197 protein-coding genes, 4 tRNA genes, 1 pseudogene and 1 riboswitch (1 of these 203 cut by a window edge) are annotated in these 230,686 nt (G+C 63.9%); of the genes and pseudogenes, 98 read left to right on the forward strand and 104 right to left on the reverse strand.

The window, feature by feature from the left end; translation table 11 throughout:
- The 3 genes from FJ967_RS09655 to FJ967_RS09665 form a co-directional block, all read right to left on the reverse strand.
- Positions 1–356, reverse strand: a 356-nt coding sequence (locus tag FJ967_RS09655; RefSeq protein ID WP_181175748.1) for an aldehyde dehydrogenase family protein, incomplete at its 3' end; no start/stop codon positions are given.
- Between the two features lie 21 nt (positions 357–377).
- Positions 378–1,799, reverse strand: coding sequence for an FAD-binding oxidoreductase (locus tag FJ967_RS09660; protein ID WP_140731491.1), 1,422 nt, complete (start codon positions 1,797–1,799; stop codon positions 378–380).
- A gap of 9 nt (positions 1,800–1,808) precedes the next feature.
- Complete coding sequence (locus FJ967_RS09665) at positions 1,809–3,206, reverse strand: VOC family protein (protein ID WP_140731733.1); 1,398 nt, start codon at positions 3,204–3,206, stop codon at positions 1,809–1,811.
- A 109-nt stretch (positions 3,207–3,315) separates the two neighbouring features.
- On the opposite strand from FJ967_RS09665, the gene FJ967_RS09670 reads away from it, so the two are divergent.
- Entirely contained in the window at positions 3,316–4,218 is a 903-nt protein-coding gene (locus tag FJ967_RS09670; protein ID WP_140731492.1) for a LysR family transcriptional regulator, read from the forward strand.
- Between the two features lie 298 nt (positions 4,219–4,516).
- On the opposite strand, the gene FJ967_RS09675 is transcribed toward FJ967_RS09670, so the two are convergent.
- Positions 4,517–4,593: transfer RNA gene (locus FJ967_RS09675), tRNA-His, on the reverse strand.
- A gap of 350 nt (positions 4,594–4,943) precedes the next feature.
- Complete coding sequence (locus FJ967_RS09680) at positions 4,944–5,402, reverse strand: phasin (RefSeq protein ID WP_140731493.1); 459 nt, start codon at positions 5,400–5,402, stop codon at positions 4,944–4,946.
- A gap of 249 nt (positions 5,403–5,651) precedes the next feature.
- Here FJ967_RS09680 and FJ967_RS09685 point away from each other — a divergent pair, with 249 nt between their 5' ends.
- Entirely contained in the window at positions 5,652–9,812 is a 4,161-nt protein-coding gene (locus FJ967_RS09685) for a PAS domain S-box protein (RefSeq protein WP_140731494.1), read from the forward strand.
- Between the two features lie 248 nt (positions 9,813–10,060).
- Here FJ967_RS09685 and FJ967_RS09690 read toward each other — a convergent pair whose 3' ends face one another.
- Positions 10,061–12,019, reverse strand: a complete 1,959-nt coding sequence (locus tag FJ967_RS09690) for an acetoacetate--CoA ligase (RefSeq protein ID WP_140731495.1) — start codon at positions 12,017–12,019, stop codon at positions 10,061–10,063.
- Positions 12,020–12,262: 243 nt separating this feature from the next.
- On the opposite strand from FJ967_RS09690, the gene FJ967_RS09695 reads away from it, so the two are divergent.
- A complete protein-coding gene (locus tag FJ967_RS09695; RefSeq protein WP_140731496.1) occupies positions 12,263–14,116 on the forward strand; it encodes an AsmA family protein in 1,854 nt (617 codons plus the stop codon).
- A gap of 127 nt (positions 14,117–14,243) precedes the next feature.
- On the opposite strand, the gene FJ967_RS09700 is transcribed toward FJ967_RS09695, so the two are convergent.
- The 6 genes from FJ967_RS09700 to FJ967_RS09725 all read right to left on the reverse strand — a co-directional run bounded on the left by FJ967_RS09700 (position 14,244) and on the right by FJ967_RS09725 (position 21,222).
- Positions 14,244–15,062, reverse strand: coding sequence for an ABC transporter permease subunit (locus tag FJ967_RS09700; RefSeq protein WP_140731497.1), 819 nt, complete (start codon positions 15,060–15,062; stop codon positions 14,244–14,246).
- A complete protein-coding gene (locus tag FJ967_RS09705) occupies positions 15,059–16,027 on the reverse strand; it encodes an ABC transporter permease subunit (protein ID WP_140731498.1) in 969 nt (322 codons plus the stop codon). Before FJ967_RS09705 ends, FJ967_RS09700 begins: the two co-directional genes overlap by 4 nt.
- A gap of 9 nt (positions 16,028–16,036) precedes the next feature.
- Positions 16,037–17,176 carry an ABC transporter ATP-binding protein gene (locus tag FJ967_RS09710; RefSeq protein WP_140731499.1) on the reverse strand — a complete coding sequence of 380 codons (1,140 nt, stop codon included), beginning with the start codon at positions 17,174–17,176 and terminating at the stop codon, positions 16,037–16,039.
- A 76-nt stretch (positions 17,177–17,252) separates the two neighbouring features.
- On the reverse strand, positions 17,253–18,350 hold the full coding sequence (locus tag FJ967_RS09715; protein WP_140731500.1) for a polyamine ABC transporter substrate-binding protein: 1,098 nt from the start codon (positions 18,348–18,350) through the stop codon (positions 17,253–17,255).
- A gap of 325 nt (positions 18,351–18,675) precedes the next feature.
- Positions 18,676–19,629 carry a DMT family transporter gene (locus tag FJ967_RS09720; RefSeq protein ID WP_140731501.1) on the reverse strand — a complete coding sequence of 318 codons (954 nt, stop codon included), beginning with the start codon at positions 19,627–19,629 and terminating at the stop codon, positions 18,676–18,678.
- A gap of 153 nt (positions 19,630–19,782) precedes the next feature.
- A complete protein-coding gene (locus tag FJ967_RS09725) occupies positions 19,783–21,222 on the reverse strand; it encodes a helix-turn-helix domain-containing protein (RefSeq protein WP_140731502.1) in 1,440 nt (479 codons plus the stop codon).
- 236 nt (positions 21,223–21,458) lie between these two features.
- Between FJ967_RS09725 and aceA the strand changes: the two genes are divergently transcribed.
- From aceA to FJ967_RS09740, 3 genes are all read left to right on the forward strand, one after another.
- Entirely contained in the window at positions 21,459–22,748 is a 1,290-nt protein-coding gene (gene aceA, locus FJ967_RS09730; protein WP_140731503.1) for an isocitrate lyase, read from the forward strand.
- A 63-nt stretch (positions 22,749–22,811) separates the two neighbouring features.
- A complete protein-coding gene (locus tag FJ967_RS09735) occupies positions 22,812–23,054 on the forward strand; it encodes a hypothetical protein (protein ID WP_006202762.1) in 243 nt (80 codons plus the stop codon).
- A 266-nt stretch (positions 23,055–23,320) separates the two neighbouring features.
- Entirely contained in the window at positions 23,321–23,734 is a 414-nt protein-coding gene (locus FJ967_RS09740) for a response regulator (protein ID WP_246675238.1), read from the forward strand.
- Between the two features lie 71 nt (positions 23,735–23,805).
- On the opposite strand, the gene FJ967_RS09745 is transcribed toward FJ967_RS09740, so the two are convergent.
- A complete protein-coding gene (locus FJ967_RS09745) occupies positions 23,806–24,522 on the reverse strand; it encodes an HAD family hydrolase (RefSeq protein WP_140731505.1) in 717 nt (238 codons plus the stop codon).
- A 145-nt stretch (positions 24,523–24,667) separates the two neighbouring features.
- Here FJ967_RS09745 and FJ967_RS09750 point away from each other — a divergent pair, with 145 nt between their 5' ends.
- The 3 genes from FJ967_RS09750 to FJ967_RS09760 all read left to right on the forward strand — a co-directional run bounded on the left by FJ967_RS09750 (position 24,668) and on the right by FJ967_RS09760 (position 28,791).
- Positions 24,668–26,104 carry a glutamine synthetase family protein gene (locus FJ967_RS09750; protein ID WP_181175751.1) on the forward strand — a complete coding sequence of 479 codons (1,437 nt, stop codon included), beginning with the start codon at positions 24,668–24,670 and terminating at the stop codon, positions 26,102–26,104.
- Positions 26,105–26,250: 146 nt separating this feature from the next.
- Entirely contained in the window at positions 26,251–27,537 is a 1,287-nt protein-coding gene (locus tag FJ967_RS09755; protein ID WP_140731507.1) for an FAD-binding oxidoreductase, read from the forward strand.
- Positions 27,538–27,924: 387 nt separating this feature from the next.
- Positions 27,925–28,791, forward strand: coding sequence for an SH3 domain-containing protein (locus tag FJ967_RS09760; protein WP_246675239.1), 867 nt, complete (start codon positions 27,925–27,927; stop codon positions 28,789–28,791).
- A 114-nt stretch (positions 28,792–28,905) separates the two neighbouring features.
- On the opposite strand, the gene FJ967_RS09765 is transcribed toward FJ967_RS09760, so the two are convergent.
- Positions 28,906–30,192 (reverse strand): Mur ligase family protein, encoded by a 1,287-nt coding sequence (locus FJ967_RS09765; RefSeq protein ID WP_140731508.1) that lies wholly within the window; start codon positions 30,190–30,192, stop codon positions 28,906–28,908.
- Positions 30,193–30,280: 88 nt separating this feature from the next.
- On the reverse strand, positions 30,281–31,027 hold the full coding sequence (locus FJ967_RS09770) for an SDR family oxidoreductase (RefSeq protein ID WP_140731509.1): 747 nt from the start codon (positions 31,025–31,027) through the stop codon (positions 30,281–30,283).
- A 311-nt stretch (positions 31,028–31,338) separates the two neighbouring features.
- Between FJ967_RS09770 and zwf the strand changes: the two genes are divergently transcribed.
- The 3 genes from zwf to edd all read left to right on the forward strand — a co-directional run bounded on the left by zwf (position 31,339) and on the right by edd (position 35,394).
- Positions 31,339–32,811, forward strand: a complete 1,473-nt coding sequence (zwf, locus tag FJ967_RS09775) for a glucose-6-phosphate dehydrogenase (protein ID WP_140731510.1) — start codon at positions 31,339–31,341, stop codon at positions 32,809–32,811.
- Positions 32,793–33,509: a 6-phosphogluconolactonase gene (gene pgl, locus FJ967_RS09780; RefSeq protein WP_140731511.1), complete on the forward strand. Its 717-nt coding sequence runs from the start codon at positions 32,793–32,795 to the stop codon at positions 33,507–33,509. The genes zwf and pgl overlap by 19 nt, the downstream gene beginning before the upstream one ends.
- A gap of 61 nt (positions 33,510–33,570) precedes the next feature.
- Positions 33,571–35,394, forward strand: coding sequence for a phosphogluconate dehydratase (edd, locus tag FJ967_RS09785; RefSeq protein ID WP_140731512.1), 1,824 nt, complete (start codon positions 33,571–33,573; stop codon positions 35,392–35,394).
- 69 nt (positions 35,395–35,463) lie between these two features.
- Here edd and FJ967_RS09790 read toward each other — a convergent pair whose 3' ends face one another.
- From FJ967_RS09790 to FJ967_RS09810, 5 genes are all read right to left on the reverse strand, one after another.
- On the reverse strand, positions 35,464–37,131 hold the full coding sequence (locus tag FJ967_RS09790; RefSeq protein WP_140731513.1) for a VWA domain-containing protein: 1,668 nt from the start codon (positions 37,129–37,131) through the stop codon (positions 35,464–35,466).
- Between the two features lie 89 nt (positions 37,132–37,220).
- Positions 37,221–38,612, reverse strand: a complete 1,392-nt coding sequence (locus FJ967_RS09795; RefSeq protein ID WP_140731514.1) for a hypothetical protein — start codon at positions 38,610–38,612, stop codon at positions 37,221–37,223.
- 201 nt (positions 38,613–38,813) lie between these two features.
- Positions 38,814–39,812: a GlxA family transcriptional regulator gene (locus FJ967_RS09800; protein WP_140731735.1), complete on the reverse strand. Its 999-nt coding sequence runs from the start codon at positions 39,810–39,812 to the stop codon at positions 38,814–38,816.
- Between the two features lie 28 nt (positions 39,813–39,840).
- Entirely contained in the window at positions 39,841–40,740 is a 900-nt protein-coding gene (gene folD, locus FJ967_RS09805) for a bifunctional methylenetetrahydrofolate dehydrogenase/methenyltetrahydrofolate cyclohydrolase FolD (RefSeq protein ID WP_140731515.1), read from the reverse strand.
- 182 nt (positions 40,741–40,922) lie between these two features.
- Entirely contained in the window at positions 40,923–43,526 is a 2,604-nt protein-coding gene (locus FJ967_RS09810; protein WP_140731516.1) for a GumC family protein, read from the reverse strand.
- Between the two features lie 200 nt (positions 43,527–43,726).
- Here FJ967_RS09810 and FJ967_RS09815 point away from each other — a divergent pair, with 200 nt between their 5' ends.
- On the forward strand, positions 43,727–45,022 hold the full coding sequence (locus tag FJ967_RS09815; protein WP_140731517.1) for a lipopolysaccharide biosynthesis protein: 1,296 nt from the start codon (positions 43,727–43,729) through the stop codon (positions 45,020–45,022).
- A 6-nt stretch (positions 45,023–45,028) separates the two neighbouring features.
- Here FJ967_RS09815 and FJ967_RS09820 read toward each other — a convergent pair whose 3' ends face one another.
- Genes FJ967_RS09820 through FJ967_RS09830 form a run of 3 tightly spaced genes read right to left on the reverse strand, consistent with a single transcriptional unit; the run spans position 45,029 to position 47,927 of the window.
- On the reverse strand, positions 45,029–45,955 hold the full coding sequence (locus tag FJ967_RS09820) for a DUF6492 family protein (protein WP_140731518.1): 927 nt from the start codon (positions 45,953–45,955) through the stop codon (positions 45,029–45,031).
- Entirely contained in the window at positions 45,952–46,758 is an 807-nt protein-coding gene (locus tag FJ967_RS09825) for a WecB/TagA/CpsF family glycosyltransferase (protein WP_140731519.1), read from the reverse strand. Before FJ967_RS09825 ends, FJ967_RS09820 begins: the two co-directional genes overlap by 4 nt.
- Entirely contained in the window at positions 46,755–47,927 is a 1,173-nt protein-coding gene (locus FJ967_RS09830; protein ID WP_140731520.1) for a glycosyltransferase family 4 protein, read from the reverse strand. Before FJ967_RS09830 ends, FJ967_RS09825 begins: the two co-directional genes overlap by 4 nt.
- 166 nt (positions 47,928–48,093) lie before the next feature.
- On the opposite strand from FJ967_RS09830, the gene FJ967_RS09835 reads away from it, so the two are divergent.
- The 3 genes from FJ967_RS09835 to proC are packed head-to-tail and all read left to right on the forward strand — an operon-like array spanning position 48,094 to position 51,265.
- A complete protein-coding gene (locus tag FJ967_RS09835; protein ID WP_140731521.1) occupies positions 48,094–49,092 on the forward strand; it encodes a glycosyltransferase in 999 nt (332 codons plus the stop codon).
- Positions 49,061–50,389, forward strand: a complete 1,329-nt coding sequence (locus FJ967_RS09840; RefSeq protein WP_140731522.1) for an O-antigen ligase — start codon at positions 49,061–49,063, stop codon at positions 50,387–50,389. Before FJ967_RS09835 ends, FJ967_RS09840 begins: the two co-directional genes overlap by 32 nt.
- A 60-nt stretch (positions 50,390–50,449) precedes the next feature.
- Complete coding sequence (gene proC / locus FJ967_RS09845) at positions 50,450–51,265, forward strand: pyrroline-5-carboxylate reductase (RefSeq protein WP_140731523.1); 816 nt, start codon at positions 50,450–50,452, stop codon at positions 51,263–51,265.
- Positions 51,266–51,368: 103 nt separating this feature from the next.
- On the opposite strand, the gene FJ967_RS09850 is transcribed toward proC, so the two are convergent.
- The 3 genes from FJ967_RS09850 to FJ967_RS09860 form a co-directional block, all read right to left on the reverse strand.
- Entirely contained in the window at positions 51,369–51,761 is a 393-nt protein-coding gene (locus FJ967_RS09850) for a type II toxin-antitoxin system VapC family toxin (RefSeq protein WP_140731524.1), read from the reverse strand.
- Positions 51,761–52,003, reverse strand: a complete 243-nt coding sequence (locus FJ967_RS09855) for a type II toxin-antitoxin system VapB family antitoxin (protein ID WP_140731525.1) — start codon at positions 52,001–52,003, stop codon at positions 51,761–51,763. Before FJ967_RS09855 ends, FJ967_RS09850 begins: the two co-directional genes overlap by 1 nt.
- Positions 52,004–52,085: 82 nt before the next feature.
- Complete coding sequence (locus FJ967_RS09860) at positions 52,086–53,399, reverse strand: NAD(P)H-dependent oxidoreductase (RefSeq protein WP_140731526.1); 1,314 nt, start codon at positions 53,397–53,399, stop codon at positions 52,086–52,088.
- Positions 53,400–53,740: 341 nt separating this feature from the next.
- Between FJ967_RS09860 and FJ967_RS09865 the strand changes: the two genes are divergently transcribed.
- The 3 genes from FJ967_RS09865 to FJ967_RS09875 all read left to right on the forward strand — a co-directional run bounded on the left by FJ967_RS09865 (position 53,741) and on the right by FJ967_RS09875 (position 55,987).
- Entirely contained in the window at positions 53,741–55,147 is a 1,407-nt protein-coding gene (locus FJ967_RS09865; RefSeq protein ID WP_140731527.1) for a PTS transporter subunit IIC, read from the forward strand.
- A 74-nt stretch (positions 55,148–55,221) separates the two neighbouring features.
- Complete coding sequence (locus FJ967_RS09870; protein WP_140731528.1) at positions 55,222–55,683, forward strand: PTS sugar transporter subunit IIA; 462 nt, start codon at positions 55,222–55,224, stop codon at positions 55,681–55,683.
- 16 nt (positions 55,684–55,699) lie between these two features.
- The gene (locus FJ967_RS09875) at positions 55,700–55,987 is read left to right on the forward strand and encodes a PTS sugar transporter subunit IIB (RefSeq protein WP_056566028.1); all 288 of its coding nucleotides are present in this window, start codon (positions 55,700–55,702) and stop codon (positions 55,985–55,987) included.
- A gap of 33 nt (positions 55,988–56,020) precedes the next feature.
- Here FJ967_RS09875 and FJ967_RS09880 read toward each other — a convergent pair whose 3' ends face one another.
- Complete coding sequence (locus tag FJ967_RS09880) at positions 56,021–57,412, reverse strand: multicopper oxidase family protein (protein WP_140731529.1); 1,392 nt, start codon at positions 57,410–57,412, stop codon at positions 56,021–56,023.
- Positions 57,413–57,517: 105 nt separating this feature from the next.
- Complete coding sequence (locus tag FJ967_RS09885) at positions 57,518–61,360, reverse strand: caspase family protein (RefSeq protein ID WP_181175755.1); 3,843 nt, start codon at positions 61,358–61,360, stop codon at positions 57,518–57,520.
- Between the two features lie 246 nt (positions 61,361–61,606).
- Here FJ967_RS09885 and FJ967_RS09890 point away from each other — a divergent pair, with 246 nt between their 5' ends.
- Entirely contained in the window at positions 61,607–62,377 is a 771-nt protein-coding gene (locus FJ967_RS09890) for a 3-oxoacyl-ACP reductase family protein (RefSeq protein ID WP_140731531.1), read from the forward strand.
- A gap of 12 nt (positions 62,378–62,389) precedes the next feature.
- On the opposite strand, the gene FJ967_RS09895 is transcribed toward FJ967_RS09890, so the two are convergent.
- The gene (locus FJ967_RS09895; protein ID WP_140731532.1) at positions 62,390–63,208 is read right to left on the reverse strand and encodes an alpha/beta hydrolase; all 819 of its coding nucleotides are present in this window, start codon (positions 63,206–63,208) and stop codon (positions 62,390–62,392) included.
- Positions 63,209–63,399: 191 nt separating this feature from the next.
- Between FJ967_RS09895 and FJ967_RS09900 the strand changes: the two genes are divergently transcribed.
- The 5 genes from FJ967_RS09900 to FJ967_RS09920 are packed head-to-tail and all read left to right on the forward strand — an operon-like array spanning position 63,400 to position 68,021.
- Positions 63,400–64,653, forward strand: coding sequence for an ABC transporter substrate-binding protein (locus tag FJ967_RS09900; RefSeq protein WP_140731533.1), 1,254 nt, complete (start codon positions 63,400–63,402; stop codon positions 64,651–64,653).
- 3 nt (positions 64,654–64,656) lie between these two features.
- The gene (locus FJ967_RS09905; RefSeq protein ID WP_140731534.1) at positions 64,657–65,394 is read left to right on the forward strand and encodes an ABC transporter ATP-binding protein; all 738 of its coding nucleotides are present in this window, start codon (positions 64,657–64,659) and stop codon (positions 65,392–65,394) included.
- A complete protein-coding gene (locus FJ967_RS09910) occupies positions 65,391–66,104 on the forward strand; it encodes an ABC transporter ATP-binding protein (RefSeq protein ID WP_140731535.1) in 714 nt (237 codons plus the stop codon). The genes FJ967_RS09905 and FJ967_RS09910 overlap by 4 nt, the downstream gene beginning before the upstream one ends.
- 10 nt (positions 66,105–66,114) lie before the next feature.
- Positions 66,115–66,990, forward strand: a complete 876-nt coding sequence (locus tag FJ967_RS09915) for a branched-chain amino acid ABC transporter permease (RefSeq protein ID WP_056566011.1) — start codon at positions 66,115–66,117, stop codon at positions 66,988–66,990.
- Positions 66,987–68,021: a branched-chain amino acid ABC transporter permease gene (locus FJ967_RS09920; RefSeq protein WP_140731536.1), complete on the forward strand. Its 1,035-nt coding sequence runs from the start codon at positions 66,987–66,989 to the stop codon at positions 68,019–68,021. Before FJ967_RS09915 ends, FJ967_RS09920 begins: the two co-directional genes overlap by 4 nt.
- A 15-nt stretch (positions 68,022–68,036) precedes the next feature.
- On the opposite strand, the gene FJ967_RS09925 is transcribed toward FJ967_RS09920, so the two are convergent.
- The 5 genes from FJ967_RS09925 to FJ967_RS09945 form a co-directional block, all read right to left on the reverse strand.
- Complete coding sequence (locus FJ967_RS09925; RefSeq protein WP_140731537.1) at positions 68,037–69,353, reverse strand: ArgE/DapE family deacylase; 1,317 nt, start codon at positions 69,351–69,353, stop codon at positions 68,037–68,039.
- A 41-nt stretch (positions 69,354–69,394) separates the two neighbouring features.
- On the reverse strand, positions 69,395–70,300 hold the full coding sequence (locus tag FJ967_RS09930; protein WP_140731736.1) for a MurR/RpiR family transcriptional regulator: 906 nt from the start codon (positions 70,298–70,300) through the stop codon (positions 69,395–69,397).
- Between the two features lie 94 nt (positions 70,301–70,394).
- Positions 70,395–72,023 carry a DUF882 domain-containing protein gene (locus tag FJ967_RS09935; RefSeq protein WP_181175757.1) on the reverse strand — a complete coding sequence of 543 codons (1,629 nt, stop codon included), beginning with the start codon at positions 72,021–72,023 and terminating at the stop codon, positions 70,395–70,397.
- A 182-nt stretch (positions 72,024–72,205) separates the two neighbouring features.
- The gene (locus FJ967_RS09940; RefSeq protein WP_140731539.1) at positions 72,206–72,751 is read right to left on the reverse strand and encodes a serine acetyltransferase; all 546 of its coding nucleotides are present in this window, start codon (positions 72,749–72,751) and stop codon (positions 72,206–72,208) included.
- A gap of 134 nt (positions 72,752–72,885) precedes the next feature.
- A tRNA-Thr gene (locus tag FJ967_RS09945) sits at positions 72,886–72,960 on the reverse strand.
- Positions 72,961–73,121: 161 nt separating this feature from the next.
- Here FJ967_RS09945 and FJ967_RS09950 point away from each other — a divergent pair.
- From FJ967_RS09950 to yacG, 9 genes are all read left to right on the forward strand, one after another.
- Positions 73,122–73,322 carry a hypothetical protein gene (locus FJ967_RS09950; protein ID WP_140731540.1) on the forward strand — a complete coding sequence of 67 codons (201 nt, stop codon included), beginning with the start codon at positions 73,122–73,124 and terminating at the stop codon, positions 73,320–73,322.
- Positions 73,323–73,451: 129 nt separating this feature from the next.
- Positions 73,452–74,744, forward strand: coding sequence for a UDP-N-acetylglucosamine 1-carboxyvinyltransferase (murA, locus tag FJ967_RS09955; RefSeq protein ID WP_140731541.1), 1,293 nt, complete (start codon positions 73,452–73,454; stop codon positions 74,742–74,744).
- 182 nt (positions 74,745–74,926) lie between these two features.
- Positions 74,927–75,361: a DUF2948 family protein gene (locus FJ967_RS09960; RefSeq protein ID WP_140731542.1), complete on the forward strand. Its 435-nt coding sequence runs from the start codon at positions 74,927–74,929 to the stop codon at positions 75,359–75,361.
- A gap of 7 nt (positions 75,362–75,368) precedes the next feature.
- A complete protein-coding gene (hisD, locus tag FJ967_RS09965; protein ID WP_140731543.1) occupies positions 75,369–76,661 on the forward strand; it encodes a histidinol dehydrogenase in 1,293 nt (430 codons plus the stop codon).
- A 6-nt stretch (positions 76,662–76,667) separates the two neighbouring features.
- Positions 76,668–77,153: a UPF0262 family protein gene (locus tag FJ967_RS09970; RefSeq protein ID WP_140731544.1), complete on the forward strand. Its 486-nt coding sequence runs from the start codon at positions 76,668–76,670 to the stop codon at positions 77,151–77,153.
- A complete protein-coding gene (locus FJ967_RS09975; RefSeq protein ID WP_140731545.1) occupies positions 77,141–77,611 on the forward strand; it encodes a low molecular weight phosphatase family protein in 471 nt (156 codons plus the stop codon). The genes FJ967_RS09970 and FJ967_RS09975 overlap by 13 nt, the downstream gene beginning before the upstream one ends.
- 149 nt (positions 77,612–77,760) lie before the next feature.
- Positions 77,761–77,979: a translation initiation factor IF-1 gene (infA, locus tag FJ967_RS09980; protein WP_006329283.1), complete on the forward strand. Its 219-nt coding sequence runs from the start codon at positions 77,761–77,763 to the stop codon at positions 77,977–77,979.
- A gap of 23 nt (positions 77,980–78,002) precedes the next feature.
- Positions 78,003–78,629 (forward strand): Maf-like protein, encoded by a 627-nt coding sequence (locus FJ967_RS09985; protein WP_140731546.1) that lies wholly within the window; start codon positions 78,003–78,005, stop codon positions 78,627–78,629.
- On the forward strand, positions 78,626–78,823 hold the full coding sequence (gene yacG, locus FJ967_RS09990) for a DNA gyrase inhibitor YacG (protein WP_140731547.1): 198 nt from the start codon (positions 78,626–78,628) through the stop codon (positions 78,821–78,823). Before FJ967_RS09985 ends, yacG begins: the two co-directional genes overlap by 4 nt.
- A gap of 14 nt (positions 78,824–78,837) precedes the next feature.
- Here yacG and FJ967_RS09995 read toward each other — a convergent pair whose 3' ends face one another.
- The 6 genes from FJ967_RS09995 to FJ967_RS10020 all read right to left on the reverse strand — a co-directional run bounded on the left by FJ967_RS09995 (position 78,838) and on the right by FJ967_RS10020 (position 86,462).
- Positions 78,838–80,208 carry an alpha-glucosidase/alpha-galactosidase gene (locus FJ967_RS09995; protein ID WP_140731548.1) on the reverse strand — a complete coding sequence of 457 codons (1,371 nt, stop codon included), beginning with the start codon at positions 80,206–80,208 and terminating at the stop codon, positions 78,838–78,840.
- A gap of 41 nt (positions 80,209–80,249) precedes the next feature.
- A complete protein-coding gene (locus tag FJ967_RS10000) occupies positions 80,250–82,277 on the reverse strand; it encodes an aldo/keto reductase (RefSeq protein WP_140731549.1) in 2,028 nt (675 codons plus the stop codon).
- Between the two features lie 34 nt (positions 82,278–82,311).
- Complete coding sequence (gene ugpC / locus FJ967_RS10005) at positions 82,312–83,391, reverse strand: sn-glycerol-3-phosphate ABC transporter ATP-binding protein UgpC (protein ID WP_140731550.1); 1,080 nt, start codon at positions 83,389–83,391, stop codon at positions 82,312–82,314.
- Positions 83,392–83,402: 11 nt separating this feature from the next.
- Positions 83,403–84,239 (reverse strand): carbohydrate ABC transporter permease, encoded by an 837-nt coding sequence (locus FJ967_RS10010; RefSeq protein ID WP_140731551.1) that lies wholly within the window; start codon positions 84,237–84,239, stop codon positions 83,403–83,405.
- Positions 84,236–85,096 (reverse strand): sugar ABC transporter permease, encoded by an 861-nt coding sequence (locus FJ967_RS10015; RefSeq protein WP_140731552.1) that lies wholly within the window; start codon positions 85,094–85,096, stop codon positions 84,236–84,238. The genes FJ967_RS10010 and FJ967_RS10015 overlap by 4 nt, the downstream gene beginning before the upstream one ends.
- 94 nt (positions 85,097–85,190) lie before the next feature.
- Positions 85,191–86,462, reverse strand: coding sequence for an extracellular solute-binding protein (locus tag FJ967_RS10020; protein WP_140731553.1), 1,272 nt, complete (start codon positions 86,460–86,462; stop codon positions 85,191–85,193).
- A gap of 104 nt (positions 86,463–86,566) precedes the next feature.
- Here FJ967_RS10020 and FJ967_RS10025 point away from each other — a divergent pair, with 104 nt between their 5' ends.
- From FJ967_RS10025 to FJ967_RS10035, 3 genes are all read left to right on the forward strand, one after another.
- Positions 86,567–87,439 (forward strand): helix-turn-helix domain-containing protein, encoded by an 873-nt coding sequence (locus FJ967_RS10025; protein WP_140731554.1) that lies wholly within the window; start codon positions 86,567–86,569, stop codon positions 87,437–87,439.
- A 170-nt stretch (positions 87,440–87,609) separates the two neighbouring features.
- Positions 87,610–87,685, forward strand: a tRNA-Phe gene (locus FJ967_RS10030).
- Positions 87,686–87,859: 174 nt separating this feature from the next.
- Entirely contained in the window at positions 87,860–88,300 is a 441-nt protein-coding gene (locus FJ967_RS10035) for a hypothetical protein (RefSeq protein ID WP_140731555.1), read from the forward strand.
- Between the two features lie 5 nt (positions 88,301–88,305).
- Here FJ967_RS10035 and FJ967_RS10040 read toward each other — a convergent pair whose 3' ends face one another.
- Genes FJ967_RS10040 through FJ967_RS10050 form a run of 3 tightly spaced genes read right to left on the reverse strand, consistent with a single transcriptional unit; the run spans position 88,306 to position 92,121 of the window.
- A complete protein-coding gene (locus tag FJ967_RS10040) occupies positions 88,306–89,178 on the reverse strand; it encodes an alpha/beta hydrolase-fold protein (protein WP_140731556.1) in 873 nt (290 codons plus the stop codon).
- A 26-nt stretch (positions 89,179–89,204) separates the two neighbouring features.
- Positions 89,205–91,253, reverse strand: coding sequence for a Fe(3+)-hydroxamate ABC transporter permease FhuB (fhuB, locus tag FJ967_RS10045; protein ID WP_140731557.1), 2,049 nt, complete (start codon positions 91,251–91,253; stop codon positions 89,205–89,207).
- On the reverse strand, positions 91,246–92,121 hold the full coding sequence (locus tag FJ967_RS10050) for an ABC transporter substrate-binding protein (protein WP_140731737.1): 876 nt from the start codon (positions 92,119–92,121) through the stop codon (positions 91,246–91,248). The genes fhuB and FJ967_RS10050 overlap by 8 nt, the downstream gene beginning before the upstream one ends.
- A gap of 409 nt (positions 92,122–92,530) precedes the next feature.
- On the opposite strand from FJ967_RS10050, the gene FJ967_RS34080 reads away from it, so the two are divergent.
- Positions 92,531–92,785 (forward strand): hypothetical protein, encoded by a 255-nt coding sequence (locus tag FJ967_RS34080; protein ID WP_171883371.1) that lies wholly within the window; start codon positions 92,531–92,533, stop codon positions 92,783–92,785.
- Between the two features lie 80 nt (positions 92,786–92,865).
- On the opposite strand, the gene ggt is transcribed toward FJ967_RS34080, so the two are convergent.
- The 3 genes from ggt to FJ967_RS10070 all read right to left on the reverse strand — a co-directional run bounded on the left by ggt (position 92,866) and on the right by FJ967_RS10070 (position 98,181).
- Positions 92,866–94,602 carry a gamma-glutamyltransferase gene (gene ggt, locus FJ967_RS10060; RefSeq protein WP_140731558.1) on the reverse strand — a complete coding sequence of 579 codons (1,737 nt, stop codon included), beginning with the start codon at positions 94,600–94,602 and terminating at the stop codon, positions 92,866–92,868.
- Positions 94,603–94,699: 97 nt separating this feature from the next.
- Entirely contained in the window at positions 94,700–95,989 is a 1,290-nt protein-coding gene (gene rhaI / locus FJ967_RS10065) for an L-rhamnose catabolism isomerase (RefSeq protein WP_140731559.1), read from the reverse strand.
- Between the two features lie 89 nt (positions 95,990–96,078).
- Complete coding sequence (locus FJ967_RS10070) at positions 96,079–98,181, reverse strand: bifunctional rhamnulose-1-phosphate aldolase/short-chain dehydrogenase (RefSeq protein WP_140731560.1); 2,103 nt, start codon at positions 98,179–98,181, stop codon at positions 96,079–96,081.
- A gap of 185 nt (positions 98,182–98,366) precedes the next feature.
- Here FJ967_RS10070 and FJ967_RS10075 point away from each other — a divergent pair, with 185 nt between their 5' ends.
- From FJ967_RS10075 to FJ967_RS10105, 7 genes are all read left to right on the forward strand, one after another.
- The gene (locus tag FJ967_RS10075) at positions 98,367–99,176 is read left to right on the forward strand and encodes a DeoR/GlpR family DNA-binding transcription regulator (RefSeq protein ID WP_140731561.1); all 810 of its coding nucleotides are present in this window, start codon (positions 98,367–98,369) and stop codon (positions 99,174–99,176) included.
- Between the two features lie 56 nt (positions 99,177–99,232).
- Entirely contained in the window at positions 99,233–100,228 is a 996-nt protein-coding gene (rhaS, locus tag FJ967_RS10080) for a rhamnose ABC transporter substrate-binding protein (protein ID WP_135861998.1), read from the forward strand.
- A gap of 84 nt (positions 100,229–100,312) precedes the next feature.
- Positions 100,313–101,854, forward strand: coding sequence for a sugar ABC transporter ATP-binding protein (locus FJ967_RS10085; protein WP_140731562.1), 1,542 nt, complete (start codon positions 100,313–100,315; stop codon positions 101,852–101,854).
- Positions 101,851–102,828 (forward strand): ABC transporter permease, encoded by a 978-nt coding sequence (locus tag FJ967_RS10090; RefSeq protein WP_140731563.1) that lies wholly within the window; start codon positions 101,851–101,853, stop codon positions 102,826–102,828. The genes FJ967_RS10085 and FJ967_RS10090 overlap by 4 nt, the downstream gene beginning before the upstream one ends.
- Positions 102,825–103,820 (forward strand): ABC transporter permease, encoded by a 996-nt coding sequence (locus tag FJ967_RS10095; protein WP_140731564.1) that lies wholly within the window; start codon positions 102,825–102,827, stop codon positions 103,818–103,820. Before FJ967_RS10090 ends, FJ967_RS10095 begins: the two co-directional genes overlap by 4 nt.
- Positions 103,820–104,137: an L-rhamnose mutarotase gene (rhaM, locus tag FJ967_RS10100; RefSeq protein ID WP_140731565.1), complete on the forward strand. Its 318-nt coding sequence runs from the start codon at positions 103,820–103,822 to the stop codon at positions 104,135–104,137. The genes FJ967_RS10095 and rhaM overlap by 1 nt, the downstream gene beginning before the upstream one ends.
- Positions 104,134–105,510 carry an FGGY-family carbohydrate kinase gene (locus FJ967_RS10105; RefSeq protein WP_140731566.1) on the forward strand — a complete coding sequence of 459 codons (1,377 nt, stop codon included), beginning with the start codon at positions 104,134–104,136 and terminating at the stop codon, positions 105,508–105,510. Before rhaM ends, FJ967_RS10105 begins: the two co-directional genes overlap by 4 nt.
- On the opposite strand, the gene FJ967_RS10110 is transcribed toward FJ967_RS10105, so the two are convergent.
- From FJ967_RS10110 to galE, 3 genes are all read right to left on the reverse strand, one after another.
- Positions 105,511–107,337 (reverse strand): alanine racemase, encoded by a 1,827-nt coding sequence (locus tag FJ967_RS10110; protein WP_140731567.1) that lies wholly within the window; start codon positions 107,335–107,337, stop codon positions 105,511–105,513.
- Positions 107,338–107,339: 2 nt separating this feature from the next.
- Positions 107,340–108,590, reverse strand: a complete 1,251-nt coding sequence (locus tag FJ967_RS10115; RefSeq protein ID WP_140731568.1) for a D-amino acid dehydrogenase — start codon at positions 108,588–108,590, stop codon at positions 107,340–107,342.
- A 105-nt stretch (positions 108,591–108,695) separates the two neighbouring features.
- Positions 108,696–109,691: a UDP-glucose 4-epimerase GalE gene (gene galE / locus FJ967_RS10120; RefSeq protein ID WP_140731569.1), complete on the reverse strand. Its 996-nt coding sequence runs from the start codon at positions 109,689–109,691 to the stop codon at positions 108,696–108,698.
- Positions 109,692–109,971: 280 nt separating this feature from the next.
- Between galE and hemA the strand changes: the two genes are divergently transcribed.
- The gene (gene hemA / locus FJ967_RS10125; protein WP_140731570.1) at positions 109,972–111,249 is read left to right on the forward strand and encodes a 5-aminolevulinate synthase; all 1,278 of its coding nucleotides are present in this window, start codon (positions 109,972–109,974) and stop codon (positions 111,247–111,249) included.
- Positions 111,250–111,379: 130 nt separating this feature from the next.
- Here the strand turns inward: hemA and FJ967_RS10130 are convergent, their stop codons facing one another.
- Positions 111,380–112,546: a pyridoxal phosphate-dependent aminotransferase gene (locus FJ967_RS10130; protein ID WP_140731571.1), complete on the reverse strand. Its 1,167-nt coding sequence runs from the start codon at positions 112,544–112,546 to the stop codon at positions 111,380–111,382.
- 109 nt (positions 112,547–112,655) lie between these two features.
- Positions 112,656–113,078 (reverse strand): large conductance mechanosensitive channel protein MscL, encoded by a 423-nt coding sequence (gene mscL, locus FJ967_RS10135; protein WP_140731572.1) that lies wholly within the window; start codon positions 113,076–113,078, stop codon positions 112,656–112,658.
- 253 nt (positions 113,079–113,331) lie between these two features.
- Between mscL and FJ967_RS10140 the strand changes: the two genes are divergently transcribed.
- On the forward strand, positions 113,332–116,820 hold the full coding sequence (locus FJ967_RS10140; protein ID WP_140731573.1) for a PAS domain-containing hybrid sensor histidine kinase/response regulator: 3,489 nt from the start codon (positions 113,332–113,334) through the stop codon (positions 116,818–116,820).
- Here the strand turns inward: FJ967_RS10140 and FJ967_RS10145 are convergent.
- Positions 116,792–117,472, reverse strand: coding sequence for a TetR family transcriptional regulator (locus FJ967_RS10145; protein WP_140731738.1), 681 nt, complete (start codon positions 117,470–117,472; stop codon positions 116,792–116,794). The genes FJ967_RS10140 and FJ967_RS10145 overlap by 29 nt on opposite strands.
- A gap of 94 nt (positions 117,473–117,566) precedes the next feature.
- Between FJ967_RS10145 and FJ967_RS10150 the strand changes: the two genes are divergently transcribed.
- Together FJ967_RS10150 and FJ967_RS10155 are read left to right on the forward strand one after the other, a co-directional pair.
- Complete coding sequence (locus tag FJ967_RS10150) at positions 117,567–118,223, forward strand: O-methyltransferase (protein ID WP_140731574.1); 657 nt, start codon at positions 117,567–117,569, stop codon at positions 118,221–118,223.
- Between the two features lie 104 nt (positions 118,224–118,327).
- The gene (locus tag FJ967_RS10155) at positions 118,328–119,590 is read left to right on the forward strand and encodes an MFS transporter (protein WP_140731575.1); all 1,263 of its coding nucleotides are present in this window, start codon (positions 118,328–118,330) and stop codon (positions 119,588–119,590) included.
- A gap of 30 nt (positions 119,591–119,620) precedes the next feature.
- On the opposite strand, the gene FJ967_RS10160 is transcribed toward FJ967_RS10155, so the two are convergent.
- The gene (locus FJ967_RS10160) at positions 119,621–120,526 is read right to left on the reverse strand and encodes a LysR substrate-binding domain-containing protein (RefSeq protein WP_140731576.1); all 906 of its coding nucleotides are present in this window, start codon (positions 120,524–120,526) and stop codon (positions 119,621–119,623) included.
- 130 nt (positions 120,527–120,656) lie between these two features.
- On the opposite strand from FJ967_RS10160, the gene FJ967_RS10165 reads away from it, so the two are divergent.
- Positions 120,657–122,165, forward strand: coding sequence for an MFS transporter (locus FJ967_RS10165; protein ID WP_140731577.1), 1,509 nt, complete (start codon positions 120,657–120,659; stop codon positions 122,163–122,165).
- Positions 122,166–122,167: 2 nt separating this feature from the next.
- On the opposite strand, the gene FJ967_RS10170 is transcribed toward FJ967_RS10165, so the two are convergent.
- Positions 122,168–122,827 carry a response regulator transcription factor gene (locus tag FJ967_RS10170; RefSeq protein WP_140731578.1) on the reverse strand — a complete coding sequence of 220 codons (660 nt, stop codon included), beginning with the start codon at positions 122,825–122,827 and terminating at the stop codon, positions 122,168–122,170.
- 123 nt (positions 122,828–122,950) lie between these two features.
- Positions 122,951–123,385, reverse strand: a complete 435-nt coding sequence (locus tag FJ967_RS10175; protein WP_140731579.1) for a hypothetical protein — start codon at positions 123,383–123,385, stop codon at positions 122,951–122,953.
- A 189-nt stretch (positions 123,386–123,574) separates the two neighbouring features.
- Between FJ967_RS10175 and FJ967_RS10180 the strand changes: the two genes are divergently transcribed.
- Together FJ967_RS10180 and FJ967_RS10185 are read left to right on the forward strand one after the other, a co-directional pair.
- Positions 123,575–123,922, forward strand: a complete 348-nt coding sequence (locus tag FJ967_RS10180) for a DUF952 domain-containing protein (RefSeq protein WP_140731580.1) — start codon at positions 123,575–123,577, stop codon at positions 123,920–123,922.
- On the forward strand, positions 123,922–125,001 hold the full coding sequence (locus FJ967_RS10185; RefSeq protein WP_140731581.1) for a quinone-dependent dihydroorotate dehydrogenase: 1,080 nt from the start codon (positions 123,922–123,924) through the stop codon (positions 124,999–125,001). Before FJ967_RS10180 ends, FJ967_RS10185 begins: the two co-directional genes overlap by 1 nt.
- Here FJ967_RS10185 and FJ967_RS10190 read toward each other — a convergent pair.
- Positions 124,994–126,334, reverse strand: a pseudogene (locus FJ967_RS10190) (MATE family efflux transporter). The gene FJ967_RS10185 and the pseudogene FJ967_RS10190 overlap by 8 nt on opposite strands.
- Positions 126,335–126,463: 129 nt before the next feature.
- On the opposite strand from FJ967_RS10190, the gene FJ967_RS10195 reads away from it, so the two are divergent.
- Positions 126,464–127,366, forward strand: coding sequence for a histone deacetylase (locus FJ967_RS10195; protein WP_140731739.1), 903 nt, complete (start codon positions 126,464–126,466; stop codon positions 127,364–127,366).
- Positions 127,367–127,443: 77 nt separating this feature from the next.
- Here FJ967_RS10195 and FJ967_RS10200 read toward each other — a convergent pair whose 3' ends face one another.
- Positions 127,444–127,707: a DUF6460 domain-containing protein gene (locus tag FJ967_RS10200; protein ID WP_140731582.1), complete on the reverse strand. Its 264-nt coding sequence runs from the start codon at positions 127,705–127,707 to the stop codon at positions 127,444–127,446.
- Between the two features lie 476 nt (positions 127,708–128,183).
- Between FJ967_RS10200 and FJ967_RS10205 the strand changes: the two genes are divergently transcribed.
- The 10 genes from FJ967_RS10205 to FJ967_RS10250 all read left to right on the forward strand — a co-directional run bounded on the left by FJ967_RS10205 (position 128,184) and on the right by FJ967_RS10250 (position 137,591).
- Positions 128,184–128,801: an outer membrane protein gene (locus FJ967_RS10205; RefSeq protein ID WP_140731583.1), complete on the forward strand. Its 618-nt coding sequence runs from the start codon at positions 128,184–128,186 to the stop codon at positions 128,799–128,801.
- Between the two features lie 182 nt (positions 128,802–128,983).
- Positions 128,984–129,370 carry a hypothetical protein gene (locus tag FJ967_RS10210; RefSeq protein WP_140731584.1) on the forward strand — a complete coding sequence of 129 codons (387 nt, stop codon included), beginning with the start codon at positions 128,984–128,986 and terminating at the stop codon, positions 129,368–129,370.
- A 47-nt stretch (positions 129,371–129,417) separates the two neighbouring features.
- On the forward strand, positions 129,418–130,092 hold the full coding sequence (locus FJ967_RS10215; protein ID WP_140731585.1) for a response regulator transcription factor: 675 nt from the start codon (positions 129,418–129,420) through the stop codon (positions 130,090–130,092).
- The gene (locus FJ967_RS10220; RefSeq protein ID WP_140731586.1) at positions 130,089–131,519 is read left to right on the forward strand and encodes a HAMP domain-containing sensor histidine kinase; all 1,431 of its coding nucleotides are present in this window, start codon (positions 130,089–130,091) and stop codon (positions 131,517–131,519) included. Before FJ967_RS10215 ends, FJ967_RS10220 begins: the two co-directional genes overlap by 4 nt.
- A 124-nt stretch (positions 131,520–131,643) precedes the next feature.
- Positions 131,644–132,672 carry a glycosyltransferase family 2 protein gene (locus FJ967_RS10225; RefSeq protein WP_210243571.1) on the forward strand — a complete coding sequence of 343 codons (1,029 nt, stop codon included), beginning with the start codon at positions 131,644–131,646 and terminating at the stop codon, positions 132,670–132,672.
- Positions 132,665–133,366 carry a class I SAM-dependent methyltransferase gene (locus tag FJ967_RS10230; protein WP_140731587.1) on the forward strand — a complete coding sequence of 234 codons (702 nt, stop codon included), beginning with the start codon at positions 132,665–132,667 and terminating at the stop codon, positions 133,364–133,366. Before FJ967_RS10225 ends, FJ967_RS10230 begins: the two co-directional genes overlap by 8 nt.
- Positions 133,367–133,376: 10 nt before the next feature.
- Entirely contained in the window at positions 133,377–133,814 is a 438-nt protein-coding gene (locus tag FJ967_RS10235) for a GtrA family protein (protein ID WP_246675242.1), read from the forward strand.
- A 26-nt stretch (positions 133,815–133,840) separates the two neighbouring features.
- Entirely contained in the window at positions 133,841–135,322 is a 1,482-nt protein-coding gene (locus tag FJ967_RS10240) for a hypothetical protein (protein WP_140731589.1), read from the forward strand.
- A 210-nt stretch (positions 135,323–135,532) separates the two neighbouring features.
- Positions 135,533–137,443, forward strand: coding sequence for an acyltransferase family protein (locus FJ967_RS10245; RefSeq protein WP_140731590.1), 1,911 nt, complete (start codon positions 135,533–135,535; stop codon positions 137,441–137,443).
- 74 nt (positions 137,444–137,517) lie between these two features.
- Positions 137,518–137,591 (forward strand) — tRNA-Gly (locus FJ967_RS10250).
- 85 nt (positions 137,592–137,676) lie between these two features.
- On the opposite strand, the gene FJ967_RS10255 is transcribed toward FJ967_RS10250, so the two are convergent.
- A complete protein-coding gene (locus tag FJ967_RS10255) occupies positions 137,677–138,438 on the reverse strand; it encodes a Stf0 family sulfotransferase (RefSeq protein WP_140731591.1) in 762 nt (253 codons plus the stop codon).
- Between the two features lie 394 nt (positions 138,439–138,832).
- On the opposite strand from FJ967_RS10255, the gene FJ967_RS33335 reads away from it, so the two are divergent.
- Complete coding sequence (locus FJ967_RS33335; protein ID WP_181175759.1) at positions 138,833–139,054, forward strand: hypothetical protein; 222 nt, start codon at positions 138,833–138,835, stop codon at positions 139,052–139,054.
- 242 nt (positions 139,055–139,296) lie between these two features.
- On the opposite strand, the gene FJ967_RS10265 is transcribed toward FJ967_RS33335, so the two are convergent.
- The 4 genes from FJ967_RS10265 to FJ967_RS10280 all read right to left on the reverse strand — a co-directional run bounded on the left by FJ967_RS10265 (position 139,297) and on the right by FJ967_RS10280 (position 147,893).
- Positions 139,297–144,105, reverse strand: a complete 4,809-nt coding sequence (locus tag FJ967_RS10265) for an autotransporter domain-containing protein (protein ID WP_140731593.1) — start codon at positions 144,103–144,105, stop codon at positions 139,297–139,299.
- A gap of 315 nt (positions 144,106–144,420) precedes the next feature.
- Positions 144,421–146,145: an ATP-binding protein gene (locus tag FJ967_RS10270; protein ID WP_246675247.1), complete on the reverse strand. Its 1,725-nt coding sequence runs from the start codon at positions 146,143–146,145 to the stop codon at positions 144,421–144,423.
- Between the two features lie 5 nt (positions 146,146–146,150).
- On the reverse strand, positions 146,151–146,801 hold the full coding sequence (locus FJ967_RS10275; RefSeq protein ID WP_181175761.1) for a response regulator transcription factor: 651 nt from the start codon (positions 146,799–146,801) through the stop codon (positions 146,151–146,153).
- A gap of 102 nt (positions 146,802–146,903) precedes the next feature.
- Entirely contained in the window at positions 146,904–147,893 is a 990-nt protein-coding gene (locus tag FJ967_RS10280) for a LysR family transcriptional regulator (protein WP_140731596.1), read from the reverse strand.
- A gap of 292 nt (positions 147,894–148,185) precedes the next feature.
- On the opposite strand from FJ967_RS10280, the gene chvE reads away from it, so the two are divergent.
- From chvE to FJ967_RS10305, 5 genes are all read left to right on the forward strand, one after another.
- Positions 148,186–149,256 (forward strand): multiple monosaccharide ABC transporter substrate-binding protein, encoded by a 1,071-nt coding sequence (gene chvE / locus FJ967_RS10285; protein WP_140731597.1) that lies wholly within the window; start codon positions 148,186–148,188, stop codon positions 149,254–149,256.
- Positions 149,257–149,420: 164 nt separating this feature from the next.
- Positions 149,421–150,953 carry a multiple monosaccharide ABC transporter ATP-binding protein gene (gene mmsA, locus FJ967_RS10290; protein ID WP_140731598.1) on the forward strand — a complete coding sequence of 511 codons (1,533 nt, stop codon included), beginning with the start codon at positions 149,421–149,423 and terminating at the stop codon, positions 150,951–150,953.
- Positions 150,950–152,242: a multiple monosaccharide ABC transporter permease gene (gene mmsB, locus FJ967_RS10295; RefSeq protein ID WP_140731599.1), complete on the forward strand. Its 1,293-nt coding sequence runs from the start codon at positions 150,950–150,952 to the stop codon at positions 152,240–152,242. Before mmsA ends, mmsB begins: the two co-directional genes overlap by 4 nt.
- Before the next feature lie 307 nt (positions 152,243–152,549).
- On the forward strand, positions 152,550–153,542 hold the full coding sequence (gene araD1 / locus FJ967_RS10300) for an AraD1 family protein (protein WP_140731600.1): 993 nt from the start codon (positions 152,550–152,552) through the stop codon (positions 153,540–153,542).
- 26 nt (positions 153,543–153,568) lie between these two features.
- Positions 153,569–154,021 carry a hypothetical protein gene (locus FJ967_RS10305; RefSeq protein WP_140731601.1) on the forward strand — a complete coding sequence of 151 codons (453 nt, stop codon included), beginning with the start codon at positions 153,569–153,571 and terminating at the stop codon, positions 154,019–154,021.
- Positions 154,022–154,036: 15 nt separating this feature from the next.
- Here the strand turns inward: FJ967_RS10305 and FJ967_RS10310 are convergent, their stop codons facing one another.
- Positions 154,037–155,131 carry a 2'-deoxycytidine 5'-triphosphate deaminase gene (locus FJ967_RS10310; RefSeq protein WP_140731602.1) on the reverse strand — a complete coding sequence of 365 codons (1,095 nt, stop codon included), beginning with the start codon at positions 155,129–155,131 and terminating at the stop codon, positions 154,037–154,039.
- Positions 155,132–155,267: 136 nt separating this feature from the next.
- A riboswitch (SAM riboswitch) is annotated at positions 155,268–155,345 on the forward strand.
- A 57-nt stretch (positions 155,346–155,402) separates the two neighbouring features.
- Between FJ967_RS10310 and FJ967_RS10315 the strand changes: the two genes are divergently transcribed.
- On the forward strand, positions 155,403–156,593 hold the full coding sequence (locus FJ967_RS10315) for an O-succinylhomoserine sulfhydrylase (protein WP_140731603.1): 1,191 nt from the start codon (positions 155,403–155,405) through the stop codon (positions 156,591–156,593).
- A gap of 29 nt (positions 156,594–156,622) precedes the next feature.
- Here FJ967_RS10315 and FJ967_RS10320 read toward each other — a convergent pair whose 3' ends face one another.
- From FJ967_RS10320 to FJ967_RS10330, 3 genes are all read right to left on the reverse strand, one after another.
- A complete protein-coding gene (locus FJ967_RS10320) occupies positions 156,623–156,949 on the reverse strand; it encodes a BrnA antitoxin family protein (protein ID WP_348643081.1) in 327 nt (108 codons plus the stop codon).
- 18 nt (positions 156,950–156,967) lie between these two features.
- A complete protein-coding gene (locus FJ967_RS10325) occupies positions 156,968–157,201 on the reverse strand; it encodes a BrnT family toxin (protein ID WP_210243572.1) in 234 nt (77 codons plus the stop codon).
- Between the two features lie 105 nt (positions 157,202–157,306).
- Positions 157,307–158,458, reverse strand: a complete 1,152-nt coding sequence (locus FJ967_RS10330; RefSeq protein WP_140731604.1) for a ceramide glucosyltransferase — start codon at positions 158,456–158,458, stop codon at positions 157,307–157,309.
- A gap of 219 nt (positions 158,459–158,677) precedes the next feature.
- Here FJ967_RS10330 and apaG point away from each other — a divergent pair, with 219 nt between their 5' ends.
- Positions 158,678–159,070 carry a Co2+/Mg2+ efflux protein ApaG gene (gene apaG / locus FJ967_RS10335; protein ID WP_140731605.1) on the forward strand — a complete coding sequence of 131 codons (393 nt, stop codon included), beginning with the start codon at positions 158,678–158,680 and terminating at the stop codon, positions 159,068–159,070.
- Positions 159,071–159,125: 55 nt separating this feature from the next.
- Here apaG and FJ967_RS10340 read toward each other — a convergent pair whose 3' ends face one another.
- On the reverse strand, positions 159,126–160,595 hold the full coding sequence (locus tag FJ967_RS10340; RefSeq protein ID WP_140731606.1) for an MFS transporter: 1,470 nt from the start codon (positions 160,593–160,595) through the stop codon (positions 159,126–159,128).
- A gap of 90 nt (positions 160,596–160,685) precedes the next feature.
- Between FJ967_RS10340 and FJ967_RS10345 the strand changes: the two genes are divergently transcribed.
- Positions 160,686–161,237 carry a TetR/AcrR family transcriptional regulator gene (locus FJ967_RS10345; protein ID WP_140731607.1) on the forward strand — a complete coding sequence of 184 codons (552 nt, stop codon included), beginning with the start codon at positions 160,686–160,688 and terminating at the stop codon, positions 161,235–161,237.
- 170 nt (positions 161,238–161,407) lie between these two features.
- Here the strand turns inward: FJ967_RS10345 and FJ967_RS10350 are convergent, their stop codons facing one another.
- The 3 genes from FJ967_RS10350 to FJ967_RS10360 form a co-directional block, all read right to left on the reverse strand.
- Positions 161,408–162,415, reverse strand: coding sequence for an Hsp33 family molecular chaperone (locus FJ967_RS10350; protein ID WP_181175763.1), 1,008 nt, complete (start codon positions 162,413–162,415; stop codon positions 161,408–161,410).
- A 136-nt stretch (positions 162,416–162,551) separates the two neighbouring features.
- Positions 162,552–163,463 carry an ornithine carbamoyltransferase gene (gene argF, locus FJ967_RS10355; RefSeq protein WP_140731608.1) on the reverse strand — a complete coding sequence of 304 codons (912 nt, stop codon included), beginning with the start codon at positions 163,461–163,463 and terminating at the stop codon, positions 162,552–162,554.
- Positions 163,464–163,480: 17 nt separating this feature from the next.
- Positions 163,481–164,680, reverse strand: coding sequence for an aspartate aminotransferase family protein (locus tag FJ967_RS10360; RefSeq protein ID WP_140731609.1), 1,200 nt, complete (start codon positions 164,678–164,680; stop codon positions 163,481–163,483).
- Between the two features lie 358 nt (positions 164,681–165,038).
- On the opposite strand from FJ967_RS10360, the gene FJ967_RS10365 reads away from it, so the two are divergent.
- Positions 165,039–165,557, forward strand: coding sequence for a GcrA family cell cycle regulator (locus tag FJ967_RS10365; protein ID WP_127275610.1), 519 nt, complete (start codon positions 165,039–165,041; stop codon positions 165,555–165,557).
- Positions 165,558–165,664: 107 nt separating this feature from the next.
- Here the strand turns inward: FJ967_RS10365 and FJ967_RS10370 are convergent, their stop codons facing one another.
- From FJ967_RS10370 to FJ967_RS10380, 3 genes are all read right to left on the reverse strand, one after another.
- The gene (locus FJ967_RS10370) at positions 165,665–166,672 is read right to left on the reverse strand and encodes a magnesium and cobalt transport protein CorA (RefSeq protein ID WP_140731610.1); all 1,008 of its coding nucleotides are present in this window, start codon (positions 166,670–166,672) and stop codon (positions 165,665–165,667) included.
- Between the two features lie 111 nt (positions 166,673–166,783).
- On the reverse strand, positions 166,784–167,509 hold the full coding sequence (gene phoU / locus FJ967_RS10375; protein ID WP_140731611.1) for a phosphate signaling complex protein PhoU: 726 nt from the start codon (positions 167,507–167,509) through the stop codon (positions 166,784–166,786).
- A gap of 113 nt (positions 167,510–167,622) precedes the next feature.
- Positions 167,623–168,888: an ATP-binding protein gene (locus tag FJ967_RS10380; RefSeq protein WP_140731612.1), complete on the reverse strand. Its 1,266-nt coding sequence runs from the start codon at positions 168,886–168,888 to the stop codon at positions 167,623–167,625.
- 111 nt (positions 168,889–168,999) lie between these two features.
- Between FJ967_RS10380 and ppk2 the strand changes: the two genes are divergently transcribed.
- Positions 169,000–169,908 (forward strand): polyphosphate kinase 2, encoded by a 909-nt coding sequence (gene ppk2 / locus FJ967_RS10385; RefSeq protein ID WP_140731613.1) that lies wholly within the window; start codon positions 169,000–169,002, stop codon positions 169,906–169,908.
- Positions 169,909–169,974: 66 nt separating this feature from the next.
- Here the strand turns inward: ppk2 and FJ967_RS10390 are convergent, their stop codons facing one another.
- The 3 genes from FJ967_RS10390 to FJ967_RS10400 form a co-directional block, all read right to left on the reverse strand.
- On the reverse strand, positions 169,975–170,739 hold the full coding sequence (locus FJ967_RS10390) for an enoyl-CoA hydratase-related protein (protein WP_181175764.1): 765 nt from the start codon (positions 170,737–170,739) through the stop codon (positions 169,975–169,977).
- A complete protein-coding gene (locus FJ967_RS10395) occupies positions 170,736–171,374 on the reverse strand; it encodes an acyl-homoserine-lactone synthase (RefSeq protein ID WP_140731614.1) in 639 nt (212 codons plus the stop codon). The genes FJ967_RS10390 and FJ967_RS10395 overlap by 4 nt, the downstream gene beginning before the upstream one ends.
- 98 nt (positions 171,375–171,472) lie before the next feature.
- Positions 171,473–172,204 carry a LuxR family transcriptional regulator gene (locus tag FJ967_RS10400; protein WP_140731615.1) on the reverse strand — a complete coding sequence of 244 codons (732 nt, stop codon included), beginning with the start codon at positions 172,202–172,204 and terminating at the stop codon, positions 171,473–171,475.
- A 260-nt stretch (positions 172,205–172,464) separates the two neighbouring features.
- Between FJ967_RS10400 and FJ967_RS10405 the strand changes: the two genes are divergently transcribed.
- Complete coding sequence (locus FJ967_RS10405; RefSeq protein ID WP_140731616.1) at positions 172,465–173,316, forward strand: transporter substrate-binding domain-containing protein; 852 nt, start codon at positions 172,465–172,467, stop codon at positions 173,314–173,316.
- A 44-nt stretch (positions 173,317–173,360) separates the two neighbouring features.
- On the opposite strand, the gene FJ967_RS10410 is transcribed toward FJ967_RS10405, so the two are convergent.
- Positions 173,361–173,774 (reverse strand): tellurite resistance TerB family protein, encoded by a 414-nt coding sequence (locus FJ967_RS10410; RefSeq protein ID WP_140731617.1) that lies wholly within the window; start codon positions 173,772–173,774, stop codon positions 173,361–173,363.
- A 157-nt stretch (positions 173,775–173,931) separates the two neighbouring features.
- Here FJ967_RS10410 and FJ967_RS10415 point away from each other — a divergent pair, with 157 nt between their 5' ends.
- The gene (locus FJ967_RS10415) at positions 173,932–175,578 is read left to right on the forward strand and encodes a lysine--tRNA ligase (protein ID WP_140731618.1); all 1,647 of its coding nucleotides are present in this window, start codon (positions 173,932–173,934) and stop codon (positions 175,576–175,578) included.
- Here FJ967_RS10415 and FJ967_RS10420 read toward each other — a convergent pair.
- The 8 genes from FJ967_RS10420 to FJ967_RS10455 all read right to left on the reverse strand — a co-directional run bounded on the left by FJ967_RS10420 (position 175,544) and on the right by FJ967_RS10455 (position 184,786).
- Positions 175,544–176,395, reverse strand: a complete 852-nt coding sequence (locus tag FJ967_RS10420; protein ID WP_348643083.1) for a thermonuclease family protein — start codon at positions 176,393–176,395, stop codon at positions 175,544–175,546. The genes FJ967_RS10415 and FJ967_RS10420 overlap by 35 nt on opposite strands.
- Positions 176,396–176,404: 9 nt before the next feature.
- Positions 176,405–177,049 carry a helix-turn-helix transcriptional regulator gene (locus tag FJ967_RS10425; RefSeq protein ID WP_140731620.1) on the reverse strand — a complete coding sequence of 215 codons (645 nt, stop codon included), beginning with the start codon at positions 177,047–177,049 and terminating at the stop codon, positions 176,405–176,407.
- A 114-nt stretch (positions 177,050–177,163) separates the two neighbouring features.
- Complete coding sequence (locus FJ967_RS10430) at positions 177,164–177,709, reverse strand: thioesterase family protein (protein WP_140731621.1); 546 nt, start codon at positions 177,707–177,709, stop codon at positions 177,164–177,166.
- Positions 177,710–177,723: 14 nt separating this feature from the next.
- Positions 177,724–179,943, reverse strand: coding sequence for a 3-hydroxyacyl-CoA dehydrogenase NAD-binding domain-containing protein (locus FJ967_RS10435; RefSeq protein ID WP_140731622.1), 2,220 nt, complete (start codon positions 179,941–179,943; stop codon positions 177,724–177,726).
- A 10-nt stretch (positions 179,944–179,953) separates the two neighbouring features.
- Positions 179,954–180,529 carry a cysteine hydrolase family protein gene (locus FJ967_RS10440; protein WP_140731623.1) on the reverse strand — a complete coding sequence of 192 codons (576 nt, stop codon included), beginning with the start codon at positions 180,527–180,529 and terminating at the stop codon, positions 179,954–179,956.
- A 4-nt stretch (positions 180,530–180,533) separates the two neighbouring features.
- The gene (locus FJ967_RS10445; RefSeq protein ID WP_140731624.1) at positions 180,534–181,742 is read right to left on the reverse strand and encodes an acetyl-CoA C-acetyltransferase; all 1,209 of its coding nucleotides are present in this window, start codon (positions 181,740–181,742) and stop codon (positions 180,534–180,536) included.
- 34 nt (positions 181,743–181,776) lie between these two features.
- On the reverse strand, positions 181,777–182,949 hold the full coding sequence (locus tag FJ967_RS10450; protein ID WP_140731625.1) for an acyl-CoA dehydrogenase family protein: 1,173 nt from the start codon (positions 182,947–182,949) through the stop codon (positions 181,777–181,779).
- Positions 182,950–182,995: 46 nt separating this feature from the next.
- A complete protein-coding gene (locus FJ967_RS10455; protein WP_140731626.1) occupies positions 182,996–184,786 on the reverse strand; it encodes an acyl-CoA dehydrogenase in 1,791 nt (596 codons plus the stop codon).
- Between the two features lie 201 nt (positions 184,787–184,987).
- Here FJ967_RS10455 and FJ967_RS10460 point away from each other — a divergent pair, with 201 nt between their 5' ends.
- Positions 184,988–185,539, forward strand: a complete 552-nt coding sequence (locus FJ967_RS10460; RefSeq protein ID WP_140731627.1) for a hypothetical protein — start codon at positions 184,988–184,990, stop codon at positions 185,537–185,539.
- Between the two features lie 90 nt (positions 185,540–185,629).
- On the opposite strand, the gene FJ967_RS10465 is transcribed toward FJ967_RS10460, so the two are convergent.
- Positions 185,630–186,091, reverse strand: coding sequence for a MerR family DNA-binding transcriptional regulator (locus FJ967_RS10465; protein ID WP_140731744.1), 462 nt, complete (start codon positions 186,089–186,091; stop codon positions 185,630–185,632).
- A 449-nt stretch (positions 186,092–186,540) separates the two neighbouring features.
- On the opposite strand from FJ967_RS10465, the gene FJ967_RS10470 reads away from it, so the two are divergent.
- The 4 genes from FJ967_RS10470 to FJ967_RS10485 all read left to right on the forward strand — a co-directional run bounded on the left by FJ967_RS10470 (position 186,541) and on the right by FJ967_RS10485 (position 193,997).
- Positions 186,541–190,665 (forward strand): peptidoglycan-binding protein, encoded by a 4,125-nt coding sequence (locus tag FJ967_RS10470; RefSeq protein ID WP_140731628.1) that lies wholly within the window; start codon positions 186,541–186,543, stop codon positions 190,663–190,665.
- 192 nt (positions 190,666–190,857) lie between these two features.
- Positions 190,858–191,781: a sulfite exporter TauE/SafE family protein gene (locus tag FJ967_RS10475; protein WP_140731629.1), complete on the forward strand. Its 924-nt coding sequence runs from the start codon at positions 190,858–190,860 to the stop codon at positions 191,779–191,781.
- Positions 191,781–192,569 (forward strand): TIGR02186 family protein, encoded by a 789-nt coding sequence (locus FJ967_RS10480; RefSeq protein ID WP_140731630.1) that lies wholly within the window; start codon positions 191,781–191,783, stop codon positions 192,567–192,569. Before FJ967_RS10475 ends, FJ967_RS10480 begins: the two co-directional genes overlap by 1 nt.
- 171 nt (positions 192,570–192,740) lie before the next feature.
- The gene (locus tag FJ967_RS10485) at positions 192,741–193,997 is read left to right on the forward strand and encodes an Hsp70 family protein (RefSeq protein WP_140731631.1); all 1,257 of its coding nucleotides are present in this window, start codon (positions 192,741–192,743) and stop codon (positions 193,995–193,997) included.
- Positions 193,998–194,008: 11 nt separating this feature from the next.
- On the opposite strand, the gene FJ967_RS10490 is transcribed toward FJ967_RS10485, so the two are convergent.
- Entirely contained in the window at positions 194,009–194,851 is an 843-nt protein-coding gene (locus FJ967_RS10490; protein WP_246675243.1) for a LysR family transcriptional regulator, read from the reverse strand.
- On the opposite strand from FJ967_RS10490, the gene FJ967_RS33700 reads away from it, so the two are divergent.
- From FJ967_RS33700 to FJ967_RS10510, 4 genes are read left to right on the forward strand one after another with little or no spacing between them, the layout of a single operon-like run.
- A complete protein-coding gene (locus FJ967_RS33700; protein ID WP_246675248.1) occupies positions 194,774–195,184 on the forward strand; it encodes a hypothetical protein in 411 nt (136 codons plus the stop codon). The two genes, FJ967_RS10490 and FJ967_RS33700, sit on opposite strands and share 78 nt — an antisense overlap.
- Positions 195,181–198,111 (forward strand): molybdopterin oxidoreductase family protein, encoded by a 2,931-nt coding sequence (locus FJ967_RS10500; protein ID WP_140731634.1) that lies wholly within the window; start codon positions 195,181–195,183, stop codon positions 198,109–198,111. Before FJ967_RS33700 ends, FJ967_RS10500 begins: the two co-directional genes overlap by 4 nt.
- The gene (locus FJ967_RS10505; protein ID WP_140731635.1) at positions 198,108–198,842 is read left to right on the forward strand and encodes a 4Fe-4S dicluster domain-containing protein; all 735 of its coding nucleotides are present in this window, start codon (positions 198,108–198,110) and stop codon (positions 198,840–198,842) included. The genes FJ967_RS10500 and FJ967_RS10505 overlap by 4 nt, the downstream gene beginning before the upstream one ends.
- Before the next feature lie 6 nt (positions 198,843–198,848).
- On the forward strand, positions 198,849–199,784 hold the full coding sequence (locus FJ967_RS10510; RefSeq protein WP_140731636.1) for a DmsC/YnfH family molybdoenzyme membrane anchor subunit: 936 nt from the start codon (positions 198,849–198,851) through the stop codon (positions 199,782–199,784).
- A 3-nt stretch (positions 199,785–199,787) separates the two neighbouring features.
- Here FJ967_RS10510 and pdeM read toward each other — a convergent pair whose 3' ends face one another.
- The 6 genes from pdeM to FJ967_RS10540 all read right to left on the reverse strand — a co-directional run bounded on the left by pdeM (position 199,788) and on the right by FJ967_RS10540 (position 207,147).
- Positions 199,788–200,504, reverse strand: coding sequence for a ligase-associated DNA damage response endonuclease PdeM (pdeM, locus tag FJ967_RS10515; protein ID WP_140731637.1), 717 nt, complete (start codon positions 200,502–200,504; stop codon positions 199,788–199,790).
- The gene (locus tag FJ967_RS10520; RefSeq protein WP_140731745.1) at positions 200,501–203,050 is read right to left on the reverse strand and encodes a ligase-associated DNA damage response DEXH box helicase; all 2,550 of its coding nucleotides are present in this window, start codon (positions 203,048–203,050) and stop codon (positions 200,501–200,503) included. The genes pdeM and FJ967_RS10520 overlap by 4 nt, the downstream gene beginning before the upstream one ends.
- A 235-nt stretch (positions 203,051–203,285) precedes the next feature.
- A complete protein-coding gene (locus FJ967_RS10525; RefSeq protein WP_140731638.1) occupies positions 203,286–204,146 on the reverse strand; it encodes an NlpC/P60 family protein in 861 nt (286 codons plus the stop codon).
- Between the two features lie 31 nt (positions 204,147–204,177).
- Positions 204,178–204,528 (reverse strand): MarR family winged helix-turn-helix transcriptional regulator, encoded by a 351-nt coding sequence (locus FJ967_RS10530; RefSeq protein ID WP_140731639.1) that lies wholly within the window; start codon positions 204,526–204,528, stop codon positions 204,178–204,180.
- Positions 204,529–204,606: 78 nt separating this feature from the next.
- Positions 204,607–205,971, reverse strand: coding sequence for a leucyl aminopeptidase family protein (locus FJ967_RS10535; protein ID WP_140731640.1), 1,365 nt, complete (start codon positions 205,969–205,971; stop codon positions 204,607–204,609).
- Positions 205,972–206,106: 135 nt separating this feature from the next.
- Complete coding sequence (locus FJ967_RS10540; protein ID WP_140731641.1) at positions 206,107–207,147, reverse strand: hypothetical protein; 1,041 nt, start codon at positions 207,145–207,147, stop codon at positions 206,107–206,109.
- A gap of 18 nt (positions 207,148–207,165) precedes the next feature.
- On the opposite strand from FJ967_RS10540, the gene FJ967_RS10545 reads away from it, so the two are divergent.
- A complete protein-coding gene (locus FJ967_RS10545) occupies positions 207,166–207,987 on the forward strand; it encodes a tetratricopeptide repeat protein (RefSeq protein WP_140731642.1) in 822 nt (273 codons plus the stop codon).
- 79 nt (positions 207,988–208,066) lie between these two features.
- Here FJ967_RS10545 and FJ967_RS10550 read toward each other — a convergent pair whose 3' ends face one another.
- The 9 genes from FJ967_RS10550 to FJ967_RS10590 form a co-directional block, all read right to left on the reverse strand.
- Positions 208,067–209,083: a type II secretion system F family protein gene (locus tag FJ967_RS10550; protein ID WP_140731643.1), complete on the reverse strand. Its 1,017-nt coding sequence runs from the start codon at positions 209,081–209,083 to the stop codon at positions 208,067–208,069.
- A gap of 9 nt (positions 209,084–209,092) precedes the next feature.
- Positions 209,093–210,106 carry a type II secretion system F family protein gene (locus FJ967_RS10555; RefSeq protein WP_140731644.1) on the reverse strand — a complete coding sequence of 338 codons (1,014 nt, stop codon included), beginning with the start codon at positions 210,104–210,106 and terminating at the stop codon, positions 209,093–209,095.
- Between the two features lie 29 nt (positions 210,107–210,135).
- Entirely contained in the window at positions 210,136–211,593 is a 1,458-nt protein-coding gene (locus tag FJ967_RS10560; RefSeq protein ID WP_140731645.1) for a CpaF family protein, read from the reverse strand.
- Between the two features lie 23 nt (positions 211,594–211,616).
- On the reverse strand, positions 211,617–212,906 hold the full coding sequence (locus FJ967_RS10565) for a CpaE family protein (RefSeq protein ID WP_140731646.1): 1,290 nt from the start codon (positions 212,904–212,906) through the stop codon (positions 211,617–211,619).
- A gap of 47 nt (positions 212,907–212,953) precedes the next feature.
- Entirely contained in the window at positions 212,954–213,685 is a 732-nt protein-coding gene (locus FJ967_RS10570) for a CpaD family pilus assembly protein (protein WP_140731647.1), read from the reverse strand.
- 14 nt (positions 213,686–213,699) lie between these two features.
- A complete protein-coding gene (locus FJ967_RS10575; protein ID WP_140731648.1) occupies positions 213,700–215,214 on the reverse strand; it encodes a type II and III secretion system protein family protein in 1,515 nt (504 codons plus the stop codon).
- Positions 215,211–216,020, reverse strand: a complete 810-nt coding sequence (cpaB, locus tag FJ967_RS10580; protein WP_140731649.1) for a Flp pilus assembly protein CpaB — start codon at positions 216,018–216,020, stop codon at positions 215,211–215,213. The genes FJ967_RS10575 and cpaB overlap by 4 nt, the downstream gene beginning before the upstream one ends.
- Positions 216,021–216,234: 214 nt before the next feature.
- Entirely contained in the window at positions 216,235–216,753 is a 519-nt protein-coding gene (locus tag FJ967_RS10585; protein WP_140731650.1) for a prepilin peptidase, read from the reverse strand.
- Positions 216,754–216,926: 173 nt separating this feature from the next.
- Positions 216,927–217,103: a Flp family type IVb pilin gene (locus FJ967_RS10590; protein WP_140731651.1), complete on the reverse strand. Its 177-nt coding sequence runs from the start codon at positions 217,101–217,103 to the stop codon at positions 216,927–216,929.
- 355 nt (positions 217,104–217,458) lie between these two features.
- Here FJ967_RS10590 and FJ967_RS10595 point away from each other — a divergent pair, with 355 nt between their 5' ends.
- The 3 genes from FJ967_RS10595 to FJ967_RS10605 all read left to right on the forward strand — a co-directional run bounded on the left by FJ967_RS10595 (position 217,459) and on the right by FJ967_RS10605 (position 219,266).
- A complete protein-coding gene (locus tag FJ967_RS10595) occupies positions 217,459–217,881 on the forward strand; it encodes a pilus assembly protein N-terminal domain-containing protein (RefSeq protein ID WP_140731652.1) in 423 nt (140 codons plus the stop codon).
- A 139-nt stretch (positions 217,882–218,020) separates the two neighbouring features.
- A complete protein-coding gene (locus FJ967_RS10600; protein WP_140731653.1) occupies positions 218,021–218,602 on the forward strand; it encodes a TadE/TadG family type IV pilus assembly protein in 582 nt (193 codons plus the stop codon).
- Positions 218,603–218,642: 40 nt separating this feature from the next.
- On the forward strand, positions 218,643–219,266 hold the full coding sequence (locus FJ967_RS10605) for a TadE/TadG family type IV pilus assembly protein (protein ID WP_140731746.1): 624 nt from the start codon (positions 218,643–218,645) through the stop codon (positions 219,264–219,266).
- 75 nt (positions 219,267–219,341) lie between these two features.
- Here FJ967_RS10605 and FJ967_RS10610 read toward each other — a convergent pair whose 3' ends face one another.
- Entirely contained in the window at positions 219,342–220,265 is a 924-nt protein-coding gene (locus FJ967_RS10610) for a phosphate/phosphite/phosphonate ABC transporter substrate-binding protein (RefSeq protein ID WP_140731654.1), read from the reverse strand.
- 221 nt (positions 220,266–220,486) lie between these two features.
- Here FJ967_RS10610 and FJ967_RS10615 point away from each other — a divergent pair, with 221 nt between their 5' ends.
- The 9 genes from FJ967_RS10615 to FJ967_RS10655 all read left to right on the forward strand — a co-directional run bounded on the left by FJ967_RS10615 (position 220,487) and on the right by FJ967_RS10655 (position 230,078).
- A complete protein-coding gene (locus FJ967_RS10615; RefSeq protein WP_140731655.1) occupies positions 220,487–221,728 on the forward strand; it encodes a phosphopentomutase in 1,242 nt (413 codons plus the stop codon).
- Positions 221,721–222,611 carry a bifunctional DNA-formamidopyrimidine glycosylase/DNA-(apurinic or apyrimidinic site) lyase gene (gene mutM, locus FJ967_RS10620; protein WP_140731656.1) on the forward strand — a complete coding sequence of 297 codons (891 nt, stop codon included), beginning with the start codon at positions 221,721–221,723 and terminating at the stop codon, positions 222,609–222,611. The genes FJ967_RS10615 and mutM overlap by 8 nt, the downstream gene beginning before the upstream one ends.
- Before the next feature lie 33 nt (positions 222,612–222,644).
- Positions 222,645–223,418, forward strand: coding sequence for an enoyl-CoA hydratase (locus FJ967_RS10625; RefSeq protein ID WP_140731657.1), 774 nt, complete (start codon positions 222,645–222,647; stop codon positions 223,416–223,418).
- 180 nt (positions 223,419–223,598) lie between these two features.
- A complete protein-coding gene (rpsT, locus tag FJ967_RS10630) occupies positions 223,599–223,865 on the forward strand; it encodes a 30S ribosomal protein S20 (protein WP_135903695.1) in 267 nt (88 codons plus the stop codon).
- 927 nt (positions 223,866–224,792) lie between these two features.
- The gene (dnaA, locus tag FJ967_RS10635) at positions 224,793–226,265 is read left to right on the forward strand and encodes a chromosomal replication initiator protein DnaA (RefSeq protein WP_246675244.1); all 1,473 of its coding nucleotides are present in this window, start codon (positions 224,793–224,795) and stop codon (positions 226,263–226,265) included.
- A 200-nt stretch (positions 226,266–226,465) separates the two neighbouring features.
- Positions 226,466–227,584, forward strand: a complete 1,119-nt coding sequence (gene dnaN / locus FJ967_RS10640; RefSeq protein WP_140607718.1) for a DNA polymerase III subunit beta — start codon at positions 226,466–226,468, stop codon at positions 227,582–227,584.
- 73 nt (positions 227,585–227,657) lie between these two features.
- Entirely contained in the window at positions 227,658–228,797 is a 1,140-nt protein-coding gene (recF, locus tag FJ967_RS10645) for a DNA replication/repair protein RecF (RefSeq protein ID WP_140731659.1), read from the forward strand.
- A gap of 31 nt (positions 228,798–228,828) precedes the next feature.
- Positions 228,829–229,593, forward strand: coding sequence for a molybdopterin-synthase adenylyltransferase MoeB (locus FJ967_RS10650; protein WP_140731660.1), 765 nt, complete (start codon positions 228,829–228,831; stop codon positions 229,591–229,593).
- Positions 229,590–230,078, forward strand: a complete 489-nt coding sequence (locus FJ967_RS10655; protein ID WP_246675245.1) for a GNAT family N-acetyltransferase — start codon at positions 229,590–229,592, stop codon at positions 230,076–230,078. Before FJ967_RS10650 ends, FJ967_RS10655 begins: the two co-directional genes overlap by 4 nt.
- A gap of 34 nt (positions 230,079–230,112) precedes the next feature.
- Here FJ967_RS10655 and FJ967_RS10660 read toward each other — a convergent pair whose 3' ends face one another.
- Positions 230,113–230,686 carry the 3' portion of a D-glycerate dehydrogenase gene (locus FJ967_RS10660; RefSeq protein ID WP_140731661.1) on the reverse strand. The gene runs 428 nt beyond the window's last position, so only the last 574 of its 1,002 coding nucleotides appear in the window; its start codon lies off the right edge, out of view — the gene reads right to left on this strand; the stop codon is at positions 230,113–230,115.

Consider the following 230,686-nt stretch of genomic DNA (forward strand, 5'->3'; position numbering starts at 1 on the left):
TCGATCATTTCCTGCACTTCGCCGAGCCCCTCGGACGGGATCTTGCCGACCTCGATCGACACCAGCCGGCCGAGCTCTGCCTTGTGCGCGCGAAGTTCCTCGCCGAGCAGCCGCACCAGTTCGCCGCGCTTGGGACCCGGAACCAGCCGCCATGACTGGAAAGCCTTGTGCGCTCCGTCGATGGTCTTTGCCGCGTCGGCTGGCGAGATCGTCTTCAGCGCCGCGATCTGCTCGCCCGTCACCGGGCTGCGCACGATCAGGTCGCCGCCCGAAAGCGCCTCCCTGGCCACGCCCAGTTTAGCCAGAAGCTCTGCCGTTTCCTTCGCCACATCCATCGATTTGACCGCAATGTTCATCTGAAGAACTCCTGTCCTGATCTATCCGAAACACACCGAGCCGAGACGTCCAGGCGATGTCAGTCGCTTCAGGCCGGCGGCAAGGTCCTTGCTTTTCTGTTGGGTGTAGAGGTCGTAATAGGCCTGGTTTTTCCGGCCTATTCCGTGCTCGGCGCTGAAGCTGCCGCCGAACCGTTCGACGGCGACGGAATAGACCCAGTCGCGCAGCTGTTGTTCGAGACGATCATCGACAAGGCCGGTGCGCGCCTCGTCGATGACGAGATTGAAATGCACGCCGCCATCGCCGACATGGCCGAAATCGAAGATCGAGACACCGGCAAAATGGCCGGGCAGCTCAAGCTTCATCCAGTCGCGGAACGCCAGCACGTCCGCACGGCGGAACGACAGATCGAAAGCGACAAGGCGTCCGGCATGCCTGACGCCTTCCGACAATGTGTGACGCAGCGCCCACATCTCATGGGCGGGACCGACGAAAGCGTCGGCGAGCGGCATGCCGTCCGCTTCCCATATCTCGGTCAGCGCGGCTTCCAGGACCGCATCGAGGCGCTGTTCGCCATCGCGCGGCGTCCAGCTGCGTGAAATTTCAGCCAGGATGACATAGTCGGGGATATCCCGGTTGCGGAAGGGATTGCGAAGCGATGGGACATGGGCGAGCGCGGCGCCGATGGCATTGGCGGACATGCCCTCGAACGCCGACAGATACGAGCCAAGCCGCTCCTCCATCATGCGCAGCAACAGCATGACCGCACCGCCGTTTCGCGGCACCAGATAGGCGGTCGAGACCTGCCTGGGCAAACGCTCCAGATTGAGCACGCACTCGGTGACGATGCCGAAGGCGCCGGAGGTGCCGACGAAAAGCTGCTTCCAATCGACGCCGGTGTTGTTCTTGCGCAATCCCGACAGCAGGTCGACCACGCTGCCGGCCTCATCGGCTAGAACGACTTTCACACCAAGCGTGTTGTTGCGCACATCGCCATATCTGAGGAAACGCGAGCCGCCGGTGTTGGTCGCCAGCATGCCGCCGATGCGCGGATCGGCGCCGAGGTCGACTGGAAACAGCAGACCATGCGGCTCAAGCCGTGCGTTGATGTCCGAAAGCCGGGCGCCGGCATCGACATGCAGCGATCGGTTGTCGACATCGAGATCGAAGATCGGCGTCATGCGATCGAGGCTGAGCACGACCTGCTCGCCGCTGCCGTCCGGTGTCGAACCCGACACCAATCCCGTATTTCCGGATTGCGCGACAAGCGAGAGACCTTCGCGGACACAATAAGCAACGCAGGCGGATATCGCTGCTGTATCGCATGGGCGCAAGACGAGTGCGGCACGGCCCCTGTCGTAACGGGCGCCGTTCTCATAGGGAGCCATCCCGGCGGGGTCACGCACGACACCCTGATCGCCGAGGATTTCCGCCAGTGCCGCCTTGTGCCGCTCGTTGATCATGCCTGCCGTCTATTCTGCCGCCTGGAGGCTGCGCAGCGTGCTCAGACACCTGTCGATCGACGCCTGTTCGATGGCCGCATAGTGCTCGAACTCGTCGAGAACGGCAGCCCCGAGGGCCGTTTCGAAACGCTGCTGGTTCGGACTAGCGACAAAGTCCTGCCCAGCATCGTCGCCGAGATTGGATTGAAAGATGCCGGCAGCGCTCACCGGAAGGAAATCCTCATAGACGATAGGATCGAAACGGACATAGCCTTGGCTCAGCAAGCCATCGATCCCGTCCGCACAGGTACCTCGAACCTGGTGCCCGCGCTCGGTCGGCGAATAGGTGAAATAGCCTAGACCAGCCGCACGGATGCCTTCCCATGTATCGGGGAATGCCTCGAATGCCCGAGACAGGGCCGCGACATATTCGGCCGCATTCGACCCGTCTGCGGCCGGACGGACGACGGCGCGGGTGGTCTCCAACAGCCTGTCGTATAGCGCCCTGCCTTTTGCCGTCAGTGCGATGCCGCGTTGCTCGATCTCGCCGAAACGCGCCGTGTGCGAGCCTTTCGTCCAGCCATCGCCGGACTTGAAGGACACCGCTTCATCCAGCGCCTTGAACGACGTCTGCCGCAGGAGGATCGGGCACGTGCGCGATGGCGGTCCTTCGATAACCGCTTTCGGCACGATGCCGCGCGCCGGCATTGCGCGTTGCACCGCATCGATGTCCAGCGTGCCTGGGGTGAGATGATTGATGTGCGGTCCCTTGAAGGAGACCACGTCGGCGACCAGCCGATGCGCCTGATGCAGCCTGCGGTACATGTCGGCGCTAACGCAGGCCCGGTCATGCCAGCGGAAGGTCTCGAGAATTTCGGCGACAAACTGGTCCGCATCATCACGATGCAGGCCGCCCTGCCCATGGGCAAGATCGGTCAATCTCAGGGCGTTGGGGGTGAAAATCCGGCGATCCGCGAGGACGTCCTGCGCTTCCTTACGCAAACGTTCGTCGGCGATCAGATCGATCCTTAGCAAAGAGGTGAACACACGAAACGGATTGGTGTTGAGCGCCTCGGCGCCAACCGGGCGGAATGCCGTCGCGTGAACGGGTACGCCCGCCGTGCTGAGGTCATAGTAGCCGACCGGATGCATGCCCATCACCGCAAAGACGCGCCGCATCATCGACAGTTCGGCCGGCGTTCCCAGGCGGATCGCGCCATGGCGCTCATGGGAAATGCGATCAAGCGCACCCGCTGCTTCAAGCTGCCGGCGCAGCGCCGGCGTGGCTTCCAGCACTTCGGCGTTGATCTCGGCGACCAGCTCCATCAGAGTCCCGTAGGCGGGGACCTCGGTTCGATACATGGCCGACATCGCCGACGAGAAGGCAGCGCGGATCTCGTTGGGAGCAATGAAAACAACGTCTTTCATGGTGCGGTGCCGCTTGTCAGAAAAGAGAAGATCATTCCGAAAAAGAGTGATATCGAACTTCAGGCAGCGCGGATTGCAATGATTTCGAATAGGTTGATGCTGGATACGCATGATGCTGAGCAGAAGCTTGATGCCCGACCTGCTCGCGATCCAGGCGTTCGAGTGCGCGGCGCGACATGCGAGCTTCACGCGCGCCGGCCGCGAGCTCAACCTGACGCAGAGCGCCGTCAGCCGTCAGGTGAAAGACCTGGAAAACTATCTCGGAACCCAGCTGTTCGACCGCATCCGGCAACGCGTGGTGTTGTCCGAGGATGGACGGCGCTTTCTGCCGGAGGCACGAAAGCTGCTCCGGCAGGCCGAGGAAACGATGCTGCGCGCCATGTCCTCGGCGGAAGCCAGATCGAGCCTCAGCATCGCCACCTTGCCGACTTTCGGCAGCCGGTGGCTCAGTCCGCGCCTGCCCGATTTTCTGCGCCAGCACCCTGGCGTCGTTCTCGACGTCGGCTCGCGATCGTCGCCGTTTGATTTCGAAGAAGGGAATTTTGAAATCGCCATCCACTATGGCCGGCCGATCTGGGCGGGCGCCACCTGCACTTATCTCTGCAGCGAGTCCATCCTGCCGGTAGCCGGCGGCGCGCTGCTGCGGTCAGAAGTTGCTATGACGCCCGCCGCTTTTCTCAACGCGCCATTGCTGCATCTGACGACGCGTCCAAGGCTTTGGTCGCAATGGCTTGAGCTGGCGGGGCAAACCGATGAGAGTGCATATCGCGGGCATCGTTTCGATCAATTCTCGATGATCATCGAGGCGGCGGTTGGCGGCATGGGTTACGCGCTGCTGCCCCGCTACCTCATCGAACAGGAATTGAAATCCGGTGAGCTTCGGGTCGTTCTCGACCTGCCTATGGAAACAGACAATTGCTATTATGTCGTCTTGCCGGAACTCAGAGCCCATTCTCCCATATGCCAGCATTTCGTTGCGTGGCTGATGGGTCAGATCGGCAAGAGCATCTAGAACGGCTCGGCGTCTCCGAAGCCGCCGGACCAATCTGCATCGGCCGGGGCGCCGGCACACCACGGTCGCCAATTGCCGCATGCATCGTTGCGCAGTCTTTTACCGCCCGCGGAATTGCGTAGCTGTGATGGTGCAGTCGACGAAAAGGACAATTGACGAACGGGCATCGGCCCTAAGTTCGTTCAAACCGCCGATGAATTGGTAGCACAATATATAACATACACGCTGGAATAAGCTTGACACTCCGTGTCTGCCGCAAATTTCTCAGCAAATTCAATACATTACATGCAAAATCCGATGGTACCGTTGGCTGGGATCGAACCAGCGACCTCCGGATCCACAATCCGGCGCTCTAACCATCTGAGCTACAACGGCACGTCTCAACGTTGGTAGCAGGATCGAGGTCGAAGGTTCATTCTCCGCGATCCGCTCTCTCGTTCGGCGATGCGTCCTTACGGGCTAATGGATTTTAATTCAAGGGTTTTGCGAGGCAAAGGTTGCTTGCCCACAACAGGTACCTTTTCACCGGGCAAAGAAAAAGGCCGGCGGGAGGAGGTGCCGGCCTTTTCCTGTTACGAGCCAGCGGGAGGAGGTGCTGGCTGGTCACCCCGGAGGTGGAGGGAGGAGGTTCCACCCGCCGGGTATTCATCTGACCGTCACTGTCTCACATCTATTTGTCCGACAAAATGCGACCTTTTGTTGCATCAGCGAACGATGTGCAGAAATCAGGCAGCCTTGATTTCCTTGATCGCCTTCTCGAAGGCGGTCTTGATCGGCTTGGAGACGTCCTCGGCCGCCTTGGAGGCGACAGCCTGGAAGTCCTTGGCCTGCTCGACGCTCAGTTCGACGCGCTTGCGCAGGAAGGCGGTCTGCAGCTCGACGACTTCCGACAGCGACTTGGCGGCGATCAGGGCTTCGAGATGCGAGAAGCCGGCCTCGGCATTGGCACGCAGCGCGGCGATGGTCTTGAGCGACAGGTCGCTGGAAACGGTCTTGGCGGTCTCATAGGTCGACTCCAGAGCCTTCTGGGTCTCCTCGGCACCGGTCTTGAGCTTGGCATAGGCCTCCTTCGACTGCTCAACGCCCTTTTCGGCGAAAGCGCGCATCTGGTCGGTGGCCTTGGAAGCGTCGAAGCTCGGGAATTCAACGTTTTCGATCGTCTCGGCAGTCTTGGTCCTGGACATTTTCCATCCTTTTCAGCGGCAGCGGCTTTGACAGAAAGCCGTCTCGTTCATGTATGATGGCAATATAAAGGCAAATTTTGTGCATTGCAATATCTTTGTTGCACTGCACAAAAAAATTCTTTCCGGCCGTTAACCAAACGGCCAAAATTCGGCCTTTGCACGTTCTGGCTTGTGGACCTTCGCGGCTGCGGCTTTTATTAACAAAGCGTTAACTGCAAATTCGCCGCTCCGTGAGGGTTCGCCAAGCGCATGCCGTCCGAATATTCCTTCCTCGACGTCGCCGTGCTCGACGCGGTCCGCGAGCGGTTTGCCGCCGGCGACGCGATTGCGATCCTGTCGGTGGACCTCGAGCAGGTGATCTGGGCCAATGGGCCAGGCGCGGCCATGTTCGGCTATCCCGATATCGAAGCCATCATCGGCGCCTCGGCGCAGTTGCCGTCGATTGCGCGTCGCCAGATCATGGCCACCAGCGGTTTTCCCAAGATCGGCAGCGACCGGTCGATCATGGTGCGCCTGGCGACCGGCATGACCAGCCGCGCCGTCGGCTTCCTGGCCAGTGCGGTGACGCTGCCCGACGGGGAAGATGCCATCATGCTGGCGGTGCCGGCGGCGCAGACCGGCTCGCGCAGCGCCGGCGAGATCGCCGCGCGGGCCATCAGCGGCTTCACCGAAGATGGCCACTTCATTGCCTTCATCGACGCCAAGGGCAATGTCGAGGCCGCCTCGGAAGGATTTTCGGCGCTTGGCATTGAGCCCGCGACACTGGCGGCGCTGGTGGCTGACGTCGCGGCCGAGGGCGAGCGCATCGTCAAGCGCCTCGTTCCGGGCGGCAGGACCTCCTACCCGGCCGGCCTCGCCCGGCTGACGCCGGAGCGGCATCTGCTGGTGGTGATCGACGAGGATCAACTCGAGGACAACGCATCTGCCCCGGCGGCTTCCTTGGACAGCCCGCCCGCGGCAGGCGAAGGCCCCGCCGAAGAGACTGCCGGCACGACAGGAGCGCCGGAAACCGCCCCGACAGAATACGAGCCCCCGCAGGACAATCAGCCGACGGCAGATGTTGCGCGGGCAGAGGCGATCGAACCGTTTGCCGCCGCCGAGGCCGGGCAGGAACCCGCCCCTTCCGACCCCGTGCCAGCCGATATGCCGGAACGGACGGCACAAGAGATCGAGGAGCCGACGCCATCGACACCGGTTGCCGCCGACAATGATCAGCCGGCAGCGGGCACGCCGGCACAGCACGATCATTGGTATTTCAATGCCGGCGAAGACGACTCGCCAGCCGCGCCGGAACCGAAAGGCGTGGCCGAAGCGGCCGTCACCGAGCCCCCGGCAGACAGCGTGAGGCAGGACGAGCCCACCGCACCCGTGGCTCCGGCCGCGCCCGTGGCCACCCGGACGATAGACCGCTCGGCGGCGCCGATGCGTTTCGTCTGGCGCACCGACGCCGAGGGCAAGTTCAGCACGCTGTCGCCCGAATTCGCCGATATTGTCGGCCAGCCGGCCGCCGACGTGATCGGCCGACGCTTCAGGGATGTCGCGGCGGCGTTCGGCCTCGATGCGTCCGGCGAGATCGCCGGCCTGCTGGAGAGGCGCGATACCTGGTCGGGCCGTTCCGTGCTGTGGCCTGTGGTCGGCACCGACCTGAAAATCCCGGTCGATCTGGCGGCATTGCCTGTCTATGGCCGCAGCCGCGCCTTCGAAGGTTTCCGCGGCTTCGGCGTCGCGCGAATCGGCGATGCGGTCGTCGATCCGGAAGCGATCGGCATGGCGCTGGTGCCTAATGGCGAGATGCCGGCGGCGGCGAAACCGGAAGCCGTGGAGACAGTGCCTGAGGAGCCGAAGGCCGGGGAGCCCATTGCGTCGGATCCGTTCAAGGGCGAAGTGCCGGCGCTGACCATCGTTCCCAAACCGGAGCGGCGCTTCGCCGACAAGGTCATCAGGCTGGCCGAACACCGCCAACCTGCCAATGACAAGGGTCTGTCGACGCTGGAGCGCAGCGCCTTTCGCGAGATCGGCGAGCGGCTGAAGAAGGACAGTTCCACGGCCGAGCCGCCGGAAGCGGAAAAGCCGAACCTGGAAAGCCCGGCAAGGCCGACGATCGAGACGCCGGCTGATCCGTCGGCACAAACGGGCGCACAAGCGTCGGCCGGGAAGACGGATGCTCCTGTCGAGCCGACCGCCGAGGCCGCGTCCACGCCCGATGCCGTCCGGCGCGACGAGCCGCAAGAGGCCGGCGAAGCCGAGACGAAGCCGGATGAGGAAGCACCGCCGGAGGAAGCGGCCGACAGCGATGCCGGGGACGAAGCGGACCTGGCACTGCTGGACGGCGCTCATCCCGACGATCTGGCTCGCGACGATGTGGCTCGCGACGATGTGGCTCGTGACGATGTGGCTCGTGACGATGTGGCTCGTGACGATGTGGCTCGTGACGATGTGGCTCGTGACGAGCCGGCCGGTGTCTTGCCGCCCGTCAAGGGGTCACTGCTCAACTACGCCGAACAAAGCGACGAACCCAGTTCCATCGCAGACAACGATCAGCAGGTTGGTTCCGAGCCGGCGGCGTCTGAAACGCCGGAAACCGCCACGCCCGCCACTGCCGACGAACAACGGGTCACAACCGGCAACGCCGTGCATGACGCCGCCGACGACGATGACAGCATGACGGCCGCCGATTTCCGCGATGCCGAGGACAATGAGGACTGGTCCGGCGGCGGGGAAACGGCAGAGGTCGATGACCGCATCGCCGCGCCTTCCGAAGCACCGGCCGCCATGCAAGCCGCCACGTCCTCCGACGAGACCGCCAGCACGGACGATGCGGCCGAGATGCCGATCCAGCGGCCGCGCCTGCAGGTGCCGCCGCTCAAGACGCAGGGCTTCGTGCCGTCGGCTTTTGCCGTGGGTGACGAGAGCAAGGCGCCCGATACGTCACTGCTTGGCAAGCTGCCGGTGCCGCTGATCATCCATTCGGGCGACCAGTTGCACTATGCCAACGAGGAATTCCTCGATTTGACCGGGTACGAGACGCTCGATGATCTCGACGACGCCGGCGGCCTTGGCGCGCTGTTCGCCGATCCTTATGCCGATGACGGCGCCTCCGACGGCGGCGACCGGGCGCTGCGGCTGAAGACGCGCGAGGGACAGGAATTCCCGATCGACGCCATCCTGCGCTCCGTGCCCTGGCGCGACGGCAAGGCCCTGATGCTGGTCGTTCGCCGTTCCGGCGAGGAGGACGCGCCAGCGGCCCTTCACGCGGTCGGCGAGGAGCCGGCGCAGCCCGACATTTCCGAGCTCAAGGCCCGCATCGCCGAGATGCGCACCATCATCGACACCGCTACCGACGGGGTGGTGCTGATCGGCAGCGACGGCACCATCCGCTCGATCAGCCGCCCGGCCGAGGCGCTGTTCGGCTTCGACAGCGACGAAGTGATGGGCAAGCCGTTCGCCTCGCTGTTTGCCATCGAAAGCCAGCGCGCGGCGCGCGACTATCTCAGCGGCCTGTCGGAGCCTGGCGTGGCGAGCGTGCTCAACGATGGCCGCGAAGTGATCGGCCGGGAAGCGCAGGGCCGCTTCATCCCGCTGTTCATGACCATCGGCCGGCTGCCCAACGACAGCGGCTTCTGCGCCGTGGTACGCGACATTACCCAGTGGAAGCGGGCCGAAGAGGACCTCACACAGGCGCGCGCGGTGGCCGAGCGCGCCTCCTCGCAGAAGACCGATTTCCTCGCCCGCATCAGCCATGAGATCCGCACACCACTCAATGCCATCATCGGCTTTTCCGAATTGATGGTCGACGAGAAGTTCGGGCCGGTCGCCAATGACCGCTACCGCGACTATCTCAGAGACATCAACCGCTCGGGCAATCATGTGCTCGACCTGGTCAACGACCTCCTGGACATCTCGAAGATCGAAGCCGGCCAGCAGGAAATGGCCTATGAGGCGGTGTCGCTCAACGATACGCTGGCCGAAACCGTCGCGATGATGCAGCCGCAGGCCAACCGCGAACGCGTCATCATCCGCTCCAGCTTCGCCTCGCGGCTGCCAGAGGTAGTGGCTGATTTGCGCAGCGTGCGCCAGATCGCGCTCAACATCCTGTCCAACGCCGTCCGTTATACCCAGGCCGGCGGCCAGGTGATCGTCTCGACCGCCTATGAGAGTTCGGGCGACGTCGTCATGCGGGTGCGCGATACCGGCATCGGCATGAGCCCGGCCGAGATCGAACAGGCGCTGAAGCCGTTCAAGCAGATCAATGCGCTGAAGCGCGGACGCGGCGACGGCACCGGCCTTGGCCTGCCACTGACCAAAGCCATGGTGGAAGCCAACCGCGCCCGCTTCACCATCAATTCGACGCCCGGCGAAGGCACGCTGGTCGAGGTTGCTTTTCCTTCGACCCGGGTGCTGGCGGATTAGCACGCCCAAAAGAAAAGGCGCCCGATAAGGACGCCTTAGGAGATGGGATTGCTGTCACAACGGGGGCTTGAGCGAATTCAGATCCTCCGGGGGCTGAGGAACGGGATTTCTCCCTCAAGTTACATGCGACTATCGACGCCGGCCCTTAACAAGTCCTTACCGGCTCGCCGAAAAATTTACGAATGTGTACCACTCGTGAAATCTAGGTAAATTCGGCCGCCAGATTTCATTAACCATGCCGGTTGCGGTCACTGGGCAAGCTGCGGCAGGTCGCGGAACAGCTCGAGCGCTTCCGGGTTGGCCAGCGCTTCCTTGTTCTTGATGGCGCGGCCGTGCACGACGTCGCGCACCGCAAGCTCGGTGATCTTGCCCGACTTGGTGCGCGGAATGTCCGACACGGCGACGATCCTGGCCGGCACGTGGCGCGGGCTGGCACCGGTGCGGATCTTGGCGCGGATGCGCTTCTCCAGGTCTTCGTCGAGGCTGACGCCCGCGGCCAGCCGCACGAACAGGACCACACGCACGTCATTGTCGAAATCCTGGCCGATGCACAGCGCTTCCAGGATTTCCGGCATCTGTTCGACCTGGTTGTAGATCTCCGCCGTGCCGATGCGCACCCCGCCCGGATTGAGCGTGGCATCGGAGCGGCCATGGATGATCATGCCGCCATGCGCGGTCCATTCGGCGAAGTCGCCATGGCACCAGACATTGTCGAAACGCTCGAAATAGGCCGCCTGGTATTTCTTGCCGTCGGGATCGTTCCAGAAGCCGATCGGCATGGACGGAAACGCCTTGGTGCAGACCAGTTCGCCCTTCTCCTGCCTGACTGGCTTGCCGTCATCGTCCCAGACATCGACGGCCAGCCCAAGGCCCGGACCCTGGATCTCCCCGGTCCAGACGGCTTGTGTCGGCACGCCGAGCACGAAGCACGAAACGATATCGGTGCCGCCTGATACCGAGGCCAGGTGCACGTCCTTCTTGATGCCGTCATAGACGAAGCGGAAATCCTCGGGCGACAGCGGCGAGCCGGTCGAGGAGATGGCGCGAACGGTGGACAGATCATGGCTGCGGATCGGCTTGAGGCCCGCCTTGCGCACGGAATCGATGAACTTGGCCGAGGTGCCGAAGAAGGTCATTTTCTCGGCATCGGCGAAGTCGAACAGCACCTTGCCGTCGGGATAGAAGGGCGAACCATCGTAGAGCAGCAGCGTCGCGCCCGACGCCAGGCCCGATACCAGCCAGTTCCACATCATCCAGCCGCAGGTGGTGAAGTAGAAGAAGCGGTCGCCGTCGAGCAGGCCGGCGTGCAGCCGGTGTTCCTTGACATGCTGGATCAGCGTGCCGCCGGCCGAATGGACGATGCATTTGGGAATGCCGGTGGTTCCGGAGGAAAACAGGATGTAGAGCGGATGCGAAAACGGCAGCCGCTCGAAGGTGACCGGCCTGACGGCGAAGGGCGACAGCGCCTCTTCCAGCGCTGCCGCCTTGTCGATGGTGTCGGCGACATCGGCGGAGGTGCCGAGATAATCGACGAGCAGTACCTTGCGAACACTGGCGAGCTTGGCGGCGACCGCCCTGACCTTGTCGGCGACCTCGATGGCCTTGCCGTTATACCAATAGCCGTCCGGCGCGATGAAGATAACGGGCTCGATCTGGCCGAACCGGTCGAGCACGCCCTGCTCGCCGAAATCGGGCGAACAGGACGACCACACCGCGCCGATCGAAGCCGCTGCCAGCATGGCGGCGACGGCTTCGGGCATATTGGGCATCATCGCGGCAATGCGGTCGCCCTTCTTGACCTTGAGCGACAGGAAAAGCTGCTGCAGGCGCGAGACCAGGCCATGCAGTTCGTTCCACGACAGCCGCCTCTCGACCTTGTCTTCGCCGCGAAAGACGATCGCCTCGCCGGAGCCGGTCTTCTTCAGAAGGTTCTCGGCGAAATTCAACGATGCGTCGGGGAAAAACGAAGCGCCCGGCATCTTCTCGCCGTTGACCAGCAGGCGTTCGCCCTTGTCGCCCTCAAGGCCGCAGAAATCCCAGACCTGATCCCAGAACGCCTCCCGGTTCTCGATCGACCAGCGGTGAAGGTCGGCATAGGAGGAGAACGGGCTGCCGGCAGTCGCGGCCGCGACCTTCGTGAAGGCCGTCAAGGGCGAGGCATCAATCTGGTCTTGCGTCGGGGTCCAGAGCGGTACTTCGCCAGCCATCATCGATCCTCCCAGGGTCGTCATCGCTTATGCATATCGCAACGCAGCAGAGCAAGATTTTGTTGAGCCGGTGCGGCCGGGTGTGCGCAAATGCCATCGCCGGGCCATAAAGACTTGAAATGCGTGAGCCCTAAGTCGTAGTGACGATTTGAAGTCGTAGTGACGACCTGAAGTCGTAGTCACGACAGGGGGTAAAACCCGCCGAACGGTCTTTTTTGTCGGAATGGAAGCATACGGGGCTATATGCCATCATCCTTGATCCGCCGCGGAATATGGGCGATCGGCGCTGCCGTGATCGTCATCGCCCTGGTGGTCGCGGCCCTGCCGCTGATCGCCTCGACGCGGATCGTGCGTGACCGCATCGCCTGGGAATTGAGCGCCTGGAGCGGCTTTCGGGTTGCGATCGAGGGATCGCCGCGCATCGAAGTCTGGCCGAAATTCCGCGCGATCCTGACCGATGTGACATTGTCCAAGTGGACGGATGCCGACGCGCCGCCGGTCGTCGAAGCCGAACGGGTCGAGGTCGACCTCTCGGCCATGGCGGCATTGCAGGGCGACGTGGTGTTTTCCACGGCACGGCTGGTGCGCCCGACGATCCGGGTCCAGCGCACGACGGATGGCCTGTTCCTGCCCACCGCACCGACGGGCGGACGCATTGCGCGTTCCATCGACACGGCGCGTGGCGTGGTCAGCGCCGACCCCGCCAAGCCCGATCTGGACAAGCTGCCGGCCGACACGTTCGGCACGGTGGAGTTCAGGGATGGCCGCATGGTGGCCTCCGTCAACGGCAAGGATGAGGAAATCCTGAGCAGTCTTAGCGGTCAGGCCACCTGGGCGGCGATGAACAGCAATGCGACGCTGTCCGCGACCGGGATCTGGCGTGGCGAAAGCGTGAGCCTGGACGCCGCCTCGCCGAGGCCGCTGGTGCTGTTTGCCGGAGGCATGGCGCCGCTCACCCTGTCCTTCAAGGCCGCGCCCGCCACCTTCTCCTTCGACGGCACCGCCAGCATGTCCGAGAACGGCTATTTCGACGGCCAGGTGAAGTTCGCGGCGCCGTCTCTGCGCCGCGTGCTGGAATGGTCGCAGGCCGGCATCGCGCCGAGCGCCGCGATCGGCTCGGTCAGCATTTCGAGCAAGATCACGGCATCGGCCGGACGCGTAAAATTCGAGAACACCGCGCTGGCGCTGGACAACAATCCGGGTATGGGCGCGCTGGACGTATCGCTTGGCGAGGCACAGCCGGTGATCTCTGGCACGCTCGCCTTCGACACGCTCGACCTCAGGTCGTTTCTGTCCGCCTTCACGCCGCTGGGACCGGCGAGCAACGGCGAGCCAGGCCAGGTCGACACGAGTTTCGCCGATCGGGTCAATCTCGATCTCAGGCTGTCGGCGGCGCATGCCACGGCCGGTGCCATCCAGCTCGCCGACGTCGCCGCCACCGCCCAGGTTAAGGACGGTCTTTCGGTCTTCGACATCTCCGACGCTTCGGCTTTTGGCGGCAACATCCAGACCAGCCTCCGTTTCGACCGCAAGCCGGAAGGCACCCAGGTCGAGATCCGGCTGCTGGCTTCCGATGTCGATGGCGGTGCGTTCGGCACCGCGGCCGGGATGACCCGGCTGGTGCCGGTCGGCACCGGCACCGTTTCGGTTATCCTCAAGGGACCGGGAAGGACCTGGGATTCGATCTTCGAAAACGCCGACGGCTCGGTCTCGGCGACCTTCGGCCCCGGCGCGCTCAGCAAATTCAACCTGCCGGCCTTTCTAAAGCATACCGAACAAAGCGGCTTCTTCGCCCTCGACGACGTCTCGGACGGGACCTTGCCCATCGACGGCGCCGAGGTGAAGGCAACCATTTCGAGAGGCGTGGCGAGACTGGACAAGGCCGAGGCCAATTCGGCGAAATACAAGATCTGGCTTTCCGGCATCGCCTCCTATGCCGGGCGCGGACTGGCCCTTTCGGGGGGCGTCATCCAACCGGATCAGGCGGCAACGCAAAAAAGCGGCCAGCAAGGTCCCAACCAGTCGTCGTTCTTCGTCGGCGGGACGTGGAGCACGCCGTTCATTTCACCGATAACCCGCGGTGTTTCAGGGGAATAGAGCAGGTCCGGGGTAGCGGCTCACCGTTGTTTGACAAACCGGCTAACCGTCCTGTTTTGACGCAGACGTCCCCCCAGAAACAGGGGGAGGTCTGGGCGACATGCATCCATCCTCGACGTCCAGCCCCTCACCCGCGTTGCGCGGCACGCTCGTCGAGTTGGCGCTGTACCTCGCGGCGCTTGTTGGCGATCGAAGCGATGATCACGCCAACCGCGACGACCGCGATCAGGATGGTGCAGGCGGCATTGATCTCCGGCGTCACGCCGAGACGGACCTGGCTGTAGATCTTCATCGGCAGCGTGGTGGCGCCGGGGCCGGAGGTGAAGGAGGCGATGACCAGATCGTCGAGCGACAGCGTGAAGGCCAGCATCCAGCCGGACACGATCGCCGGCAGGATGACCGGCAAGGTGATCTGGAAAAACGTCTTGGCGGGCGTTGCGCCGAGATCCATCGCAGCCTCCTCCAGCGAGCGATCGAAGGACACCAGGCGCGACTGCACGACGACCGCCACGAAGCACATTGTGAGCGTGATGTGGGCGAGCGTGACGGTAAAGAAGCCGCGGTCGAGACCGACGGCGACGAAGAGCAGGAGCAGCGACAAGCCGGTGATGACTTCCGGCATCACCAGCGGCGCGAAAACCATGCCGGAAAACAGCACCCTGCCTCTGAAGCGCGTGTAGCGCGTCAGGGTGAGCGCGGCCAGCGTGCCGAGCACGGTCGCGACCGTCGCCGAAATGACGCCGACGCGCGCCGTCACCCAGGTGGCGTCCATCAGGCCCTGATTGTGGAACAGCGAGACGTACCATTTGGTCGAGAAGCCGCCCCAGACGGTGACCAGCTTGGACTCGTTGAAGGAGAAGACGACGAGAAGCACGATCGGCAGATACAGGAAGGCAAAACCAAGCACGATCGAGGTGACGTTGAAGCGGCTCCAGGTGGTGTTCATTTGCCCTGCTCCTGTGCCTTGGCCTGTGCCTGCTGGAAGAACATGATCGGCACGGTCAGCAACAGAAGCAGGATGACGGCGACGGCCGACGACACCGGCCAGTCGCGGTTGGCGAAAAACTCGTTCCACAAGGTCTTGCCGATCATCAGCGTCTGCGAACCGCCGAGAAGATCGGGGATGACGAACTCGCCGACGGCGGGAATGAACACCAGCAGGGCGCCGGCTATGACGCCAGGCAGCGACAGCGGGAAGGTGATCTTCCAGAAGGCGGACGTCGGCGGACAGCCGAGATCCTTGGCCGCCTCGATCAGGGAATAGTCCATCTTTTCCAGCGAGGAATAGAGCGGCAGCACCATGAACGGCAGGTAGGAATAGACGATGCCGATGAAGATTGCCGTATAGGTGTTGAGGATGACCAGCGGCTGGTTGATGATGTGCAGCGACAGAAGCAGCTGGTTGAGCAGGCCCTCGGGCTTGAGGATGCCGATCCAGGCATAGACGCGGATCAGGAACGACGTCCAGAACGGCAGGATGACCAGCATCAGCAAGGTCGGGCGGATTGTGGCCGGCGCCCGCGCCATGCCGTAGGCGATGGGGTAGCCGACGATCAGCGTCAGCACAGTCGAGATCGCGGCAATGACCACGCTGGTGATGTAGGCCTTGAAGTAGAGGGCGTCCTGCGTCAGCCAGACATAATTGTCGAAGTTGAGATCGCGAAAGCCGGCGAAGAAGCCGGAAATGCCGTCCCTGAAATCAAGCACCGGCGTGTAGGGCGGCATGGCGATGGCCGTCTGCGACAGCGATATCTTGAAGACGATGACGAAAGGGATGAGGAAGAAGAACAGCAGCCAGAGATAGGGAACGATGATGACGAGCCGATTGACGAAGCCTGTGCCCAGGCGCGTCAGGAACGGCTTGGCGGCAGTCGATGGCGCGGCGGCATCGGTGACGGCGATGTTGGACATGCCAGCCCCCTATCGTGCCAGCACGACGCCGGCGTCGGGCCGGAAGGACACCCAGGCGCGGTCGTTCCAGGTCAGCGGGTCCTCGGTGACGCGCGCCGCGTTGAGCGCGCTTGCCCGCACGATCTGCCCGTCGTCCAGCCTGACGTGATAGACGGTCATGTCACCGAGATAGGCGATGTCGTAGACCTCGCCCTCCAGCGCATTGACGGCATCGGCCGGCTTCTTCGACGACACCCTGATTTTCTCCGGCCTGATGGCGAAGACGATATCGGCGTTGGCGGTCGCGGCGCCGCCATTCTCGACGACGATCTGGGCTCCGCTCGGTCCGGTGATGCGTGTCGTGTTGGCCGACCGCTCGGCGACCTTGCCCTCGAACATGTTCACATTGCCGACGAAATGGGCCACGAACCGGGAGGCCGGCGCTTCATAGATTTCCGCCGGCGTCGCCACCTGCATGACCTCGCCCTTGTCCATGATGGCGATGCGGTCGGCCATGGTCATGGCCTCTTCCTGGTCATGGGTGACGACGACGAAGGTGAGGCCGAGCTCCTGCTGCAGATCCATCAGTTCGAACTGGGTTTCCTCGCGCAATTTCTTGTCGAGCGCGCCGAGCGGCTCGTCGAGCAGCAGCACTTTCGGCCGCTTGGCAACCGAGCGGGCAAGCGCGACGCGCTGGCGCTGGCCGCCGGAGAGCTGGTGAGGCTTGCGCTTGGCGAACTGCTCGAGTTTGACCAGCTTCAGCATCTCGGCGACGCGCTTTTCGATATCGGGCTTGGGCATCCCTTCCTGCTTGAGACCGAAGGCGATGTTGTTCTCCACCGTCATATGCGGGAACAGCGCATAGGACTGGAACATCATGTTGACCGGCCGCCGATAGGGCGGAATGCCGCGCAGATCCTGGCCGTCGAGCAGGATGCGGCCCGATGTCGGTTCCTCGAAGCCGGCCAGCATCCTCAGCAACGTCGACTTTCCGCAACCGGAGGCCCCGAGCAGGGCGAAGAATTCGCGCTCGAAAATGGTCAGCGACAAATTGTTGACGGCGGTGAAGTCACCGAACTTCTTGGTGACGTTGTCGAACTGGATATAAGGCTTGGCGTTCGGGTCGTTCCATGGCGCGAAATCCCTGCGGATGCTGCCAAGCGATTTCATATCCCCACTCCCGTGTTTTTCATTCCCCAGAAAAAATCGACCCCGGCAGTTGGCTGCCGGGGTCGCGTCGAACCGCCTACTGGCCGGTCACGACCTTGGTCCAGCTGCGCGTGACGATGCGCTGGGTCTTGGGATCGTAAGGCTGGACGGTGTAGAGCTTCTCCAGCGTCGCCGCGTCCGGATAGACCGACGGGTCGTCCAGAAGCGCCTTGTCGACGAATTGCTGCGATGCCTTGTTGCCGTTGGCATAAAGGACATAGTTCGACGATTTGGCGATCACTTCCGGCGTCATCATGTAGTTGATGAATTCGAGCGCTTCGGCGACATGCGGCGCATCGGCGGGGATCGCCATCTGATCGAACCACATCTGGGCGCCTTCCTTCGGCACGGAATAGCCGATTTCCACGCCCTGCTTGGCCTCGACCGCACGGTTGCGGGCCTGGAAGACGTCACCCGACCAGCCGACCGCCAGGCAGATATCGCCATTGGCAAGAGCGTTGATGTATTCGGACGAATGGAACTTCCTGATATAGGGCCGGATCTTGAGAAGGGCTTCCTCGGCCTTGGCGATATCGTCGGGCGCGGTGCTGTTCGGGTCCAGACCGAGATATTTCAGCGTCGCCGGCAGGATATCGGACGGAGAATCCAGCACGTAGACGCCGCAATCCTTCAATTTGGCCAGGCTCTGCGGATTGAAGAACGTATCCCAGCTGTCGATCTTGTCGGTGCCGAGCGCGGCCTGCACTTTCTTGATGTTGTAGCCGATGCCGACCGTGCCCCACATGTAATTGACCGAGTATTCGTTGCCGGGGTCGTATTTGGCGGTGCGCTCCGAGACCGTATCCCACATGTTGGAAAGGTTCGGCAGTTTCGACTTGTCGAGCTTCTGGAAGACACCGGCCTGAATCTGGCGGGCCAGGAAATTGCCGCTCGGAACGACGACGTCATAGCCGCTGCCGCCGGCAAGCAGTTTGGTTTCCAGGATTTCGTTGGAATCAAAGGTGTCGTAAACGACCTTGATGCCGGTCTTCTTGGTGAAATCATCGATGATCGAACTGTCGATATAGTCCGACCAGTTGAAGACGTTGACGACGCGGTCCTCGGCGTGACCCGCGGGCGTCAAAAGCGCCAGAAATACCGAGGTCGCCGAAAGCCAGAGCGCTTTGCGGATCATGCTATTCTCCTTTGGTGAGTGTTCCATTGCCAGCGCGTCGCGACATGGTCGCGCGGCCGGGCATTTGCTTCAGACTATTGAGCTTTCCGGAGGCCCACAAGCGCCATTCGGCACGCCGCCCGCGGCCGGGTTGTCCCGGCCTGGAAGGAATTGCGGTGCCGTCAGAAGCTTTCGCCGCCGTGCGGACAGGGATACTAGAATGTGGTCCGGTCTCGATCGGGCCGCCGGGGAGACTTGGCAAGATACGCCTGTCTTGTTGTTGCCGTATTCCCAGCCTGCCCGGGCGGCAGCGACGTTGTCAATGGGCAAAGCTTCAGCGCCCGCATCAATTAGGCGAAGGCACTCCGGTGACCCCGGCCCGCTGCGGCCGTGCCTGACGCTTGAATTCAAGCGCGATATGGACAAGCAGCGCCGTGACCACAACCGCGCCGCCGACGATGGTGCGGCCGGACGGCACCTCGGAATGGATGAGCCAGACCCATATCGGCCCCAGGATCGGCTCGAACGTGCCGAGCAGCGCCGCGATCGCCGCCGGGATCAGGCGCGCGCCGGTGGCGAAGAAGGCAAGGCCGAGGCCAAGATTGACCACGCCGAAGAGGAAGAGAAAGCCCATGTCGGCGGCCGACACCGTGAAGGTCGAGGCCTGCGAGGCGGCAAAGCCCGCAGCCAGGATGGTGCCCAGACAGGTCGCCGGCGTCATGCGCACACTGGAGAACCGTCGGGTGATGACGGTAGCGATCGAGAACATGAACGCGATCAGCAGGGCCAGTCCGTCGCCTATGGGCGAGACGGCGCCATCAAGCGATTCCGACACCATGATGGAGACGCCGGCGATGACGGCGGCGATCGCCACCCAGGTCACGACCGACACTTTTTCGCGAAACAGCGCCCAGGCAAAGAGGGCCGCCAGGAGCGGCACGCCTGCCTGCATCAGGAGGATGTTGGCGACGGTGGTGTAGGCAAGCGCCACGACGAACGAGGTCGACGCGATGGCGAAGCAGAATCCGACGGCAAGGCCGGGCAGGCCCATATCGCGAAACATTCTGACCATGCCCCGCCAGCCGTCGCGCCAGATCATGAAAGAGATCAGGAAGGCCGCCGCCCAGACCGAGCGCCAGAAGATAACCGTCCAGCTATCGCCGACGCTGATGAAGCGGGCGATGGTGCCGCCGAAACTCCACATCAACGCCGACAGGAATACAAGCAGGAAGCCAATGCGCTCCTCCCGCTGCGGGGCGGTCGATGCAACGAAGTCCGGCGATGAGGCTGTGTCTGTCATGGGCGCGACTGTCGGGCTTTTGTGGACGGGACGATGCGCAAGGGACGACAAGAATATGCTTCGTTCGCGTATCGCAAACGCTTGAGCCAGGCGTGATCCAGAGCCAGGCGACGATTGTGACACCTCGCCGCCCCGCCCCCGACAGTCGCCGCCTTACTGGAAGTCGAACGCGCTCAGGCCGGTCACCATCTCGTCGAGGCCGAGGGGACGCGTTACCGGCGGTTCGGCGCGCGCCAGGCAGCCGGCGCGCTCGCATAGCCGGCAGGCCGGGCCGACAGGCGTCGCCGTCACGGCCGCCGGCTTTGCCGCCGCCAGACCAGGCAATGCCGCGCCGTAGACGATGTCGTCACGAAAGCCGATGTCGCAGCCGAGCAGCAGCGCGGTGCGACGCGGGCGCTCGGAGAACGCGCCCTGCGGCCCCTCGAGCGTGCGGGCGATGCACAGGAATTCGGCGCCGTCGGGCATTTCCACCGCCTCGACGAAGATTTGGCCGGGCAGGGTGAAAGCGACATGCACGGGAAGTTTTGGGCAGCTTCCGCCAAAGCGGCTGTGCGGAAAACCCTGGCTGCCGGCCCTGCGGAAACGGTTGCCGGCATTGTCGACCTCCAGCATGAAGAAGGGCACGCCCGTAGCGCCCGGCCTTTGCAGCATGGTCAGGCGGTTTGCCGCCTGCTCGAAGGAAACGCCAAACCGCGAGCGCAGCACGTCGATATCGTAGCGTGAGCGAACGGCGGCCGCGTGAAAAGCCTGATAAGGCATCATCAGCGCATGGGCGGCATAGCGGCCGAGTTCGAAGCGGGCAAGGCGGCGCGCCTCGTCCGTGGAGAGCTTCAGTGCCTGGATCTCGCCGGCGACCGCGACCGTCATGCGGATCAGGCAAGCCTCCATCGCGACTTCACGCAGTTGGTCGAACGGCGACAGGCGCTCCGACAGGAACAGGCGCTGCGAGTGACGATCGTAGCGGCGGCGCCAGTTCGGCATGGTGGCGACCGGCAGAACCTTGACCACGATGCCGTATTCGCGCCTCAGCCAGGCCTTCAGCGCGCCGAACAGGTCGTCGCCGGGATCAAGCACCGACGTGAACGCCTCGGCCTCTTCCTCGAGCGAGGGAAAGTGGTTCGCCCGCCGCTCGAAAATCTCGTGCACCTCGTCGATCGGCAGCCGTGCGCCGGAGAGCGCGGTAGCGCGTCCCTCGCGTGCCAAAAGCTCGTTGATATCCGAAAGCCGCTCGGCCTGCTCGCGATAGGCGCGGAACAGTTTTATCACGGCGGCCGACGCATTGGGCGCCGCCTCGGCAAGCTCGATCAGTTCCTGATCGCCCGGCAGCTCGCCGACCAGCAGCGGATCGGTGAACACCTCCTTCAGGGCGGCGACCGAACCCCGCGCCTCGCCCTGGAGTTCATGCGGATCGACCTTGTAGACGGAGGCCAGCTTGAGGATCAGTTGCACCGTCAGCGGCCGCTGGTTGCGCTCGATCAGGTTGAGGTATGACGGCGAGATGCCGAGCCCTTCGGCCATCGCCGTCTGGGTCAGGCCCTTGGCGCCGCGGATGCGGCGGATGCGCGGCCCGGCGAAGATCTTCTGGTCAGCCATCAGCCGCCCTTGACAGGATTTTACACGACATCCGTCGCAATTTCAGCCTCGCCGCCTTTACACAATTGACAAATTTACAGCGCTTTGCTGTCAAACACAACACAGGTTTTCCCTTATATTTGGCCGGATTTCTTGATTTTTCTGGCTCATTTTGCACCGCAATGTAAATTCCGTCACATAGAAGCGCTCCAACAAACTGGCGCGCTGACATCGTGCAGAAACATTCGGAGTGACCAATGACCGATTTTTACAACCTCGTTCCCTCGGCGCCTGAAGGTCGCTTCGACGGCATTGAACGCCCTTACTCGCCGGACGACGTGAAGCGCCTGCGCGGCTCGGTGCAGATCCGCCAGAGCCTGGCCGAAATGGGCGCCAACCGGTTGTGGAAGCTCATCCACGAGGAGGATTTCGTCAACGCGCTGGGCGCCATGTCGGGCAACCAGGCGATGCAGCAGGTGCGTGCCGGGCTGAAGGCGATCTACCTGTCGGGCTGGCAGGTTGCCGCCGACGCTAATACGGCGTCCGCAATGTATCCGGACCAGTCCCTCTACCCGGCCAATGCGGCGCCCGAACTGGTCAAGCGCATCAACCGCACGCTGCAACGCGCCGACCAGATCGAGACCTCCGAAGGCAACGGGCTGTCGGTCGAGACCTGGTTCGCGCCGATCGTTGCCGACGCCGAGGCCGGCTTCGGCGGCCCGCTCAATGCGTTCGAGATCATGAAGGCATTCATCGAGGCGGGTGCCGCCGGCGTCCATTATGAAGACCAGCTGGCCTCGGAAAAGAAGTGCGGGCATCTCGGCGGCAAGGTGCTGATCCCGACAGCGGCGCACATCCGCAATCTCAATGCGGCTCGGCTCGCGGCCGACGTGATGGGCACGCCTACCCTGGTCGTGGCGCGCACCGACGCGGAAGCGGCAAAGCTCCTGACTTCCGATATCGACGAGCGCGACCAGCCCTTCGTCGATTACGATGCCGGACGCACCGTGGAAGGCTTCTACCAGGTCCGGAACGGTATCGAGCCCTGCATCGCGCGAGCCATTGCCTATGCGCCCCACGCCGACCTGATCTGGTGCGAGACCTCGAAGCCGGATCTGGCGCAGGCCAGGAAATTCGCCGAGGGCGTGCGCAGGCACCATCCGGACAAGCTGCTCGCCTATAATTGCTCGCCATCGTTCAACTGGAAGAAGAATCTCGACGACGCGACGATCGCCAAGTTCCAGCGGGAACTGGGCGCCATGGGCTACAAGTTCCAGTTCATCACGCTGGCCGGCTTCCACCAGCTCAATTACGGCATGTTCGAACTCGCCCGCGGCTACAAGGCGCGGCAGATGGCGGCCTATTCGGAGTTGCAGGAAGCGGAATTCGCGGCTGAAGCCAATGGCTATACCGCGACCAAACACCAGCGCGAGGTCGGCACCGGCTATTTCGACGCCGTGTCGATGGCAATCACCGGCGGCAAGTCGTCGACAACCGCCATGCATGAATCGACCGAACACGCGCAGTTCAAGCCGGCGGCGGAATGAGCTCGCAAAAACGACGACCAACAGAGGAAACGCCCGAAAGGGCAAGGACACAGGAGAAGACCAATGGCATCGATAAGCCGCGTCAAGGAACGGGCGGAAGAACAATCGACCACGATGAGCGTCGACCAGCAGGCGACGATCCGCATGCTGGCCAACGACCTGCACAGGCTCAACCAGTCGGTGATGAAGGCGGTCGAGGCGGGCGTGTCGGTGGAACTCGTGCGCTCGGCAAGACACCATGGCGGCGACGGCAATTGGGGCGACCTGCTGATCCCGGTGATCGTCACCCAGCAGAGCCATGGCTGAGCCGACATAGGCGCTCACTTTCACCTGCGCAATGTCTGCGCAGGTGAATTTTATTTTTACGCAACGCAGCCATGGACAGAGCAGTACAGTACTGTTCTTCGAATCCACAGTTGTGGAGCGCGCTCGCGGGGTCTTTTATTTCACCTTGACATGGGGTGCGATCTCACGCCAATAGTCCGCCAGATTCAACTCTGCATTGAAATAGGGGCGAACTTCTTGGCCGACTTGGGTGCCCAGTGAGTCACGAGGGCGAGACCGCGAAGCATGTGAATCTGGGGACCCGTGATTCAGGCGCCGAGACGATCCGTGATCCCTCACGAGTGCTTGTCGTCGGGAAATCGCCGATCAACAGGGTGGTCGTTTCCAAGATCGTCGAGCGATCCGGGCTCAAGCCAATCTCGGAGTCGCCCGATATGGCTCAGAAAACCTTGCGGACGTTAGTGCCGGGGGCAATCGTGCTCGACGGTGGCCCCGACAACAGCGACTGCAACAATCTGATGCCCAGCATCGAAACGTTGCGCCGCACATCGGGCAAATCGCTTCCTCCCGTGATCCTGCTTTCAACCAAGAACGGCACGCCCGAGAGCCTTGGCCTGTCCAATGTCGTCGATGCGGTGGTCGCCAAGCCGATCACGCCCGAACGGCTGCAACCGGTGATCGACCGCCTGCTCAGCCGCTGAAGCAATTCAGGGAAAGATCGTAACGGCTTTCCGCTTGGATCTATGCAGAAAACAAATAATGGAAGTTGCGATCAGCCGGGCTTCGCGATGCTTTCTATCAATTCCGGCAATTGACCAAGGTTCGATATCTGGCGAAACCGGGGCGCGGCGACTGGTGCCTCGACATGTTCGAGCACCCAGGTCAGTTCGTGCGGTACATGCACTCCCCAGCCGCCGGCCTCGATGGCGGGCACCACGTCGGACTTCAGCGAATTGCCGACCATCATGCTCCTCGCCGGACCATCGCCATGGCGGCTGAAGAGGCGCGCATAGGTCGCGGCAGTCTTGTCGCTGACGATCTCGACCGCGTCGAACAGCTCGCCAAGGCCGGACCCCGCCAACTTGCGCTCCTGATCGAACAGATCGCCCTTGGTGATCAGCACGAGACGGAAGGAGCCGGCCAGTTTCTCGACCGTCTCGCGCGCGTGCGGCAAGGGCTCGATCGGATGGCCCAGCATCTCGCGGCCGGCTTCGAGAATCCTTGATATGACCGATGCCGGCACCCGCCCGCCGGTGACCTCGATCGCCGTTTCGATCATCGAGAGCGTGAACCCCTTGATGCCGAAGCCATAGATCGCAAGGTTGCGCCTTTCGGCCTCGAGCAGTCGCGCCGATATCTGCGCCTCCTCGCCATGATCGGCCAGCATGGCGGCAAAGCGCCTTTCCGTCATGCGGAAGAACTGTTCGTTCTGCCAAAGCGTGTCATCGGCGTCGAAGCCTATCGTGGTCAGTTCGCTGCTGGTTCGCATCGCCGGCTTCTTGCGTTCAGGGACAGGCCGAACCTAAGCCCAGGCGGCCGCGATTTTCAACCGTCGGCAAATGCCGGCGGCGGCTCCCCTTCCCTTCCGTCGCGCCGCACGGCTATACTCCGAAATCCGCAACCCAATCTGGTGAATGATGCCGCCTGCTAAAAAGGAAGTCCGTCCGTCGAGCCGCGGAGGGCGCGCCCGCACGCCTGCCTTCGTAAAAAACCTGCGTGGTGTGAAGAACTGGAAGGAAGTCAGCGACTGGCTGGAATGGCGCGGCATCGAGGATATCGAATGCATCACGCCCGATCAGGCCGGCGTGGCGCGCGGCAAGATGATGCCGTCGAAGAAATTCACCTCCAACACCTCGCTGGCGCTGCCTTCGGCCGTCTTCATGACGACGATTTCGGGCGGTTATCCGGAGGACGGCAACGGCTTCCACTATCCGGAAGACGATGGCGATCTCAAGCTGATGCCTGACCTTTCGACGCTGACCGTGGTGCCATGGGAGGAAGACCCGACGGCCGCCGTCATCTGCGACCTGGTTCATCAGGACGGCCGCTCGGTCGAGTTCACGCCGCGCAATGTGCTCAAGCGCGTCATCGCCGCCTACGACAAGCTCGGGCTGAAGCCGGTCGTGGCGCCCGAGATCGAATTCTACCTGGTGCGCAAGAATCCGGACCCGGACTATCCGTTGACCCCGCCGGTCGGCCGCTCGGGGCGCGCCATCGGCGGCGGCGCCGGCTATTCGATCGCCGGCGTCAACGAGTTCGACGAACTGATCGACGACATCTACCATTTCTCCGAAAGCCAGGGGCTGGAGATCGACACGCTCATCCACGAAGAGGGCGCCGGCCAGCTCGAGATCAATCTGCGCCATGGCGACCCGATCGAGCTTGCCGACCAGGTGTTCATGTTCAAGCGCACCATTCGTGAAGCCGCGCTCAAGCATGAAATCTACGCGACCTTCATGGCCAAGCCGATCCAGGGCCAGCCCGGCTCGGCCATGCACATCCATCAGTCGATCGTCGACAAGAAGACGGGCAGGAATATCTTTTCGGCCGAGGATGGCTCGGAGACCGAGGACTTTTTCCATTTCATCGGCGGCATGCAGAAGCACGTGCCGAATGCGCTGGTGATGTTCGCGCCTTACGTCAATTCCTACCGGCGGCTGACGCAGGCGGCATCGGCCCCCGTCAACAACAAATGGGGCTACGACAATCGCACCACGGCATTCCGCGTGCCGCGTTCCGACCCCGCGGCGCGGCGCGTCGAGAACCGCATCCCGTCCTCCGACGCCAACCCCTATCTGGCGCTGGCGGCGTCGCTCGCCTGCGGGCTGATCGGCATGACCAGGAAGGTCAAGGCCGAGCCGCCCGTGCTGACGACCGCCAATGCCGACGAGATCGACCTGCCGCGCAGCCTGCTCGAAGCCGTCGACCTGTTCGAAGCCGACGAGGAACTCGGCGCGATCCTGGGCAAATCCTTCGCCGCCACCTACGCCGCGATCAAGCGGGCGGAATTCGAGACGTTCATGGAAGTGATCAGTCCGTGGGAGCGGGAATACCTGCTTCTCAACGTCTGAAGGTCGTAGCGAATAGCGAATAGCGAATAGCGAATATAGGTAATATCGGCCGCCTCCCTACTCACTACTCACTACTCACTATTCGCTATTCGCTATTCGCTATTCGCTCTTTACCCCCCAAGAAAATTTCTGAGTCCTCACCGAGTATGCCCTATCAATCCCCCATCTCTCCTGGCCGCTCGTGGTACGAGGACAGCGCCGGCTCCCGGCCTGAATATCCGGCGCTGGACGGCGACCGGACGTGCGATGTCGTCATCATAGGCGGCGGCTTCACTGGCTTGTCGGCGGCAACGCATCTCGCAAAGGCGGGCACGAATGTCGTGCTGCTCGAATCCTATCGCTTCGGCGATGGCGCCTCGGGTCGCAACGGGGGACAACTTGGCACGGGACAGCGTGCCTGGGCCGAGGATATGGAGGCCGAGTACGGTCTGTCACGCGCCAAGGCGCTGTTCGATCTTGCCGAGGAGGCGAAGGCACATCTGCTTGACTTCGCCGCCGTCAATCAGATCGATATAGACTATGTGCCAGGTCAGCTCTCGGTTGCGCACAAGCCGCGCTATGTCGACGACTACAAGGCGCATGCCGAGATCATGGCCGGTCGCTTCGCCTACCCGCACATTTCATTCATGGACAAGGTGGAGACCGCGCAACGGCTGGGCTCGACCGCCTATTTCGGCGGCACGCGCGACATCGGCACCGGCCACATCCATCCGATGAAGCTGGTGATCGGCACCGCGCGGGTGGCGGCGCAGGCCGGCGCGCATCTGTTCGAAAAGACGCCATCGACCGGCGTCGTTTCCGCCGGCGGCAAGGTCACGGTGTCCACGCCACGAGGTACCGTCACGGCGCAAAAGTGCCTGATTGCGGTCAATGCCTATGGCGGTACGCTCGAACCCATAAGTGCCGCGCACATCATGCCGATCGGTTCCTTCATCGGCGCGACCGTGCCCTTGGGGCTGGATTCGAACGTGCTGCCGGGCGGAGAATCGGTCGACGATTCCCGTTTCGTGGTGCGCTATTTTCGCAAATCCAGGGATGGCCGCTTGCTGTTCGGCGGGCGCGAGGTCTATGGCGTCAACGATCCGAAGGATATTCATATCCACATTCGCCGGCAGATCGCGGAACTCTATCCTGACCTCAGGGATGTCGAGATAACCCATGGCTGGGGCGGCTATGTCGGCATCACGGTGCCGAGAAAGCCGTTCGTGCGCGAGGTGATGCCGAACGTGATCTCGGCCGGCGGCTATTCCGGCCATGGCGTCATGCTGTCCAACTTCTTCGGCAAACTCTATGCTGAAACCGTCACCGGCAACCGCGATCGGCTGAAGCTGATCGAGGACTTGAAAATCCCGCCATTTCCGGGCGGCCGCCGGTTCCGTGCGCCGTTGCTTTTCCTTGCACTCAACTGGTTCGCGCTGCGGGACAGGATCTGATGCATCTCGCCCGAACTGGGCTCGGCCAGGGAACGACATGGCCTCAAGACAAAGAGCCAGGGCCGCTCGCATAAATCCGTTTCGATGCAAAACTGGCTTAGATCGGATCGGATAGCTGTTCCCCCGGGCGATCACGATCTAATGTAATATTGTAATATCCATGTAATATTTATTGCCCGGGCGACGCATTGCGCAATTGCCGGCAAAGGCGCAGAATCCTTGGTACTGGCGTACTGATGCCACAATCGCGGGCGAAAGGTCCGCATCTGGGCGATTGTTCGGGGATTGTTGCGGGTCGACCCGCGTTTTTGGGACCGATGCTGATCGAACGCATGACTTGCGAAATTTGATCGAAAGAACACCGGCCCGCTTATGGAGGTGGCAAGAGTGAGAGAGCCCTTCAGTTTCGGTGCTCCGGAACGTCGGCGCTTTGCCATGCAGTTCGGCTATGACATGCGTCCGTCATTCTGGCAGGGCGTCCGCTCGAATTCGCACCTGGTCATCGCCGCGATCGGCACCGCCGCCCTGCTTGGCGTTGCCGCGATGGCGCTCTGGCTGGCTTTGCCGGCGAGCGACAAGCAGGCGTCCGCCAGCTCCGAGCAGAGCATTCCGACGATTCCGGTGAAGACGACGAAAATTTCCCCCGCGGGGACCACGGTGACGGCGGCTGCCGTGACACCGTTGGCGGAGCGCAAATCCAGCCAGGTCTCACCGACACCAACCGTTGCCCCAGCCGCCATCCCGGCACTCGCCGCCAATGATCCTCGCTGGAGCGGCTCGCAGGCGAAAGCCGTCCCGGCGTCGCCCGGCCAGGAAACCAGCCAGCCGAAGCAGGCTCCGGACCAGCCGGCGACCGCGGCCGCATTCGCACAACCCTCGGCAAACAGCGATGCCGCCTCCGAACTTGCAAAAGTTGCCGCCCCCCAGGCAGCGCCGGGTGGCAGCAAACCCGATGGCGCTCAGACCGCTGCGATCCCGGCTGTACAGCCGCAAGCGCCGCAGCAAAAACCGGCAAACGCACAAGGCGACGATGGCACCGTCAAAGCGAAGCCGCGAAAGGTGGCGGCGGCAGGCAGCGGCCGCATTCTTCGGGCCGTGACCATGCGCAGCGCTCCCAAGAAGGGAGCCGCCCCCATCGGTACGGTGCCCGCCCGGACTTCCGTTCAGTTGATGGGCTGCAAGCAGTGGTGCGAGATCGTCTACAATGGCAAGCGCGGCTGGGTCTACAAGAGCTACATCAAGCCCGGCGCGTGAGAGCATAGCAGCAAAAGCCCGCGATTTGCCTTGCTCTTCGAGAGCCCAAAGGTTTCGATGGCGTCGCGCGACGCCTCAATCATCGCGAATTTTTCCAGCCGATCGATACTGAGTTCACCGGCCGAAGAAGCGCCGGAACCGTTGCAGGCGGCGCTTCGACTTGCTTTGCCTTACAAACTCTCGATGTTGGTCGAAGGGCACTTCATAGAGGCCGCACTGCTGGCATCCCTCGGTTTTGCCGCATACCGGAACCCAGCACTGGACGTCGTGAGTCCAGGCGAGCGGGATACGCTCCAAATGAAGATTGGAAGAACTCTTCAAGAGGATCAATTCGCCGGGCACCGCTGTCCGCCTGATATGATCGGAGACCTCTTTCGGCGTGCGCAATTCGACGAAGCGGCCACTGTCGCGATCGCTCTGGCTGGCCTTCGAGCGATGGGCATGCTCGCCGACATAGATCACCTGGTTCGAGATCTCACGCGCGCTTTTATAGGCGCGAGCGTATTTTGCGTCCGAGTCGGTAAAGTCCGACAGCTGGCCAAGCACGATCCGCTTTTCACCAAGGGTTGATTTTGCCAGCATATCCAAGGCAAGAGGCAGCGAATGCCAGGGCGCCTTGACGGAATCCACGATGAAGTGCGGCCCGCCTTCGACGATGACAAGCTGGCACCGGTTTGCCACGGGATCAAACGTTTCGATCCTGCGCTCGACTGTCTGCGAAGGCACTCCAAGCTCGAGGGCGGTGGCCGCAGCTGCCGCAGTCGGCAGCCAGAAATGCTCGCCCGGGAATGGGGTTTTGAGATCGAGCGTACCGCCACGCCAGTGTAACTTGAAACCGAGCATGCGGGGATAGCTGGCACTGACCCCGGTGACGCGGTAGTCAGCCGCTTCCGACTCGCCGAATGTGACGAAGCGTTGCGCTGTTCCGGATGCCATGGCCAGCACGTGGGGATCATCGGCGTTGAGCACGGCGAAGCCGCCCGGCTCCAGTGCCTCGACGAGTGCGCCTTTTTCGCGAGCGACGGTCTCTAGGGTTCTGAAACTGGAGACATGCTCAAGCCGGACCATTGTCACGACAGCCACATGCGGCCGCAACATTTCTGCCTTGGGCCTGATGGAATTGATTCCCGACGCCGATACCTCGACGACCACATAATTCACATCCGCGGGCCGCCGCGACAGCATTCTCGACAGCATCTCCAGCGAATGGAAAAGAAGCTGCACGTGGACCGAACCATGGCCGGCCAATATGTGGCCAAGCAGCGCCGTGACGGTCGATTTGCCCGAGCTGCCGGTGACGCCTATGAAGGTCGCCCTGCTTTTCGAGCGCGCGCGCCTTGCCTGGTAAGCCCTCAGGCGTTGCCTAAGGGTTTGGCGAACTTTCCGCAGTTTCCCACTCATCGCGCCGCCGGATGTCTCGAGCCTTCGCAGCTTATGCCTTCTCGCGAATGGCCAAGTCAAACCGCGGCCATCCGTAGCGCGGGGCAGGTCAGATACAGCGTCCGCCGTCTACTTCCAGCGCCACACCGGTGATGAAGGCGGCTTCGTCGGAGGCTAACCAGAGTGCGGCATTGGCGATGTCGAGTGGCGTCGACAGCCGCCCGAGCGGGATCGAGGCACGAAACTGATCGCGCATCTCGGGCGTGTCGACGCCCATGAATTTCTCCAGCATGCCGGTCTCGCCGGCCACCGGGCAAAGGCAGTTGACGCGGATGTTCTTCGGCGCGAGTTCCACTGCCATCGATTTGGTGGCGGTGATCGCCCAGCCCTTCGAGGCATTGTACCAGGTGAGGCCAGGCCGGGGCCGCAGGCCAGCAGTGGATGCCGTGGTGAGGATGACGCCGCCGCCCTGCCGCTCCATGATCGGCACGACGGCAAGGGCGGCGTGATAGATCGCCTTCATATTGACGGCAGTGATCAAGTCGAAGGTTTCCTCGTCGACCTTGAGCATGTCGCCATTGCGATGGGTGAATCCGGCATTGTTGACCATGATGTCGATGCGGCCGAAGGCGCTTTTCGCGGCATAGACCATCTCGTCGAATTCGGAGCGCAACGAAACATCGGTCTGCGTCCAGATCGCCGCGTCGCCGATCTCGCCGGCGACGCGTTGCGCGCCCTTGGCGTTGAGATCGGCCACGACCACCCTGGCACCCTCTTGCGCGAAGCGCTTGGCCATGCCTTCGCCAAAACCCGACGCCGCGCCGGTGATAACGGCCACCTTGTTCTCCAGACGCATATGCTTACCGCTCCTTGGCTTGATCACGCGCTTATACGAAAGAGCTGGCGGCGCAGGTCGACCCCGCGACGGATGCAGCGCTGATTTCTCCCTTAGCTTTCGTCACATTCACGTTCTATGCTGCAGGTGCGAAAGCTTCCGGAGTCTTCGTTCATCGACAAGCCTCCAGGTGGCCTCAGTGTCAAGCGCACATGTGGACCGAAGCAATTTCCAGCGATTGGTCCTCGATGTGACACCATGGCACTGGAAAATTTAAATCGATTAGAATATATCAGCCGCGTACTCGCGACCGGCGTCAGAGCGGACAGACCATGACCAGCCAGATCATCCCCGTCGACCCTTTCGACTTCATCATTTTCGGCGGCACCGGCGACCTGTCGGAACGCAAGCTTCTGCCGTCGCTCTACTACCGCCAGCGCGACCACCAATTCTCCGAGCCGACGCGCATCATCGGCACGTCGCGCTCGAAAATGAGCGATGAGGAATTCCAGGCCTTCGCCAAGCAGGCGATTTCGGACCATGTCAAACCGGCCGACATCGATGCCAAGGAGCTGAAGACCTTTCTCGCGCGGCTTTCCTACGTCTCGGCCGATGCGACGAGCGGCGCGGGTTTCGACAAGCTCAAGAAGGCGATCGGCGAGAGCGACAGCATCCGCGCCTTCTATCTGGCCGTGGCGCCGGCGCTGTTCGGCGACATCTCGCATAAGCTCAAGGAGCACAATCTGATCACGCCGAATTCGCGCATCGTGCTTGAGAAGCCGATCGGCCGCGACCTGGCCTCGGCGCAGGCGCTCAACGATCTCGTCGGCGACGATTTCCACGAAAGCCAGATTTTCCGCATCGACCACTATCTCGGCAAGGAGACGGTGCAGAACCTGATGGCGCTGCGTTTTGCCAACGCGCTTTACGAACCGCTGTGGAACTCTGCCCATATCGACCACGTGCAGATCACCGTCGCCGAGACCGTGGGGCTCGAGGACCGCGTCACCTACTACGACAAGGCCGGCGCGCTGCGTGACATGGTGCAGAACCACATGCTGCAGCTGCTTTGCCTGGTTGCCATGGAAGCGCCGTCGTCGATGGACGCCGATGCCGTGCGTGACGAGAAGCTGAAAGTGCTGCGGGCGCTGAAGCGCATCAACGGCAATGAGGCGCCCAAGCACACGGTGCGCGGCCAGTACCGCGCCGGCGCCTCCGCCGGCGGGCCGGTGAAGGGCTATGTCGAGGAGCTCGGCAAGGACAGCAACACCGAGACCTTCGTCGCCATCAAGGCCGAGATCGGCACCTGGCGTTGGGCGGGCGTCCCTTTCTATCTCAGGACCGGCAAGCGGCTGGCGACCCGGGTTTCGGAAATCGTCATCGAATTCAAGCCGATCCCGCATTCGATCTTCGGCGACAGCGGCGCCGGACCGATCTTCGCCAACCAGCTCGTCATCCGGCTGCAGCCGGACGAAGGCGTCAAGCAGTTCATCATGATCAAGGATCCGGGTCCGGGCGGCATGCGGCTGCGCCAGATTTCGCTCGACATGAGTTTCGCGCAGTCTTTCGACGGCCGTGCTCCCGATGCCTATGAACGGCTGATCATGGATGTGATCCGCGGCAACCAGACCCTGTTTATGCGCCGCGACGAGGTCGAGGCCGCCTGGAAATGGATCGACCCGATCCAGAATGCCTGGGAAGGCGCCAAGCAGGAAGCACAGGGCTATACGGCAGGCACATGGGGGCCATCGGCCTCGATAGCGCTGATCGAACGTGACGGGCGGACATGGCACGAGAGCAATTGAACGGCGCCAGCTACGGCTGGAACGCGTTTCCCGACCGTCCGCAACTGGCCGCCGCACTGGCCGGCCGCGTTGCCGACCGGCTGTCCAAGGCGATCGCGGAGCGCGGCACGGCGTTGCTGGCTGTCTCCGGCGGCACGACACCGGCAAAGTTCTTCGCCGCGCTATCGGCGGTGCCGATCGCCTGGGACAAGGTGATCGTGACGCTGGTCGACGAACGTTTCGTGCCGGCGTCCTCGCCGCGTTCCAACGCAGGGCTGGTTGCCGCAAACCTGTTGCAGAATGCGGCCAAGGCGGCGCGCTTCGTGCCGCTCTATCACGAGGCGGAGAGCATCGAGGACGCGGCAGAGGCCGACAGCGGCGCGCTGCGGGCGCTGCCCTGGCCGCTTGACGTGGTTCTCCTGGGGATGGGCGGCGACGGACATACCGCCTCCTTCTTCCCCGACGCCGGCAATCTTGCGGAATTGCTCGATCCTTCCTCGTCGAGGATCGTTCTGCCCGTGCACGCGGCAAGCGGCGGAGAGCCGCGGCTGACGCTTTCCATGGCGCGGATCATCTCCGCCGGGTTCATCGCGCTTCAGATCGAAGGCGAGGACAAGCGCACCGCGTTCGACGGCGCGATGGGTCCCGGCGCGGCGAAGCCCATCCGCAAGGTGCTCGATGCGGCGCCGATACCGGTAGAGGTGTTCTGGGCACCCTGATTTCAACGTGACCGCCCCGATGGCGCTGGGAGGACGCCTGCCGGGTTTGAAAGGACGGACCATGACCGCAAGACGCGACATCGAAGCCATCACGGAGCGCATCCGCCAACGCTCGAAGGCAGGCCGGGAGGCCTATCTCGGCCGCATCGCCGGCGCGTCGAACCAGACCGCCAACCGGGCGGTGCTGTCCTGCGGCAATCTCGCCCATGGATTTGCGGTGTGCAGCCCGTCGGAAAAGCTGGCGCTCGGCGCCGACAAGGTGCCCAATCTCGGCATCATCACTTCCTACAACGACATGCTGTCGGCGCATCAGCCCTTTGAAACCTACCCATCCCTGATCAAGGAGGCCGCGCGCGAGGCGGGCGGCATCGCCCAGGTTGCCGGAGGCGTACCGGCAATGTGCGATGGCGTGACGCAAGGCCAGCCCGGCATGGAGCTGTCGCTGTTTTCGCGCGACGTGATCGCCATGGCGGCGGCAATCGGCCTGTCGCATAACATGTTCGACGCCGCCGTCTATCTCGGCGTCTGCGACAAGATCGTGCCGGGACTGGTGATCGCGGCCCTGACCTTCGGCCATCTGCCGGCGGTGTTCATTCCGGCCGGCCCGATGACGACCGGCCTGCCCAACGACGAGAAGGCCAAGGTCCGCCAGCTCTATGCCGAGGGCAAGGCGGGACGCGCCGAACTGTTGGAGGCCGAGTCCAAATCCTACCATGGGCCGGGCACCTGCACCTTCTACGGCACGGCCAATTCCAACCAGATGCTGATGGAGATCATGGGCCTGCACATGCCGGGCGCCTCCTTCGTCAACCCCGGCACGCCGCTGCGCGATGCCTTGACCCGCGAGGCGACGAAGCGGGCGCTGGCGATCACCGCGCTCGCCAATGCCTATACGCCGGTCGGTCGCATGATCGACGAGCGTTCGATCGTCAACGGCGTCGTCGGCCTGCACGCCACCGGCGGGTCCACCAACCACACCATCCATCTGATCGCCATGGCCGCCGCCGCCGGCATCGCGCTGACCTGGCAGGATATTTCCGATCTCTCGGAAGCGGTGCCGCTGCTGGCGCGCGTCTATCCGAACGGGCTTGCCGATGTGAACCATTTCCATGCCGCCGGCGGCCTCGGCTTCCTGATCCGCGAACTGCTCGACGAAGGCGTCCTGCATGAGGACGTGCAGACGATCTGGGGCGAAGGCCTGCGGCCTTACGCCGTCGAAGCAAAGCTCGGCGCCGATGGCAGCGTGGTGCGCGAGGCCTCGCCGCGCGCCAGCGGCGATGAAAAGGTGCTGGCGCCGTTCGACAAGGCGTTCCAGCCGACCGGCGGCCTCAAGGTGCTGGCGGGCAATCTCGGTCACGCCGTTATCAAGACCTCCGCCGTCAAGCCGGAGCGGCGCGTCATCGAGGCGCCGGCCAAGGTGTTCGACAGCCAGCAGGGGTTGAACGACGCGTTCAAGGCGGGCACGCTGACCGGCGACTTCATCGCCGTCATCCGCTTCCAGGGACCGAAGGCCAACGGCATGCCGGAACTGCACAAGCTGACCACCGTGCTCGGCATCCTGCAGGATCGCGGCCAGCGCGTGGCCCTGGTCACGGATGGGCGCATGTCGGGTGCTTCCGGCAAGGTGCCGGCGGCAATCCATGTGACGCCGGAAGCGGTCGAAGAAGGCCCGATCGCGCGCATCCATGACGGCGACATCATCCGCCTCGATGCCGATGCCGGCACGCTGGAGGTGCTGGTACCGGGAACCGAATTCGCCCTGCGCCGCACCGCCGAGGCCGATCTCATCGGCAACGAGTTCGGCTTCGGCCGCGAGCTGTTCGCGGGATTGCGGCAGCTGGTGGGCCGCGCCGATCACGGTGCCAGCGCCTTCGGGACCGCGTGAGCTTGCCGACTCCCACATGGAAAAGGGCGGTGAAGAACCGCCCTTTTTGGCTTCTTTCTCAACCCGACGTTACTCGACCTTGAGCTCGGTTCGCTCGCCGGCTTTCATCGTGAAGGGCGTTTCCTTGTCGGCCTTGTCGGTGGTGAAGTTGGTAACGAGCACGTAGTCGCCCGCCGCCAGCGTGGTCTGCATCTTCTCCCCATAGGCGTAGGTCACCTGCTTGCGCTCGCCCTGGATGTTCTTCTTGGCCTCATAGATCTTGAAGCCATCCGCGCCTGGCGCGTCGACGGCCAGGACGCCCGCGTTCAGGGTCACGTTGACGTCGGTCATCTGGCCGACCGTCACGCTGAAGGGCTGTTCGGTGGACACGGCCTGCACGTCGACGCCCATCACATAGTCGCCGGGCGGCAGGTCGAACTGGCTGTCGGCGCCATAGGCGTAGGTCACCTGATCGCGGGTGCCGTCGAGCTTCTTGGCCGCCTTGTAGACCTTCCAGGACACGTCCGTTTCGGCTTTCTCGCCGCCCTGGGTATAAAACGCGTTGGCCTTGGCCTTGCCGACGCCGACGACGATGTCCTTGTCGACGACCTGACCGGCGACAAGCTGCAGCGTCTCGCTCGCCTCGCCGGCGCCCAGCTTCACGGTGATCTTGGTCTCACCCGCCGGGACGACGTATTTGACCTCGCCATAGTTTGAATCCGATGTGCCGCCGGGATAGGCGATGCTGATCTGTGCATTGCGGTCGACATCGGCCCCAGGCGCCGGCCGCGCATGGATGGAGATCTGCGCGGCGTTCAGGTTGAGCGCCAGCTCAGTTGCCTTGTCGGCTGTCAGCGAGACCTTCTGCTCGGCCTTGGCGGCGCCGCTCGAGGCGACGACGATGTAGTTGCCGGCAGCAAGATGGAACTTGACCACGTTATAGCCGGAATCGACGTGGTCGCCGCTGGCCCCCTTGGCATCATCCTTGAAGACTTCGTAGTAGACATCGATCTTCGGCACCTCGCCGCCCTCTTTCAGGAACGCCTGCGGGATGAGGTTGTAGTCGACCTCGGCTGCTTTCGGTTCCGGAGCCGGTGCTGGTTCGGGAACCGGGGCCGGCGCAGGGGCTGGTGCCGGCGCGGCGACGGTTTCGACCAGCGCTTCCTGAAGCGCCTTTTCGTCCGAGGCCTGGATGTACTTGCCGCCGGTGTTTTCAGCCAGGCACGCGATCTGCTTGCCTTCATCGGCGGTCAGGCCGAAGCCGACGACGTCGGCCGTGAAGTCGACGCCGGACGCCTTGAGCTCCTTGCCGAGCGCACAGGGATCGCCGCCACAGGTCTCGAGCCCGTCGGTGATGAGGACGACCGTCGCCTTGTCCTCGGTGTATTTCAGCGCCTCGGCGGCCTGCTTGACGGCTGCCGTCAGCGGCGTCTTGCCGAGGAATTTCAAACTGTCGGCGGCGTCCGTAATGGCGCTTGCCGAACCCGCCTGTGGCGGCACGATGAGCTGGATGTCGTCGCAGCTGCCTTTTTCGCGATGGCCATAGGCCATGAAGCCGATCTCGTCGTCGGCGGGAACCGATTGAAGCACGGTCCGCAGCGATTCACGGGCGATTTCGAGCTTGGGCTTGCCGTCGATCTGCGCCCACATCGAGCCGGAGGCATCGAGAATGATGATGACCTTGTTCGCGGCGAAGCCGGCCGCCGTCATGAAAAACAGGAGGATCGCCGCAGCGACGCCCCGCGCAAGTACCGCCATCGAAATCTCCTGAGTTAGCCCCCGCATTCGCAGTGGCGAGGCTATTTGACGCCGCTGCGGTAGACAAGCCCGCCATGCCGCAATATCGCTCAGGCGCCGGGCAGCGGGGCCGGCCTGAAACCCTCGTGCTCGACAATGGCGCGATAGCGGGCGTCGGTCCTGAGCCCCTTGAAGGGAGGCTCGATGCGGATGCCCAGCATGTCGTCCTCCTTGCGCCGCAGAGCCTCCTGGAGGTAGCTGATCGCCTCGTCGTCGCGTCCCAGCATCGCCGCCGTGCCGGCCACCTTGTAGGCAGGCTCCAGGTTGTTTTCGTACTGGCGTTTCTGCTCGGCGTACATGGCCGACAGCAGGCCTGCGCCACCCGCTTCGCGCAAACCTTTCGCGGCCGCGTCGGCAATGGCCAGGCGCGCACCGTTGCTGGCAATCTCGGCTGCGCGCCGGTATTCGCGCAGGAAATCGGTGAACCGGCCCTGGTCGAGATAGATGGTGGCGAGATATTCCGGCGGAGAGCGCAGGTTCGGCTCGGCCTTGGCCAGTTGCTGGAGGATCATGACGGCGTCGTCGACGCGCCCGGCATAGAACAGGATAAGCGCCTTGTTGGCGACGATGGCGCGTGATTCCGGGTTCAGTTCCTGCGCCCTTGTGATCTCGCTCAGCGGCGTCGCCGTCTCGCCCGACACCAGCAAGGTCAAGGCATACCAGTGATGGGTCTGCGCGGCATCGGGATCGAGGCGGATGGCCTGTTCGAACAGCTCCCTGGATTTCGGGAAATCCTTCGTCCAGTAGAAGGTGGTGAAGGCAAGGGCGGCATAGGCGCCGGCATTGTCGGGATCGAGCGCTATCGCCCGTCCGGCGGCGGCGAGCGCGCGCGGATAGGCCTCGTTCGAAGGCATCAGCGTGAACTGGCTGACCGTGTTGTAGGCCTCGGCCAGCTTGACATAGGCGTCGGCATAATTCGGGTCGAGCGTCGTCGCCTCGGTCAAAAGCTGGATGGCGTGGGTGAGGCCATCGGCCTGCCGGGTGCCGAGATGATAGACGGCGTCGAGATAGAGGTTCTGGACCCGGGATTGGGGATGATAAACGATGCGTGCCGGCGGCGCGGCGGCATCGCGAGCCACGACGGCGCCGGCAAAGGCAGCCAGCACCATGGCGATCGCACCGAGGCCCAATACCGTTCGCCAATGCGGTCCCGTCGTTCCCTTCAGAACGGCAGCGGCAGGCGCTTCGGGCACAACCGGCTTTGCCGCGATCGGCTCTTCCGCTAGCGCGGCCGTTTCGTCCTGTTGCGGGGGTTCATCGCCGCGCAACCAGGCCTCGAGCTCGTCCGTATAGGCAAAAACCAGGCTTCTGGCGCCGCCGGAAATGCGATGCACGGGCAGTCCGCGCTGTTGCTCCCAGCGCCGCACCGTGCGCTCGTCACGTCCGAAAAACCCGGCGATTTCCTTCCAGTCGCGAAGGCGACGGTCGCGTTTGTTTGCCAAGGCCTGTCCCACTTGTCCCTTAACGCCCGTATCTGCCCGCATTCGCCTGATGCCTCCAACATCAGGCCGGGCTAGCATCGCCATCGACATCGATGCTCGAAACCAACCGACGGTCCATTCCGGCGGGCAGCATTGCTTGGCCGGTCGCGGTTTTTCAACCCAGCGAAAAAGTGGGGTAGCCAAGGCTGCTTACAAGCCCGCTCAGTAGGTGGTGCGGCGCTCTTCCGAGGGCGGTCGGCCAAATTGCAGCCGATAGCTCTGGGCAAAATAGGAATGCGAGGTGAAGCCGGTCGCGATCGCCACGTCGAGGATCGGCATATTGGTCTGGCGCAGCAATTCACGCGCCCGCTCCAGCCGCAGGCGCATATAGTAGCGGCCGGGCGTGACGTTGAGATGCCGCAGGAACAGGCGCTCCACCTGGCGCACCGAAAGGCCCGCCGACTTGGCAAGCTGTACCGCCGACAGCGGCTCGTCGAGATGGTCGGCCATCAGTTCGACGATGCGCCTGAGCTTCTCCGACTTGCCGGTCAGGTCGCGTTCCGGTCCGACTCGCTGGCGGTCGCCGGCCGAACGGATGCGCTCGTGCTGGAACTGATTGGCGACGCCGTTGGCGAGGTTGGAACCGAAATCGCCGCGCACGATCTCCAGCATCAGGTCGATCGAGGTCGTGCCGCCAGCGCAGGTGTAGCGCTTGCGGTCGATCTCGAAGACGTTGCCGGTGCAGTTGATATCGGGAAAGCGCTCGACGAAACCGGCACGGTTTTCCCAATGGATGGTGCAGCGATAGCCGTCGAGCTGGCCGGCCTCGGCCAGCAGGTAGGATCCGACCGACAGCGCGCCGAGCGCGTTGCCGCGCCGGCCCCAGCTGCGCAAGGCCGCCAGCACCTTGCTCTTGCCGGGAAATTCCGTGGTCAGGCCGACCGAAACGAAGAGGATATCGACCGGCGGCAAGTCGGCCACCGCATAGTCGATCTTGAGCGGCAGGCCGTTGGACGCCATCACCGGGTCGCCGTCGGCCGACACCGTGGTCCAGCCATAGAAATCGCGGCCAAGCAGACGGTTCGCCGACCGGAACGTGTCGATCGCGGCGGCCAGCGAGAACATGGAGAACTTGTCGACGAGCAGGAAGGCGAACTGCCGGCCGCCTTGAACGGGATCACTCGTGACCGGCCGTTCCGGGGAAATGATGGGGTTCGGCAAGGCTGCGGCTTTCAGGGTCAACCCGGGCTCAGAAGGAGGGCCGCTTCAATCCGGCGGCAAGGTAGGCCGACGCTAACGTATTGGCCATCAACATGGCAATGGTCATCGGCCCGACACCGCCGGGCACCGGCGTGATGGCGCCCGCGGCCCTGGCCGCTTCGGCATAGGCGACATCGCCAACGAGACGCGACTTGCCCTCGCCCTTCTCGGGCGCGGGAATGCGGTTGATGCCGACATCGATGACCGTGGCGCCAGGCTTTACCCAATCGCCCTTGATCATCTCCGGCCTGCCGACGGCGGCGACCAGGATGTCGGCCGTGCGGGCAAGCGCCGGCAGGTCCTTGGTGCGGCTGTGGGCGATGGTGACGGTGCAATTGGCGGCAAGCAACAGATTGGCCATCGGCTTGCCGACGATGTTTGAGCGGCCGACGACGACAGCGTTGAGACCGGAAAGATCCTTGCCGCGCACGCGCTCGATCAGCAGCATGGAGCCGGCGGGCGTGCAGGGAACGAAGGCCGTGTCGAGTTCACCGGTGCCAAGCTTGCCGACATTGATGAAATGGAACCCGTCGACATCCTTCTGCGGCGCGATCGCCTGGATGATCTCGCCGGCATCGATATGGGCGGGCAGAGGGAGCTGGACCAGGATGCCGTTGATTTCAGGATCGGCATTGAGATCGCCGATGATCTTGAGCAGCGCCTCCTGCGAGGTTTGGGCCGGCAGCGTGTGCTGCAGCGAATGAAAGCCGCATTCCTTGGCGGTGCGGGATTTGGAGGCGACATAGACCTGGCTGGCCGGATCCTCCCCGACGATGACCACGGCCAAGCCCGGCTTGGCCTTGCCCTTGGCGACCAGCTCGGCGGTCAGCGCCTTGACCGTCCGCACCACGTCTTCGGCAACGCTCTTTCCGTCAATCACTTCGGCCATGAACCATCCTCAACACCGTTTTGCCCAGCGCCGCTTTCGAGAACACAATAGAGCGGCGCCGGCAATCTGCAGCGCGGCATTGTGCCGAAAATTCACGCCCGCAATCCCGTCAAAGCGCCGTCCCATGCCGTTTACGCGAAACCGGTACGGTTTTGTTCGGCCTGCGCAGCCTATCTCGTGGCTCAGAAGTAACGGCGACGGGTGCGGCTCTCGGTGAGCTCGCGAACCGCTTCGCGGAATTCGCGCAGGCTGGCGCGAATCTCGTCGACCGACGATTGTTCGCCCCCCTGCTCGGCCGGGATCGGCCCCGAATGCGGGGTGGCTGGAGGCTGCGCCGGGGCGGGCGGCGGCGGATACGGCATCTGCGCCGCATAGGGTGCCGCCGGAGCTTGCGCGTAGGGATAGCCCGCCTGCGACCAAGATTGCGCCTGCGGATAGCCCGGCTGCGCGTAGGGAGAGGTCGGCTGGGGTGGAGCTGTATACAGTGCCTGCGGCATCAGGGGCGAGCGCGACGGCGAGCCTGTCTGCCGTCCGTACCCTGCATCGGAGCCATGCTGGAAAGGCTGCGAATAATCCGGGCCGGCCGGCTGCCGAGACCCGAACCCGGACTCCGCGGCACCTGGGAATATCGGAGCGTTGGCCAACTGTCCGCCGTCGCCAAAGGCAGGAAAGCCGAACGCGCCGGAAAGCTCGTCGTCGGCTTCGTCCAACGGCTTGCGGGACATGGCCCTGCGCAGTCTCGCCATGAGTGCGCCGATCCTGCCCGGACCTTCGGCAAGCGCTGGCTCTGCCTGTGTGGCCGGCGGCGGCGATGGCGGCGGCGGCACGGGCTCCACCAGCATCGGTGGCGGGGGCGGTGGGTCGGCCCGGAATGCCTGCTGCAGAGACGCCCGGCGTTCGTCGACGCCGTGTTCATCCGCCTCGCGTTCACTTGGCTTGCGCCCGCGGCGTGACCGCGAAGTTGCCGTCTCGCGCAGGCTGTCATAGGTCCCGCGCAGGGCGCCGAGGCCGACGCCGGCGGCAAGGCCAAGCAGCAGGCCGGCTAGCGCCACCAGGGCCCGCGACGGTCCATTTGGCTCAAGCGGAGCCTGGGCGGGAGTGATCACATTGATGTTGGTCGTGTTGATGCCGGTCTGCTCGCCGGTCTCCTTGGCGCGCAGAAGATATTGCTCGTAGACGGAACGCTTGGCGGCGGCCTCACGCTCCAGTTCGCGCAGCGCAACCAGGTCGCTGTTGACGTCGCCGCTTTGGACCTTGGCCTGGGCCAGCCGGGAAGCGAGATCCTGTTCGAGCTGGACCGCGCGTTTCAGGTCGACCTGCAGCGAAGAGGCGATGCGGCGCAATTCCGCGGCGATGCGCTCGCGCGCGCCGGCGATCTGGGCGTCGAGCGCCTGGAGTTCGGGGTGACGCGGCCCCAGCCGAACCGCGGCGCGATCGGCCTCCTGCTTCAGCGTCGCATATTGGGAGCGCAGATCGCTCATGGTGTTGGAGTTGATCTCTTCCGGCAGGGTGCCGGTCAGGACGGAATTGACGTCCAGCGAACGCGCCGACGCCGCCCGTGCGTTGAGTTCCAGCGTGCGGGCGCGGGCGACGGAGAGCTGCTCGTTGAGCTTCAGCATCTGATCATCGCTGATCAGGTGGCCTTGCGCGTCGATGAGGCCATGAGTGGCCCTGAAGTCCTCGACCTTGCGCTCGGCCGCTTCGACACCCTTGCGCAGATCATCTAGCTTGGAGGTCAATTCGGTCGTGGCGCGTCCGGCCATGTCGGACTGGTATTTGGCGGCCTCCTGCTGGAAAACGGTCCTCGTCGTGTTGGCGATAAGGGCCGACTTCTCGCCATTCTGGGTCACGGCGCTGACGGAGATGACGAAGGTCTTGCCGGTGCGCTCGACCGACAGGCTCTTGGCCAGATTGCCGACGGCCAGCGCCTGGCGGCGAACCTCGTCGACACCGCCCGGACCATCATTGCGCGACAGGACCGAGCGGACGAGCGACATCACGCCGAGGCCGCCAGAGCCCTGGCCGTTGAACTCCGGATCGTTGACGAGGTTGAGGTTCTTGACGACCTGATCGAGAACGGTGCCCGACGTCAGCATCTTGATCCGGGTCTCGACAACGGCCAAAGCGGCATCGGGCTGCCCTACCGGCTGGGTAAGATCGCGGTCGGAGAGCTTCAGGTCGCCGGGTTCGATGATCAGTTCGGTCGTGGCCTCGTATTTTTTCGGCATCGACAGCGCGATGGCAATGCCGAGCCCGGCGCCCAGTATCGTGGTTGCAACGATCAGCATCTTCGACCTGGCAACGCCGCGAACGACCAGCATGGGGTCGATCAGCGGCTTCCATTGCTGACTGTCCGCGTCGCCATTGGCCGATGTATCGGCTCCACTCGTGGCGCGGGGCGCGACTGCATCATTTACGCGACCGGCGCCTGAGGGTTCTTCGGGTGCGAGCCTCGCGCGCGGCATGTCTTCTGGCAAATCGGCTTCTGGCAAATCGGCAGTGCCGGCTTCGCGCCGTGGACGCCAGGCGTCGCCGGATTCAAATGGATGTTCGTCATCAGGGGGGAACCGTTCGGCGTCAAAGGCGGCGGATCGCGGCGGGCCAGCCTTCGTCTCGCGCCGGGAACGGGCCAGGCGATGGCGCGTGGCGGCATCCTCGCGCCATGCGGAATCCGCGCGGTCGCCGATCGACACCAGCGACGCGTCATCATCACCACGGACAGCCTGGCCGAGCGCCAGCAAGGAGCGCTCGCGCTTCCAGTCCTCACGGTTTTCCCTGTCGACCATTGTCGTGGAGCTTTACTCTGGGCCGCTTGGCAGCGGCGGTCGGCCATTCGTTAAGCCACGCTAAACAGGCATAGGAAACAAAAGGTTAATTTCCGTGGGACGACAATAGGAATTCACGCCATGGTTGCAAGAATTTTCAATACACCAAAAAGCTTCCGAACGGCACGTTAAGCTTTCCAGCCTATGCGTCTTGCTGACGTATGACTGAGGCCAGCGACATACCGCAAAGGCGGACCTTCGCGCGGATCGGCACCTTCATGGCCGAACGGCGAGGGCTGGTGCGCGACTATTTTTCGGCAATCAGCGGCGCCGGCGGGCGGCTGGTGTTTTCGCTCGCCTATTTCATCGCGCTCGCCAATACGCTCTCGATCGCCGAATTCGGCATGTTCGCCACCGCCTCGGCGGCCGGCGTGATGCTGTCGCGCATCCTCGCCTTCGGCTTCATTTCGGCGCTCTACCGCACCGCCACCATCCGGCCCAACCTGATCGGCACCTTCACCGCCGGCTTCCTGGTGCTCGGCGTTGCCTCGCTGCCGCTTTTGGCCGCCGCCTCGTTCGGCGTCTACTTGATCTTCTTCGCCGGCACCGTGCCGCTGTCGGTATTCACGGCGATCGTCTTTGCCGAGGCACTGCTGTGGCGGCCGGTGGAAGTGGCGCTGATCGTCAACAACGGGCTGGGCAAATTCGGCCGCGCCGCCGTACTGGCGATCCTGGCGACCGCATTGCGGGCGGTCGGCGCGGTGTTGTTCATGTTCTCGGCACAGCACAGCATCTGGGCGTGGTCGTGGTTCTATATCGGCGCAAACGCCGCATCGCTGCTGCTGGCTTTCGGCTGGTTCTATCCGCGCCAGCGGCTGCGGCTGCGCGTCGAGCTCTATTTACGGCGGCTCGCCGATTCCATCTATGTGGCCGGCGCGGAGGTGCTGTTCTACCTGCAGATGGAGTTCGACAAGCTGCTGGTGCTGGCGATCGGCGGGCCGCATCTGGCCGGCATCTATGCCATCATCATGCGGCTGGTCGATCTGACCGCGATCCCGATCCGCACCTTCTCGATGATGCTGGTCCAGCGCATGATGCGCGCGCCCGAACTGCTGTCGCGCCTCGCGGTCAAGAGCGGCATCGAAGGCGGAGTGTTCCTCGTTTCAACACTGGCGCTGCTGACGCTCGGCATCGTGCTGCATTTCTTCCCCAACGCGCTCGGCAGGAATGTCTCCGAGGCCGCCCCTTTGGTGGCGCTGGCGATCTGCGTGCCTGGATTGCGCAACCTGGTCGAATACCAGGCCGAACTTCTGTTCGCGCGCGGCCAGACGCTGGTGCGAGCGCTCAATCTCGGCCTGCTTGCCGCCCTCAAGGCGCTGCTGCTGACCTATGTGCTGACCACCATTTCCGACACGTCCGAACTGGTGCTGTCGCTCAACATCGTCTTCCTGCTGCTCTATCTCGCCTCGATGCTGCTGACCTATTCGGCGCTGCGCAGGCCGGCCAAGGCGATCTAGAACAAGTCAGCGATCGAGCCCGATCAGCCGGCGGATGCGGCCGATATCGGTGCCGATGAAGGACTGCATGCCGATCGCCACCTGCTCCGGCGCCATGCCGGCGACGAAGCGGCGGAACTGGTCGTCCGAGAGCGCCTCGCCCGTCCAGTGGACGCGGCAGAATTCCTCCGAGCCGTGGAAATGGCCGGCTCCGTCCAGCAGATCGTCGACGTAGCGGCCGTAGATCATGCATTCGGAGAACTGCCGCGCACTGCCAATCACTTCGACCCAGTCGCGCCCATGCACCTTCTCGATCTGGCCGCACATGGCAAGCACCGTGTCGCGGCGCCAGGCAATCAGCGTCGAGATGTAATCGTGGGTTGATACGCGAGACGGGTCGATGCCAAGTGCCGAACCCGCGTTGCGCGACCAGATGCGATGCTCGTCATGACCTTCATCCGCCAGCACGCCGTCGCGGCGAAACAGTCGCGCCTTGCCGTCGCGCCAGAACGCGGCACAGTCGAAAGACTTGAGGAAAGCGACGTCGGAATCGCAGAAGATCAGGACATCTTCCCCGGCATGCGCCGCGATGGCGATACGGCGCAGCTGCTGCACGTGCCAGCCGCGCAGCGGCTGGGTCTTCAGGCTGAGCCAGACGCGCCGGCGAAACAGGCTGAGCGGGTCGTCGAAGGCGCGCAGCCAGCGCGGCAGGAGATCGCGCTCATCGATGATCGAGCGGTGGTTGTTTTCCAGCCGACGGAACAGCTCGAGATCGCGATGTTCGACCAGAATATAGTGATGCGCGGCACCCGAGACATGGCGGTCGAGCGTTTCGCACAGCAGACGGCAGCGTTCGAAATCCGGAGCATAGCTCGCCGTCACCACCGCCGCCGTCGGCGTTTTCGGCAGCAGGCCCTGGCCCGCCAACGCGTCCGGGACGAACCGCTTGTTCACCGGAACTCTCCAGGGGCATTTGCGACGGCGTTGCCACCGCGCGACCATTTCTGCTTGAAGACGCGCCACAGGAACAGCGGATTGCCGACGACGTAGCGGCGCCAGAGGCGGCCGGGCTCGACCGCCAGCCGGAACAGCCACTCCAGGCGCAGGCGGCGCATCCATAGCGGGGCGCGCGGCACCGAGCCGCTCAGGAAATCGAGCAGCGCGCCGACCGCGACCGGCATGGTGCAGTGGCGTTCATCGATATGGCGTTCAATCCAAAGCTCCTGGCGCGGCACCCCCATCGCGACAAGCAGCATGTCAGGCCGCAATTTTGCGATCCGGTCGATGATCTCCGGCTCCTGCGCGGCTGAGAAATAGCCATCGTGAATGACGACGAAGTCGTGCTGCACGGCAAGTGCGGCGAGCTTCACCGAGGCCGCCTCGGCGTTGACACGCGTCGCACCCAGCAGCCCCACGGTGAGCGGCCTCCTGGAAGCCTGCAGGAAGGCCGGCACGAAATCCGTGCCGTTGAGATTGTCGGGGAACGGCGCCCCGTAGAGAAGCTTGGCCGCGAGATCGACACCGATGCCGTCCGGCAGGATGAGGAAATCGTCGAGCGCCTCGGCGAAGACCGGGTCGGTATAGGCGATGTTGGCATTGTGGGCGTTGAGGAAGCTGACCTTGGTGAAGCGCTTCTCGGCAAGCAGGCGATTGAGGAGCGCGATCGCATCGTTCCAGCGGATGGCGAGAACCGGGATGCCAAGGATCGCCTTCAGACTGTCAAATCCGAAGGCGGCGCGGGCGGCGTGCATATTCATGCAAACACCTCCTGCCGGACGGAGCCAAGCTTTTCGAGACCGGCACGCACTGCCGCATCGAGCGCCTTGACCTGCCGGCGATGGAAGGCGCCGCCATCGACATCGTGGGCATCGGCCGCGGCAGCCTCGAGCGCCCTGGCGAAGGCGGCCGGATCGTCGGTGACCACGCAATTGGCGGGGCGATGGTCGATGCCGCGCAACGAGCGGCTGGTGGCGACCGAGGGCAAGCCAAGCTCGAATGTCTCGATGGTCTTCAACTGCACGCCACTGCCGGCGGTGCTGATCAGCGGGATGACGGCCGCGCCGCACACGAAATCACGGGCGTCCCGAACGCGCCCGACGAACTCGACGCCCGGATGCGTCGAGGTCACGCCAGAAGGCATGTGGCCCGCGATGCGGATGCGGAAACCAGGCCTGAGATGCGGCACCACCTTGCCCAGGAACCAGTCCAGGCCGATGCGGTTCGGCTGCCAGGTCCAGGTGCCGATCAGGGCGGCGTCACAGTCGATTGGGCGTTGGCCCCCGCGGATCGGCGCCGAGGCCCCGGTTACCAGCGGCAGCACAGCCGAGCGGTCGTGCGAGGCGATACCGAGCGCCGCGCGGTCCTCCTCGGCCAGCGTGAAGACAAAGCGCGCGCGCTGGCAGAGACGCTCTTCGACGAGCTTGAGCAGCCTCGCCTCGCGCCGGAACAGCAGACGCTGGAAAATGCCGCCGGCGGCAGCGGCATTCTCACGGGCCGAGAGATGCTCGACATTGTGGGCGATGAAGATCGAAGGCCGGTCTTCGAAGAGCTTTTCGAAAGCGCCGGCGAACTGGACGGAATTCAGCACATAGCCATCGAAAGGACCAGCCCGTTCGATGGTGGCCCGAACATCGCGGTCGGACACCGCACGCAACTTGGCCGACGCGAAGGTCAGGCCCGAAAGGAGCGCCTTGCCGAGCCAGGCAAGCTTTTGCAGCGGCGAGGCACTTTCCGTGCGCACGTCGATCGCACCCAGCACCACCGTGTTCCCGGGATCGGCCGCCGCTTTTCCGGGCCATGTGAAGCCGATGACCGTGACGCGCACGCCGGCCCGCCGCAAGGCGGCGATAATCGCGCCGTTGGCGATCTCGTAGCCCGAGGCGAGCACTCCGTCGGGCACGATCGATGTGGCGAACAGCAGATGCATCTCACCTATCCTGTGGTGCAGCCGGTAGCAAAGCGCGGTGAACCCTTGCTTAAACCAGCACGATGAACGCCCCAAAGCCCATGCCTGACGGGCTTCTCCGTGCAAGGTGATTAACGAAACCTTATCACCGTGATGCTACCAGACCCCTAAACTCGGCTGGATACGGATGATCGCTTTGTCACTGGACGGTTCGGTATCGATCGCTGGACGGTCTCCCCGGCTTGACGTGGAGAGCGTCGAGGCGATCGTCACCTTGCCGACCTTCAAGCGGCCCGAACAGGTGCTGGAAACGCTGGCATCGCTGCGCGCGCAGCAAACCGGCAGGCGCTTTGCCGTCATCATCATGGAAAACGAGGCCGAGGCGCGGCAGGGCGCCAAGGCCGTGTTGCCGCTGTTCGAGCGCGGCGAGATGCAGGGCATGGTCATCATCGCGCATGAACGCGGCAATTGCAGCGCCTACAATGCCGGCTGGCAGACGGCGATCCTGCACTTCCCGAACTTCAGGCATCTGCTGGTCATCGACGATGACGAGATCGCCGATCCGCAATGGCTGGAGCGAATGTGCGCTGCCGCCGAAACGCTCGGCGCCGATATCGTCGGCGGCCCGCAAGTGCCCGTCTTTGCCGATCCCGCGCAGGCGAGATGGGCCGAGCACCCTGTCTTCGCGCCCCCCTACCGGGAGACGGGACGAGTGCCCGCGCTCTATTCGTCCGGCAATCTTCTGGTCGGGCACAACGTGCTGACCGCGATGGGGCCGCCGTTCCTCGACCTCCGATTCAATTTCATGGGCGGTGGCGATTCCGACTTTCTCAGCCGGTCGGCCCAACGCGGTTTCGTGCTTGGCTGGTGCGCCGAGGCCAAGGTGCTGGAGACCGTTCCGGCGCGGCGCCTGGAGGCCGACTGGATCCGTGCCCGCAGCCTGCGCAACGGTGTCATCTCGACGCTGGTGGAAAAGAAGAGGCGCGCGGGCACGCCTTTGTCCGGCGCAAAAGTGTTCGCCAAGAGCCTGGCGCTGCTTGCCGCCTCACCGCTTCGCGGCATCACGCGGCTGGCGCGGACCGGATCGCCGGCGATCGCCATCTATCCCGTCCATGTGGCGCTCGGCCGCGTGATGGCCGAATTCGGATATGCCAATGAGCAATACCGCCAGCCTGAGAAAAACTGAGCGCGCCCCGCTCGGCGCCGCGTTCACGCGCGACGGCGTGGCGACCGCGATCGCGGCGCTGCTGTTCACCGTCATCATGGTGTCGTTCCGCCCGTTCCAGCCGGCCGGCGCCGAACTCACCGGCGACGGCGGCGACATCGTCAACCAGCTCGGCTTCGGTTCGCTCGGCGCCGTTTCGATCTTCGCGCTGATGGCCTTCGCCGATCCGCGCATCGTGCGTTCGCTGCTCAGCCCGTCCTTTATCCTGATGCTGGGTTTCTTCTTCCTGTCGGTGGTGCTGGCAACCGACCCGCCCTCGGCGATGCGCGCGGCGTCCTTCACCATGATCGGCATCCTGACGATGGCAACGATCCTGGCACTGCCGCGCGACGCCGAGTCCTTCTCCAGGGTGATCATCTTCACCGCCGTCGTGGTGATGGGCCTGTCCTATCTCGGCCTGATCGTCTTTCCGCACGAGGCGATGCACACCGCCGACTCGCAGGAGCCTGAACATGCGGGCCTGTGGCGCGGCGTGTTCACCCACAAGAACATCGCCGGCCCGATCATGGCCTGCTTCAGCTTCGCGGGCCTCTATCTCTACCGGCGCGGGCAACGCTGGTGGGGGGCGGGAATCTTCTGCGCGGCGATGATCTTCATGCTGCACACCGGCTCCAAGACCACCGCCGGGCTGGTGCCTTTCTCGATCCTGATCGTGATGTTTCCGAGCCTGATGGGCATGCGGCTGGGCACGCCGGTCCTGTTCGCACTGGCGATCATGGCGACCGCGGTCGGCACGCTGGGCATCGTCTTCCTGCCGCCGGTGAAGCACCTAGCGGCGGTCTACTTTCCCAACCTGACCTATACCGGCCGCACGACGCTGTGGGAGTTCGCCGGCTCGATGCTAGCGAAGAGGCCATGGACCGGCTACGGCTATGAAAGCTTCTGGGGCACGCCGCTGCTGTTCAACCAGGACCAGCCCTTCGACCGGCCCTGGGACATCAGGACCATCGTGCATGGCCATGACGGCTATCTCGACATCGCCGTGCTGATGGGCATCCCTGCCCTGTGTGTGGCGGTCTACACTTTCCTCATCGCGCCGCTGCGCGACTACATGCGCATTCCGCTGCGCAAGGAGAACATCTATCTCGGCGATTTCTTCATGATGGTGGTGCTGTTCACCGCGCTCAACGCCTTCCTCGAAAGCTTCTTCTTCCATCGCGGCGATCCTGTCTGGCTGTTCTTCGTGCTCGGCGTGCTTGGCCTCAGGCAAGTGTCGCTGCGGCCGCTTCCGGCGCGCTTGCCCGCCCGCCAGCCCTGAGAGGGCTTCCCCACCGATCCGCGAGCGTCTATGTCATGGCCTTTCCTCGGAGGGCTTTCGATGACGATCAGGCTTGTTCTCGCCGGCTGCGGCAATATGGGGTACGCCATGCTCTCGGGCTGGCTGAAGTCCGGCAAGCTCGCGCCGTCGGCGGTGTTCGTGGTCGAACCCAATGCCGAACTGCGCAACCGCGCCGCTGCATTGGGCTGCGGCACGGCGGCGGAAGCCGGAGCCATTCCGGCCGATGCTGTCCCCGACCTGGTCGTCATCGCCGTCAAGCCGCAGGTTATCCGTGACGTCACCGCTGCCTACAAGCGCTTCGGCGACGGCCGCACGACCTTCGTCAGCATTGCCGCGGGAACGCCGGCCGCCACTTTCGAGGAGATCCTCGGCGACCGCGCGCCTGTCGTGCGCTGCATGCCCAACACGCCGGCCGCGATCGGCAAGGGCATGATGGTGGTGTTTTCCAACAAGCTGGTCTCCGACGACGCCAAGCGCTTCGTCGCCGATCTGCTTTCGGCCAGCGGCGAAGTCACCACCATCGACGACGAGGGCCTGATGGACGCCGTCACCGCCGTTTCGGGATCGGGGCCTGCCTATATCTTCCACTTCATCGAAGCGCTCTCCGTCGCTGCCGAGAAGGCAGGGCTGCCGGCGGCGACCGCCAGGCTGCTTGCCATGCAGACCGTCTACGGCGCCGCCTCGCTTGCCGCCGAGAGCCGTGAGGACCCAGGCGTGCTACGCCAGCAGGTGACCAGCCCCAACGGCACGACGGCGGCGGCGCTCGGCGTGCTGATGGGCGAGGACCGGCTGACCAATCTGCTTACGCAAGCGGTGGAAGCGGCGCGGCTGCGGTCGATCGAACTGGGGAAGTGAACCGGGCGCTTCGTAAGACGTCAGGATAGCAGGAACCCGGCCTGCTCCTGCTCGTGACCAGGCCGTGTCAGCCGTAGCTGAGCTAGGGTTGTGGAAGCAGTGCTCAAGCCAGATCGGTGTGGGAAAAGTCCTTGCCTTTGTAAAGCAAGGGCATCCCATGGCCTTTTGCCGATGCATATGACAAGCAATCGGCGAGATTGAGTTGAGCCGGATGGCCGCGACCTTTGCCATAGTCCGCAAAGGCCTGGATCGCTAGCCTGGCATCTCCGCTTTCGATCGGAAGCACCTCGATTGCGGCCTCACGTAGAAAGTCCTCTATCGCCTTTTCAGCGAGGAGCGGTTCCACCACCAATTTCGATGAAAGCCGCATCGCCGCTTCAAGCACGACCAGCGGAGAAGTTATCCGTACCGCGGCCTGCCCGATCCGTCGGCTCCACTCGGCGGCGTCTTCCTCTGCGGCGAGGATGGCGACCACCACCGAAGTGTCGATGAACATCAGGAATGTCCCCACATCTCGTCGATCTCATCCTTGGTCAAATCCCTACCGCCGCTTCTTCCTTTGGCCTTCAGATCGTTCGCGATAGCGGCCAGCCGTTCAGTCAGCGGAACCTGTTCGCGTTCGCGCTCAAGCTCGGACTGGAGCGCTTCGATTACCGCCTCCGTCATAGAAATCTTTCGCTTTTCGGCAAGCTGCCGGGCGAGGTCACGGGCGCGCGGGTCTCTGATCTGGAGATTCATTCTGGAAGCCTCAGGCCGTTGTCACTACAATATAGTGAACCTGTCATGACAAAGCCAGAGAGGCTGGCTGCCCGATGCAGTTTTAGCTTCCGTTGAGCATCTCATCCTGCAGCTTACGCAGGGCGAACAGCCTGGTCGACTGGTCGGGCGCGGCGTTGTCGGCGGTCAGCAATTCGCCTTTCCGGACCGGCTTCAGCACCTTGCCGCCTTCCAGCAGGCCAACGGGGACGGCGCGCTGGGCGCGGGCTTCGCCGACGGTCATGGTCCAGGAGCGATAGCAGGTCTCGCCGATCGCATCGAAGGTCTCGCCGGCGGCGAGATCGCGCTTGGCGACGGCGCAGACCTCGGCCACCGGGCGCGGCAGCGGAACCATGTCGGGCTTGCCGAACAGCACGATGCGCGCGGCGGTCAGCGGCACTTCCAGCGACGTCAGGTGATAGGGCCGGAACAGGCTGTAGTAGGGGCCGTGGCCGATATGCAGATCGTCCATGCGCTCGACGATGCGCGGATGCGTCGCCTCGACGATGACGAAGACACCGGGCGCGACGCCCTTGCCGATGGTGTAGTCGACGACGCCCTTCTTCAGCAGCAGGCCGCCATCCTCGCGCGGGATCAGCACCTTGACCAAGTCGTCGCGGTCGGCCTTCGGACCATGCATGCCGGGCACGTCGGGCACCAGCCCGGTGGCGTTGGCGATGGCGCACATCTCGACCATGGTCTTGGAGCCGTCGACGAACTCGACCAGCATGCGCGGGTTCATGTTGCGGCGGATCGCTTCCTCGCGATAGTCGTCGGGAACGGCATCGTGGTTGAGCGGGTTGTTCTTGCCCTTGCCGGCCGAGACGATGGTCAGGCCGAGCGCCGACGCGAATTCGATCAATTCCATGCAACTCGACGGCTCGTCGCCGGCGCCGACCGAATAGACCACGCCGAGCCGGTCGGCCTGCTGCTTGAGATAACAGCCGATGGTGACGTCGGCCTCGACATTCATCATCACCAGATGCTTGCCGTGCTCCATGGCTTTCAGGTCGAAATCGGCGGCGACGCCGGGCTTGCCGGTGGCGTCGATGACGACGTCGATCAGCGGATTGGTGACCAGCATCTCGTTGGAGGTGATGGCGATTTTTCCTGCCTCGATTGCCGCTGTGACTTTCGAGGCGCTCTCGGCCTCGACCGCCATCGCGTCGTCGCCATAGGCGATGCGGACGGCATCTCGCGCAGTGTGCGGGCGTCGGGTCGAGACGGCACAGACCGCGATGCCCGGCATCAGCATGCCCTGCGTGACGAGATCGGTGCCCATCTCGCCGGAGCCTATGACGCCGATGCGCACCGGGCGGCCCTCGGCGGCACGTCTGGCAAGATCGCGGGCAAGTCCGGTCAAGGCGACATTGGTCATACGGGATGTCCACAGCTTCTTGATTTGGCGCCGGATTAGCAGGGACAGGTCGTCTGTGCCAACGAAACCGCCCGCGACCGGCGATTTCCAACGAAATCACCGGGATAAGGCGCATTCGCCGCGAATTATTGGCCCAAAGGGTTGCCAATTGACATTGCCGTGAACAGCCCCAATAAAACATTCGTTTGCCAACAAAGGCAAATGTTCACCGAGACGACGGATCGGAGAACATTCGCGGCGTGGCAGACCGGGGAGTGCCTTCGCGCCGAGGTGGCGGCGAAGGCGTTGGATGAGATCAAGGGGCGTTGCGAGCCGAGGGCTCGGGCTCCAGGGGAGGAAGAATGGATACTCTACTCGCTGGCCTCAAGGGGGCCATCGACACGCTCGGCGCGACAGTCCTGCTGCCGATCGTCATTTTCATCATTGCCGTGGTCTTGGGTGCCAAGGTCAGCAAGGCGTTTCGCGCCGCCGTGACCATCGGCGTCGCCTTCATCGGTATCAATCTCGTGCTCGGCCTGATGTTCACGTCGATCGGCGACGTGGCCAAGGCCATCGTCACCAACACAGGCATCCATCGCGACATCATCGATGTCGGCTGGCCGTCGGCCGCCGCGATCGCCTTCGGCTCGTCGGTCGGTCTCTGGGTCATCCCTGTCGGCATCCTGGTCAACATCGTGCTGCTTCTGACGCGCATGACGCGCACGCTCAATGTCGACGTGTGGAATTTCTGGCACTTCGCCTTCGTCGGCTCGCTCGTCGTCGCCGCCACCGACAATCTGGCCTACGGCATCGCCATCGCGGCACTCGTCGCGGCACTGTCGCTGCTGTTCGCAGACTGGTCGGCGCGCGCGGTGCAGCAGTTCTACGGCGTGCCCGGCATCTCGGTGCCGCACCTCGCCTCTGCGCAGATCCTGCCGATCGCCATCATCCTGAACTGGATCATGGACCGCATTCCCGGCATCAACCGCATCAACATCAACACCGAAACCATCGAGCGCCGCTTCGGCGTGTTCGGTGAGCCGGTCGTGCTTGGCCTGATCATCGGCCTCGTGCTCGGCGCCATCGCCTTCTACAATGCGGGCGACCTCGGCACGGTGCTGGCCAAGGTGCTGGGCACCGGCATGACGCTGGCGGCCGTGATGCTGCTTTTGCCGCGCATGGTGAAGATCCTGATGGAAGGCCTGCTTCCGGTTTCCGACGCGGCGCAGGAATTCGTGCGCAAGCGCACCGGCGACCGCGAGCTGCTCGTCGGCCTCGATTCGGCGATCCTGATCGGCCATCCCGCCGCGATCTCGTCGTCGCTGATCCTGGTACCGATCGCGATCATCCTGTCGGTGATCCTGCCGGGCAACCGCGTCATCCTGTTCGCCGACCTTGCGGTCATTCCCTTCATCGTCGCCATGACGGCGCCGCTGGTCAAAGGCAATGTGTTCCGCATGGTGGTGATCGGCACCGTCACCCTGGCGATCGGCTTCTACGTCGCCAACGCACTGGCGCCGCTGTTCACCAGTGCCGCCGTCGCATCGGGCTTCAAACTGCCGGCGGACGCGCTGCAGATCACCTCGGTGGTCGACGGCTTCCTGTGGGTTCCCTATGTGATCATCGAGGCGATCCAGGGGCTCGGGCTTGCCGGCATCATCCTCATCGCAGTGGTCATCGCCGCCCTGTTCCTGCTCTACCGCCGCAATACGCTCGGCTGGGAGCGGGCCGCGGGCGCCGAGGACGAGCCGGCCGAAGGCACCGCCTGAGCGCCATCGCGTCTTGATTTTGAAACGGTCGTGCGCCCGCCTCGGGCGCACGACTTTTATAGACGGAGCAGAACATGTCCGACGGCCTCATGCAGCTTCTGGATCCCGATGCCATCGTGCTCGGATCCGACGCTTCGACCAATGAGGAGATCATCCGCATCCTCGCCGGCCGGCTCGAGGCTCTCGGCTATGTCAAAAGCTCCTATGCCGACGCGGTCGTGCGCCGCGAAATGACCATTCCGACCGGGCTGCCGCTGGAGCGCGCCGACAATGTCGCGGTGCCGCACACCGACCCAGAACATGTGCTGAGGCCCGGTATCGCAATGGGCACGCTGAGAAAGCCGGTGACCTTCGCCAACATGGAAGACCCCGATGAGAAGCTGCAGGTCGGCTTCGTCTTCCTGCTTGCCATCAACGACAAGGACAAGCAGATTGAAGCGCTGCAGTCCGTCATGGCGACCATCCAGAACCCAGATGCATTGGACGGCTTGAGGTCGGCCAGAAGCCTTGACGACGTGCGTGCCGTGCTCGGCTGAAACAGGGAGAAGCAGTATGTCCAGACAGAAAACAATTCTCTTTGCCTGCGGCACCGGCATCGCCACCTCGACGGCGGTCAATGTCGCTGTCACCGAGGCGATGAAAAAGCGCGGCCTCACCTTCAACGCCCAGCAGGCCAAGGCGACCGAAGTGCCGGGCCTGGCCGACAGCGTCGACTTCATCGTCGCCACCACGCCGATCTCTGCTTCGGTCACCAAGCCGGTCATCAAGGGCCTCGCCTTCCTCACCGGTATCGGCAAGGACAAGGTGCTCGACGAGATCGAGGCGCAACTGCGCAAGTAGATCACGCACGACGCGGCTTGCCCGTGGAGTGATTCAGACCACCCTGACGTAGCTCGTCATGCCCGATTTCTGGTGCTCGATGATGTGGCAATGCAGCAGCCAGTCGCCGGGATTGTCGGCGACGAAGCCGAGGCTCACCTTCTCGTTGGGCTGGATGAGATAGGTGTCCGAAATAAGCGGCTGCACCGGACGCGTCGATGACGACAGCACCTTGAAGCTCATGCCGTGCAGATGCATCGGATGCGATTGCGGCGTCAGGTTCTCCATGTCGATGACATAGCTTTTGCCGAGCTTCAGTTCCGCGAGCGGCGCTGTCGGATCCGGCGTGTCGCCCGGCCACGGCACCTTGTTGATGGCCCAGAAAGAATAGCCGAGCGTGCCGCATATGCTGTCGCTCGGCACATTTTCCGCCGTGGCGCTGAGCGAGAGGGCAATATGCTGGGCGCTGGAGAGATCTACCTCCGCGACTGGATTCATTTCCAGGGGCGCAAGATCACGGATGTCCCGCTTGAGCGAATTGCCCGTCGCGCGCAGCGTCGCGAGCACCTTGGGCTTGGTGCCCCTGACGTCGCGCAGGCCGACGATCGCGCCCTCGTCATCGGGCATACGGACGGCGAGTTCCATGCGCTGCCCCGGCCCGAGCAGCAAGGCGTCGGGCGAAAAGCGCTGCGGCACCGGATTGCCGTCCAGCGCGATGACCTCGGCCTCGGCGCCGTCGACGCGGAAGGCGTAGATGCGGGTCACATCTGATATTGCCACCCGTAGCCGCACCAGCCCGCCGGCGGGCGCGTCATATTGCGGCTGGTCGAGCCAGTTGGCCGTGCGCACCGTGCCATAGGTGCCGGTCCTTGCCGCATCGCGCGGCCGGAACTGGTCGATGAACTGGGCGTCGTCGCCGAGCCGCCAGTCGCGCAGGTTGAGCACCATCTCGGCATCGAATTTCGGATCGTTCGGGTTTTCCACAACGATCACGCCGGTCAGGCCGTGGCCCATCTGCTCCAGCGTGTTGCAGTGCGGATGATACCAGAAGGTGCCGGCGTCCGGCGGGGTGAAGACGTAGTCGAAATGGTCACCGGTGTAGACATAGGGCTGAACCAGGAACGGCACGCCATCCATCTTGTTCGGCACGCGGATGCCGTGCCAGTGGATTGTCGTGGGATCGTCGATGGCGTTGACCAGGCGCGCGGCGAAGGGTTCGCCCTTCTTCATCCTGATCACCGGCGGCATGCCGGCATTGCCATAGGTCAGCACGTTGTTGGTCTGGCCTCCATCCATCAGCCTGGCCTGGATTTTCGCCGTTCGCAGCTCTATCGGCTCAGGCGTCGCGGCCCAGCCGCCCAGCCGGCCCATGGCGGCGAGCCCGGCCCCGCCCAGGCCGGCAACCGCCGCCGTTCTGAGAAGTGCGCGGCGTGTGAGTATGGTCATCGGATGCTCCATGAGGGCGGACGGATGCCCCGGAATACCGGCGCCATAGCAGGGAACGGCTCCCCTATGCCAACGAAACCTTGCTGACGGCGGACTTGCCCGCCTCTAATGCAACGCGGCCAGCAGGGCCTGTGCCTCGGCAAGGTTCTTCTCCGAACCGGCGGTGAGGTCGTCCATCTTGCGCTCACGGAAGATGACCAGCGCGTCCTGGCAGGCGGCGATCGCCTCCTCGGCCAGCGCCTTGTCCTTGCGGGCGGCCCCGAGATCGGTCAGCACGTCGCACAGGCTGTCCTGCGTGAAAGCGATGCCAGGCACGGCATTGATCTTCTTCTGCACCGCGATCGCCTCGCGCAGGATCGGCACCGCCTCCTCGAAACGGGCGACATTGTTCTCGGCGCGGCCGGCCAGCGTCATGTTGTACCCGACTTCGTTCTGCAGATTGGCCCAGCGTTCGGGATCGCGGTCGCGGTCGACCTGCTCGGCGAGCGCCCGGTTGACGGTGATCGCCTCGTCGAACACGGCGGCGGACGGTTCCTTCCCGCCGATCATGCTCAGGACATTGGCCAGGCTCGCCTGGGTGGCCGCCCAGCGCTCGGGATCACGGGCCCGGCTACGCGTGGCCTGGATGGTCCGGTAGATGCCGGCCGAACGCTCGAGCAAGGCGACATCGTTGCGCCAGTAGCCCAGCGTCGACAGGGCGCTCGCCAGATTGGCCTGGTTGCGCAGCCAGCCGCCATTGTCCCGGTCGGGGGTGATGATGGTGAGCGCCGCTTCATAGGCCTGGACGGATTTCGCCATCGCATCGGGATCCGAAGCGGCACTTGCCTGCATCATCCTGGCATTGCCGAGATCGCTCTGGATCGACGCCCAGCGCGTGCGGTCCGGCTGCGTGGCGTAGAAGGCAAGGGCCGCCTCTTGCGCCGTGGCCGCCTTCGCGTAGAGCGAGGGATCCTTGCTGCTGCCGGCGAGATAGTAATAGGCGTTGCCGAGATCGCCCTGGAGCTGGGCGCGATCCCCGGCAGCGGTCGCCGGATCATAAGCCGGCAAGGCCGCCTCAAGCGCCGTGACCGACTGGGCGAAATCATTGCCGTCCTGCATCCGGTCGCCCAGCAAAAGCAGCGCGAAGCCGAGGCCCCATTGCGTTGCCGCCCGGGCTTCCGGATCGCTGTCGGCAGTCTGTACGTCCAGCGCCGCGCGGTATGCGACCACCGAGCGCTGCAGCGCCTCGGTCGGGCCGTCAGCTGAATTGCCCAGCATGGAGAGCGCGGCGCCGAGCCGGTATTGCGTCTTGGCCCAGTCCTTCGGAGCACTCGTCTTGCTCCGCACCGTGAGTGCCGCGTCATAGGCGGCGATTGCCTGTTCGAGGATCGACTTGTCGGCGGCACGATCGCCCCAGCTGGACAGCGCGCCGCCAAGGCCATGCTCGATCGAGGCGAATTCCGTCGGCGCCGCGGTGGCGGTGTAGACTTCGGCGGCGCTGCGATAAGCGGCCACCGACTGCTGGAGATAATCGATGCCGGTGTCACGCTCGCCAAGCGTGGCGTAGACCGAACCGAGATTCTGCTTGAGCGAGGCCCAGTCGAGCGGCAGTTTTTCACGCGGGTACTCGGAAAGGGCCGCCTGATAGGCCGTTGCGGCCTGCAGCAGCAGATCCTTGTCGTCCTGCTTGTCGCCGAGACGTTGCAAGGCGTTGCCAAGCGTCAGCTGGCCGTTGGCCCAGCTTGCCGCCGCGTGCTCACGGGTCCACACGGAGAGTGCCGCCTCCGCTGCCTGTCTCGCCCGCTGCAAGGTGGCAATATCGCCGTCGATCTCTCCGATCGTCTCCAGCGCCGAGCTCATATTGTTCTGGATCGTCGCCCATTGCGCCGGCGCGCGCTCCCTGGTCATTTCCCCGGCCGCCGCCTCGTAGGCGGCGACGGATTGTTGCAGCGTGGCGACGTCATTGTCGCGCGCGCCGAGGCGAAACAGGGCGGCACCCAGATTGACCTGGCTCAACGCCCAGTCGAGCGGCACACGCTCGCGGCTATATTCGGTCAGCGCGGCACGGTGCGCCTCGATCGCGGCTTTGAAGCTGTCGCTGCCGGTTTCGCGCTCACCGAGTTCCGACAGCACGATGCCGAGATTGTTCTGCGTCGCCGCCCATTCGAGCGGCACCTTCTTCGAGCCCTGCACTTCGAGCGCGGCGCGCAATGTGGCGACAGCCTTGTCGAGCAGCGCGGTGCCGTTCTCGCGCTGGCCAAGCCGCCAGTAGACCGTGCCGAGATTGCCCGAGGTAGACGCCCAATCATCGGGATAGGCATCGCGCGTATAGACGGTCAACGCCTGCTTGAAGGCGGCGGCAGCCTTGTCGAGGTTGTCGCGGCCGGCCTCGCGTTCGCCAAGCGTCGAGAGCGTCGTGGCAAGGTTGTTCTGGGTGGCTGCCCATTGCCGCGGTTTCTTTTCGGACGACACGTAGGTCAGGCTCTTTTCATAGGCCGTGACCGCCTGCAGCAGGAAGGCGTTGTCACCGGAGAACGCGCCCTGGTTGGAAAGCGCTTCGGCTTCCGCGCCCTTGTAGTACCAGGCGTCCTCCTCGCTCCATTTCTGCGCCTCGTCAAAGGCCTTGGCATAGTCCTGCGCCGCCTTCAGGTAATCGAAGGACAGCTCGTAGGTTTTGGCGCTGCTGGCAAAAACCGCCGCGAATTCCAGACGGCGCGCCTTGAGATCGGCTTCGGCCTTGTCGACGGTGCTGGACAATTCGCCGACGCGCGCCTTGGCCTGTTCGTGGAATTTCTTAGCGGCATCCAGCGCGCCTTCCTGCACGGCCTGATCGGCCAGTTTGGAGAGCCTCACGATCTCAGGGTCCTGGCTTTTCAAGGCCGCCTGTTCGGCCAGCACCTGCTTCAGCCGCTCGGTCTGGCCGCGCAACAATTTGTCGAGCTCGGCCGGGTCCTTCGGCGTGTCGGTGCCGAGCGTCTTCAGCATGGCATAGAGCGCGTCCATCGGCACGCCGCCGTCGCGCGATATGCTTTCAATCTGGCGGCGTTGGGGATCGGGCAAAGCCGAGATGGTGAGCAGGAGTTGTCGGCGCTCGGTGAGGATTTCACCCTCGTCGCCCTTGGGAGCCTCGGCCGGCGTGCCGAAATAGAGCAGCCGGCGCAGGCTTTCGTTGACCCAGGGCCGCTGCTGGCCATTGGTCTTGAGATAGACTTCCTCGCCGACCATGCGCAGCACGGTGCCGAATTCCTCGCCGCCCATCGTGTCGATGTGGCGCAGGATTGCCGCCGCATAGGGGCTGTTGCCGTCGGCTGGACCATCCAGCGCCACTTTGCCGGGCTCGGCGGCGAAACCGATGACCTGACCAAGACTGTCGTCGGCCGAGCCCTGGGAAGGAGCGTTGCTCTTCAGCGCTACGACGCCGCGCGTCTCGCCAAGACCGCCGGCGCCGATCGGCTTGCCCTGGTCATCAGGGGCCAGCTTCAGCAATGTGCCCGGCGGGAACGGATCGTTGCGGCAGGCATCGAGGAGCACGATGGTGACCGGCACCTTGGCCTTCAGTTCGGCCACGATCGACGACAGCGGCACCAGCTTCTGGCCGGCATCGTCGAGCGCCGAGACATCGGCATCGACGGGAACCAGGAAATTCTCGCCGCCGGCCTCGATGCCATGGCCCGAATAGTAGATGACGGCGACGTCGGCGCCTTCGGCATCGTCGACGAAACCCTCGAGATCGCGCTTCAGCTTGCGCGCGTCACGATTGGTGGCGACATCGGTCTCGAAGCCGAGCTTGTCGAACATTTCCTCGATGGCGCGGGCGTCGTTTTCGGGATTGGGCAGTTTGCCGACATGCTGATAGTCGGACTGGCCGATGATCAGCGCGACGCCCTTCAGCGCCTTGGGCTCTTCGGCCAGCGCCGGTGCCAGCGCGCACAGACAGAGCACCAGCGCGGCGACAAGCGCCACGCGCATGCGTATCGTTTCGACTGCTACCCACCCAAGCCGCATCGCCCACCCCGGAACCCGCAAGACGCGATCTTTCCCGAAGAGATGGCATCATGATGACCAACGGATGGCAAGTCAGGGTGCATCAGGTGTTCCCATTGGGACCGCTGCGATGCCGGCTGGCTTTCGCGCCGGGAGCGATTAGTGTTCGGCAGGAAGTCGCCGCCGGCCGGACGGGTCTCGGCGTCATGGGTTTCGATGGGGAGATTTGCGATGTCCGAATACACGCCGAAATTCGATCTGACCGGCAAGGTGGTGCTGGTCACCGGTGCCTCGCGCGGCATCGGCCGCGCCTGTGCATTGGCCTGCGCCGGCTCCGGCGCCGACATGGTGGTCGGCGTGCGCAGCAAGGCGGACGGGGCAGAGCTTGCCGCCGAGATAGAAGGCCTGGGCCGGCGGGCGCTTGCCGTGCAGATGGACGCGACCGATCTCGCCACGGTGCGCAAGGGCGTCGCCGACGCGCATGCCGCCTTCGGCCGCATCGACGTCCTGGTCAACAATGTCGGGCTCGGACCCGAGAACCTGGCGGAGAACGTCACCGAGGAGGATTTTGACCTCACCGTGAACGTCAACCTCAAGGGCACGTTCTTCACCACGCAGGCGGTCGGGCGGCTGATGATCGCGCAGAAATCGGGCCGCATCATCAACATCTCCTCGCAGGCCGGCACGGTGACGCTGAAGGGCGAGGCGATCTATTGCATGACCAAGGCGGCGATCAACCATCTGACGCGCTGCCTGGCGGCGGAATGGGCGCAGCACAAGATCGCCGTCAACAGCGTGGCGCCGACCTTCATCTGGACCGACGGCACGCGGCCGTCACTGGCCGAACCGGATTTCCACGCCCATGTGCTGGGCCACATCCCGCTCGGCCGCATCGGCGATCCGATCGACGTGGCGGGCACCGTGGTGTTCCTCGCCTCGCCGGCGGCGTCGCTGATCACCGGCGCCAACATAATGGTCGATGGCGGTTGGTCGGTGGCGTAGCTTCCCGGCGTCCTAGCCCTTGTCGACACTTTCCAGGAAGCGAACGAAGATCGGGTTGAAGCGATCGGGCGAATCCCAGAACGGCGCATGGCCCGATTTGTCGAGCAGATGCGCCTTGCCTTCCCACAGGTTGGAGAACTTCACGGCCGAGACGAAGTCCGTATTGACGAACGGCTCGTCGATGCCGTTGAGGACGGCGATCGTCGGCGTCTTGCCGGCGACGATCTCGCGCTGGTTGCGGCCGGTGCCGGCGGCGAATTTCTCGAACATCAGGCGCCGCGCACGGCCGTCGGTGCGCGCCACTGTATCGAGGAGGAACGGCTCGAACGGCTCGCCGCAGGTGCTGCGCGCATAGGCCTCGACATCGACGGCGGTAAAGCTCTCCTGCCCGGCCAGGTGCATATGCGGGCTGGGCTTGAAGCCGTTGCCGACCTCTTCCGGTGCTACGGGCGGGGTGCCCGTGATCATCAGCCCGAGCAGGCCGGGATAGCGGTCGATCATCTCCAGCCCGATATGGCCGCCGAGCGACCAGCCGAAGACGACGGCCTTGCCGACGCCGAGCAGGCCGAGCACTTCGGTCATCGCGTCGGCATAGCCTTCCATGCTGTAGGAGCGGTCGGGATCGACGGCGTCGCCGGACGCGCCGTGGCCAGGAAGGTCGGGGGCGATCATGTGGTAGCGCTCGCCGAGCGGGCTCTCGAGCTGGTTGCGGAACACGGCGCCGGAAGACGAATTGCCGTGGATCAGCAGCACGGCGGTGCCTTTGCCGCCGCTCTCGCGAACGGCGATCCTGCCGTGGCTGGTTTCAAGGGTCTTCTGCGAGGTCGTCATGGGTCCGCTCCGTCTGGAATTGCCTTGTTTTCGTGCAGGTGCGCAGCAAAGCGCCACGGCTTCTATACCTTTGCGGGAACCATCTTCCCGGTCAGGTTGCATTGAAAAATCCTTTTCAAATAAGAACAATTATGCGTAGATTGTCAATTATCCAACTCCCGATGAACGGGAGGAAAACAGGGAACGGCACGATGAAATCCAAATCCGCAGGCAACAGAATCCGCCATATGCTGATGAGCACCGCGATGATCGCGGCATTCGCCACGGCCAGCGCCCCCGCCTTCGCCGATGTCGTCAAGATCGGCCTGCTCGCGCCGATCACCGGTCCCGCCGCGGCCGACGGCCAGGAGTTCCAGCGCGGCGTACAGATGGCGATCGACGAGGCGAACGCCGCCGGCGGCGTTGCCGGCAACACGTTCGAACTGGTTGTCGGCGACGTCAAGGATCAGTCCGCCGGCAATGTCACCAGCGCGGTCGAGCGCCTGCTCGGCGATCCCGGCGTCCAGTTCATGCTGACCGGCTACGCCAGCCTGACCAATTTCGAGATCGACAACATGGCCGAGGCCGAGATGCCCTACATGCTGGCGGCGACCTCGCAGCAGACCAAGGACATCATCGCGCCGAACCCCGACAAATATATGTGCTGCTGGTCGCTGACGCCGTCCTTCGACGCCTACAATACCGACGTCACCCTGTTCGTCGAGAAGCTCGCCGCCGACGGCAAGATCACCTTGCCGACCAAGAAGGTCGCCATCATCTCCTCCGACAATGCCTATTCGAAGACGATCTCCGAAGGCATGAAGAAGACCTTCAAGGAAAAGGGCTGGACCATCACCGTCGACGAGATCGTGCCGTTCGGCGAAGTGACCGACTGGCGTTCGATCCTGGCCAAGGTGCGCGAGAACGTGCCGGACGTGGTGATCAACACCGACTATCTGCCCGGCAATTCGGCGTCGTTCCTCAACCAGTTCCTCGAGCAGCCGACGAAGAGCCTGGTCTTCCTGCAATATGCGCCGAGCGTACCCGAATTCGTCGAACTGACCGGCAAGAAGTCGAACGGCGTCATCTACAACCTCCTCGGCGGCGCGCTGACGACGCCGAAGAACCCGCGCGCCGACGAGGTGGCGGCCAAGTTCAAGGCGAAATACGGCGTGGAGAGCGGCACCTATGGTGTCGGCCTCTATGAAATGACCAATGTCTATTTCGACGCGGTCAAGAAGGTCGGCGGCGCATCGGACCATGCCGCGATCATGAAGGCGCTGTCGGAGACCGACAAGCAGGTCGCCGAAGGCCGGCTGAAATTCGACCCTGCCACGCATCTTGCAACGCAGGGCGACGACTACATTCCGATCACCTTCTTCCAGATCTGGGACGGCCAGCGCACGCTGATCTCGCCGGAGAAATACGCCACCGGCGCCTTCAAGCCGCAGCCCTGGATGCAGTGAGGAATGGCACTGCTTGAACTGGACGACGTGTCGAAGGCCTTCGGTTCGCTGAAGGCCGTCGACGGCGTGTCGTTCAAGGTCGAGGCCGGCGAGATTTTCGGCATCGCCGGCCCCAACGGCAGCGGCAAGAGCACGCTGTTCAACATCATCACCGGCATCCCGTTCGGGCCGGACAGGGGCCACATCCGCTTTGACGGAACCGCGATCAACGGCAAATCCGGACATGCCATCGCGCGCCTTGGCCTTGCCCGCACCTTTCAGCGCGAGACCAGCTTCGACGGGCTGACCGTGTTCGAGAACGCGCTGATCGGCGCCAGTTACGGCAAGCAGGAAAAGGCGGCGGCAGCGGCTCGGGACGCGGCGGCCGAGGCGTTGGAGTTCGTCGGGCTGGGCAGTGGCTCCTTCGGGCGGCTGGCGGGCGAGCTTTCCGTTTTCGAACGCAAATGCCTGATGCTTGCGACCGCGATCGCCATGCGGCCGCGCATGCTCCTGCTCGACGAACCGGCATCGAGCCTGACCAAGCCCGAGATCGAGACGTCGATCGGGCTGATCCGCCGCACCGCCGAACGCGGCATCACCATCCTCCTGATCGAGCATGTGCTGACTTTCCTGATGAGCCTGTCGCAGCATCTTTTGGTGCTCAACAATGGCCGCGTGCTGGCCGCCGGCAAGCCGGCTGATGTGATTGCCGACCCGCGCGTCATCGAAGCCTATCTCGGAACAAGGAGGGCGGTGGCGTGAATCCCATCCTCACCGTCGAAAGCGTCACCGCCGGCTATGGCCGCGTCACAGTGCTGCATGACATTTCGCTGGAAGCAGGCCGCTTCGGCAATGTCGGCCTGTTCGGGCCGAACGGCCACGGCAAGACGACGCTGCTGCGGGCGATCTCGGGACTGCTGAAGCCCAAGAGCGGCCGCATCCTGTTCGACGGACAGGATGTTGCCGGCTTGAGCGCCCGCGCCATCGTCGGCACCGGCCTGATCCATGTGCCGCAGGGCAACCGGCTGTTTCCCGATCTCTCCATCGCCGACTGCATGGCGCTTGGCGCCTATTCATCGCGCGCCCGCCCGCACGAGGCCGAGAACCGCGAGAAGGTGATCAAGCTGTTCCCGAAACTGGCCGAACGCTGGCGCCAGCGGGTGCGCACGCTGTCGGGCGGCGAGCGCCAGATGGTATCGATCGGCACGGCGCTGATGAGCCATCCGCGCCTGCTGATCCTCGACGAGCCGACGCTTGGGCTGGCGCCCAAGATCAAGGACGAGCTCTGCGCTTCCGTCATGGACATTTCGCGCGGCGGCGTGCCGCTCATCGTCGTCGAGCAGGACATCGAGTTCCTGCTGGAACTGACCCAGCAACTCTACCTCGTCAATCACGGCGCGGTGGCGACCGAGATCAAGCCGGGCGAAAGCCTCGACCATGGCGAGATCATGTCGATGTATTTCGGCCATTAGGAATCAGGACATGAGCGCATTGGCGGAAATCCTGTTCGGCGGCCTGTTCCAGGGTTCGCTCTACGCCATGATGGCGGTCGGGCTGGCACTGGTCTGGACGACGATCGGCGTGTTCAACTTCAGTCATGGCGTGTTCATGATGCTGGGCGCCTATGTCGCCTGGCAACTGGTCGAACTCGGCCTGCCGGCGGCAGTGGCCTTCCCGGTCGCCGTCGTCGTGATGGCCGGTGTCGGCTGGATATTGCAGGCAAGCGTCGTGCGGCCGCTGATCGGCCGCCCCAACATCGTGCTGGTCGTGGTCATCACCACACTGGCCGCCGGATCGCTGATCGAGAACGGCGCGCTGACCATCTGGGGGCCGCGCTCGAAGCAGATCCCCGCGCTGATCGACGGCAACGCCACCATCGGCGGCGTCGGCGTTTCGCTGCACCAGATCGCCATCATCGTCATCACGCCGCTGATCCTGGCCGCACTGTGGATGTTCCTCAACCGCACGCGGCTTGGACTGGCGTTGCGCGCCGTGGCGCAGAACGAGGACGCCAGCCATCTGGTCGGCCTCAACGTCACGGCCCTCTATGGGCTCGCCTTCGCCATCGCCGCCTCGCTGGCAGGGCTCGCCGGCATCTTCATGGGCGGCTATCGCTTCATGTCGCCGGTGATGGGGTCGGACCCGCTGCTCAAGGCGCTGATCGTCGTCGTCTTCGGCGGCATATCGAGCATATCGGGACCGATCTTCGCCGCTTATCTGATCGGTTTCTTCGAGGCCGCCTGCAGTTATTATTTCGGCCTCTACTGGACGCCGGCGTTGCTGTTCGGCGTGCTGATCCTGACCCTGATGGTGCGCCCCGAGGGCATTTTCGCCAGCCGCTCGCGAGGCCTCGCATGACCGACACGACCTCGCCGATCACACAGGCCCATATGGCGACGGCAACCCCGGTTGCGCCCGGCCGAACGCCATGGAAACACGAGGCCGTCGGTTTCGTGCTCGGTTTCGCCGTGCTGGCGCTGCTGCCGCTGATCTTCGGCGACACCTACGCCCGCCACATACTGATCATGGCCTTCATCTATGCCATCGTGGCGTCGAACTGGGATCTCAGCCTCGGCTATGGCGGCGTCTTCAACTTCGGCCATCTGGCGCTGTTCGGCATCGGCGTCTACGCCTACAGCCTGCTGACCAAGCTGGCCGGTCTCGACCCGTGGATTGCGCTTTTGGCCAGCGGTGTCATCGCCACGCTTGCCGCGATCGTGGTGACCATCCCGATCCTGCGGCTCAAGGGCATCTACATCATCCTGGTCACCTTCGGATTCGCGCAGCTGGTCATGCAGGTGATCCTCAGCCAGTCCGAGATCACCGGCGGCACGCAAGGCATCGTGCGCATCCCCGGCCTCTACTGGTTCGACCACAACATGGTCCGCGACGCCAAGTCAGCCTATTTCTACATCGCTTTGGCGCTGCTGGTGGCAAGCACTTTGTTCCTGCGGGTGTTCGTGCGCTCGCGCACCGGCGCCAGCATCGTGGCGTTGCGCGACAATGAGGAATACGCCATCAGCCGCGGCGTCTCGATCGTGCGCCAGCGCATGCTGACGCTTGCCGCGAGCGCGTTCTTCACCGGCATCGCCGGCGCCTTCTACGCCGCCTACCAGCGCAATGCCTCGATCGACGTGTTCGGCATGAGCCTGGCGACCATCATCCTGTCGATGGTTCTGTTGGGCGGCACCAGCACCATCTACGGCGCCATTGTCGCTTCCTTCGTGCTGACGATCTTCGCCGAGTGGATGGCCGATTTCGGAGCATGGCGGCCGATGATCACGGCAGTACTGATCATCGGCGTGATGCTCGCCTATCCGAGCGGGCTGGCCGGCATGATCAAGGCCGTATGGGGCGCTGTCGCCGGGCGGATCAAACGCCCGGCCTGAGCGCCTTCGAACGCCTCAGCGGATACCGCACCAGTCGATTACCGAGGCGGCGATGACCTTGGCGGTCTCGACCACCGATTCCATCTCGACATATTCGTTGGCGCCATGGAAGCCGTCGCCCGATGGACCGAAGATGACGCCGTCGACACCGGCCCCGGCATAATGCGCGGCATCGCAGACGGCGACGAAGCCGCTTGCCTTGGGCGCCTTGCCGATAGCGGCCTTGCGTTTCATCAGCGACGTTACCAGCGGATGGTCGACCGGCGTGTTCATGGGCGGAAAATGCAAGCCGCCGAGTTCCCACTGGATGGTCGGAGGGTTGTCGCGCAGCCAAGCGTCGGTCTGCGCGAAGTGATGGACGAAGGCCTCGAAGTCGCGGCGGTATTCGGCCGAGTTTTCGTCGGGCAGGAATTTCATGTCGAGATCGAGCACGGCGACGTCTGGGATGATGGCCGGATTGGTCATCACCGTCGGCAAGCCGTGCTCGCCAAGGCCCGTTCCGCCATGCATGACACCGATGTTGATCGTGTTCATGCCGACCGGCAGCAGCGGATGGGCCCTTGCCCGTGTCCGGTCGAGCTCGTACTGGCGCACGGCGGCAATGAACCGTGCCGCGATCTCGATCGCGTTGACGCCGGGCTTCAGCCGGTCCTTGTCATGCCGCTGCGGGTAGATTTCGTTGTAGCGCAGCGCCGAATGCGCGTTGCGGCCACGGATCGTCACCCGCGCCCATTCAAGCCCGCCCTCGACCGGCAGCACATCGCCCCAGGTCGGCTCGGCGACCAGCACCGCCTTGGCGAGCTTGCCTTTCCTGACCGCGTCCATGGCGCCGAAACCGCCGGCTTCCTCGTCGACGACGGAATGGATCGCCAGCCGGCCCTGCAGCGTGATGCCGGCCTTGCGGATGGCATGGGCGGCGGCGACACAGGCCGCGACACCGCCCTTCATGTCGACCGCCCCACGGCCATAGAGCCGGCCATCGGTGACTTCGCCACCGAACGGATCGACGGACCAGTCTTTCATCTCACCGACTGGCACCACATCGATATGTCCGCACAGGATCAGGCTGCGGTCCTCATCTCCAGCCCATTCGCCGGCCAGATTGGGCCGGCCGGGCAAGGCATCCCACTGCTCGGTGCGGAAGCCATCCTGCCTGAGGATCGGCTCGAGCAGCGCCTGGACATCCGCCTCGCGGTTGATGGCCGGATTGGCTTCGAATTTGGGATTGACCGAAGGGATGCGGACCATGTCGCGGACCAGCCCGATCAGCCACTCGCGGTCGGCCTCGATCTCAGCCTGCACGGCATCGATGACGGTCTTGGTGTCGGCCATGATTGTTCCTTCCTCGCATCGCCGCCCAGGGGGCTTCGACGCTATTTCCTGGGGGTTCTTGGTTTGGTGGTTTCGGTGTCGGACGGGGATAGCGCGGCATCGAGCGTGACGGCATTGGCGCTGCGGATCTTCTCGATGTCCTCGATGCGCTTGCGCACCCCGGCGCCATGGCCTTCCAACGCATGGGCGAACACGGTCTCCATCTGGGCCACGGCGGTCGCCAGCGTGTCGAAAGGCGAATTGGCGTCGATCGCCGCGACCATGGTCAGGTCGGCGATGTCTGATATCGGCGACAGCCACACATCGGTGAACAGCAGGACGGAGACGCCGCGTTCATGCGCCTGCTGCGCAAAGCTCACCACGTCCGACTGGTAGCGCCGGTAATCGAAGACGACGAGGAGATCGCGCTTGCCGAGGTCGATCAACAGGTCGAAATCGGCCGGGCTCAGCGAACCGATGTCGCGCACGCCGGAGCGGAACTGCAGGAGATAACCTGCAAGCATGGAGGCGATATGGCGGCTGAAACGGCCGCCGAGCAGCACGACCTGGCCCTTGGTCTCGAGCAACAGGTTGACCGCACGCGTATAGGCCTGCAGCGGCACCGCCGTGCGGGTACGCTCCAGACTGTCCGAGACTGAATGGAAGTAGGCAAGCGCGGTGCCTTCGCTGGAGCCGCCCGGACGCTTGGCTTCCATCATCAGGAGCGGCGAATGCAGCCGGGATTCCACTTCCGTCAACAACCGCGCCTGGAAGTCGGCAAAGCCGCCATAGCCGAGCTTGGTCATCAGCCGCGTCACGCTGGGGTCGCTGACGCCCGCGCGCCGCGCCAGCCGGGTCGCCGTTCCCAGGCCCGACATGGGATAATCGGCGAGCAGGACCTGAACGATCTTTTCTTCCGCCGACGTGAAAGCCAAGGTGGTGTTGGCCAGTTCTTCGCGGATCGACATGGTCATCGCCTCTCGCTGCGGGGAGACGATTATCTTACAATTTCATGCCTGATTGTCAAATTTGGAAAATATCTTACAGAGCGGAATCGTCGACTTATTTGAAGCTGGCGATGGGCAGGAATTTGACCGCGGAGCCGGTGAAGCGGCGATGGTCGGACGTTTGTCCGCGCGGCCGGAATCCGTCGAGATAGACCTGCTCCGGCGCCGTGCGGATGAAATTGGCGGCAATGATCGGCGCCGCCGCCGAGCCTGCTCCCGCGCTGCCCAGACCTGTCTCCCGGCTGGTCGCCGCCGGCACTATGATTGCGGTGACCCTGGGATCGAGACGCGGCTTGACACGGTCGGCCTTCGGGCTGGCTCCGGCACGATCCTGGGGTTTCGACGCCGGGACAGCGATGCGCTGACCGGCCAGCGGATCGAGACCGTCATCGGCATGATGCAGGGCCAGCAGGACGCCGATCGCGTCGGCCGGTTTGGCTGTCTCCGGCTGAAGCGCCGCGACGACCTGGCCTTCCGGCCGCCAGGTCGGCACGGGAACGCCCCGCGCCACGATCTCGGGAGCGATGCTCGCGGCGGCATCCGGCTTGCCCGCCGGACTCGCGGCGGCGGTTGCCAAAGGCGTCGCTGTCACCAGATCGTCCCGCGCCTGGGAGGCGCTGGCTATCGCGAACGGCACGGTCCGCGGGGTCGGGATACTGGCCTCGGCGCGCGGCGCGAAAGCGGGCACTGGAACGGCGCCGGGCGCCATCGCCATGACAATTGCTTCAGGCGTCGTCTGCCCGGCTGGCGGTTCTTCAGCCGGTTCGACGGAAGCGATCTGAATGTCCGCCCGTTGGGCTGCCTCCGGCGCCACGATGGCGATCTTCGGTGCCGGGCTGGATTCGACCGGCTTGGCCGGCTTGCGCGGCACGGGCGCCGCTTCGGCTGCATCATCGGCTTCGTCCGCGCCGCGCCCACCCAGAAGCGTCGCCAGCAGGCCACGCGCCGGCCGGCGCTGGCCGCCATCGGCGCTGGCCAGTTCTATATTGGGCGTGCCGGCCGCCTTGCGCGATTTATAGGCGGCAAACGCCTGCTCGTAGCCAGGCATCGGTTTGCCGTCGCTCGGCACATGCAGCGTGTTGCCGTTCGGGAAGACCCTGGCGAGTTCCTGGCGGCTGATGCCCGGCCAGTGCCGCACATTGCCGACATCCATATGGATGAAGGGCGAACCGGAGGTCGGATAATAGCCGACGCCGCCGCCTTGCATCTTGAGGCCGATGTCGCGCAGCTTTTTCAGCGGCACATCCGGCAGGAAGAAGTCCATGGCGCGGCCGACCATGTGCTGGCTTTCCTTGGCCACCCCCTTCGAGCGGCCGCGCAGCATGGCGTTGGTCGCCGGCGAGCGATAGGCGCTGACCACATGGATGTAGCTGCTCGAACCGCTGGCCCGGTAGGCCTGCCAGACAAGATCGAGCAGGCGCGGGTCCATCCTGGTCGGCTCGTTGCGGCGCCAGTCGCGCAGCATGAAGTTGATCTTCTTCAATCCCGCCTGATCGTAGCGTCCATTGCGCTTGAAGACGATCTCGGCCTTCTCGCCGGTATGAAGATGCTGAATCCTGAGAGCGCGCGTTTCGGCGAACGCATCGGTGATGCACATGCAGAAGAAAGCGACCGCGAAGGCCGGCAACCGTGTCCACCAGCTCAAACCGCCGGGCGCTTTCTCATCGCTTTCAATCACGTTCATGCCTTGCACATCGTTCCTGTTTGGGGCGAATTGACGTCTTTGCCGGTGAGAGCCTGCCTTTCGGCGCTCTCTCCGGCGATTGCTTGACCGGGCGGGCATGTTGGCCATCCACGATACATACTATCGAAGAACAGCATCTTGGTTAACGAATCGTGTCGTGCCCGGCCGTGCCATCCGGCTGCTCACGCCGCCGGCGGCCAGCGATTGGTGATGAAATTGTGCCGCCGGGCCCTGTCGATCGGCCGCGCGGGAACCCCGACCGCCGTGCTGCCGGCTGGAATATCCCGGGTAACGACAGCACCGGCGCCGATAAGCGAATGGCTGCCGATGGTGACGTCCTCTACGATGCATACGCTCGGGCCGATATAGACCTCGTCCCCTATCGAAGCGGATTTGCCGAGCGTCGCCCCGATCGTCACATACTGGGAAATGTTGCAATTGTTGCCGATCGTGGCGGTATGATGAACCACGCAGGGGCCGCCATGGCCGATGTAAAAGCCAAGACCGATCCTTGTCTCCACGGGAATCTGGATGCCGAATTTCCTCATCTTCAAGGAGACGAAGAGCCGGGCTATCCGACGCAGCACGGAACTGTCCGACTGCGCGATCCGATGCCAGACCATGTAGTTGAAGCCTCGATTGGTCAGGTATTGCCGGCACAATGTCTTGGCGTCGCTTCGGCGTGTATAGCGGTAGAGATCGCTTTTGATGGCCTCGAATATCTGCATCTGCGGCCCTTGGCACCTGCCCAAAGCGGATTCGCACACTAGATCATCCCGGCAGCGCGAAAGGAACAAACGCCACGGGCTATCCACGGTTTCCAGCGCGCTGGCGTGACGGACGGTTCTGGTTTCGGGAAATCTGGTGCTGCGAGAGAGGATTGAACTCTCGACCTCTCCCTTACCAAGGGAGTGCTCTACCACTGAGCTACCGCAGCCGCCGATGGCGGGGCTTCTGCCATATCGAATCGACAAGCGCAAGGCCAAGAACAACGCAACTGTGAAAGCCTTTGCCGGATAGCTTTCGATGACATGGCCGTGCCACAATGTTGGCTATGCCTGAGGGACGGGCTGGCCGGTCGCCGGCTTGGACGGGATGATGAACGACAAGACGATTCCAGCGAAAACGGGCGGCATGGACCGCAAGGACCGGCTTGCCGAGCAATTGCGGGCCAATCTGCAGAAGCGCAAGGCACAGTCGCGCTCGCGGCGCAGTGGCGACGCCGACAAGCGGCGCGCCGGCGAAGCCGACAAGCGGCCCGACGGGCTGGCGGTGGCTGGGAAAACGCAGAAAGATTAACTCAAATCGGCCACTCTTGGCCCGGGGTGGGCGAAATCCTATTTCTTGAACCAGATTGGCCAATGGTCTAGACGGGCCGATACTCAACCGATTGAACCGGCTTTTTCGAGCCGAGAGGGACGTTTTTCCATGGATCGCATCAGAATTGTCGGCGGCAACAAGCTTGCCGGAAGCATTCCGATTTCGGGCGCGAAAAACGCCGCTTTGCCGCTGATGATCGCCTCGCTTTTGACCGACGACACGCTGACGCTGGAAAACGTGCCGCATCTGGCCGATGTCGAGCAGCTGATCCGTATCCTGGGCAATCACGGCGTCGATTATTCGGTCAACGGCCGCCGCGAGAAGCAGAATGAGGGCTATTCGCGCACCATCAACTTCTCCGCCCGCAACATCGTCGACACGACAGCCCCTTATGAGCTGGTGTCCAAGATGCGCGCCTCGTTCTGGGTGATCGGTCCGCTGCTGGCCCGTATGGGCGAGGCCAAGGTCTCGCTGCCCGGCGGCTGTGCCATCGGCACGCGCCCGGTCGACCTGTTCCTCGAAGGCCTGCAGGCATTGGGCGCCGACCTTGATGTCGACACCGGCTATGTCATCGCCAGGACCAAGAACGGCCGGCTCGTCGGCAACCGCTATGTCTTCCCCAAGGTTTCTGTCGGCGCCACGCATGTGTTGATGATGGCGGCCTCGCTCGCCAAGGGCGAGACGGTGCTTGAGAACGCTGCCTGCGAGCCCGAGATCGTCAATCTCGCCGAATGCCTCAACGCCATGGGCGCCAGGATTTCCGGCGCCGGCACGCCTACCATCACCATCGACGGCGTCGAAGCGCTGTCGGGGGCGCGCGTGCGCGTCATCCCCGACCGCATCGAGACCGGCACCTACGCGATGGCGGTGGCCATGACCGGTGGCGACGTCGTGCTGGAAGGCGCGCGGCCGGAGCTCTTGCAGACCGCGCTGGACGTGATTTCGCAGACCGGCGCCGAGATCACGCCGACCAATTCCGGCATCCGCGTCAGGCGCAACGGGGCCGGCATCTCCCCGGTCGACGTCACGACCGCCCCCTTCCCGGCCTTCCCGACCGATCTTCAGGCGCAGTTCATGGGCCTGATGACCATGGCCAAGGGCAAATCGCGCATCACCGAGACGATCTTCGAAAACCGCTTCATGCACGTCCAGGAACTGGCCCGGCTTGGCGCCCACATCACGCTTTCTGGCCAGACGGCGATCGTCGATGGCGTGGCGAAGCTGAAAGGCGCGCCGGTCATGGCGACCGATCTTCGCGCCTCCGTCTCGTTGGTGATTGCCGGCCTCGCGGCCGAAGGCGAAACCACGGTCAACCGCGTCTACCACCTCGACCGCGGCTTCGAGCGGCTGGAGGAAAAGCTGTCCAATTGCGGTGCGGTGATCGAGCGTATTTCGGCGTAGGCGAAATCCCACGGCTTCCGGGGCAGACATTTCGTCTGTCTCGGCCCCGAACCGGATAGATGGGTAACAGTTGCGCCCCTGTATCCGCCACGACACCAGGCGGATTGCCTGGCGCGGTTGCACGGATCGCCAAGACCGCCTAACAGAAGGCTGAACAGTCAACCTTCAGGTGTGCATTCCGCATGGCAGCCTTAAAACTCATCGCGCTCGACGACCAGGACCTGAGCATCGTCTCGGCTCATGTCCAGGACGCCGTGATGAAGGTTTCGGACCTCGAATTCCTGCCCTCGGCCAAGCGTTTCGTGCTGACCATGAACCGCTTCGTCTGGGAAGCGAAGTCGGGCCTGTTTCGCCAGCACAATGAACGGCGACAGGCCGTGCTGCATTTCGACCGGGTGCTGGGCGCCAAGACCAGCGGCATCGCGCGCGACAAGCCGGCCGAGGTTTTGTCGCTGCTGGCGATCAGCTTCGTCGAGATCAGCAAGCCGGCCGGCATCGTCGAGCTGGTCTTTTCGGGGGGCGGCGCGATCATGCTCGATGTCGAATGCATCGAGGCCCGTCTTGCCGACATCGGCGGCGCGTGGGAAGCCACGTCGCGCCCCGTCCACAAGGCTTGAACACAAAATGGCCATCACGCTTGCCCAGTCCGGCGCCGATTTCGAGCAGCGTTTCGCCGCCTTCCTGACGACCAAGCGGGAAGTGTCGGAGGATGTCGACGCCGCGGTCCGGCAAATCATCGCGCGCGTGCGCTCCGAAGGCGACGCGGCCCTTATCGACTATACGATGAGATTCGACCGTGCCGACCTCGGCGGTCTGGGCATCGCGGTATCGAGGAACGATATCGCCGAGGCTTACAAGGCCGCCGACCCCAGGACGATCGAGGCGCTCGAATTCGCGCGCGATCGCATCCGAGCCTATCACGAGCGGCAACGGCCCAAGGACGACCGTTTCACCGATGCGGCCGGCGTCGAGCTCGGCTGGCGCTGGACCGCGATCGAGGCGGTCGGGCTCTATGTGCCGGGCGGCACGGCGAGCTATCCGAGTTCGGTGCTGATGAACGCCATCCCGGCCAGAGTGGCAGGCGTCGAGCGCATCGTCATGGTGGTGCCTGCCCCCGGCGGCGTCATCAACCCGCTGGTGCTGGTGGCGGCCGACATCGCCGGCGTGTCTGAAATCTACCGCGTCGGCGGCGCCCAGGCGATCGCGGCGCTTGCCTATGGAACGCGGACGATCCGCCCTGTCGCCAAGATCGTCGGCCCGGGCAATGCCTATGTCGCCGCGGCAAAGCGACAGGTGTTCGGCACCGTCGGCATCGACATGATCGCCGGCCCGTCGGAAGTCCTTATCGTCGCCGACGCCGACAATGATCCGGACTGGATCGCCGCCGATCTTCTGGCCCAGGCCGAACACGACGTGTCGGCGCAATCGATCCTGATCACCGACGATCCGGCTTTCGGCAAGGCCGTCGAGCAAGCGGTCGAGCGCCAGTTACGGAACCTGCCGCGCGCCGAAACGGCGGCGGCGAGCTGGCGCGATTTCGGCGCGGTGATCCTCGTTCCAACCATCGAGGCCTCGCTGCCATTGGTCGACCGGATCGCCGCCGAGCATGTCGAGCTTGCCATCGCGGACGCGGAGACCTTCCTCGGCAGGATGCGCAATGCCGGCGCGGTGTTTGTCGGCCGTCACACGCCGGAAGCCATTGGCGACTATGTCGGCGGCTCCAACCACGTTCTGCCGACGGCGCGCTCGGCGCGCTTCTCATCGGGCCTGTCGGTGCTCGACTTCGTCAAGCGCACCTCGATCCTGAAGCTCGGGCCCGAGCAGTTGCGAGCGCTGGCGCCCGCCGCGATGGCACTCGCCGGGGCGGAAGGGCTGGACGCGCATGGCCGTTCCGTCTCCATACGGCTGAACATGTAGGCCGAGATGACGGGACCCGATCAAACCCGCGCAAAACTGATCGATATCGAACTCGATGAATCGATCGGCCGTTCGACGCCCGATGTCGAGCACGAGCGGGCGGTGGCCATCTTCGACCTGATCGAGGAGAACAGTTTCCAGCCCGTCAACGACAACGGTACAGGTCCTTACCGGCTTAAGCTGTCACTGGCCGAATCCCGTCTTGTCTTTGCCGTGGCGCGAGAGGACGGCGCTGCGGTCGTTACCCACATCCTGTCGCTGACGCCGCTCAGGCGCATCGTCAAGGATTACTATATGATCTGCGAGAGCTATTACGACGCCATCCGCTCTTCGACGCCGAGCCATATCGAGGCGATCGACATGGGCCGGCGCGGCCTGCACAATGAGGGCTCGCAGACGCTGATGGATCGGCTGTCCGGCAAGATCGACATCGATTTCGACACGGCGCGACGGCTGTTCACGCTGGTCTGCGTGCTGCACTGGCGGGGCTGATCCTGGCTGCCGGCGCCCTGCCCCGCTCGATCCTGTTCCTGTGCGGGATGAATGCCGTGCGCTCGCCAATGGCCGAGCAGCTGGCGCGCCGGATGCTGTCGGCCGCCACCTTCGTCGCCTCGGCGGGCGTTCGCGCCGGCGAACGCGACCCGTTCGTCGATGCGGTTCTGGCCGAAGAGGGCCTGTCGCTCGGCGAACGCCATCCAAGGACGATGGACGATCTCGAGGACGACTATTTCGACCTGATCGTCACGCTGGCGCCGGAAGCGCACCACGCGGCACTGGAGCTGACCCGCTCGCTCGCCGTCGAGGTCGAATACTGGCCGACGCCGGATCCGACCGATGCCGGCGGCACGCGCGAACACATCATGGCCAGCTATCGAGACGTGCGCGAGCGGCTGAAATCGCGTATAAGCCGACGTTTTTTGCTTCCAGAAGCAGAAAAAGCGACGGATTAAGCGTGTTCACAAGCGCACGATTATCATATAGGTTCCGCCGAAATTCCGGCCGGAGTCGGAAGTTGAGCATGATGCCGTCCGAAAACCGCTTCACAGTTTTCGGCATCATGCTCTAGGCGCCGGAACTGCCATCCAAGCAAAGGTATCGAATGCCGAAGGAAGAAGTCCTCGAGTTTCCGGGTATCGTGACGGAATTGTTGCCCAACGCGATGTTCAGGGTGAAGCTCGAAAACGAACACGAGATCATCGCCCATACGGCCGGCCGCATGCGCAAGAACCGCATCCGCGTGCTGACCGGCGACAAGGTTCTGGTCGAGATGACGCCATACGACCTGACCAAGGGCCGCATCACCTACCGCTTCAAGTAAGATCAGGGCCCGACTGGTTCGCGATGAGCATTTTGCAGAAGCTGGTGCTTGCCTCGGGTTCGCCGCGCCGCATCGAACTCTTGCAGCAGGCCGGCATCGAGCCGGACCGCATCCTGCCCGCCGATATCGACGAGACGCCGCTGCGCGCGGAGCATCCCCGCTCGCTGGCGAAGCGCCTGTCGAAGGAAAAGGCCGAGAAGGCCTTCGCGTCGATGAAGACCGAGACCGACTATGCGCCGAGCTTCGTGCTGGCCGCCGACACGGTGGTGGCAGTCGGGCGGCGCATCCTGCCCAAGGCCGAGACGCTGGACGACGCCGCCAATTGTCTGGGGCTGTTGTCGGGCCGTTCGCACCGGGTCTATTCCGGCATCTGCCTGATCACGCCGGGCGGCAAATTGCGTCAGCGGCTGGTCGAAACGCGGGTGCGTTTCAAGCGATTGCCGCGCGAAGAGATCGACGCCTATGTCGCCTCCGGCGAGTGGCGGGGCAAGGCCGGTGGCTACGCCGTGCAGGGTTTGGCCGGCGCCTTCGTGGTCAAGCTCGTCGGCTCCTACACCAACATTGTCGGCCTTCCCCTTTACGAGACGGTGGCTCTGCTGTCCGGCGAAGGCTTCAAGGTCCATCAGAACTGGCTGTCCGCGCGGCCATGAGCCTCGACGACAAGGTAACCCCGCTACGGCCAAAGCGGCCCTGCCCCGAATGCGGCAAGCCGTCGGCGCGAGAGACCTATCCGTTCTGCTCGACACGCTGCAAGGACATCGACCTCAATCGCTGGCTGAAGGGTGCCTATGTCATCTCGGCCCGCGACGACGAGGACGAGCCCGACACCGACGAGCCGAAGTGAGATGGGCCCGCCGGTCAGGCGGCTTCGTTCTTGCGTTTCACCCGCGCCCAGGCCGGCAGCCAGTCACCGTGAGCGGCCAGGAGATCGTCGACCAATGACCAGATCTGGTCGAGATCGAGCTCGGCCGCGGTGTGCGGATCCATCATCGCGGCATGGTAGATGTGGTCGCGGTTCTCGCTCATCAGCGCCCGTACCGTCAGTTCCTGCACGTTGATGTTGGTGCGGATCAGCGCCGTCAGTTGCGGCGGCAGGTCGCCGATGTAAGTCGGCTGGATGCCGGAGGCATCGAACAGGCACGGCACTTCGGCGACGCAATCGCGAGGCAGCGATGTGATGCAGCCATTGTTGCGGACATTGCCGTAGATCACCGAGGGTTCGCCGGTCCAGACCGAGTTCATGATCGAGGACGCATATTCCCTGGACTCCTCGACCTCGATGCGCTGGGCCGAGCGGTAGGCCTGCGCCTGGTCCTGCCAGCGCTCGATCTGCTCGATGCAGCGCTTGGGATATTCGTCGAGCGGAATGCCATATTTCTCGATCAGGTCGGGGCGGCCGTCCTTGATGAAATAGGGCGTGTATTCGGCGAAATGCTCGGAGCTTTCAGTGACGAAATAGCCGAGCCGGGTCAGCATCTCGTAGCGCACCTTGTTGGGGCAGCGGGGATTCCGGCCTGGCTTGGGCGCCCGGCCCTCGCGATAGGCACGCACCAGGTCGGGATAGAGATCGCGGTAGGAGCCGTCCGGCTGACGATGCTCGAATTTGAGATAAAAGGCCATGTGGTTGATGCCGGCCGAGCGGTAGCGGATCTCGTCATAGGGAACGTCGAGATCGTTGGCGAGCTCCATCGCCGTGCCCTGCACCGAGTGGCAGAGCCCGACCTGCCTGATTTCGGGATATTTCTCAGATATCGCCCATGTGTTGATCGCCATCGGGTTGACGTATTGCAGCATGATCGCCTGCGGACAGACGGCGAGCATGTCTTCGCAGATCTTCCACAGATGCGGAACGGTCCTCAAGCCGCGCATGATACCGCCGACGCCGAGCGTATCGGCGATCGTCTGGCGCAGCCCGTATTTCTTCGGCACTTCGAAATCGGTGACGGTGCAGGGTTCGTAGCCGCCGATCTGAAAGGCGACGACGACGAAGTCGGCGCCTTCCAGGGCCTTGCGCTGATCCGAGAAGGTCTCGGCCTTGGCCTTGACGCCCAAGGTGCCGATCAGCTTGTTGACGACGAGCGCGCTCTCTTCCAGTCGTTGCGGGTTGATGTCCATCAGCGCGATGGTCGCGCCGGACAGCGCCGGCCGCTGCAGCACGTCGCCGACGATATTCTTCATGAACACGGTCGAGCCGGCGCCGATAAACGTGATCCTGGGATGTCTTGCCACGCCAATCTCCGGCATATGTTCAGGGCTTGACGCGGCTTCGACTATGCCGCGCGCAGGCTGCCGCCGTCCAGCCACGCCAGCTCGGCCGGCGACAGCGATATCTTCAAGGCCAGCAGGCTGTCGTCGAGTTCGCCAAGCGTGCGCGGACCGATCAGAGGAACCGACGGGAAGGGCTGGTTGAGCACGTAGGCCAGAGCGATATGGATCGGGCTCTTGCCCAGACGGGCGGCGAGCTCGATGGCGCGGTCGCGGCGGCCGAAATTGCGCTCTGAGTACCAGACCCGCACCAATTCCTCATTGTCGCGCCTGTCGCGCCCGGCACGATCGGTGAAGAAGCCACGCCCCTGGCTCGACCAGGCGAAATTCGGCATCTGCCTGGAGGTCAGCCAAGCCTTCCACTCGTCACTGGAGGCGGCCACGCAGCCGGCCCAGATCGGCTCCAGCATCTCGGCCAGCGAGAAGTTGTTGGAGAGCGCGCCCGGCTTCTGCGCGCCGGTGCGCTCGGCATAGGCAATCGCCTCGTCCATGCGCCGCATCGTCCAGTTCGAACCGCCGAACGGCCCACGGATGCGGCCCGCCTTGGCCTCGCGGTCCATCGCGTCGACGAACTCGCCGACCGGCACGTCCGGATTGTCGCGATGCATGAAATAGATGTCGACGTGGTCGGTCTGCAGGCGGTCGAGCGACTGGGCAAGCTGCTTGCCGATCACGTCGGGATAGCAAAGCGGCGAATGTGCGCCCTTGGCGATGATCACCGACTGCTCGCGCACGCCACGGCTCTTCAACCATTCGCCGAGCAGCTTCTCGGTGTAGCCGGCGCCGTAGACATAGCCGGTGTCGAACAGATTGCCGCCGGCCTCGAAGAAGGCGTCGAGCAGGATCGAGCCGGAGGAAAAGGTGCGGAAATCCTCGAAGCCGAGCGCCACCACCGATGCCGGTTTCGGCAGGCCCGGAATGCCGCGCCTGCCGATTGCCGTTCCGCCTGAACGCAGCGGCCGGCCGGAGATGGTGCCGGTGCGATGGGACGCTTTCTCGATCTCGTACTCCAGCCCCACCGCCGCGCGCCATTTGTCGAGCACCTGCAAAGTGCCGAGACTGTCGGCCCAGCCCATGCCCGGCCAGGCGAATTCCTGGCGCCCGGCGCGAATGGCCTCGCCGGCGGCATCGACCTCGAAGGAATAGACGTGGCGCGTCTCGTTGACGCTGATGGTCTCGCGCGCGCCGTCGGCGCCGATCACGTCGATGCGGCCAAGGCCGATATCGCGGTCGCCGCCGGCGAACCAGAAGTCCGGCACCTCGATGCGTCCCTTGGTGCCGAAGATGCGCAGCACATTGTCCTGATTGAGCGAGATGCTGCAGGACACCTCGGCGACGATGCCGCCGGGAAAGTGCAGGACGGCGGAAGCCCATTCGTCGACGCCGGATTGGCCAAGATGGGCCGCGCCCGCGACCTTGTCGGGCTCCGCGAATGGCGCTCCGGCCGCAGCGCCCGCGATCAGCCGCACCATCGAGACGGGATAACCGCCAACATCGAGAATGCCGCCGCCGGCGAGATCGTTGGCGTAGAGCCGGTGCTCCGGCATGAAACCAGGCATGGCGAAGCCGAAGCTCGATTTGATCATCCTGATCTCGCCGATGAGACCCGACCGGATCAGTTCCACCAGCCTCAGCGTCTGCGGATGCAGCCGGTACATGAAGGCTTCGCCGAGGAAAGTGCCAGCCTTGCGCGCGGCATGCATCATGGCGTCGGCCTCGAAGGCGGTCAGTGCAATCGGCTTCTCGCACAGCACATGCTTGCCGGCTTCCGCCGCCCTGATCGCCCACTGCGCGTGGCCGGGATGCGGGATGGAAATATAGACCGCGTCGATATCCGGATCGGCGAGCAAGGCTTCGTAACCGTCGATGATGCGGGCGCCGGGAAAGCTCTCCGCCAGGCCCGGTTTGCCGGGATTGCGTGCGCCGATGGCGGCCAGCTTCCCGCTGCGCGAGCCTGCGAGCCCTCCGGCAAAGGCCTTGGCGATGCCGCCCGGCCCAAGGATCCCCCAGCGAATGGGCGTGGTTGAAGTCATGGTCATTCTCCTTGAAGGCGGAAGGGTCGGCCGCTCAGCGCAGCCGCAGCCCTTTTTCGTCGAACAGATAGGATTTGCGGATGGAAACGGTGACTTCCGAGGTGTCGGGAACCTTTGCCGCGTCGCGCTGGATCACGACGTCCTCGCCATCGGCCGTCCTGGCGTAGAGGAAGCTCGTGCCGCCCAGATGCTCGACCACGTCGATGGCAACGGCAAGGTCGGCATCGCCTTCCCCGGCGATGCCGAAATGTTCGGGCCGCACGCCGACGATGACCTTGCTGCCGGTTTCGGGCACGGCATCGGTCAGTGGCTGCGTGATGCGGGTCTTCTCCGCGCCCGCCAGTTCGACCACGACCTCCTTTGCGCCGCGACCGACAATATGGCCCTTGATGAAATTCATCTTCGGCGAACCGACAAAGCCGGCGACGAAAATATTGTCGGGATTGTCGTAGAGATCGAGCGGCCGGCCGATCTGCTCGACATGGCCGGCGCGCAGCACGACGATCCTGTCGGCCAGCGTCATCGCCTCGGTCTGGTCGTGGGTGACGTAGACCATGGTGGTGCCCAGTTCCTTGTGCAGACGCGAAATCTCGACCCGCATCTGGACGCGCAGTTCGGCGTCGAGATTGGAGAGCGGCTCGTCGAACAAGAACACTTGCGGCTCGCGCACGATGGCGCGGCCGATGGCGACGCGCTGGCGCTGGCCGCCGGACAGGTTTTTGGGACGCCGCTCCATTAATTCGCTGATACGCAGTATCTCGGCCGCCCGCTTCACCCGCCGCTCGGTATCGGCCTTCGGATTGCCGGTCATGCGCAACCCGAAGGACAGGTTCTGTTCGACGCTCATATGCGGATAGAGCGCGTAGGACTGGAACACCATGGCGATGCCGCGGTCGGCCGGCTCGACATCGTTGACCACCTTTCCGCCGATGGCGATCTCGCCGCCGCTGATATCCTCCAGCCCGGCAATCATCCTGAGCAGCGTGGACTTGCCGCAACCCGACGGGCCGACGAACACGACGAACTCGCCGTCCTTGATGTCGATATTGGCACCGTGGACGACCTCGAAGACGCCGAAGCGCTTGACGACATTGGTGAGCTTGACGTTTGCCATGCCAGGCCCCCTTACTTGACCGCGCCGGCGGCGATGCCGGCGATGAAATGGCGCTGCAGCAGCACGAAGACGATGAGCATCGGCACCGTCAGCATGACTGCGCCGGCCATGATGCCGCCCCATGACACTTTGGTCAGGCCGATCAGCGTGCCGAGCGCCACGGGCGCCGTCATCGAACCCGGCTGGCTGTTGATCAAAAGCGGCCACAGATAATTGTTCCAGGAGGCGAGGAACAGGATGATGCAGAGCGCGGCCAGCATCGGCCGCGCCAGGGGCAAGGCGATGAAGACGAAGATGCGCCACTCCTTGACGCCCTCGACGCGGGCGGCATCGAACAGATCGTCGGGCATCATCGAGAAACTCTGGCGCATGAACAGCACGCCGAGCGAGTTGAACAGCGGCGGCACGATCAGCGCCACCCAGGTGTTGGCGAGCTTGAAGTCGCGCGCCACCATGATGAATTGCGGGATCAGCACCACCGCATAAGGCAGCGTGATGGTGCCCAGGATGATGGCGACGACCACGCTTTTGCCGACGAACTGGTAGCGCGCCAGCGCCCAGCCGGCCATCGAGGTAAGCATCACCGAGAGGAAGGTGTAGGTCACCGCCACGCAGACCGAGATCACGATGGCGCCGACGAAGTCGGTGTCGCGCTGCAGATTGTTGAAATTGTCGAGGAAATTGCCGTGCGGCAAGAGCTCGATGCCGGGGCTGAAGATGCCGTTGTCGGGCATGGTCGAGAACACGATCATCATCCACAACGGAAACAGCCAGATCAGCGCCAGCGGCGTCAGGAAAAGGTGCAGCGCGATGCTGCGCTTCAGTCTTGCCGACGCGAGCGAGCTCATTTGGCTTCCCTCGTCAGCCAGAGCTGTACCAGCGTGATCGCGATCGCCAGTCCCGCCATGGTGTAAGCGACGGCCGAGGCGTAGCCGAAATTGAGCGAGCGGAAGCCCTGGCGGTAAAGCAAAAGGCCGAGCGTCTCGGTGCCGCCGCCCGGCCCGCCACGCTCGGTGATCAGGAACGGCTCGGTGAACAGCTGCATGGTGCCGATGATCGACAAAACGGCGCAGAAGACGATGACCGGCTTCAGCAGCGGCAGGGTGATGAAGAAGAACTGCTTGAGCTTGCTGACGCGGTCGAGAGTGGCAGCCTCATAGACGTCCTCGGGAATGGACTGCATGCCGGCGAGCAGGATGATGGCGTTGTAGCCGGCCCAGCGCCAGGTGACCGCGATCATGATCAGGGCCATGGCCGGCGTGACGTTGGAGAACCAGTCTATCTTGGGCAGACCGACGGTGTTGAGGAGCTTGTTGACGATGCCGAAATCGAGGCTGAACATCAGCCGGAAGACCGCGGAATAGGCGACCTCCCCGACCACCACGGGGGCGAAGAAGGCGAAGCGGTAGAGGCCGCGCGCCTTGAGCAGCGGCGAATTCAGAAGCACCGCCATCACCATGGCGAGCGCGATCATCACCGGAACCTGGATGACGAGGATGAGCAGCGTGTTCTTCAGTGCGTTGAAGAAGGCGGGGTCGCCGATCAGACGGCCCCAGTTGAAGCCGGGCGCGAAGCGCCATGGCACGGTGCGGGTCGCCTGGAAGGAGATCATGAACGAAGAGATGATCGGCCACACCCAGAAGATGGCGAAGATCAGCAGATAGGGCGTCAGGAAGCGATAGGCCGTAGCGTTGCGGTAGCGCATCTTTTCTCCTCCCTCATCCCTGGTGTTGAAAGCAAGCGTGCAGATGGCGGGTCCAGGACGGCATGGCTGCCATCCCGGACCCCGTCCCGGGAGGTCAGGACTTGATCGGCAGCCCGGTCGCCGAAGCGATCTGGTTGGCGGCGTCGTCGAGCGCCGCCTTGGCGTCAGGATAGCCGCCGGCGAGGTATTTCGTCTGCACGGCGCGCACGATGATCTCGGCATCGCTCTGGAACTGCGTGCCGCGGCTCGGAACCACCTTGGGCAAGGTGCCCAGAATATCCTTCCACACCGCCTGGCCACCCCAGTAAGGCAGGCCCTGGCTGACATAGGGGTCGTCCAGCGCCGAGACCAGCGAGGGCACCAGGCCGAACTCCTTCAGCATGGTGATCTGCCCTTCATTGGTGCCGAGCGTGTATTTCAGGTACTCGTAGGCCGCTTCCTTGTTTTTCGAGGCCGAGGTGATGGCCAGCGACGAGCCGCCGAGATTGGCAGCGCGCGGGCCGTCTGATGTCAGGCTCGGCATCAGGTAGACGCCCCATTTGCCGTTTTCGCCGGCCGATTCGGTGCGGATGGTGCCCTCGTACCAGCCGCCATAGACCTGGGTAGCGACGGTTCCGGCGGTGTTGTTGGTGATCTTGGTCGACCAGTCGGCCGAGGAAACGATGCCGGCGTCCTTCATCTCCTTGACCTTGGTCATGGCATCGACGCATCTGGGCTGGTTGACCGTTATCGACTGGCCGTCCTCGGCGAAATAGGCGCAGCCCTGTTCGTTGGCGATCATGCGGAAGAATTCGCTGTCGCCGTTGAAATCGGCATTGGTCATCGACACGCCCGGATTGGCGGCCTGGATCTTCTTGCCGGCGGCGATGAAATCGTCCCAGGTCTTGATCGATGCCGGATCGACGCCGGCCTTCTCATAGAAGTCGCGGCGATAGAAGGTGGCGACCGGGCCGGAATCCCACGGCATGGCATAGGCCTTGTCGCCGACTTCGAGCTCGGTGCGTTTGAAATCGGGGTATTTCTTCTGGTCGTCCGCGCTGTAGCCCAGCGTGTGCAGATCGACGAAGCAATCGGGGAACTGGCTCCAGTAATTCTCGGCCTCGCCGTTCTCGATGGTGACGATGTCGGGCAGCCCGACGCCGCCTGCCGCACATCCGGCGATCGACTTGTCATAGGTCGGCTGGTTGCCGAGATCCTGGACCGTGACCTTGATGTCGGGATGTAGCTTGTTGAAGCCGGCAACGGTTGCCTTCAGGGATGAAGCGGCGATGTTCCAGCTCCAGATCGTGATTTCGCCAGATTGCGCGAAGGCCGGGGCTGAACCCAGGGCAAGCGCGAGCGCGGCGCAGGACAGTGTGATGCGCATTGAAATCCTCCCATTTCATTTGCTCTCTCTGCGAGCCTGGCTAGAGTATGCGGCGCGGAAAGCCTGTCCCCGACAAAGGGAATACGAAATTGGCGGAAAGTAAGATGCCGGATCGGCCGTTTTACCAGCCTGGCGCCAGCAGCGTGGAAGGCATGCCGCTGCTGCTGCAGATGTTCCACACCAATCCGCTGGTGATGCTCAAGCCCCATTGGCATGCCCAGGTCGAAGTGAATTTCATCGTGCGCGGCTCCGTGCATTATCGCATGAACGACCACGAAATATCGCTTTCGGCCGGCGAGATGTGCCTGTTCTGGGGCGGCCTGCCGCACCAGATGGACGATCTCAGCGACGACGCCATCTATGCCGGCGCGCATCTGCCGCTGGTGCATTTCTTCCGGCTGCATCTGCCGGCCGACGTGCGCCACCGGCTGATGACGGGTGCGACGCTGGTCACCGGCGCCACCGACCAGTCCGACAACGACAATTTCGCCCGCTGGAACCGTTATGCCCGCTCAGGCGATCCGGCCAGGGCCGAACATGCCGTCAACGAGCTGCTGCTGCGGCTGGAGCGGGTGCGGTTCGAGCCTTACCGGCTGGTGCCCGGAACCGCTGCCGGGCAGGAGCCCGGCAATCCCTTCGACCAGCAATCGTCGCGCAATGTCGGGCGCATGTGCGATTTCATCGCCGAAAACTTTCTCTACGACATCGATTGCGTCAACATCGCCGCGGCGGCCGATATCCACCCCAAATACGCGATGAGCCTGTTCAAGAAGTCGACAGGGATGACGCTCAACGAATATGTCAACCTGCTGCGGCTGAGCTATGCGCAGGCCATGCTGATGCACCAGGACGCCAATGTGCTGCGCGTCGCCATGGAATCCGGCTTCGGCTCGCTCAGCGCGTTCAACAAATCCTTCCGCAAGCTCGCCGGCATGACGCCGTCTGATTTCCGCAAGGGCGTGGCGGGTGCCAGATAGGCGCAAAAGCGGCTCGGCAAGCCGGCCGGCGCATGGCATTTCTTTTCCTGCCGGAAATCCACATCTGGGCGCTGGACAGGCCGGATTCCCATGCTATAACCCACGCGCTTTCAAGGGACGCCCACGGCGCCCCTGAATTCCGGAGCGCGAGTTTTCGTTAGCCGGAACAGGCCCAGATAGCTCAGTTGGTAGAGCAGCGGACTGAAAATCCGCGTGTCGGTGGTTCGAATCCGCCTCTGGGCACCATTTTTCTCTCCGACGGACTTATCCCTGTCAGTTATTTGATCACCGGGCCCAAGACGGCCCGCCCGTTTTGCCCGGCGAAACAACTTTGCTCCCACCTGCCCACATCCGGATTCAATTTGCTTGGTGATCCCCCATCCCTAGGGCAAACTTCCCCTTGGGGCTGCAGGAGGTGAAATGAGAGCACGTGCAGCGACGCTCGGCGATCTCGAGGATGTGTTCCATGGCCTGTCCAAGCGGATGTCGGACGAGTATGCGGCGGCCGGCAAGGACAGCAAGATCGCCTACGACAATCTGATGATGAATTTGAAGGAAGGCCGCGCGCACGCGCTGGTCGAGGGCGAAAAGGCGGTGGCGATCATCGCCTGGCATGAGAACAGCGATGCCGCCGATACGCTGTTTGCCGCGCAGGAGGATTTCTTCCGGGCCTCGACCGTGCGTTTCTGTAAGCGGCATATCCGCCAGGTCCAGGCGCTCGCCGGCAACCTTCCCGTCCATTCACGCAGCTGGCTGCAGGGGCCCGATGTCGCGCGATGGTTCAGCGTCATCGGTTATGTCGAGCATGGCCGGGAGAACGGCGCCAACCTGTTCGAACTGCCGCCGGCGCGCGCTGCGTAGGCCGCCTACCGCACCGCGAACGCCGCTTGCACGGCCCGGTTGACCGTCACCGGCAGGATCGACATGTGGTTCTCGCCGGCGTGGAGTTCGAAGCTCGCCCGCAGGTCGGGCAGCGCGTCGAGGCGTTTCGCCATCGCCCGGGCGAATTCGTCGGTGCGGATCAGCTTTTTCTGCTGAAGGCGCTTTTCCTCGTCTTGCGCGCCGATCTGGAACGGCGCCAGCTTGTCCGTCTCATATTCGCCGGCCGACAGGATCACGTCGGCACTCAGGCCATCGGGGATATCGGCCTCGAAGGTTTCGAGAAAGCGGTCGATGGCGCGATCCTCCCAATAGATGGCGGGGCTGGCCGCGACGAAGGTCCGGAACGACAGCGGGCGGGTGAACAGCGCATAGAGCGCGAACAGGCCGCCGAAGGAGTGGCCGTAGAGGGTCTGGCGCGTTTCATCGATCCTGGCGTGGCCGGCCACCCATGGCTTCAGTTCGTCTTCGATGAAGCGCAAAAAGTCCCCTGCCCCGCCGGTCTTTACCTCAGGCGTGCCCTCGTAGAAGGGGGGATAGGTCTTGCCCGGCGGCGGGCCGAGGTCCCATGAGCGGCGCAGCGGGTCATAGGCGCCTTCGACGGGATAGCCGATGGCGACGATGACGCCCCACCCGACATTGGTGCCGGCGGGATAGAGGGCCTGTGCGCGCATGGCGTCGACCGCGGTGGCGATGACGGCGTTGCCGTCGGTCATATAGAGCACTGGCCAGCCAGCTTCCGGCGCCGGCCCCGACGGCACATGGATGAAGACCCGCCAGGGATCGCCGCCGCTCCTGGGAACAAGATCATGAACGGTGGTGTCGGCGATCAGGGCGGGTGTCGCCATCGATTTCGACATCGATGTCCTCCTTGGGAGCAAAAAACTCAGCGGCGGCGCAGCAGCCACATCAGCACCGGCCCGCCGATCAGCGTCGCGACGAGGCCGGCCGGAATCTGGCGCGGAAAGATGGCTGTGCGGCCGATCCAGTCGGCGCAGACCATGATCAGCGCGCCGGCGAGCACCGCGCCGATGGCTTGCGGCAGCGCGCGCGACAGGCCGAGGCGCCGCGCAAGGTGCGGCGCCATCAGGCCGATGAAGGTCAGCGGCCCCACGACGAGGGTGGATGCGGCAGTCAGCGCGGCGACCATCAGCAGAACCAACAACCGGGCTGCGCCGAGATTGATGCCGAGATTTTGCACTGCGACGGCGCCCAGCGGCAGCATGTCCAGCCAGCGCATGAAGAGCGGCGCCGCCAGGAACAGAGCGAAGGCGATAGTCCCCGTCAGAAGTGCGGAGCCCGCGTCGACGCCATGTGTCGAGCCGGTGAGCCAGTTGAGCAGCAGCATTGCGCGCGGATCGCCGGTTGCGGTGAGCACCAGGATCAGCGCGTCGAACAGCGCCGTCAGAGCGACGCCGGCAAGCAGCAGCCGTTCCGGCGCATAGGCGGCGCGGCGGCCGATCGCCAGCGTCACCAGAAGGGCGGCGAAGGCGCCGATCGTGGCGGCCACGGTCTGCACCGGGCGGCCGGCATCATTGAGTGCGAACAGCGCCACCATCATGCCGAGCGCCGCCCCGGCGCTGATGCCGAGCACCTCGGGGCTGGCCATCGGATTGCCGGTCAGCCGCTGCATCATCAGCCCGGCCAGCGCCAGCATGGCGCCAGCGGCGAGCGCGGCGAAGACCCTGGGCAGCCGCCAGGACAAGAGAGGCTGCAGTTGGTCGCCTGACGGGAATGCCCAGCCATCCGGTCCCGGCGCATAGAGCAGCGCCAGCCCGAACAGCAAGAGCAGGAGGCCTGCGATGGCCGCCAGCACAAGGCCCGGCCGGGCGGATCTGGGCAGATGCTCGACGGTCAGGGCCGGCGCTTCCGCGCCAAGCGCGAGGCGGGGCAGAAGCCACAGAAGCAGCGGCGCGCCGAGCAATGCAGTCATGGCGCCGGTCGGCAACAGGTCGCCTTGCGGCCCGGTCGCGACCTGTACCGCCTGATCGGCGGCCCACAACAGTGCCGCGCCGATGAGCGGAGCCGTCAGAAGCTGCTGACCGAGCCGGCGCGCGCCGCCGATGCGTGCGAGCGTGGCGGCGGCGAGGCCGACGAAGCCGATGACGCCGACGGCCGCGACGACGAAGGCGATCAGGGCGACCGCCGCCGCCAGCCCGGCGAAGCGATAGGCGCCAAGCGGCACGCCGAGGCTGCGCGCGCCTTCGTCATCGAGGCCGAGCAGGGTGAGCGGCCGCACCATCAGGCCGATCAGCAGCGCGGCGCCGCCGAGGCGCGGCAGGAGCCAGAGCGTGGTCGACCAGTCCTGCTGGCCGAGCGACCCGGCACCCCAGATGAACAGGCTGGCCAGCCATTCATGCCGCAGCACCACCAGCGCGGCACCGATGGCGCCGGCATAGAGGCTGACGACCAGCCCGGCCAGCACCACCGAGAGCGGCGACAGGCCCTTGTGCCAGGAAAGCGCCAGGACCGCCGACAGAGCCGTGAAAGCGCCTGCAAGCGCCACCCATTCGCGGCCGAAGGCCAGCAGGGACGGCGCCAGAAGCGTCGCCAGCGCCAGCGCCAGATAGGCGCCGGCCGAGACACCGACGGTTTCGGGTGAAGCGAGCGGGTTGCGCAGGACCTGCTGCAGCACGGTGCCTGCCAGACCAAGCGCGGCGCCACAGAGAAGGCTGACGGCCAGCCTGGGCAGGAAAGCGTAGTGGACGAGCACCTGCCGCATGTCTTCAATGTCGGGATTTGTAATCGCAGCGGGCCAGAGCGCCGGCGGCAATTGCACGCTCATATTGGAAAGGGTCGCGGCGCCGGCAGCGCAGGCAAGCACGAGGCAGAGCAGGATCGCGCCCACGGGATATCTGTCCGCTATGCGATGTGGCGACGTCCGAACACGCACGGGGCTGGCATCGTTGGACAGGATCGCTTGCTGCTCAGCCACGGGCATTCTCCGCCATCAGTGCCGCAGTCAGCAGCCGGGCAAAGCGGCTCGCCGAGGGCAGCATGCCGAACATCAGCACGGCAGGCAGGCGCATGATCGAGCGGTTGCGCACGAATGGCATGGCGTTCCAGACCGGGCTTTCGGTCAACGTTCCGGTCGCCCCTTCGGGCAGCGGTTCGAGATAGGCCAGACGCGCGTCATCCGACGTCGCCAGCCCGTCGATACCGACCGTCGCAAACCCCCAATAATTGGTCTCGCCGGTCCAGGCGTTGCGGATGCCGATGCGGTCGAACACCGCTTGAAACAGGCTTTTCTCACCGTAGACGCGCACATTGCGCGGATCGAGGAAGTTGACGACGTAGACCGGCCGCGCCGAAAGCGGTGCCAATTGCTGCCTGACATCGGAGAAACAGGCTTCCGTCGCAGCGATCAGCGCTACGCCCTCGCTTTCCCTACCGACAAGAGCTGCCAGTTGCCGCGTCGCCTCGATGGCGCGCTGATAGGGCTGGCCGTCCGGCGTGTAGATGCCGATCGTCGTGACCGGCGCCACGCGCTCAAGCAGCGGCTTGATGCCGTCGAGATAGGGAATGGAGAGAATGACGTCCGGCCGAAGCTGCTGCAGGAATTCGAGATTGGGCTCCAGGATCGTGCCGATATCGGCCACCTCGGGCGGCAGTGCTGGCTCGACCACCCACTTCTCCCAGACCCCGCGATCGGCGACGGCGACCGGCGTGACGCCGAGCGTCAGCAAGGTTTCCGCCAGCCCGTCATCGAGGCAGACGATGCGCAACGGCCTGGCCTTGGCTGGTGGCGTCACCATGCCGGCCAAAGGCAAGATGAACAGCGCAAGCGCGCCGCGGCGGGTGATCAGGCCGCGCGGGCGGTTCGCCTCTCCTGACAGGGATTGATCTGTATTCAACTTGGCTTGCCTGTTTGCCGGGGTCCTGGTTTCCAGCGACCAATGCCGGTTGACTATTAAACAGGATATTTCCAGTCAAGTTTTAACGCGAGGTAGAGGCGACAAACGCTGGGAGGCAGGTGACGCGATCCGGCAACAGCTGCGGAAATCCGTCAGCAAACCGTCGCCGAAAGGGGGCGAAGCCGGCGCCGGGCGCATCCGCCACAGTGCGATCGGGTTGCGCTCGGCAGGCGTTGATGGTTTGTTGCCGGTCAGCGGAGATCAAGTGATGCGAGAATCCATGGGTCAAGACGAATACGGGTCGGCGAACCCCTTCGATCCGGACGACCTGCCGAACCTGAACGCAATCGGCCCGGCCATGGGCGGCGGCAACGACTTCGAGAAATACGCAGTCGCCGTGATCATCGTGTTCGGCGCCCTGATCATCGGCGGCTTGATGGCCGCGTCGATGACGTTCGGCCATCGCAACGGCTTCCTCTTCGCCCTGGGCGGCGCCACGTCGGCCTGGATTTCCGGCAATGCGCTGCTGCTCGACCGGCCGCGCATCTACGCGCTGTTCGTCGGCATTGCCGCGCTGATGCTGATTGCGTCGACCATCACGCTGGTGACCTGACGGCACCTGCCGCCGTAAGGCGCAGACCTGTCCCTAAAGGCGCAATGCGGCCTCGTCCGGAACGGAACAGGCGCGCGCCCTCAATATCCGAGCGCTTCGCCTGAGGCCGCACGGCTGTCGATGGCGCCATTATAGCGCGCGCCGCCGCCCTTCTCGATTTCCGCCAGGCTCTTGCCGCCGACGAGGATGCCAGCGGCCTGGCCCCAGGTCTGATCGCCAAGATCGAGGTGGTAGCCCATGCCGGCGAGCAGCCTCTCAGTGTCGGGCGAGAGGCCGAACGGCTCGACATAGACGGTATCCGGCAGCCATTGGTGATGGATGCGCGGCGCGTCGATCGCTTCCTGGATGTTCATGCCGTGGTCGATGACGTTGACGATGGCCTCTAGCGTGATGGTGATGATGCGCGAGCCGCCCGGGCTGCCGATGACCATGAACGGCTTGCCGTCCTTGGCGACAACGGTCGGGCTCATCGAGGACAGCGGCGTCTTCTTCGGCTGGATGGCATTGGCTTCGCCCTGGACGAGGCCGTAGAGGTTGGGCACGCCCGGTTTCTGGGTGAAATCGTCCATCTCGTTGTTGAGCAGGATGCCGGTGCCGTCGGCGACGACGCCGGCGCCGAACGAGCCGTTCAGCGTGTAGGTGACCGCGACCGCGTTGCCGTCCTTGTCGATGATCGAATAATGCGTGGTTTCCTTCGACTCGCCAAAACCCTTCGGCATCAGATCCTGCGACACGCCGGCCCGGAACGGATCGATCTTGTCGCGGATGTCCTTGGCATAGGCCTTGTCCAGCAGCCTGGAGACCGGGTTGTCGACGAAGTCGGGATCGCCGAGGGCGGAGTTGCGGTCGACATAGGCGTGGCGCATCGCCTCGACCATGACATGGACGGTGTCGGCCGAGCCGGCGCCGAGATAGGACAGCGGATAACCCTCCAGCACGTTGAGGATTTCGCAGATGATGACGCCGCCGGAGCTTGGCGGCGGCGAGGAAATGATCTCGTAGCCGCGATAGGAGCAGGTGACGGGCTTCAGCTCGCGCACCGCATATTGCTCGAAGTCACCCTTGGCCAGGATACCGCCCTTGGCGCCGCTCGCCTTGACGATGGCGTCGGCGATGGCGCCTTTGTAGAAAGCGTCGGGCCCTTTTTCCGAGATCGCCGACAGCGAGGCCGCGAGGTCCGGCTGAACGAGCTTCTCGCCGATCCCATAGGGCTTGCCGTCGGGTTTGAGGAAGATGGCAGCCGCCGCCGGATCCTTTGCCAGCCTGCCGGCGCTGCCGGCAAATGACGCGGCATCGCCCTGGTTGAGGACGAAGCCGTTCCTGGCGTAGGCGATTGCCGGCGCCATCAGGTCTTGCCGCGACTGCGTGCCATATTTCTCGCGCGCCATCTCGAACCCGGCCACCGAACCCGGCACGCCGACCGCGAGATAGCCATCGAGACTGGCGCCCTTGACCGGGTTGCCGTCCTTGTCGAGATACATGGTCTTGGTCGCGGCAAGCGGCGCCCGCTCACGGAAATCCAGGAAAGTCGATTTGCCGTCCTTGAAGCGGATGGTCATGAATCCGCCACCGCCGATGTTGCCGGCATTGGGGTAGACGACGGCCAGCGCATAGCCGACCGCCACCGCCGCATCGATGGCGTTGCCGCCCTTCTTCAACACCTCGACGCCGACTTCCGACGCAAGATGCTGCGCCGTGACGACCATGCCGTTCTCGCCCTTGGCCGGCGCCGGCGAGGCGGCAAAAGCCGCAACAGATGAGAGGGTTAGCGTCAGCGACAGGCTGGCGGCGATCAGAGTTCTGCGGGTGAGCGGCATTGGCGGACCTCCTGGCACGAATGGCTAGGAAAGACCCTGGAGGCCGACGTGTCCATCGCCAAAGGCGCTGGACCAGATCAAATACGATGACTGCCTGTCAGACGATTCCACCGCTACCGCCGGCGACGGCCGGTCGCTCGGCCGCGACCTTGGCACGGTAGCCCGCGGCCCGGTAGGCGGCGATCGGATCGATGGCGCCGCCGGTCTTCAGCCGGGCCATGGCAAGGATCGGCTCGACGTCGGTGCGGTAGGCCACCTTAAGCGTCTGCGTCGCCATCAGGGCGTCATTGGTCTCCTGAAACCCTTCGAGCGCCTTGCGGTCGACCAGCAGCGCCTGCGCATAGGCGCGCTGCACCTCGACCGCCGACAGCATCAGGCTCTCGATGGGGTCGGTGACATTGTGGCTCTGGTCGAGCATATGGGCGGGGTCGAAACCCTCGGCGCCGGAGAGTTCGGCATCGACCAGTTCGTTGAAGACCAGGAACAGCCGGTAGGGATCGATCGACCCGGCGTCGAGATCGTCATCGCCGTATTTGGAATCGTTGAAGTGGAAGCCGCCGAGCTTCTTGAACTGGATCAGCCGCGACACGATCATCTCGATGTTGACGTTGGGCGCATGGTGGCCTAGGTCGACGAGGCAGAATGCCTTGTCGCCCAACTCCTTCGATATGATGTAGTTGGTGCCCCAGTCCTGCACCACGGTCGAATAGAAGGCCGGCTCGTACATCTTGTGTTCGGTGAACAGCTTCCAGTCAGCAGGCAGGCCGGCATAGACTTGCCTCATGGCATCGAGATAGCGCTCGAACGCCTTGGCGAAATTGACCTGGCCGGGGAAGTTCGAACCGTCGCCGATCCACACCGTCAGCGCCTTTGAGCCAAGCGTCTTGCCGATCTCGATGCATTCGAGATTGTGCTCGACCGCTTGCCGGCGAGCGCCGGCGTCGGCATGCGACAAGGAGCCGAATTTGTAGGACAGCTTCTGGTCCTTGGCGTCCGAGAATGTGTTCGAGTTCATCGCGTCGAAGCCGAGGCCGAAGCGGGAGGCCGCCTGCTTCAGCCGGTTCGGGTCGGCCTTGTCCCACGGAATGTGCAGCGACACGGTGGACGTCGCCTGCGTCAACTGGCTGATGACGGCGCAGTCCTCGATCTTGTCGAAGATGTCGCGCGGCTCGCCGGCGCCGGGGAAACGGGCAAAGCGCGTGCCGCCGGTGCCGACACCCCAGGACGGGATCGCGACAGCGAATTTCTCGACCTTGTCGCAGATGGCGTCGATGGCGATGCCACGCCGGTCGAGACGCTCGCCGAGCGAGGCGTAGTCGCGCTCGAGGTCGGATTGGCGGGCGGTGTTGCTCTTTTCGACGACGTCAGCCGAGATCGTTTCGGACAATGCTGTTCCTCCCAGATTGCGTTCGGCCGGCGCTGCCCCTCATCCGCCTGCCGGCACCTTCTCCCCGTGAACGGGGAGAAGGAAAGCTGTCAGCGCGTAAAGCTTTGCGCGTTGCCGGCATCGACGTTGATGATGTTGCCGGTCGATTTGGCCGACATGTCGGACGCCAGGAAATAGATCGCCTCGGCGATGTCTTCCGGGAAGACCGAGCGCTTCAGCATCGAGCGTGAGCGGTAATGTTCCTCGAGATCGTCGGTCGACATCTTGTAGGCGGCGGCGCGCTGTTCCTTCCACTCGCCGGTCCAGATCTTGGAGCCGCGCAGCACCGCGTCCGGGTTGACGACATTGACCCTGATCTGCGCTTCCGCGCCTTCCAGCGCCAGGCAACGGGCAAGGTGGATTTCGGCGGCCTTGGCGGTGCAATAGGCCGATGCGTTGGGCGATGCGGCAAGGCCGTTCTTGGACGCGACGAAGACGACGTTGCCACCGATCTTCTGCGCCCGGAACAGCCGGAAGGCTTCGCGCGAGACCAGGAAATAGCCGGTCGACAGGATGTCCATGTTCTTGTTCCACAGCGCCAGCGTCGTCTCCTCGATCGGCGCCGAGGAAGCGAGCCCCGCATTGGAAACGAGGATGTCGATGCCGCCGAACTCGACCGCCGTTTCGGCGAAGCCCGATATCACCTGGTCTTCCGAGGTGACATTGATCAGCACCGGCCGGATGAAATCCTTGCCATAGGCCTTGGCCAGTTCCTCGTTGGCGCCGGCGAGCGCCGCCTCGTCGATATCGGCCAGAACCACGCATGCGCCTTCGCGCAGCAGCCGGTTGGCGGTCGCGCGGCCAATGCCGCCGGCGCCGCCGGTGACCACCGCGATCTGGCCGGCGAGCGACTTCGGCTTCGGCATGCGCTGCAGCTTCAAATCCTCGAGCAGCCAGTACTCGATGTCGAAGGCCTCCTGGGCGGGCAGGCCGACATAGGAGGAGACGGTGGACGCGCCGCGCATGACGTTGATGGCGTTGACGTAGAACTCGCCCGAGATGCGCGCGGTCGCCTTGTCGCCGGCGAAGGTGAACATGCCGACGCCGGGCATCAGATAGACCACGGCGTTGGGGTCGCGGATGGCGGGCGAATCCGCGTGCTTGCAGCTGTCGTAGTAGGCCTGATAGCCGACTCGATAGGCGGCAATGTCGTCCTCGAGACGGGCGATAACGGCGTCGACATCGGGCTTTGCCGGATCGAACTCGATGACCAGCGGGCGGATCTTGGTGCGCAGGAAATGGTCCGGGCATGAGGTGCCGAGTGCGGCGAGCGGGCGCAAATTCTTCGAGTTGACGAATTCGAGCACGGCGGCGGAATCGTCGAAATGGCCGAGCTTGTGGCCCTTTTGCGAGATCAGGCCGCGGATTTTTGGCATCAGCTTTGCCGCTACGGCGCGGCGGGCGGCGGCGTCGAGTGACTGCGTCACCGCGCCGCCGAAGATCGCCACGCCCTCGGACCGGCGCTCGAACCACTCGATCGCCTGGTTGATGACCGCGATCGTCGTTTCGTAGCATTCCTTTGGCGTATCGCCCCAGGTGAACAGGCCATGGCTTTCGAGGATGACGCCCTTGGCGGCGGGATTTTCGACGCAGAATTTCTCCAGCCACAGGCCGAGTTCGAAGCCCGGACGCTTCCACGGCAGCCAGCCGATGGCCTCGCCGAAGATTTCCTTGGTCAGCGCTTTGGAATCCTTCGCCGCGGCAATCGCGATGATGGCATCGGGGTGCATGTGGTCGACGAAGGGCTTCGGCACATAGGCGTGCAGCGGCGTGTCGATGGAGGCCGCGCGCGGATTGAGATTGAAGGTACAGTGGGGGAGATAACCCACCATCTCGTCCTCGTGTTCGACGCCGCGATAAAGGCCTTTCAACGCCTGCAGCTTGTCCATGTAGAGCGTGGCGAAGCCATCGAGCTTGATCGAGGCGCTGTCGCCGCCCGACCCCTTGACCCACAGCACCTCCACATCCTGGCCGGTGAGCGGATCTTTCTGCCAGACCTTGGACGAGGTGTTGCCGCCGCCATAGTTGGTGACGCGCTTGTCGGAACCGAGCGTGTTCGACCGATAGACCAGAAGCTCGGGACCACTCATCCCCTGCACCTTCGCGTCGTCCCAAAGATTGGCGAGGCGCGAGCCGGAGCGCTTGTCGAGCATAGGTATCCTCCCTGGGGACGCGAAAAGGCGCGGTCCATTCGGCCGGGAATGTCTACGCAAGCAGGCAGCTTGTCAATCACAAACGATCAAGATCAATCATATTGCACTGCACAATGAAATTATATGATCGGAAATGATTGACACTGCTCGTTTTGGGTGCCTAGATGACCAGGCAGGGAGGAACCATGCACGAAAAAGAGCGCCACAGGATCATTCTGTCCGCCGTCCAGGAAAAACCTGTGGTGACGGTGCAGGAAATGGTCGATCTGACGGAATCGTCCGAAGCGACGATCCGGCGCGATATTGCGGCCCTCCATGTGCAAAAGCGCCTGCGCCGGGTGCGTGGCGGCGCCGAGGCAATCTCGCCGCCGCAGTTCATCGGGCTGGCCGGCCGGCCCTTCTCCGTCAATGAAACGCTCAATGCCGCGCAGAAGCGGGCCATCGCCCGCGAAGCCGTCGAACTGTGCAAGGACGGCGAGCCGATCATCATCAATGGCGGCACCACCACCTTCCAGATGGTGCATTTCCTGACCGGCCGCCGCATGCCGATCTTCACCAATTCGTTCCCGATCGCCGAGCATCTGCTCAAGCATTCCAAGAACACGGTGATGCTGTCGGGCGGCACGATCTACCGCGAGCAGAACATCATCCTGTCGCCCTTCGACAATGACGTGACGCGCAATTTCTACGCACGCCGCATGTTCATGGGCGCGCAGGGGCTGGGACCGCTCGGCCTGATGGAAGGCGATCCGCTGCTGATCCAGGCGGAGCAGAAGCTGATCGACCAGGCCGACGAACTGGTGGTGCTGGTCGACTCCTCGAAATTCCGCAAACGCTCCAGCCTGATCCTGTGCGGCCTGACGCGCATCGCCACCGTCATCACCGACGACGGCATCGAGGACCGCGAGGCAAAGATGCTGGAGACGGCCGGCGTGACGCTGATCGTCGCGCGCAAAGCGGCAACCGACAAGGAAGAATCTTCACTGCAGGCCTGAGGCCAACTCACGCCCGCAGCGGCGATGGAAATGCAACGCTCAAGGGAGGATATCAGATGAGCTTTCTGAAGAAATTGATGGTGACCGCGGCCTTCTCGGCTGCCATGTTCGTGAATGCCGCCTATGCCGAGAACGTCAAGATCGCGCTGGTGGTGAAGTCTCTCGGCAACGGCTTCTTCGATGCCGCCAACAAGGGCGCCGAAGAGGCGGCCAAGGAACTCGGCGATGTCGACATCATCTACACCGGCCCGACCAAGGCGACCGCCGAGGCGCAGATCGAAGTGGTCAATTCGCTGATCGCGCAGAAGGTCAACGCCATCGCGATTTCCGCCAATGACGCCGACGCGCTGGTGCCGGTGCTGAAGAAGGCCATGGAGCGCGGCATCACCGTCATCTCGTGGGATTCGGGCGTCGCCAAGGAAGGCCGCCAGCTTCACCTCAACCCGTCGGACACCGGTCTGATCGGCGAGACCATCATCAAGCTCGCCGCCGACTATCTGCCGGAAGGCGGCGATGTCGCCATCCTGTCGGCCTCCTCGACCGCGACCAACCAGAATTCCTGGATCGAAGCGGCCAAGAAGGTGCTGCCGGAGAAATTCCCCAAGATCAAGCTGGTCGCCACGGTCTATGGCGATGACGATTCGGCCAAGAGCACCGACGAGGCCAAGGGCCTTTTGAAGTCCTATCCGAACCTCAAGGCGATCATCGCGCCGACCACCGTCGGCGTCGTCGCCGCTGCCCAGGTCGTCACCGACGAGAACCTGATCGGCAAGGTCAACGTCACCGGCCTGGCGCTGCCGTCCGAGTTCAAGAAGTTCATCGACAACGGTGCCTCCCAGGCGGTTGCGCTGTGGAACCCGATCGACCTCGGCTACTCCGCCGTCTACCTCGCCCATGACCTGGCGGTGAAAAAGGAAGAAGCCAAGCCGGGTGCGACGCTGTCGATCGGCCGCGTCGGCAAGGTGACGCTCGACGACACCAACTCGGCCGCGATGGCTCCGCCCTTCCAGTTCGACAAAAGCAACATCGAGAAGTTCTCCAAGATCTATTGATCCCGGATTTCTTCAAGCTGGCGCGGCGGGGCTCACGTCCCGCCGCGACTTCAAACGGACCTAGTTTCAGGGCTTGATACGGATATGGACACGACGGCCCAACACGGCGAGACAAAGGAGCGGCCTCCAGCCTCGGCTCCACGCCTGACCTTGTCCGGCATTTCAAAAAGCTTTCCCGGAGTGCGCGCCCTGCACAATGTCAGCCTGTCGCTCTATCCGGGCGAGGTGACGGCGCTGATCGGCGAGAACGGCGCCGGCAAGTCGACGCTGGTCAAGATCATGACCGGCATCTATCAGCCCGACGCGGGCACCATCAGCATCGACGGCCAGGTCGTGATGCTGCCCAGCGCGCACGCCGCCTTCGGCCATGGCGTCACCGCCATCCATCAGGAAACCGTGCTGTTCGACGATCTTTCGGTCGCCGAAAACATCTTCCTCGGCCATGCGCCGCGCACGCGCTTCGGCACCATCGACTGGCGCACGATGCGCAAAAATGCTCGCGAAGTGCTCGACACCATGCATGCCGGCCATATCGACGCCGATGCGCGGCTCCGGGATCTCGGCATCGCCAACAAGCACCTCGTCGCCGTCGCGCGGGCCATGTCGATCGATTCCCAGATCGTCATCATGGACGAGCCGACGGCCGCCCTGTCGATGAAGGAGATCGAGGAGCTCTTCCTGCTCATCGAATTCCTCAAGAGCCAGGGCAAGGCAATCCTGTTCATCAGCCACAAGTTCGACGAGATCTACCGGATCGCCGACCGCTACACGGTGTTCCGCGACGGCGAGATGGTCGGCGAAGGGCTGATCAAGGATGCCGGCCAGAGCCAGATCGTGCGCATGATGGTCGGCCGCTCCGTCGACCATATCTTCCCGCAGCGCAAGGCCGAGATCGGCGCGCCGGTGCTGTCGGTGTCCGGCCTCTCGCACCCGACCGAGTTCAACGACATCGGCTTCGACCTGCACAAGGGCGAGATTCTCGGTTTCTACGGCCTGGTCGGCGCCGGGCGCTCGGAAGTGATGCAGGCGATATCGGGTATCACCCGGACCAGCGGCGGCACCATCACGCTGGACGGCAAGGCGATCGCGCCGAAATCGGCGGCTGATTCGATCGAGGCCGGCATCGTCTACGTGCCGGAAGAACGCGGCAAGCAGGGCGTGGTGATCGGCCTGCCGATCTTCCAGAATGTTTCTCTGCCATCGCTCAAGCGCACTTCGAAGACCGGCCTGCTGCGGCTGGCGGAGGAGTTTTCGCTCGCCCGGGCCTACACCGAGCGGCTGGACCTGCGGGCCTCCTCGCTCAGCCAGGATGTCGGCACGCTTTCGGGCGGCAACCAGCAGAAAGTGGTCATCGCCAAATGGCTGGCGACGACGCCCAAGGTCATCATCCTCGACGAGCCGACCAAGGGCATCGACATCGGCTCTAAGGCCGCCGTGCACGGCTTCATGGCAGAGCTGGTGGCGCAGGGCCTGTCGGTGATCATGGTCTCATCCGAACTGCCCGAAATCCTCGGCATGTCCGACCGCGTCGTCGTCATGCGCGAGGGCCTAGTGGCGGCGGTCTACGACAACAAGGGACTGGACGCCGAGACGCTGGTCAGGACGGCAGCGGGGATCGCCGCATGAAGGCTTTGCTGAAATACCGGGAAATCTGGCTGCTCGCCGCCGTAGCGGTGCTGATCGGCTTGATCTCGACGCGCTTCCCCGCCTTTGCCGACCCAGGCAATCTGCGCCAGGTGTTCAACGACACCTCGATCCTGATGATCCTGGCGCTCGGCCAGATGGTCGTCATCCTGACGCGGTCGATCGACCTGTCGATGGCCTCCAACCTGTGCTTCACCGGCATGGTGGTGGCGATGCTGAACGCGGCGCATCCGGCAATCCCGATCCCGCTCCTGATCGTCATCGCGCTCGCCGTCGGGCTGGTGCTCGGCGCCATCAACGGCCTGCTGGTGTGGCGGCTGAACATTCCCTCGATCGTGGTGACGCTGGGAACGCTCACCATCTATCGCGGCGCCACGTTCGTCCTGTCCGGCGGCGCCTGGGTCAATGCCGACAAGATGAGCCCGGATTTCATCGGCTTTCAGCGCGCCGCCTTGCTCGGCATTCCGGTGCTGTCCTGGATCGCCATCCTGGTCATCGCGCTGTTCTTCGTGCTGATGACGCGCACCGCGCTCGGCCGCTCGATCTATGCCATCGGCGTCAATCCGACGGCGTCGGTCTACACCGGCATCGATGTCGGGCGCACCAAATTCATCGTCTTCTGTGTCTCCGGCATGGTCGGCGGCCTTGCCGGCTATCTCTGGATCTCGCGCTATGTGATCGCTTCGGTCGAGGTCGCCAACGGCTATGAGCTCAACATCATCGCCGCCTGCGTCATCGGCGGCATCTCGATCGCCGGCGGCATCGGCTCGGTCGGCGGCGCGGTGCTCGGCGCATTGTTCCTCGGCATCATCTCCAACGCGCTGCCGGTCATCAACATCTCGCCCTTCTGGCAGATGGCGATTTCGGGCAGCGCCATCATCCTGGCCGTGGTGCTCAACGCGCGCGGCGAACGCCAGCAGGGCCGCGTCATCCTGAGAAAGGTGGAAGCGGCATGAGCGACGTCCCCGCCCCACGCCACATTCCCGACCGGCTCGACAAGCCGCTGTCCTCGGCGATCTTTTCCTGGGAAGCGCTGCTGGTCTTGGTGGCCGTCGCCATCTTCGCCATCAACAGTGTCGCCTCGCCCTATTTCCTCGACCCCTATTCGCTGTCCGACCTGACCTTCAACTTCACCGAGAAGGGCCTGATCGCCTTCGCCATGGCGCTGCTGATCATTTCGGGCGAGATCGACCTGTCGGTCGCCGCCATCATCGCACTTGCCTCGACGCTGATGGGCATGGCGGTGCAGGCGGGCGCCGGAACACCTGAACTGGTATTGATCGGCATCGTCGTCGGCCTCGGCTGCGGCGCCTTCAACGGGCTGCTGGTGACACGGCTCGGCCTGCCGTCCATCGTCGTCACCATCGGCACGATGAGCCTGTTTCGCGGCATCGCCTTCATCATCCTCGGCGACCAGGCCTACAAGGGCTATCCCGAGAGCTTCGCTTTCTTCGGCCAGGGCTATGTCTGGTGGGTGGTGTCGTTCGAGCTGGTGCTCTTTTTCATCGCAGCCGTCGTCTACTGGTTCGTGCTGCACCGCACGAGTTTCGGCCGCCGCGTCTTTGCCATCGGCAACAATCCGGTCGCGGCGCAGTTTTCCGGCGTGCGCGTCGGCCGCATCAAATTCATCCTGTTCTGCCTGACCGGGCTGATGTCGGGCATCGCCTCGGTGCTGATCACCTCGCGGCTCGGTTCGACCCGGCCATCGATCGCGCAGGGTTACGAGCTCGAAGTCATTACCATGGTGGTGCTGGGCGGTGTCTCGATCCTTGGCGGCGCCGGCAGCATTGTCGGCGTGGTGCTTGCCGCCCTGATCATGGGGCTGGTGACCTTCGGCCTCGGCCTGCTCAACGTGCCGGGCATCGTCATGTCGATCTTCATCGGCTTGCTGTTGATCGTCGTCATCGCCCTGCCGATCGTCTGGCGGCGGCTGCGCGGTAACAGGTGATGGCTGAGAAATACGCGTTCAGGATGAAGCTCAATGCAGGCATGAAGGCCGAATACAGGAAGCGTCATGACGAGATCTGGCCCGAGCTGCTGACGCTCCTGAAACAGGCCGGCGTTCGCGACTATTCAATCCATCTCGACGAAGAGACCAACATCCTCTTCGGCGTGCTGTGGCGGCGCGACGATCACGGCATGGCCGATCTGCCGAGCCATCCGGTGATGCGGCGCTGGTGGGCTCACATGGCAGACATCATGGAGACGAAGGCCGACAACGAGCCGGTGGCGGTGCCCCTGGAAACCGTGTTCCATATGGCATGAACGCGCTTCGCCACATCGCCGTCATCGATATCGGCAAGACCAACGCCAAGGTGGCGCTGGTCGATCTCACCACGTTGAGCGAGGTCGCGCTGCGGCGCACGGCGAACGCGCCGCTGCGGCAGGCACCCTACCCCCATCACGATGTCGAAGCGCTGTGGGCGTTCATCCTCGACAGTTTCGACGATCTCAACCGCGAACAGCGCATCGACGCTATTTCGATCACCACCCACGGCGCGACGGGCGTGCTGGTCGATGCCGGGGGCGAGCTGGTGCTGCCTGTCCTCGACTATGAATATGACGGCCCTGACGAGCTCGCCGCGGACTATGACGCGATCCGTCCGCCTTTTGCCGAGACCGGCACGCCGCGCCTGCCGCTCGGCCTCAATCTCGGCGCGCAATTCTTCTGGCAGCAGCAGAGCTTCCCGACGGAGTTCGCCAGCACCGCCGCGATGCTGATGTACCCGCAATACTGGGCGCTGCGCCTGACCGGCATCGCCGCCAACGAGGTCACGTCGCTCGGCTGCCACACCGACCTGTGGAACCCCTGGACAGCGGACTTTTCGGCACTGGTCGAGCGCCAGGACTGGCGCGGCCTGATGGCGCCCGTGCGGCCGGCCGGGGACCGTCTTGGCCCGATCCTGCCCGCGATTGCGCAGCGCACCGGGCTCGATCCCCAAACGCCTGTCTTTTGCGGCCTGCACGATTCCAACGCCTCGCTGCTGCCGCATCTGATATCCGACGCTCCGCCTTTCTCAGTGGTCTCGACCGGCACCTGGGTGGTGTCGATGGCGGTCGGCGGCAAGGCGGTGGCGCTCGATCCGGCACGGGATACGCTGGTCAATGTCAATGCGCTCGGCGACCCCGTGCCCTCGGCCCGTTTCATGGGCGGCCGCGAATTCTCGCTGCTGACCGAAGGCGCGGCGCAGGACTGGAACGACAACGACGTCGCCGCTGTGCTGGCACGCAAGACCTTGCTTTTGCCTTCGACCCAGCAAGGTTCGGGTCCGTTTCCGCATCATGCGGCCGCATGGCGCAAGAGCGAGGCCATTCCTCCTGGCCAACGCTTTGCCGCCGTCTCCTTCTATCTGGCGCTGATGACCGCCACTTGCCTCGAACTCATCGGCGGCGATGGCCCGACGACGATCGAGGGTCCGTTCGCACGCAATCAATTGTTCACGCGGATGCTTGCCGCGAGCACCGGCCGCGCGGTCATGGCATCGGAAGCCGCGACAGGCACCAGTATCGGCGCCGCGCTTCTCGCATCCGACCAGCACACAGCGCATGGCAAGGGTCAGGCACAGCAGCCGCCCGCCGATCCGGCCTGGGCGGACTATGCGCGAACATGGCGGGCGGCGGCCGAGGCTACTGGCTGATCAAAGTATCCGCTTTCCGAAGGCCGACATGACGAAATTGATGGTGTCGCTGCCGATCCTGGGTTCGAGATCAGTGGCCAGGCCCGAAACATCCATCGACAGCAGTCCGCCGGAAAGCGCGATCGCCTCCATCGCCTGATGCGTTTCGCGCACGGTAAGGCCGCCGGAACCAGCCGCCCAGCCGGCGAATTCGGTCACCGTGGGCGAATAGCTGACATGGAACCCTTGCGTCCCGGAGGTGGCGATACGGATCGCCTCGTGCATCAGGTCACGCATGCCCATGGCGTCGATATCGGTCATGGTGAAGGCCGAGACACGCGAATCCTTCAGCACCCGCGCTTCGGCCGGATCGGCATGGCGCAGCCCGACAATGACGACGTTTTCCGGCGACAGCTGCGGCTGCAGCGCGCCCGCCTTGTGATCGAGCCCAAGGGTACGCGCCAGCACGGACGCTTCGGGCAGATCGATGCCTTCCTCCTCTTCCGGCATGAGGGCTGCGATGGAATCGATCCAGATCAGACCGAAGGAGTGCGTCGCCCGCGCCGTCGCCGTCAGCGCCTTGTGTGCGACCCGGCGGTCGGCGCCGGCCGTCAGCCGGATCAGTCCCGATGGCGCGCGCTCCATGTCGGCCAGTTCCACGACGTCGAAATTCATCGCCTCCAGCCGGGCGCCGGTGGCTTCCCGGGCCAGGATGCCGGCAGCCTCCGGTTCGGCCGTTATCTGCACCATCTTGCGGCCGGAAAAGTCGGCGACATCGTGCATCGGTGCCTTTTCGACATATTCCGAGGTCATCGCCAGCAGCATGGCACCATAGCTCATGCGGAAGGCGACACGGTCGCCGACGGCGGGCGGCGGATCGGCGTCCTGGACGTCGAGCAGCAGATGGTCGCTCGACGCGCCGAGCACGCGGATCCCTTTGGCGATCGGCGTCAGCCCTTCGACCAGCACGTCCTCGCGGCCGATATTGGCGATGGCGCGCAGCCGGTCGCCTTCATCGGGGAAGACCGGCTGGTTGCCGAACGCATCGTAGCCGGACGTGCCGATCGGCCGTGACGGCTTGAGCTTGACCTCGATGATGTCGCTGGTCAGGCGGCACGCATCGGGTTCGAGTTCGGCCCATGGCACGTCGCGGAAAGTCTCGACGCCACCTTGCAGGATCGCCTCGCCGATCCTGAGATTGTTGATGCCGGCCGGCAGTTTGCCTTCAAGCAGCAGCGGCAGCGACGACGAGGCGCCGCCGGAGATGAAGTCGAGGCTTTTGCCGGAGAGGCGCTCCGTCTTGTAGGCATGGGCGACGAGCTGGCCGAGATTTTCCTGCGTCGGCATGATGGCACCGAAGCAGCCGAGATTGGTGCCGATGCCGGCAATGCGCACGCCTTTGAAGCCAAGGATCCGCTCGACGGTCGCAATGAGATCGTTTGGCCAGATGCCTTCGCGCAGATCGCCGAGATCGATCATCAGCATGATGTCGTGGACACGGCCCATGCGCTCGGCGATGCGTGAAATCTCGCGGATGATCGTCAGCTCCGATTGCAGGCTGACGTCGACCGTACGCACCACCTCCTCGACGCGCGCCATGGGCGGGCTGCGCAACAGCATGATCGGCGCCGATATGCCGCTGTCGCGCAGCCGGCGGATGTTTTCGAAGCGGGATTCGGCGATGCCGGCGACACCGCCGCGCAGCATGGCGCGCGCTACCTGGGGCATGCCGCAGGTGCCCTTGGTGACACCGAACACCGTGATACCCGAAAGCGCGCAGCGGTCGACGATGGTGCGGGCATTGCGCTCGATGCGGCCAAGGTCGATGGCGACTTGCGGTCCCGACATTCTTATCCCCCGTAGACCAGTCCCCGCGGATCGATCTCCGGCTTGCGGCCGGCCACGAGGTCGGCGAGGAATTTTCCCGAACCGCAGGCCATCGTCCAGCCGACATGGCCATGGCCGGTGTCGAGGTAGAGGTTGCGGTATTTCGCCTGGCCGATGACCGGCACCGAATTGGGCATCATCGGCCGCAAGCCGGCCCAGAGCACGGCCTTCTTCTCGTCGAAGGCGCCGGGGAACAGATCCTTGCCGGTCCTGAACATGGTGGCGAAGTCGCTGGGCTTGTGGGTGCGGTCAAAGCCCGTGAACTCCGCGGTCGATGCCAACCGCAAGCGATTGCCAAGGCGCGAATAGGCCATCAGCTGGTCCTCGTCGGCGCCACCCATGGTCGGACCCTTGTTCTCGTCTTCCAGGGGGATCGTGGCGGTGTAGCCCTTCACCGGATAGACCGGCAGGTCGATGCCGTAGCGACGGCCGAGCAGGCCGCTTTCGGGTCCCATGGAGATGACCACCGCGTCGCCGGCGACCGGACCGGCCGAGGTCATGACCGCGCGCACGCGGTCGCCCTCGATGTCGAGGCCTTCGACCGTGGTGTCGAACAGGAATTTGACGCCGAGCTGTTCGCCCGCATAAGCGGCGAGACTGTCGACGAACAGCCTGGAATCGCCGGTCTGGTCGATCGGCGAGTAGACGCCGCCGGCGATCTTTTCCTTCACGCCGGCAAGGCCGGGCTCCAGCTCCACCAACCGGTCGCGCCCAACGATCTCGATCGGCAGGCCATGCTCGGCCAGATAGCGGTAGTTGTCGGTGCCGGTGTCGAGGCTGTGCTGCGAACGGAAGAAATAGAGGATGCCCTTCTTGCGCTCATCATAATGGATGCCGGTGTCGGCCGAGATGGCGTTGATGCATTCACGGGAATAAAGGGCGAGACGCAATTTGACCTGGCTGTTGGCGCGCAGGCGGGCCACCGTGCACTGGCGCAGGAAGCGCAGGCTCCAGGCAAGGAAATAGGGATCGAAGCGCAGCCGCACCTTGATGCCGAGATCATGATTGTAGAGCCCGCGCAAAAACGTCTTGAGCGCCGCCGGCGAGGCCCATGCGGTGGCGTCACCCGGAGACACCAGCCCGGCATTTGACTGGCTGGTGCCCCGTGCCGGCGCAGGGTGGCGCTCGATCACGGTGACCTCGTGACCGTCAGCAGCCAGATAATAGGCGGCGGCCGTGCCGACGACGCCGGCTCCAAGCACCGTGATCTTCATGCCATCCCCCAAAGCTCCGCGCGGGTCGGCGCCTCGGCACCGTGTCGCGATTGCTTCCATAGCGCGTCGCCGCGCGCCTTGCGAGCCCCAGGGGGAAAGCGCGGATCAGCCCCGCGCGGAGTTCTTGCCGGTCAGGATGCGCTCCCAGGCCAGCGCGTCGTTGACGATCTGGTCGAGATCGTCGCGCCGCGGGGTCCAGCCGAGTTCAGAGCGGGCAAGATCGGAATTGGCAACCACCGCGGCTGCGTCGCCGGGACGCCGGTCGCCCATCCTGACGTCGAAATCATGGCCGAAGGCCCGCCGCACGCTGTCGATGACCTCGAGCACCGAATAGCCGTGGCTGTAGCCGCAATTGGCGACGAGGCTCTGCCCCCCGTCGCGCAGCCGCTGCAGCGCCAGGCGATGCGCGGCTGCCAGATCGCTGACGTGGATATAGTCGCGCATGCAGGTGCCGTCCGGCGTCGGATAGTCGGTGCCGAAGACCTGCATGAACGGACGCTTGCCGAGCGCGGTCTCGCAGGCGACCTTGATGAGATGGGTGGCGCCCGGGGTGGACTGGCCTGTGCGACCCTTCGGGTCGGCGCCGGCCACGTTGAAATAGCGTAGCGCCGTGTAGCGGATGCCGTGCGCAAGGCCCGCGTCGCGCAGCATCCACTCGCTCATCAGCTTGGACAGGCCATAGGGAGATTCCGGCGCCAGGCGGGCGTCCTCACGCACCGGCTCCAGCCCGGCACCGCCATAGACGGCCGCTGTCGAGGAGAAGATGAAATTCGGTACGCCCTCGCGTACCGCGGTTTCGATCAGGGTGCGGGTCTTGGAGGTGTTGTTCTCGTAATAGGCAAGCGGGTCGGCGACCGATTCCGGAACCACGATCGAGCCAGCGAAATGGATGATCGCGTCGACCTTGTTTTCCCGGATGATCGAACCGACCAGGTCCCTGTCGGCGACATCGCCGACGACCAGTTTCGCCTCCGGCGCCACCGCCCATTCGAAGCCGGTGGAAAGCCGGTCGAGAACGACCACGCTTTCGCCCGCATCCAGCAACTCCCAGACCATATGGCTGCCGATATAACCGGCGCCGCCTGTCACCAAAACCGTCATCCCAAGTCCTCGTTTACCCAAGATTTATCGGAAACTGTCTCAAACACCGCCTTACTGGAAAGCCTGCCGGATGGCCATTAGGACAAGAGGTAACCGTCGTTCACTTGATGTGGCATCGTGCCGAAACAAAAGTGATCCACAGAGCGTGTCATGACGTGGGAATAGGCCACGATCCGCCATCGTTAGAAACAGGTCCAGGGCGTGGCATTTTGACCAAAACGGCCCGGTGGACGACCAATCGGGCAATGATTATGATCCCGCGCAAAATTGGGAAGTCGACATGAATTACCAGCGGTTCTTCGAAGAAGCGATCGACCAGCTCCATGCCGAGCGTCGCTACCGCGTCTTCGCCGACCTGGAACGTATCGCGGGCAAGTTTCCGCGCGCCATATGGCGTTCCAACGGCCGCGCCGAGGAAATCACCGTCTGGTGCTCCAACGACTATCTCGGCATGGGCCAGCACGCCGATGTCATCGCCGCGTTCCAGAACGCGGCCGGCAAGATGGGCTCGGGCGCCGGCGGCACTCGCAACATCTCCGGCACGTCCAACCCGCTGGTCGAACTCGAGCATGAGCTGGCCGACCTGCATGGCAAGGAAGCGGCACTGGTCTTCACATCCGGCTTTGTCTCCAACGAGGCCTCGATTTCGACCATCGCGCGGCTTTTGCCCAATTGCCTGATCATCTCGGACGAACTCAACCACGCCTCGATGATCGAAGGCGTGCGGCGCTCGGGCGCGGAAAAGAAAATCTTCCGCCACAATGACGTCGCGCATCTGGAAAGCCTGCTGCAGGCGGCCGGACGCGAACGCGCCAAGCTGATCGTCTTCGAAAGCGTCTATTCGATGGACGGCGACATCGCGCCGATCAGCGAGATCGTCGAGCTCGCCGAGCGCTACAACGCCATGACCTATATCGACGAGGTCCATGCGGTCGGCATGTACGGACCGCGCGGCGGCGGCATCACCGAGCGCGAGGGCCTGGCCGACCGGATCGACATCATCGAAGGCACGCTGGCCAAGGCCTTCGGCACGCTGGGCGGCTACATCACCGGGACAAGCGCTGTCATCGACGCGGTGCGCTCCTATGCGCCGGGCTTCATCTTCACCACCGCGCTGCCGCCGGCGATCGCGGCCGCGGCCACCACCTCGATCCGCCATCTCAAGCGCTCGCAGGCCGAGCGCGACGCGCAGCAGCAGCAGGCGGCGCGAACCAAGCAGATCCTGTCGGCCGCCGGCCTGCCGGTGATGGAATCGGCGACCCATATCGTGCCGGTTCTGGTCGGCGATCCTGAACTCTGCAAGATGGCGAGCGACCGCCTTCTCGGCGTGCACGGCATCTATATCCAGCCGATCAACTACCCGACGGTGCCGCGCGGCACGGAGCGGCTGCGCATCACGCCGACGCCGTTCCATACCGACGCGCTGATCGCCGGCCTGCAGGATGCGCTGGTCGAAACCTGGGATGCGCTCGGCATTCCCTACGGCTCCGCGGGGCGACCTGCCGTGGCCAAGAGCGATCGGATCGTGCCTCTGCTGGTGCCCAAGTCAGGCGGCTGAAGCCCGTTTCAACGTCTACGCCTACGGCTACCGGTGCTCACGGACCTGAATGTCCGCTGCGCTCCGGTTTTCGAAACCTACGCCAGCTGACGCGCCGGAGCGACTTTTCAATTCGGGCTTCGTCAGCGCCTCAGATATCCCTCATCCATTTCGCCAGCCGGTTTGCCGCTTCCTCGAGCTGGTCGAGGCGGCGGTGGAAGCACAGCCGCAGGAACGCTTCGCCGCCGGGGCCGAAGGCGGTGCCGGGTGCCAGGCCGACATTGGCTTTGTCGACAATGTCGAAGGCGGCGCTGCGTGAATCGGTGATGCCGTCGACCGTGAAGAACAGGTAAAACGCGCCTTGCGGGACGGTGAAGCGCGCCTTGCCGGTTTCGCCGAGAATGCCGCAGACCAGGTCACGGGCTTTCCTCGCCCGCTCCACCTGTTCGGCGACGAAGGCGTCGCCCTCGTCGAGCGCCGCGACCGCGCCGCGCTGCATGAACTGGGCGACGCCCGAGTTCGAATACTGGATCAGGTTCTCGAACACCTGCTGCAGGCTTGGATGCGTCTTGACCCAGCCGACGCGCCAGCCGGTCATGGCCCAGTTCTTGGAAAAGGAATTGACGAACAGGATGCGGTCCTCAGGCTCGGCTATGTCGAGGAAGGACGGCGCGCGGCCATGACCATAGTGAAACAGCGAATAGATCTCGTCGGCGATGATCCAAAGGTTTTTCGCACGCGCGAGATCGAGGATCGCCCGCAAGGTCTCGTGATCGGCGGTCCAGCCGGTCGGATTGGACGGCGTGTTGATGAACAGCGCCTTGGTGCGCGGCGTGACCGCCGCCGCGATCTTCTCCACGTCGCATGACCAGCCATTTCCGGAATGGTCGAGCGTGACCGCCACCGGCACGGCGCCCGCGATGGCGGCGGCGGCGTCGAAATTCGGCCAGGCCGGCGACAGGTAGATCACTTCGTCGCCTGCTCCCGCAAGCGCATCGAGCGCCAGCTGGATGGCATGCATGCCGGAGCCGGTGACGATGAACTGCTCCTCGGGGAAGGTCTTGCCGAAATGCCTGGCGTAGTAGCGCGCCAGTGCTTGCCTGAGATCGGGAATGCCCCGCTGCCAGGTGTAGAACGTCTCGCCGCCGGCCAGCGCCTTCGACGCGGCATCGGTGATGAAGGACGGCGTCGGCAGGTCGCCCTCGCCGGCCCACAGCGGGATCAGGCCTTCGCGCAACCTGCCGTAATTGACGACGGCGACGATGCCGCTTTCAGGCGCGGCCAGGGCCTCGGGGCGCAGGGTCTGGATCAAGGTCATTGGGCAGGTCCGTTGTCTCGGGCGGTCTCAAGCGCTGCTTACCAGATACGAAAACAGAAAACCCCGGCCGCGAACGACCGGGGTTTTGGTCCAGAAGAGCCGTATCCGTCTATCGCCTGGCCAGCAGATCGCGGATTTCGGTGAGCAACGCAACGTCAGCGGGGGGCGGCGCGGCTGCAGGCGCGGGCTTTTCTTTTTCCAGGCGCCTGCGCATGTTGTTCACGGCCTTGACCATGAGGAAGATGATGAAGGCGAGGATGAGGAAGTTCAGCACCACGGTGATGAAGCTGCCGTAGGCAAAGACGGCACCCTGCTTCTTGGCGTCGGCCAGGGAAGTGGCTGTTACCGCAGCGGACAATCCGAAGAAATAATTGTTGAAGTCCAAGCCGCCGAAGATCGCTCCGACGATCGGCATGATGATGTCGTTGACCAGGGAATCGACAATCTTGCCGAAGGCAGCGCCGATGATGACGCCGACGGCCAAGTCCATCACATTGCCCTTGGAAATGAATTCCTGGAATTCTTTCAGCATTTCGACCCTCCTTGTCATGGCGGGCCGCGCTGCCGCTTCCACCTCTCCGGCATCGGCCCGCGGACACCATAACAAAAACCTCAAGTTGCAACATGGGCAAAAAGGAGAAAACAACCGGTTTCGCCTTACCTTGCGTTACCCCTTAGAAATCAGATGCTTCATGCGCCCAAAGCCGTGATGGACTCAGGTGCCAAGCTGTGATTGCGTCTGACCTTGGCCGGATGAAAATCGGCGCAGGGAGGATCTTGCCGGCGTGCAGGGCTTGTTCATCGTCTTCATCGCGATCGCCTATGTGACGCTGCTGTTCGCCATCGCCAGCCTGGGCGACCGCCGCTCGGCGACTTCCGGGCCCGGCCGGGCGCGACCTTTCATCTATGCGCTCAGCCTTGCCATCTACTGCACATCCTGGACCTTCTTCGGGTCCGTCGGCCTTTCCTCGGAACGCGGCCTCGAATTCCTCGGCATCTATACCGGGCCGGTGCTGGTGTTCGTGTTCGGCTTTCCGCTGCTCAACCGCATCGTGCGGCTGGCCAAGACCGAGAAGATCACTTCGGTCGCCGATTTCCTCGGCGCACGCTACGGCAAGAGCTTCACCGTGGCGGCCATCGCCACGCTGATCGCCACCATCGGCGCCGTGCCCTATATCGCGCTGCAATTGAAGGCGATCTCCGGCTCGGTCAGCCTGATGGTCGAGCATTATACGGGTTCGCCGCCGTCCTTCGATCCGTTCGTCAGCGACATCTCGCTGGTCGTCGCCATGTTGCTCGCGCTGTTTGCGGTCCTGTTCGGCACACGCCATGCCGACGCAACCGAACACCAGGACGGGCTGGTGCTGGCGGTGGCGGTCGAGACCGTGGTCAAGCTTGCCGCCTTCCTGGCCATCGGGCTGATGGTCACCTTCCTGATCTTCGGCGGTCCCGGCGACATGTTCGACCGGCTGGCCGAAAATGGCCAGGTGCGACAGGCGATGGGTTATTCGACGTCGCTCGCCACCTGGCTGGTGCTGACGTGCCTGAGCGGCTTCGCCATCATCCTCCTGCCGCGGCAATTCTACGTCACCATCGTCGAGAACCGCAGCGAGGCCGAACTGCGCACCGCGACATGGGTGTTCCCGCTCTACCTCGTGGCGATCAACCTGTTCGTGCTGCCGATCGCCTTTGCCGGCCTGACGCTGGTCGGCACAAAAACCAGCAGTGACCTTTACGTGCTGTCGCTGCCTCTGTTCAACGGCCACGATTTCCTGGCCATGGCCGCCTTTATCGGGGGCCTGTCTGCGGCAACCGCCATGGTCATCGTCGAGAGCGTGGCGCTATCGATCATGATCTCCAATGACCTGATCATCCCGCTGTTCGTGCGCCGGCTTTTGCGAACGACCACCTCCGAGAACGCGGATTGGTCGGCGCTCATCTTGAATGTGCGGCGTGGGGCGATTTTCATCCTGCTCTTCATCGCCTTTCTCTACTACCGCGAGAGCACCAACAGCGCCCGGCTGTCCTCGATCGGCCTGATGTCCTTCGCCGCTATCGCGCAATTCGCCCCGGCCCTGATCGGCGGCCTGATCTGGCGCGGCGCCAACGGCCGCGGGGCGGCGCTCGGCATGGTCGCCGGCGTCCTGGTCTGGGGCTACACGCTGCTGGTGCCATCGCTTGTCCCGCCCGATACCGGCATCATCGTGCACGGGCTGTTCGGCTTCGAGGCGTTGCGGCCGCAGGCCCTGTTCGGGACCGTCGCCGAACCGCTGAACCACGGCGTGCTGTGGAGCCTGTCGATCAACACGCTGTTCTTCATTTTCGGATCGCTGTCGCGCGCGTCGGTGCCGCTTGAACGCATCCAGGCATCGATCTTCGTGCCGCGCGAAGCCGGCCCGATGCCGAGCCTGCGCCGCTTCCGCACCGCCATCACCGTCAACGACCTCAAGGACACGATCGCCCGCTATCTCGGTGTCGAGCGCACCGAACGGTCCTTTCAATCGTTCGAGAAAAGCAACGGCACCTCGCTGCACGGCAATGAGCAGGCGAGCATGGACGTCATCCGCTTTTCCGAGCAGCTTTTGGCGAGCGCCGTCGGCTCCTCCTCGGCGCGGCTCATCCTGTCGCTGCTGTTTCGCCGCCACGACCGCGAATCGCGCGATGCCTTCCGCCTGCTCGACGACGCCACGGAAGCGCTGCAGCACAATCGCGACCTGCTGCAGATCGCCCTCGACCAGATGGAGCAAGGAATCACTGTCTTCGATCGCGATTTCCGGCTGATTTGCTGGAACCGGCAATACCGGGCGCTGTTCGACCTGCCCGACGAGATGGGCCAGGTCGGCGTTTCACTCGACCAGATCCTTCGCCATCTCGCCGAGCGCGGCGACATTCCCGCCGACCAGCGCGTGACGATGCTCAACCGGCTGACCAGCTTCGTCAGCCCCTGGCAGATGGAGCTGAAGACCAGCGGCCGCATCCTGGAATTGCGCTCCAACCCGATGCCGGACGGCGGCATCGTCGCCACCTATGCCGACATATCGGGCCGTGTCGAACAAGACCTGGCGCTGAAGCGCGCCAATGAATCGCTGGAGCAGCGCGTCAAGACGCGCACCATCGAGCTCACCCGGGTCAACGAGGAACTGGCGCAGGCGCAGATGCTTGCCGAGGAGGCCAACCTCGGCAAGACACGCTTCCTTGCCGCCGCCGGTCACGACATCCTGCAGCCCCTGAATGCCGCCCGGCTCTATTGTTCCTCACTGATCGAGAAGGCCGGCAAGGGTGCGGCCGGCAAGGCTGCCGTCAACATCGAATCCTCGCTGGAATCGGTCGAGACCATACTGGGTGCCGTGCTCGACATCTCGCGCCTCGACGCCGGCGCCATGAAACCCGACGACACCGCCTTCAACCTCGACGGGCTGCTCAGCCAGATCGGCAATGATTTCCAGCCGATGGCGGCCGCAAAGCAGCTCGAACTGACCATTGTCGCCTCTTCGCTGGCCGTGACGACGGACCGCAATCTGTTGCGCCGCCTGATCCAGAACCTGGTTTCCAACGCCATCAAATACACCCGCCGGGGCCGCATCCTCGTCGGCGTGCGGCGCCGGGGCGAACTGGCGGAGATCCAGGTCATAGACACCGGCATCGGCATCGCCGGCGACAAGCTGTACACCGTCTTCCACGAGTTCACCCGACTGGACGAAGGCGCGCGCGAAGCCGAGGGGCTGGGTCTCGGCCTTTCCATCGTCGATCGCATCGCCAGGGTGCTGCGGCTCGAGATCCGCATCTTCTCCAACCCTGGCAAGGGCACGCGTTTTTCCGTCATCCTGCCGGTGGCGACCGCGCAGGAGCCGCGGCCCGAGGTCGAGACCAGGGCGCCGGCCCGCGCGTCTGCTTCGCTGTCGGGACTGCATGTGCTGTGCATCGACAACGACGCGCGTATCCTCGAAGGCATGCGACTGCTGCTCGAAGGCTGGGGCTGCAAAGTCGCGACCGCGGCCGGATCGCGTGATCTGGATCGGACCATGATCGGCCGTCCGGACATCGTGCTTGCCGACTATCATCTCGACCGCGAGACCGGTCTCGACATCATCGTCGGGCTGCGAGCGACCCATGGCGAGGACCTGCCGGCCGTGCTGGTCACGGCCGACCGCTCCAACGAGGTGCGCGCGGCGGCGGCGGGTCTCGATATCCCGATGATCAACAAGCCGTTGAAGCCGGCGGTGTTGCGTTCGATGATGGCCAGGTTCAGGCCGATGGCGCGGGCGGCGGAGTGATATCGAAACGCGCGGGCAAGGCCTGGTGCCCCAGGCTTGCGAGGTAGGCGCAGAACATGTCGGCCATCGCATCGGCATAGGCCTCGATCTCCGCGTCGGTGCGGGGGCTGCCCGAGAAATCCTTTCCTGCCGCACTCAGCGTCGTCATCATCAGATCACCGGCCAGGTCGCGGACCGCCTGGGTGGCTCCCGGCAACGCGTCGCCCAGAAAAGCCCGGACCGTGCGCTCGCCCGACGCCCTGGCCTCGTGGGCTTCCGGCGCGTCGCGGTAAAGCGGTGCGGCATCATTGAGCGCCACACGCACGGCCGCCTCTTCGCATTCGGAGCGGATGAAGGTGTGAACCAGCCTGCGCAACCGGTCGAGCGGCGGCTGCCTGCCGTCCTCGAGTATGGTGCGCAGCAGGCCGCCGGTCTGCCGCCATTCATCGCTCTGCAAACGGAACAGCAAAGCCGCCTTGTTGGGGAAATACTGGTAGAGCGAGCCGACGCTCACGCCTGCCTTTTCGGCCACGCGCGTGGTGGTGAAACGCCGCGCGCCTTCAGTCGCCAGAACCTGAACAGCCGCCTCCAAAATCGCCGCGACGAGTTCCGTGGCGCGCGCCTGTTTGGGCTTTTTTCGCGTGGAAATCGAGGGACTTGGCTGTTGAACCATGACGGCGTCCGGGAATGCGAATTGGAAACCTGAAGGATTATTCGTATTTTCGAGGCAACACAATGACGCATTCAATCCCGACTGGAGAACAGCCATGTCCACCCTGACCGGAACCCCGCTGGCGCCGCTGCTGGCGCGCCTGTTCGAGGAAGCCAATGCCGCGACCAGCCCGGCCGCGGCGCGCTATTCGAGCCAGGAGCGTGCCCGGCTGCTCAACAGCAAGACCGAATATCGCGATTTCTATGGCAGCATGAAGGATCTCTGGCTCGCGGTTTCGCCCGAGACCGGCACATTGCTCTACATGCTGGCGCGCAGCACGGGCGCGCGCTTCATCGTCGAATTCGGCACTTCGTTCGGCATCTCGACGCTCTATCTCGCGGCGGCACTGCGCGACAATGGCGGCGGCCGCCTGATCACCACCGAATTCGAGCCGTCCAAGGTGACGCGTGCCAAGGCCAACCTGGCCGAAGGCGGCCTGATCGACCTGGTCGAGGTGCGCGAGGGCGATGCGCTGGAAACGCTCGCCGCCGACCTGCCGGAGACGATCGACCTGCTGCTGCTCGACGGTGCCAAGGCGCTCTATCCGGAGATCCTGAGCCTGGTCGAGAGCCGCTTGAGACCCGGTGCGCTGGTCATTGCCGACAATGCCGATTTCGCCCCGGACTATCTCACGCAAGTGCGCTCGGCGGCGGCAGGTTACATGTCGACGCCGTTCGGCGACGATGTCGAGCTGTCGATGCGGCTCGGCTAGAGCGCGCCGAACAACGATACCTTGCTGCCCGCCGGGCGGCCGTAGGCGTTTACGTCAACCAACGCGCAATCCCGGCCTTCGGGCCCCTACGCGTAGGTGACATCATGACTGCTTCTCCATCCGTCCGGCGCGGGCCGCCGCGCCCGGCATTGCTTGGGCTCTTCCTGTTCTTCTGCGCCGGTTTCGCCGACGGCGCGCTGGTGCCTTTCTTTCCACTTTGGGCGGGGAGCGAGGCCGGCATTCCCGTCGGCGCGATCGGCCTGCTGTTCGGCTGCTATGCCGGCGGCGAGCTCCTGGCGGCGCCGCTCATCGGCGGCATTGCCGACCGGATTGGCCGGCGGCCGGTGCTGATCCTCTCATCGCTCGGCGTCGGCTTCGGCTTCACCGCCCTGTTCTTTGTCCATGGCGTCGCGGCGACCGCTACGGTGCTCGTTTTCACGGGCATCTGCGAGTCGGTGCTCCACCCGACGATCCTGACCGCGATTGCCGATGTGACCGAACCATCGACGCATCCACGCTGGTTCAGCATGGCGCGGGTGAGTTCGAGCGCGGGGCAGATCCTCGGGCCGGCCTGCGGCGCGCTGCTTGCCCTGATATCTCTCAGCAGCGTGTTCCTCGCCGCCGGCGGGATGCTCGTTTTCGGCGGCGTCGTCATGTTGGCCGCCTTTGCGGAAACGATCGGCCGTGGCGAGGGGGCCGGCGACAACGGCGAGGAGGAGGAAGAGGGCCTTTCCGCGCTGTTGCCGGCCTTTCGTGACGGCCGCCTGGCAAAGCTGCTTGCCTGGGTCGTGCTGTTCGAAATCTCCGGCAACTGGATCGAGGCCGTCATCCCGCTCTATGCGCAGGATGCCGGCACGCTGACGCCGTCCGGGATCGGTGCCCTGTTTGCCTATGCGGCTGCCCTGACGGTCGGCCTGCAGATGCTGGTGAGCCGCTTCGCCGAGACGCGCTCCGCGCTCTGGCTTGCTGTCGGCGCCGGCCTCTCGACGATGGGCGCTTTCGCATTGCTCGCGGCTTCGGCGGCGATGCCGTCGCTGATCGCCGCCGTCAGCCTTTGCGCCGTCGCGCAGATGCTGGTCGGGCCGTTGGTGCCGAGCGCGGTCAATGCGCTGGCGCCCAGGTCACGTCGCGCCTCCTACATGGCGGCCTCGTCGGTGGCTGTCGATCTCAAGGATTCGCTTGGGCCTTCGATCGGCACCGCGCTCTACGCGCTGGCGCCGCGCCTGCCCTGGATCGCCGGCATTCCGCTCGTAGCGATCGCTTCGCTCGGTCTCGGAGCCGCGATCGGAGGGGCAAGGAAGCCTTCGGAGCCGGAGGGCGAAGACGCCGCGCAGCGGTTGGATTCAGCCGTCGAAAACTATCGATGAGTTGCGGCCAGAGCCATCGGGCCGGCGGCCTCAAGGAGGGCTGTCGGCCATTTGCGCGTTGCGGAGCCAGGGCTTCGCGCTGCTCGCAGCCGGCGGACGGTGTTCGCGGAATGCCAGCGCAAGCGTCCGCAGTGCCGCGCGCGACTGGGCGTCGGAGAGCGTGGAAAGCAGCACGATTTCCGATGCCGGCAGCGGCGGCAGGCCGAACTTGCGGCTGACCTCGAAGGTGCCGGGCGGCACCAGACGAGATGAGAAGGCGCCGACGGCGAGGCCGGCGGAAACGGCCTCGGCAACCGCGAAGGAGCCGCAACCCAGGAAAACCTGAGTCCACGGGATTCCGACAGCATCGAGCGCGCCGGTGATGATATCGCGGATACTGCAGGACGGCGCGGAGGCGGCCAGCCGGAGCGGCTCGCCGGCGCGGTAGACGAAATCCGGCGTCGCATACCAACCGAAATGTTCGGGTGCCAGCATCTCGCCATCGCGCCGGTCGTCGTCGCGCCGGACGATCGCCGCATCGAGCTCGCCGCGATCGAACGCAGCGATCAGCTCGCGCGTGTCGTCGAGCCGCACTTCGATGGTCAAGGCCGGATCATGGGCACTGAGCCGTGCAAGCAAGGTCGGCACTTCGGCGCCGCCGACATGGGTGGCAATGCCGAGCCGAAACTGGCGGCGGACAGCGCTGAGACTGGCGATGGCGCGTTCATGCGCGGCAAGCAGCTCGCGCGCCGGTTCGAGGAACATCGCGCCGCGCGCCGAAAGACGCACCAGCCGCGGCGTGCGTTCGATCAACCTCTCGCCGATCCGTTCCTCGAGCCGCTTGAGCCTGACGCTGACCGCGCCTTGCGTGCTGCCGAGCGCTTCGGCCGCACGCGTGAAGCTGCGCAGATCCGCGACAGCAACGAACGTCTTCACCGCATCTACGTCCAGCGTCATGTCAGCTATCGTATTTTGTTGTCTCTGAAATACCCAATCATGCAATTCTCAAATGATCAAGCCTGGCCTAATTGTGCAGCGCGTCACGGCAATCCGCCGATCGCCGCGCCGAAATTCGAGAGGTTCGATCATGGCAGTCCTCACCCGCCGAGGCATCGTCGTCCTGTTTGCCGCCTGCCTGGCGTGCCTGATGTTCGGGCTGGAGATTTCAAGCGTTCCCGCCGTCCTGCCGACGCTGGAAGACGTGCTGCACGCGGACTTCAGCCAATTGCAGTGGGTCATGAACGCCTACACGATCGCCGTCACGACCGTGCTTATGGCGATCGGCACCATCGCCGACCGCTACGGCCGCAAGCGCGTCTTCCTGGTCTCCATCGCCGCCTTCGGCCTGACGTCGCTGATCTGCGGGCTCGAGGACGACGTATCGACCTTGATCGTCGCCCGGTTTCTGCAGGGCCTGAGCGGCGGCGCGATGCTGATTTGCCAACTCGCCGTGCTGTCGCACGAATTCCGGGACGGCCGCGAGCGCGCCGTGGCTTGGGGCTGGTGGGGCGTCGTCTTCGGCATTGGCCTCGGCTTCGGGCCCATCGTCGGCGGCATGATCGTCGCGGCATCAAGCTGGGAATGGGTGTTCCTCATCCACGTGCCGGCAGCAATCGTGGCGTTCGTGCTGGCGTTGACCGGCGTCCACGAATCGAAGGATCCGCAAGCAGGAAGGCTCGATCTGGCGGGCATCCTGACGCTCTCGCCGTCGGTGTTCTGTCTCGTCTTCTACATCACCCAGGGGCCGGATCTCGGCTTCGCCAGCCCGGCCGCGCTGGCGATCCTCGGCGTCTCGATCGCCAGCCTCGTCGCATTCCTCGTCGCCGAAGGGATCAGCAAGCGGCCCATGTTCGATTTCTCGGTGTTTCGGATCCGGCCATTCTCCGGCGCCATTGTCGGCTCGGCCGCGATGAACCTCAGCTACTGGCCCTTCATGATCTACCTGCCGATCTGGTTCCATGCCGGGCTCGGCTATGACAGCGTCTCCACCGGCCTTGCCTTGCTCGCTTACACATTGCCGACGCTTGCCATGCCGCCGCTGGCGGAGCGGCTTTCGCTGCGCTACCAGCCTGGCATCGTCATTCCCGCGGGACTCGCCATCATCGGCGCCGGGTTCATCGCGATGAAGTTCGGCAGCGCCGCGGCGCGGCCGGATTGGCTGACGATGCTGCCCGGCTGCCTGATCGCCGGAATTGGTCTCGGGATCACCAATACCCCCGTCACCAACACGACGACGGGTTCCGTTTCGAGCGACCGCGCCGGCATGGCGTCCGGCATCGACATGAGCGCCCGCATGGTCTCGCTGGCGTTGAACATTGCGATAATGGGCTTCATCCTGGCAAGCGGCGTGCTGGCCCATCTCAGCCAGGCGCTGCCCGACCTCGACGCTGCCCAGCTGCACGTCGCCAGCAACGGCATCGCCGCCGGGAATCCCATCTCCGGCGTGCCCGATGCCGTCGCTCACGACGCGCTGCGCGAGGGCTTTGGCCGGGTGATGCTCTATGGCGGCGTCGGCGTCTGGATCATGGCCGCCGTCAGTTTCATGATCTTCAGCGCGCGGCCGCTGCGGCGCGCCGAGGCCAAGCGCTCGGACTGAGCTTATGACGCCGGCTGCAGCGGGTCGCTGCCGATCTTGGAAAAGAGGATCACCGCCTGGGTGCGGCTGTCGACGCCGAGTTTTTGCAATATGGCCGAGACATGCGCCTTGATGGTGGCTTCGGAGACGCCGAGCTCATAGGCGATCTGCTTGTTGAGCAGACCCTCGGCCAGCATGCCGAGCACGCGCGTCTGCTGGGGCGTCAGTGCTTGCAGGCGCTTGATCAGGTCCGATATTTCGGGATCGCGCTCGACGCCGAGATCGACGCCGACAGGGGCTGCGATATCGCCGGCCAGGACCGCCTGCACGGCGCCACGGATTTCCTCCATGCTGGCCGACTTGGAGATGAAACCGGAAGCGCCGAGATCGAGCGCGCGCCGGATGGTGGCCGGATCGTCATGCGCCGACACCACGATCAGCGGTACCGCCGGATGGATGCCGCGCAGCGAGATCAGGCCGGCAAGGCCGCTGGCCCCCGGCATCGACAGGTCGAGCAGCACCAGATCGACATCCTCATTGGCCACGACCAGCGCCTTGGCGCTTTCGAAATCGCCTGCCTCGTGGATGGCGGTGACATTGCCGATGCCGGAGAGCGCCTCGCGCAAGGCGCCACGAAACAGCGGGTGATCGTCAGCGATGACGAAAGAATAGCCTGACGGCAAATGTCCCTCCCCGAATCCCCGATTTACTGCTTTTTTGCGGGATCAGTCGGGCGATTATGAGGGGCGGCGCGCTGTTTTCAAGCGGCAAAGACAACGTGCCGCGTTTTCCCTCGTTCTGAGCGCTCAGGTCTTCTGCGAGTTGAGCTGGGCGCCGTTGCCGCTATCCTTGTCCATATCCTTGACGATGCCCATGAAGCCCTTCAGGAAGCGCTCCATGTAGCTCATCGTCTTGTTGAAGTCCTCCTCGCTCGGCAGTTTCGATTCGAGGCGGGCGGAGAGCGAATTCTCAAGCCTGGTGACGCGCTCGTCCATCGCCTTCATCGAGGTTTGCAGGCGGTCGATTTCGTCCTGGTAAGCAGCGCGTTCGTCGGCCGCCACCTTGCAGACGAGCTGGCCGGACTGTTCCTCGCAAATCGACATGGCGCCGGTCTGCGTGTCCATGCGGACATAGCCGGTGGCCGATTTTTCCAGCCGGTAGCGGTCGGTTTCTTCCGAATAGGCTGAAGCCGCGACCAGCGAAACGAGCGCGGCGGGGATCAGGATGTGCTGCAGACGCATGTCGTCCTCCATGGCCAAGGCCTGAAATAGCGCATGTTTGCGCCGGAAATGGGGAAGACCCTTGGCGTGGCCTTGCCCGCACGACTGGTTCGAAGTCCTTTTGACGCAATTCCCTAGGGCAAAGCGCTATGCGCTTTGCCCGGGAAAAACCGTTTCACACTTTTCCTAGAATTGCTCTATAGCGCACCGATGTCACAGATTATCTACAAGATAACCCCGCAAGCGCTCTGGCGCGAGGCCGAAGCCAAAGGCCGCTTCACCGGCGCGCCGATCGACATCGCCGACGGCTTCATCCATTTCTCGACGGCGGCGCAGGCCAGGGAAACGGCGGCCAAGCATTTCTCCGGCCAGACCGACCTTCTGCTCGTCGCCATAGACGCGACCAGGCTGGGCGATGCGCTGAAATACGAGGTCTCGCGCGGCGGCGCATTGTTTCCGCATCTCTACGGCGTGCTGGAGCTGAACGCCGCGCTCTGGGCCAAGCCGCTGCCGCTTGGGGACGATGGCATCCACCAGTTCCCGGCGCTGGAGGGATAATGAGCGTGCTCGACCGGATCGGCCAGAAGCTGCTGTTCACCTTCGATCCGGAAACCGCGCATGGCCTGTCCATCGCGGCACTGCGCTGCGGCCTGCCGGTTGGCGCGCGCATGACGCCGGATGCTCGGTTGAAAATCCGTCTTTGCGGTCTCGATTTTCCCAATCCGCTTGGCATGGCGGCCGGCTATGACAAGAACGCCGAAGTACCCGACGCGCTGCTCGGCCTGGGATTCGGCTTCGCCGAGGTCGGCACCATCACGCCCCTGCCGCAACCGGGCAACCCGAAGCCCCGTATCTTCCGGCTGACATCGGATGACGCCGTCATCAACCGTCTGGGCTTCAACAATGAAGGCCATGCGGCCGCCGAAAAGCGCCTCGCCGCCCGCAGGGCTCGCGGCGGGATCGTCGGCGTCAACATCGGCGCCAACAAGGACAGCGCCGACCGCGTCGGCGATTATGAGCGCGGCGTCGCGCGCTTTGCGCCCCATGCCAGCTATCTGACCGTCAACATTTCCTCGCCCAACACGCCTGGCCTGCGCACCATGCAGGCGCGCGAACAGCTCGGCGAATTGCTATCCCGGGTCATGGCCGCGCGTGCCGCGGCCCCGGCACGGCCGCCAGTGTTCCTCAAGATCGCGCCAGATCTGGTCGAGGCCGAGCTGGAGGACATCGCCGCCGAGGTCATGGAAAAGCGGATCGACGGAATCATCGTGTCCAACACCACGATTTCGCGGCCCGCGCTGAAAAGCGGCGACACCGCGCGGGAGACCGGCGGGCTTTCGGGACAGCCGCTTTTCGAGCGCTCGACCATCGTGCTGGCCAGGATGCGCAAGCTCGTCGGGCCTGACATGGCCATCATCGGTGTCGGCGGCGTCAACTCGGCCGAGACAGCACTGGAAAAGATCCGCGCCGGCGCCGATCTCGTCCAGCTCTACACCGGCATGATCTATGCCGGACCGGCGTTGCCGGGCCGGATCGTCGCTGGAATGGCGCGCTTTGCCGAAACGGACAAACTCGGCTCGATCTGCGAATTGCGCGACGGCCATCTCGATCGATGGGCGTCGAAGCCGCTCAGCTGAACGCGGTTTGCATTCGCAACCGCAAGATCGTCAGCAGACTCAATCCCCGTACCAGCAGGAAGACGTGCAGTGCGGCCCACAGCCCGTGATTGCCGAAGGCGGGTGCCAGCGTGATCAGCGCGGCGGCGAAGACGAGGAATGAGAAGAGCATCATGTTGCGCATGTCGCGCGACCATGTCGCGCCAATGAAAACCCCATCCATCTGAAAGGCGAGCACCCCGCTTAACGCGGTGAATGCCGCCCAGGGCAGATAGATGTCGGCTGCGGCGCGGACCTCCGGTGATGTCGTTACGACGGCGACCAGGTTGGTGCCAGCCGAAAGCAGCACCAGCGTCGCGGCCCCGGCCAGGCCAAGGCCCTAGAACAGGGTCAGTCGCACCGCCTGCCGGAAGGGCTGTTCGGCACGCGCGCCGACCGCGCGGCCGGCAAGCTGTTCGGCGGCGGTGGCGAAACCGTCGAGGAAATAGCCGGCGACGAGAAAGAAATTCATCAGCACCGCGTTGGCGGCAAGCGTCACCGTGCCGAACGCAGCGCCCTGGCGAGTGAACAGCGCGAAAGCGGCAAGAAGCGAGAAGGAGCGGATCATGATGTCGCGGTTGAGCGACAGCATGTGCAGGAAGGCCGATATGTCGAGCAGGCGGTGGCGCGGCAAGGGCGGGCCGGACCGGAAACGGCTGACGACGATCGCGAGACCAAGCAGCATGGCGAGGAATTCGCCGGTGACCGTTGCCCAGGCGACGCCGGCAACGCCCCAACCGAGCTCCAGGCCGAGCAGGAAGCAGAGCGCAATGTTGATGCCGTTGAGCACCAGTTGCAGAATGAGGCCGAGCCCGCCTTCGCCCCGCCCCAGAACATAGCCTAGGACGGCGTAGTTGATCAGCGAGAACGGGGCGGCAAGCAGCCTGATCCTGACATAGACCCCCAATGCTTCGCTGACGCGCGGCCCGGCATCCATGAACCACTGGCCGCCAAGGGCGATGAGCGGCGAAAGCGCCGCCATCACGACGCCGGCGACGACCGCGATCAGCACGGCGCGCCAGAACACCGCCTGCTCCTCGAGGGCGTCGCCACGTCCGAACGCCTGGGCGACGAGTCCGGTGGTGCCGGAGCGCAGGAAATTGAAGGTGGTGAAGACGACGTCGAAAACCAGCGCGCCCGCCGCCAGCCCGCCGAGCAAGGCGGCATCGCCGAACTGGCCGACGACAGCCGTGTCGACCAGGCCGAGCAGCGGCGTCGTCAGATAGGCGAGCGTCATCGGCACGGCGATGGCAAGCACGGATCCATTGGTGACGACAAAGGACCTGGCGTCTGCTGGGGTTGCACCCTTGTCCAAGGATTGCTGCCTTGCTGATTGCGGCTTGATCGGGAAACCGATGTGCCCCATTTTCCAGCCACCGCGCAATCGCCTTGCCGCGACGGCCAACCGAAATCCCGCTCTGGCGCCAAACCGTCCAACCAGCTGATGGCCCTGCAGATCGTCCACCATCCCGACTACGACGCCGGCTTCGCCGCCAACCACCGCTTTCCGATGAGCAAATATCCGCTGCTGATGGAGGCCCTGCGGGCGCGCGGCCTGATCGGAGCCGGGGCGCTCAACACAGCCGAACCTGCGTCGGCATCATGGCTGAAGCTTGCCCACGCGGCGGACTATGTCGACCAGGTCATCCACTGCGCCGTGCCGGAAAGAATCGAACGAGAGATCGGCTTTGCGGTCGGCCCGCGCGTCTCGCTGCGCGCGCAGCTTGCCACCGGCGGCACGGTGGCTGCGGCGCGGCTCGCCTTGCGCCACGGCATCGCCTGCAACACGGCCGGCGGCAGCCATCATGCGCGGCGCACGCAGGGCGCCGGCTTCTGCACGTTCAACGATGTCGCCGTCGCCTCGCTGGTGCTGCTTGAAGAGGGCGCCGCGCACAACATCCTGGTCGTCGACCTCGACGTGCATCAGGGCGACGGCACGGCGGATATCCTGCGCGATGAACCCCGCGCGTTCACCTTTTCCATGCATGGCGAACGCAACTACCCCGTGCGCAAAATCGCCTCGGACCTCGACGTCGCCCTGCCCGACGGCACCGGCGACGCCGCCTATGCTGAAAGGCTTGATACCATCCTGCAGGAGCTCTGCGCCCGCGCGCATTGGGACATCGTCTTCTACAATGCCGGCGTCGACGTCCATGCCGAGGACCGGCTGGGCAGGCTCAAGCTTTCCAACGATGGACTTCGCGCCCGCGACGAGATGGTCATCGGCCATTTTCGGGCGCTCGGCATTCCTGTCTGCAGCGTCATCGGCGGCGGCTATTCCACCGACGTGCCGGCACTGGCCGCGCGCCATGCCATCCTGTTCGAGGTGGCATCGGGCTACGCCTGACGCCTGTGCGGCATGATCTCTGGACAAACGGAACCGTTTGTCCGCGAAAACCGGTTCCCGCTTCTCGGGATCATCCCCTATTTCCGGTAGTTGGCGATCCTGAGCAGGATGAAGGCCGGCACGACGATCGCGGCGCCGAGCAGGATGTAGCCGAGGAAGCGGTCGATGGCGTGGAAGCCCAGATTCCAAAGATCCATGAAGAATTTCTGGATGCCGTAGAACACATCCATCGGCGACCAGCCGAACGCGTTCATGACCAGGCCGACGAGGAAGGATATCACCAGCAGCTTCAGGACAACCCTGAGCGGCGAGTCGCCGAGAAAGCGTGTCAGTGCGGACAAGGCCGTCTCCCGATTGAGATGCCCGGACCGATGGGGCACGCTCCAGAGATACGTGCTTGGCGCCCATCCATCAAGCCAGCACGGTGCGTGCGGGGAAGCCGAAAGGCCGCAGCCAAATGTCGCTTGTTGCGGGACGTCGCTCCGGTTCGGGCATCCAGCCGAGCGGCTTCAGCAAGCCAATTCTTAAATATGGGTAAACAAGATCGTTTTAATTTATTGAAAATAAAGCACAAAATCGTCATTTTCCAAATTCGCGCAATGTGCGTGCAATTTTCGCTTGCGAGATAGCAGGCGTCTTTCAGGTGACGCAGCGCGCGGCGCTCTGCCCCCTACCACAGCCGGCGAAAGCCGGTCCCCAGAACCGCGCAAGCATCCCTGAAAGACACCCATCGGAGCCTGGCTGCCCCAACGGTCAGGGCCTCGGCAGTTAACCAGCGCATCGGGTGCCGGATGCGCGTTTGTATTGGAGTAATGCAGTGTCCTCTCGAGCAAAGATCATTCTGACGGCGAGTGCTCTCGCCATGTGTGTCCTGCGGCCGGCGATGGCCGCCGATCTTTCTCCGACCTACAACGATCCTCCGGCCTTCCAGTGGAGCGGCGCCTATGTCGGCGTCCATGGCGGGACGGCGTTCACGGGAATGCCTAACCCGTTCGCCGGCCGAAACGGCCTCAGCGGTGGCGTCCAGGCCGGCTACAACCAGCAGATGGGACCGGCGGTTCTCGGCGCCGAGATCGAAGGTTCCTATCTGGGCGGCGCCGAACACGATGTCCGGGGCGGCAAGATCAAGGAGAAATGGCGTGGTGCCGCCAAGGCCAAGGCCGGCCTGAGCTTCGACCAGACGCTGCTGTTTGGAACCGGCGGCGTGGCCATGACCCGATTCGACAAGGGCGACGGCGTGAGAAGCAGCGACGGATGGAAGCTCGGCTACCTCGTCGGCGCCGGCATCGAACAGGGCTTCGCCGGCGGCCTCTCGGCCAAGGTCGAGTACGACTATGTCCGCACCCCCGGCGTGGAAACGACATCGGCGCTTGGCAGATCCAAGCAAACGATCGGCAGCCACGAATTGAAAGCCGGCATCAACTACCGGTTCTAGCAACGGCAAATGGCCCGACCTCGATTCGCGCGATGTCAGAACGGCATCGCGCGATCTCTTGTTCTTGATAGCTGGACTCAAAGACATCCGTTCGGGCAACGAGCATTCCGTGCCTGTCGCAATGTCGATGTAATCTTCGCAATCTAGGTCCCGGGCGTGAATTTTCACCATGGGAATCAGCAATGTCCACGCATCGCGCCGGCCGCCGGACGTCCAAGATATTGTTCATCGCGACCGCGCTCGCCCTGACGGGCTGCGCCTCCGACATCATGAAGAACTATGTCGGACAGCCGGTCGAATCGGTGGTCCTGGATTACGGTCCACCGACGGCGGTCGTCGACCTCGGCCAGGGAGAACGCGCCTATCAATGGCGCCAGGTCTCGACATCGGCGGTTGCCGGGACATCAAGCGGCGAGGTTCGCCACACAAAACACGGAACCGTCTATGAAGAGACCGAGACGCCCGGCTATATCGAGCGTCAGGAATGCTTCTACACATTTTACGCCCGCGCTTCCGGCGGCCGCTGGTTCATCACCAATTTCCGCCGGCCGAAGCTGGAATGCGAATGAACCGCCGCGCCGCACAATTCCACGGAAGCGGATGAAGGAGAACGCCCATGCGCGTCCTGCTGATCGAGGACGAACCGGAAATGGCCTCCGTGCTGAAGGCGGCCCTGGAACGTCTCGACATAATCGTCGACCATGCCGCGACCCTGGCCGATGCCGAGGCTGTCGCTCGTCTTGGCCATCATGACGCCGTGGTGCTGGACCGCCGTCTGCCGGACGGCGACGGCCTCAGCCTGATCCCTCGCCTGCGCGCCTTGCACCTCGATGTCCCGGTCATCGCGCTGACGGCGATGAGCGGGTTGGACGACCGCGTCGCCGGGCTCGATGCCGGAGCCGACGACTACATGGTCAAGCCCTTCGCCACGGTGGAACTCGTCGCGCGGCTCCACGCCCTGCACCGCCGCTCGTTCACCTCGCGCGCCAACCAGACCATGGTCGGCCGCCTCACTTATGATTTTCGCTATCGCGAGGCATTGGTCGAGGACCAGGCCCTCGATTTGCCAAGGCGCGAAAGGCTGGTGCTCGAGACGCTCATCCGCCGACCGGGCCGGACCATCATGCGCAGCGCTCTCGAGGAGGCGGTCTACGCCCTGGACGACGAGATCGGCTCGAATGCGCTCGACGCGCATGTCTCGCGGCTGCGCCGCAAGCTCGACGATGTCGCGGCCGGCATCGAGATAAGGGCTATCCGCAATCTTGGCTATCTCCTGCGGGCAGCCTCGTGAAGAAGGTGCGCACGCGCTCGCTGCAATGGATCCTGGTGCGCCGGCTGATCCTGCTGCAGGCGGCGACGCTGCTCCTCTTCATCGTGCTTTGCGCCGCAGCACTCTGGATCGCCAATCCGAGCCTGCTCATCGACAACGAAGCTGCCGTCGCGGCCGTCAAGGGCGCCGTCGACCGCGACAAGGACGGCAGGCTCATCGTCCGTGAAACGGAAGAATTGACCGCGTTTCGCCAGGGCTTTCCCAATGTCTGGTACATCGTTCGCGACGCTGGCGGGCAGATCGCCCGTTCCGGCTCGGTGCCGGATGTCTACACCCGGGATTTCGGCGGCTTGCTCGGCGCGGCGGACCACGCCACGATCGGATTCTCCGACAAGGACATGCGGCCGGAGGCCTATATCGAAAACGCCTCGACCAGGGCGGGGGCGGTACAGATCATCGCGGCGACGCAGTCGTCGCGCCAGGAGACCGACGGACTGGAGATCAACATTTCGGCCACGGTGGAGGTCGCCCGCAATCCCGACGGCAGCAGGAACTGGGAGCGCGCGCTGCCGGCGCTTGCGCTGGTCATCGCGATCGTGCTGCTGCCCATCGTCCTCGTCATGGGCGCCACCACGCTGGTGACGACGCCGGCCGTGGTGCGCCGCTCTTTCGCCGGTCTCGTCGAAACCGTGCGTCAGGCCGCCCGCATCGATATCGGGACCCGCGCGATGCAACTGCCGGTCAAGCACGTGCCGCAGGAGATCGCACCGCTGGTGCATGCCTTCAACGAGGCCCTGGCACGCCTCGCCCAGGGCTATGACCGGCACAATCGTTTCCTCACCGACGCGGCGCACGAACTGCGCACGCCGATCGCCATCTTGCGCACACGCGCCGAATTGCTGCGGCAGGAGCCGCAAAGCACGCGGCTCCTGCATGATATCGAGCGCCTGTCGCATCTGGCGCAACAACTGCTCGACCATCAATTGCTCGACCGCCCATCGGACCAGCGCGAGATCGTCGATCTCGGCGATCTCGTCAGCCGGGTGGCGGCCGACTTCGCGCCGCTCGCCATCGAGGCCGGCTACGACCTTGCCTTCGAGCCTTCGCCTGACACGACGCGCGTCGAGGTCAACGTGCTGCAGATCGAGCGGGCAATCGCAAATCTCGTGCGCAACGCGATCGAGCATGGCGGCGGCGGCGGCACCATCACGATCGCGATCGACAGGACCGGAGGCATCGAAGTGCGCGACGAAGGCCCGGGCATCCCCGCGGAAGAACGCGAGAATGTCTTCGAACCCTTCTACCGCCTGCGGCCGCAGTCGCGCGGAGCGGGGCTGGGGCTGAACCTCGCCCGCCAGATCGCGCTGCTGCACGAAGGCACGATCCGGATCCTGGCCGGCTCATGGCGCGGTGCCCGCATCCGCATGGAGCTGCCGGTCCGTTCGTGATCGGCGCCGTCGGCGGCGCCGGACGCATGGCGGGCGCCGGGCCAGCCGCCGCGCCGATCGCTGGCTTATCTGTTTTCTAACCAATTGCCGGTATTGCCAATCCAAAGCGGGAGCCCAAGCTTTGGTGGGAACGGGAAAAATCGGCGCGAACCGCGCACCCATGTTGTCGGTCGTCGTGCCTTGCTACAATGAACGCGACGGCGTGGCGGAGCTCCATCGGCGCGTCAGCGCGGTTTGCCTTGAGCAAAGCCTTTCCTACGAGATCGTGCTGGTCATCGATGGGGCAACCGACGGCACCCGAGAGGCCATTTTCGAACTGGCCGACAAGGACGACCATGTGGTCGCCATCGACCTTGCCCGCAATTACGGCCACCAGATCGCGCTCAGCGCGGGGCTGGAATTCTGCCGCGGCCGGCGCATTCTCATTCTCGACGCAGATCTCCAGGATCCGCCCGAACTGCTCGGCGCGATGATGGCGAAGATGGATGAGGGCTTCGACGTTGTTTACGGCCAAAGGGTGAAACGGGATGGCGAGAGCTGGTTCAAGCTGGCCTCCGCCTCGATGTTCTACCGCCTGCTGGGCCGGATGGTCGATGTCGAGATCGCGCCGGATTCCGGAGATTTCCGGCTGATGAGCCGCCGTGCGCTGGACCATCTGATCGCGATGCCCGAGCGCTACAGGTTCATTCGCGGCATGGTGAGCTGGATCGGGTTGAAGCAGGTCGCGTTCCCTTATGAGCGGCACAAGCGCTTTGCCGGCACCACCCACTATCCGCTGAAGAAGATGGTTCTCCTGGCGGTCGACGCCATGACCAGCTTCTCGATCGTGCCGTTGCGGTTTGCCTCGCTGCTGGGGATGATGTTCGGCCTGCTCGGGCTGATCGTACTCGGTTATACGCTGTTCGAGTGGTCCATGGGCAATGTGATGCCTGGCTGGACGAGCCTGGCCGCGATCATGCTCATCCTGGGCAGCGTCCAGCTTCTGGTGCTGGGCATTTTCGGCGAGTATCTCGGCCGCATGTACATGGAGACGAAGCGGCGGCCGCTTTACCTGATCAATGAAATCGTTTCCCGGAACCAGCCGGCCGCCGGAAGCCAGGACTTGCACGTTCACCGCCTCCAGGAAATGGCAAAGAGGGCCGCCCGTGCTTGAGGCCGAATTCGACCAGTTTGCGCGCGAATACCAGGAACAGCATGCCGCGAGCATAAGGCTGAGCGGCGAGAACCCGGATTTCTTCGCCAAATACAAGATCGACGATGTCGCGGCGGCACTGGCGCGAGCCGGCGTGAGGCCGCGGCGCATACTCGACTTCGGCGCCGGTGTCGGCAATTCGCTCGGCCATATGCGCCGCGCCTTTCCAGACAGCGAAATCGTTCTGCTCGACCCTTCGCGCGAATCGCTCGACATCGCCGAGAAGCGTTTCCCCGGCCAGGGGGTCTTCGCGCATTTCGATGGCCAGACAATCCCCTTTGCCGATGGCAGCTTCGACCTGGCGTTCGCGGCCTGCGTCTTCCACCATATTCCCGAGGACCTCCAGGTTGGACTGCTCGCGGAGATCGGCAGAGTGCTGGCCGATGGCGGCAGCTTTTTTCTGTTCGAGCACAATCCGTGGAATCCGCTGACCACGCACGCGGTCAGAAATTGCGCCTTCGACGAGAATGCGGTGCTGATCACCTCGCACGACATGCGCCGGAGACTATCCGCCGCGGGTCTTTCCGACACACGGATCGTCTACCGGATTTTCTTTCCCAGGCTGCTCGCGAGGCTGAGGCCGCTGGAACGTTTCCTCACCAAGATACCAGTCGGAGCCCAGTATTTTGCGCATGTGGTCAAGCCTGCCGTTTGACTGTTCGAGGGTGCTTCGGTTCGGCGCCGTCGGCCTGTTGAACACGGCGCTGGGATATACGGTCATCCTGGCCGGGCTTGCCCTTGGCCTTGGCGATATCCTTTCCAATGCCACGGGCTACGCGGCGGGTCTCGTGATGGGCTTCTTCCTCAACCGCAACTGGACTTTCGGCGGAACGGATGAATTCCGGCGGGGAACGGCACAGCGCTACGGATGTGTCTTCCTGATCGCCTACGGCCTGAATCTGGCAATCGTGCTTGCCGCCCGCTCGGCAGGTCTGATCGAAAGCCCCCTGGTTCACCTGGCGGGCATCTGTGTCTACTCGATCGTCTCTTACCTCGGCTCGGCACATTTCGTGTTCGTCGGAGACGGTGGCCACGGCAGCGCCGATCCGGATAGCCGGACCACCGATGGAACCGGGCGCATACGCTCGCGTCCAACGCCTTGAACCAGTCGCCGTCGGAAAACAGCCAGATGAACAATGCCCAGCCCAGCTCGGAGGTGGCGCAAGCCGAACGGATCAGACTGGTATTCTGCCTGTTCGCCGCCTGCGTCACGGCGGCCGCGCTGACCTCCGTCGCGGGCTCGACACTCCAGGACCCCGACAGTTGGTGGCAAGTGAAGGTCGGGCTGGACTTCCTGGCCAACCGGACATTTCCGACCGTCGACCCCTATTCCTATACTTTCGCCGGCCAACCCTGGATCGCCAAGGAATGGCTCGGACAGGTTCTTCTGGGCCTTGCCTACCGTGCGGCCGGATGGAACGGCGTCGTCGCCTTGATCATCGCCGCGATCAGCCTGACTGTCTTCGTGACGACCTGGTTCCTCAGCGCATGGCTGAAGCCGATATTGGCGGTGATGCTGGCCTTCGCCGCCGCCTTTTTGATCGCCCCGATCTACACGGCGCGTCCGCACGTCTTCACCTTGCCCATCATCGTCGTCTGGACCGCCGTGCTGTTTCGCGCCTCGGCCGAGGAACAGCCGCCGCCCTGGTGGCTGCTCGCGCTGGTCGTCCTGTGGGCGAACCTGCATGCGACCTTTACGCTGAGCTTCGTCATTGCCGGCTTCGCCGGCCTGGATCTTCTGGCGCGCATCGGCCTGTCGAGGCCCGCGCTCCTGGCAAGATGGTTCGCATTCGGCCTGCTTTGCCTGCTGGCCAGCCTCATCCATCCCTACGGCGTGAAAGCAATCCTGGCCACGTTCACCGTTGCCAGCGGCAATGAGGCGGTGCCCCTGATCCAGGAATGGCGGCCCTTCAACGCGTATGAACACCCCTCACAAGAGATCGCAATGCTGGCGGCGCTCGTCGCACTGCTGGTGTCGCGGATGCGGATCGGCTGGGCCAAGGCGCTGTTCGTGGCCTTCACCTTGCATGTTTATCTCACCCATCTGCGCTTTATGTATCTCCCCTTCCTGTTGATACCCCCGGTGATCGCCATCGAGGTCGCACGCCAATATCCCCTGGCGTCGACCACGAACTGGCGGGCGGAAAAGCGCGACGCACTGGAACTGTTCCTCGCGAGGCGGTTTTACCCGCTTTGCGGCGCGGTCGTCGTGCTGTTGCTCGGCGCGGTCTCGATCGTCGGCAGCACTCACCAGGTCGCGCCGAGCCCGACGACATCGGCGAGTGGCGCCCTCGCCTTCGCCAGGGATCACAACCTGTCCGGCAATGTGCTGAATTCCTATAATTTCGGCGGGACGCTGATCTTCCATGGCATCAAGACCTATGTCGACGGCAGGACGGACCAGCTGTTCCTGGGCGGATTCGTGAAAACGGACGACGCTACCGGCCAGAGCAGCGGCAAACCGCTGCTCGAGGCCCGGTTGAAGAAATACGCCATCGGCTGGGCGCTGCTCACAGTCGACGACACCCGCATCCCCTTCTTCGCGGAATTGGGCTGGAAGCGGGCCTATGCCGACGACTATGCCGTGATCTACCTGCCTCCCGAGGGCTGATTTTCCGCGCCCCGCTAACGGCATCACCGGCGCTCCAAGGCCTGGCATTCGCCTTGACATGAATGTTGCGGTGCAGCAAAACTGTGCTGCAGAGCACACTCCGTGGGACCCACGAGCCATGACTTTTCGCAGAACGGGGGATCGCCGCATGGCCAGCATGACAGGTTCCGCCGAACGATCGCCGCGGGTCGTGGCATACGGACCGACCGAATGAATTACAGGCGCGACATCGACGGCCTGCGGGCCGTCGCGGTGCTGCCCGTCGTGCTCTTCCATTTCGGCGTGTCGGCCATTCCCGGAGGCTTCACCGGGGTCGATATTTTCTTTGTCATATCAGGCTACCTGATCAGCGGCAGCCTGCTCGACGATCTCGAACGGGGCCAGTTCTCGATCGCTCGCTTCTACTGGCGGCGCGCACGGCGCATCCTGCCGGCGCTGACCTTCGTCATCGTGCTGGCAAGCATCGCGGCCTGGTTCATCCTGCTGCCGTCGGACCTGCACGAATTCAGCCTCAGCGTGATCGCGGCCTCGACCTTCTGGTCCAACATCTATTTCTGGAAGACGACAAACTATTTTTCGATCGACGCCGAATTGCGGCCACTGCTGCACACATGGTCGCTTTCGGTCGAGGAGCAGTACTACATCTTCGCGCCGATCCTGGTGTATCTGATCTACCGGTATGCAGGTAAGCGCTGGCTGACGATACTCCTGCCGATCGCCATTGGCAGTTTTGCCCTGGCGGTCATGGCGACCACTCTGGCGCCGACCGCCGGCTTCTACCTCCTGCCGACGCGCATCTGGGAACTGGCGCTGGGCGCCATGCTGATGCTGAAAAAGCCGCCGCCACTTGCCAGCCGGCCGGCAACGGAACTGATCGGCCTGGCGGGCTTCGGCCTGCTCGCATTCGGCTTCCTGACGATTTCGGAGAGCGATCCGTTTCCGGGCTACAATGCCCTGTTTCCCTGCATCGGGACGGCCCTGCTCATCTATGCTGGCCAGAACCACGCGGAGCGGCCCGTGCCGGTCGCCACGCGCGTGCTTCAGTTGGCTCCGATGGTCTGGGTCGGCCTCATCTCCTATTCGCTCTACCTGGTTCACTGGCCGATCAATTCGTTCGTCCACTACCTCTCGCTGAAAGCCATCTCGGTGCCGACGATCGTCGCGATGACGGTGGCCAGCTTCGCCCTGGCCACCTTCTCGTGGAAGTATGTCGAGCAGCCTTTCCGGCAGAAGCGACCCTACACCGCGCCGCTGCCGATCTTTGCCTTTTCGGCGGCAGCGATCGCGCTTTTGTGCGTTGGCGGTCTGGCCGGTGCGCTTGGCAAAGGCTTTCCGCAACGCTTCCCCGATTTTTCGACGCAACGGATCCTGGTCGGCGACTGGCGCAACGGTGTCTGTTTCAACGAAGGCGAAAACCGTATCGAGAACTGGAACCTCGCCGCATGCACGCGCACGCACGGCTTTGACACCAATGTGCTGCTGTGGGGCGATTCCTTTGCCGCGCATTATGTCTCCGGCCTGGAGGCCAATGCCAGAAAAATCCAGGCCAACGTCATCCAATACACCTATGCCGGCTGCCCGCCCAACCTCAGCTATTTTTCCTATGCCCGGCCGGCCTGCACCCGTTTCAACGAAAGGGCGCTGTCGATCATCCGCGATGCCAAGATACAGGCGGTGATCCTGAGCGGTCGATGGACCGACTACCAGGCCAGAGGCTTCGACGGCCTGCAGGCGACGATCGACCAGCTGCGCGAGATGGGCGTCAAGGTCTATGTCATCGGCCAGTCTCCGGAGTTCATCGCCGACGTCCAGAAGATCGCCTTCTTTGCAAAACACGATGGCGCCGTGAACACATCCTGGCCGATGGCCATGGATCCCGACATCAACAGGCAGGTGCAGCCCTTCACCAAGGGCGCGACCTTCATCGACCCGCTCGCCTATCTGTGCGATGCCGCCGGCTGTTCCTACGCGGATGCCGCCAGCAAGCAGTTTCTCTATTTCGACTATGGCCATTTCTCTTCCGCCGGCGCGACGCTGGCCATCTCGAAATACTGGCCGAGCTTCGCCGCCGGCGGCGAAGTCGCAAAGGCCAGGGAGCCAGCGCCGACCGCCACCAGATGAGATGGCGAAGCCTGCGTCGGGCGACCGGTTTGCGATTGCCCGAAGCCATGCCGTCATGATAACGAGGCTGCAGCGCGGGTATGATGTAATGGTAGCCTGTCAGCTTCCCAAGCTGAACGCGCGGGTTCGATTCCCGCTACCCGCTCCAGCTTGTGGTCCAAGGGTTACGGCTGCTATTGGCACGCACCCGAATCGGCTGTTTTACAGACAGTTTCATACCGTCCGTCGCGCGCCTAGACTTGGCCGACCCGCATCTGCCTCTTCAGAAGGAACCGGGCAAGGTTCTTGATGTTGCGCGGCGCCACCTTCTTGGGCAGATGCGCCAGCAGGTCTTCCGATTTGACGTCGTTGCGAAACCGCTCCGCCCAGTCCTCGGTCACGCTGTCGCGCTGCAGGCGCAGATTTGTCTCGAATTCTCCGTCCGGCATGTCCATGGACAGCTGCCGGGCCACCGACGCGACGTATGGACGAGGATCGTCCAGCAGATCCTCATAAAACAAGTGATCGTAGGGCAGATCGGCCAGCCGCAGGTAGGCCTCCCAGAAGGCATAGCTCTGCTCGATCAGGAAATAGGCCTGGCAGATGCCAGCGAAATCATATTGCGGGACCAGGTCCGCGCCATCCATCGTGCTTCTCCAATGCCCCGAGGCCTTCGCCCGGCAATAGGAAATCGCCTGGCGAAGGCGGTCCCGCCGCTCCAGCAGGACCAGACCCATGGCATGGCGCCGGCCGCATTCGGCGAGAAAGTCGGCTCCATATTTGGCCTGCGACCAATGAAGATGCCGTGGAAACAGTTTCACGGCAAAGGTGCCGTTCGCGGTACCGCCGCGATCGATCACGGCGGACAGCAGGTCATCGAAGGATTTCGGCTTGTAGCCTAGATTGGTCGTGTCGAGCCATTCGGCCGATTTGCCGAACAATCCGGTGCTGTTTGTGAGGCTGCCAAGCCATTCGGAGCCGCTACGGGCTTCGGTCAGTATCGCCACGCCTTTCATGCGTGCGGATTGCCCACAGCCAGCGTGACCTCCATTGCAGAATGCCGCCCGTCTCGATGGTCCCTCGGCATGGTCAAAGCTCCGCTTAAACAGGGCCTCAACGGAAAAAGGCTTGGATGGTTCCGTTGATCGGACTTCAGGCTAGGACAAAATGCGGGACCAGACACGTTACAGTTGGTTAATCAAAGCCAGCCCTGCGTTCGAGCCTGGACATAGGCGCGTGTGCCTCGGTGTTCGCCGTTCGATGGAAACGGTGAAGCTCATCCATCTCTTTGTTTATTTGCCGCTTCCGGGATGCGAGGGCCGGTGGCCGGCCCTCGCATCAGCCAGATGCCGATTACAGCCAGACGCCGAGCCAGACCCGCTCGCGCCAGCAGCGCACATGACGGCGGCCGTGGCGCCAGTAGCGGCGGCAAACTCGCCGCCAGCCCCGGCGACGGCGACGACGCCACCGGCCACCACCACCATGATGGCCATGGTGCCAGCGACGATGGGAAACCTGCTCGAGTTCGACTTCGTCATCCCCTTCGAGGACAGCCGGATCCGGCTTGTCCAGCTCATCGAGAATTCCGTTGCCCTGGGGAACACCCGCAACCGCGCGGCCGGGTCCTGCTAAGCCCGCAAACGCCACTGCCCCCGCAACGCCAAGCATTCCAGTAAGAAACAACCGACGTTCCATAAAAGACCTCCCGAGTTGTTGATCATCGACACCTCGTTCCCTCGCCCAAAACAGGCTCCAGCGCGCATGCCGATCGGTTTGAACGCACGAAGGCGATTCTCGTTCCATCATCCCACTTCGCGCAGGATGAAATCATGCGGCATCCCAGCCGCCGGCGGCGGCACGTGATGCCGGCTCCCTCAGAATGTCACGCCGAGATCGACCTTGGCGCCTTGGTCGACGCCGCCGCCAAACTGGCCGGTATAGGACAGGCCGAGCCGGGCGTTGGGGGCGAAAAGCAGGTCGAGACCAGCCTCGATGAGCGCGGCGTCCCTGCCGATCGGCGCGCCGGCAATGGTGAAGTTGTCGCCGCCGGCGAAAGTGACGGTCGACGACGGCGTGACATCGCCGAAGGCATGACGCCAGCCGAGCATGCCGCGTGCGGTGGCGTTGATCGCGCCTAGCGCGAAGTCGGTGGAACCGCGCAAGCCGAGCGTGGCGAAGGTGGCATCGGTGGTCGAGCCGGCGCTGGCCAGCGCCGCCGGGCCGCCCTGTTCGGCAAACCCGTCGGTGTGCACGCTGACATAAGCGAGATTGGCGAAAGGCTCGAACTTGAACTGTCCGGCATCGGCCTTGTAGGCGAGTTCCCCGAAGATCTGCGCGGTGCCGGCATCATAGTCGGCCGAGAGCGCGTCACGAAAACCATCGAAGGCCACCGAGCGCCTGGTCGAGATGCTGCTCCAACTGTAGGCGGCGCCGGTGCGGAAGGCTATGGCGCGCCAATTGGTGCCGCCATAAAGACCGAGGTGATAGGTGTCGCTCCTGCCTGCCGAATTGCGGTCGTCGGCATCGAAGCTCGAATGGCCGTAGCCGCCGAGCAGGCCGACACGCCAGTTGCCGACCGATGTATCGGCGCCGGCCAGCAGGCCGCCAGTCGAGCGATCGAAGGCCGCGGCGTTGCCATCGGAACCTGTGCTGCTCCAGGCGCCAAAAGCCTGGCCCCAGACGGCGAAACGATCGGTGTCGGCGGCAACCATTTCGGGTCCACCCTCGCCATAGGCCATGATTGGCAAGGCGGGCACGCTGCCATCGCCGAAGGCAGCAGCGATGCGGCTGGTGGCGGCGTCACGGACGAAGCGGCCATCGCCGAGCAGCATGCCCCTGGCCGAGGCGTGGATTTCGCCCGACAATTGGTCGAGGGCATCCGAAGCGGTATTCGTGCCGGGCAGTTGCAGGATGGCGTCGTAGAGCGCATTGCCGCTACCCAGACCCTCGGCGCCGCCGCCGGTGGCGATCTGGTTGGCGGCCAGCCCTATCGAGGCAAAACTGATGTTGTTGCGGTGCAGCCGCAGATAGACGTTATCCGCGTCATAGCTGAGGGAAGGATCGAGGAAGGCAAAGTTGCTGGTCACATCGGCGAAGGCACCGCTGACGCCGCCGGCAGCCGACAGGATCGTGTAGTCTGTCTGAGGGCTGTAGCTGCCCGTGCCGGCAAGCACGCTGACCGTCCCGCCATTGATCGTGGCCGGCCCGGTCACGTCGAGACGGGAGGCTTGTCCGGCCGCATTCGCGGCGACCTGGTAGGTCGAGCCGGTATTGAAGGTGACGGCACCCGCAACCTTCATCGTGCCGATGCCGCCGCCAGCGCCGGGGGTGACCGCGCCGGTGAAGAGACGGCCGGAGATCGTGACCGCGCCCGTGATCGTGCCGGTGCCGCCCAGTGCGGCGCCGGCTGCGACAGCGACCTGGGTACCGCTCAAAGTGCCATTGATAACAAGCGTTCCGCCGGTGACGCTCGTATTGCCGGTATAGTTATTGCTGCCGCTCAAGGTAAGCGTGCCCGTGCCTGACTTTGTCAGCCCGACGACCGTCGGCACGAGAATCGCCGGGAGGCTGCCGCCGCCGGAACTGACCAACTGCATGCCGTTCCTGATGGCGCCGGTGAAGGTGGTGTCAGTAGCCTGATCGACGGTAAGCAGGCTTGGGGTCCCCATCGTGACCGAACTGGTGATGTCTCCTGCGCCCGACAGCGACCCAACCGTCTGCGACGTGATGCCGATATCGAGAGTGGCGCCGCTTGCGACGAAAAGCGATCCGGTTGAGGCGCCGAGCGTGCCGCCATCCCCGAGGAACAGCCTCCCCGCCTCGATATTGGTGCCGCCCGCATAGGTGTTGGCCCCGATCACGTAGAGTTCGCCCGCGCCCTGTTTGGTCAGTGCTCCGACACCGCCCAGCGGCGAGGTGATCTCCACCTGATAGCCGTTGGTGTCGATGAAGGCGCCCCCCGCCTTGATCGTCACATCGCCGGCGGCAAAATGGCCGAGCAGATCGGTGTCGGCAGCGATGGCACGTAAAATGCCGCCATCGAAATTGACCGTCGCGCCATCGAGGGCTTTCCAGACACCATTGGTTTCCAGCACTCCGCGCGCGGTGGCGGTCCCGTTCAGATTCAGCGTGCCGCTGCTGGAGGTTGTGCGCACCGTATCGACCGTGCCGACGCCGACAGTGACCTTGCCGCCATCCGCGATGGTGAGCGTGCCCGAGCCCCGATAGCCGAGGTTCAGATAATCCGTGGTCCATACCGACCCGCTGCCGGTGACGAGAACCGTTCCATCGCTGCCCGCCGCCTCGCCCACATAGCTGGTTTCGGTCGCAACCGTTCCGCCATTGGCGATCGCCAACGTGCCGCCATTGACGGTGGTGAAGGCAAACGCGCTGTCCCCGGTCAGGGTGAGCGTGCCCGCTCCATCCTTGAGCAGCCAAACGGTACCGGTGCCGGTGCCCGTCATGTATCCATCGGTGATCGCACCGCCATAGCTTGTGTTGCCGGCGGCCTGATCGACCGTGAACGAGCTTTGCCTGCCGCCCGAGACGGAACTGGTAATGCTGCCGGTACCTGACAGCGCGCCGACGATCTGGTTGGTGCCGGCAAGATCGAGCGTGCCGCCGCTGGCGATGGCAAGCGCGCCTGTCGTCGCGCCGAGCGTGCCGGCGCCGTCGAGCTTCAGCGTGCCGGCCGAGATCGTTGTGCCGCCGGTGTAGGTATTGGCTCCGGAGAGGACGAGCGTGCCGAGGTCGGTCTTGTCGATGCCGCCGCTGCCGGTGAGCGCCGACAGAATGGTCGCGGACATGCCGGCGCCGGCCGCGGTGCCGTCGCCCACGCGGATCGGAACGCCGGCTCCAGTCAGATTCAGCGCATCGCCGGACACTTGATAGCCATCGACGAAGAACTGCATCCCGCCGCCGATGTCGAGCGCGCCACCACCCGCACTGACCGTGACCGTGCCCGGCGTGCCCTGGAAGATCATCATGGCCGCCGGATCGTAGACGCCGCTCGCGCTGCCGCTCGCATTCGTCCAGTTGGTCCCGGCAGCACTCCACGTGCCCGTGCCGCCGTTGACCATATTGTTGGCCGTGGTCTGCGCGCCATTCCAGAAGCCGTAGGAGCCGGCCGCGCCGACCAGCAGGTTGACCTGATTGGCCACAGACGTCTGGACGGCCAGATCGCCGGTGGCATAGCCGGCTGGCGCCACCCCAACGGTCATCCCGTTGTCGGTCAGCGTCCCGCCATAATCGAACAGGCGATAGAGACCGTCGCCGAAACCGCCGGCGCCGCTGACGTTGAGCGTACCGTCGAGCGTCAGGTCACCTGCGACGTTGAACAGGCGCTCATTGCCAGGCGCGCCGAGCGAGACATCGACGACCGAGCCGCCCTCCAGCCCCAGCGACCCCATCGACAGCGTCTGGCCGGCGCGGCCCAGCAGGGTGCCGCCAGATGCCACGGACACGTCGCCGGCGATCGATCCGGCGCCGCCGAGGCTGCCTCCGGACGCAACCGCGACCGGCGAGGTGCCCAGCACAATGGGTCCCCACATGACATTGCCCAGGGATCCATCGACGAGCAGCGTGCCGCCCGTCACGTTGGTGGTGCCGGTATAGGTGTTGTCGCCGCTCAGGGTGAGCGTGCCGCTGCCGGACTTGGTGAGCCCGGTCATCGTGGTTACGCCGTTGATCTCGTCGAAGTAATCCGCGATGGCGCCGCTGAAAGCGGTGTTGGTGGATTGATCGACGGTGAGGACGCCAGGGTTGAAGTCCGAACGGGTGATGGTCCCCGCACCCGATAGCGAGCCGACCGTCAGGGCCGTAGTGTCGAAAACGAGCGTAGCGCCGCCGGCGATGTCGAGCTTGCCGGTCGGCGCGCCAAGCGTGCCGCTGCCCTTCAAGTCCAGGGTGCCCGCTTCGATCCGCGTCCCGCCGGTATAGGTGTTGGACCCCGAAAGCGTCAGCGTGCTCAACCCGCGCTTGACCAGGGCCAGCGCGCCGCCACCGGCGCCGTCGGCGATCACGCCACCGAAGGAAGAATCGCCGAGCGCCGAGCCGTCGATCGTCAGCACGGCATCGGCCGCACCGCCGTTTACGATCTGCCCGCTGGGAATGTAGTTCGTGATCCGGCCGACGGTCGTGCCATGGCCGTTGAGGCTGAGGAGCCCTCCCGCGCTGACTGCCTGACTGCCGAATTCCAGATCGGTGTTCGCCGTCGTCGCGTTGGCGGTCCCTATGTTGACGACGCCGTCTCCACCGAGCCTCAACCAGGCGCCACCAATGGCGCCGGTGGCCAATGCGTTCACCGTGCCGTTGATGACCAGCGTCCCGCCGGTGATGGCATTGGCGACGTTCGCATTCACGACGGCGTCGAAGGTCGGCAACTGCAGGAGACCGCCGCTGACGGCGCCGGCCGTGTTGGCATTGAGGACGGCCCCATTTCGGAAGGTCGCGGCCACGGTGCCGCCGAATGTGTCGGCCGTGTCGGCATCCACGTCGCAACCGCTGGTCAGGCCGCCGTTGAAATCAGGCGAACCGCTGGTGTACGGACCGCCTCCCGGGTCGCAGGCCGGTTGCGCATGGACCGAAGGCGCACAGGCGACAGCGAGGAGTACCAGGGTCGAGGTGGTGACAGACAGCCTGCCGAGCGAAATGGTCCTCGCACGATTGCCGCGCCCTGCCGTCATTGCCATGCTCCCTCGCGGCAGCCGTCCGCGTGTCGGCGCAAGGGTGCGCGGGCATACACCCTCCCCCGCGCCGCCATCGGCGGCACCGCGATTTCATCGATTTGTTCCCGCCCCCGAACGGGGAGTCGTCGATGATCTTTTCCGCCGGGGCGGCGGACACATCAATCCCGCGTTCGAGGGGGTACAGGCAAAATATCATGGTAAATTCGACATTTGGCCGATAGCCTGAAAACACGCTTGCCGGCATTCCTGTCGGCCGAGGCCGGCACCAAGCACGGCACCCTCGCCCCGCGCCAGCCGCCTGTGAGGCGGCAATCAGGCCTTTCGCCCAGCGGCGTTGATCGGGATGGCCAAGGTCAGTTGCGTGCCGCGGCCAGGCGCGCTTTCGATTGCTATTTTCCCGCCCATCTGGTCGGCCCGACGGCGTATGTTCGCAAGGCCCCGTCCTTCGCCTGCGGCGCCGGCGGCTGTCCCAGGCTCGAATCCCACGCCATCGTCCGACAGTGTGACAAGAACGCCGCCATCGTCACCCGGCTTCATCGCGAGTTCGATCCTTGTCGCGGAAGCATGGCGCAAACTGTTGGCGATTCCCTCCTGCAACAACCGATAGAGGCTGAGCAGCCGCCGCACGTCGAGGCTCGGCGCGGGGGTCGGGAGCGTGCATCGATACTCCAGGGCTACGCCTGATCGGGCAAGGCGGCCTGCCATGCGCTCCTGGAACATCGCCAGCGCCTCGTCGATCGGTTCGTTGCCCGCGTCGATTGCACTGGCCATGTTGCGCAGGTCGTCGACCGAAGACTGCAGTCCCTGCTCGATTTCCCTCGGGGTCAGCCTGTTCTCGCGGACATCGAGGAGAAGATGCGTCAGGACGCCGCCAACCCCATCGTGCATGTCGCGCAGCAGACGCTGACGCTCCGCGTCGATCGCGATCAACCGTTCCTGATGGCGCAACAATCGCGAGGAGCGCAGCAGGCTCGCATCCTGCTCCAGCACCTGACGTTCCAGATCGCTGCGTGCCTCCTCCGCCTCCTGATTGAGCCTGTGCCCCTGCAGCGCGATCTCAAACAGGATGCCGAACATGGTCAAGGGCGGCGCGAGGACCGAGGCCTGCAAGGCAAAACCGGTGGGCGGCGGCAGGAGAAACAGGTCGAAGCCGATCGAGGCGAGAGCGACAAGCAAAATCGCCAGAACCCGGATCGCCGGCCCCGGAGCTGTGCGTCCCATCCGCAGCAAGGCCAAAACGCCATATCCCAGCAGCAAGGTCAGGGCCGTCGCATCGAGCCAAGGCACGATTGTCGCAAAATCAGCGCCGGCGATCATGGTCCCAAGCAATATGACGAAGGCGACGACAAAGCAGCCGCAGGCCACCCATGCCTCGCGCGGCCGCCAGTCGGCAAAGGCGTTCACGGCAAGCGCTGCCGTCGTCAACATCAGATATTCCACACCGAAGCGAAGCAACGGAAACCAGACATAGGGCAGGCTCCGCGCCCCGAAAGTGGTGAGCCAGGCGTCGACACCCACGCAGACGAGCAGCAGGCCGGTGATGCACTGGAGCCGAGAAAACCCGTTGACCGGCAGCAGGACGAGCAGCGCTGCTCCCATCATCAGTTCGGTCACAACGACCAGCCATACCATGTCGAAACGCTGGAATTTTTCCCAACCGGCCACCCTGTCCATGCGGTCGAAAGGCCCTGCATAGGCTGCCGCGGCCTCGGGACAGGGATCTTCCCGGCAGGTGAGCGACCACGCATCTCCCGCCGGCGTCTCCGCGCGCGACAACAGGCTCGCCTGCGCCGGATGCAGGACCACGGGCTGCCAGCCCGGGATACGCAGCATGGCCGGCCCTGAAAGCCCGGCAGCGTAGGCGCCCACCTCGCCCTGCCCGGAGGCCAGCAGCGCACGCCCTGCGGGCAACCGGTATTCGTCCAGCGTACCCGTGGGCTGCAGGGCGGCGACGATGAGCGCATAGGCGCACCAGAACAGCAGTTGCGCGCCCAGAATGATCGCCAGCGCGCGGCGCCATCCCGTCAGCCGGGGCATGATGGTCACAGGCGTAGCAGCCCGCTGCGAAAGGCGCGCGCCATGGCCTCGCCCCTATTGCTCACCCTGAGCTTCCTGTAGATCGATTTCACATGATCGCCGATCGTGTACGGCGATATTTCGAGTTCGGCCGCCGCCTGCCGGTTGCTGTAGCCGCGCGCCAGAAGCTGGAGCAGTTCGATTTCGCGCGGTGATAGCGGCGGGTCGGCGTCATCCGGTTTCGAGTCTTCCCGTTGCCGACGCAAGTGACGCAGCACATAGGCGGCGATGCTGGGCGACAATGGCGCACCGCCGGTCAGCGCGTCGCAGGCCTGCTGGCCGATATCGAGACTGTCGATGTCTTTCAGCAGATAGCCGTCCGCTCCCGCCAGCACGGCCGCCAGCACCGTATCCTGATCGCCAAGCACCGAGAGGACGAGTATTTTCGGCTCAAGATCGCTTCGTGCGCGGATTTCCTCGATCAATTCGATCCCGCTTCCATCGGGAAGGCCAAGATCGAGAATGAACAGGTCCACCTTCTCGTCGAGCAGGGCACGCGCTCCGGCCAGCGTGCTGGCGGTGGCCGCCAGCGACAGGCCGTCATGCGCAGCTACGCCGCGTCCAACATGAGCGGCAACGAGCGGATCATCCTCGACAATGACGACGTTCGCTTCCACGGCCCCACCCGCCTGTTCCCCATTGGATCTGCCGGCCCATTGTAAACCGATCACCACACCGGATGGCAACCTCTTCACCCGCCGGCAATCATCCGCCACGCATCAACCGACCTCCCTCAAGATGAAATCATGCAGCATCTTGGCCGCCGGCGACAGCACCCGGTTCTTGACCGTGATCAGGCTGTAGGGCCTGACCTCGATGTCGAATTCGGTCTGGACGACATCGATGGCGCCGGCAAGCCCGTCCGGGTTCTGGATGAATTTTGCCACCTGCACCGACACCGGCGCGATGGCATCGGATTGCGCGACCATGACCAGCGTGAGCAGCAACGAGCTGGTGTTCAAGATGCGGTCCGGCAGCGCGATGTTGCGGTTCAGGAAATTGCTCTCCATCGCCTGGCGCAAAGGCGAACCACCCGACTGGAAGACCCAGTCATAGGCAGCGGTGTCTTCCAGCCGGACCACATTCGCCCTGGCGAGCGGGTGACCGCGGCGCACGATCAGGCAGGCCTTCTCGACGCCGATGACGCGCGATTCGAAAAGCCGCGGATTGAGGTCGTCGGGAATGCGGGCGATGATGAAGTCGTGGCGCGAGGCGATCAGTTCACGGGCGAGCACGTTCGACGTCTCGACCTGCATGGTGATCTCGATGCGCGGGTAGATGCGGCGGATCTCGCGAATCGCCGGCACGGCCAATTCGATCGCCGGCGCGGTCACGGCGCCGAGGAACACCGAGCCGCCCTTGCCGGCCTTGAGTTCGGCAATCTCGCGGTCGGCCTCGCGCATCTCGAGCAGGATCGAGCGGGCTCGCCTGGCAAGTGCCTGGCCATAGGGGGTGAGGGTCACGCCGCGTGGCAGCCGCTCGCACAACCTCACGTCGAGCACCGCCTCCATCTCCGCGATCATGCGCGAGGCGGCCGGCTGCGAGATGTTCATGACCTGGGCCGCGGCGCTCACCCGTCCGTGATCGTCCAGGGCGACGATCATGCGCATATGGCGCAAGCTCAAGCCGCTGCGCAGCAGCGTCTCCCCATCCACCGGAAGCTTCTCGTAACTTACTGGAATTGCATCGGGATCGCGCATCGCCGCCATGATCTTCCAACCTTTCCGCCGGTGCCTGTCCGCATGCTAGACCATACCGGTTTCGGTATAGCAACCACCAGAGATCGCATTTGACAGTTATGTCAAAGGGACCCACCCTTCGCGCGTTCCGAGGCGCAGGGGTCGGCAACGAGCAAAATCGTATCGATTGAAACTGCGCCACGGGGCCGATTGGGAGGATACCGGAGATCGATAAAGCCGACAGCGGCGCGTTTGCGCTCCTGCCTGGCTGCGCGGCCCGCGAAGCCCCGAGGTGTCGCGTCCATCAACCAGGGAGAGTAATGTGAAGATCATCAAGACGCTGGCCGCCGTCGCGGCCCTTGGCATCGCCGCCATGAGCTATCAGGCGCACGCGGCCGACAAAGGTCTCGTCGGCGTGCTGATGCCGACCAAGACTTCGCAGCGCTGGATCAACGACGGCGACGCCGTCAAGTCCCAGCTCGAAGCGCTCGGCTACACGGTCGATCTGCAATATGCGCAGGACGACATCCCCAACCAGCTCAGCCAGCTGGAAAACGAAATCACCAAGGGTCCGAAGGCGCTGATCATCGCCTCGATCGACGGCACCACCCTGTCGGATGCGCTGCAGAAGGCCAACGATGCGGGCGTCGTCGTCATCGCCTATGACCGCCTGATCAAGAAGACCAAGAACGTCGACTACTACACCACCTTCGACAATTTCGGCGTCGGCGTGATCCAGGCGAATTCCCTGGTCAAGGGCCTCAAGGAGCGTTTCCCGAACACCAAGCCGTGGAACGTCGAACTGTTCGGCGGTTCGCCCGACGACAACAACGCCTTCTTCTTCTACAATGGCGCAATCTCGGTCCTGCAGCCGCTGATCGACGACGGCTCGATCAAGATCAAGTCCGGCCAGACCGGCATGGACAAGGTCGGCACGCTGCGCTGGCTCGCCGCCACCGCCCAGGCGCGCATGGACAACCTGCTCTCGGCCAACTACTCGGACGGCAGCCGCGTCGATGGCGTTCTGTCGCCTTATGACGGCCTGTCGCGCGGCATCACCGCCTCGCTGCGCGCCGTCGGTTACGGCACCGATGCACAGCCCTGGCCGATCGTGACCGGCCAGGACGCCGAGACCGCCTCGGTCAAGCTGATCATCTCGGGCGAGCAGTACTCGACCGTGTTCAAGGACACCCGCGAACTGGCCAAGGCCACGGTGCAGCTGGTCGACAAGGTGCTCTCGGGCGGCAAGCCGGAAGGCCTCGATGAAAAGACCTACAACAACGACGTCAAGGTGGTTCCCTCGATCCTGCTGACGCCGCATGAGGTCGACAAGTCGAACTACCAGGCGCTGGTCGTCGACTCCGGCTACATCAAGGCCGAAGACCTGAAGTAATCCCGGCTACAAGGACAGGGGTCCTGCGCAACGCAGGGCCCCTTTTCGTTCACAAGCGACCCCGGTATTGTTCGTGCCGGCCTAGAGCAATTCCAGGAAAAGCGCGCGGCGGCTTTGCGTCGGGAATTGCGTAAAAGCAAGAAAGTCTAGGAGGAGCTTGCCTGATGACCTCGACGATTTTGGAGATGCGCGACATCACCAAGACGTTCCCCGGCGTGAAGGCGCTGTCGAACGTCAACCTCAGCGTCGAGGAAGGCGAAATCCATGCGGTGGTCGGCGAGAACGGCGCCGGAAAATCGACACTGATGAAGGTGCTGTCGGGCGTCTATCCTTCCGGCACCTATGATGGCCAGATCATTTTCCAGGGCCAGGAATGCCATTTCAAAGGCATCCATGACAGCGAACACAAGGGCATCGTCATCATCCACCAGGAGCTTGCGCTGGTGCCGATGCTGTCGATCGCCGAAAACATTTTCCTCGGCAACGAGCGCGCCAGATACGGCGTCATAGACTGGGATTCCAACGAGGCCCGCACGGCCGAGCTGTTGAAGAAAGTCGGGCTCAGGGAAGACCCCAAGACGCTGATCACCCATATCGGCGTCGGCAAGCAGCAGCTGGTGGAAATCGCCAAGGCGCTGAGCAAGGAAGTGAAGCTTCTGATCCTCGACGAGCCGACGGCATCGCTCAGCGAAAAGGACAGCCAGGCGTTGCTCGACCTCCTGCTCGAGTTCAAACGGCAGGGCATGACCTCGATCCTGATTTCCCACAAGCTCAACGAGGTGAACCGCGTCGCCGACAAGGTGACGGTGATCCGCGACGGGCGCACGATCGAAACATTGACGAGACAAGAGATCAGCGAGGACCGGATCATCACCTCGATGGTCGGCCGCTCCCTCGACGACCGCTACCCGCCGCGCGAACCTCGCATCGGTGATGTCGTTTTCGAAGTCAGGGACTGGTCGGTCTACCACCCCATCCATGCCGAACGGCAAGTGATCAAAAACATCAACCTCAAGGTGCGCAAGGGCGAAGTGGTCGGCATCGCCGGGCTGATGGGCGCCGGCCGCACCGAATTCGCCATGAGCCTGTTCGGTCGCTCCTACGGCCGGCGCATCAGTGGCGAGGTGCTGCTCAACGGCAAGCCGGTCGACCTGTCGACAGTGGGCAAGGCCGTGCAGAACGGCATCGCCTATGTCACCGAGGACCGCAAGACCTACGGGCTGAACCTGATCGACCACATCAAGCACAATGTGACGCTGGCCAACCTCGGCGGTGTTTCCAGTGGCGGCGTCATCGACGACATGCGCGAAATGAGCGTCGCCAACGACTATCGCAAGAAGACCAATATCCGCGCCTCCAGCGTCTATCAGCTGACCGGCAATCTCTCGGGCGGCAACCAGCAGAAGGTGGTGCTGTCGAAATGGCTGTTCGCCGACCCGGAAGTCCTGATCCTCGACGAGCCTACGCGCGGCATTGACGTCGGTGCCAAGTACGAAATCTATACAATCATCGCCCGCCTCGCCGCCGAGGGCAAGGCGATCATCGTCATCTCGTCGGAAATGCCGGAACTGCTCGGTATCACCGACCGGATCTATGTCATGAACGAAGGACGCATCGTCGGCGAGATGGCGGCAAGTGACGCCAGCCAGGAAAAAATCATGCGCGCCATTGTTCGCGGAGAAGGAAAAGCATCATGAGCACAGACAGCGCTCCCGCACCGCAAAGCGGCACAGCGGAGGACGTCAAGCAGGGCCCCCGAGTCGCCGTCTCGGCACTGACGACGAACCTGCGCGAATACGGCCTGATCATCGCGCTGATCGTTATCATGCTGTTCTTCCAGTACACGACGTCGGGAACGCTGTTCAAACCGGTCAACCTCAGCAATCTGGTTCAGCAGAACTCGTTCATCATCGTGATGGCGCTCGGCATGCTGCTGGTCATCGTCGCCGGCTATATCGACCTCAGTGTGGGATCGGTCGCCGGTTTCATCGGCGCGCTTGCCGCGATGATGATGGTCATCTGGCCGCTAGGCATATTCAGCAATCCGCTGGTGGTGTCGATCGTCTGCCTGATCGTCGGCGGGCTTATCGGCGCGGCGCAAGGGTACTGGATCGCCTATCACCGCATTCCCAGTTTCATCGTGACGCTGGCCGGCATGCTGATCTTCCGCGGCATCTGCCAGGCGCTGCTTGGCGGCGGCTCCTCGGTCGGCCCGCTCCCCGACAGTTTCAAGGCGCTGAGTTCCGGCTTCATCCCCGACGTGATCGGCCCGCTAACGCTGATCCCGCCGACGGTGAACGCGGCCGGCAAGACCATCCTGGGCAGCGGCCTGACGCTGCACATGACGACGGTCGTGCTCGGCCTGATCGCCGTATTGGCCTACGCCTATTTCGGCTTCAGGACGCGTCGCAAGCGCGAGCTTCATGGTTATGAAGCAGAGCCTTTCACGCTGTTCGTCATCAAGACCCTGGTGGGCAGCGCGCTGGCGCTCTTCCTGGTCTTCCAGTTCGCGACCTATCGGGGCCTGCCGATCGTGCTCCTGGTGATGGGCGTGCTGATCTCGCTGTTCGTCTTCGTCACCAAGCGCATGACCATCGGCCGCCGCATCTATGCGATGGGCGGCAATGCCAAGGCGGCGCAGTTGTCGGGTATCAATACCGAAAGGCTGACGCTCTGGGTATTCGTCAATATGGGCGTTCTGTCGGCGCTCGGCGGCCTGATCATCGCCGCGCGTCTCGGCCAGGCCGTGCCGGCCGCAGGCCTCGGCAGCGAGCTCGACGTGATCGCGGCCGTCTTCATTGGCGGCGCCTCGGCAATGGGCGGCGTCGGCCAGGTGATCGGCGCGGTGGTCGGCGGCTTCATCATGGGCGTGATGAACAACGGCATGTCGATCATGGGCGTAAATGTCGACTGGCAGCAGGTGGTCAAGGGACTGGTGCTGCTCGGTGCCGTCATCTTCGACGTCTACAACAAGAACAAGGCTTAAGGGCTGGGCGCAAGGACTAGAGCAATTTCAGGAAAAGTGCGTAGCGGTTTTCCGTCCGGAATTGCGAAGAAACAAAGAGTTAGAGTGGGTCGGCGGTTCTACCAAAACGCTGAACCGCTCCAGGAGGCATACGGGTTCTAGATCGCGAAGCTGCCGGCAGCCCGTCGGCGCCAAGAAGTCCGGGGAAGGACCAGGCTCGCGAGCGCAATCCGGACGAAGCGTTTCAACCGTGGCGCCATCCCGTGCCGCGCCGGTGAGGATTTTGCCGATTGGCAGCCGGATACAGATAAATGAGAGAGGACTGACCATGCTGATCTCGCAGATTCTCGACGACGCCGAGACGATCCGTGTCGTTGCCCGCAGCGGCGGCAAGACCCGTGTCATCAATGGCGCGCGCAGCGTCTATTCGCTGGCCATGGAGGCCGCCCGCACCGGCGTCGGCCTGACCGCCCTGATCGAACGCAAGGGGCTTGGCGAGACGATCGATCTCGAGGCCGCCTACAAGAGGGGCCGCCTCCTGTCGCCGATCAATCACCCCGATCCGGCGCACCTGCACCTGACCGGCACCGGGCTGACGCATCTGGGTTCGGCGGCGACGCGCGATTCCATGCACAAGAAGCTCAGCGACGGCGGCGAGGAGCAGCTCACCGATTCCATGAAGATGTTCCGCATGGGGCTGGAAGGCGGCAAACCCGCGAAAGGCCAGGTCGGTGTGCAGCCGGAATGGTTCTACAAGGGCAACGGCACCATGGCGGTCGCCCCTGGCGCGGCACTCATGTCGCCAGCCTTTGCCAAGGACGCCGGCGAAGAACCCGAGGTCGCGGGGATCTACGTCATCGGCGACGACGGCGCGCCGTTCCGCGTCGGCTTCACCTTGTCAAACGAATTCTCGGACCATGTGACCGAGCGCGTGAACTATCTCTTCCTCGCCCACTCCAAGCTGCGCAACGCTTCCTTCGGACCGGAGATCCTGATCGGAGACCTGCCTTCGGACATCCGCGGCACGTCGCGCATCATGCGCGACGGCAAGACTTTGTGGGAGAAGCCGTTCCTGTCGGGCGAGACGAACATGTCGCACACCATCGCCAATCTCGAACACCATCACTTTAAATATTCGGCCTTCCGCCAGCCCGGCGACGTGCATGTGCATATGTTCGGCACCGCCACGCTGTCCTTCGCCGACGGCATCACGACGCAGGCCGGCGACGTGTTCGAGATCGAGGCCGGCGATTTCGGGCTGCCGCTGCGCAACCCGCTCGAGATCGAAAAGCCGGTGAAGGTAGCGGTGAAAGCGCTGTAGGATAGGGCGGACGTTCGGGGGACGGAATGAAGCGCATCCGGCTGGGGCTAGCATCCACAGGCTTGGTGCTGGCGTTCGCCTGCTTCTCCTCGACCGCTTTCGCCGCTGGAAAATGCAGCCCAAAAACCTACCGTGAAGCCCGGTCGGCAATGTCGAGCCGTCTTCTGGCCACCGGATACTCCAAGACCCAGATGGACTTCCTCATGCGAAATGCGGATCGCATGACATCCGCGTTGCCCGCAACCGCGCTGAACGATAGCGGCCAGGACTGCGGCCTCGACTCCGCGAGAGCGCATGTCCTTGGGTGCCTTGACAGGCAATTGTTCCCATTGGGCGCGGGCTCAAGCTCTCCACTCGATGAAATGAAGCAGACCAAGGGCTTCTGGGGCAAGAAGCGCCTGAGCGTGCGGGAGCTGCTCTTTATCGGCCATTTCCATTCCTGCCTTGCCGCGGCGGAAGAATGTCTCTTCCGCCACTGACCCGACCGACGAGGATTACCGCGCGGCGCGGAAATGCTTGGAGAGCTTCAGGCCCTGGGCCTGGTAGTTCGAGCCAAGGTCCGTGCCGTAGAGCGCTTGCGGGCGCTTCAGCATGTGCTCGTAGACCAGGCGGCCGACGATCTGGCCGTGGTCGAGGATGAAGGGCACTTCGTGGCTGCGCACTTCGAGCACCGCCCGGCTGCCGGTGCCGCCGGCCGCCGAATGCCCGAAACCCGGGTCGAAAAAGCCGGCATAGTGGACACGGAACTCGCCGACCAGTGGATCGAAGGGCGTCATCTCGGCGGCGTAGAGCGGTGGCACATGCACCGCCTCTTGGCTGACGAGGATGTAGAACTCGTCCGGATCGAGCACCAGCTCGCCGGCGCCGCTCTTGTGGATCGGCTCCCAGAAATCGACGACGTCCTGGGCGGCCCGCTTGTCGACATCGACCAGGCCGGCGTGGTGCTTGCCGCGATAGCCCACCAGTCCGTCCTTGTCGCCATTGAGGTCTATCGAGAGCGCGATGCCGCCGCCGGAAATGTTGGGCGGATCGGTGGCGACCAGCATTTCCGCGTCGTGCAATTCATGCAGTTCGGCCTCCGACAGCAGCGCATTGCCGGTGCGGAAGCGGATTTGCGACAAGCGCGAACCGGTGCGCACGACGATCGGGAAGGTGCGTGGGCTGACTTCGAGATAGAGCTGGCCGTTATAGCCGGCGGCGATCTTGTCGAACTCGTGACCGCGATCGGTCATGACACGGGTGAAGATGTCGAGCCGCCCGGTCGAGCTCTTGGGGTTGGCGGAAGCCGACACGTTCGAGGGCAGCGCAAGGCTTTCGAGCAGCGGCACGATGTAGACGCAGCCCGTTTCCAGCACCGCGCCATCGGCGAGGCTGAACTCATGCAGCTTCAGCCGATCGAGTTTGTCGGCGACTCGATGATCGGGACCGGGCAGGAAGGAGGCGCGGACGCGGAACGCCTTGTCGCCCAGCCTCAGGTCAAGGCTCGCCGGCTGGATCTGGTCGCCATCGAGCGCATGCGGCGACTTCAGCGCGCCGGACTGGAACAGCGCCGAAATGTCCTGATCGGGAAGAATGCCTGTCTGCCGCAAGGCTTCGCTCCTTAGCGACGATTTTCTTGCCGCAGGTTCTCGCCGCAAAACCGTGGGACACTTTTGCGGAACCTGCCTGGTACAAACCTCTTAATGAAGCCGGCAATTGACGCAAGCGTGGCGCGGGTCTAAAGGGTCGTTATCCCGTGGTGATTTGGCCGGTCGGCTTGCAGCCACGTTAAACAAGTCGCTAAAGGACCGTCGGGCCGCAAGGCCGTATGGACCGGTTGCGACTTTTCGCGGCCGGTTTTTTTGTGTTTGGACAGGGACGATGACGAGCAAGACGCGCAACTGGAAGCCTCAAACCGCACTCGTGCATGGCGGAACCCTGCGTTCCCAATTCGGCGAAACCGCCGAGGCGATATACCTCACCCAGGGCTATGTCTATGAGAGCGCCCAGGCGGCGGAAGCCCGCTTCAAGGGCGAGGAGCCGGGCTTCATCTATTCGCGCTATGCCAATCCGACCGTCGACATGTTCGAAAAGCGCATGTGCGCGCTCGAAGGCGCCGAGGACGCGCGCGCCACGGCGTCGGGCATGGCGGCGGTGACGGCGGCACTCCTGTGCAGCGTCAAGGCGGGCGATCATATCGTGGCGGCGCGCGCGCTGTTCGGCTCCTGCCGCTGGGTGGTCGAGACGTTGGCGCCGCGCTACGGCATCGAGGCCACCTTGGTCGACGGCACCGACATCGCCAATTGGGAAAAGGCGGTCCGGCCGAACACCAAGCTGTTCTTCCTGGAAAGCCCGACCAATCCGACGCTGGAAGTCGTCGACATCGCCGCTGTCGCGTCGCTCGCCAATTCGATCGGCGCGCGGCTCGTCGTCGACAATGTCTTCGCCACGCCGCTGCAGCAGAAGCCGTTGCAGCTTGGCGCGCATGTCGTGGTCTACTCCGCCACCAAGCATATTGACGGCCAGGGCCGCTGCCTGGGCGGCGTCATCCTGTCGGACAAGAAGTGGATCGACGAGAATTTGCACGACTATTTCCGCCACACCGGGCCCAGCCTGTCGCCGTTCAACGCCTGGACCTTGCTCAAAGGCCTGGAGACGCTGCCGGTGCGCGTGCGCCAGCAGACCGAAAGCGCGGGCAAGATCGCCGACTTCCTGGCCGAGCAGCCGCAGATCGCCCGCGTCATCTATCCCGGCCGCGCCGACCACCCGCAGGCCGCTATCGTCAAGAAGCAGATGTCGGGCGGCTCGACGCTGATCTGCCTTGACGTCAAGGGGGGCAAGCAGGCGGCCTTTGCCCTGCAGAACGCCCTCGACATCGTGCTGATCTCGAACAATCTCGGCGACGCCAAGAGCCTGATCACCCATCCGGCGACGACGACGCACAAGAATTTGAGCGACGAGGCCCGCGCCGAACTCGGCATCGGACCTGGCACGCTCAGGCTGTCGGTCGGCCTGGAAGACACCGACGACCTGCTGGAGGATATCGCGCAGGCGTTGAAGGCGGCCAAATAGCTGTCCGCAGCAGATGGCAGGGCGGAGAGTTACAAACCCACCGCCTTGCGCAGCGCGTCGTTCATGCGCGTCTGCCAGCCATCGCCATCGGCCTTGAAACGGTCGAGAACATCGGCGTCGAGCCGCAACTGCACGGCACGCTTGGGCCGCGCAAGCGGCGGCCGGCCAGCCTTGCGGCGCGAGACGACATCGGTCGGCTGCGCATCCGGGTCGGCCTTCGCCGCGGCGGTGACCGCGGCATCTTCTTCGTCGGTCATCGCTGCAAGCGCCTTGCTGGCCAGCGCCAAAGCATCGGCGCGTGACTGTTCCGGCGCAGTAGCCTCACGACGTACGATCGTCTTAGAGGTTTTCGACATAGTCCTTAATTTCCGGCCTTATGGCCTTACGCAACGAGATAACGCGAATGGCGTGGTGGGCTCGACATAAACCATGACATAGACGCCAGCCCCAATCAGGCCGATTGCGACAAGGCGATCCTCGCCAAAGTCCTGGCTATCGTCGAGCCTCACAAGAGCATTGGCGAAATCGAAGGACGGGGCGATCACAAAGTCCACTCCATGCCTGGACTTGTTGGTCTTCGCCTTGTTTTCATCCCACTCGAATAGCATCGCTGCCGCCGCGTTCTGCAAATTATGTATACACAAAAATTGAAACCAAGTCAATAATATCTGTATATACGATAATTATCTTCGAGATCGAATGGCGCTCCGGAATCAAGCGCTCGACGGCGTCTCCTCGAGCTCCGCCGCCTTGGTGCGGATGGTCATGGCGTTGCCGCGCCAGTCGACGGCACCGCCGAGCCAGCCGCGTGCCCAGATGGTCGGAAGCATTGCGTCACGCGCGATCATCGCCGCGACCATGCGCGGCGACAGGTACCAGCCTTTGGACAGAGCGAGCGCGCACTCTGGAAGGTAGAAGGCAGCCAACACGGCCATCGCGGTTGCCCAGAGGCTGACGCCCGCGCTTGCCGCCGCAAGCAGCGCCAGCGCCAGAGGCACCGCCGCACCGGTCAGGATCTCGGGTGCGAAGAACAGCGGAAAGGTGACGCGGCGCAGGCGCGCCCAACGGGCCTGGCGCGACCAGATCTCGGCAAGGCTGCGCCGGCCGAGCGGCTGCTCGAAGGGTGCCGCCACAAGATTGACGCGCAGGCCGAGACCGTTCACCAGCTTGGTCGCGGCCGCGTCCTCGGCGATCTCGGCGGCCAGCGCGCGAATGCCGCCATTGGCATCCAGCATCGGCTTGTTCCACAGCATGCTCTTGCCCTGGGCAAAGCCGAGGCCGAGCGCCTCCCCGGCATACTGCCAGCGCGCCTGCAACGTGTTGAGGAAGGCGCATTCGACATCGGCCCAGAAGCCATCCGGCCGCGAACCGATCGGTGTCGAGCAGACAAGGCCGGTGTCGGACCGCCACGCCGCCATCATGTGCTCGACATAGTCCCTCGGCATCAAGACGTTGGAATCGGCAAAGATGACCCAGTCGTGGCGCGCCGCTTCCCAACCCTTGACGCAATTGTTGAGCTTTGGATTGGCGCTGACCCGGTCGTCACCGATCAGCAGCCGGGCCGGCACCTTGGGAAACCGGGCAATCGCCCTGTTTATCAGTTTGACCACCGGATCATCGGCATGGGCGACGCAGAAGATCAGTTCGTAGCGTGGCCAGGAGAGCGCGAAGGCGCGTTCGAGCGTCTCATGCGTGAACGGCTCGACGCCACGCGACGGAACGACGATCGAGACCGGTTGCGACTTGCCGGCTGGCGGAGCGATCGTGGTACGCGGTTTCAGCTGTGAAGCGGCGAGCCCAATGCTGGCGGCGTTTGAAAGGATGAGTGCGGTCGAAAGCGAAGCGGCTATGAAGGTGAGTTCCATCGCGGTCTGGTCACTCCGGAAAGGCGGCCCGCATCGTGGCCGTTTTCAACAGTTCGACAGAGCGCCGAGTCGCCCGGTTCGTGCACAGCACCATTGTCGTGTGTCACTTAAATGACATTCTTTGCCGGCACCTGCGCTTGAAGGCCAGCCGCGACAAGACGCCCATGTTGACCCGCCCGCGGGGAGCGCCGAAAAGTAGGACTTGTTTTGGAGCCGCTCATGTACCGCGTCGTGACGCGCAACATCGAAGTGCAGGTCAGGCCGTTCTATCTCGAGGATCGCTCGGATCCCTCTGAGAACCGCTATGTCTGGGGTTATCAGATAACGATCGACAACCAGTCGGACGAGTTCGTGCAGTTGCTGTCGCGCTACTGGCACATCACCGACGGCGCGGGCCGCGTCGAGGAAGTGCGCGGGCCGGGCGTTGTCGGCGACCAGCCGGAACTCAATCCCGGCGACAGCTATCAGTATACGTCCGGCTGCCCGCTCTCGACGCCGTCCGGGATCATGGTCGGGCGCTACACGATGCGCAACAAGCGCGGCGAGACGTTCGACATCGCGATTCCCGCTTTCTCACTCGACCTGCCGGGGACGAAGCGGACGGTGAATTAGGCACGGCTTAGCCTTCTTCCCGTTGACGGGGACAAGACGGCCCGAAGCGGCGACGTCACGCCGTCGCGGTCCGCTGCCAGATAGCCAGGCTGACGAGGATCAACAGTGCCGCAGCGGCTGCGATCACGCCGAAAAAGGCGTGGTCGAATGCCGTGCTCGCAAGGCCGGCCAAGGCCGCGCCATCCGCGGGCGCCAGGCGCTCGGCGATCAGCAGCGCCTCATCCAGGCTGTCGCCCGCCTGCGCGGCGATCCCTCGCGGCAGCACCAGGGCATGGGTGTAGAGCGCCGACATCAGGGAGCCGAGAAAGGCAATGCCGAGCGCGCCGCCAAGCTCGAAGGAAACTTCCTCGATGGAGGCCGCCATGCCTGCTCTTTCCTCCGGAGCGGACAGCATGATGACGCTGGAGGCAGCCGTCATGGCCGCGCCGAAGCCGAAGCCCATCAGCGACAGCGCGCCGAGCCACAGCCAGGTCTCGCCCCGATAGACCAGCAGGTAGGCGACAAGCATCGCCCCGGCCAGCAGCAACGAGGACCACAGAACGCGCACCGCTCCGACCCGGGGCAGCGCCAGGCCGGTGAGCGGGCCGGCGATGAACGCGGCGAGCGGTATCGGCAGGATGATCAGGCCGGCCTGCAGCGGCGAATGGCCGAGCACGAGCTGCAGACGCTGGCTGAACACCAGCTCGACGCCGATCAAGGCAGCCGACGCCACCACGGCCGTCGCGACGCCGGCCGAGAAGCGCGGATCGGCAAAAAGCGAAAAATCGATCAGCGGCGTGCGGCTGGCAAGCTGGCGGCGCACGAAGACGACCATGGCGACGAGACCGACGGCAAAAGCGAGCGCCGCGGCCAGCCAGGACGGATCGCGCTTGGCGAATTCCTTGACGGCGTAGGTCAGGCCGATCAGACCGACCATGACCTGAAGGGAGCCGATCAGATCCCAGGGATGATCGCTGTTGCCCGGCCTGTTGGGCAGCAGGGTCATGCCGGCAAGCAGGGCGACAAGCACCACCGGCACATTGATCAGGAAGACCGAGCCCCACCAGAAATGCTCCAGCAGCGCGCCGCCGACGACCGGTCCGAACGCAGCGCCGCCGGACGCCACGGCCGCCCATACACCGATGGCGAATGCACGCTCCTTCTCGTCGGTGAAGGTCAGCCGGATCAGCGACAGCGTGGCCGGCATCATCATGGCGGCACCGACCGCGAGCAGTGCACGCGCGGCGATCAGCCAGGCCGGAGTCGGCGAAAAGGCCGCGCAGAGCGACGCCAGCCCGAACACGACGAGGCCGGCGATGAACATGCGCTTGTGGCCGAGTCTATCCCCCAGCGTGCCGACGCCCGGCAGCAGGCCCGCGACCACCAGCGGATAGGCGTTGATGATCCAGAGCTTCTCGGTCGCCGTCGCCCTGAGGTCGTGCGTCAGGGTCGGAAGCGCGGTGTAGAGGACCGTCATGTCGATGACGATCAAGAACAGCGCGCTCGACACGATGGCCAGAACCAGCCAACGGTTGGACAGGGACATGACGGCTTCCTTCAGCGTACAGTCAATCGTGGCCTTGAACGGCCACGGGCACGCATATAAATACGATCGTATTCAAATGGAAGAGGCTTGATGTCAGGAAGACCGCGCAGCATCGACCGCGACAAGGTCCTCGACGCCGCCGAGACGGTGGTGACCGAACTCGGCGCATCGGGGCTGAGCTTCGATGCCGTGGCGAAAGCCGCCGGCATCACCAAGAGTGGTGTGCAATATTGCTTCGGCACCAAGGACAATCTGATCCGCGCGATGATCGCCCGCTGGGCTGATGCCTACGAAACCAAGTTCATGAAACAGGCCGGACCCGCCCCGTCGGCGCAATCGGTGATCCGGGCGCATCTTTCGGTGACGAGGGATGAGGACGAGGAAGAGCACTCCCGTTCCGCCGTCATGATGACGGCGCTGCTGGAGGCACCAGACCGGGTGGCCGAAAGCCGGGAGTGGTATAACGGCTTTCTGGCAAGGCTCGACCTGTCGAGACCAGCGGACCGCCAGATCGCCGTCGCGTTCCTCGCCGGCGAAGGCGCTTTCCTGCTCAAGGCACTCGGCCTGATCGGCCTGAACGAGACTGATTGGCACGCACTGTTCACGGATATGCTGAAGCTGACGCACACCGGCGGGACGTGAACCTGGCGCAAAATTCCCGGAAGCGTGAGCTCGTGCAGTGTCGGGAAAGGCAGATGGCTTGGTGGTGGCAGCCCCTTCGATTGGAATCTGGCAACCCGCGCAAATCCGCGCCGTCCCTCATCCGCCCTCCGGGCGCCTTCTCCCCGTGAAAACGGGGAGAAGGAAAAGGATCACTGTTTCGCGAACTCAGCCGGATCGAAGTCGTACTGCGTCGAGCAGAACTCGCAGGCGACGTGGATGCCACCGTCCTGCGTGCTTTCCCTGATCTCTTCGGCGGAAAAGCCTTCGAGAATGCCGCGGATCTTGTCGCGCGAGCAGGAGCACTGGTCGGCCACCGGCACGCCGCCGAAGACACGCACGCCATGCTCGTGGAACAAGCGGTAGAGCAGCCGCTCGGCGCCAACTGTCGGATCGATCAATTCCGTCGGCTCGATGGTGCCGAGCAGGGCCAGCAGTTCCTGCCAGGAATTGTCGGCCGGCTCGTGCACGTCGTCGCGCGGATCGCCGTCGCCACCCGAAATATCGGGCACGCGCGTGCGTTCCGGCGACTGCGGCAGGAACTGCGCCAGGATGCCGCCGGCACGCCACTGCTCGCGCGCGCCGCCGGGGGCTGGCGTCAAAAGCTTGGCCACCGACAGCCTGATATCGGTCGGGATCTGTTCCGACTGGCGGAAATAGGTGCGCGCGGCGTCTTCCAGCGTCTCGCCGTCAAGCTGGACGATGCCCTGGTAACGCTGGGTGTGAGCACCCTGGTCTATGGTCAGCGCCAGCACGCCGCTGCCGAGCAGCGTCTGCTGGGACGTCTCGCCCGCCGCGACCAGCGCCTCGAGCCGGTCCGGATCGAAACGCGCATAGGCGCGCAGCGCCGAGGGCGTGGAAAAATCCGCGACCAGCATGTCGACAGGCCCGTCGGTGCGGGTTTGCAGGATGAACTTGCCTTCGAACTTGAGCGAGGTGCCAAGCAGCACGGTCAGCACACAGGCCTCCGCCAGCAGGCGGGCGACCGGCTCGGGATAGTCGTGGCGGCCAAGGATGGCGTCGAGCATCGGCCCGAGCTGGACCGTGCGGCCGCGCACGTCGAGCGGGCCGACCTCGAAGGGAACGACGTGATCGTCGCCGGCGTAGCCGAACTCGCCGAGTTTGGGGTGATGTTCAGTCACTTGACTTGTTTCCAACATGACAATGCTCCAGGGCGCGGCGATGCCGCCCTGAAGGGAGCATGCGTCCAAACGCGCTTGATTTGCGTGATGGGGCGCAGATAGGCATCACGCCCCCACGGATCAAGCGCCCGGACGCATCAAGCACCAAGGCACCTCAAGCACCGAGGCACCAGGCGAGCACCGCCTTCTGGGCGTGGAGGCGGTTCTCGGCCTCGTCGAAGACGACCGAATGCGGGCCGTCGATGACCTCGTCGGTGACTTCCTCGCCGCGATGCGCCGGCAGGCAGTGCATGAACAGGGCGTCGGGCTTTGCCCTGGCCATCAGCGCCGCGTTGACCTGATAGGGCAGGAATACGTTATGGCCGCGGGCTCGATGCTCCTGGCCCATCGACACCCAGCTGTCGGTGACGACGCAGTCCACCTGGTCGACGGCCTCCTCGGCCGAGCGGGCGAACCTGATCCTGCCGCCATTGGCCTTGGACCAGTCGACATAGCGCTCGAACGGTTCGCTGCCTTCCGGCACCGCGATATTGACGTCGAAGCGGAAGCGTGCCGAGGCTTCGAGCAGCGAATGCAACACATTGTTGCCGTCTCCGGTCCAGGCGATGGTCTTGCCGGCGACCGGACCGCGATGTTCCTCGAAGGTCATGATGTCAGCCATCAGCTGGCAGGGGTGCGTATCGTCGGTCAGCCCATTGATTACCGGAACGGTGGCGTTCTCGGTCAACTCCAGCAGCCGCTCGTGCGAGGTGGTGCGGATCATGATGGCGTCGACATAGCGCGACAGCACCTTGGCGGTGTCGGCAATGGTCTCGGAACGGCCGAGCTGCATCTCGGTTCCGGTCAGCATGATGGTCTCGCCGCCAAGCTGGCGCATGCCGACATCGAAGGAGACACGGGTGCGCGTCGACGGCTTGTCGAAGATCATCGCCAGCACCTTGCCTTCCAGCGGCTTCGATCGCTCGCCCGCCTTGAGGCGCGCCTTGCGCGCCACCGCGTCGGTGAGCATGAAGCGCAAGTCGCCTTCGGAGACGGCGGAAAGATCGGTGAAATGGCGAGGTGACATCGGCAATGGTTCCGGGACTACTTCGCGGCGGCGGAGGCGATCGCCTCCGACAGGCCCTTGGCGCCGGCGCGAATACGGTCCAACGCCTCGTGGATCTCGGCGTCCGTGACGGTGAGCGGCGGCAACAGGCGGATGACGTTGTCGCCGGCCGGAACCGCCAGCAGGTGCTGGTCACGCAACGCCAGGTTCACCTTGGCATTGGGCATGGCACATTTGAGGCCGAGCATCAGCCCGGTGCCCCGGATGTCCTCGACAACCTCGGGGAATTCGTCGGCTATCGCGGCAAGCCCCTGCTTCATCAGCAGCGCCTTGCGCTGGACATCCTCGAGGAAACCGTCTTCCAAAACGACGTCGAGCACGGCGTTGCCGACCGCCATGGCCAGCGGATTGCCGCCGAATGTGGTGCCGTGCACGCCGGCGGTCATGCCGACGGCCGCCTCATCGGTGGCCAGGCAGGCGCCCATCGGGAAGCCGCCGCCGATGCCCTTGGCGATGGCCATGATGTCGGGCGTCACGCCGGACCATTCATGCGCGAAGAGCTTGCCGGTACGGCCGATGCCGCACTGGACCTCATCGTAGATCAGAAGCAGGCCGTGCTGGTCGCAAAGCTGACGCAGCCGCTTCAGCGACTGTACCGGCACCGGGCGGATGCCGCCCTCGCCTTGCACCGGCTCGATGAGGATCGCGGCGGTCTCGGGCGTGATCGCCTTTTCAGCGGCGTCGATATCGTCGAAGCCGACCTGGTCGAAGCCTTCGACCTTCGGTCCGAAGCCTTCGAGATATTTGTACTGGCCGCCTGCGGCGATGGTCGCCAGCGTGCGGCCATGGAAGGCGCCTTCGAAAGTGATGACGCGGAAGCGCTCGGGATGGCCCTTGACGAAGTGGTAGCGCCGCGCCGTCTTGATCGCGCATTCCAGCGCCTCGGCGCCCGAATTGGTGAAGAACACCTTGTCGGCGAAGGTGGCGTCAGCCAGCCGCTCGCCAAGCCGGCTCTGCCCCGGAATCTCGTAGAGATTGGAGACGTGCCAGAGCTTCGCCGCCTGTTCGGTCAGCGCCGCAACCAGATGCGGGTGGCCGTGGCCCAGCGAATTTACGGCGATGCCACCGGCAAAATCGAGATATCGCTCGCCCTTGTCGGTAACCAGCCAAGTGCCTTCCCCACGGTCGAAGACCAGGGGTGCGCGAGCAAAGGTCTCGTAAAGCGCCGAACCGCTCATTATATGCGTCTCCGGTACCGGAAAATCAAAAAAGCCGCCAAAGCGGCGGCCTTCTGCGGCTTATCGTGTTTTTCGGTCATGAAGTCAACGAAAACGTCGCGTAGTGGCACGCGGCAAGGCTCCTGACGGGACGCCGGCTCATGAGCGAGCGGGCAAGTTGGGGAAAACCGAAAAAACCGATTCGTGTTGCACTTGGGACTCTTGTCACCGAGTCAGCGCATAAGGTAGTTGTAGTCGAGAAATAACTAGATTTCGTGCGGCGGACCTAATCACCAGATATATGTGGTGTCTGCCCCAGCAGTGGTGCTGGGTCGGGAATGGATTCTGATTGCCGCACGCTTAGCAGGAGCGCGGTCTCATGAACTGGACTGACGAGCGGGTAGAACTCTTAAGGAAGCTGTGGTCGGAGGGTCTGAGCGCAAGCCAGATTGCCGCACAGCTTGGAGGGGTCAGCCGCAACGCCGTCATCGGCAAGGTGCACCGTTTGAAGCTGTCGGGCCGCGGCCGTGCGACGGCGACGCCGGCGCGCCAGAAGAAGGCATCGCAAGGCTCGACCGTCCAGAAGTCGGTGGCGCGCGCAGCCACCACGGCACGTCATGTCACGACGTCGATCGGCGCGACGGCCCTGCAGACGCAGTTCGACGCCGAACCCGTGGCGCGGCACTACATCCGCCCGGTCGAAAATGTCGTGGTACCGATCTCACGGCATCTGCAGCTCGTCGAACTGACCGAGCGCACCTGCAAATGGCCGAACGGCGATCCGCTTTCGGAGGACTTCAATTTCTGCGGCAATGAAGCCGCCGAAACCGGTCCCTACTGCAAATACCATGCCCGCGTGGCGTTCCAGCCGGCGGCCGAGCGGCGGCGCAATCGCTGAGCGCAGAGGGAGTAGGGAGTAGGAAGTAGGAAGTAGGAAGTAGGAAGTAGGAAAATCCCGCACCTAGAGTGCTGTTTCACTACTGACTAATTCCTACTCGCTCTCTTTCACAGCCACCCATTCTTCCTGAACCGCCAGTACAGGAACGAGCAGATCAGCGCGATGATGGCAAGCACCATCGGGTAGCCGTATTCCATCTTCAGCTCCGGCATGTCGGTAAAGTTCATGCCGTAGATGCCGGCGAAGGCGGTCGGCACCGCCAGGATGGCCGCCCATGAGGCGAGCTTCTTGGAGATCGCCGTTTCCTGGCTCTGACCGACCAGGAGGCTGGCTTCGAAGGCGAAGGCCAGCACCTCGCGCAGGCTGTCGATCTTCTCCTGGACGGTGCGGATATGATCCGTCACGTCGCGGAACAGGGGATGCATGGCTGAATGGATCTGCGGCAGCTCGGCGCTGGTCAGCCGGCGACAGACCTCGACCAGCGGCAGTGCGGCGTTGCGCAGGCGCAGCAGGTCGCGGCGCAGCATGTAAAGGCGTTCGATATCGGGACCGGTCATCGGCTTCAACAGCACACGATCCTCGATCGCTTCGACCTCGTCCTCGATCTGCTCGAGCACGGGCATGTAGTTGTCGACGATGAAGTCGAGAATGGCATAGAGAACGAAATCCTCACCCTTGGCCAGCGAGTGCGGGCAGCTTTCCCAGTGCTGGCGCACGGCAGCATAGGACGTCGAGGGGCCGTGCCTGACGCTGACGATATAGCCGGAGCCGACGAACAGATGCGTCTCGCCGAAGGTGACGCGCCCGTCGATCAGCTGCGCGGTGCGGGCGACGATGAACAGCGCATCGCCATATTGCTCGATTTTCGGCCGCTGGTGCGGGTGCTCGGCATCCTCGATCGCCAGTTCATGCAGATGGAACTGCGCCTGGACGCGCAGCAGAAGGTCGCGGTCGGGTTCAAGCAGCCCGATCCAGACGACGTGCCCGGATTTCTTGGCCCATTCGCCGGCTTCCTCGATCGGAATGTCGGCGATGCGGCGCCCGGCGGTATAGACGCTGCAGGCGATGATGCCCGATGTCGGCGGCGCGGGTTTGAACTCCCGGACATATTCCATCGCAGCCTCCCGAAAGCATTGACTTCCCCAAGGAAACCAACAGGGGGAACCAACAAGCTTATCTCGGAATAGTTTAGCGCAATATGATCAAGCGTTCGAGAGGAAGTGCGTTCACTTCGCCGCCAGCGCCGCGGGAAGGCCGATCTTGTCCGTTTTGTCGCCCTTCGGCCGCTCGGCCGGCATCTGGTCGCCGGTGACGATGTAGTAGATGGTCTCGGCGATGTTGGTGGCGTGATCGCCGATGCGCTCGATGTTCTTGGCGCAGAAGAGCAGATGCGTGCAAGGCGTGATGTTGCGCGGATCTTCCATCATGTAGGTCAGCAATTCGCGAAACAGCGAGGTGTACATGGCATCGATCTGGTCGTCGCGGTCGCGTACGAAGCCGATCTTGTCGACCGAACGCGACGCGTAGACGTCGAGCACTTCCTTGAGCTGGGTCAACGCGAGGTTAGCCAGCGCTTCCAGGCCGCGGAAAAGGCTGGTCGGCTGGCGGCCGTCGATGACCGCGACCACGCGCTTGGCGACATTCTTGCCAAGGTCGCCGACCCGCTCGAGATCAGCCGAAATGCGGATGGCGCCGACGATCTCGCGCAGATCCGTCGCCATCGGCTGGCGCTTGGCGATGATGATGATCGCCTTGTCGTCGATCTCGCGCTGCCCCTCGTCCAGCATGACGTCATCGCGAATGACCTTCTGGGCCAGCCCCGGATCGGCATTGACCAGGGCGGCGACCGCCTGCTCGACCATGCGCTCGGCATGGCCGCCCATCGCGGCGATGCGCTTGGAGAGATATTTCAGTTCCTCGTCAAAGGCGCTCATTATGTGCACGGACTGCATGGAAATGCCTTCCCACGGGGTGTCTTGATTTTGAGTCGTTTCCTCGAATCCCCGCTGATACGCTAGCCGGATGACAGAAAAAAGAAACGGCCCCGTGGATAAGTAGGGCGATATCAGTGCGCCGGCAAATGGACAGAGAAGGCGGCGCCCTTGCCGACCTCGGATTTGATCGAGAGCCTGGCGTTGTGGCGTGTCAGTATGTGCTTGACGATCGACAGGCCAAGTCCGGTGCCTTTCTGGGTCCGGCTGGTCTCGACATCGATGCGGTAGAAGCGCTCGGTGATGCGGGGAATATGCTCCTCGGGAATGCCAGGGCCAAAATCCGTGATCGTCACGTCGATGCCCGGCTCGGAACCGTCGTCGCCACGCGCTATCGAGACCACGACGCGACCGCCCGACTGGCCGTATTTGCAGGCATTTTCCAGGAGGTTCTCGAAGACCTGGAACAGCTCGTCGCGATCGCCCGGCACATCAAGCGGGCCCCTGGCGAAATCACGCTCGATGGCGACATTGTTCTCCCGGGCGAGCGGCCCCAGCGAATCGATGACGCTGTCGACGGTCTGGCGCAGATCGACTTCGGTTCCCGGCTTCAGATAGGGCTTCATCTCCAGCCGCGACAGCGACAGCAGGTCATCGATAAGGCGCGCCATGCGGCCGGTCTGGTTCTGCATGATCTGCAGGAACTGCTCGCGCGCCGCCGGGTCGTTGCGGGCCGGCCCGCGCAGCGTTTCGATGAAGCCCGCGATCGAGGCCAGCGGGGTGCGCAATTCGTGGCTGGCGTTGGCGATGAAGTCGGCGCGCATGCGGTCGATGCGCCGCGCCTCGCTCTGGTCCTTGAAGACCAGCACATAGAGCTCGGTGCCATGACCGACCGAGGACGCGCTGACGCGGTAGGCCCGTTCGACGGGCAGTTTCTCGGTGTAGTCGACAACATCCGAGGCGACGGTGCCCGACAGAACACTGTCCAGCAGCGCCTGCATTTCCGGCGCCCTGAATTTCAGCGGCAGGGATATGCCGGGCGCGATGCCGCCAAAGGCGGCAAAGGCGGCGGCGTTGGCGTGGACGATGGTGGCGGCCTGGTCGAAGATGATAAGCGGATCGGCGACGGCGGCCGCGAGATATTCGCCGGACAGGCGCTGCAAGCCTATCGCTTCGAGCGAGGCGGCGCTTTCGCGTGCCGGCCGCGTGGCCCCTGTCGGCAGCATCGCCGCCACCAGCAGGAGGACCAGCGCCGGCAGCAGCACATAGGCGGAGATACCGGCAAAAACGTAGACCAGCAAAATGGCGACAAGGCCCGAAAGGAGCTGCCAGCGGCCGTTCCACAGCCTGGCGGCAACGGCGTCTCCCACACCCAACTCGTCCGCGCCCCGGTCAGCCATTCGCGCCTGCGCCCCGCATTGCAAAGGTTTCGCCGGCCCGGCAACTTCGCGCTGGACCGGCAGGAAGGCCCCCAATAGCATGAGTCCGGAAGCTGGAAAGGGTTCGTCTGCATGAAAAAAGCCAAGGAACAGTCAGCCGCATCGGCCACGGGGCCGCTGAAGCTCAAGATCGACGGCAAGGAGCGGGAGTTCGACATCGAGAATCCCGAACTGCCGGCCTGGGTCGAGGACAACAAGCTGACGGCGGGCGGCTATCCTTACGACAAGAAGATGAAGAGCGACGAATATGACGAGACGCTCGAGAAACTGCAGATAGAACTGGTCAAGGCGCAGGCCTGGCTGCAATCGAGCGGCAAGCGGGTGATGGCGCTGTTCGAGGGCCGAGACGCGGCGGGCAAGGGCGGCACGATTTTCGTGCTGCGCCAGTACCTCAACCCACGCACGGCGCGCAACGTCGCGCTGACCAAGCCCACCCCGACGGAACTGGGGCAATGGTACTACCAGCGCTATGCCGACCATTTCCCGACATCGGGCGAATTCGTCACCTTCGACCGCTCCTGGTACAACCGGGCTGGCGTCGAGCCGGTGATGGGGTTCTGCACCCCCGAGCAGCACGAGAGGTTTCTCGACGAGACGCCGCATTTCGAACGGATGATCGTCAATGACGGCATCCACTTCTTCAAATTCTGGCTGAACATCGGCCAGGAAACGCAGCTCGAGCGCTTTCACGGCCGCCGCTACAGTCCGCTGAAGAGCTGGAAGTTCTCGCCGATCGACATTGCCGGCATCACCAAGTGGGACGATTACACCAAGGCGCGCGACACCATGTTCGAGCGCACCCACAAGGAGTTCGCGCCATGGATCATCGTGCGGGCCAACGACAAGCGCCGTGCACGGCTGGCGGTGATGCGCCGCATCTTGTTGTCGCTGCCTTATGAAGGGCGCGATCTCGATATTGTCGGCAAGGAAGACAAGAAGATCATCGGCGAAGGGCCGTCCTTCCTCGGCAAGGAAGGCTGACGCTTTGGCGCCGCGCGGCCGGAAAGGCAGCGCGGCGCAGTTCATGGATGTCCACTTTTCGTCTGCTCAGGCCGCCAGACGCGCGATCCGCTGCAGCCGCCGCAGCGTGGCGTCGTCCTGCAGCGCCTGCTGGAACAGCGATATCTCCTGGTCGATGCGGTCGCACAGCGCGCCGGTGTTGCCCTTGAGCAGTCCGCGCGTCTGCAGCAATGCCGCGACCGGCTTCTTGGCGAGTTGCCGGGCCCGGCCGAGCGTTGCTTCTTCCACGCCGTCATGCACGATCTCGGCGACAAGGCCGAGCGCCCTGGCATCCTCGGCATGAAGCGTATCACCGAGGCAGAAGAAGCGGAAAGCACCGGCATAGCCGAGCTTCTGCGGCGCCAGGATGCTGGTCGCCGCGTCCGGCACCAGGCCGAAATCGACGAACGGCACACGGAACGTGCTCTTGTCCGAGGCGATCACCATGTCGCAGTGGAACAGGATGGTGCAGCCGACACCGACCGCGTCGCCGTCCACGCAGGCCAGGATCGGCTTGGGAAACGTCGCCAGCGTGCGGAACATGTCGGTGACGGCGGCGATCAGTTCCTGGTGCTTGGTGGCATCCAGGAACTCGGAAAAGTCGCCGCCAAGACAGAAGCAGCCTGCCAGGCCACGCAGCACGACGACACGCACCTCGTCACTTTCGGCGGCCTCATGGAAGGTCCTGGCAAGGCTCTCATAGGCCCTCCTGTCGAGCACAGGCCGGCCGTCGGTCGACGAGACAGTGACGATCAGCGCGTGGTTGCGCAGTTCAGGCCGCGGATGCAGGTCCAGCGTGGTCTCCGGCCTCATGATGCCCTCCTTTGGCCGAACATGTCGGGATAGCCCCTGGCGAGGACCGGAGCATGATGATTGCGGCGTGACCGCACCACCTCCAGCGTGTGCTCGTTGAAGGTGAGCAGCGTCGCCACGACCTGCTGGTTGCCATAGGTGCGCTGATAGCCCAGCGGCGTCGCCAGGAAATGCAGTTGCAAGGCGCGCAGCACCCACATCGGCTCGAACTCGATGATCACCTTGTCGACACCGCGCTTCAGCCCCCACTCGACGAACCCGGCTATCAATTCGGTACCGACGGTCGAGACGCCACGCCGGCCGTCGCGGAAGCCCGGAGCCACCGCATAGCGGGTCAGCTCCCAAATGTTGGGGCCTGCCGGCGGCGTTCCTTCGGAGAGATCGGTCAACACCTCGGTCAACAGATGCGGCCGTGTGGTCGGCAACATCCTCTGATAGCCCGCGACTTCGTTGCCCCTGATGACGATCTGATGCACCGCCTCGTCATGATCGAACTGGTCGACCTCAAATCCGTCGGGGCGCCGCAGGTCCTCCCACCCCATTTCCTCGACGAATATCCGGTAGCGCAATCGATGGACCGCCTCCCAGAGGTCGGGACGTTCCATCAATTCTTTGGTCGTAAGACAAAAAAGCATTCCGTAGTCTCCTGTGTTTTCAGGGAAGATACGGCCGTGCTTCGATGCGGAAATTGCGTGATCACGTAGGCAAGAAGTTCTAGGCCGGCACGGCCGACCTAGCTAATGTAGCCGCGCCTGATCGCCTCGGCGACTGCCTGGACCCGGTTGACGGCACCGAGTTTGCTTTTGGCGTTAAGAAGATGTTTCTCCGACGTGTGCTCGGAGATGCCAAGGATTTGCGAAATCTCCCATTCGGACTTGCCGACGGCGGCCCATTGCAGGCACTCGCGTTCGCGCGGCGTCAACTCGATATGGTCGATGATCTTGCCGGCCATGGTGTGGAGTTGCATGGCGCGGCCGACCGCGTAGGTCGAGACCAGCGAGACCAGGCCGAACTCGGCGGCCGACAGTTCCACGGCCTCGCCACCCAGCGACACCATGACGATCTGGCCATCGAGCGTGATCAGCGGGAAGGCGAGCCCATCGCGCAGCTTGAAAGCGCCGGCGTCGCCCATCACCTCGCCGCTGCTCTTGTCGATGCGAGGACCTTGCGCGGCATCCCGCCACTGGAACGGCGCCTGCAGCTGTTTCATGTGACTGACCACGGGATCGTGATCGACATAGTTGCGCGCCACATAGCGCTCGAGCCATTCGACCGGCCAGTCGCAAAGCAGCACATGCTGTTTTTGCTGACCCGTCGGCGTGCCTGGCTGCGGAACGGTTCCGGCCATGAGCGCGGTCAGGCCGAATTCCGACGTCACGCCCAGCAGCTTCTCGCAGACCGCCGCCGCGGTCGCGGCGTGCTGCAATTGGTCTATGTATTCCAACGTCCGATCGAACTGACCCATCGCAACATCAACCCCATGTTGCCTCTTGCATTGAGGTCAATGGTCCGCGCCTTGCCGGCACTTCGCCACCGACCACGAATTGCAAAGCGCCCGCTTCCGGTTGTGGTTCTCGACCCTGGTACCCCCACCAGGGCAGCCACCGCTGTTTGCAAATCCACCGAAGCATATCCTGAAATCGACGCGTTGAAATCAAAAAGCATTGTGCCTGTACCATTTTCGTACCAAAACCGGCACGAACACGGGTGCGGCGGAGTTCTATCGTGGCATTGCAATGGCGGTCCCTGGTCCTGGCAGCGGCGCTCGTCGCGACGCAGACATGGGGTGCCGGAGCCCGCGCGGCGGAACCGCAGGTGCCGGTGCTGTGGGACGCCAAGGAGCGACTGCCCAAGCCGGACCTTTCGGCGTTGCCGCGGCTGCGGTTCCTGACGACGACGGATTTTCCACCCTTCAACTTCCTCGACGGCGCTGGAAAGCTGTCCGGTTTCCACATCGACCTGGCGCGCGCCATCTGCGCCGAACTCGGCATCGCCGACAAATGCCAGATCCAGGCCTTGCCGTGGTCTGAGCTCCAAGGCGCGCTCGAGAAAGGCGAAGGCGAAGCCGTCATCGCCGGCATTGCGGTTACGCCGCAGTCGCGACAGACTTATGCCTTCTCGCGCTCCTATCTGCAGTTCCCGGCACGCTTCATCATGCCGAAGAGCAAGGCTCTGGCGGAGCCGATCTTCGACAAGCTGCACGGCAAGCGCGTCGGCGTGATAGCGGGTTCGGCGCATGAGCGCATGCTGCGCGACTATTTCAGCACCGTCCAGGTCGTGCCCTTTGACGGACCGGAAGCCCTCTACGGCGACCTCAAGGCCGGCAAGATCGACGCGGCCTTCGGCGACGGCATGCGCTTCGCCTTCTGGCTTGGCGGCTCCGATGCGGCGGGCTGCTGCCGCTTTGCCGGCGGCCCCTATCTGGCGCCCGAATATCTGGGCACCGGCATGGCCATCGCGACGCGGGCGGACGATCCGGCGCTTGCCGCGGCGCTCGACTACGCGTTGCAGGAGATCTCGATGAAAGGCACTTTCGCCGAATTCTACCTGCGCTATTTCCCGGTCAGTTTTTTCTAGCCGGCAAGGTCAGCTCCCGGATCGGCGGTGGTGACGCTTGCCGGTCAGGTCAACGTGCGGAGCCGCGCCTTGGCCGCACGGCCGATGGCCGCCACTGTCAACGTATCGAGATCAAGCTCGCGGCGGATCAGTTGCAGCACCCGCACCTCTTCCATGCGCATCTCCAGATCGACGGCGGCGACTTCGAAGGCCGCGGCGTAGGCGGTGTCGCGCAGGCGTTCCGGCAGCGCTTCGGCGACCTGGGCCAGGACACCTTCCAGCCCGTCCTTCTCGTGCAGCATCTTCTGGCAAGCCTGGGCCACGGCAACCAGCCGGTCGTGCTTGAAGTCCTCGAACACCGGCCATGAGCGGACGACGTCGCCGATCCTGGCCAGTTCGACATCGGTCATGTCACGATCGGAGGCCGAGGTGATGACCATCAGGTAGATCAGGGCTTCATGCGGGGTCGGCGACGGCATTCTTTACTCCTTCAACAGGCCCCGAAGGTAGGAAGGCGGCCCAGGAGCCGCAAGGAAAAAGCGCCCCACGCGTTGACGCTCCGGCCACGCGCGCCTAGAGACCGGTTGAAAATCGACACTTGCGGCCATCGCGGCGAATAATTTGGAAAACTGGACCATGGCGGGATCAAACATAATCGATCTCAACCCCGAACTGCTGGCGGCGGCGGCCGAGAGCAAGGCGTGGCCTTTCGAGGAAGCCAAAAAGATCATCGAGCGCTACAAGGGCGCCGACTTCCCCGAAACGATCCTGTTCGAGACCGGCTATGGACCGTCGGGCCTGCCGCATATCGGCACGTTCGGCGAAGTGGCGCGCACCTCGATGGTGCGCCATGCCTTTCGTGTGCTGACGCAGGACAAGGTGGCCACCAAGCTGCTCTGCTTTTCCGACGACATGGACGGCATGCGCAAGATACCCGACAACGTGCCGGATCGCGCGGCTCTCGAGCCGCATCTGCACAGGCCGCTGTCCTCGGTGCCCAACCTGTTCGGCGGCGACTATGCGAGCTTCGCCGACCACAACAACGCGATGCTCTGCCGCTTCCTCGACACGTTCGGCTTCGACTACGAATTCGCCAGCGCGACGCAGTACTACAAGACCGGCCGTTTCGACGCGATGCTGTTGCGCACCGCCGAACGCTACGACCAGATCATGGCGGTCATGCTGCCGACGCTCGGACCGGAGCGGCAGGCGACCTATAGTCCCTTCCTGCCGATTTCGCCGAAGAGCGGGCGCGTGCTTTACGTTCCCATGAAGCATGTCGACGCCAAGGCCGGCACCATCACCTTCGACGATGAAGGCACGGAGACCACGCTGGAAGTCACCGGCGGCAAGGTGAAGCTGCAGTGGAAGCCGGATTTCGGCATGCGCTGGGCAGCCCTTGGCGTCGATTTCGAGATGTTCGGCAAGGACCACCAGACCAACGCCGTGGTCTATGACCGCATCTGCAACATTCTGGGCGGACGCGCGCCGGAGCATTTCGTCTACGAGCTGTTCCTCGACGAGAACGGCCAGAAGATCTCCAAGTCGAAGGGCAATGGCCTGACCATCGACGAATGGCTGACCTATGCGCCGACCGAGAGCCTGGGGCTCTATATGTACCAGCGGCCCAGGCAGGCCAAGAAGCTCTATTTCGACGTTATCCCGCGGGCCGTGGACGAATATTACACCTTCCTCGCGGCCTATCCCCGCCAGGAATGGAAGGAGCGGCTGGGCAACCCGGTCTGGCACATGCATGACGGCAATCCGCCTGCCATCGACATGCCGGTGCCGTTCTCGCTGCTGCTCAACCTGGTCAGCGCCTCCAATGCGCAGAACAAGGATGTGCTGTGGGGCTTCATCTCGCGCCATGTGCCAGGCGTGACGCCGGCGACCCATCCCGAGCTCGACCGGCTGACCGGCTACGCGATCCGCTATTTCGACGATTTCGTGAAGCCGACGAAGGTCTTTCGCCCGGCCGACGACGTCGAGCGCGAAGCGCTGGTGGCCCTCGAAAAGGCGCTTGCCGAACTGCCGGCGGGCTCAAGCGGAGAGGCGATCCAGAACGCCTCGCTCAACGTGGCGCGCAAGATCGAGCGCTATCAGGACCATTCCAAGCAGAGCCCGGAAGGCGGTCCCGGCGTTTCAGGCGGCTTCTTCCAGATGATCTATCAGGTGCTTATCGGTCAGGAACGCGGCCCGCGCTTCGGATCCTTCGCCGCCTTGTACGGTGTGGCCGAGACCCGCGCACTCATTCAGAAGGCGTTGGCTGGTCAGCTGGCTTGAGGGCGCCGCCCTCTTCCTGCAGGATCGAGCCCGGCGCCTGGGGCGACGGGGCGGGCGCATCCGGCACCGCCGAGACGCCGGCAAGGTTCGGCGCCGATCCGAAAATGCCTTTCATGGCGCTTTTTGCCTTTTCGCCGGCCTCGACATAGGGACCGCCCTTGGCGGCGCGCGCCCAGCCGTTTTCGACCAGCCACTGGCCGACATCCTGCTTGCCGATCCGGCATTCCGCCGCAATCAGGTCGCGGCCGCCTTCCGGCGGCACCGTGCAGACTACGGCGCGGCCGCGCAGGAAGGCACGGAACGCGGTGCGTGCGCGAACCCCGCACGGCCAGGATTTGCCATCGGTGGTGCACGTCTCGTCCTGCCTGACGACATCGATGCCGGAAACGGCGACCGAATAGCCTTTCGCCTCGATCAGGCCGGCGGCCGACGCGACCGGCTGAAACAGCTTTGTGCCGTTCCAGTCGTCCGGCATCTTCGGTTTGGGCGGCACGGCCAGCGCCAGCTTGCTCAACGGCTCGCGCGGCTCGACCCGTTCGAGTTCTCCAGCCGGCAGTTCCGGCGGCGCGACGAGCTGTGGATCGATCGTCCGCGAATGCACCACCGGCTTTGGCGGCTGCGGGGCAGGTATGGCGGCGGTGGCGGGCTCTTCGGGCGCCGTCCCGGCATCGGCCTGCGGCATCGTATCGGCGCCCAGATCGATCTGATCCACCGCGACGGTGCTTTCGCTTCCTTTCAGCGTGCGTCCGCCGACGACGACCAGCGCTGCCATTGCCGGGACCATCAGAACCGCCAGGACAAGATGAGGAAGTCGCACCCGTTGCACCTATTGGCTTGCCCAGACGATCCGCGCCACCCATTCGACCTCGGGCATGGGGATGTCGCGATCGGGATGATCCGGATTGAGCGAAACCAGGGCGATCGACTTGACGGTCTGGCGTTCGAGCACCTTGGCCATCACTTCTCCCGACGTGGTCTTGACCACGACGCGATCGCCCTTGCGGGTGGCCGCGCCCGGCTCGACGATGAGGACGTCGCCATTGCGGTAAAGCGGCAGCATGGAATCGCCCTGCACCTGCAGCGCGTAGGAACTTTCGGTCGATTGCGCCGGCAATTCGACCAGATCCCAGCCCTGCCCCGCCGGAAAGCCGGCATCGTCGAAGAAGCCGCCGGCGCCGGCCTGGGCAAAGCCCAGCAACGGCACGGCGCGCCTGTGGGACGTCGCGACAACGACTTCGCCCCGCCCCTCGATCAGCCCGGTGAATTCGTCCAGCGAGGCGCCCGTCGCCTCGATGATCTTGGCCAGCGATTCGGTCGAAGGCCAGCGCGGACGCCCGTCCGAGGACAGGCGTTTCGATTTGTTGAAGGCGGTTGAATCGAGCCCCGCGCGCCTTGCCAGACCCGACGCCGAAAGCGAATAGCGCTCGGCAAGAGCATCGATGGCAGCCCAGACGCGGTCGTGCGAGAGCATGACGTGCTCTCCTTCGAAACAGGAAAAAATGCCTGTTCCTTCTAGTGCGCCAATGCCGTCTTGTCCACCGACGGCGCACATTCTTGTCCGATCAGGAACGACTGACCGCCGGGATCAGTCGTCCCTCTTGGCCAGGCCGCGCAGCCTCTGGTGCGACGTCATGAAGATCCGTTCGGCCTCCGTCGGCGGACGCGGGTTCACCGCACGGCCGAGTGCGGCGACAACCTCGTCGATGTCGAGGAAACGGCGCGCCTTGCGGTCATAGACGCCGGCGGTGGTCAGGATCAGCGCGGCCGTCTCGCCATTGTCGAGGACGAAGCGGTGCTTGCCGACGACCTGCGTGCCTTCCCAGGTCTCGATCGACGAGACCACTTCGAAGCGGCGCCACAGCCTGATCTCGCGCGCATAGACGGCCTGCAGCCCGCCCATCATCGGCGCCCAGCCGTTCCTGCGCGCGAGCGAGATCAGCCCGGCGCGGACGAACAGATCGACGCGGCCGAGGTCAGCCAGCATCATGTAGCGGGCATTGTTGAGGTGGATGTTGAAATCGATGTCGGTCGGCAGGCAGCGAAAAGCCAGCCGGCTTTCGCCACCCATCACATAGGGGCCACGGCTGCGCGCCGTGGCCATCATGCGCGCCATGCGCGCCCAGACATACATGACGCCGGGCTATGTCAGGCTGCCTGCTTCACGTCGCCCTTGGCATAGGGATCGAAGCGTTCGTAGAAGGTCTCGCCCTTCTCGGCCATGTCGAGGAGCAGCTTGGGCGCCTTGAATTCGGCGCCGTATTTCTTCTGCAGCCCCTTGGCGATCTTGACGAACCGCTTGGCACCGATCCCGTCAATATAGGACAGCGCGCCGCCGGTATAGGGTGCGAAGCCGAAGGCCAGGATCGAGCCGACATCGGCCTCGCGCGGATCGGTGACGATGCCTTCCTCCATCACCCGCGCCGCTTCGAGCGCGATGGTGACCAGCAGGCGCTGCTGCAGTTCCTCATAGTCGACCTTGTCGGGCGCGAGCTGCGGGTAGAGGTCCTTCAAACCGGGCCACAGCTTCTTCTTGGCGGGCTTGGCCGGGTAGTCGTAGAAACCCTTGCCGTTCTTGCGGCCGAAGCGGCCATGGTCGTCGACCACGGTGTTGATCAGCGCCATTTGCCTGGGGTCGACGGCCTTGTCGCCGAGATCCCTGATGGTCTGCTTCATGATCTTCTGGGCAAGGTCGATGGCCGTCTCGTCGGTCAGCGCCAACGGGCCGACCGGCATGCCGGCGGCCTTGGCGGCATTCTCGATCATCGGCGCGGGTACGCCCTCGATCAGCATCTTGTAGGCTTCCGACATATAGCGCAGCACGCAGCGGTTGACGTAGAAGCCGCGCGTGTCGTTGACGACGATCGGCGTCTTCTTGATGGCGCGCACGAAGTCGATCGCGGTGGCCAGCGCCTTGTCGCCGGTCTTCTTGCCGAGGATGATCTCGACCAGCATCATCTTGTCGACCGGCGAGAAGAAGTGGATGCCGACAAAATTCTTCGGCCGCGTCGAATTCTTGGCCAGCGAAGTGATCGGGATGGTCGAGGTGTTCGAGGCGAAGATCGCCGACGATTTCAGCACGGCCTCGGCCTGTTCGGTGGCGGCTTTCTTGACGCCAGAATCCTCGAACACCGCCTCGACCACGAGGTCGCAGCCGGCGAGGTCGGCATAGTCCGCGGTCGGCGTGATCAGCGACAGGAGCTTGTCCCTGTCCTCGGGCCTGGCGCGGCCTTTCTTGACCTGATCCGAAATCAGGCCGTCGGAATGCGCCTTGCCCTTCTGCGCCGATTCCATATCGCGATCGAGCAGCACCACAGGAATACCGGCCTTGGCGGTGACGTAGGCGATGCCGGCGCCCATGAAGCCGGCGCCGAGAATGCCGATCTTCTTGAACCTGGTGTCCGGCACGCCGGCCGGGCGGCGGGCGCCCTTGTTCAGTTCCTGCAGCGATACGAACAGCGAGCGGATCATCGCCGCCGCTTCCTTCGACTGCATGATCTCGGTGAAATAGCGCTGCTCGATCCTGAGCGCGGTGTCGAACGGCACCAGCAGGCCTTCATAGACGCATTTCAGGATTGCCGCGGCGGCCGGGTAATTGCCATAGGTCTCGCGGCGCAGGATGGCGATGGCCGGCGGCCAGAGATTGGCGCCGGCCGCCGAATAGACCGGTCCGCCGGGCAGCTTGAAGCCCTTCTCGTCCCACGGCGCCACCGGCTTCAGGCCGTTCCTGATCATCGCCTTGGCGGTCTCGACGAGCTTCGAAGGCTCCGATATCTCGTGGATCAGGCCCATCGCCTTCGCCTTTTGCGGGGTAAGGTTCTGGCCCGAGGTCAGCATCTGCAGCGCCTGCTGCTGGTCGGTCAGCCGCGGCACGCGCTGGGTGCCGCCGGCACCGGGGAAGATGCCGATCTTCACTTCGGGCAGCGCCATCTTCACCTTGTCGGAATCGGCGGCGACGCGGCCATGGCAGGCCAGCGACATTTCGAAGGCGCCGCCCATGCAGGTGCCGTTGATCGCCGAGACCCACGGCTTGCCGCAGGTTTCCAGCTTGCGGAACAGTCCGGTCATCGCGCCGGCATTGTCGAACAGCGCCTTGGTGGCCTTCTCGACGTCCTTCTGCTTCTCGGCGGCGAAGGCGGTCAGCATCTTCTGCAGCATGGTGATGTCGGCGCCGCCGGAGAAGGTATCCTTGCCGGAGGTGATCACCGCGCCCTTGATGGCGGCATCGCCCACGACCTGATCGACGATGGCGTTGAGTTCGCGCAGCGCCTCCTCGGTGAAGACATTCATCGAGCGATCCGGCATGTTCCAGGTGACCAGCGCGATGCCGTCGGCGTCTGTGTCGAGCGTGAAGTTGGTGTACGTCATCTGGACCTCCTTAGGCGGCGATGTTGTCTGCAACGGCCGCGATCACGGCATCGGTTGTTACGATAGACGCGAATTCGCCATTGAGATTGGACAGGGTCATGTTGTGAATGGTTTCGGCGCTCTCGGGCCGGCCGTCGAAGCCCACCCGGTCGAATGTGTAGCAGGCGTCGCTGACGAGCCGCGCCTCGAACCCCAGATTTCCGGCCATACGCGTTGTTGTCTCGACGCAGTGATTGGTCGTGATCCCGGCGATCACAAGTGTCTGGTGGTTCCCCTTGCGCAGCAGCTTTTCAAGGTCGGTGCCAATGAATGCGGAATTCACGTGCTTGACCAGCACCGGCTCTCCGGCCTTCTCCGCCGCTGGCGGAATGGGCTGGTAGCCGCTGCGCTCGGGACGGAGCGCGGAATCCTTCTCAACCGATGCGTGGCGGATGTGGAAGATCGCCATGCCGTGGCGCCGGAACGTTTCCAGAAGGCGCGCCATGTTGTCGAGGGCGCCAGGATTGTTCCGCTGCTTGCCGGCGCGTTCGAACTCAACGAACGCCATCTGCACGTCGATCATGATCAAGGCGGGGTTGGCCGACATGCGGTCAAACCCTCTCGATGATCGTGGCGGTGCCCATGCCGGCGCCAATGCACAGCGTCACCAGCGCGGTGTTCAGGTCACGCCGCTCGAGCTCGTCCAGCACGGTGCCGAAGATCATGGCGCCGGTGGCGCCGAGCGGGTGACCCATGGCGATGGCGCCGCCATTGACGTTGATCTTGTCATGCGGGATCTCGAAGGCCTGCATGTAGCGCAGCACCACCGAGGCGAAGGCCTCGTTGAGTTCGAAGAGGTCGATATCCGACAGCTTCATCTTGGCGCGCTTCAACAACTTCTCGGTGACGTCGACCGGACCGGTCAGCATCAGCACCGGCTCGGAGCCGATATTGGCGAAGGTGCGGATGCGCGCGCGAGGCTTCAGCCCCATCGCCTTGCCGGCCTTCTTCGAACCGAGCAACACGGCCGCCGCGCCATCGACGATGCCGGAAGAATTGCCGGCGTGATGGACGTGGTTGACCTCTTCGATCTCGGGATGCTTCTGCACGGCGACCGCATCGAAACCCCCCATTTCGCCAGGCATGACGAAGGACGGGTTGAGCGAGGCCAGCGACTGCATGTCGGTCGAGGGGCGCATGTGTTCGTCATGGTCGAGGATGGTCAGGCCGTTCTGGTCCTTGATCGGGATCACCGAGTTCTTGAAGCGGCCATCGGCCCAGGATTTCGCGGCGCGTTTCTGGCTTTCGACCGCGTAGGCGTCGACGTCGTCGCGCGAGAAGCCGTATTTGGTGGCGATCAGGTCGGCCGAGATGCCCTGCGGCACGAACCAGCCCGGCAGGCCGACCGAGGGGTCCATGAACCAGGCGCCGCCGGACATGCCCATGCCGACGCGCGACATCGATTCGACGCCGCCGGCAATGACGATCTCGTCCGCCCCTTGCGCGATCTTGGCGGCGCCGAAATTGATGGCGTCGAGACCCGAGGCGCAGAAGCGCGAGATCTGCATGCCGGGTGCCTTGGTGTCGTAGCCGGCCTCGAAGGCGGCGGCGCGCGGAATGACCGAACCCGCCTCGCCGACTGGATCGACGCAACCGAAGATGATGTCGTCGACGGTGCCGGTGTCCAGATCATTGCGATCGCGCAGCGCTTCCAGCGTCCTGGCGGCAAGCCGCACGGCCGGCACCTCGTGCAGCGATCCGTCCTTCTTGCCCTTGCCGCGCGGCGTGCGCACGGCGTCGTAGACATAAGCCTCAGTCATTTGCGTGCTCCTTGGGTTCGCTGAAGAGAGCTGCTCAGAGCGAGCGTCCGATCAGCAATTTCATGATCTCGTTGGTGCCGCCGTAGATGCGCTGGACGCGAGCGTCGCGGAACATGCGGGCGATCGGATATTCATTCATGTAGCCATAGCCGCCGTGCAATTGAAGGCATTCGTCGACGACTTTGCCCTGCAGGTCGCTCAGCCAGTATTTGGCCATCGACGCCGTCACCGGATCGAGGCCGCCATTGACGTGACGGGTGACGCAGTCATTGTAGAAGACACGGCCGATGGTGGCCTCGGTCTTGAGCTCGGCCAGTTTGAACTGAGTGTTCTGGAAATCGATGATCGCCTTGCCAAAGGCCTTGCGCTCCTTGACGTAGTCGATGGTCAGCGCCAGCGCCCGCTCGATCATGGCGATGGCCCCTGTGCCGATCTGCAGCCGCTCCTGCGGCAATTGCTGCATGAGCTGGACGAAGCCCTGCCCTTCCTCATGGCCGAGCAGGTTGGAGGTCGGCACGCGCACGTCGTTGAAGAACAGCTCGGAGGTGTCGTTGGCCTTCAGCCCGATCTTGTCGAGGTTGCGGCCGCGCTGGAAGCCTTCGACCTCGTCGGTCTCGACGATCATCAGCGAGGTGCCCTTGGCGCCCTTCTCCGGATCGGTCTTGGTGACGACGATGATGAAATTGGCGAGCTGGCCGTTGGTGATGAAGGTCTTGGAGCCGTTGATCTTGTACTGGTTGCCGTCCTTCTCCGCACGCGTCTTGACGCCTTGCAGGTCGGAACCGGCGCCAGGCTCGGTCATGGCGATGGCGCCGATCAGTTCGCCGGTGGCGAGCCTCGGCAGCCACTTCTTCTTCTGCTCTTCCGAGCCATAGTGGAGGATGTAGGGGGCAACGATCGAATTGTGCAGGCCGATGCCGAAGCCGTCGACGCCGACATGGCCGATCGCCTCGATGATGGCGCTCTCATGCGCGAAAGTCCCGCCCGAGCCGCCATACTCCTCCGGCATGGAGGCGCAGAGCAGCCCCGCCGCGCCAGCCTTCAGCCAGCTTTCGCGGTCGACCATCTCGTTCTTCTCGAACTCGTCGTAGCGCGGCGCGATTTCCTCCGCCATGAAACGCGAGGCCATGTCGTAGAGCATGCCGACCTCGTCGGCCGCCCAGGCGGGCTTCGGCAAAGAGAGCACTTCGGCGGGATTTGTCGCCACGATTTCCTCCGCGTATCGACAGGCAGAAAGGCTAGCGAGGCCGAGCTTAGAACGCTTCCGCCGGCAGGGCCATCAGCGTATCGGCGCCACTCGAAATACGGGCGAGGTGCGCCGAGGTCTCCGGCATGATCCGTTCCATGAAGAAGCGCGCCGTCACGACCTTGTTGTCGTAAAAAGACTGAGACCCGTTGGCGCCTGTCTTGCCCTGCGCTGCCTTGGCCATCTGCGCCCACATGTAGCCCAGCGCCACAAGGCCGAAGAGATGCATGTAGTCAGTCGAGGCGGCACCGGCATTGTCGGGCTTGGCCATGCCGTTCTGCAGCAGCCACATGGTCGCCGCCTGCAGATCGTTGAGGCCCTTCTTCAGACCCTTGGTGAACGGCGCCATCTTCTCGTCGGAGCGGTGCTCCTCGCAGAATTCACCGACCTCCTTGAAGAAGGCCTGTACGGCGCGGCCGCCATTCAAGCCGAGCTTGCGGCCGACGAGATCGAGCGCCTGGATGCCGTTGGCGCCCTCGTAGATCATGGCGATGCGGGCATCGCGCACGAACTGGCTCATGCCGTGCTCTTCGATATAACCGTGACCGCCGAACACCTGCTGCGCCATCACGGCGTGATCGAAGCCCTTGTCGGTGAGCACGCCCTTGACCACCGGCGTCAGCAGGCCGGTGTAGTCGTCGGCGGCCTGGCGATCCTTGTCGTCGGCGGAGCGGTGCGCGATGTCGGACTTGATCGCCGTCCACAGCGCCAGGGCGCGGCCGGCCTCGTTGAAAGCCTTCATGGTCATCAGGGAGCGGCGGATGTCGGGATGGACAATGATCGGGTCGGCCTTCTTGTCGGGCGCCTTCGGGCCTGACAGCGAGCGGCCCTGCAAGCGGTCCTTGGCATAGGCGACGGCATTCTGGTAGGCGATCTCCGACAGCGACAGGCCCTGCAGGCCGACGCCGAGGCGCGCCTCGTTCATCATCGTGAACATGGCCTTGAGGCCGCCATTGGCCTCGCCCAGCAGCGTGCCTTCGGCCTCGTCATAATTCATGACGCAGGTCGAGTTGCCGTGGATGCCCATCTTTTCCTCGATCGAGCCGCAGGAGACGGTGTTTCTGGTTCCCGGATTGCCCGACGCATCAAGCTTGAGCTTGGGGACAATGAACAGCGAAATGCCCTTGACGCCCTCGGGCGCGCCCTCGATGCGGGCGAGCACCAGATGGACGATGTTGTCCGACATGTCGTGCTCGCCGGCCGAGATGAATATCTTCTGGCCCGAAATCTTGTAAGTGCCGTCGCCGTTCGGCACCGCCTTGGTGCGCAGCAGGCCGAGATCGGTGCCGCAATGCGGCTCGGTCAGGTTCATGGTCCCGGTCCAGCCGCCCTCGACCATTCTGGGCAGCCAGGTCGCCTTCTGCTCGTCGGTGCCGTGGGTGATGATGGCAGCGATCGCGCCCTGGGTCAGGCCCGGATACATCATCAGCGCCATGTTGGCCGACACCATATATTCGGCCACCGCGGTGTGCACGGCATAGGGCAGGCCCTGGCCGCCGAACTCGACCGGGGCCGCCAGACCCATCCAGCCGCCTTCGCGATACTGGTCGAACGCTTCCTTGAAGCCCTTGGGCGTGGTCACCGAGCCGTCGTCGTGACGCACGCAGCCTTCCATGTCGCCGACACGGTTGAGCGGATGCATGACGTTCTCGGCGAGCTTGGCCCCTTCGGCGAGAATTGCCTCCAGCACGTCGGGCGTAGCGTCGGCGAATCCGGGAAGATTAGAATAGCGCTGATAGCCCAGCACCTCGTTGAGAACGAAAAGCGTATCCTGGATCGGCGCCCTGTAGACCGTCATGCTTTTTTCTCCACCCTGCGGACCTGGCCTCAAAATCAAGCCGCGCGCGGCAAGCGAGCCAATGTTGAAGCCGCAATAGCAAATATTGACGTTTGCGTAAACGTCAATTCGTTATGCCGCAGGAAATTTCGATACGCGCTGGTCGGATCGGATCCCCAGAGGCCACTTGCCCCCACACTCCAGACGAGGCAATTTCGCGGAATGAACCCCACGGCATTCATAATCAGCATTCAGAGCCACTATCTGGATCAATTCCGGACGTTCGTCGAAGAGCAACAGCAAAACTGCGTTCAGGGATCGGCGGAAGTAAAATTCCAAATCGGCGAAGAGAGCGGGCTCTTCCGCGGCCTTTGTTGCGTCGACTTCATCAGGAATGACGGACAGGTCGAGCCTGTGGAGCTTCAGCCCGATTTCATCACATTCGAGCCGATATCGGGCAGGCTTGGAGGCGCTGACTTTCTAATCGAACAGCTGCAATGGAACGACGTCGTGATCCATCACACGCTCCCGGCCGTTCCACTCGACCGGATAGATGCCTGGTTCGAGCACTGGTTCGACCCTGATGACGAGCGTTACGTCGAGGGGGCAGAACTCGGCGACATCGTCCACTCGCTTGCAGTCCAGCCCAAGGCGCTGGGCGTGGATTTCGGAACAGCATCTCCGGATGCGTTCTGGAGTTTGCTCAGCGTTCTTGAGGCCGCGGGCGCAGCCGGCTTGCGGATCAGCACCTCGCAAACACAGGCATCATCCTGATCAGGGTCTACCGCGCCAATCGCGATCAATGCAAAAAGCCGCGCGGCAATGGCCGCGCGGCTTTTACTTACAGGAATTCCACAGATGCGTTCAGCTGGCGGCGCTGGCCGGCGTGGTTGTGCGCTCGATGAGCATCTGGCGCACGGCGGACATCGAACCGCTCAGCTCATTGATGGCGTCGTCGATCAGCGCACGCTGCTTCTGCAGGCGGGCGAGCTGCTTCTCCGACTTGTCCAGCGCGAGCCGTAGCTGCTTGGTGTTGGAGCCGGTCGGATCGTAGAGGTCCATCATCTGCTTGACGTCGCGCAGCGAGAACCCGACCTTGCGGCCGAGCAGGATCAGCTTCAGCCTGGCCTTGTCGCGGCGCGTGTAGAGACGGGTCGAACCGTCGCGCTGCGGATTGAGCAGGCCCTTGTCTTCGTAGAAACGCAAGGTGCGCAGCGTCACGCCGTATTTCTTGGCCATTTCGCCGATGCGCGAGAGATCCTCACCGGCTTCGACGGATGCATTATTGGTATTGGCCGCGGTCTCGCCGGCCGAGATAAGTTTCATAGTCACTGGCTTTCCCCGTCTGGTGGCGTCGCGGTCGCGGACCATGCGTCGCCTGACTGGAAGCGGGGGCGTGCTTCCGGTCGTGGTTTCGACAAACAAATCACAAACGGCACAGCTGATGCGCCATTTACGTTTACGTCAATTCTATACCGATAGCCGCCTCATGACGCAAGGGCGTTCTGCGCAAGCACCTTTATGCCGCATCCCCAAGGCTTTCCTAAAATATGACGCAACTTCTTAAGCTTGGTTAACGCCTTGTTTACCACGTTGGGCGAAATGTGCGCATGTCGGCTACCCGTGTTTATCCTGTATCGAATTTTTCACGGTTTTTCGGAGCGCGGGTGAACCCCGGGAAGCTTGTCTTCCACCGCATGGAAGCGGTCGCCTCGTTCCGGCAGGGACTTGGGGAGCTGGCCACACGCTGGCCAATCTGAAAGACGGACGCACCGATGAACAGCAAGCGGTCCTACCTCGATACACTCAATGCCGGCAGGCAGCGCAAGCCGCAGACCACACTCGAGCAGCTGAACCGCTCGCTGGAGACGCTGGAACAGCGCCTGGGGCAGGCGCGCGAGGACACGATGCCACGCCCGGCGTCCCGCCAATACGGCGCCGAACCGCGTTACCCCGCCGCCGACGCACGTTATCCCGCGGCCGATCCACGCTATCCTGCGGCCGACCCGCGCTACCCCGCCGCTCAGCCGAGCGCCCAGCAGCGTTGGTACGAGGACCCGCAGCCGGCGCCGCGTCAGCCCAACCCGGCGCCCTCCCCCGCCTTCGACCAGAATTATCAGGCGATAGCGCGCGACATCGACCGCGTGCGCGGCCAGGAAGACAGCGTCGCCATGGTCGGCAAGATTGCCGGCGAATTGCGCGGCATGCGCGAGGAATTGCGCCACCAGGTGACTTCGGGGCTGCAGCGTGAATTCGATGCGCTGCGCAAGGACATCGATCGGGCCTTCCAGTCAAACGCCAAGTCGGGCACCGCCGGCAAGGGCAGCGCCGAACTGGGCGTGGAATTCGAACGGCTCTCCGGCGCCATCAAGTCGCTGTCGGAGAAGAGCGACGACAGGAGCGTCAACCTGCTGCGGCTGGAACTCGAGCAGGTCAAGGCCGCGCTCGACACGCTGGCGCGCGAGGAGAGCGTGCAGAAAGTCGATCGCCGCTGGGACGAGTTCGATCGCCGCTGGACGGCTTTCGAGGACCGCGTCGACGCCGACCAGCGCAAGCGCACCGACGATCCCGCCCTTGCCGCCCTGACCGACCGGCTGGAGCAGATCAGCAACGCCGTCAACAACCTGCCCGAATCGCTGTCGTTGCGTTCGCTGGAGGAAAAGGTCCGCACGCTGGCCGGCGCTGTCGATCATTTCGCCAACCAGCAGGACAATCGCGGCGATGGCACGCTGGCCATGATCGACGAGCGGCTGGACGAGATCTCCCGCGCCATCGTCGCCTCGACCGTCGCCGCGCAAGCCAACTCGGTCGACCACGAAGCCTTCGAGCGTATCGAGAAGCGGATCGATTCGCTTGCCCGGCAGATCGAGGAGGTGGCGCAGGACCGTCCCGCCAATGTCGTGATCGACCGGCTGAACACGTTGTCAAGCCGGGTCGATGAGATCGCCGGCCGCGCCAACCTGCCCGAGCAGGCGATGGAACGGCTTGCCAAGCAGATCGCGCTGATCGCCGACAAGATCGACCAGGCACCGGCCATGCCGGACGCCGACTATATCTTCCAAGGGCTCGAGCAGCGCTTCGACGTGCTGTCCGGCATGATGGAACGACGCCAGGGCGACGCCATCGAACAGGGCAACATGCTGTTTCGCGATCTCGAGCGCCGGCTGGACGAGGTTGCCGACCGGCTGGACCAGCGCAGCATGCCGCAGGTCGACAGCGCCGGCATCATGGAAGCCATCGACGCCCGCTTCACCGCACTGGCCAAACGCATGGAAACGCGCGTTCCCGATCCCGCCGGTGAGGCGGCCATACGCGGGCTGGAAAGCCGGCTCGAGGACATTTCAAGCCGGCTGGACGCTTCGGCAGCCCAGGTGGCCGGCATCGATCCGGCGCTGATCCGCAGCCTGGAAGCACAGGTCGCCGGCCTGTCGGCGCATCTTTCCAAGCCCAGCACTCCGCTGCCGGACTTCGAAGACATCAGCCCGAGGCTCAACGAAATCGAAAAAGCCCTGGCGGGGACACGCGATTCCATTCTTGGCGCGGCACGCGAGGCGGCCGAGAACGCGGTGCGTTCGCTGGGCGGAACCGGCACCAATACGGCCGCCGTTTCCGGGCTTGCACAAGACCTGAAGACGCTGGAGACGCTGACGCGGCGTTCGGACGAGCGCAATTCGCGTACCTTCGAGGCCATTCACGATACGCTGCTCAAGATCGTCGACAGGCTGGGTTCGCTGGAAACCAGCGACCCGTCGGAAGCCGTACGCGAGCTCCTCGACGCGGCACCGAGCGAACCGAGCGGCTGGCGTGGCGTGCGGCGGCCCAAGATGGCCGTAAATGCACCATCGATGGCCATGGACGAGCCGCAGCCGTTGACCGGCGACATGGCGGACCTCGACGCGCGGGCCGCGGCCATTTTGCGCGCCGAGCCTGTCGAGCCGGCACTGCACGCTGAAACGGGCCTGTCTTCGCGACCGGGCGCCCGCACGCCCGCGGAAGCCGCCGCCGCCGCCGCGATGGCCGCACTTGGCTCCGACACGAGCGCCGAGAAAGACCAGCCCGCGGGCCGCAAATCGATGTTCGGCGGACTGGCACGCGCCTTCAAGGGCAAGAAGGCGGCGGATATGCCGCCGCTCGCCGGCTCGGCGCCGAACGCCGACATCCCGAGTGTCGATCTCGACGAGCCGCTCGACCCGAAAGTCGCCAACCGCCCGCTGGAACCCGGCTCCGGCGCACCCGACCTCAATGCCATCATGAAGCGGGTGCGCGACGAGCGCGGACAGCCGGCAAAGCCCGGCGACAGCGACGCCGCGAAATCGGATTTCATCGCGGCTGCCCGCCGCGCGGCGCAGGCGGCCGCGGCCGAGGCCGACGCGCTGAAGCGCCAGTCGACGATGAAGGGCCCGGTCAAGGCGCTCAGAATCGGCGACCTGCTCAAGGCCCGGCGCAAGCCGATCCTGATGGCGGCCGCGGCGATCATGCTGGCGCTGGCCGGCCTGCAGCTCGGCAAGGCCTTCCTGTCGGACCCCGCCCAGGTGGCGAGCAACGACGCGGCACCGGTCGTCGCCTCGCAGCCAGTGCAGACGGCATCTCTCGACGCGGCCAGCCAGCCGAAGACCGAGGCCCAGCCGGCGGCGACGGACAGCGCGCCGGCCCGCACTGTCAGGCAGGCCGAACAATCCGCACCGGCAGCCAAGGACGACATGGCGCCGCAGACCGTCATGGCCATGCCATCGGATACGGACGCGATGCCGGATACGGCGCCCACCGCGGAGCCCGCCCCCGCGCCTGTCGCGCCGTCCATGACCGCCGCCCCGAGCGCAACCGCGCCCGACGCGATGGCTTCGGCCGCGCCGGCTCCGGTTGCTCCCGTGACCGCTCCCGCCATTGCCGACCCGGCACCGGCCGCCACCACCAACGGCGCGCAAGCGACGGATGCCGACGCCCAACCGGCTCCCGCGGCGCCAACCGCTGCCGCCGATGGCATAGCCAAGGATACGACCGGCGCCGTGGCGCCCATGGACAATCAGCCGGCGGCCGCGACCAAGTTCGACATCCCCGCCGATGCCGGTCCGGCCGCCCTGCGCGATGCCGCCGCCGGTGGCGACGCCAAGGCGCTGTTCGAGGTCGGCTCGCGCTACGCCGAGTCGCGCGGTGTCAAGGAAGACATGGCGGCGGCCGCCAAATGGTACGAGAAATCGGCGGAACTGGGCTTCGCGCCGGCCGAATACCGCATCGGCAATTTCTACGAGAAGGGCATAGGCGTCGCGCGCGACATCAAGAAATCGAAGACCTGGTACCAGCTCGCCGCCGCGCAGGGCAATGCCAGCGCCATGCACAATCTGGCCGTGCTGTTCGCCATGGCCGCCGACGGCGTGACCGACAATGAATCGGCCGCGCACTGGTTCCAGGAGGCCGCCGACCTCGGCGTCAAGGACAGCCAGTTCAATCTCGGCATCCTCGCCGCCAAGGGCGTCGGCATGAAGCAGAACCTGGAGGAATCCTACAAGTGGTTCGCGCTCGTCGCCAAGACCGGCGACAAGGATGCCGCGGCCAAGCGCGACGAGATCGCCAATGCGTTGCGACCCGAGCAGCTCGAGCGGGCGCGCGCCGCCACCGAATTGTGGAAGGCCAAGCCGCTCAACGCGGCAGCCAATTCGGCGGACGTTCCCGAATCCTGGCAGGAAGGCACGCCGCAGACGACCGCCGGCATCGACATGAAGAAGGCGGTCAAGAACATCCAGCTGATCCTCAACAAGAACGGCTATGACGCGGGCGGCGCCGACGGCGTGATGGGCGCCAAGACCAAGAACGCGATCATCGCTTTCCAGACCGACAACAAGCTGCCGGCGACCGGCGCGGTCGACGAAAAACTGGTCAAGGCGTTGCTGGCGCGCAAATAACGGCAGAAGCGTCGTTTCCACGACGCCCTTGCCATACATTTGCCTGTTAACTGATTGAGTTATTTTTTGTTTCGGCGCGGTGGCGGGGTTTGACCCCGCTGCCGCGTCGGCGCAAGAGAAAATTGGCTTTTCGATGCGAGACTGCCCGCAACGGCTTTATTCGCCGAGAGGCAAACTGATCGAGACTGACGGGTGGGCATCTATCTCCCGATCGCGGAAATTTCCGTCAACGTCTTCGTACTGCTGGCCATGGGCGCCGCGGTGGGTTTCCTGTCGGGCATGTTCGGGGTGGGCGGCGGCTTTCTCATCACCCCACTGCTGATCTTCTACAACATCCCGCCTGCCATCGCGGTCGCCACCGGCGCCAACCAGGTCATCGCCTCGTCCGTCTCCGGCGTCCTTTCGCACATGAAGCGAGGTACGCTCGACTTCAAGTTGGGCAGCGTGCTTCTTGCCGGCGGCGTCATCGGTTCCACCGGCGGCATCTACGTGTTCGCCCTGCTGCGGCGTGTCGGCCAGCTCGACCTGTTCATCTCGCTGCTTTACGTGATCCTGCTCGGCACCGTCGGCGGGCTGATGCTGGTCGAGAGCATCAATGCGTTGCGCGCCACGCGCAGCGGCGCTGCGCCGGTGCTGAAGAAATCCGGCCAGCACAACTGGATCCACCGCCTGCCGCTGAAGATGCGGTTCCGGGCGTCGAAACTGTTCGTCAGCGTCATCCCGGTGCTCGGCCTTGGCGCCGGCATCGGCTTCCTGTCGTCGATCATGGGCGTCGGCGGCGGCTTCATCATGGTGCCGGCGCTGATCTACCTCTTGAAAGTGCCGACCAATGTCGTCATCGGCACCTCGCTGTTCCAGATCATCTTCACTTCCGCCTACACGACGCTGGTCCACGCCACCACCAACCAGACCGTCGACGTGATGCTGGCCTTCCTGCTGATGGCCGGCGGCGTGGCCGGGGCGCAGTATGGCGCCAAGGCCGGCCAGAGGCTGCGCGGCGAGCAATTGCGGGCCTTGCTGGCGCTGCTGGTGCTGGCGGTGGCGATCCGGCTCGCCATCGATCTGTTCGTCACGCCGCCCAATCTCTACTCGCTGTCCGGCGTGGGCCTCTATTGATGAAGGGCCTGAAAGCACTCGCAGCCATCGTTTTCCTGTCCTTTACCGCCGCCGTGCCGGCGACAGCGCAGACGCCGCTGGCGGAAGGCATCCAGATCGGCCTCTCGACCGACGCGGTGTCGATCACCGCCGGTTTTTCCGGCGCCGACCTGACCATTTTCGGTTCGCTGGAAAATCCCGACCCGCTGGTGGCGCGCCAGGGCCGCTACGACGTCATCGTCGTCCTCGAAGGGCCACCCAAACCGGTGGTGGTGCGCCGCAAGGACCGGGTGCTGGGCGTCTGGGTCAATCTCGACTCGGAAACCTTCGAGAACGTGCCGGTCTCCTATTCGGTGGCGACGACGCGGCCGCTGCAGGACATCACCGAACCCAACAGCTACAAGCAATTGTCGCTCGGCGCCTCGAACCTCTACATGCAGCCTGCGGACGCAGGCGACAGCCCGGCGACGATCGAGGAATTCACCGCGGCGCTGCGCGAGCGCAAGGCAGCCGCCGGCCTGTACAGCGAGAATGTCGGCGGCGTGCAGTTCCTGTCGCAGAACCTGTTTCGCGCCACGGTCAGGCTGGCGCCGAACGTGCCGGTCGGCACCCACAAGGCGCGCGCGTTCCTGTTCAAGAGCGGCCTGTTCATCAAGGAGAGTTCGGCCCAGCTCGAAATCCGCAAGTCGGGCTTCGAACAATCGATCTTCCGCGTCGCCCACGACTATTCGTTCCTCTATGGCGTGTTCGCCATATCACTGGCCATGGTGACGGGCTGGCTCGGCCGGCTGGTGTTCCGGAAAGATTGATGGCTCCGGGGAAAAGAGGGGTTCCCCTTTTTCCTGCCATGCGATAAACCGCCGCCTCCCAGCCCAAGGGGTAACACGCACATACAATTCGCAGGAGCGGTCCGGCCATCCGGATGACAGCGCGACGCGTCGCCGCTGTCTTGCCGCCATGAAACAAGACAGGAGGCTGCAATGCATCAGGCATTCGGCGGCATTGACTTCGGCACGTCCAATTCAACGGTGGGCGTGATCCGGAACGGCAAGGCGCGGCTTGTTCCGCTGGAAGGCGAACAGCCAACGCTGCCAAGCGCGGTGTTCTTCAATTTCGAGGACGGTTACACCTATTTCGGCCGGCGCGCGATCGGCGATTATACCGACAGTATCGAAGGCCGCTTGATGCGCTCCCTGAAGAGCGTGCTCGGCAGTTCGCTCGCCCACGAGAAGACGCGCATCAAGGCGCGCCAGATCGGCTTCATCGACATTATCGGCCTGTTCATCGGCCATCTGAGGACGCGGCTGGAAGAGGACGCCGGCGGCCCCGTGGAAAACGTCGTGCTCGGTCGCCCGGTGCAGTTCGTCGATGACGATGCGCAAGCCGACGCGCAGGCGCAAAGCGAACTCGAAAAGGCGGCCCGCGCCCAGGGGTTCAAGCACATCGCTTTCCAGTTCGAGCCGATCGCGGCGGCGCTCGATTACGAGCAGAAGGTGATGCGCGAGGAACTGGCGCTGATCATCGACATGGGCGGCGGCACGTCCGACTTCTCGATCGTGCGGGTCTCGCCGGAGCGCTCGCGATCGAGCGACCGCAAGGACGACATACTGGCCAGCCGCGGCATCCACATCGGCGGCACCGATTTCGACCGGTTGCTGAGCATCGCCCATGTCATGCCGCAGCTCGGCTATCTCTCGCCGACCAAGGACGGCAAGCGCAACCTGCCTGCCAGCTATTTCATCGATCTCGCGACATGGCAGCGCATCAATCTGGTCTACACCGCCAAGGCGATGACGCATCTGCGCCAGATCCGCTACGAGGCCGCGCGCGCCGATCTGGTCGATCGCTTCATCCACGTGGTCGAGCACCGCTACGGCCACGCTCTGGCGGCGCTGGTCGAAAAAGCCAAGATAGAGCTGACCGACAAATCCCTGGCCGAAGTGGCGGTGAACCTTCCGGATGCGACCTTCGCTGCCGGGATCACGCGCGACGGGCTGGAGGCCACGATCGCCCGGGATATCGAGCGGGTCACCGAAACGGTGGCGCAGACCATCCGCGACGCGCAAGTCAAGCCATCCGACATCACCGCGGTGTTCCTGACCGGTGGCTCGACGGCGATCCCGCTGGCAAGGCGGGAAATCCTGTCGCTGGTGCCGCAGGCTTCCGTCATCGAAGGCGACATGTTCGGCTCGGTCGGACTTGGCCTTGCGCTCGATGCGCAGAGGAAATTCGGCTGACTACAGGTCCCTCACCCCTGATCCGCGGGCGTGCCGAGATGCGTCTTAAGCGCCATTTGCGCCAGGCTTGCCTGGCGGTCGCGATGGGTGATCATGGCGAAGTCGCGTTTCGGCAGTTCGATCGGCACGGCTCTCAGGCTCCCCTCGGCGACCGCGCGCCCGACGACGAGGTCCGATATGATGGTGGCGCCGGCGCCCGCCTCGACGGCCTGGCGAACAGCCTCGTTGCTGGGCAACACCAGGAATATCCTGAGGTCGGCAAGCGAAATCCCCTCACGGCGCGCCAGATCCTCCAGCACCTCGCGCGTGCCTGAGCCACCCTCGCGGATGATCCAGCGCAGGCCGGTGATGTCGGGGCGACCCGGCGCGATTTCAGCAATCTCGGGATGAGAGCTGGCAACAACCAGCATCAGCCGGTCGGTATCGACCTTGGCGCGGCGCAATATGTCGGACTCGGTACGCCCCTCGACCAGGCCGAGATCGGCGGTTCCATCGAGTACGCTGGCTTCGACCTGCCTCGTGTTGCCGATGGTGACGCTCAGCCTGACGGCCGGATAGGCCTCGTGGAAGGAGGCCAGCCGGCGCGGCAGCCAATAGCTGGCGATGGTCAGGCTGGCGGCGATGGAAAGGCTGCCGGCGACCGTCTGCGAAACATGCTCCAGCACGTTGCGGGCGGCGGCCGCCCGCTCCAGCACGGCCTTGGCTTCAGGCAGGAACCGGTGGCCGGTCTGGGCCAGCTCGATGTTGCGGCCGACGCGATTGAACAGGTGCACACCATGCTGCTCTTCCAGCGCGCGAATGGCCGCCGACGCGGCCGACTGGGAAATGCCCAGCAGTTCCGCCGCCTTGGTCATGTGGCCGCGCTCGGCGACGGCAACGAAGATGCGCAACTGATCCAGGGTCATATCAGCATTAAGAACCAATATCGATCGAATTTACAAGAACAACTGATTAGACGGATCGATAGCTTTATTCTACTTTTTTGCGTGAAGTTAGAAAAAATTGGCCTGAAGGTCGCAGAGAACAAAATGATCGGGCGGTTCAGATCCCTGCTTGCGCATTGGACCCGCGGCATCAGGCGACGCCTGGCCGGTGACCGCTACCATCCGGAAGAACATTATATGCGCGGCCCCGGACCGAAGACGCGGGCCAAATCCGCCGGCCGCGCGGGCATCCCCGGATCATGACGCGAGGACAGCCTCGCGGCGCCAATTCGGCCGCCTCGCAACGCCCGCTTGCCGACACGCGCGCGCCCGATGAAGGCGACGGCGTCGACACCTCGCCCGTCGTCTCCGACCGCATCGCCAAGACGACCTGCTACATGTGCGCCTGCCGCTGCGGCATCGAGGTACACGTCAAGGACGGCAAGGTCCGCTACATCAACGGCAACAAGGACCACCCGGTCAATCGCGGCGTGATCTGCGGCAAGGGCAGTTCCGGCATCATGCAGCACTACAGCCCGGCCCGGCTGAAGAAGCCGTTGCTGCGCAGCGGTGCGCGCGGCTCGGGTGAGTTCCGCGAGATCGAATGGGAGGAAGCCTTTTCGATCGCCGCCGAGCGGCTGTCCAATATCCGCCGGACCGATCCCAAAAAGCTCGCCTTCTTCACTGGCCGCGACCAGTCGCAATCCTTGACAGGCTGGTGGGCGAGCCAGTTCGGCACGCCGAACTTCGCTGCCCATGGCGGTTTCTGCTCGGTGAACATGGCTGCCGGCGGACTCTATTCGATCGGCGGTTCGTTCTGGGAGTTTGGCGAGCCCGACTGGGACAACACGAAATACTTCATGCTGTTCGGCGTCGCCGAAGACCATGATTCAAACCCGATCAAGATCGGGTTGGGCAAACTCAAGGCGCGCGGCGCCAAGGTGGTCTCCATCAATCCATGCCGGACCGGCTACAACGCCATAGCCGACGACTGGATCGGCATCCGGCCGGGCACGGACGGCCTGTTCGTGTTCGCGCTGATCCACGAGCTCCTGAAGGCCGGCCGCGTCGATCTCGATTATCTCATCCGCTACACCAATGCGCATGTCCTGGTTGTCCAGGAGCCGGGCGCAGCCGATGATGGGCTTTTTCTGCGCGGCGGCGACAACGCTCTTCTCGCCTGGGACCGCGTGGCGAAGGCCTCCGTCAACGCAGCCGATCCAGATGCGAAGCCGGCACTGACCGGCAGCTTCACGATCAACGGGCGCCGGTGCGCTCCAGTGTTCCAGCTCATAGCAGACCGCTATCTCGACGGGAGCTACGCACCCGATGCCGTCGCGCAACGTTGCGGCATTGCCGCCGATACGATCCGGCGGATCGCGGCCGAGCTTGCCCATGTCGCCTTCGAGCAGACAATCAAACTGCCGGTCGCGTGGACCGACTGGGCGGGGCGACGGCACGAAACGATCAAGGGGCGGCCGGTGGCGATGCATGCCATGCGCGGCATCTCGGCTCATTCCAACGGCTTCCATAGTTGCCGCGCGATCCATCTGCTGCAGGTGCTTCTGGGCACGGTGGACGTTCCCGGCGGCTTCCGCTTCAAGCCGCCCTACCCCAAATCGGCGCCGCCGGGACCGAAGCCAGCCGGCAAGTCGGTCAAGCCGATGACGCCGCTCGACGGCATGCCGCTCGGCTTCGTCTGCGGACCCGACGATCTGCTGGTCGACGAAGCCGGCACGCCGCTGCGCATCGACAAGGCCTATTCCTGGGAATCGCCGCTCGCGGCGCATGGCCTGATGCACACCGTCATCCGCAACGCCTGGGCTGGCGATCCGTACCCGATCGACACGTTGATGATGTATATGTCGAACATGGCGTGGAATTCCTCGATGAACACCGTCGAGACCATCGCCATGCTGACCGATCATGATGAAGCGGGCAATTACAGGATCCCTTTCATCATCTACTCCGATGCCTATTACTCCGAGACCGTGCCGTTCGCCGATCTCGTCCTGCCTGACACCACCTATCTCGAACGGCATGACTGCATCAGCCTGCTCGACCGGCCAATCAGCCATGCCGACGGACCGGGCGACGCCATCCGCCATCCGGTGGTCGAACCCGACCGTGACGTCAGGCCGTTCCAGTCGGTGCTGATCGAACTCGGTGCCCGGCTCGGCCTTCCCGGCTTTGTCGAGGAGGACGGCTCGGCGAAATACCGCGACTACGCCGACTACATCGTCAACCACGAGCGCACGCCAGGCATCGGCCCGCTGGCCGGGTGGCGCGGCGGGGATGGCACGGCGATCGGCAAGGGCGCGGCCAATCCCAACCAGTTGCAGCGCTACATCGACAATGGCGGCTTCTGGCACCACGACTTCGCCGACGACCAGCGCTACTACAAGATGGCCAACCGCTCCTATCTCGATTTCGCGGTGCAATTGGGCTTCATTCCCAAGGCGGAGCCGATCGTCTTCCAGCTTTACTCCGAACCCATGCAGCGCTTTCGGCTTGCGGCGCGCGGCCATGGCAAGGTGCGGCCTCCAGAGGCCGAGCGCGGGCGCATCGAGACCTACATGGATCCGCTGCCCATCTGGTACATGCCGTTCGAGGAAGCGGCCGTCGATCCGCAGAAATATCCGCTGCACGCGCTGACGCAGCGACCGATGCACATGTACCATTCCTGGGGTTCGCAAAATGCGTGGCTGCGGCAAATCACCAGCCAGAACCGGCTGTTCGTGCACCACCGGACCGCCGTCGGCCTAGGCCTCGCAGACGACGACTGGGTGTGGGTCGAAAGCATCAACGGGCGGGTGAAAGGGCAGATCAAGCTGGTCGACGGGGTCAACGAAAGCACTGTGTGGACCTGGAACGCCATCGGCAAACGGCGCGGCAGCTGGGGCCTGAAGGACGATGCCGCCGAAAGCAATCGCGGCTTCCTGCTCAATCACATCATCGGCGACCAGACTTCCGCCGACGCCAGCGGCAAACGCTATTCGAATTCCGATCCGGTCACGGGACAGGCGGCGTGGTTCGATCTGCGCGTGCGCATCGTCAAGTGCGCACCGCAAGAGGCCGGCTTCACCGAACCGCAGTTCGAGCGTTTTCAACAGCCGCCGCATTTTCGGCCCTCGCCCGATATGTTGCGTTTCGGCGTAGAATTCCGCCATGAAAGAGAAAGCGCCGAATGACCTGCCTGCCTTCTCATACCGACAAAAGGCTCGGACTGGTCATCGACCTCGACACCTGTGTCGGCTGCCAGGCATGCGTCACCGCCTGCAAGGAGTGGAACACCGGCGGCCATATGGGGCCGCTGACCGACATCGACCCCTATGGCGGCCATGTCGACGGCGTCTGGTTCAACCGCGTGCACAGCTACGAGCACGTCACCGAGATGGGCGGGCGCACGGTGAATTTCCCGCGCTCCTGCCTGCATTGCGAAACACCGGCCTGCGTCACCGTCTGCCCGACGGGCGCCTCCTACAAGCGGGCTTCGGATGGTATCGTGCTGATCGACGAGGACAAGTGCATCGGCTGCAAATTGTGCAGCTGGGCCTGCCCCTATGGCGCGCGCGAGTTCGACACCGATGTCGGCGTCATGAAGAAATGCACGCTCTGCGTCGACCGCATCTACAATGACAATCTGGCCGAAGGCGACCGCGTGCCGGCCTGCGTCGCCGCCTGCCCGACCAGCGCGCGGCATTTCGGTGATCTCGGCGATCCCCAATCCCCCATCTCGCACCTAGTGGCGGAGCGCGGCGGTGTCGACCTGATGCCTGAACTTGGCTATCGGCCGACCAACAAATACCTGCCGCCGCGCGCCCACACGCAGCGTGCCGCATCCGTGCCCGCGAAGGCGCTGGAGCCGGTGCGGGCCGAGGGCGGTTTCCTTGGCTGGGTCGACCGCATGCTTTCGAGCTGACCATCCATGCATCCGGCGTTTTCGGTCGTCTTCTTCACCACCGCCACGGGTGCCGGCTATGGGCTGCTGGCCTTGCTCGGCGTGCTCGGCCCACTCGGTTTCATCGCACCCGATTTCTGGCCGGGCTTTGTCGGCATGGGGCTGGCGCTCGGCCTGATCGCGGCCGGCCTGTTGTCGTCGACCGGCCATCTCGGCAGGCCCGAACGAGCCTGGCGGGCGTTCTCGCAATGGCGCAGCTCGTGGCTGTCGCGCGAAGGCGTTGCCTCGGTCGCCACCTTCATTCCCGCGGGGCTGTTCGGCCTCGGCTGGGTCATCCTCGGCCGCCTCGACGGCTGGGTGGCCGCCGCCGGGCTTCTGGCCGCCATCTGCGCCGTCATCACGGTGTGCATGACCGGCATGATCTATGCTTCGTTGAAGCCGGTCGCCCAGTGGCACAGCCCGTACACCTTGCCCGGCTATCTCGTCTTCTCGGCAATGAGCGGCTGCGTGCTCATGAATGCCTTGCTGCAGGGTTTTGCGCTCGCCTCAAAGACCCTGCTTGCGGCTTCGGTGCTGCTCACCTTGCTAGGCTGGGGCTGGAAGCTGGCGACCTGGCGCCACAATGACAGACTTGAAATCCCCACCAATGCGAACACCGCCACCGGGCTCGCCGGCGGCACGGTGCGATCGCTGGAATGGCCGCATACCGAGGAAAACTACCTGCTCAAGGAAATGGGTTTCCGCATCGCGCGCAAGCACGCCGCGAAGCTGCGCCTGATCACGCAGGCGCTGGCTTTCGGCGTCCCGATCCTGTTGCTGGTTGCCGCACTCGCCCTGCCGTGGCCAATAGCGGCGCTGGTGTCGGCGCTTGCCGCAATCGTCCAGTTCGCCGGCATGCTGGTCGAGCGCTGGCTGTTCTTCGCCGAGGCGAAGCACACGGTCATGCTCTATTATGGGCGATAGACCTCAGCCCGGCCGCAGCATCGAGCCGGAAATGGGAAAGACACGCTGGGCGCCCAGCATATAGGCCATCAGCGTCTCCAGCCGAAACAGGCCGGCATAGGCGCGGTCGAGCACGTTGAGCGAGCCGGTATAGGCGCCGAAGGCCGGCATGATCATGCGGCCGCCGTCGCCTGCGAAGCAGCGTCTGCGCACCGAGCGGCCTTGCTGCACGATGCGGGCGCAGGGATGGAGATGGCCCGAAATCTCGCCCTCGACGCGCACCTTCGACGGCTCATGCCGGAACAGCAGCGAGCCTATGGCCAGTTCCCGCACGGTCTCGCCGGGCAGGTCGGCGGGCGCTTCCGGATCGTGATTGCCGGCGACCCAGAACCATTGGCGCCCTGCTATCAACGCATCCAGCCGCTCGCGGAAACTTTGATGCATGCGCTCGGCGCCGCCGCCATCATGGAAGGAGTCGCCGAGGCTGATGACGACCGATGGCTGGTAGTCCGCGATGACCGCTTGCAGCCGCAACAGGGTCGCGCCGGTATCGTAGGGCGGGATCAGCGCGCCGCGCCTTGCCAGCGACGAGCCCTTTTCCAGATGCAGGTCGGAGACCGCCAGCAGTTTGAACTCGGGAAAATAAAGCACACCGCGCGGATCGCATACCGCACGCTCGCCCGCGATGCCGACAAGGTCGGCCTCCGCGATCAGCGATGCGCGCGCCAGCGAAAAGTTCATTCGTCAACCATCCCAGGCCCCATGGCCTCTTCGACCAGCGTCGCCGCATCCATCAGCAGCGTTTCATCGGCCTCGCCGTTCACCGGCATCTTGCCGATCTCGAGCATGATCGGCACCGCCAGCGGCGATATCTGTTCGAGCGCCTTATGCATGATTCGACCCTGGATGCGCGAGAGCATGTCGGCAAGTCTGCTGACATCGAGCAGGCCGGTCGCCGCGTCGGCCCGCGTCGCCTGAAGCAGGATGTGGTCCGGCTCATGGCTGCGCAGCACATCGTAGATCAGGTCGGTCGACACGGTGACCTGACGGCCGCTCTTCTCCTGGCCAGGGTGGCGTTTTTCGATCAGGCCCGAGATCAGCGCGCAATTGCGGAACGTGCGCTTGAGGAGCCAGCTATCGGCCAGCCAGGCTTCGAGATCGTCGCCCAGCATGTCCTGATCGAAGAGCGCGCCGAGCGACGGTTTCCTGGCCTTGAACATGGCGCCCATGTCCCCCAGCGACCATATGGCCAGGGCATAATCGGTGGCGACAAAGCCGAGCGGCCTGGCGCCGGCCCTGTCGAGACGGCGGGTCAGCAGCATGCCGAGCGTCTGGTGCGCCAGCCTGCCCTCGAAAGGATAGGCGACGAGATAGTGGCGGTTGCCGCGCGGAAAGGTCTCGATCAGCAGATCGTCGCGCCTGGGCAGCATCGATTTGTCGGACTGGAAGCGCAGCCAGTCGGCGACCTGTTCCGGCAATTTCTTCCAGCGCTGCGGATCGTCGAGCATGATGCGGACCTGCTCTGCGAGGTAGGTCGAGAGCGGGAACTTGCCGCCGCCATAATAGGGCACCTTGGCATCGCTGCCGGGCGCGTTCGAGACGAAGCATTCATTCTCGCGGATGCCTTCGAAACGCAGCACCTTGCCGGCGAACATGAAGGTGTCGCCATGCGTCAGCGTTTCGAGGAAGGCCTCCTCGATCTTGCCCAAAACGCTGCCGCCGCGCGACGCTGAGCCCTTGCTACCGGCCTTGACGTAACGCACGTTGAGCGCCGGCACCTCGATGATGGTGCCGACGTTCAGCCTGTACTGCTGGGCGACGCGCGGGTTGGAGACCCGCCAGAACCCATCCTTGTTCAAGCGGATGCGGGCATAGCGCTCGTAATTCTTCAGCGCGTAGCCGCCGGTGGCGACGAAATCGACGACACGGTCGAAGGTCGGCCGATCGAGGCCGGCATAGGGCGCGGCGGCGCGCACTTCTTCATACAGATCATCGGCGCGGAACGGCGCGCCGCAAGCGCAGCCCAGCACATGCTGGGCCAACACGTCGAGCCCGCCATTGACCAGCGGCGGCGTATCCTGCGCGCCGAGATAATTGGCGTCGAGGGCTGCCCGGCACTCCAGCACCTCGAAACGATTGGCGGGGATCAGGATCGCCTTGGAGGGCTCGTCCATGCGGTGGTTGGCGCGGCCGATGCGCTGCGCCAGCCGGCTGGCCCCTTTCGGAGCACCGACATGGACAACCAGGTCGACATCGCCCCAGTCGATGCCGAGATCGAGCGTCGAGGTGGCGACGATGGCGCGCAATGCGTTCTCGCCCATCGCTTTTTCGACGCGCCGGCGCTGGGCGACGTCGAGCGAGCCATGATGCAGCGCGATCGGCAAGGTGTCCTCGTTGACCCGCCACAACTCCTGGAACAGCAATTCCGCCTGGCTGCGCGTGTTGACGAACAGCAAGGTCGTCTTGTGGCGCTTGATCTCGCGGTAGATTTCCGGCGTGGCGTAGCGGGCCGAGTGACCCGCCCACGGCACGCGCTCTTCCGAATCGAGGATCGAGATGTCGGGCTTGGCGCCGCCGGTGACGACGATCAGTTCCGCCATCTCGGAGCTTGCCACACCTCTGGGCGGATTCTGGCTGACCAGCCAGCGCCGCAACTCGTCCGGTTCGGCCACCGTCGCCGACAGGCCGATCGTCTGCAGGCCGGGGACAAAGCTGCGCAGCCGCGCCAGTCCCAGCGCCAAGAGATGGCCGCGTTTCGACGTCACCAGCGAATGCAATTCATCGAGCACGACATAGCGCAGATCCTCGAAGAAGCGTTTCGCATCGCCCGCCGCGATCAGCAGCGCCAGTTGTTCCGGCGTGGTGAGCAGGATATCGGGCGGTGCAAGCTTCTGGCGCTGGCGCTTGTGTGAAGGCGTGTCGCCGGTGCGCGTTTCGATGGTGACGGGCAGACCGATCTCCTCGACCGGCTTGCCGAGATTGCGCTCGATATCGACGGCCAGCGCCTTCAGCGGCGAGATGTACAGCGTGTGAATCCCGCGCCGCGCCGCGCCCGGCTTTCGTTTCGGCCTGACGGCCAGTTCGGTCAGCGACGGCAGGAACCCGGCCAGCGTCTTGCCGGCACCGGTCGGCGCGATCAACAACACGGATTGCCCGGCCTGGGCCTTCGCCAGCAGTTCTATCTGGTGCGCTCGCGGCGACCAGCCCTTTTCGCCGAACCATCTGAGGAATGGTTCGGGCAGGGCCACAGCGGCATTCTGGTCAGCAAGGCGCGGCTCAACGGTCACGCCAGAGAGGTAGCGCGACGGCGGACAATCGCCAAGGAAAATCGGAACAAAAGGGGATCGTTGCAGCATTTCCTCTCCCCGTCACTATACGGGGAGAGCATGCCGGTTCACCCTCCGTAGCCGCAGCGGGGCGAAGGACGGGCAAACGGGTGAGAGGCAGCGCGAACAGTCAGGCGCCGCCCCTCATCCGCCCTTCGGGCACCTTCTCCCCGTTGAACGGGGAGAAGGAAAGAGGTTACGGCCTTCTGAACCCGGTCGGGCCGCCATAGAGGTAGCCGATGCGCGCGACTGCTTCCTTCAGCCCTTCGCGCGACACCAGCATGGTGTGACCGTTGGCATGGATCATGGTTTCGGCGTCGGTCATGATGGCGACGTGGCCTTTCCAGAACACGAGGTCGCCGCGACGCAGGCCGGAGAAATCCGGACCAGGCTCGAGCGGCTCGCCGAGGCTCGCCGCCTGCATGTCGGAATCGCGCAGCGCGTCCCTGCCGGCCATGCGCATGGCCAGTTGCACGAGGCCGGAGCAGTCGATGCCGAAGCCGGAAGCGCCGCCCCACAGATAGGGCGTGCCGAGAAACGTCTCGGCGACCGACACATAGTCACCGGCCACCTGGCCGATCGACCGCAGATGGCCAGCAATCACGGCTTCACCGGAGGGCAATAGCGCATAATGCGTGCCGCGTGTTTCGGCGGCACCCGTCACCGTTACCGTCGATCCCATCGACAAATGCCCGGCAATCGGAAAGCGCAGGTCGGCACCGGGATAAAGGAAGGTGCGCGGCACCGAGACGATATGGGTCGGCGCATGGTCGCGCCCGCCCAGCATTGTATCGGCGACGTAGCCGACATAGCCGTCGCGCTCGGCCTGGATCCAGGCCCAGCCTCCGGCATTCTCGAAAACCAGGACGTCGTCGCCGAACAAGGCTTGCGTGTTGACGCCCGAATCCGGTTTCGGCGCCTTGCGGATATCGGCCACCGGCACCGAAATCCGCGCCTGGCGACCAGCCACGAAACGGTCGGCAACGACCTCTCCTTGCAACCTGGCATCGGCGAGGTCGGAGCGGAAGGCATGAAGGCGTGCGTCGTGAGCGGTCAAAATCGGCAACCCTGTTGAATAAGCACTATGATCAGATCGGCAGGTCGTGTGCCTTGGCGATGATACCATCGCCGAAGCGCTCGACAAAGAGCGCGCCCTCGACGGTGCGCTTGATCAGGACATTGCGCTTGTCGAGTTCGTCGCGATGGCGAGACACCAGTTTGAGCGCGCCCATCGTGTCGAGCGCGCGCGTGATGACGGGTTTGGTCACGTCGAGACGGGCGGCGAGCCCGCGCACCGTGTGCGGCGGCGGATCGAGATAGATGGTGAACAGGATCGCCGTCTGGCGCATGGTCAAGTCGGGCGCGTCCTCGCGCACCTGCGACAGCATCACTTGCTGCCACAGTCGCAAGGCCTGGCTCGGGCGCATCGCAATCGACATCGCGCCAGCATGACGGCAAATTGTTTCGGTTCCGTTTCAGTCTCCAGCAATTTGCCGGCTCTGCCTGCCGCCGTCCCGTTAGCCAAAGCGTGTCGAGATGACCCGCTCCAGCGCCCGGATGCCTTGCGCCTCGCCACCGGCGGGGCCGTGGGGGCGATCGGCGGGGCTCCAGGCGAAGATGTCGAAATGCGCCCAGCTCGCCGTCTTCTCGACGAAGCGCTTCAGGAACAACGCCGCCGTGATCGAACCGGCGAAACCGTCCGTGGTGACGTTGTTGATGTCGGCGATCTTCGACGACAGTTTGGTGTCGTAAGGCCTCCATAGCGGCATGCGCCAGAGCGGATCCTCGAGCGCCAGCGACGCCGCCGCCAGCTCCGAGGCAAGCGCCTCGTCGTCGGTGTAGAAGGGCGGCAGGTCGGGGCCAAGCGCGACGCGGGCGGCTCCCGTCAGCGTCGCCATGTCGATCAGAAGCCGTGGTTCTTCTTCGTCGGCAAGTGCCAGCGCATCGCCCAGCACCAGCCGCCCCTCGGCATCCGTATTGCCGATCTCGACCGTGATACCCTTGCGGCTCGCCAGCACGTCTCCCGGGCGGAACGCGTTGCCGGCGATCGAATTCTCGACGGCGGGGATCAGCACCCGCAGCCGCACCTTCAACCCGGCGGCCATGATCATCGATGCCAGGCCCAGCACGTTCGCCGCGCCGCCCATGTCCTTCTTCATCAGCAGCATGCTGGATGACGGCTTGATGTCGAGGCCTCCGGTGTCGAAGCAGACGCCCTTGCCGACCAGCGTCACCTTCGGAGCATCCTTTTGCCCCCAGGTCATGTCGATCAGGCGCGGCGCATCAGCCGAGGCGCGACCGACGGCATGGATCATCGGGAAATTCCGTTCGAGCAGATCGTCGCCCTTGATCACCGAGACGTCGGCCTGATGCGCTGCCGCCAGGGTTCGCACCGCCGTCTCGAGATCATCGGGGCCCATGTCACTGGTGGGTGTGTTGACCAGGTCGCGAGCCAGGAAGACGCCATCGGCGATGCGACGGACGCGCCGCGCATTGACGCCGGCCGGCAATTCGAAGCGCAACGCCTTGCCCGGCTTCTTGCCGTAGCGGGTGAAGACATAGCCGCCGAGCGCCAGCCCGATGGCCGCCAGTTCCGGCTCGGCTGGCGTGGAGGCGAAGAACCAGTCGCCTTCGGGCAGGGCTTTCGCCAACGCGCCCATGGCGAGCGCGCCCTCGCCATTGCCGACACCGAACAGAGCGCCGCCGAGCGCTCCGTTTTCAGCCGGTATCACCAATGTCCTGCCGGCCTCTCCGGAAAAGCCGTTGGCGCGCGACCAGGCCAGGGCGGCGGCGGGAATGCCCGCCATGTCCAGGCCGTCACGGGGTACGATGTAGACCGGCAAGGCGGTGTTCGATTTCTCTTCAACGAGTTCGACGGGCATTCACGGTCTCCAGTTGGCGGCAAGCGGCTCGGCCGCGAAGCGATTCGGGTGGCGGAAACACTAAAGAGCCCTGCCCGCCAACGAGCAACTCCGAGTTGCTCCCGGTCCGGCCGCCATGGCACCTGGCCGCATGTTTCACAAGATTTCCCTGGCTTTGCGAACCACCGCCCGGCCAATGCCCTCCATCGCACCGAACTGGTTGTCGAAGCTGACGCCGTAGAAGGCTTGGACCGCCATGGCCCTGCCATGTGAAAATGGCCAGGTCGGTTCGAACGGGTGACATTCGAAGACGCAAATCTCGCCCGTTTCCGCATCCCGGCCCAGGTCGAACTGAAGGATGGGGATGTCTGGAAAGGCCGTTCGATGGCTTCGACTGGCCACGGCCATTATCTCCGGATCGGCATCGAGGACGACTTCCATCTCCTTCGTGTTCGAGACGATCGCCACGCCACCCTGGTCGAATCCCCAGCGTGTCCGCAATGGCGTTCCGCGCTTGGTCGTCACGCGAATGCAAAGGACAACGTCACCGAAAGCGGTGACGACCCGGTAGCTTACCGGCCACTCGCCGGTATAGACAAATTTCTGAACGATCATCGGCGCCTGGGATCCGCGATGTGTCGAGGGCAGATCCGACTGATGCTCGAATTTCACGCGCGAGGTCTTTCGCGGCCTGACATTGGCGCCGAACATGCCGCGAGACGGTTTCTCGATGACATAGGGACCCCATTCGCCGGGGTCGAGCGCCGTCCCGGGCTTGAGCTCGGTCCATTTGGGGACAGGAGCACCGGCGTCTTCCAAGACCTGATATTCCTCGATCTTGCTGATGCGGCGACCCGACAGAAAGCGGCCCGGCAAAAGCTTGCGGTCCGTCCGCCCCGTCAGCGCCATCGAAACGGTGGAGCGAAGCCACAACGGCAGAAGCCGCAACTGCTCCTTGCGCCGATGACGCACAAGCGTGACCCTCACGCCCTGTTTTCCGGCAACGGCCGCGATCTCCCGAAAATCCCGCCAGGTCTTTTCATTGTCATTTGGGACGACAAGCACAACGTTCAGCATTTGACTCCTGACGGCCGATTTCATTCGGCCAGGCCAACCGGCGAACAATCTTAACCATGCGTTAGGGTTAACAGAATATTTCTGCGGGAGGGAAGATGGCCATGCAATGGCCGCGCGCATGAATGGAGGCCGGTGCCGATGCCGATCAACCGCACGATGAATGCCAGGACGAAGCGGCTCATCAGCACGGCTGTCGCGGTGGCGCTCGCGGCGGGCGTCGCGGGCTGCGCCACCGACAAACTCACCACCGGCTCGATCGGCCGCACCAGTGGCAAGCCGCTGGAGACGATGTCGGCGGGCGAATTGCACAATGCCACCGCCGCTCTCGGCCAGTCCTATGCGAAGAACCCCACCGACAAGCGGATCGCGACGAATTTCGCGGCGGCGCTGCAGATGGACGGGGATGCCGATCAGTCGCTTGCCGTGATGCGCAAGCTGGCCATCGCCTATCCCAAGGACCGCGACGTGCTTGCCGCCTACGGCAAGGCGCTGGCCGCCAACGGCCAGTTCGAACCGGCGCTCGATGCGGTACGCCGCGCACAGACGCCCGAATATCCCGACTGGCGGCTGGTTTCCGCGGAAGGCGCCATACTTGACCAGCTCAACCAGAAGGATGAGGCACGCCAGCTCTACCGCAAGGCCCTCGAACTCAAGCCCAACGAACCTTCGATCCTTTCCAATCTCGGCATGTCCTACGTGCTGGAAGGGGATCTGCGCACCGCCGAAACCTACATGCGCTCGGCCGCCCAGCAGCCGAACGCCGACAGCCGGGTGCGCCAGAACCTGGCGCTCGTCGTCGGCCTGCAGGGCCGTTTCGACGAGGCCGAGAAGATCGCCTCGCAGGAGCTTTCGCCCGAACAGGCTCAGGCCAACGTCGCCTATCTCAGGCAGATGCTGGCCCAGCAGAACGCCTGGACCCAGCTCAAGGATCAGGACAAGAAGAAAACCGCAACCAACTGATCGCCCCCACGGCGCCAGAAAAAAGAGCCGCGCGGAAAATACCGCGCGGCTCCTTTCGTTTTGGATTGTGCGGGTTCGGCTACTGGGTGCCGTTGGTTTGCGACTGGCCGAAAATGCCGCGCTGGCTGACCTGGATGCCCGCCGGCCCCAGGATGATGGCGAACAGCACCGGCAGGAAGAAGAGGATCATCGGCACGGTGAGCTTGGGTGGCAGGGCGGCGGCCTTCTTCTCGGCGGCGTTCATGCGCATGTCGCGGCTTTCGGCGGCGAGCACGCGCAGCGCGTGCGCCACGGGCGTGCCGTAGCGCTCGGCCTGGACGAGTGCCTGCGAAACCGACTTGACCGATTCCAGCCCCGTGCGACTGGACAGGTTCTCATAGGCCTGCTTGCGTTCCTGGAGGTAGGAAAGCTCGGCGTTGGTCAGGATGAATTCTTCCGCCAGGGCCACCGACTGCGCGCCGATCTCGTCGGCGACCTTGCGCAGCGCGGCTTCCACCGACATGCCCGATTCCACGCAGATCAGCATCAGATCGAGCGCATCCGGCCATGCCAGCTGGATCGACTGCTTGCGCTTGGTCGCGCGGTTGTTGACGTAGAGGACCGGGGCGTAGAAGCCGCCATAGGCAATGAGAATGCAGACGAACAGCCGGATCACCAGCGGCTTGTCGGGCAATCCCCCCAACACGAAAATATAGAGCAGCCCCAACGCGAAGCCGGCAAAAGGAAGTACCAGACGGAAGAACAGAAAACGCGTCAGCGGATTCTGGCCGCGAAAGCCGGCAACCTTGAGCTTTTGCAAGGTGGCTTCGTCGGCCAGTGCACGCCGCAGGTCGAGCCGGTCGACGATGTTGCGCATGCCGACCGACTGCTGTTCGCGCAAGCCCTTGCGCCGGCGATCGGCATCGCTGGCAAGCCGCGCGCGCTGCTTGGCGCGAAGCTCGTCGCGCTCCAGCGCGACCGACTTCATGCGCGCCTTGAGCTGGCTTCCGCCAAACGCCGGCAGCAGCGTGAAGACGGTTGCGAACACGGCGAGAGCGACCAGCAGCGCAATCAGCAGGCTCGGGTCCGTCAGTGATTTGATGACTTGTTCGGTCATGCCTCGGCCCTAGACTTCAAAGTTCATCATCTTGCGCATCACCAGGATGCCGATCGACATCCAGACGCCCGCACAACCAAGTATCAGATTGCCGACGCTGGTGTTGAACAGCGGCATCAGATAGTTGGGACTGGAGAGGTAGACGAGAAAGGCGACGATGAACGGCAAGGCGCCGATGATGGCCGCGGATGCCTTCGCTTCCATCGACAGGGCCGCCACCTTGGCCTTCATCTTCTTGCGGTCGCGCAGCACGCGCGACAAGTTGCCCAGCGCCTCCGAAAGATTGCCGCCGGCCTGCGCCTGGATCTGGATGACGATGCCGAAGAAGCTCGCCTCGGTGCACGGCATGGTTTCGGGCATGCGCAAGGTCGCGTCGGGGATCGACATGCCCATCTGCTGCGAATCGACGATGCGGCGAAACTCGGTCTTCACGGGTTCAGGCGATTCGTTGGCGATCAGGCGCACGGCGTCGTTCAACGGCAAGCCTGACTTGACGGCGCGCACGATGATATCGAGCGCGTTTGGAAATTCGTTGAGGAATGCCTTGACGCGACGGGCACGGCGAAAGGAGACGAACCAACGCGGCAGGCCGAGCGCACCGGCGATCAGCACGCCGGGCAAGACAATCGTCGGCGCACCGGCCATGAAAGCGGCCACCGTCAGAGCCAGGCCGCATATGGCTGAATATATGTAGAAACGCTCGATCGTGACCTTCATCCCGGCCTGGCGAAGCTGTGCCTTCAACGGCGGCTTCTTGACGGCGCTGTCCTTGGTCTTCTGCTTCTCGTCGAGATCCTTCAGCGAATCCTGCACCGATTTGCGGCGCTTGGCGGCATCCGCCGCCCGATCGCGGGTGGCCTTGACGATGGAACGGTCGGTCTCGGCGGCCTTGATCGTTTCCAGCCGCTTGCCGGCCTGTTTCTCATTGCTGATCTGGTTGAACAGGAATGCATAGGCGACCGCGCCGGCGCTGAAGCCGGCGAGCACGACAAACGCCAATACGGTGCCGTCAATTCCAAACATCGACCAGAGCCTTCACGCCTTCGAGTGCGTCAGTCAGCACGTTTCTCCATGGCCTCGAGCGCTATGGCGAGGCGCTGCTCCTCGCCGTAATAGCGTGCGCGGTCCCAGAAATGCGGGCGGCCGATGCCGGTCGAGACGTGCTCGCCCACCAGCCTGCCGTTCGCGTCCTCGCCCTTGATGTTGTAGAGGACGATATCCTGGGTGATGATGACGTCGCCCTCCATCCCGAGCACTTCGGTGATATGGGTGATGCGGCGCGATCCATCGCGCAGGCGTGCCGCCTGGATGATCACGTCGATGGAGCCGACGACGATTTCGCGCACGGTTTTCTGCGGCAGCGAATAGCCGCCCATGGCGATCATGGATTCGATGCGGTTCAGGCATTCGCGCGGGCTGTTGGAGTGGATCGTTCCCATCGAGCCGTCGTGGCCGGTATTCATCGCCTGCAGAAGATCGAACACCTCGGGTCCGCGCACCTCGCCGACGATGATGCGCTCGGGTCGCATGCGCAGGCAGTTCTTGACCAGGTCGCGCATCGTCACCTCGCCTTCGCCCTCGAGATTGGGCGGACGCGTTTCCAGGCGCACGACATGCGGCTGCTGCAGCTGCAATTCGGCCGAGTCCTCGCAAGTGATGACCCGTTCCTCGCGGTCGATATAGTTGGTCAGGCAGTTGAGCAATGTCGTCTTGCCGGAGCCGGTACCGCCCGAGATGACGATGTTGCAGCGGACACGGCCGATGATCTTCAGGACTTCGGCGCCTTGCGGCGAGATGGCGCCGAATTTCACCAGCTGATCGAGCGTCAGCTTGTCCTTCTTGAATTTGCGGATGGTGAGCGCGGTGCCGTCGATGGCCAGCGGCGGCGCAATGACGTTGACGCGGGATCCGTCGGGAAGGCGGGCGTCGCAGATCGGGCTGGATTCGTCGACCCGGCGGCCAACCTGGCTGACGATGCGCTGGCAGATATTGAGCAGCTGCTGGTTGTCGCGGAAGCGAATGCTGGTCTGTTCGACCTTGCCGTTGACCTCGATGTAGACGTTCTTGGACCCGTTGACCATGATGTCGGCGATGTCGTCGCGCGCGAGCAGCGGCTCGAGCGGCCCATAGCCAAGCACGTCGTTGCAAATGTCCTCGAGCAGTTCTTCCTGCTCGGCGATCGACATCGCGAAGTTCTTGATCGCGATGATGTCGTTGACGATGTCGCGGATTTCCTCGCGCGCGCTTTCGGGATCGAGCTTGGCGAGTTGCGACAGGTCGATCGTATCGATGAGGGCCGAGAAAACCTGGCTCTTGGTGTCGTAATAGGTTTCGCTCTTTTCGCGCCCCCGCCTCGGCTCCGGCGCCATGGGCGGCGCCTCGACCGCGGGCCTGGCGAGAACCGCGGTGTCCGCCGAAACGGCGGCAGGTGGCGCAGCCGGCGCCGGTGCCGGCTGCCGGAATTCCGGCGTGAACCGGTTGCCGTCGTCGTTGCCTCTTTTACCGAACATGACCGACTACCGACCCCGCTGCGTCACTTCTTGTTGCGCGAAAGCTTGCCGAGCAGACTGCCCAGGCCAGCCTTCTTTTTCGCCTTGATTTCACTGCGGCCGGTCAACACATGGGCAATTTCGTTGATCGTGGCCACAACCTGGTTCTTGGCATCCATCTCGCCCAGCATGCGCCCGTTGTTGGCGGCATTGCCGAACAGCACGGGATCAAAGCCGATGACCGACATCGGCGTCAGGCCGAGCGGCTCGGCAAAATCGGATGGCGAGATCTCCGGCCGCTTGGGGACGCCGGCCTGGTTGATGATCAATTTCGGCGGCGGGTCGTTCGGACGCAGCCGCTTGAACATGTCGACCAGATTCTTGGTGTTGCGCAGATTGGCCAGTTCCGGCGTCGCCGTTATGACGATCTCGTCGGCTTTGATCAGCGTGTTCTTGGCCCATCCTGTCCAGACATGGGGAACGTCGAGCACAAGGAGCGGCACGCTGCGCTGCGCTGTATCGACAAGCTGCGCAAACGCTTCGGGGTCGAAGTCGTAGACGCGTTCCAGCGTCGAGGGCGCCGCGAGCAGCGACAGATGTTCGGCGCATTGGGTCAGCAGCCGGTCGAGATAGACTTCGTCGATGCGCTCGGGTGAGAAGACCGCCTCGGCGATGCCCTGGGCCGGGTCCTGATCGAAATTGATGTTGGCGGTGCCGAAGGCGAGATCGAGGTCGGCGACGACGACCTCGGACTTGAACAGCGAGGACATTGCCCAGGCGACGTTGTGGGCGATCGTGGAGGAGCCGACGCCGCCCTTGGCGCCGACGAAGGCGACCGAGCGGCCGAGCGGTTCGGCTTCAGGGTCGACGAATATCGAGGAGACGACACTCACGACGTCGGCCATCGAGACCGGCGCGATGACATATTCGGAGATGCCGGAGCGGATGAGTTCGCGATAGAGACCGACATCGTTATAGTGGCCGATCACCACCACTTTCGAGGACGGATCGCAGTATTCGGAAAGTTGGGCGAGTTGCTCCAGCAGTTGCTTGGGTTCGCTGCGCGATTCGAGCAGGATCAGGTTCGGGGTCGGCGCCGACTGGTAGAACTCGATCGCGGTGGGGACGCCGCCCATATGGACCTTGAGATGCGCCTTGGTCATGCGGCGGTCCTCGCCGGCGCGCTGGACCGGATTGGCAACCCCCTCCGTCTCGCAGAAGGCCTGGATCGAAATGCGCGGGACCGGCCGCAACGCCTGCATCGCGGCGACGTCCTGCGGGGAGGTGTCCCCGCCCTCCACGGTGGCGTCATAGGCAAGGTTGCTCATGGTCATGCTCTTTCCGTGGCCTGTTCCTGACGTCGCTTCTTTCCGAGGGCGGCTTAGTAAGTCACTTCCGAGTTGCCGAGGAATTCTTCCGAAATGCCCCTGCTTCGATATACGTCTATGACCGCGCCGCGATTTTCCGCATCGATTGTGGTCTGCTTGCGCGGTCCCAGCAGATCGGCGGGATTGGCCATCTGCGCGGCAAGATTGTTCTGATAAGAACAGCCGAAATCGGCGTAGTGCTTGTTTTCAGACGTTTCCACCAGGTCACTGGGCCAGCGGCCGCATTTGTCGGTCTGCGCCCTCACCGAAATGTAGGCAACGCGGACCGGAGCGGACATCTCGCTCGACGCGGCCTGGTAGGAAGTAACGACGATCCGGTTGCGCTTGACGCCCGCGGCGACCGCGAGCCGGGCGAAATCGCGGCCGGCGGCCGTCGCCGCGACCTCGTTGGCCGATCCGCTTGGAACCTGGATCGTCAATGTCGGAGCGGCGCTCCTGTCGTAGCCGTCGAGGAAACCCAGAAGCGTGTCGCGCTGCGAGCCGGTCATGCCACGGTCGCCGGCGCCGACAGGAAGATCGATCTTCTGGTTTTTCTCCGCGATGACGATCGGATGATTGGTGCGATAATCGTCGGGAATGGCGCCGACTGTCACGCTATCGCGCTGGGCGCAGCCGGCCAGCAGAGCCGACACCGCCACCGCCATGATCGGAAGGGCCCGGAGGGTGAGCCGAGAGCGGCCCGAGCGCATCGCCATGGTCCTTGCCTTCAATGCTGACTGAGACATGTCCGCTTTCCCGTTCACTTGTAAATGAAGCCGACAACGCCGTGATAACGGCCGTTGGGCCTGTCCGTCTGCATGGTGCCGTAGACGCGGTTGACCTTGCCGAGGAACATGCCGGCGCCATCGCTCGGCGGGTTGAAATTGTCGTCGGGCTTGGCCAGATCGTTGCGCGCCACCGGCCGCGCCAGGTAGGGCGTGATGATGATGACGAGTTCGCTTTCGTTGCGCACGAAGTCCCGGCTGCGGAAGAGCGCGCCAAGCACCGGGATCTTCGTCAGCCCGGGCAAGCCGTTGACGGCCTGCCTCACATCGTCGCGAACAAGGCCGGCGATCATCATGGACCCGCCCGAAGGCAGTTCCACCGTCGTGTCGGCAAGGCGCTTGCGCAACGACAAGGCATTCATGCCAGGGCTCGTCACGCCCGACGAGAACGCGACCGACCCTTCGGTCGTCGGCTCGGAGACCGACGTCCTGACCTTCAGGCTTATGCGGCCGGGAGAGAGCACCACAGGCTGGAATTCCAGGCCGATGCCGTACTCGATCTTGTCGACCGTGTAGGTCTTCAGGCCGGTCTGGTTGTCGGTTGACACGTTCTGGGAGACGCCACTCACCATATTGTATTCACCGCCAACCTTGAACGTCGCCTTCTCGCCGGAAACCGCGGTCAAGGTCGGTTCGGCCAGCGTCTTCATGACGCCTGCCTGCTCCATGGCGTTGACATAGGCCGTCAGAGCGGAGTTGCCGATCGAGAGACCGGAATTCGACAATTGCTTGCCCAATCCGGTGAAATTGTCGCTGATCGCGCCATAGCTGATGCCATTGCTGCCGCCATTGCCAACCATATTGACGCCGAGCTGCTTCATCACCGAGCGGCTGACTTCGGCGACCGTCACCTTGAGCGTGACCTGGTCGTCACCGATGATCTGCAAGAGATTGACGATCTTGGAAACGCGGCGCTCCTGATCCGGGTTGTTGATGTCGACGCCGCTCTGGGCCGAGCCGCCGGCGGCGGTCTGCGAATACTGACCGGTCGTCGCTTCACCGCCCGAGACAAAGATCGTCGCCAGGTCTACGGCCCGTTTGGCATCCAGCGGCGTGTCGACGGTGCCGGTCAGGATGACGTTGTCGTTCAGCAGTTCCACCTTGACGGACGAGGTCGGCAGAAAGCGCTTGATGTAATCTTCCAGGCCAGCGACGTCGCGCTCGACGGCGAGATCGAGGCTGGCGATCTGTTCGCCATTCGGCCCGAAGACGAAGATGTTGGTTTCGCCGACCGCCTTGCCAAACAGGTAGATGCGCCTTGCGGTGCGGGTCACGGCGTCGGCAACGGAGGGGTTGGCGACAAGAATGTCGTAGGCATCGCTCGGCAGGTCTATGACCACCGACTTGTTGAGGCCGAGCTTGACGCGCTGGTTGGCTGTCGTAGCCGACACCTGCGTGCTCTTGGCCTCGACGCCCTGCACATTCGCGCCGACGAGCAGCAGGCCGAATGCCGTAGCCGCGATTGCCGGGAGTTTAGCGCTTAGCCTCATTTCCTTGCCCCTACCTCGGAGACTTCGCCCGACTTGATCAGCCTCACCGTTCCCCTGCGGCCATTGCCGGAAACGAGATAGTCGGCCTCGCCCACATTCTTTTCCTGGGTGTCCGTGATCGCCCGCAGCGCCAGCGTCAGGCGATCCGCCATCTGCTGGGCAACGGTGATGATTTCCGCCTGTTTGGGCGTCAGCTCCAGCGTGGCGGTCTGGCCGACCCTGGTCTTCTTGCCTTCCTCGTCTTCCTGGATGGTCTGGTCGATGGCCAGGACGCGGATATTCTTGAGGATGGTCTCGGTGCTGAAGCCGGCGCCGCTGTTGGGATCGGCCCTGCGGGTCATGATGACGTCGACGAAATCGTTTGGAAGGATGAAGCCGCCAGCCGAAGTGTCCGCCGATATTGTCGTTGCGACCGCCCGCATGCCGGAAGGCAGGATGGACGACATGAAGCTCTGGCCCTCGCCGATCAGTTTGGAACGCCGCACGGGCTCGCCAGCGTACATCGGCACGCGGGCAATCGACCCTTTCAGTTTCTCCAGGGCGTCGGGGGCGGTGGCCTTGGTGATGAAATTCGCGTTGATGCCGTCGGCCGGCCAGGATTGCCAGGCGATGTTGTTCTCCAGTGCGGTGCCCATCGTGACATCCCCGGAAAGCACAAGCACGTCCTGCAGGGCCACGGCGGGAGCCTGGGGTCCGGATTCGACAATCACGGGCGGCGGGGCGACGACCATGTTCTTCGCGACATAACCAGCGCCGCCCGCCGCGGCGACCGCCACGCTCAGAATAATCAATCGGGATGCTGGCATCTGTCCGAACCCTCGCCCTTGGCAAACCACGTAGCCAAGCCGGACTTTGCAGCGGCAATCGTCAAAACAAGGTTAATGCAATGCTTACGATCGTGATTAATTTAAGGTTTACATAAATTAGAACGATTGGGCAGCGATGCCGGCAAAAGCGTCAGCCCGGCTTCTCGCGAAGCCGGGCTTCAACGTGCCCGCGGATGACGGAAATCAGATCGTGTCAGCTCGCCAGCCTAGCCAGCGCCCACACCATCAAAGGGGAATCGGGATAGGTCAGCAGGCCACCCAGGCCAAGCGCGATCCCGTAGGGAACACCGGCCGACTCTTCGGCGAAATGACGCAGGAATGGATTGCGGCCGGTGAAAACCGCCAGCGGCGACTTCCGGTAGAGCAGGATCACGATTGTCAGAAGGCCGCCGATGAAGGTCGAGACGACAAGATATTCGACGAGATGGACGTTAAGCCCCATCCACACGGCCGTGGCGGCCAGCAGCTTGGCATCGCCACCGCCCATGCCTCCCAGGGCGAACAGACCGAACGTCACGGCCAGGACGATGGCGCCGGCGGCGAAATGCCAGCCATATGCCGTCCATTCCATGCCGGTCAGCGGGGCCACCAGCGCAAAGACGACGACAAGCAGCACGGGCACGCGGTTTGCGATCGTCATCGACAGCATGTCGGAGATCGCGGCAAACAGCATGCAGAACGGAAAGACGACGAAGATCAGAGCTTCAAGCATCGGCGCTCATGCCTATTGTGCGGATTTCACGGAGTTCAATCTAGGCTGGTTCGATTAACGATTGATGAGGTCCGTAATGGAAAGACAGCCATTGTCGGCGCCTGGACCAAGGAACAAAGAAACAGGGGCCGCCACGTGGCGACCCCTGTCCAGAACGATCAGCAATAAGCAGATCAGCTGCCGCTGGAGTTCAGCGTGTTGCCGATGGTCGTGAACTTGGCATTGATGGCATTGCCGAGCGCGCCGGCGCCGGTGATGATGGCAAGCGCGATGAGGGCGGCGATCAGACCATATTCGATGGCGGTCGCGCCGGATTCGTCTTTCACGAAACGTGCGATGAGATTAGACATTCGAGAGCTCCTACTCCACGTGTTACAGCACTTCCGTCAACTTCTGTGATGGTTGATCGGATGCTGCAAATCTAGGGAGAAGCTCTTTCGATCGGCTTAATAAACAGCCTTACCGATTCCTTTCGCGACTCGAACATATTGCGTGGTTAACCCAGCACTAAGTGGCGGCTGAGCAATCATCTGGCGGATCCATGACCGCAACAGGCGCCGTTCCAGGGCCAGCCGGATCGCAGACTGGAACCGGGAAACAGACCCCTTTCCACCTGCGCTGACGGAAGACAGGGACAGACTTAACCGTTGGTTCACCAATCTCGTTCATGTTCCGTTGAACAGTCCGCCTGCGTGGAGCGCCTTGATGGCCGTGCCAAGATCCTCAATCCTCGTTGCCGTGTTTCTTGCCACCGCGAGCTTTTTCACGCCCGCCAAGGCCGAGACGGGGATCGAGGTCACCATGAACCAGGCCAAGATCGTGAAACTGTCGCGTCCCGCCGATACGATCGTCGTGGGCAATCCGGCAATCGCCGACGCTTCCGTCCAGGACGCCTCGACGATCGTGCTCACCGGCAAGGGCTTCGGTATCACCAATCTCGTCATTCTCGACCAGGACGGCAGCCCGATCGTCGATGCACAGGTTACCGTCGTGCGCCAGGCAGCGTCGTCCGTGCGCATCTATCGGCGCGCCGAGGTCCAGACCATGTCGTGCACGCCCTATTGCGAAAGCTCCTACAAGAGCGACGCCGAGAAATCGTCCGAAGCCGAGATGAGCGTCACCAAGTAGACCGAGCCGGCTTCTCCATCGCCCAGGTTACCGCCTGGTTAAAACGCCTGCGTCGACTTTAACGATCATCCAAACCGGACCTCAATTGGTTTGCGCTAATACACCTGTCGACACCGTCCAGGGATGGCAGGAACATTGCATGAGTAAGGAACTCGGCTCGACAGGTCAGCGCAAGGTGGAGCGCCCCAGGTCTTTCAGACGCTTCCTGCGCGACCGGCGCGGCAGCACGGCGCTGGAGTTCGCGCTGCTTGCCACGCCATTCGCACTGCTGGTGTTCGCCATCCTCGAAAGCTGCATCTCGTTTGCCAGCCAGGAAGTGATGGCCAACATCACCGACGATGTCGCCCGCCGGCTGCGCACCGGTCAGTTGAAGGCTGCCGACGTCGCCGGCGACAATTTGAAGAACATGATCTGCGACAGGCTGGAAATCATCGTTTCCCAGGATTGCCCCAATCAGTTGAGCGTCGATCTTCGCCAATACACGACATTCGCCGACGCGGCCCTGGCTGGCTTCAGGATCCAGGCCGGCAACGTCCAGCTTACGAAGAACGGCGCCGATGTGCCCTTTGCCGTCACGGCGGGCGCGGCGGAATCGAAGAACATGCTGCGGGTCTTTTACAAATGGCCCGTCATGACCGATCTGCTGGCGCAGTCGATGGGAGGTAACAAGACCCTGCATTTCGCTTCGGTGACTTGGCAGAACGAGCCGTTCGACAATTGAGACCATCACGGAAGCACCAACAAGAAAAAAGGCAATGGGTATGATGCGTGCGGGGGCACATCTGGGTATCGCAGGGCTTTGGGGCAGATCAGTCCGGTTCTGGTCCAATCGCCGCGGCGTCGCGGCGGTCGAATTTGCCCTCATCGCACCTATCCTGCTGGTCATGTATTTCATGACCATGGAGGCTTCGCAGGCCATCGAGACGAGCAAGAAGGTCAGCCGGGTCGGCAGCATGGTCGCAGACCTCGTGACGCAACAGCCGACGGTCGTAAAGGCCGATCTCGATGCCATCATGAAGATCGGCACCTTGACCCTCCAACCCTATAACCGCTCGACGCCTACCATCATCGTCACCGCGATACAGGTCACCACCGATGCGACGCCCTTGATCAAAGTGGTGTGGTCACGCAAGCTGACCAATGGCGTCAGCAGTGTCGGAGCCGCTGCCGGCACCACCACCACGGTTCCCTCAACCCTCGCGGTCGCCGGAACTTTCCTCGTGCGCGTGGAAAGCAATCTGAGCTATTCGCCGATCATCACCTGGCAAGCCGACACCCGGACAAAGCTTGGATTGACGCCATCCCTGACCACCTCCATCCCGATGGGCGAGACCTATTATTTGCGCCCGCGCAGAAGCGTTACCATTCCCTGCAGCGACTGCTAGCTCAGCGCCACGGTGCTTTGGGCAAAATGCAGGACGGAAGGCCGTTTTGACGTCCTGCGGGATTGCTCTCACGACCTACCGTTGGCCACGATCGGCCGACACCAGGCGCACTATGGCCTCTGCCGCCGCATAATCCTTGGCGGCCACAGGCATGAAGCCGCCGCCATGTTTCGCTTCCAGAAGATCGTAGATATCCGGCGTCGTCGATTTGAGGTTGGTAAGGAACACGGTCAGCCGACGCTTGGCTTCCGGATCGAGATCGCTGCGCACCGCATGGGGACCATATCTCAGCAGGCCCGACATCCATACGAGTTGGAGGGCCGAGGCCGAAAGGCCTGATGCCTCCAGCCTCGCCTGCGTGCCGCCCGGCATCCGCGGCTGGCCGTCGGCGGCTGCCTTCACCCAGCCGAAAACGGCGTCAGCTTCACCGTCAACGAGCATGGTTTCGGCTGCCGACGCCGAGGGAGCATGAACAAGAAATGGTGCATCCTCGGCGATCCTGACGTGCTCGGCGGCCAGCCCCGTCAGCGGCAGAAGCGAACCGCCGACGCTGTCGGGCGGTGACATGGCGATCCGGTGGCCCTCCATGTCGGCCAGTCCCGGCAGTTTGCCGTCCCTGGTCAAAAGCACGGAGCGAATGCCGGCCGCACCGTCGGAATCGACCGGGGCCACGAGCGGCTCGATGCAGCCGCAGCGCTGCAGCGCGGTGGCGTAGGCGGTGGCTGAATAAATGGCGTATTGGATCCGCGCATCGGCCTGTCCCTCGATCAGTGCCGCATAGTCGCGGGCAACGACGAACTCGACCTTCATGCCGAGCGCATTGGTGAAGGCTTGGGTCAACGTCGCCAACCCCGGAATGGTGTTGCCGGCACCGGGCTCGGCGACGATGCCTATGCGAAACGTACCGATATCATCGCGCCAGTCGGCCGACGCCGGTCCACACCAGAACACGCCGTTCAGAACCGTGAGGGCAATCCATGCGGTGAGCGCAGCTTTCATTACGAGGCCGTCCTGCCGTTCATTCCATCCATGCGGATATCCAACTCGTCGCGGCACCCGATCTTCGCGCCTGCCGTCCAATAACCTCCAGGCACCGCACTGCTCGACATGATCCCGGTCCGTCCATGTACCGCGCCAAGGCATTGCCGTTTGGTTTCCGAATTGCCAAGGCCGCCGTGGAACCCTATGTCTGAGCGTCCACACTGGCAACAATCGACCCGATGGCGCGTGCTTTCCTCTTTGTCCTGGATTCCTTCGGCATAGGCGGCGCGGCTGACGCCGAACGCTATGGCGATGCCGGCGCAAACACGCTGGCGCACATCGCCGAAGCTTGCGCGGAAGGGCGCGCGGACCGCGATGGACTTCGACAGGGAGCCCTGTTTGTCCCGCATATGGCTTCGCTGGGGCTCGGCAAGGCGGCCGAGGCGGCGACAGGACTGGGCTTTACCCATTTCGGAACGGATCTGCTTGCCAATGCCTTCCACGGCGCGGCGCAGGAGGTTTCAACCGGCAAGGACACGCCTTCCGGGCATTGGGAGATCGCGGGCCTGCCGGTGCGCTTCGACTGGGGCTATTTCCCGGACACCATCCCCGCCTTTCCGGCGGACCTGACCGAGGCGATCATCCGCGAGGGCAAGGTTCCAGGCATTCTCGGCAATTGCCACGCGCCGGGCACCGAGATCATCGAGCGGTTCGGCGAGGAACACATCCGCACCGGCAAGCCGATCTGCTACACGTCGGTCGATTCCGTCCTGCAGATCGCCGCGCACGAGGTCCATTTCGGCCTCGAACGGCTCTATGAGTTCTGCCAGGTGGTGCGCCGGCTGGTCGTTCCGCTGAGGATTGGACGGGTGATCGCACGGCCGTTCGTCGGCGAGACGTCGGCCACGTTCGCGCGGACCTACAATCGCCACGACTACGCCGTGCCGCCACCCGAGCCGACATTGCTCGACCGGCTGGCGGCGCGCGGCAGCCGCGTCATCGCCGTCGGCAAGATCGGCGACATCTTCGCCCAGCGCGGGATTTCGCAAGTGCGCAAGGCGGCGGGCAACATGGCCATGTTCGACCAGGCGCTCATTGCGATGGACGAGGCCGGAGACGGCGACCTGGTCTTTGCCAATTTCGTCGATTTCGACACCGAATTCGGCCATCGTCGTGACGTCGCCGGCTACGCCGCCGCGCTGGAGGCCTTCGACCGGAGGCTGCCGGAGGCATTTTCGAGGCTGAAACCAGGCGACCTGCTCGTCCTGACCGCCGATCACGGCAACGATCCGACCTGGCGCGGCACCGATCACACGCGTGAGCGCATTCCGGTCATCGGCATGGGGCCAGGCTTCAAAGGCGGCGACATAGGTCTGCGCGCGACATTTTCCGATATCGGCGAGACCGTTGCCGAACATCTCGGGCTGACGCGCGGCCGTAACGGTATTTCCTTCCATGCGATGATTGGCGGCCATGCCTGAACTGCCCGAAGTCGAAACGGTCCGGCGCGGTCTGCAGCCAGTACTGGAAGGCGCCCGCCTGGCCAAGGTCGAGGCGAGACGGCCCGATCTGCGGTTCCCCTTCCCCGAACGGTTTGCCGAACGGCTGACCGGCAAGACGATCACGGCGCTCGGGCGGCGGGCAAAGTATCTGACGATGCATCTGGAGGGCGGTCCGGTGCTGATCTGCCATCTCGGCATGTCCGGCTCCTTTCGCATCGAGACCGGCGACGACGGCGGGACACCGGGCGTGTTCCACCATGAGCGTTCGAAGAGCACGGCGCACGATCATGTCGTGTTCCATGTCGTTTCCCCGTCGGGTATCCGGTCCCTGGTGACCTTCAATGATCCTCGCCGGTTCGGCTTCATGCTGTTTGCGGAAGAGCCGCCCGAGACGCACCCGATGCTGGCCGGGCTGGGTGTCGAACCCACCGGCAACGCCCTCGACGGCGTTCTGCTTGCCTCGCTGCTGAAGGGCCGCAGATCACCGCTCAAGGCAGCGCTTCTCGACCAGAGGCTGATCGCCGGATTGGGCAATATATATGTGTCGGAGGCGCTCTGGCGCGCCGGGCTGTCGCCCCTGCGCGAGGCTGGCACCATCGCCAAGCCAGGCAAGAAGGCCAAGGAGCAAAGCGAACGGCTCGCCGGGGCGGTCCGCTCGGTCATAGCGGATGCCATCGCGGCCGGCGGATCGTCGCTACGCGACTACATGCATACCGACGGGTCGCTCGGCTATTTCCAGCATTCCTTCGCCGTCTACGACCGCGAGGGCGAGCCTTGTCCCAAACCCGGCTGCGGCGGTCATATCGAACGCATCGTGCAGAGCGGACGCTCGACCTTCTATTGCCGGGCATGTCAGACGTGAGCTAGACCGGTATCGAGCAAGGAGACGCAGCCAATGGCCCATGAGACGATCATCACCGAGCGGCGCGGCAAGGTCGGATTGATCACGCTGAACCGGCCAAAGGCGCTCAACGCCCTCAATTCGCAGGTCATGGCCGAGGTGGTGGCGGCGGCGAAGGATTTCGGCGACGACGCCGGCATCGGCGCGATCGTCATCACCGGCTCCGAGAAAGCGTTCGCGGCGGGTGCCGACATCAAGGAAATGCAGGCCATCTCCTATGTGGACGCCTATGTGCAGGACTTCTTCGTCGGCTGGGAGGAACTGACACGGACGCGAAAGCCGGTCATCGCGGCGGTGGCCGGCTATGCGCTGGGCGGCGGCTGCGAACTCGCCATGATGTGCGATTTCATCATTGCCGCCGACACGGCCAAATTCGGCCAGCCCGAAATCACGCTCGGCGTCATTCCCGGCATGGGCGGGTCGCAACGCCTGACCCGGTTCGTTGGCAAGTCGAAGGCGATGGACATGTGCCTGACGGGACGGATGATGGATGCGGCGGAAGCCGAGCGCTCGGGGCTGGTATCACGGGTCGTACCGGCCGGCGAACTGGTCGACGAGGCGGTCAAGGCGGCGGCCAGGATCGCCGATTTCTCGCTGCCCTCGGTGATGATGGCGAAAGAGGCCGTAAACCGTGCCTACGAGACGACCCTTGCCGAGGGATTGCGCTTCGAGCGCCGCCTGTTCCATTCGCTTTTCGCGCTCGACGACCAGAAGGAAGGCATGGCGGCATTCGCCGAAAAACGGAAGCCGAATTTCACCAACCGGTAGGACACCACGGGCCGGCGGCCGAAAGCCGTGGCGTCGGCCAAAAAGAACGCCAGGCGGCGTTGACGCGCCGGAAAAGCTGAACTATAAGCCGCACCAACCGAGGCGGCCCCGTGGCTGCCCGTTTGTTTTTTGCGCCCTGCGGCACGCCGCGTGCGCCGACCAGATCAGAAGAGAGGCATCATGGCCAACACATCCTCGGCCAAAAAGGCAACGCGCAAGATCGCCCGCCGCGCAGCGATCAACAAGAACCGCCGCTCGCGCGTCCGCACCTATGTCCGCCAGGTCGAGGAGGCACTCGCCTCGGGCGACAAGGTCGCCGCACAGGCCGCCTTCAAGGCAGCCGAGCCGGAATTGATGCGCGCCGCGACCAAGGGCGTGATCCATAAGAACACGGCATCCCGCAAGGTGTCGCGTCTCGCCCAGCGCCTCAAGGTGCTGTCGGCCTGACATCCCTTTTTAGACTGATCTTCTTAAAAGCCCGGCCGGTCGTGCCGGGTTTTTTCGTTTGCCGGCAAGTACTTAAAAAGAACAGCCGGGAACCGCTTCAAATGCGGATACCAGGGTTCGAAATGCTTTGCCGGCACATGCATGCCTGCTGATGGTTGACACGCTTGAAAAGCGTCGACTTAAAATAACCTCAGCCGCAGAAATAGCCGATATTTTTCAAACAGTTAGCGATAGTCGTCCACAGCTTGTCCACAACGCGTCGGAGGGACGGGAGGACAACTGGCTGTCAAGCGAATTATTTCAGAAAATTTCGTGCCGGGCCGGCTTTTTCATATTCATGGGAAAAGGGTTTGAATCACAATGGCTTTGTCAAAATATGCCGCTACGGCATGGCGCTCCTACCCGCCCGAGGTAACCAGATTCCTTAAAAATCCGTTAGACGTGGCCTTGCCCTATCCACAGCGATTTCGGTAATGTCGATCCATCGAAAGGGACGGGCCTCTGGTCCTTAACCCAGCCTGACGCAGCCAGCTAAATTGGCGGGATTTGCGACGCGGATCAAGTCCGCGAACGGGTATGGTTTGCTCTTTTTCGATACGGTAGGGGACTGGCGTAACTAGACATGGCAGGTAGGACGGCGCGCCGGCGCTCTTTCGCCGGACGGTGTCGTATTGCCCTGACATACCCAACGCGGACTGGCTTCCATGGGCCGGCACCGGTTTCCCCCGGTTAGTGGGCGACGTTCATTGCCAGCGGCGGCAACGGGCATCGTGGCAAAGACATAGTCGCTGGAAAAAGGATGCGGGAGGCGCATCCCCAGCGAAAAACAGGTACAGAAAGACAAGGAACTCGATCATGCAGAGCGGCATCGAAAGGGAGCTTACGGGCGACCTCCCATTTCCTGGAACTTTGATCGGAGCAAACGAGATGGCGGTCTCCAGCGACGCGGAACAGAAGTTCGACCGGGTCAAGGCCCAGTTGAAGGCGCGTCTGGGGGCGGAAGTCTATTCGAGCTGGTTCGGACGCATGAAGGTCGCGGAGGCTTCCAAGGGCATCGTCCGCATCTCGGTGCCGACCGCGTTCCTGCGCTCGTGGATCAACGGCCACTATCATGACCTGATTTCAGAGCTGTGGAAGCAAGAGGATCCCGAGCTTCTCAAGATCGAGATCGTCGTGCGTACCGCGACCCGTCAGGGGCGCGGCCAGGCCGAACCGGAACTGGCGCCGGCGCGCAAGATGACGCGGCAGACACAGACGGCGCTGGCCGCCGGCACGGTCAGCCCAGGCAGGGTCGAGCGGCCTCCCGTGCCGCGTCCGGGCGTGCCGGTCGAGAGCGAGTTCCGCCACAATGTCCTGGGCTCGCCGCTTGATCCGCGCTACACGTTCGGCTCCTTCATCGAAGGGCCGTCGAACCGCGTGGCCTTCGCCGCCGCCAAGGCCGTGGCGGAATCGCAGTCGAGCGCGGTGCGCTTCAATCCGCTTTTCCTGCATGCCACCGTCGGCCTCGGCAAGACCCACCTCTTGCAGGCCATCGCGGCGGAATCGCTGAAGCAGAACCCGAAGTCGCGCGTCGTCTATCTCACCGCCGAATATTTCATGTGGCGCTTCGCCACCGCGATCCGCGACAACAATGCGCTGACGCTCAAGGAGCAGCTGCGCGACATCGACCTCTTGATCATCGACGACATGCAGTTCCTGCAGGGCAAGTCGATCCAGCATGAATTCTGCCATCTGATCAACATGCTGCTCGACAGCGCCAAGCAGGTGGTCGTCGCCGCCGACCGGCCGCCGTCGGAGCTGGAATCGCTCGAACCGCGGGTCCGTTCGCGCCTCAACGGCGGCGTCGCCCTCGAAATGTCGGCACCCGATTTCGCCATGCGGCTCGGCATGCTCAAACTGCGCCTGGCCACGGCCAGGATCGACGATGCATCGCTCGACATTTCCGAAGAGATCCTCAATCACGTGGCCCGCACCGTGACCGGCAGCGGACGTGAACTGGAGGGCGCCTTCAACCAGTTGCTGTTCCGCCAATCGTTCGAGCCGCAGATCACCATCGACCGTATCGACGAGATCCTCGGCCATATCTATCGCACGGGCGAACCGAAGCGGGTCCGCATCGAGGACATCCAGCGCATCGTGGCGCGCCACTACAACGTGTCGAAGACGGAACTGCTGTCCAACCGGCGCACGCGCACCATCGTCAAACCGCGACAGGTCGCCATGTACCTGTCGAAGGTGATGACGCCGCGCTCACTGCCGGAAATCGGACGCCGGTTCGGCGGCCGCGACCACACCACGGTGCTGCATGCCGTGCGCAAGATCGAGGACCTTTCCGGCAATGACAACACGCTGGCACAGGAACTCGAGCTGTTGCGGCGGCTGATCAACGACCAGGCCTGAGCCGTTCGAAAACGCCAGGCGGCGGGTGTCGCCGGCTTTATCCCCAGAAAGCCCGCGTTACCGGCCCGAACCGGTGGCGCGGGCTTGCGTTTACTGGCTTTTTCCTGTCAGTTTACACAGATTCTGAAGCCTCTTCAGACCTTTCGCGGGGCGCCGCCAGCCGGAGACCCGCTCATCCATTCAAGCGAGCCTGTTTCGTCATGCGTGTTATCCTGGAACGGTCAAATCTCCTGAAGTCGCTCAACCACGTTCACCGTGTGGTCGAACGGCGCAACACCATACCGATCCTGTCCAACGTACTGCTGAGTGCCGAGGGCGCCAGCCTCGAAATGAAGGCCACCGACCTCGACCTGGAGGTGACGGAAGCCACCCCCGCCAAGGTCGAGCGCGGCGGGGCGACGACTGTCCCCGCGCACCTGCTCTACGACATCGTGCGCAAGCTTTCCGACGGCGCCGAGGTGATGCTGAAGACGGACGAGGACGGCAATGCCATGACGGTGACGTCGGGCCGCTCGAGCTTCCGTCTGCAGTGTCTGCCGCAATCCGACTTCCCCGAGCTTTCGGCCGGATCCTTCTCGCATATCTTCCGTCTCGACTCGGTGGCGCTGAAGGGCCTGATCGAGAAGACGCAGTTCGCCATCTCCACCGAGGAGACGCGCTACTATCTCAACGGCATCTACCTGCACACGCATGAAGTCGGCGGCAAGCTGAAGCTGCGTTCGGTGGCGACCGATGGCCACCGCCTGGCGCGGGCCGAGATCGACGCGCCGGCAGGTTCAGAGGGCATGCCGGGCATCATCATCCCGCGCAAGACTGTGAGCGAATTACAGAAGCTGGTCGATGATCCGGATATCGCCGTGACCACGGAACTGTCCGACACCAAGATCCGCTTCACCATCGGCAGCGTCGTGCTGACTTCGAAGCTGATCGACGGCACTTTCCCGGATTATCAGCGGGTCATTCCGACCGGCAACGACAAGAAGCTGATCCTCGACCGCCAAAGCTTCGCCGCTGCGGTCGACCGGGTCTCGACCATCTCTTCCGAACGCGGGCGCGCGGTGAAGCTGTCGATCAGCGAGGGCCAGGTGACGCTCGCGGTCAACAATCCGGATTCGGGCAGCGCCACGGAAGAACTGGCGGCGGACTATTCGGCCGACCCGATCGAGATCGGCTTCAACGCCAAATATCTGCTTGATGTCGCCGCGCAGCTGACCGGAACGGAAGCCAAATTCATGCTGGCCGATGCCGGTTCGCCGACGCTGATCCATGACATGGCCGACGAGACCGCGCTTTACGTGCTGATGCCGATGCGGGTATAGCCGGCGGCGTTGGCTCCGATCGGGGCGGGCAGCGAACGTCGCGGTTGCGGTAACTTCCACAGGCGGATAGCGGTTGCCGGCACAAACCCATATAAGTAAGCTTACGCTTACCAATTTTCGCAATTACGCGACCCTGACGATGGATGTTGCTCCGGGCGCAGTGGTCTTTTCCGGTGACAATGGTGCCGGCAAGACCAATCTGCTCGAGGCGATTTCCTTTCTGACGCCGGGGCGCGGCTTGCGCCGCGCGCCTTACGTCGATGTCGCCCGCGAGGGTGGCGACGGCGGTTTTGCCCTGCATGCCCGGCTCGACGGGGCTGACGGCGAAGTCGAGATCGGCACCGGTATTTCCGGCGGCGACAGCGCGGAGAGCGGCAGGCGGGTGCGGATAAACGGAGCCGCCGCGCGGGCCGAGGACATGCTGGAGTGGCTGCGGGTCGTATGGCTGACGCCGGCGATGGATTCCTTGTTCACCGGGCCGGCCGCGGATCGCCGACGCTTTCTCGACCGGCTGGTGCTGGCAATCGATCCTGGGCATGGCCAGCGTGCGCTCGACTACGAGAAGGCGATGCGCGGCCGTAACCGTTTGCTGACGGAAGGCTCCCGCGATGCCGGCTGGTTCGAGGCGATCGAGACCCAGATGGCGGAGACCGGCGTGGCGATAGCCGCGGCGCGCGCCGAGATGGTGCGGCTGCTCACCGCCATGATCGTCAGGCTGCCCGACACGGGACCGTTTCCGCAGGCCGATATCGGTCTTTCGGGCTACCTGGAGGCCGAGATCGCGACCGCGCCGGCTGTCGACGTCGAGGAGCGGTTCCGGCGGGCGCTTGCCGATGGCCGTGACCGCGACCGCGCTGCCGGACGCACGCTGGAAGGCCCGCATCGCTCCGATCTCATTGTCCGGCACCGGCCCAAGGCGATGCCGGCCGAACTCTGCTCGACCGGCGAGCAGAAGGCATTGCTGGTCGGCATCGTGCTGTCGCATGCCCGGTTGACCGGCGAAATGTCCGGCCTGACGCCCATACTGCTGCTCGACGAGATCGCGGCGCATCTCGATGGCGGCCGGCGCGCGGCCTTGTTCTCGATCCTGGAGGAGTTGAACTGCCAGGCTTTCATGACGGGAACCGATGCGGCACTGTTTTCCAGCTTGGCGGGCCGCGCACAATTCCTGACGGTCGACCACGGCACGGTTGGGCCAACTGAAGTCGCCTGACAAGATTTTTCGCCCGCTATATGGTCCTGGCATGGCCGCTTCCCCACTGACCGCCGACGAGATCGAACGCTATGCCCGCCATATCGTGCTGCCGGAGGTCGGCGGCGCGGGCCAGCAGAAGCTGAAGCAGGCGCGCGTCCTGGTAATCGGCGCCGGCGGGCTCGGCGCGCCGGTGCTCGAATATCTTGCCGCGGCTGGCGTCGGCACGCTCGGCGTCATCGACGACGACACGGTTTCGGTGTCCAACCTGCAGCGTCAGGTCATTCATGGCACCGACAGCGTCGGGATGCTGAAGACCCAGAGCGCCAAAGCGACGATCGCCCGCATCAATCCCAACGTCGCGGTCCAAACCCACACGTTCAGGCTAGACCCGGAAAATGCCCGTGCACTGGTTGCTCATTACGATATCGTCGTCGACGGATCCGATAATTTCGAGACGCGCTATACGGTGGCCGATGCCTGCGCTGCGCAGAAGAAAGCGCTGGTTCATGCTGCGGTCGGCCGTTTCGATGGCTCCATAACCGTGCTCAAGCCGTTCGAGACAGGCGGGGATGGCAAGCGCAATCCCGGTTACCGAGACCTCTTTCCGGAAGCCCCGCCGCCGGGTCTGGTGCCGTCCTGCGCCGAGGCGGGCGTACTCGGCGCCCTGACTGGAGTCATCGGCACGCTGCAGGCGATGGAAGCGATCAAACTGATTACCGGCATCGGCGAGCCGCTGATCGGCCGGCTGCTGCTCTACGACGCGCTGGCGGCGCGCTTCGAGACGATCCGTTACAAGACGAGAAGCGCGCCTTGAGACACGTGACGGACGTCTCCGTCCTGCCAATCCCGGCCGATTTCAACCGCTGGGACGACGTGCTTGCCCTCATCCTGCAGGCCTTCGCCTTCATGGACGGCGTCATCGACCCGCCCTCCTCGGCTCACCGGCTGACATCGGCCACTCTGCGCGAGAAAGCCGGGCGCGAGACCGGCCTTCTCGCTCTCGGCGAAGGCAGGATCGTCGGCTGCGTCTTTGCCCTGGAGCGCAAGGACGATCTCTATGTCGGCAAGCTCGCCGTTGCGCCGGACTGCCAGGGGCGAGGCATCGGCCGGCGCCTCATGCAAGCGGTCGAGGAACTGGCCCAAAACCGCCGCAAGGCCGCCCTTGAACTCGAGACACGAATCGAACTGACCGGGAACCACGCAGCCTTTGCCCGGCTCGGCTTTCGCGAGATCGAACGGACGGCGCATGAAGGCTATGACAGGCCGACGTCCATCACGATGCGCAAAACGATTTTGTAAGCGCTACCTTACGCGATCCGGTGCCTGAAGGGCTTCAGGTCCTGAGCGGAAGGACGCGATCCGGCGGGCGATGGCCGTCGACGAAGGCCCTGATATTGATGATGACCTTCTCGCCCATGTCGATGCGGCCCTCGAGCGTGGCCGAGCCCATATGCGGCAGAAGCACGACCTTGTTCCTGGCGGCAAGCTTGAGGAGCTTGCCGTTCAAGGCCGGCTCGTGCTCGTAGACGTCGAGGCCGGCACCGGCGATCTTGCCGTCCTGGATCAGCTTGACCAGCGCTTCCTCGTCAATGATGTCGCCGCGCGCCGTATTGACGACATAGGCCGTGGGCTGCAGCAGCGCCAGCCGCCGCGCCGACAGAAGATGGAAGGTCGCCGGCGTGGAGGGGCAATTGACCGAGATGATGTCCATGCGGGCCAGCATCTGGTCGAGGCTTTCCCAATAGGTCGCCTCCAACCCATCCTCGACCGCCGGCAGCACGCGATGGCGGTTGTGGTAGTGGATGGACAGGCCGAACGCCTTGGCGCGCCTTGCGACGGCCGTGCCGATGCGGCCCATGCCGACAATGCCGAGCCGCTTGCCCCAGATGCGCCGGCCAAGCATCCAG

It is taken from the genome of Mesorhizobium sp. B2-3-4, from assembly GCF_006442315.1.
GTDB lineage: Bacteria > Pseudomonadota > Alphaproteobacteria > Rhizobiales > Rhizobiaceae > Mesorhizobium.

Bases quoted from the DNA above. Each gene is read 5' to 3' on its own strand.
- FJ967_RS10575 (WP_140731648.1), bottom strand. From the start codon at position 215,214: ATGAGGCTAAGCGCTAAACTCCCGGCAATCGCGGCTACGGCATTCGGC.
- FJ967_RS10155 (WP_140731575.1), top strand. From the start codon at position 118,328: ATGACTGCTTCTCCATCCGTCCGGCGCGGGCCGCCGCGCCCGGCATTG.
- FJ967_RS09865 (WP_140731527.1), top strand. From the start codon at position 53,741: ATGGATACTCTACTCGCTGGCCTCAAGGGGGCCATCGACACGCTCGGC.
- FJ967_RS09700 (WP_140731497.1), bottom strand. From the start codon at position 15,062: ATGAACACCACCTGGAGCCGCTTCAACGTCACCTCGATCGTGCTTGGT.
- FJ967_RS09860 (WP_140731526.1), bottom strand. From the start codon at position 53,399: ATGACCAATGTCGCCTTGACCGGACTTGCCCGCGATCTTGCCAGACGT.
- FJ967_RS09810 (WP_140731516.1), bottom strand. From the start codon at position 43,526: ATGGTCGACAGGGAAAACCGTGAGGACTGGAAGCGCGAGCGCTCCTTG.
- zwf (WP_140731510.1), top strand. From the start codon at position 31,339: ATGACCAGCCAGATCATCCCCGTCGACCCTTTCGACTTCATCATTTTC.
- FJ967_RS09750 (WP_181175751.1), top strand. From the start codon at position 24,668: ATGATGCCGCCTGCTAAAAAGGAAGTCCGTCCGTCGAGCCGCGGAGGG.
- FJ967_RS09790 (WP_140731513.1), bottom strand. From the start codon at position 37,131: ATGGCGGTACTTGCGCGGGGCGTCGCTGCGGCGATCCTCCTGTTTTTC.
- FJ967_RS10400 (WP_140731615.1), bottom strand. From the start codon at position 172,204: ATGGGTCAGTTCGATCGGACGTTGGAATACATAGACCAATTGCAGCAC.
- FJ967_RS09895 (WP_140731532.1), bottom strand. From the start codon at position 63,208: ATGACGACCTCGCAGAAGACCCTTGAAACCAGCCACGGCAGGATCGCC.
- FJ967_RS10075 (WP_140731561.1), top strand. From the start codon at position 98,367: ATGCACGAAAAAGAGCGCCACAGGATCATTCTGTCCGCCGTCCAGGAA.
- FJ967_RS10215 (WP_140731585.1), top strand. From the start codon at position 129,418: ATGCGCGTCCTGCTGATCGAGGACGAACCGGAAATGGCCTCCGTGCTG.
- FJ967_RS10025 (WP_140731554.1), top strand. From the start codon at position 86,567: ATGCCGGATCGGCCGTTTTACCAGCCTGGCGCCAGCAGCGTGGAAGGC.
- FJ967_RS09855 (WP_140731525.1), bottom strand. From the start codon at position 52,003: ATGAATCTCCAGATCAGAGACCCGCGCGCCCGTGACCTCGCCCGGCAG.
- FJ967_RS10035 (WP_140731555.1), top strand. From the start codon at position 87,860: ATGAGAGCACGTGCAGCGACGCTCGGCGATCTCGAGGATGTGTTCCAT.
- FJ967_RS09745 (WP_140731505.1), bottom strand. From the start codon at position 24,522: ATGCGAACCAGCAGCGAACTGACCACGATAGGCTTCGACGCCGATGAC.
- FJ967_RS10465 (WP_140731744.1), bottom strand. From the start codon at position 186,091: ATGAAACTTATCTCGGCCGGCGAGACCGCGGCCAATACCAATAATGCA.
- dnaA (WP_246675244.1), top strand. From the start codon at position 224,793: ATGGCGGTCTCCAGCGACGCGGAACAGAAGTTCGACCGGGTCAAGGCC.
- FJ967_RS10545 (WP_140731642.1), top strand. From the start codon at position 207,166: ATGCCGATCAACCGCACGATGAATGCCAGGACGAAGCGGCTCATCAGC.
- hemA (WP_140731570.1), top strand. From the start codon at position 109,972: ATGAATTACCAGCGGTTCTTCGAAGAAGCGATCGACCAGCTCCATGCC.
- FJ967_RS10180 (WP_140731580.1), top strand. From the start codon at position 123,575: ATGTCACAGATTATCTACAAGATAACCCCGCAAGCGCTCTGGCGCGAG.
- mscL (WP_140731572.1), bottom strand. From the start codon at position 113,078: ATGCTGAAAGAATTCCAGGAATTCATTTCCAAGGGCAATGTGATGGAC.
- FJ967_RS10090 (WP_140731563.1), top strand. From the start codon at position 101,851: ATGAAGGCTTTGCTGAAATACCGGGAAATCTGGCTGCTCGCCGCCGTA.
- dnaN (WP_140607718.1), top strand. From the start codon at position 226,466: ATGCGTGTTATCCTGGAACGGTCAAATCTCCTGAAGTCGCTCAACCAC.
- FJ967_RS10070 (WP_140731560.1), bottom strand. From the start codon at position 98,181: ATGCTCGACAAGCGCTCCGGCTCGCGCCTCGCCAATCTTTGGGACGAC.
- ppk2 (WP_140731613.1), top strand. From the start codon at position 169,000: ATGAAAAAAGCCAAGGAACAGTCAGCCGCATCGGCCACGGGGCCGCTG.
- mutM (WP_140731656.1), top strand. From the start codon at position 221,721: ATGCCTGAACTGCCCGAAGTCGAAACGGTCCGGCGCGGTCTGCAGCCA.
- FJ967_RS10500 (WP_140731634.1), top strand. From the start codon at position 195,181: ATGACGCGAGGACAGCCTCGCGGCGCCAATTCGGCCGCCTCGCAACGC.
- FJ967_RS10560 (WP_140731645.1), bottom strand. From the start codon at position 211,593: ATGTTCGGTAAAAGAGGCAACGACGACGGCAACCGGTTCACGCCGGAA.
- FJ967_RS10015 (WP_140731552.1), bottom strand. From the start codon at position 85,096: ATGCGCTACCGCAACGCTACGGCCTATCGCTTCCTGACGCCCTATCTG.
- pgl (WP_140731511.1), top strand. From the start codon at position 32,793: ATGGCACGAGAGCAATTGAACGGCGCCAGCTACGGCTGGAACGCGTTT.
- FJ967_RS09920 (WP_140731536.1), top strand. From the start codon at position 66,987: ATGACCGACACGACCTCGCCGATCACACAGGCCCATATGGCGACGGCA.
- FJ967_RS09725 (WP_140731502.1), bottom strand. From the start codon at position 21,222: ATGGCTGACCAGAAGATCTTCGCCGGGCCGCGCATCCGCCGCATCCGC.
- FJ967_RS09950 (WP_140731540.1), top strand. From the start codon at position 73,122: ATGAACGACAAGACGATTCCAGCGAAAACGGGCGGCATGGACCGCAAG.
- FJ967_RS10615 (WP_140731655.1), top strand. From the start codon at position 220,487: ATGGCGCGTGCTTTCCTCTTTGTCCTGGATTCCTTCGGCATAGGCGGC.
- FJ967_RS10320 (WP_348643081.1), bottom strand. From the start codon at position 156,949: ATGTCGAAAACCTCTAAGACGATCGTACGTCGTGAGGCTACTGCGCCG.
- FJ967_RS10610 (WP_140731654.1), bottom strand. From the start codon at position 220,265: ATGAAAGCTGCGCTCACCGCATGGATTGCCCTCACGGTTCTGAACGGC.
- FJ967_RS10395 (WP_140731614.1), bottom strand. From the start codon at position 171,374: ATGCTTTTTTGTCTTACGACCAAAGAATTGATGGAACGTCCCGACCTC.
- FJ967_RS09835 (WP_140731521.1), top strand. From the start codon at position 48,094: ATGATCGCTTTGTCACTGGACGGTTCGGTATCGATCGCTGGACGGTCT.
- FJ967_RS10185 (WP_140731581.1), top strand. From the start codon at position 123,922: ATGAGCGTGCTCGACCGGATCGGCCAGAAGCTGCTGTTCACCTTCGAT.
- murA (WP_140731541.1), top strand. From the start codon at position 73,452: ATGGATCGCATCAGAATTGTCGGCGGCAACAAGCTTGCCGGAAGCATT.
- FJ967_RS09660 (WP_140731491.1), bottom strand. From the start codon at position 1,799: ATGATCAACGAGCGGCACAAGGCGGCACTGGCGGAAATCCTCGGCGAT.
- mmsA (WP_140731598.1), top strand. From the start codon at position 149,421: ATGACCTCGACGATTTTGGAGATGCGCGACATCACCAAGACGTTCCCC.
- FJ967_RS10365 (WP_127275610.1), top strand. From the start codon at position 165,039: ATGAACTGGACTGACGAGCGGGTAGAACTCTTAAGGAAGCTGTGGTCG.
- FJ967_RS09755 (WP_140731507.1), top strand. From the start codon at position 26,251: ATGCCCTATCAATCCCCCATCTCTCCTGGCCGCTCGTGGTACGAGGAC.
- FJ967_RS09735 (WP_006202762.1), top strand. From the start codon at position 22,812: ATGGCATCGATAAGCCGCGTCAAGGAACGGGCGGAAGAACAATCGACC.
- FJ967_RS09870 (WP_140731528.1), top strand. From the start codon at position 55,222: ATGTCCGACGGCCTCATGCAGCTTCTGGATCCCGATGCCATCGTGCTC.
- FJ967_RS10330 (WP_140731604.1), bottom strand. From the start codon at position 158,458: ATGGAACTCACCTTCATAGCCGCTTCGCTTTCGACCGCACTCATCCTT.
- FJ967_RS10115 (WP_140731568.1), bottom strand. From the start codon at position 108,590: ATGAAGATCACGGTGCTTGGAGCCGGCGTCGTCGGCACGGCCGCCGCC.
- FJ967_RS10550 (WP_140731643.1), bottom strand. From the start codon at position 209,083: ATGACCGAACAAGTCATCAAATCACTGACGGACCCGAGCCTGCTGATT.
- FJ967_RS09690 (WP_140731495.1), bottom strand. From the start codon at position 12,019: ATGGCTGGCGAAGTACCGCTCTGGACCCCGACGCAAGACCAGATTGAT.
- FJ967_RS10000 (WP_140731549.1), bottom strand. From the start codon at position 82,277: ATGACTTCAACCACGCCCATTCGCTGGGGGATCCTTGGGCCGGGCGGC.
- FJ967_RS10145 (WP_140731738.1), bottom strand. From the start codon at position 117,472: ATGGTTCAACAGCCAAGTCCCTCGATTTCCACGCGAAAAAAGCCCAAA.
- rhaM (WP_140731565.1), top strand. From the start codon at position 103,820: ATGGCTGAGAAATACGCGTTCAGGATGAAGCTCAATGCAGGCATGAAG.
- folD (WP_140731515.1), bottom strand. From the start codon at position 40,740: ATGGCCGAAGTGATTGACGGAAAGAGCGTTGCCGAAGACGTGGTGCGG.
- FJ967_RS09960 (WP_140731542.1), top strand. From the start codon at position 74,927: ATGGCAGCCTTAAAACTCATCGCGCTCGACGACCAGGACCTGAGCATC.
- FJ967_RS10315 (WP_140731603.1), top strand. From the start codon at position 155,403: ATGACGAGCAAGACGCGCAACTGGAAGCCTCAAACCGCACTCGTGCAT.
- FJ967_RS09985 (WP_140731546.1), top strand. From the start codon at position 78,003: ATGAGCATTTTGCAGAAGCTGGTGCTTGCCTCGGGTTCGCCGCGCCGC.
- FJ967_RS10165 (WP_140731577.1), top strand. From the start codon at position 120,657: ATGGCAGTCCTCACCCGCCGAGGCATCGTCGTCCTGTTTGCCGCCTGC.
- FJ967_RS09670 (WP_140731492.1), top strand. From the start codon at position 3,316: ATGATGCTGAGCAGAAGCTTGATGCCCGACCTGCTCGCGATCCAGGCG.
- FJ967_RS10650 (WP_140731660.1), top strand. From the start codon at position 228,829: ATGGCCGCTTCCCCACTGACCGCCGACGAGATCGAACGCTATGCCCGC.
- FJ967_RS09875 (WP_056566028.1), top strand. From the start codon at position 55,700: ATGTCCAGACAGAAAACAATTCTCTTTGCCTGCGGCACCGGCATCGCC.
- phoU (WP_140731611.1), bottom strand. From the start codon at position 167,509: ATGCAGTCCGTGCACATAATGAGCGCCTTTGACGAGGAACTGAAATAT.
- FJ967_RS10585 (WP_140731650.1), bottom strand. From the start codon at position 216,753: ATGCTTGAAGCTCTGATCTTCGTCGTCTTTCCGTTCTGCATGCTGTTT.
- FJ967_RS10480 (WP_140731630.1), top strand. From the start codon at position 191,781: ATGAAGGGCCTGAAAGCACTCGCAGCCATCGTTTTCCTGTCCTTTACC.
- FJ967_RS10565 (WP_140731646.1), bottom strand. From the start codon at position 212,906: ATGACCATGAGCAACCTTGCCTATGACGCCACCGTGGAGGGCGGGGAC.
- pdeM (WP_140731637.1), bottom strand. From the start codon at position 200,504: ATGAACTTTTCGCTGGCGCGCGCATCGCTGATCGCGGAGGCCGACCTT.
- argF (WP_140731608.1), bottom strand. From the start codon at position 163,463: ATGTCACCTCGCCATTTCACCGATCTTTCCGCCGTCTCCGAAGGCGAC.
- FJ967_RS34080 (WP_171883371.1), top strand. From the start codon at position 92,531: ATGGGCGGCGGCAACGACTTCGAGAAATACGCAGTCGCCGTGATCATC.
- FJ967_RS09770 (WP_140731509.1), bottom strand. From the start codon at position 31,027: ATGCGTCTGGAGAACAAGGTGGCCGTTATCACCGGCGCGGCGTCGGGT.
- FJ967_RS09900 (WP_140731533.1), top strand. From the start codon at position 63,400: ATGAAATCCAAATCCGCAGGCAACAGAATCCGCCATATGCTGATGAGC.
- FJ967_RS10625 (WP_140731657.1), top strand. From the start codon at position 222,645: ATGGCCCATGAGACGATCATCACCGAGCGGCGCGGCAAGGTCGGATTG.
- FJ967_RS09885 (WP_181175755.1), bottom strand. From the start codon at position 61,360: ATGCGCGTGGCGCTTGTCGCCGCGCTGGTGCTCTGTCTGTGCGCGCTG.
- FJ967_RS10430 (WP_140731621.1), bottom strand. From the start codon at position 177,709: ATGTATGTCTGGGCGCGCATGGCGCGCATGATGGCCACGGCGCGCAGC.
- FJ967_RS10570 (WP_140731647.1), bottom strand. From the start codon at position 213,685: ATGTCTCAGTCAGCATTGAAGGCAAGGACCATGGCGATGCGCTCGGGC.
- FJ967_RS09880 (WP_140731529.1), bottom strand. From the start codon at position 57,412: ATGACCATACTCACACGCCGCGCACTTCTCAGAACGGCGGCGGTTGCC.
- FJ967_RS10435 (WP_140731622.1), bottom strand. From the start codon at position 179,943: ATGACGTACACCAACTTCACGCTCGACACAGACGCCGACGGCATCGCG.
- FJ967_RS09830 (WP_140731520.1), bottom strand. From the start codon at position 47,927: ATGCATCTGCTGTTCGCCACATCGATCGTGCCCGACGGAGTGCTCGCC.
- FJ967_RS10085 (WP_140731562.1), top strand. From the start codon at position 100,313: ATGGACACGACGGCCCAACACGGCGAGACAAAGGAGCGGCCTCCAGCC.
- FJ967_RS10555 (WP_140731644.1), bottom strand. From the start codon at position 210,106: ATGTTTGGAATTGACGGCACCGTATTGGCGTTTGTCGTGCTCGCCGGC.
- FJ967_RS10150 (WP_140731574.1), top strand. From the start codon at position 117,567: ATGTCCACCCTGACCGGAACCCCGCTGGCGCCGCTGCTGGCGCGCCTG.
- FJ967_RS09710 (WP_140731499.1), bottom strand. From the start codon at position 17,176: ATGAAATCGCTTGGCAGCATCCGCAGGGATTTCGCGCCATGGAACGAC.
- infA (WP_006329283.1), top strand. From the start codon at position 77,761: ATGCCGAAGGAAGAAGTCCTCGAGTTTCCGGGTATCGTGACGGAATTG.
- ugpC (WP_140731550.1), bottom strand. From the start codon at position 83,391: ATGGCAAACGTCAAGCTCACCAATGTCGTCAAGCGCTTCGGCGTCTTC.
- FJ967_RS09935 (WP_181175757.1), bottom strand. From the start codon at position 72,023: ATGAACGTGATTGAAAGCGATGAGAAAGCGCCCGGCGGTTTGAGCTGG.
- rhaS (WP_135861998.1), top strand. From the start codon at position 99,233: ATGAGCTTTCTGAAGAAATTGATGGTGACCGCGGCCTTCTCGGCTGCC.
- FJ967_RS10195 (WP_140731739.1), top strand. From the start codon at position 126,464: ATGGCCCTGCAGATCGTCCACCATCCCGACTACGACGCCGGCTTCGCC.
- FJ967_RS09890 (WP_140731531.1), top strand. From the start codon at position 61,607: ATGTCCGAATACACGCCGAAATTCGATCTGACCGGCAAGGTGGTGCTG.
- FJ967_RS10350 (WP_181175763.1), bottom strand. From the start codon at position 162,415: ATGTTGGAAACAAGTCAAGTGACTGAACATCACCCCAAACTCGGCGAG.
- FJ967_RS10455 (WP_140731626.1), bottom strand. From the start codon at position 184,786: ATGACGGTCTACAGGGCGCCGATCCAGGATACGCTTTTCGTTCTCAAC.
- apaG (WP_140731605.1), top strand. From the start codon at position 158,678: ATGTACCGCGTCGTGACGCGCAACATCGAAGTGCAGGTCAGGCCGTTC.
- FJ967_RS10210 (WP_140731584.1), top strand. From the start codon at position 128,984: ATGTCCACGCATCGCGCCGGCCGCCGGACGTCCAAGATATTGTTCATC.
- araD1 (WP_140731600.1), top strand. From the start codon at position 152,550: ATGCTGATCTCGCAGATTCTCGACGACGCCGAGACGATCCGTGTCGTT.
- FJ967_RS10360 (WP_140731609.1), bottom strand. From the start codon at position 164,680: ATGAGCGGTTCGGCGCTTTACGAGACCTTTGCTCGCGCACCCCTGGTC.
- FJ967_RS10540 (WP_140731641.1), bottom strand. From the start codon at position 207,147: ATGCGCGCGGCCATTGCATGGCCATCTTCCCTCCCGCAGAAATATTCT.
- FJ967_RS10270 (WP_246675247.1), bottom strand. From the start codon at position 146,145: ATGCCCCGGCTGACGGGATGGCGCCGCGCGCTGGCGATCATTCTGGGC.
- FJ967_RS10485 (WP_140731631.1), top strand. From the start codon at position 192,741: ATGCATCAGGCATTCGGCGGCATTGACTTCGGCACGTCCAATTCAACG.
- ggt (WP_140731558.1), bottom strand. From the start codon at position 94,602: ATGCCGCTCACCCGCAGAACTCTGATCGCCGCCAGCCTGTCGCTGACG.
- FJ967_RS10470 (WP_140731628.1), top strand. From the start codon at position 186,541: ATGAACAGCAAGCGGTCCTACCTCGATACACTCAATGCCGGCAGGCAG.
- FJ967_RS10445 (WP_140731624.1), bottom strand. From the start codon at position 181,742: ATGACTGAGGCTTATGTCTACGACGCCGTGCGCACGCCGCGCGGCAAG.
- FJ967_RS10410 (WP_140731617.1), bottom strand. From the start codon at position 173,774: ATGCCGTCGCCGACCCCGCATGAAGCCCTGATCTACCTGATGGTCATC.
- FJ967_RS10345 (WP_140731607.1), top strand. From the start codon at position 160,686: ATGTCAGGAAGACCGCGCAGCATCGACCGCGACAAGGTCCTCGACGCC.
- FJ967_RS09940 (WP_140731539.1), bottom strand. From the start codon at position 72,751: ATGCAGATATTCGAGGCCATCAAAAGCGATCTCTACCGCTATACACGC.
- FJ967_RS09685 (WP_140731494.1), top strand. From the start codon at position 5,652: ATGCCGTCCGAATATTCCTTCCTCGACGTCGCCGTGCTCGACGCGGTC.
- FJ967_RS10340 (WP_140731606.1), bottom strand. From the start codon at position 160,595: ATGTCCCTGTCCAACCGTTGGCTGGTTCTGGCCATCGTGTCGAGCGCG.
- FJ967_RS10425 (WP_140731620.1), bottom strand. From the start codon at position 177,049: ATGCTCTCGCACGACCGCGTCTGGGCTGCCATCGATGCTCTTGCCGAG.
- FJ967_RS10530 (WP_140731639.1), bottom strand. From the start codon at position 204,528: ATGTCGATTGCGATGCGCCCGAGCCAGGCCTTGCGACTGTGGCAGCAA.
- FJ967_RS09665 (WP_140731733.1), bottom strand. From the start codon at position 3,206: ATGAAAGACGTTGTTTTCATTGCTCCCAACGAGATCCGCGCTGCCTTC.
- FJ967_RS09715 (WP_140731500.1), bottom strand. From the start codon at position 18,350: ATGATCCGCAAAGCGCTCTGGCTTTCGGCGACCTCGGTATTTCTGGCG.
- FJ967_RS09840 (WP_140731522.1), top strand. From the start codon at position 49,061: ATGAGCAATACCGCCAGCCTGAGAAAAACTGAGCGCGCCCCGCTCGGC.
- FJ967_RS10370 (WP_140731610.1), bottom strand. From the start codon at position 166,672: ATGGAATATGTCCGGGAGTTCAAACCCGCGCCGCCGACATCGGGCATC.
- FJ967_RS09720 (WP_140731501.1), bottom strand. From the start codon at position 19,629: ATGACAGACACAGCCTCATCGCCGGACTTCGTTGCATCGACCGCCCCG.
- FJ967_RS10505 (WP_140731635.1), top strand. From the start codon at position 198,108: ATGACCTGCCTGCCTTCTCATACCGACAAAAGGCTCGGACTGGTCATC.
- FJ967_RS10095 (WP_140731564.1), top strand. From the start codon at position 102,825: ATGAGCGACGTCCCCGCCCCACGCCACATTCCCGACCGGCTCGACAAG.
- FJ967_RS09905 (WP_140731534.1), top strand. From the start codon at position 64,657: ATGGCACTGCTTGAACTGGACGACGTGTCGAAGGCCTTCGGTTCGCTG.
- FJ967_RS09815 (WP_140731517.1), top strand. From the start codon at position 43,727: ATGACTGAGGCCAGCGACATACCGCAAAGGCGGACCTTCGCGCGGATC.
- FJ967_RS10265 (WP_140731593.1), bottom strand. From the start codon at position 144,105: ATGACGGCAGGGCGCGGCAATCGTGCGAGGACCATTTCGCTCGGCAGG.
- yacG (WP_140731547.1), top strand. From the start codon at position 78,626: ATGAGCCTCGACGACAAGGTAACCCCGCTACGGCCAAAGCGGCCCTGC.
- FJ967_RS10510 (WP_140731636.1), top strand. From the start codon at position 198,849: ATGCATCCGGCGTTTTCGGTCGTCTTCTTCACCACCGCCACGGGTGCC.
- FJ967_RS10415 (WP_140731618.1), top strand. From the start codon at position 173,932: ATGGCGGGATCAAACATAATCGATCTCAACCCCGAACTGCTGGCGGCG.
- FJ967_RS10010 (WP_140731551.1), bottom strand. From the start codon at position 84,239: ATGAGCTCGCTCGCGTCGGCAAGACTGAAGCGCAGCATCGCGCTGCAC.
- cpaB (WP_140731649.1), bottom strand. From the start codon at position 216,020: ATGCCAGCATCCCGATTGATTATTCTGAGCGTGGCGGTCGCCGCGGCG.
- FJ967_RS10245 (WP_140731590.1), top strand. From the start codon at position 135,533: ATGAATTACAGGCGCGACATCGACGGCCTGCGGGCCGTCGCGGTGCTG.
- FJ967_RS09970 (WP_140731544.1), top strand. From the start codon at position 76,668: ATGACGGGACCCGATCAAACCCGCGCAAAACTGATCGATATCGAACTC.
- edd (WP_140731512.1), top strand. From the start codon at position 33,571: ATGACCGCAAGACGCGACATCGAAGCCATCACGGAGCGCATCCGCCAA.
- FJ967_RS10460 (WP_140731627.1), top strand. From the start codon at position 184,988: ATGAACCCCACGGCATTCATAATCAGCATTCAGAGCCACTATCTGGAT.
- FJ967_RS10105 (WP_140731566.1), top strand. From the start codon at position 104,134: ATGAACGCGCTTCGCCACATCGCCGTCATCGATATCGGCAAGACCAAC.
- FJ967_RS10595 (WP_140731652.1), top strand. From the start codon at position 217,459: ATGGCCGTGCCAAGATCCTCAATCCTCGTTGCCGTGTTTCTTGCCACC.
- FJ967_RS09925 (WP_140731537.1), bottom strand. From the start codon at position 69,353: ATGGCCGACACCAAGACCGTCATCGATGCCGTGCAGGCTGAGATCGAG.
- FJ967_RS09695 (WP_140731496.1), top strand. From the start codon at position 12,263: ATGCCATCATCCTTGATCCGCCGCGGAATATGGGCGATCGGCGCTGCC.
- FJ967_RS33700 (WP_246675248.1), top strand. From the start codon at position 194,774: ATGCTGCTCTTCCAGCGCGCGAATGGCCGCCGACGCGGCCGACTGGGA.
- FJ967_RS09705 (WP_140731498.1), bottom strand. From the start codon at position 16,027: ATGTCCAACATCGCCGTCACCGATGCCGCCGCGCCATCGACTGCCGCC.
- aceA (WP_140731503.1), top strand. From the start codon at position 21,459: ATGACCGATTTTTACAACCTCGTTCCCTCGGCGCCTGAAGGTCGCTTC.
- FJ967_RS10380 (WP_140731612.1), bottom strand. From the start codon at position 168,888: ATGGCTGACCGGGGCGCGGACGAGTTGGGTGTGGGAGACGCCGTTGCC.
- FJ967_RS10130 (WP_140731571.1), bottom strand. From the start codon at position 112,546: ATGACCTTGATCCAGACCCTGCGCCCCGAGGCCCTGGCCGCGCCTGAA.
- FJ967_RS09680 (WP_140731493.1), bottom strand. From the start codon at position 5,402: ATGTCCAGGACCAAGACTGCCGAGACGATCGAAAACGTTGAATTCCCG.
- FJ967_RS09765 (WP_140731508.1), bottom strand. From the start codon at position 30,192: ATGAGTGGGAAACTGCGGAAAGTTCGCCAAACCCTTAGGCAACGCCTG.
- FJ967_RS10590 (WP_140731651.1), bottom strand. From the start codon at position 217,103: ATGTCTAATCTCATCGCACGTTTCGTGAAAGACGAATCCGGCGCGACC.
- FJ967_RS10160 (WP_140731576.1), bottom strand. From the start codon at position 120,526: ATGACGCTGGACGTAGATGCGGTGAAGACGTTCGTTGCTGTCGCGGAT.
- FJ967_RS09850 (WP_140731524.1), bottom strand. From the start codon at position 51,761: ATGTTCATCGACACTTCGGTGGTGGTCGCCATCCTCGCCGCAGAGGAA.
- FJ967_RS09825 (WP_140731519.1), bottom strand. From the start codon at position 46,758: ATGAATATGCACGCCGCCCGCGCCGCCTTCGGATTTGACAGTCTGAAG.
- FJ967_RS10255 (WP_140731591.1), bottom strand. From the start codon at position 138,438: ATGAAAGGCGTGGCGATACTGACCGAAGCCCGTAGCGGCTCCGAATGG.
- FJ967_RS10040 (WP_140731556.1), bottom strand. From the start codon at position 89,178: ATGTCGAAATCGATGGCGACACCCGCCCTGATCGCCGACACCACCGTT.
- FJ967_RS10240 (WP_140731589.1), top strand. From the start codon at position 133,841: ATGAACAATGCCCAGCCCAGCTCGGAGGTGGCGCAAGCCGAACGGATC.
- FJ967_RS09930 (WP_140731736.1), bottom strand. From the start codon at position 70,300: ATGTCGATCCGCGAAGAACTGGCCAACACCACCTTGGCTTTCACGTCG.
- FJ967_RS10280 (WP_140731596.1), bottom strand. From the start codon at position 147,893: ATGGCGGCGATGCGCGATCCCGATGCAATTCCAGTAAGTTACGAGAAG.
- FJ967_RS09915 (WP_056566011.1), top strand. From the start codon at position 66,115: ATGAGCGCATTGGCGGAAATCCTGTTCGGCGGCCTGTTCCAGGGTTCG.
- FJ967_RS10600 (WP_140731653.1), top strand. From the start codon at position 218,021: ATGAGTAAGGAACTCGGCTCGACAGGTCAGCGCAAGGTGGAGCGCCCC.
- FJ967_RS10020 (WP_140731553.1), bottom strand. From the start codon at position 86,462: ATGCGCATCACACTGTCCTGCGCCGCGCTCGCGCTTGCCCTGGGTTCA.
- mmsB (WP_140731599.1), top strand. From the start codon at position 150,950: ATGAGCACAGACAGCGCTCCCGCACCGCAAAGCGGCACAGCGGAGGAC.
- FJ967_RS10490 (WP_246675243.1), bottom strand. From the start codon at position 194,851: ATGACCAAGGCGGCGGAACTGCTGGGCATTTCCCAGTCGGCCGCGTCG.
- FJ967_RS10440 (WP_140731623.1), bottom strand. From the start codon at position 180,529: ATGTCGGCCAACCCCGCCTTGATCATGATCGACGTGCAGATGGCGTTC.
- rpsT (WP_135903695.1), top strand. From the start codon at position 223,599: ATGGCCAACACATCCTCGGCCAAAAAGGCAACGCGCAAGATCGCCCGC.
- FJ967_RS10305 (WP_140731601.1), top strand. From the start codon at position 153,569: ATGAAGCGCATCCGGCTGGGGCTAGCATCCACAGGCTTGGTGCTGGCG.
- FJ967_RS10110 (WP_140731567.1), bottom strand. From the start codon at position 107,337: ATGTCGGGACCGCAAGTCGCCATCGACCTTGGCCGCATCGAGCGCAAT.
- FJ967_RS10605 (WP_140731746.1), top strand. From the start codon at position 218,643: ATGATGCGTGCGGGGGCACATCTGGGTATCGCAGGGCTTTGGGGCAGA.
- FJ967_RS10175 (WP_140731579.1), bottom strand. From the start codon at position 123,385: ATGCGTCTGCAGCACATCCTGATCCCCGCCGCGCTCGTTTCGCTGGTC.
- hisD (WP_140731543.1), top strand. From the start codon at position 75,369: ATGGCCATCACGCTTGCCCAGTCCGGCGCCGATTTCGAGCAGCGTTTC.
- FJ967_RS10325 (WP_210243572.1), bottom strand. From the start codon at position 157,201: ATGCTATTCGAGTGGGATGAAAACAAGGCGAAGACCAACAAGTCCAGG.
- proC (WP_140731523.1), top strand. From the start codon at position 50,450: ATGACGATCAGGCTTGTTCTCGCCGGCTGCGGCAATATGGGGTACGCC.
- FJ967_RS10535 (WP_140731640.1), bottom strand. From the start codon at position 205,971: ATGCCCGTCGAACTCGTTGAAGAGAAATCGAACACCGCCTTGCCGGTC.
- galE (WP_140731569.1), bottom strand. From the start codon at position 109,691: ATGACGGTTTTGGTGACAGGCGGCGCCGGTTATATCGGCAGCCATATG.
- FJ967_RS10390 (WP_181175764.1), bottom strand. From the start codon at position 170,739: ATGAGGCCGGAGACCACGCTGGACCTGCATCCGCGGCCTGAACTGCGC.